Here is a 174,329-nt window from a genome sequence, read left to right on the forward strand (position 1 = left end):
CGGAGGCGGGGATGGGCGGGCCGAAACCGGCCAGCGCCTCTGCCGCGCGCTCGCCCCAGAACGGGTATTCCAGCGCCAAGGGCAGGAACACGGCGCCGGGCGCGATCTCCGGCAAGTAGGACAGGCCGGGGGCGATGGGGACCGGGCGTTCGCGCGCGTCGCTGAAGCGGCCGGGCGCGTTCATCCACAGCATGTGCGACGGATCGGCCAGCACGCTGCGCGCCGTGCGGAGAAAAGCGGCGGCGCCGCGCGCGCTGTTCTGCTCGATCCCGAACACGCCGATGCGCCGCATGAAGCCATAGCGCGCCAGCGCCGCCGCATCCATCGGCACGTAGCCCAGCCGCCCGGGAAACAGACGCTGCGCCAGCAGGAGAAAGGACACGCCATCCCACCAGGAGGGGTGATTGGCGTAGATGACCAGCGGCACACCTTCCGGCGCTTCGGGCATGCCCCAGCGCGCCACGCGCAGGGCGCGCATCCGGCGCGTGAAGAAGCGCAGGAAGGCGCGGTGGAAGAAGCGGACGTAGCGTTCGTCCCGCAGGGCAACCGGATCGCCGCCCCGCTTCGCGCTCACCCCGCCAGCTCCGCCTCGCGCCGCCCGGCATCGCGCGCCTCCTCGCTCATGCCCCGCCCGCCGAGATCGGTGTCGAGGCTGTCGGCAGCGATCCAGCCGGACATCATCACCATGGGCATGCCGGGACCCGGATGCGCCGCCCCGCCCGCGAGGTAGAGCCCCTTCACCTGCTTCGAGCGATTGCCCGGCTTGAAGGCGCCGAGGAAGGAGCCGTGGCTCGCCAGCCCATAGATCGCCCCGTTCAGCACGCGGTAGCGCTCGTGGATGTCCACCGGCGTCAGGCGCCGCTCCACCACGATCCGATCCTCGATGTCGCCGAGGCCGGCGGTGCGCTTCAGCTTGTCCAGGATGACCTGCCGGTAGCCGGGGAAGATCTTGTCCCAGTCATGATGCGGCCGCAGATGGGGCGTGTGCACCAGCACGTAGAGCGCCTCACCGCCCGGTGGCGCCGTCTCCGGCTCGGTCACGGCGGTGGCGGCGAGGTAGGCGGTCGGGTCCGGCGCCGGCTCGCCCTTCTTGTAGATGCTGTCGAACTCCTCCTCCGCGTCGCGGGAGAAGACGAAGCAGTGATGCGCCAGGTGCTCGTAGCGGCGGTTCAGCCCGAGATACAGCACGACGCCGGAGCAGGCGGGCTCGAATCCCTTTTTGCCATAGGCCTCGCCCGCCGCGCCGCCGACGAGTTCCGTGTAGGTGCGGATCGCGTCCATGTTGGAGATCACGGCGTCGCAGGCGATGCGCTCGCCCGAGGCGGTGTGGACCGCGACAGCCTTGCCGTTCTCGACCTCGATGCGCGTGGCGTCGGTGGAGGGGCGGAGATCGGCGCCGAGTTCCCCAGCCAGCTTCGCCAGACCCTCGGCCACGGCGCGCGTGCCGCCGACCGGGTACCACACGCCCTCGCTCGCCTGCATGTCGCCGATGGAGGCGAGGACGGCGGGGGCGAGATAGGGGTTGGAGCCGACATACTGGCAGAAATGGTCGAGCATCTGCGCCAGGCGCTCATCCGGCACGTGGCCGCGGATGACCCGCGCCACGGTCTGCCCCATGCGCAGCGCCAGCACGTCCTTCAGCGTGTCGGCGCGCATGTTGGCGCGCATGTTCAGCGTGTCGCCGATGCCCTCGACCGACTTCCAGAAGAAGAACTTCTCCGACACGCCATGCAGGTGGCGGGAGATGCGCTGGAACTTCCGGTAGCCATCGCCCGCGCCGCTGCCGGGGGCGAAGCGGTCCATCTCGGCCGCCATCGCCTCCACGTTCTCGCGCAGATCGATCCAGGTGCCGTCGTCGAAGAAGCAGCGCCATTGCGGGTCGAGGCGGATCAGCGGCAATTCCCGCGCCTGGTCGCGCCCCGCCTCGGCATAGATGCGGCGCAGGACGCGCGGCACGGTGAGGATGGTCGGCCCCATGTCGAAGCGGAACGACCCCGAGCCATCCGGCGCGTCGAGGGAAAGCTGCGCCGCCTTGCCGCCCAGCCATGGATTCTTGTCCAGCAGCGTGACGCGATGGCCGCGCGCGGCGGCGGTGCAGGCTGCGGCGAGTCCGCCAAGGCCGGCGCCGATCACGACGACGTGGGAAGTGGTCATGCGGTGGTCCTCACTGCGCGGCGAGCGACGGCTCGGCCGTGACGGGAATTTGCAGATCCTGCTGCACGAGCTTCGCGGTGATGCGCGCGCCCTCGTAGATCACCGGCAGGCCGGAGCCCGGATGCGTCCCCCCGCCGACGAGGTAGAGGCGCTCCGTGTCGTTGAACCGGTTGCGCGGGCGGAAGGACAGCATCTGCAGCAGGTCGTGCGACAGGTTGAAGGTGGCGCCGTAGCCCACCGCGTAGTCGTCGCGCCAGGCCTGCGGCGTCACCATGCGCTCGTGCCGGATGCGGCTTTCGATGTCGTGCAGCCCCAGCGCCTTCAGCCGGTCCAGCGCCGCCTGCCGGAAGCACGGCGCCTCGCTTTCCCAGTCGAGGCCGGAGCGCAGATTGGGCACGGGCACCAGCACGTAGAGGGAGGAATGCCCCGGCGGCGCCATGGAGGCATCGGTGGCGACGGGGTTCTGCACATAGGTCGAGGGCTCGTCCGGCAGCACGCCGGCCTCGATCTGCGCGATGTTGCGCTGGTATTCGCGGCTGAGCAGGATCGTGTGGTGCGCAAGCTCCGGAAAGCGCCCCTCCACGCCCAGGTAGAGCATGAAGGTGGAGCAGGAATAGCGCGCGCGCTCGATCTTGCGGTCGTTCCAGTCGCGCCGCAGCGCATCGGGAATCAGGCGCGGCACGGCATGGGCGAAGTCGGCATTCAGCACCACCGCGTCGCCCTCGACATGGCGCCCCGCCGCCTCAACCCCCGTGGCGCAACGCCCGCTGAAGGACACGCGATCCACTGGCGAGTTCAGCCGGATCTCCACGCCGAGGCGCTCCGCCACGCGGGCCATCGCCTCGCTCACCGCACCGCAGCCGCCGCGCGGGTGGAACACGCCGAACTCGTATTCCAGGAAGCTCAGGATGGTGAACATGGAGGGGCAGCGGAAGGGCGACATGCCCAGGTATTTCGTCTGGAAGGAGAAGGCGAGGCGGATGCGCGGGTCGCGGAAGTAGCGGCGCAAATCGCCATCCACCATCTTGTGCGGACGCAGGTGACGCAGGGAGCGCAGCATGTCCGCCCCCATCATCGCCCGCGCCGCCAGGAAGGGACGCTCCAGCGCCGGGCGGAAGGCGGCCAGCTTCTCGCGGTTGTCGCGCATGAAGCGCCGCACCCCGGCCGCATCGCCCGGCGAGATGGCGCGGATCGCCGCCTCCATCCGGTCCATGTCGGGCGTCGCATCCAGCACCGCGTTGCCGCCATCCCCCTCGAAGACGAGGCGGTATTGCGGGTCGAGGCGGATCATTTCTACCTCCTCCTCCAGATCGGCGCCGCAGGAGGTGAAAATTTCCTGGAGAATGCGCGGATAGAGGAAGAAGGTCGGCCCCAGATCGAAGCGGTAGCCGCCGGGCGCCTCCAAGGTGCGGGTGCGGCCGCCGACGACGGCGTCCTTCTCCAGCACGGTGACGCGCGCCCCGCCGGCGGCCAGCTGCATGGCCGCGGCCAAGCCACCCGGCCCCGCTCCGACCACGACGACATGAGGTCGCTGCCGTCGCAGCGCGGGGGCGGGAAGGGGTGCGTTCATGCCTGTGCTTGCGGTCGTGGTCCCTGGTGTAAATGCGGGCAGGCGGGAAGGCTGCAAGGGCACGGAAGGTTTTTCCGTCACCCGAGCAGCGCCAGCACCGCCTCGGGCGAAGCCGCCTCCTCGCACCGCGCCAGCGCCCGGGGCAGGAGCCGCGCCATGGCGAAATCCGCGAGCGGCGCGTAGCGCCCATCCAGCGCCGCCGCGCGGGCGAGCCGCGCCGAGCCCAGCACCCATCCCGCCGCCTCCAGATAGGCGGCGGCGGAGGCGGAAGCCTCCTCCAGCGAGGCCGTGCAGAGCCGGCTCGTCGCCCGCTCCAGCTCCCCGGCGGCGGGGACGAGGCGCGCATCTGCCTCCCGCGCCTCCGCGATCAGCTCGCGCATCCCCGCCCCCTGGTCGCGCCCCAGCTTCCGGGTGACGAGGTCGAGGGCCTGGATGCCGTTGGTGCCCTCGTAGATCGGGGCGATGCGGCTGTCGCGCAGCACCTGCGCCGCCCCCGTCTCCTCGATGAAGCCCATGCCGCCATGCACCTGCACGCCCAGGCTCGCCGCCTCGACGCCGCGATCGGTGCACCAAGCCTTCACGATGGGTGTCAGCAGGGCAAGGCGCGCTTCGTCGCCCCGGTCGGCGCAGACCGCCGCCTCCAGCGCCAGGAAGCGGCCCATCAGCGTGGTGGCGCGCATCTCAGCCAGCATCCGCGCCACGTCGGGATGCCGCGCGATGGGCCGCCCGCCCTGCTCGCGCCCCGCCGCGTAGGCTTCCGCCAGTTCCAGCGCCCGCGCCCCGGCCGCCACGCCCTCGATCCCCACCTGGAGCCGGGCGTTGTTCATCATGGCGAACATGGCGGGGAGGCCGCGATGCGGTTCCCCGATCATCTCCGCCACCGCGCCCTCGAAATACATGGTGCAGGTGGGCGAGGCGTGGATGCCCAGCTTGTGCTCGATGCCGCCGCATCGCACCGGGTTGCGCGATCCGTCGGGCAGGAATTTCGGACAGGCGAAGAGCGAGATGCCGCGCGATCCCGGCGGCGCATCCGGCAGCCGCGCCAGCACGAGGTGGAGCGTGTTTTCCGCGAGGTCGTTCTCGCCATAGGTGATGAAGATCTTCTGGCCGTGCAGGGCGAAGCGCCCATCGCCGAGCGGCTCCGCCCGCGTGCGGATGGCGCCGAGGTCGGAGCCCGCCTGCGGCTCCGTCAGGTTCATCGTGCCATTCCAGGCGCCGCTGACGAGCGGCGGCAGGAGGCGCGCCGCCTGCTCCTCCGTCCCGAAGCGCTCCAGGCACTCCACCGCGCCCGCCGTCAGTGTCGGGCAGAGCGAGAAGGCCATGTCCGCGGTCGCCAGCAATTCCTTCAGCGCGGCCCAGAGGGCGAAGGGCAGGTCCTGCCCGCCATGCGCCGCCCCGGCGCAGAGCGACTGCCAACCCCCCTCGCGCCACGCCGCGTAGGCTTCGCGATAGGCGGGCGGGCATTGCACCGCCCCGTCGCGGAACACCGCGCCCTGCCGGTCCGCCTCCATGCGGTGTGGTGCCACCACCTCGCGGCAGAAGCGCGCGATCTCCTCCACTAGCGCCGACACCTCCTCCGGCGCCAGCTCGCCCGGCATGGGGCAGAGGCGCGTGAGGGCGAAGGCGATATCCTCCGTCTGGGTCGTGTGTCTGCTCATGCGGCGACGCTCTCCCTGCCGGCGGCCCAGCGCGACAGCGCCGTCGCCTCCTCACGCCCGGCCAGGGTAGCGGCGAGGCGCAGCCCCAGCACGGGGCCGAACTTAAATCCGTGGCCCGAGAAGCCGCTCATGACGAAGGCGCGGCGATTCATCTTTTCCAGGATGAACTCCTCGCGCGGCTCCACGTCATAGAAGCAGATCGCCTCGCCCTCCCGCGCCCAATCCTCGATGCCGCGCACCCGCCGCGCGGCGAGGGAAAGGATGCGCTCCACTTCGCGCCCATCCGGCGTGCGGTCGGGGTCATCCGGATCGCCGAGTAGGGAAAAGGAATGGTCGCCGACCTTGAGCGGCGTCCCCGCTACGGGCGGGACGAGGTAGAATCCACCTGCAGGCGACAGGTCGAGCAGCATCGGCATGCGCGACCAACGCTCATCGCCCGGGCGCAGACGCACGATCACCTGCGCCGAGGGCGTGACCCGGCCGCGCAGGGTGGGAAGCAGGCGCGAGGCCCAGGGGCCGGCCGCCACGACCAGCATGTCGGCGGAAAGCCGCGTCCCGTCCTCCAGCACCAGAGCCTCGTCCACCTCCCGCACGCGTGCGCGCCGGAAGGCGACGCCGTTCCCGCGCAGATGCTCCGCGAGGGCGGCGACGATGCGCCCGGCCAGCAACACGCCCCCCGTTTCCATGTGTAGGGCGTCGGTGATGCCGGCGCCGCGCAGCAGCGGGAAGCGAGCTTCCACGGCTGCCGCTGACAGGTCCTGCATCGCGTGCCCAGCCACACGCAGCGCGGCGCGGCTGTCGCGCAGCCAGTCGCCGCCGCCCTCGTCCAGCGCCAGCACGCCCGTCGGGACGTGCAGTACCTCGCCCAGGTCGCGCCACAGCGCGTCCCACGCCTCGTAGGCCTCGTCCACCATCCGCATGTAGCCGCGCTGGGCGCCATAGGCGTGGCGGATCAGGCGGTGGTCGTCCACGGAGGAGCCGCGCGGGTTGGGCACCGTGTCCTGTTCCACCACCGTCACGGCGAAGCCCTCACGCCGGAGGCCCCATGCGGCGCAAAGCCCCATGATGCCGGCGCCAAGGACGAGGGCGGTTCGTGTCATGCGTTCAGTCGAGCTTGATGCGCGCCTCGCGGATCACCCGCGCGTAGCGCTCCGCGTCGCGGCGCAGCAGCGCCGCCGCATCGGCCGAACTGCCCCCGCCAACGATGAAGCCGCTTTCGCGCAGCCTTGCCCGCGCGGTGGGATCGACGAGGGCGCGATTGGTGGTGGCGACCCAGCGCTCAGTGACGGATTCCGGCAGCCCGCCGGGGCCGATGATCATGTACCAGACATTGGCGTTGAAGCCGGGAAAGCCGCTCTCGTCCACGGTGGGCAGGTCGGGCAGCCATTCCACGCGCTGCGGCATGGTGACGGCGATGGCGCGCACCCGCCCGGCGCGGATATGCGGCAGGTAGGTAGGCAACGTGTCCATCGCGATGTCGATGCGCCCCGCCAGCACTTCCGTCACCGCCTGACCGGTGCCGCGGAACGGCACATGGACCATGGAAAGCCCGGCCTGGGAGGAAAGAAGCTCCGCCGCCAGATGCTGCTGCGTGGCGACGCCGGAGGAGGAGTAGTTGAGCTTGCCCGGATTGGCCCTCGCATGCGCCAGGAAGCCCTGGAAGTCGCGCACCGGGCTGCTGTTGGGCACCACCACCACCAGCGGCACCGTGCCGGCCAGGATCACGGGCGTCTGGTCGCGCAGGATGTCGTAGGGCGGCGGGTTCATCAGCGGCGGCACCACGGCGGAGGCGCTGACCGTGGTCATCGCCATGGTGTAGCCATCCGGCCGCGACCGCGTGACCTGTCCGATGCCCAGCGTGCCCGAGGCCCCGGCGCGGTTCTCGATCGCCAGCGCTTGGCCGAACTCCTCCTGCAGGGTGGGCTGGAGGGCGCGGGCGATGATGTCCGTCCCGCCACCCGGGGCGAAGGGGATGATGAAGTTGACCGGACGCGTCGGGTAGGTGCCTTGGGCCCGCGCCACCATGGGCGCTGCCAGGGCGGCAAGGAGGAGGGGGCGGCGGAGCATGGACGGACTTCCCTATGTTTTCAGGGAGCCTAACCGGCGGCGCGCCGCCGCGTCCATGTCACGCCTGCTTTCGCTCGATCAGGGAGCGGCGGATCTTCCGGCCACGCTGGATGCGGTCCACGATGAACTCCTCCTGCCCCCAGCGTATGGCGCGGCCGAAGGCGTGCGCATCCTCGGTGAAGCGGGCCAGCATCTCCAGCACCGCCTCGCGGTTGTTGAGGAAGACGTCGCGCCACATCGCCACGTCGCTGGCGGCGATGCGAGTGAAGTCGCGGAAGCCGGAGGCGGCGAATTTCAGCACGCTCTCCCGCGTTTCCTCGCTGAGGTCGTCGGCGGTGCCGCAGATGGTGAAGGCGATGAGGTGCGGCAGGTGGGAGACGATAGCCACCACCTTGTCGTGCGTCGCCGCATCCATCGTCTCCACGGTGGAGCCGCAGCGGCGCCAGAATTCCCGCACCGTTTCCACCGCCGCCGAGTCGCCATTCGGCAGGGGGGTGACGATGCAGTAGCGCCCCTCGAACAGCGTCGGGAAGCCGGCATCGGGGCCACTATGCTCCGTGCCCGCCATGGGGTGCGCGGGAACGAGGCGGACGCCCGGCGGGCAGAGCGGCAGGAGGTCGCGGATGACACTGCCCTTGGTGGAGCCGACATCGGAGAGGATGGCGCCGGGCGCGAGGTTCGGCGCGATGTGCCGCATCACCCCGGCATAGGCGCCCACCGGCACGCAGAGGATAACGCCGTCGGCGTCCTTCACCGCCTCGGCCGCGTCCTCCTCCACCCGGTCGGCAAAGCCCAGCTCGCGCACGCGCGCCAGCGTGGCGGCGGAACGCGCCGTCACCACCACCTCCCGCGCCAGCTCGCCGCTCTCGCGATTGCGGCGGGCGATGGAGGAGCCGATCAGCCCCGCGCCGACGAGACAGAGGCGCTGGAAGATGGGCGTGGTCACGCTCCGCCCCGCGCAAAGAAGCCAGCCGCCCGTCGGCCTTCATCCGGCCGCAACGCGGACGGCGCGCGGCTCGAAACCGCCCAGCCCGCGCCCCACGTCTGAGGCGCGCAAGCCAAGCATCCGAAGACCGCGCCCGGCGCCTGAGGGCACAAAACAAACTTCATGCGGACTTCGTCCGCATGAAGTTTGTGAGCGCATCGATCACCATCTGGCATTCCTCGGCGGTGCCGACGGTGATGCGCAGGCAGGAGGGCAGGGCGTAGCCGCCGACCATGCGCGCGATGATGCCGCGCGCGCGCAGCGCCGCATCGGCGGCCTTGGCCCCCTCCGCCGTGCCGAAATCGGCGAGCACGAAGTTGCAGGCGCTCGGCCAGGCCTTGATGCCTGCCGCTTCCAGCCCCGCCGAGAGCTTGGCGCGCCATTCCTCGTTATGCGCCACGCTCTTCTCGATCCAGCCCGGCTCGGCCAGGGCGGCGATGCCGGCTTCCATGGCGGCGGCGTTCACGTTGAACGGGCCGCGGATGCGCGCCATCACATCGGCCACATTGGGCGGCATGTAGGCCCAGCCCAGCCGCATCCCGCCCAGGCCGAAGATCTTGGAGAAGGTGCGCGTCATCACCGTGTTGCCCGAGGCGTCCACCAGCTTCTGGCCGGGGTCATAGTCGGGATCGGTGACGTATTCGGCATAGGCGGCGTCGAGGATCAGCAGGATGTCGTCGCGCAGCCCGGCGCGCAGCCGCTCCACCTCGCTCCGCGGCAGCAGCGCGCCGGTCGGGTTGTTGGGATTCACGAGACAGACGAGCTTGGTGCGCGGCCCCACCGCCGCCAGCATCGCGTCCACGTCGGCGACGAGGTTGCGCTCGGGCACCTTGATGACGTGGCAGCCGGCATAGCGGCCGGTCAGCTCGTACATCACGAAGCCGTGGGCGGGCATGATCAGCTCCGTCCCCTCGCCGCCATAGGCGAGGATCAGGTAGGCGATCAGCTCGTCCGAGCCGTTGCCGCAGACGATGCGCGCGGGGTCGAGGCCGAATCGCGCGCCGATCGCCTCGCGCAGCCGGGTCGCGCCGCCATCGGGATAGCGATGCGCCTCGCGCGCCATCGCCGTGATCGCCTCCACCGCCATGGGGGGCGGGCCGAAGGCGCCCTCGTTGGAGGAAAGCTTGATGATCCGGTTCACCCCCGGCAGCTTCGACTCGCCGCCGACATAGGGCTCGATGGACAGGATGGAGGGGCGGGGGAGCAGCGCGGTCATGCGGCACCTCGTTCGGGAAGGGCATAGCGGCCGAGCACGGCGGCGCCGGGCGGCGCCGTCTCGGCCTCCAGCAGGGCGCGGGTCATCCCCGCCTCGCGCCGGGCGATCAGGACGCGGGCACCGGGATGGCGCGCGGCGATGGCGGCGCGGCTTTCCTCCGGTGCTTCCAGCCGGAACAGCACGCGGTCATGGCCTGAGGCATCGGCCGGGTTCAGCGCTACCACCGCGGCCTCCAGCGGCGGCTCGCCGGGATGGAGGAAGGGCAGGCGCGCGATGACCTGAAGCTGCTGCGCGTCGAAGCGGGTCCACCACGCCTCCTCCTCCGCCTCGCCCTCGCGCGGCCAGGGCAGGAGGGCGGCGGCGGTCCCGCCCCCGGCCACGGCGCTGAGCGCGGCGGCCAGGCTGGGCTGCGGACGCAGGGGGGTGCCGGTGCCGAAATGCTCGGCGGCGAGGCGGGCCAGGGCGGGGTCGGGCGGCACCGCCACGGAGAAGCCACCCTGCTGCGCGACGGAGGCGGCGAAGATTTCCCGCCAGATGCGGACCAGGGCGGCGCGCGGCAGATTCCCCTCGTGCCGGCGGAGCAGGCGGCGCAGGATCGCCGCCTCCCGCCCCGGGCGCAGCACGGTGCCGTTGGGCTTGGCGGCGCTGGCGGCAAGCCGCGCCACGGTGGCGGCGCGACGCATCAGGAGGGCGTGCATCTCGTCATCCAGCGCGTCCAGCTCGGCGCGGATTCCAGCCAATGTCTCGGTGTCTGCCATTCTTTCCCCGGCATAGCGGTCCCCCCGCCGCCCGCCAAGTTGCCCCAGGGCGGCCACGGCCCTATCTGCTCTCCCCAAGATGAGCCCGCTCGCCCCCTTTCCGGTCGTGGAGCACCAGCGCGTCGTGCTGGAGGAAGGGCTGACGCTCGACTGCGGGGTGACGATCCGGCCGCTCGCCGTCGCCTTCCGCACCTATGGCACGCTGAACGAGGCGCGCTCCAACGCCATCCTGGTCTGCCACGCCCTGACGGGCGACCAATACCTGGCCGAGACGCAGCCCGTCACCGGCAAGCCCGGCTGGTGGTCCAACCTGGTCGGTCCCGGCCTTCCGGTGGACACGGACCGGTTCTTCGTCATCTGCGCCAATGTGCTGGGCGGCTGCATGGGCTCCACCGGCCCGCGCGAGGAGATGACGGACGCGGACGGGAACGGGCTCGGCCGGCCCTGGGGCACGGATTTCCCCACCGTCACCATCCGCGACATGGTCCGCGCCCAGAAGAAGCTGGTGGACCACCTGGGCATCACCCGGCTGCTGGCGGTGATCGGCGGCTCCATGGGGGGGATGCAGGTGCTGGAATGGGCCGCGACCTACCCGGACGCGGTGCTGGCCGCCGCGCCCATCGCCTGCGCCACCCATCACAGCGCCCAGAACATCGCCTTCCACGAGGTCGGGCGCGCCGCCATCCATTCCGACCCGGACTGGAAGGGCGGCCGTTACTGGGAGGATGGGCGCATCCCGGCCCAGGGCCTGTCCGTCGCGCGCATGGTCGCCCACATCACCTATCTGAGCGAGGCGGCGCTGATGCGGAAATTCGGCCGCCGCCTCCAGGGCGCCAAAGCGGTGACCTTCCTGGAGGACGTGTTCCAGGTCGAAAGCTACCTGCGCTACCAGGGCTCCACCTTCGTGCGGCGCTTCGACGCGAATTCCTACCTCACCATCACCCGCGCCATGGATTATTTCGACCTGTCGCAGGAGCACGGTTCGGTCCCGGCCGCCTTCGCCGGCACGCCGACGCGGTTCTTCGTCGCCAGCTTCAGCAGCGACTGGCTCTTCCCCACGAGCGAGAGCCGCGCCCTGGTGCGCGCCCTGAACGCTGCCGCCGCCCGCACCTCCTTTGTCGAGGTCCCCACCGACAAGGGCCACGACGCCTTCCTGCTGGACGAGCCGGATTTCCACCGTGCCCTCGGCGGGTTCCTGCGCGGCGCGGCGCGGGAGGCGGGGCTGTGAGCGGCGCGGTGCTGCTGCTGGCCCAGGCGCGCAACAATGCCTGGGCCAATCTGCGCCTTCACAAGGCCTGCGAGGCGCTGAGCCAGGAGGAGTTCGAGGCCCCGCGCACCGGCTTCTTCCCCTCCATCCGCGCGACGCTGAACCACATCCTCGTCATCGACCGCTTCTACGTGGATGCGATGGAGGGCGGGACGCTCGGCCCCGCCGCCTGGGCCGATCCCGAGCCGTGCCGGACGGTGGCGGAACTTCGCCCGGCCCAGGCGGAGATGGACCGCCGCCTCGTCGCCTTCTGCGAGGGGCTGGACGACGCGTCGTTGGGCCGCATCATCCGCGTCAACCGCATCACCCGCGTGCAGGAGGAGCGGGCGGACCGGCTGCTGCTGCACGTTTTCCAGCACCAGGTCCACCATCGCGGCCAGGCCCATGCCATGCTCTCCGGCACCTCCGTGAAGCCGCCGCAGCTGGATGAGTTCTTCAGCCGGGGCGAGGCGCGGCTGCGCGCGGCGGAATTCGCCAAGCTCGGCTGGACCGAGGACACGGTGTTCGGGGATTTCCGCTGATGCCCGACGGCCATATCCGCTACGTCGCCAAGAACATGCGCCTCGACCTCCGCCTCATTGCGGAGATGATCCCCGAGGGCGCGCGCGTGCTGGATATCGGCTGCGGCGACGGCTCGCTGATGGCGCATCTCGTCGAGGTGAAGCGCGCGGATGCGCGCGGCATCGAGATCGACATGCAGGCGGCGACGGATGCGGTGGCGCAGGGCCTGTCAGTCATCCATGGCGATGCCGACAACGACCTCGCCTTCTATCCGGACGGTGCCTTCGACTACGTGGTGCTGTCGCGCACGCTCCAGGCCGTCGAGCGCCCGCGCGAGGTCTTGCGGCAGATGCTGCGCATCGGCCGATACGCCATCCTGTCCTTTCCGAATTTCGGCCACTGGCAGGTGCGCTGGAAGCTGCTTTCCACCGGGCGCATGCCGGATACGGAGATGTGGTCGCGCCCCTGGTACGAGACGCCGAACATCCATCCCTGCACCATCCTCGACTTCGTCGCCCTGGCGGAGATGGATGGCTACGTGATCGAGCGCTGGCTGGCGGTGGACGAGAAAGGTCTGCGCGCGCCGTGGCGCCGTTCCGTGCGCCTCGCCAACCTTTTCGGCGAACAGGCGCTTTTCCTGCTGCGGCGGAAATAGCGGGCCGTTTTCCGCGGCGCACGACAAAGGCTTGATTTTGGCAAGCCGCTTGGAGTGCAATCGCCACGGCCTCGGAATGGCTGGGAGGAATCGGAAATGGCACGTTTGGCGCTCGTCACTGGCGGGCAGCGCGGCATCGGCGCTGCGATCAGCGAAGGGCTGAAAGCCGCGGGGCGTACCGTCGTCGCCAGCTATGCCGGCAATGACGAAGCAGCGCGCGCCTTCACCGAGCGCACGGGCATCCCCACGGTCAAGTTCGACGTGTCGGACTACGACGCCTGCGTCGCCGCCGTGCAGAAGGTGGAAGCGGAGCACGGTCCGGTGGAGATCCTGGTGAACAACGCTGGCATCACCCGCGACGCGGTGATGAAGAAACTGTCCCGCCAGATGTGGGACGACGTCATCGATACGAATCTCGGCTCCTGCTACAACATGTGCAAGGCGGTGTGGGACGGCATGACGGCGCGCAAGTTCGGGCGCATCGTCAATATCGGCTCCATCAACGGGCAGGCGGGGCAGTACGGGCAGGTGAACTATGCCGCCGCCAAGTCCGGCATCCATGGCTTCACCAAGGCGCTGGCCCAGGAGGGCGCGCGCAACCAGATCACGGTGAACGCCATCGCCCCCGGCTATGTGGACACGGAGATGGTGCGCGCCGTGCCGCAGGACGTGCTGGAGAAGATCATCGCCCGCATCCCGCGCGGCCGTCTCGGGACGGCGGAGGACATCGCGCGCGGCGTCGTCTTCCTGACGGCGGACGATGCCGACTTCATCACGGGCTCCACGCTGAGCATCAATGGCGGGCAGCACATGTACTGAGCGGTGCGCCGGGGCGTGGTCCACGCGAACGGATCGCGCTCCGGTTGCTTCACCGCTTCGGTGAGGGCGTCGCCGCGGTTCGGGCTCTAGTCCCGCTCCTCAGGCTCGTTCCGTCCGTCCTCGTGACCCGGCTCGTCCCGGGCCGCGTCTTCGGCGGAGCGGCGACGGGTTTCGTCGCGGCTCTGGAAATATTCGCTCAGGCGGATGTTGAGGCAGTTTTCGTCGGGCATGGCGACTTGAACGCCGAGGGCGCGCCGGGGTGGTACCCGCCCCCCGCGGCCCAGCCATGAAGCCCTGCGTCAGCTATCCATCTTGAGGGCGGCGATGAAGGCGCTCTGCGGGATCTCGACCTTCCCGAACTGGCGCATCTTCTTCTTGCCCTCCTTCTGCTTCTCCAGAAGCTTCCGCTTGCGGGTGATGTCGCCGCCATAGCACTTGGCCGTGACATCCTTGGAGAGTGCCGAGATCGTCTCGCGCGCGATGACGCGCCCGCCGATCGCCGCCTGGATGGGAATGCGGAAGAGCTGCCGGGGGATCAGGTCCTTCAGCTTCTCGCAGATTTGCCGACCGCGCTTCTCCGCCGCCGAGCGATGCGCCATGAAGGCCAGCGCGTCCACCGGCTCGTTGTTCACGAGGATGGAGATGCGGACCAGGTCGCTCTCGGCATAGCCGTCCATGCTGTAGTCGAAGGAGGCGTAGCCGCGGCTGACGCTCTTCAGCCGGTCGTAGAAGTCGAACACCACCTCGTTCAGCGGCAGGCGGTAGACGGCCATGGCGCGGTTGCCGACATAGGTCAGCTCCACCTGCTGGCCGCGGCGCTCGTTGCACAGGGTCAGGATGGGGCCCAAGTGCTCGTCGGGCACGAAGATCGTCGCCTTGATCCAGGGCTCCTGGATGGCGCGGAACTTGGTCGGGTCCGGCATGTCGGCGGGGTTGTGCAGCTCCTCGATCGTGCCGTCATTCATCTCGAGCTTGTAGACGACGGAGGGCGCCGTCGCGATCAGGTCGAGGTTGAACTCGCGCGACAGACGCTCCTGGATGATCTCCAGGTGCAGGAGGCCCAGGAAGCCGCAGCGGTAGCCGAGGCCCAGCGCCAGCGACGTCTCCTGCTCGAAGTGGAAGGAGCTGTCGTTGAGCCGCAGCTTGCCCAGCGCGTCGCGCAGCTTGTCGAAATCATCCGCATCCACCGGGTAGAGGCCGCACCACACCACGGGGATCGAGGGCTTGAAGCCCGGCAGTGCCTCGGGCGCGGGGTTGCGGTCATCGGTGATGGTGTCGCCGACGCTGGTATCGGCCACGGTCTTCATCGCGGCGGTGAGGTAGCCCATCTCGCCCGGGCCCAGGCTGTCCACCGGCACCATCTTGGGCGTGAACACGCCTACCTGGTCCACCGTGTAGGTGGCGCCGTTCGACATCATGCGGATCTTCTGGCCCTTGCGCAGGTGGCCGTCCTTCACCCGCACCAGGATCACCACGCCCAGGTAGCTGTCGTACCAGCTATCCACCAGCAGCGCCTTGGTCGGCCCCTTGCCGTCGCCCTTCGGTGCGGGCAGGCGCGTGACGATGGCCTCCAGGACGCCCTCGATGTTCAGCCCGGTCTTGGCGCTGATCTCCACTGCATCGGAGGTGTCGAGGCCGATCACGTCCTCGATCTGCTGCTTCACCCGCTCTGGCTCCGCCGCCGGCAGGTCGATCTTGTTCAGCACCGGCACGATCTCGTGCCCCGCATCGATCGCCTGATAGACATTCGCCAGCGTCTGCGCCTCGACCCCCTGGGACGCGTCCACCACCAGCAGCGACCCTTCGCAGGCGGCGAGCGAGCGCGACACCTCGTAGGCGAAGTCCACGTGGCCCGGCGTGTCCATCAGGTTCAGCGTGTAGGTCTGGCCGTCCTTCGCCTTGTAGCGGATGCGGACGGTCTGCGCCTTGATGGTGATGCCGCGCTCGCGCTCGATCTCCATGTTGTCGAGCAGCTGTTCCTTCATGTCGCGGTCGGCCACCGTCCCCGTGCTCTGGATCAGGCGGTCGGCGAGCGTGGACTTGCCGTGGTCGATATGCGCCACGATGGAAAAGTTGCGGATGAGGTCGAGCGGCGTTTCGGAGGTCATGGAAGCCCGGCAGGGGAAGGGATTGCCGGGGGACATAGGGCATGGGGCCGCGAAGTCAAAGCGCGCGCGGCAGGAGCGGCGCCAACCGCGCCATCGCCCAGGCCCCCAGCAGGGGTCCCACCCCCAGCAGCGCGAAGGAAGCCCCCCAGCCAAGCGCCGGCACCGCCCAGGCCATGAGTTGGATCGCCGGCACGGTGAGCAGGAAGCCCATCGCCGTCTGCACCGTCAGCATGGTTCCCACGAGGTCCGGCCGGGCGCAAAGCGTGGTGCAGGCGCTGAACTGCGCGGAATCCGCCACCACGGACACGCCCCAGATCGCCGCCAGCGGCCAGACCAGCCAGTCCGGCGCGAAGCCGATGGTGATGGCGCAGCCACCGGAGACCAGCATCGCCGCGGCGGCCATGCGCGCGCGGTTGAAGCGGTCGGCCAATAGTCCCAGCCCGACGCAGCCAAGGGCGCCACTGCCCACCACCAGCGCGGTGAGCAGCCCCGCCTCCTCCCCTGCGCCGCGCGAAGCGAGGAACAGCCCGACCCAGGCCCACATGGCGTAGAGTTCCCACATGTGTCCCAGGTAACCGAGATTGGCGAGGCGCAGCCGCCGGTCGCGCCACGCCTCCAGCGCCTGGCGCGGGTCGAAGGGCGGGCGGCGCACCACCAGCGGGCCTTCGCGGAAGGGCAGGATGCACAGCCCCCCGAGCAGCGACGCCGCCCCGGCGGCCAGATACACCACGTGCCAATCCGGCCTCCCCAGCAGCCCGGGCACGGCGTGCGGCGCGGCGGAACCCAGCGTCACCGCCCCCACAACGAGGCCGATCAGGAGGCCGATATCGCCTCGCGCCCAGCCGGAGGCGAGCTTCATCCCGACAGGATAGATCCCGGCCACGCAGGCCCCGGCCAGGAAGCGCAGCGCATAGGCCCCCGGCCCGGCGGGCTCGATGAGGGCCTGCGCCATGGTCGCGAGCCCGGCCAGGGAGGCGGAGCCCAGAAACAGGGCGCGCGCGGGGAAACGGTCCGCCGCCGCCAGCACGGCGGAAACCAGCGTCCCCGCCACGAAGCCGCCTTGCACCGCGGCGACCAGCCAGCCTGCCTCGCCCCGCGTCACCGCGCCGGCTTCCAGCAAGGCAGGCACCGCCGCCGTCCCCGCGAACCAGACGGCGAGGGACAGGGTGATGCCCAGCAGCAGCAGTGCCAGGCTACGTGCCTTGCCCGGCATCGGTCAGGCCAGGCAGCAGATCTGCGTCGCCCCCCGCAGCACCTCATCCGGGATGCGCTGCTCCGAATATCCCACGGGGAAGGAATGCGTCTGCCCGCCCCGCAGCAGGTACCCCTGCGGGCTGGTGGTGGAGGTGGCTCCGGGCGCGCGGAACGCGATGCGGAAGGGGCGCGCCACACTCGGGCTGCGATTCTGCACCTGCACCTCGTAGCTCCAGGTGTGGTCTGTGCCGGGCTTGGCGGTGATGCCGGCGATGCCCAGGCATCCGGCCGCCATGCAGTCGTGTTCCTGCATGGGGCTGCCCAGCGCCATGGCCGGAGCGCCGGGCAGGGAGGCGGCGGCTGCGGCGAGGATGGCGGTGGCCAGGGCGATGCGCGGGATCATGGCGGGTTCCTTTCCTTGGAAAGGAAGCTAGGCCCCGCCGCCGCGCCGCGCCAATCCGCTGGCGCGATCGCGGCCTTCGGTTCCGCCTATGCCCGAAGCTGCGCCCCGGTCGCCTTGCCCACCGCGCCCACCACCTTCTGTCCCGCTGCCTCGATCTCGGCATCGGTCAGGGTGCGCTCGCGCGGCTGCAGCACCACCTGGATGGCGAGGCTCACCTTGCCCTCCGGCAGCTTGTCGCCGGCATAGCGGTCGAACAGCACCACCTCGGCGATCAGGGTCTTGTCCGCGTTCTGCGCCGCACGCAGCAGCTTCTCCGCCGGCACGCCCTCATCCACCAGGAAGGCGAAGTCGCGCCGCACCGGCTGGAAGGTGGAAAGCTCCGGCGCGGCCTTGCGGCGGCGCTTCGGCTCGGGGACTGCATCCAGGAACACCTCGAAGGCCACGGCGCCTTCCGGCAGGTCCAGCGCGGCGCAGAGGCGCGGGTGCAGCTGACCGAACTGCGCCAGCACGGTCTTCGGCCCCTGGCGCACCACGCCGGAGCGGCCGGGGTGGTAGTGGCCCGGCGCGTCGGCGGTCACCTGCAGGGCGGCCATGGGCACGGAAAGCGCCTCCAGCACCGCCATCGCATCGCCCTTCGCGTCCAGCGCGTCCACCGAGCGGGCGGGCGCAGCCCAGCTGGCCGGGGTGCGGCCGGCCCGCAGCCCGCAGGCCATCGCCAGCTGCCCCGCCGGGCTGGTGTCGCGGTACCCGCCGCCCAGCTCGCCCAGCGCCACGTCGGGGAAGCCGCGCGCCGCATTCGCCGCCGCCGCCAGGGCCAGCGTGGCCAGCGGCGTGGGCCGCATCTGGTCGAGGTCGGAGGCGATGGGATTTTCCAGCCGCAGCGAATCCGGCACCTCGCCAAAGCGGGCGGCCACGTCCCGCGCCGTGAAGCCGTAGGTGACGCATTCCAGCAGGCCGCGCGCCGCCAGCACGCGCCGCGCCAGGGACGCACGCGCCTGCTTCGCGTCCAGCGAGGGCGCGGGCACCACGGAGGACACGGGCAGCGACACGGAGGGCACGGCGTCCAGCCCGCCCAGGCGCAGCACCTCCTCCACCAAATCGCACTCGGCCTCCACCGCTGCGCAACCCTCGGCGGCCTTGCGCGCGCGGGCAGGGTCCAGCTTGGGGTCCTGGTCGAGCACGATCGGCGCGGCGATGTCGTTGCGCCAGGAGGGCACCTGCACCGTGACCGAAGCCGCGTCGCGCGACTCCACGGCGAAGCCCAGGCGTTCGAGGCGCGACACGGCCTCGTCGGCCGGCAAGTCGAGCCCGCCCAGCCCAGCGACGCGCTCGAAGCGCAGCGTGGCGGTGCGGCGCCAGTCCGGCTCTGCGCCGGCCTCCGTGACCGTGCTTGCCTCGCCGCCGCAGAGATCCTGGATCATGCGCGTCGCGCCCTCCAGCGCCTCGCGCATCAGGGCAGGGTCGAGGCCGCGCTCGTTGCGGGAGCGGGCATCAGTGAAGATGCCATGCCGCCGGCCTGAGAGCGCGATCCGCACCGGGTCGAACAGGGCGCATTCGATGAAGACCTCGGTGGTGGTCTCGTCGCAGCCCGAATGCTCGCCGCCGATGATGCCGCCAAGCGATTCCGGCCCCGCCGCGTCGGCGATGATGCCGTCCTCCTCCGTCAGCGCGTAGGTCTTGCCGTTCAGCGCCACGAGCTCCTCGCCCGGCCGGGCGAAGCGCATGGTCAGCACATCGCCCTTCACCTTCTGGACGTCGAAGACGTGAAGCGGGCGCCCGAGGGCGATGGTGAACCAGTTGGTCACGTCCACCAGCGCCGAGATTGGGCGCAGCCCGGCCGCGGTCAGCCGGTCCTGCAGCCATTGCGGCGAGGGGCCGTTGCGCACGCCGCGCACGGTGCGGCCCAGCGCCCAGAGGCAGGCCTGCGGATCGGCGATCTCCCAGCGGAGCGGCGTCTCGAAGCGCGGCTCGACCTTCGCGGCGTGCCAGGGCTTCAGCGTACCGAGGCCGGCGGCGGCAAGGTCGCGCGCCACGCCGCGCACGGAGAGCGCGTCGCCGCGATTGGGCGTGACCTTCACCTCGATGATGGGATCGTCGAGACCGGCATAGTCCACGTAGCGCGTGCCGACCGGCGCATCCTCGGGAAGCTCGACGATGCCCGAATGGTCGTCGCCCAGCCCCATCTCGCGCGAGGAGAGCATCATCGCCTCGCTCTTCACGCCGCGGATCTCGCCGGGCTTCAGCGTGATGCCAGTGCCGGGGATGAAGGCGCCGGGCAGGGCGGCGACGCCGACCATGCCAGTGCGCGCATTGGGCGCGCCGCAGACCACGGAAAGCTCGCGCCCGTCGCCAAGATCCACGCGCAGGGCGCGCAGCCGGTCGGCATTGGGGTGCTGCACCGCCTCGACCACGCGGGCGATGCGGAACTCGCCCAGCGCCTCGGCCGGGTTCTCCACGCCCTCCACCTCGATGCCGATGGCGGAGAGGGTGGTGGTGATCTCGTCGAGAGTGGCGCTGGTGTCGAGGAACTCGCGCAGCCAGCTGAGTGGGAACTTCATGGGGTCACATGCCCTCGTGCAGCGTGGCGGGGGCCAGCGGGTTCGAGCCGTAGTGCTTCAGCCAGCGCACGTCGCCCTCGAAGAAGGGGCGCAGGTCGGCCATGCCGTGCTTCAGCATGGTGATGCGCTCGATGCCCATGCCGAAGGCGAAGCCCTGCCACTCGCGCGCGTCCAGGCCGCAATTCGCCAGGACGCGCGGATGCACCATGCCGCTGCCCAGGATCTCCAGCCAGTCGCCGCCGCCGCCGAGTTCGCCGGTCTTGCGGTTCCAGCCGATATCCACCTCCATCGAAGGCTCGGTGAAGGGGAAGTAGGAGGAGCGGAAGCGCACCGGCAGGTCGCCGATGCCGAAGAAGGCGCGCAGGAAATCCGTCAGGCAGCCCTTGAGGTGGCCCAGCGTGATGAAGCGGTCGATCACCAGCCCCTCGACCTGGTGGAACATGGGCGAATGCGTCGCGTCATGGTCGGAGCGATAGGTGCGGCCGGGCGCGATGACGCGGATCGGCGGCTCCTGGCTGATCATGGTGCGGATCTGCAGCGGGCTCGTCTGGGTGCGCAGCACGGTGCGCCGCCCCTCGATCGTGCCGGGCAGGTAGAACGTGTCCTGGTCCTGCCGCGCCGGATGGTGGTCGGGGATGTTGAGCGCGGCGAAATTGTACCAGTCGCCCTCGATGTCCGGCCCCTCGACCACGCGGAACCCCATGGCGCCGAAGATCGCCGTCAGCTCCTCGATCGTGCGGGAGATGGGATGGATGGCGCCGCTGGGCGCGGGGCGCGCTGGCAGCGTCACGTCCACCCGCTCGGCGGCGAGGCGCGCGTCGAGCGCTGCCTCCTCCAGCACCGCGCGGCGGGATTCGATCGCGGCTTCCAGACGCTGCTTCAGCGCGTTCAGCGCCGCGCCACGCTCCTTGCGCTGATCGGCCGGCACGGCGCCCAGGCCCTTCAGCAGCGTGGTCAGCGCGCCGGACTTGCCCAGCGCCGCGACCCGCACCGCGTCCAGCCCGCGCAGGTCGGCGGCGGAGGCGAGGTCGGATTCGGTGCGGGCCAGCAGGGCGTCGAGGTCGTCGGTCATCATTGGCTCACATCACGAAAAAGGGCCGCGAACGCTCGCGCGCCGCGGCCCCTTGGTCTGCGTTCGCCCCTACCGCGTCAAGCGGCGGCGGGCTTCGCGGCCTTGGCCTGCTCGACGATCGCGGCAAACGCGGCCGCATCCTCGTAGGCGATGGCGGCCAGCACCTTGCGGTCCATCTCCACGCCCGCGGCCTTCAGCCCGGCGATGAAGGTGGAGTAGGTCATGCCGTGCTCACGCACCGCAGCGTTGATGCGCTGGATCCACAGGCCGCGGAACTCGCGCTTCTTGTTGCGGCGGTCGCGATAGGCGTACTGGAGCGCCTTCTCGACGCGCTGCAGCGCGGCGCGGTAGGTGGTGGAGGACCGGCCCACATACCCCTTGGCGAGGTTCAGGACCTTCTTGTGGCGGGCATGGGCAGTGACGCCCCGCTTCACACGAGCCATGTCTTGATCTCCTCTCGCTTACCGGGGCAGGCCGTAGGGCAGCCACTGCTTCACCGTCTTGGCGTCCATGTCCGTGAGGACCTGGGAGCCGCGGTTCTGCCGCTTGGCCTTCTGCGAGCGAGCGGACAGGTTGTGCCGCTTCTTGCCGGGGCCGGCGAGGACCTTGCCCGTCGCCGTGATCTTGAAGCGCTTCTTCGCGCTCGAGGTCGTCTTCATCTTGGACATTCGGGCCCTCCTGTCGGTGGGTTGGGGCATCCCGGGCGACGGCACCACGCCGAAGGGGGACGCATCCCGGCCGGGCTGTCCAAAGGCCGGCGGCGCGGGGGAAGGCGGGCGTGTAGCGGCGCGCCCGCCTGGAGTCAAACCGCGTTGCTCACCGCGGCAGGGCGGCAAGATGCGGCACGTTCGCCGGCGGCATCGGAATCGCCGAGATGGCCAGCGGACGCGAGGCGACAGGCTGCGCCGGCGGGGGCGGGGTGGGCGGCGCCCCGTCCAGCGGCGGCAGGCCCGGGATCTCGCTCGTATAGTCAGGGACGACGCGGGCCTGCGCCCCTGCGATGACAAGGACCCGCGCCCCCACGGGCAGGGGGTCGCGGTCGCGCTGGGTCACGCTCACCAGCTCGGGCCGGTCGGTGCGGCGGATGATGTATTCGGTGCCGTCGCTCGCCGTCGCGGCGCGCTCGGACACCGCGCCCAGCATGCCGCCCACCAGGGCGCCGCTCACCGCGCCGAGGGTGCTGGCCATGGGATGCCCGCCGGAGGCCGCGCCCAGCGCCCCGCCCGAGGCGCCACCCACCGCCGCCCCGGCATGGCCATCGGTCGTGATGGCGATGCGGCGGGCGCCGATCACCACGCCCTGCTGCACCGGATTGGCCTGTTGCACGGCGCGGCTGGCGTATTCGTCAGGATTGTAGCGGGTGCCGCACCCGATCAGGGTCAGCGCCAGGAGGAAGATTGGGGCTGCTTTCATGCCGCGGCACTTATCGCCCCGGCTCTCGCCTCTCAACTTCGTGACCATACGGATGGCGTATTTTTGCCACAATCGCGCCTTAATTTGTTCCGGTTCAGCCAGGGGGCGGCGGAGCAGGAACAACGGGCGGCGGCGGCACCAGCAACGGCGACAAGTCGAGAGGCGAAGCGGCCATCGGAGCCAGGCTTGCGGGCGCCTCGGCCGGGGCGGGCGGAGGCGTGGCCGCGACCGGTGCAGCGGCAGCCGCGGAAGATGGAGCGACCGCCACGGCAGGGGCGGGCGTTTCCAGGTAATCCGGCACCACCCGCGCCTGCGCCCCCGTGATCACCAGCACGCGCGTCCCGACCGGAATGGGATCGCGGTCACGCTGGGTGACGCTCACCAGCTCGTCCTTGTCGGCGCGCTGGATCACGTATTCCACCCCATCCGTGTTGGCCGTGGCCCGCTCCGCCGCCGTGCCAACCAGACCGCCGACCAGGGCGCCGCCCACTGCGCCCAGCGCGCTGGTCAGGGTGTTGCCGCCGGAGGCGCCGCCGACCACGCCGCCTGCCGCCGCGCCGGCCGCGGCCCCCGCCGCTCCCTCGGCCGAGATGGCGACGCGGCGCACGCCGACCACCGTGCCGCGCTGCACCGGATTGGCCTGCTGCACGGCGCGCACGGCGTATTCATCGGCGCTGTAGCGGCTGCCGCAGCCGGCCAGCAGCAGGGCAAGGGGGAGAAGAAGGGAGAAGGGGCGCGTCATGGCGGCGGGACATTGGCCGCGCCGGCCGCGCGCCTCAAGTCCGGCATGCCCCCCATGCTCGCGGCGCGCGGGGCGAGGGTCTATATCCCCGCCATGCGCCTTCCCTTCCGCAAGATGCACGGCCTGGGCAACGACTTCGTCGTGGTGGACGCGCGTGAGCGTCCGACGGGGCTCACCGAGTCGGCGATCCGCGCCATCGGGGACCGGCATCGCGGCGTCGGCTTCGACCAGCTGGTGACGCTGGAGCGGGATGCGGCGGGCGCCGACCTGTTCATCCGCTTCCACAACAACGATGGCAGCGAGGCCGGGGCCTGCGGCAACGGAACGCGCTGCGCCGCCGCGCTGGTGCTGGACGAGACGGGGCGCGACCGGCTTTCCATCCGCACCACTGGCGGCACTCTGGCCGCCGAGCGCCTGCCGGGCGGGTTGTTCCGCGTGGACATGGGCGCGCCGCGCCTCGACTGGCGCGACGTGCCGCTGGCGCGGGAATGCGACACGCTGCACGTGCCCATGGCGGCGGATGGGGTGACCGACGGCGCCGCCTGCTCCATGGGCAATCCGCACGTCACCTTCTTCGTGGACGATCTGGACGCGCTGGACATCCCGCGCATCGGCCCGGCGCTGGAGCACGATTCCTGGCTGCCCGACCGCGGCAATATCGGCTTCGCGCAGATGCGCGGGCGCGACCGCATGCGCCTCGTGGTGTGGGAGCGCGGGGCGGGGCTGACGCTGGCCTGCGGCTCCGGCGCCTGCGCGGCGGCGGTGAACGCGCTTCGCCGCGGCCTCGCCGATCGCGCGGTGACGATCGAGATGCCGGGCGGCGAGCTGCGCCTCGAATGGCGCGAGGCGGACGGCCATGTGCTGATGGCCGGCCCGGTCGCCACTGCCTTCACCGGCGAGATCGCGCTTGGCTGAGGCGCTGAGCTTCGGCTGCCGCCTGAACGCGGCGGAAAGCGAGGCGATGCGCCGCCTCGCCGAGCGCAGCGGCTGGGCGGGGGCGCTGGTGGTCAATACCTGCGCCGTCACCGCCGAGGCCGAGGCCCAGGCGCGCCAAGCCATCCGCCGTGCGGCGCGGGAGGCGCCCGGCCGCCCCATCCTGGTCACGGGCTGCGCGGCGCAGATCGCCCCCGATGCCTGGGCTTCCCTGCCCGGCGTGGCGCGGGTGATCGGCAACGGGCGCAAGCTGGACCCGGCAGCCTGGGACGCGCCGCCCGCGCCGATCACCGTGGCGGACAAGGTGGTGCCGGCCGCCTCCGCCGGAACGCGGGCCTTCCTGGCGGTGCAGCAGGGCTGCGACCACCACTGCACCTTCTGCGTCATCCCGCAGGGGCGTGGCCCCTCGCGCGGCCTTCCCATTGCGGAGGCGGCGGGCGAGGCGGCGGCGCTGGCGGAACGGCACCGCGAGATCGTGCTGACGGGGGTGGACCTCGCCAGCCACCCGGACCTGCCGGGGCTGATCCGGGCGGTGCTGCGCGCGGCGCCGGGCCTCGCGCGGCTGCGGCTTTCCTCGCTGGACCCGGCCGCACTGGATGACCGGTTCTGGGCGGTCTGGGCGGAGGAGGAGCGGCTGGCCCCCGCCCTGCACCTGTCGGTCCAGCATGCGGACGATCTGATCCTGAAGCGCATGCGGCGCCGCCACCGCCACCTGGACCTTCTGGCACTGGCCCGGCGCGCCCGCGACCTTCGCCCCGGCGCCGCGTTGGGTGGGGACCTGATCGCAGGCTTCCCCACCGAAACGGAGGCGCAGCACGCATGGCTCGAAGCGTTCATCGCGGAGGCGGGCCTCGCCTTCCTTCACGTCTTTCCCTATTCGCCACGCCTGGGCACGCCGGCCGCGCGCATGCCGCCCTTGCCCGTCCCGCTCCGGCGCGATCGCGCGGCGCGGCTGCGCGCGGCGGGGCTGCGCGAGCGGGCACGGTTCCTGGCAGGGCGTATTGGCGCGGAGGAGGAGGTGCTGATGGAAGGCAAGGGCTTGGGCATGACCGCGCATGGCGCCGCGCTGCGGCTTTCCGGCAACCCCGCGCCGCCCGGCACGCTGCTGCGCGCCCGGGTGACCGGCACGGATGGCGCCACCCTGTCCGGGGAGCACATCTGATGGCCCTGCGCGACCTATGGCGCCGCATGACCGGCCAGGGCGAGGCCCCGCCCGCCGAGGCGCCGGAATCCCGCGCCGATGCGCCCCTGGCCGATGCCCCGCTTGCGGACGCTCAGGTGCCGCAGCCTCCCTCCGACCCGTCGCCGGAGCCGCTGACGCCCGAGCCGCCGAGCGAGCCCGCCCCGCCGCCGGTGATCGAGCCGCCGGCGCCGGAAAATCCGCCCGCCCCGCCGCCCGAGATGCCGCCGCCCTCGGTGCCGGAGCCGATGCGCGACCCCGTCCCGCCCGAGATCAGCCCCCCGGTGATCGAGCCGCCGGGCGGGCCGCTGCGGATGGGCGGGTTCTTCGCCAAGCTCAAGCAGGGGCTGTCGCGCTCCACCGCCAAGCTCACGGATTCCATCACCGGTGTCTTCACCAAGCGCAAGCTGGACGACGCCGCGCTGGAGGAGCTGGAGGAGACGCTGATCGCCGCCGATCTCGGTGTGAAGGCGTCGGGCCGCGTGGTGGAGGGCTTCCGCCGCACCCGTTTCGGCCGCGAGGCGACGGACGAGGAGATCAAGGGCGCGCTGGCGGATGAGATCGCCGCCATCCTCGGCCCCGTGGCGAAGCCGCTGGTGATCGACCGCAGCCTCAGGCCGCATGTCGTGCTGGTGGTGGGCGTGAACGGCACCGGCAAGACCACCACCATCGCCAAGCTGGCCGAGCAGTATCGCGCCGAAGGGATGAAGGTCGTGATGTGCGCCGGCGACACCTTCCGCGCCGCGGCGGTGGAGCAGCTCCAGGTCTGGGGCGGACGCACGGGGGCGGAAGTGGTGGCGCCGGCCAAGGATGGCGCCGATGCCGCCGGCCTCGCCTTTGACGCGCTGACCCGCGCGCGGGAGGTGGGCGCCGACGTGCTGCTCGTGGACACGGCCGGGCGGCTGCACAATAAAACCGCGCTGATGGAGGAGCTTCGCAAGATCGTCCGCGTGATAAAGCGCCAGGACGCGGCGGTGCCCCATTCCGTCCTGCTGGTGCTGGACGCGACCACCGGCCAGAACGCCGTCTCCCAGCTGCGCGTCTTCACCGAGATGGTGGATGTCACCGGCCTCGTCGTCACCAAGCTCGACGGTTCCGCCAAGGGCGGCGTCGTGGTGGCGCTGGCCGAGGAGTTCGGCACGCCCATCCACGCCGTCGGCGTCGGCGAGACGGCGGCCGATCTGCGCCCCTTCGAGGCGCGCCACTTCGCCCGCGCCCTGGTCGGGCTGGAATAATCCTTCCCTGATTCGCTAGGCTGGGCCCGACGCCTTCGGGGGAAGGCGATGGGGAATCCTTATCATGGTGGACCGGCGGGGGTTGCTGGGCCTTTCCACGCTGCTGGCGCTTGCCGGCTGCGGCACGTCGCGCGCGCCGCGCATTCCGGGCGTGCCCGAGCCGGGGCCGGGCCTCGACCTGTCCTGCGTCCCCTATGCCCGCAGCCGCTCCGGCATCCAGCTTCGCGGCGATGCCTGGCAATGGTGGGACGCCGCCGCCGGGCGCTACGCGCGCGGCAGCCGGCCGGAGCCGGGCTCTGTGCTGGTCCTGGCCCGCACCTCGCGCCTGCCGCAGGGCCACCTCGCCGTGGTGCGCCGCGTCACCTCCTCGCGCGAGATCCGGGTGGACCACGCCAACTGGGCCAGCGGTAGCGGCCGAGGCCGCGTCGCCGAGGACCAGCCGGTGCTGGATGTCTCGCCGGGCAATGACTGGACGCTCCTGCGCGTCTGGTATCCGCGCGTGGGGGATTACGGCGCCACCTCCTTCGCGGCGCATGGCTTCATCGCGCCGCGCCTCGCCTTCGCCGCAGCGTGAAGCTATAGGCCGCGAAACCCCGCTTTCCTGGGAAAGACGCCATGACCATCGGCCGCCGCGCCGCCCTCGCCTTGCCTGCCTTGGCCCTGCCGGGTGTGGCCTCTGCGCAGCCCGCCTGGCCCGACCGCCCGGTGCGGGTGGTCGTCGGCTTCCCGGGCGGCTCCACCCCGGACATCGCCGCCCGCGCCGTCGCCACCCACCTGCAGACCGTGCTGGGCCAGCCTGTTGTGGTGGACAACCGCGCCGGGGGTGGCGGCACGATCGGCGCCGATGCCGTGGCCAAGGCGCATGACGGCCACACGCTGGGCGTGACCATCGGCGGCCCCGGTTCCATCGCGCGCATCCTCAACCCGCAGCTTTCCTACGACCCGGTCGCCGATCTGCGCCCCGTCTCGCTGCTGGCGCGCATGCCCTTCGTCCTGTCGGTGAACCCCGGCGTGCCGGTGCGCAACGTGGCGGAACTCATCGCCCATGCCCGCGCCAATCCCGGCAAGCTGAACTACGGCTCGGTCGGCGCCGGCTCCACCGGCCATCTCATCATGGCCGAGTTCGCGGCCCGGCATGGCCTGGAAATGGTCCATGTTCCCTTCCGCTCCGTGCCGCAGAGCGTGATGGAGGTGGTGGCCGGGCGCATCGAGATGACGGCTGCCGCCGCCGGCGCGGTGGTCGGCCAGGCGCGGGGCGGGCAGGTGCGGGCCATCGGCGTTTCCGGCGCGGGGCGCATGGCCCAGCTTCCCGACGTGCCCTCCCTGGCCGAGCAGGGGGAGCCCGCGGGCGACATCTATGCCTGGATCGGCCTCTTCGCCCCGGCCAATACCCCGGAGGAGCGCGTCGCCCGCCTCGCCACGGAGGCGGGACGCGCCATGACCAACGCCGAGACGCGCCGCGTCCTCGAAGCGGCGGGGTTTGAGCCGCTGGGCAGCGACGCCGCGACGCTGGCGGCGCTGATCCGCGACGAGGTCGCCTTTTGGGGCCCGGTGGTGCGCCGCCTGAACATCCGGCCCGAGAGTTGAGGGAAACGGCAAGCGACCCCATCTTGGACCCCATGGCCGAGATGTCCCGCCGCGCCGCGCTGAAAGGCGCGGCCGCCCTGCCCCTGGTTCCGCTGGCCGCCCCGGCCCTGGCCTCCACCCCCGCCACCGCGGGCGCGCGGCCCGAATCCGATCCGACCGACGCCCCGCGCATCCAGGAGCGCCCGCTCTTCGGCGCCGTCCACTGGACGCTGCCGAACGGGCTGCGTGTGGTGCTGGCGGAGAACCGCCGCGCCCCCGTCGCCGCGCATTACCTCTACGTCTCCGCCGGCGCGGGCGAGGACCCGCATGGCCGCTCCGGCCTCGCGCATTTCCTTGAGCACATGATGTTCAAGGGATCGCCCAACATCCCCTCCGGCGCGCTGTCGCGCACTGTCTCGGCCGAGGGCGGGCAGGACAACGCCTTCACCTCGCGCGACGTCACCGGCTACTTCCAGATCGTGGAGGCGAGCCGCCTGCCGCTGATGATGCGGATGGAAGCCGACCGCCTTGGCTCCGTGCTCATCCCCGAAGCGGAAGTGGAGCCGGAGCGCGGCGTGATCTTCGAGGAGCGACGCTCCCGCATCTCCGCCAATCCGCGCGCCCGCTTCATGGAGCGCTTCGACGCCACCATGTGGGGCCCGCAGCATTGGCGCGGCCGCCCGCTGATCGGGTGGGAGGAGGAGATCCGCGCCATCACCCGGCAGGACATGGTGGACTTCCACGCCGCGCGATACGCGCCGTCCAACTGTGTGCTGGTGGTGGCGGGCGACGTGCGCGAGGCCGATCTGCGCCGCTGGGCCGAGGAGTTCTACGGCGCCATCCCGAAGCGCGAGGCGCCGGGGCGCCACCGTGCCGCGCCCCCCGCGCGCTCGCCCGAGGCGCGCCTCGTCGCGCACGACCCGGCAGTGCGTGAGGCCAGCTTCCTGCGCGCCTTCGCTGCCCCCTCCGTCACTTTCGGCGAGACGCAGATGTCCGACCCGCTGGAAGTGGCCGCGCATGCGCTCGGCAGCGGCCCCGGCTCGCGCCTCCATGCCGCGCTGGTGGAAACCGGCCTCGCGGTCGGGGCGGGCGCCTCCTATGACGGCGACGTGGTGGGGGCGGGCACGCTGATGGTGTTTGCCACGCCGCGCCCCGGCGTCTCGCCCGAGCAGATCGAGGTGGTGGTGAACCGCACCCTCGGCACGCTGGTGCAGGAGGGGATCTCCGAGGAGGAAACGCGGCGCGCCATCCGCCAGCAGACCGCGGGCGCCCTGCTGGCCCTGGATGGGCTGGGGGCGGCACCGCGCATGCTGGGCGGCTCCCTTGCCATCGGCCTGCCGATCGAGGCGGTGGAGTTCTGGCCGCAGCGCATCGCCGCCGTGACGCCCGAGGGGGCGACGCAGGCCATCCGGCGCGTCCTGGCCGACAACCCGGTCTCCACCGCCGCCTGGCTTATGCCTTCGGCATGATTTTTGTGTCCTCAGACGCCGGGCGCGCGCTCCGCGCGCTTGGCTTTCGCGCCTCAGCCATGTCGTGCGGAGCGGAAAGGTTCCGAGCCGCGCGCCGGCCGCCTTGCGGCCGGATCGTCCTGCACGGGCGTCAATTTCCGGAGTTCCCCGCGTGAGCGACACCCTCTTCGGCGTCTCCCTGCCGCCGCGCCGCGGCTTTTCCGTGCCCATCCAGGTGCTGGAGGAGGGCGGCGTCACCGCCTGGCTGGTGGAGGAGCGCTCCCTGCCCGTCGTCTCCGTCGCCTGGGCCTGGGCCGGCGGCGCCGCGCGCGACCCTGAGGGGCGCGAGGGGCTGCACGGCATGGCCGCCGCCCTGCTGACCGAGGGCGCGGGCGATCTGAGCAACATCGCCTTCGCCGATGCGGCGCGCGATGCGGGGATCGGGCTGGGCTTCTCCGGCGGGCGGGATTCCTTCGAGGGGTCGTTCCGCACCCTGTCCCCCGCCCTGCCCGAGGCGCTGCGCCTCGCGCGCCTCGCCATGACGGCGCCGCGCCTGGACGAATCCGCCTTGGCCCGGGTGCGCGCCCGCGCCGTGCTCAGTGCGCGGCAGGCGCTGGAGACCCCGGCCGGCCTCGCGCGGCGCGAGTTCTGGCAATCTGCCTATCCTGGCCACCCCGCTGGCCGCCAGCCCACGCCCGAATCGCTTTCCGCGGTGACGCGGGAGGAGGTGCGCGCGGCGCTGGACGCGCAGATGCGGCGCCGCGGCATTCTGCTGACGGCAGCGGGCGATATCGGCCCGGATGGGCTGCGCGACCTCATCCGCGCCCTCTTCGCGCCGCTGCCGCAGGGCGCGCCCGAACCTGTCCCGCCTCTGCCCGCCCCGGAGCGCTTCGGCATCAAGCGGGTGGAGAAGGCGGCGCCGCAATCCACCTTGTTCTTCGGCCAGGACGCGCTGCTGCCCACCGATCCGGACTGGGAAGCCTTCCAGGTCGCGCTGCGCATCCTGGCGGGGGGCGGCTTCACCTCGCGTCTCACCCGCACGATCCGCGAGGAGCGCGGCCTGACCTACGGCATCGGCGCCGGGCTGGACCTGCTCTTTGGCCGCGCCGTCGTGGTCGGACAGGTGCAGACGGACAATGCCACGGTCGGCGAGGTCTGGCGTCTATTGCGCGAGGGCTGGGCGGCGATGGCGGCCGAAGGCCCGACGGAGGAGGAGGTGCGCGACGCCGTCGCCTTCCTGTCCGGCTCGCTGCCGCTTCAGTTCACCGATACGCGACGCACCGCCTCGCTCCTGCTCGGGCTGCGGCAGGCGGGGCGCGACCCGGCCTGGCTCGAGGGCCGTCCCGCCCGCCTCGCCGCGCTGACGCGCGACGACGTGGCGCGCGCCGCGAAGCGCCTCGATCCCGGCGCGCTGTCCCTCGCGGTGGCGGGCGAGCCCCAAGGGTTGTAACACTTTCCCTCTCATCGGAATCGGAACGGGAATGGACGACGTGCTGGAAGACGCCTGGGCTCGTGTGGAGGAATTTGGCCGTCGCCCTGGTGCCTCCGCCATCCGGCCGCTTTTCGCCGCCGATCCGAAGCGCTTCGATCGCTACAGCCACCGTGGGGCCGGCCTCCTGCTCGACATGAGCAAGACCGCCATCTCCGACGAGGTGCGCGAGGCGCTCTTCGCCCTCGCCCGCGCGGCGCGGGTGGAGCAGGGGCGCGACGCCATGGCGAATGGCGAGACGGTGAACAACACCGAGCGCCGCGCAGCCCTCCATATGGCGCTGCGCGGCGACCTGCCGGGCGCGGGCGCGGCGGCGCACGAGGACGCGCTGCGCACCCTGGCCTATATGCGCGCCTTCACCGAGAGCGTGCATCGCGGCGAGGTGCGCGGCGCCACCAACCAGCGCTTCGACACGGTGCTGAGCATCGGCATCGGCGGCTCCGACCTCGGCCCCGTCATGGTGACGCGCGCCCTGTGGCGCGCGGGCGACCCGATGCGTCCGGTGCATCTGGGAAATGTGGACGGGCATGGCTGGGAAACCGTCCTGCCCATGCTGGACCCGCGCCGCACCCTGGTGCTGGTCGGCTCCAAGACCTTCACCACCGCCGAGACCATGGCGAATGCGCGCCTCGTCCGCTCCTGGATGGAGGCGAGCGTGGGGCGCAACGGGGCGTCGGCGCATTTCGCCGCGCTCTCCACCAACCTCGCCGCCTGTGAGGCCTTCGGCATTGCCGCCGACCGCGTCTTCCCCTTCCGCGACTGGGTCGGGGGGCGCTTCTCGCTCTGGTCGGCCATGGGGCTCTCCCTCGCCCTCTGCCTCGGCTGGGAGCGCTATGAGGCGCTGCTGGACGGCGCGCGCGAGATGGACCAACACTTCCTCCAGGCGCCGCTGGAGCAGAACCTGCCCATCCTGCTGGCGCTGGTGGAGGCGTGGCACGTGGGTGGGCTCGGCATCCATCGGCGCGCCGTGCTGCCCTATGACGAGCGGCTGCGCCGCCTGCCCGCGCATCTCCAGCAGCTCGAGATGGAAAGCCTCGGCAAGTCGGTGCGCCGCGACGGATCGCCGACCCCCTGGGCCACCGGCCCCGTCGTGTTTGGCGAGCCGGGCACTTCGGCGCAGCATTCCTTCATGCAGCTGGTGCACCAGGGGCCGAACCCGGTGCCGGTGGATTTCATCCTCGTCGCCCAATCCGACCACCGGCACGACGAGAACCACCGCATCCTGCTCGCCAACGGCCTCGCCCAGGCGGCGGCGCTGATGGTGGGCCGGGATGCCGAGGCGGTGAGGGCCGAGATGCGCGAGGCCGGCACGGATGAGGACACCATCGCGCGCCTCGTCCCGCACCGCGTCTCGCCGGGCGACCGGCCCTCCATTACGCTCGTGCTGCCGCGCCTCGACCCGCAGGCCCTCGGCTCGCTCATCGCCCTCTACGAGCACAAGGTCTTTGTGCTGGGCTGCCTGTGGGACGTGAACCCCTTCGACCAATGGGGGGTGGAGCTGGGCAAGGTCCTCGCCACGCCCATCCTCCGCGAACTGACGGATGGGAGGAGGGTCCCGCATGACAGCTCGACGAGCGGGCTGCTGGCGGAAATCCAGAGATTACAGAGATGACAGGCGCAATATTTTTGCGCCTGGAAAATCGCCTTCTGCCATAAAAAAAGCTTTCAGGCATTTATGAGAAACGTATAGCTTCCCTCAGAGGGAATGCGCTGGCGTTCATCCTGAGGGAAAAGCAGGGTACATGTCTCACTTCCAGTTGTTGCAGAGGGCTGTGAACGTGACGGGCATGGTGAGGGCACGCGCCCCCTTGCGCCTCGGCCTCGCGGGCGGTGGGACGGATGTGTCCCCCTATGCCGACATCCATGGCGGGGCCGTGATGAACGTCACGATCGACCGCTACATCTACGTCAGCCTATCGCCCCTGCAGGGGCAGATGCTGGAGCTGGAAAGCCAGGATCTAGAGATCGCGGTCGAGATGCCGGTCGCCGCGCGCCTGCCCTTCGACGGAAGGCTCGACCTGCACAAGGCCGTCTACAACCGCGTGGTGCAGGATTTCCTGGGTGGCCGGCGGGCGCCGGCCCTGCGGATCAGCACCTTCTCCGAGGCGCCGGCCGGCTCGGGCCTCGGCTCCTCCTCCACCCTCGTGGTGGCGCTGCTGCAGGCCATGACGGAGTTCTTCAACCTGCCGCTGAGCGAATACGACTTGGCGCAGCTCGCCTTCTCCATCGAACGGGAGGATGTGGGCCTTGCCGGTGGGCGGCAGGACCAGTACGCGGCGGCCTTCGGCGGCTTCAACTTCATGGAGTTCCACGCCGACAACGCGGTGGTGGTGAACCCCCTGCGCATCAAGTCGGCCGTCATCGCCGAACTGGAGGCGCAGACCATCCTCTGCTTCACCGGGGTGAGTCGCGAGAGCGCCACCATCATCGCCGAGCAGTCGCGCAACGTGTCCCAGGGCGCGGGCCGGTCCGTGGAAGCTATGCATGAGCTGAAGGCCAGCGCGATCGCGATGAAGAAGGCGCTGCTGAAGGAGGATCTGCCGACCGTCGCGCAGATGCTGAATTCGGGCTGGGCGTCCAAGCGCGAGATGGCGTCCGGCATCAGCAACGACAGCATCGAGAGGGCGATGGAAGTGGCCACTGCCGCGGGGGCGATCGCAGGCAAGGTGTCGGGCGCGGGGGGCGGCGGGTTCATCATGTTCCTGGCCCCGCTGGAGAAGCGGGCCTCCGTGCTGCGCGCCCTCCAGAACAATGGCTTCCAGACGGAAACCGTACGCTTCACGAGCGAGGGCGCTACTTCGTGGTGGGCCTAGACTCGGTTCGGAACGCCATCGGGGACACGCGACGCCTCCTGGAAGCGATGGAGGCGGACGAAGCCCTGTGCGCCGCCACCGCGCGCGCGGCTTCGCTGGTCGTGACCTCGCTGCGCGCCGGGGGCAAGCTGCTGATCTGCGGCAATGGCGGCTCGGCGGCCGATGCCCAGCACTGGGCCGGGGAGCTGGTGTCGCGCTTCCACTACGACCGGCCCGGCCTCGCCGCCATCGCCCTCACCACCGACAGCTCCATCCTCACCGCGATCGGCAACGACTACGGCTATGAGCGCCTCTTCGCCCGTCAGGTGGAGGCGCTCGGCCGTGCGGGGGATGTGCTCTTCGCCATCACCACCTCCGGCCGCTCGCCCAACGTGCTGCGCGCGGTGGAGGCGGCGCGCGCGGCGGGGTTGGTGACGGTGGGCTTCACCGGCAACGGGGCTGGCGCGGCCGAGATCGCCTCACGCTGCGACCTGTGCCTCCAGGTGCCGTCCCCCCTCACGCCGCGCATCCAGGAAGGCCACGAGGTTCTGGGCCACGCGATCTGCGCCCTGGTCGAGGCCGAGATCTTCCCGCGCGAAGCGCAGTCATGATCCCAGCAGAAGCGGTGGTGCTTGCCGGCGGCCTCGGCACGCGGCTGCGCCCGGTGGTGAGCGACGTTCCCAAGCCACTCGCGCCCGTGGCGGGGCGCCCCTTCCTGTTCTGGCTGCTGGAAGCGTTGGCGCGGCAGGGCATCGCCCGCGTCGTGCTGGCCAATGGCTACATGGGCGACCGGATCGAGCAGGATGTGGGCCCACGCTTCGCGGGCATGAATATCCTCCATGTGCGGGAGGAAGTGCCGCTGGGCACGGGCGGGGCGCTCTGGGCCGCGCTGGGCCAGTGCCGGGAGGACAGGGTCTTCGCCCTAAATGGCGACACCTGGCTCGGCGTCTCGCTGGCCGCCATGGCCGAGGAGGCGCCATCGGCCGACCTCGTGCTGGCCGTGCGCCGGGTCGAGGATCGCAGCCGGTTCGGCAGCATGCGCCTCGACGGCAACCGCGTGCTCGGCCTTGCGGAGAAGGGCGCCTCCGGCGAAGGCCTGGTGAACGGGGGCGTCTATCTCCTCCGCCGCGACCTGCCGGAGCGTCGCCCGATGCCGGAGGTCTTCAACCTGGAAACCGGCGTCCTGGCCGAGCCCGGACCACTGGATGTGCGGGCCCACGTCACGCAGGCGCCTTTCCTTGACATCGGCACGCCGGAGGATCATCGGGCGGCCCAGACCCTCATTCCCGCCTGGGCTGCCGGCCCGGTCCCGCGCGAGACCGCATGATCATCATCGTCGAGCCGAGCTGGAAGGGGCATTTCCACGCGCCGGGCAACACCTCGACCATCAAGGTCATCACCCGCGCCTTCCCTAACGAGGAGGTGCGCTTCTTCGCGGAGGAAAACCACCTCGCCGAGGTGCGGCAGGACGCGGCACTGCAGGCGCTGCCCAATCTCCGCTTCGACACAATCACCCTGCCGAAGGATCATTTCGGCAGCCCCGGCACGGTCAGCCTGTCGCGGCTGCGCGACGAATTCCGGATGATGCGGCACGCCCTCGGCGCCGCGCCGCCCGGGGAGAACGTGCTGCTCTTCCTCATCTCCACCACCGCGACCACGCCTTTCGCCGCAGCCGCGGCGTCGCTAATGCGGCGCGGGCGGGTCGGGCTTCAGGTCGGCTATCACGGCAATCTCAGCGACGCGGTGGGCAAGCGTCCGCGCAATCCCGTGATGCGCGCCCTCGACACGCGCGCGGCGCTGCTCACGCGCTTTCCCGTCTCGACGCGGCACCTGCTGCTGGAGGAGCCGATCCGGGAGGAACTCCTGCGGCACTTCCCGGCCCTGGCGAACCGCCTCGACGTGCTGCCCCTGCCGGTGAATGAGCGGGAAGCGTCGGAGCAGACGCCGCTCGACCTCTCCTCCGGCCCGGTGCGGGTCGGCCTCCTCGGCATCGGCAGCCAGGCAAAGGGCGGCGACACCTTCCTGACGCTGGCGGCCAAGCTGAAGGCGCGCTGGGGCGAGGCCGTGGAGTTCGACCACATCGGCAGCAAGGCCAAGAGCCAGCCCGACGCGCCGGAAGGCGTGCTGCTGCAGCCGCCTTCCAGCCACCTGCCCCGTTCCGAGTTCGTCGAGCGCCTCCGCCGGCTCCACTACATCTGCCTGCCGATGCGCCGCGGCTATTACGACCTGTCGGCCTCGGGCACGATGATCGACGCGCTGACCTTCGGGAAGCCGGTGCTCGCCACGCGCATCCCCCTCACCGAGCATTTCTTCCGCGCCTATGGCGACATCGGCGAGCTGCGCGACACGGGCGAGGAGCTGGAACAGGCGCTGGATGGGATCCTCCAGCGCCGCGATGCCGCGCGCTACGCCGCGCAGGTCGAGAATCTTCGGGAGGCGGCGCAGTCCCGGCGGCTGGATCGGCTCGTGCCGATCTATTACCGGCTGGCGCAGGACGGATTTCCGGGCCTCCTCCGCGCCTGACAGCGCGAGGCGTGGCATAAGGGCGCGTCATGCCCATCCGCCTCCTCCCGCCCGCCACCGCCGACCGCATCGCCGCAGGCGAGGTGGTGGAGCGCCCGGCCGCCGTGGTGAAGGAGCTGGTGGAGAATGCGCTGGATGCGGGCGCCCGCCGCATCCGCGTCGCGCTGGAGGAAGGGGGGATCGGTCGCGTCCTGGTGGAGGATGACGGCGCCGGCATGGGGCCGGAGGATCTCGCCCTCTGCGTCGAGCGACACGCCACCTCCAAGCTGCCGGAGGAGGCGATGCTGTTCAGCATCGGCACGCTGGGCTTCCGGGGGGAGGCGCTGCCTTCCATCGGCGCCGTGTCACGCCTGCTCATCACCTCCCGCCCGCCGGAGGGCGAGGCGCACAGCATCGCGGCGGAGGCCGGGCGCAAGGAGGCACCGCGACCCGCCGCCGGCCCTCCCGGCACGCGCGTCGAGGTCACCGACCTATTCTTCGCCACCCCCGCGCGGCGGAAATTCCTCCGCACCCCCGCGCGCGAGGGCGAGGCAGCCGCCGAGGCGCTGCGCCGCCTTGCCCTGGCCTGGCCGGAGGTGGGGTTCGAGCTGTCGCTGGATGGCCGCCCGGTCCTGCGACTGGAGCCGGCGAGCTGGGAGCGGCGGGTCGCGGATCTACTGGGGCCGGATTTCGCCGCCGCCGCGCTGCCTGTTTCGGGGAGCGGTGTCGCCGCCATCACCGGCCTCGCGGGCGGGCCAGGATTCTCCCGCCCCACGGCGGCGGAGCAGCACCTTGTCGTCAACCGCCGCCCGGTGCGCGACCCGATGCTGCGCGCGGCGCTGCGCGTCGCCTACCGGGACGTGATGGCGCCCGGCCGCCACCCGGCCTGCGCCCTGTTCCTGGAGATCCCGGCGCGCGAGGTGGACGTGAACGTCCACCCGATGAAGACGGAGCTGCGTTTCCGCGACGCGGCCGCGGTGCGCGGCGCGCTGATCTCGGCGCTGCGGCGCGCGCTGGGGGTGGGGGCGGCGCAGGCCCCCGCGGCGCCGCTGCGCTTTGCCCCGCCCCCCGTGGCCCAGCTGCGCGGCGTGGCCGAGGCCGCGCTGCCCCTCGGCTTCGCACCCGCCCCGCCGCGCGAGGAAGTGCCGGAGGCGCCGAAGGAGCAGCCAGCCGCTCCGCCGGACCAGCCCCTCGGTCGGCCACTGGCGCAGGTGATGGATTGCTACATCCTGGCCGAGGCGCCGGATGGTGCGCTGGTGCTGGTGGATCAGCACGCCGCCCACGAACGCCTGACCCATGAGCGCCTGCGCGAGCAGATGACGCAGGGTGGCGTCCGCGCCCAGCCCCTGCTGCTGCCCGCCGTGGTGGAGACGCGCCACGCCGCCCGTCTGCTGGACGCCGCCCCCGCCCTGGAGCGGCTGGGGCTGGAGATCGAGGGATTCGGCCGCGACGCGGTGCTGGTCCGCGCCCTGCCGGCCCTGCTCGGCGGGCCGGACCCCGCGCCGCTGCTGCGCGACCTAGCGGAGGAACTGGCGGAATCCGGCGAAGCTACGGCGCTGGAAGCCCGGTTGGACGCCGCCCTGGCAAGGCTGGCCTGCCATGGCTCCATCCGCGCCGGGCGGCGGCTGAACCCGGCGGAGATGGACGCGCTGCTGCGCGCCATGGAGAGGACGCCGCGCGCCGCCACCTGCTCGCACGGGCGGCCGACCTTCCTGCGGCTGGCTCAGGGGGATTTCGCGAGGCTCTTCGGGCGAAGCTGAATAACGCATTCGGAGGGCGCGGTGGCTTCCACCACCAGCGCGCCGCCCTTCACCTGCCAGTGGGGCGCGGCGCCCCGCAGCGTGTCCAGTCGGGCGGGGACGAAGCCCTCCGGCAAGGGCACGAGCGCCGCCTCCCCGGCGGCGAGGCGCAGCAGGGCGCGCGGCGGCAGGCCGGCGAGGCGGGCGGGCCCCGCCTCCCGCCATTGGGGAAGCGGCGCTTCCCCGGCCCAGAGGCGCAGCGCCGGGCGCCGCTCTCCCCATGCGCGGGTCAGCGGCGCCGTGGCCTCGATCTGCAGCGCCACCCCCGCACCCGAAAGGGCGACGAACCGCCACCCGGCCGGGCCTTCCGACTCCAGGGACACGACCTCCGGCCCGTTAGAAAGCAGCGCCACCCGCAGCGCACCGGGCCGCGCCGCGTGAAGCGCCACGCCAGCCACCATCGGCCTGCCGGGCAGCGGAAGGGTGAAGCGCCCCGGTGCGGCGGTGACGCCCAGCGCATCGGCCTGGATCAGCGCGGCCACAGCGCCTCGCGCAGCAGGAGGGATTCCAGGCGGTCCAGCATCGCTTCCTCCCCGTAAGCCGCCTCGCGCGCCCGCGCTGCCTTGCAGGCCGCCTCCTCGGGTGCATCCAGCACCGCGCGGATAGCGGTGGCGATGCTCTCGGGGTCGCGCCGCGCCACCCAGGCCCATTCCTCCGGGGCGTCCCAGGCTTCCAGCGCCTCGGCGCTGGCGATGACGGGGCAACCTGCCGCCATCGCCTCCAGCACCGCCAGAGGTTGGCCTTCATGTTCGGAGGGGAGGAGGAGGGCCGAGGCCCGGGCGAGCAGCGCCGGCACGTCCTCGATCGGACCGAGTTCGATGGCCGGCGCCAGCGTGCCGGCAAGCGGCCCCGCGCCCGCGAGGGCGAGGCGGGCCGGGGCGATGCGCCGCGCCACCTCCGGCGCCAGATGCGCCCCCTTGCGCCCGTCCAACCGCCCGACCTGCACCAGAAGCGGCGGCGCTTCCGGCTGGCGGGGCAGGGGCGCGAAAGCGGGCAGGGGGTTGTGGAGCACCGCCACCTCAACGTCCGGCAGCCCCGCCAGCGCTTCCAGCCGCCGGGCAGCATGGGCCGAGACCGCGGCCCAGCCCAGGCGCAGCCCCCGCATCGCCGCCGCTTCTTCTCCACTCAGGATCCAGTCGCGGCGGACGAGGTGGTGCATGGCCAGCGTCGGCACCCCAGCCTCGGACAGCGCCTCCATGGCGCCCAGCCCCTCGCCGGGCAGAGGGCAGCAGACCAGCGCCGCGTCGGGTCGCCAGCGCCGCAGCAGCGCGGCGAGGAGGGCGCGTTGCCGCGGTCGCACCTCGGCCGCAGGCCGCCCCGGATCATGCGCCAGCGGCAGGGCCAGCCCCGGCGAGGCGCAGCCCAGCGCGGGCGAAGCCGCCACGAGCACGCGCATCCCCCGCCGCCGTAATCCTTCCACCGCCGTCATGCTCTGCCGCTCCGCCCCGCCGCGCTCCGGCGCGGGCAGGACCAGCAGCAGCGTCTCGACCGTCAGCGGGGGGTGAGGATGTGCCATCGCGCCTTGCCGTGCGCGCGTTCGGCCAGGGTCTCGAAGCCTTCTTCCGGCGGGGCGTCGCCCGGGCCGAGTTCCGCGCAGATCAGCGCATCCGGGGCGATCCACCCCGCCGCGCCTAGCGCCTCGAGGGCGCGCGGCACCAGCCCCTCGCCATAGGGCGGGTCGAGGAAGACCAGGCTGCAGGCCGCGGGGGCACGGGGCGGGCGCAGCGCGTCGGCCGGCAGGACACGCCCCTCCGCCCCCTTGCAGGCGCGCAGATTGGCGCGGCAGGCGGCCAGCGCCTCCGGCTGGTTCTCCAGGAAATGCGCCCGCGCCGCGCCGCGCGACAGCGCCTCGATCCCCAGGGCACCGGTGCCGGCGAAGGCGTCCAGCACCTCCGCCCCCTCCACCCGGTCGCGCCCGGCCCAGGGGGCGTGCCAGAGCATGTCGAACAGCGCCTGGCGCGCGCGCTCGTTGGTGGGGCGTGTCTTAGTTCCCTCCGGTGCCAGGAGCTTCCGCCCCTTCCAGCGGCCCGAGATAATTCTCATGTCATCGCCTCGCGGTGCGAGGCGCTTCGCCCGCCCTCAAGCGCCGGGCGCGGTCTCCGGCCGCTTGGCTTGCGCGCGGCCACCTTTGCACCGGCTGCGCAGTGTGTCGGGGCGCGGCTCGGCCTTTGGCCCGCTCGGCGGACCTTGCCTGCCGCTGGACAATGCGGCGTCACCCGCGCCGCCTGACCGGCGCGGCAAGGCCCAGTTGCTCGCGCAGCACCTTGGGGTTCACCTCCTCCACCGCGCCCTCGGGCAGGGTGCCCAGCTGGAAGGGACCGTAGGCGACACGGATCAGCCGCGAGACCTGCAGGCCCAGGAAGCTCATCACCCGGCGCACCTCACGGTTCTTGCCCTCGTGCAGCGCCACGGTCAGCCAGGAATTGTCGCCCTTGCGGCTGTCCAGCCCGGCCTCGATAGGGGCGTAGCGCACGCCCTCCACCGTCACGCCCCTGGCCAGCGCCGCCAGCGCCCGCTCATCGACCGGGCCGAAGACGCGCACGCGGTAGCGCCGCACCCAGCCCTGGCTCGGCAGTTCCAGGCGGCGTGACAGGGCGCCATCATTGGTCAGCAGCAGCAGCCCCTCGGAGTTGAGGTCCAGCCGCCCGACCGAGATCAGCCGCGGCAGGCCCGGCGGCAGCCGCTCGAAGACGGTGGGGCGTCCCTCCGGGTCGCGATGCGTGGTCATGAGGCCGGCGGGCTTGTGGTAGCGGAACAGCCGCGTGCGCTCCGGCTCGTGCACCGCGCGGTCATCCACCTGCACCAGATCCTCCGCCCCCACGAAGGTGGCGGGCTGGGTGACCAGCTTGCCGTTCAGCTTCACCCGCCCCTCGGCGATCAGCCGCTCCGCATCGCGGCGTGAGGCGACGCCGGCGCGGGCCAGCCACTTCGCGATGCGCTCGCCGCGTTCGGTCTCCGGTGCGTCCTCAGCCACGGCAGGCTTCCACGAAGGCGCGCAGGATGAGGGGGTCGGCCGGGTCCACCGCGTATTCCGGGTGCCACTGCACGCCGAGGGCGAAGCGGTGGCGCGGCGCCTCGATCCCCTCGATCAGCCCGTCCGGGGCGCGGGCATTCACCACCACACCCTCCGGCACATCGCGCACCGCCTGGTGATGCGCGGAGTTCACCGCCATGCGCGCCCGGCCGGTGACGCGCGCCAAGAGCGTGCCGGGCGCAACCTCGATGTCATGCCCAGGCTCGGTGCGGGGGTTGGGCTGCTCGTGCGGGATCTCGCTCGGCGATTCGTCGGGGATGTGCTGGATCAGCGTGCCGCCCAGCGCCACGGCCAGCAATTGCTGTCCGCCGCAGATGCCCAGCACCGGCATGTCCCGCTGGAGGGCCGCGCGCGTCGCGGCGATCTCGAAATCGGTACGGCCGGGCTTCAGCGTGGCCTTGGGATGCAGGGGTTCCTTGCCCCACAGCGCGGGGTCCACGTCGAAGGCGCCGCCCGTCACCAGGAGGCCGTCCAGCGTCCCGAGATAGTCCGCGGCCAGTTCCGGCGCGTGGGGCAGGGCAACGGGCAGGCCGCCCGCCTCGATGACGGAGGTGAAATAGTTCTGCCGCAGCGCATACCAGGGCAGCTTCGACCAGCCGCCCGCGGGTTCGCTATCCAGCGTCAGGCCGATGATGGGGCGTTTCATGCGCCGTGGTTACGCGGCGGCTTCCCCCGCGTCCAGCATCACGGCACAAGCCAAGCGCGATGTCCCGTGGACCCAGTTCCGACAAGCGGCCGGAGGGGCCGAGCAGCCTGCCCGGCGACCGAGGGCGCGGAGGCATAGCCTCTGTGCGGCCACGATGATGGACCTTGCGCTGGAGGAGGCACGCGACGCCGCCCGGCGCGGCGAGGTGCCGGTGGGCGCGGTGGTGAGCGACGCACGGGGCCGCGTCCTCGCCCGCGCCGGCAACCGCGTGGAGGAATGGCGTGACCCCGCGGCCCATGCCGAGATGCTGGCGCTGCGCGAGGCGGCGCGCGCCCTGGGCGACAAGCACCTTCTCGGCTGCACCCTCACCGTGACGCTGGAACCCTGCCCGATGTGCGCCGCTGCCAGCTCTCTGTTCCGGGTGCGCCGCGTGGTGTTCGGCGCCTATGACCCGAAATCCGGCGGGGTAGAACACGGGGCGCGCGTCTTCGCCCACCCGCAATGCCATCACGTGCCGGAAGTCGTGGGCGGCGTGCGCGAGGCGGAGAACGCGGCGCTGCTGCGGGAGTTCTTCGCGGGGTTGCGTTAGGCCCTCAGCGCAGCGCGGCCAGCAGGTTTCGCGCCGCCAGCAGCGACACTACCACGCCCACCAGCAGCAGCGTACGCGGCGACAAGTGCTGCACCACCAGCGCCGCGAGCACGCCGCCCAGCACCAGCCCGGCGATGACCGGCCAGAGCGACAGTCCCACGGTGAAGATGAAGGTGGCGGTCACCGCCGTGGTGACGAAGAACTCGGCGAGGTTGGCGGAGCCGACGGCTTTGCGTGGCGCATCGCCCTTGCCCAGCAGCGTCGAGGTGACGGTGGAACCCCAGCCGCCGCCGCCCATCGCATCCACGATCCCGCCGAAGAGGCCCAGCACCTCACCTGCCAATCCGGCATCGCCACGGGAGCGACAGATCCCCATCATGGCGGGTCTCCGCGAGGACATCCCGCTCTGGCAGATTGGCGGCCGATCAGTCGCAGAAGATGGCGACCTCCGGTGCATCACCCTCGCGCCACGCGCCGCGATACATGCCCGCCGTGTTGAAGGGCAGGGCGAAGCTGCCCGCCGCATCCACCGCAATAAGCCCGCCCGAGCCGCCCGCCTCCGGCACTGCCTGCTCGACGACGAAGCGCGTCGCCTGCTCCAGCGTCTCGCCGGCGAGGCGCATCCGGGCCGCCACCTCATGCGCGGCGGCGCAGCGCAGGAAGGCCTCGCCCGTGCCGGTGCAGGACACGGCGACGCGAGGGTCGGCCCAGGTCCCGGCGCCGATCACCGGGCTGTCGCCCACCCGCCCCGGACGCTTATTGGTCATGCCGCCGGTGGAGGTCGCAGCGGCCAGCGCACCGGTCGCGTCGCGTGCCACCGCGCCGACCGTGCCGGTGCGTCCGTCATGGTCCAGCACCAGCTCCCCGCTCTGCTGCGCCTTTTCCAGCTGCGCCAGGCGGTGCGGCGTGACGAAGTAGCCCGGATCGGCCATGACGAGGCCGCATTCGGCGGCGAGATCGTCCGCCGCCTCGCCCTGCAGCAGCACGTGCTTCGTGTGGCGCATCACCGCCTGGGCGGCGCGCACCGGGTTGCGGATGCGGCGCGCCCCGGTGATGGCACCTGCGCGCCCATCGTCCAGCATCAGCGCTGCGTCCAGCTCGGCATGGCCGGCGGCGGTGAGGGTGGCCCCGTGCCCGGCATTGAAAAGGGGAGAATCCTCCATGCTGGCAACGGCGGCGAGGACCGCCTCCTCTGCCGCACCACCCTCGCGCAGCACGGCGGCACCCGCTTCCAGCGAGGCGTGCAGCGCGTCGCGATACGCCTGCTCCTTCTCCGCATTCATCTCCGCGCGAGCAATCGTGCCCGCGCCGCCATGGATGGCGATGGTCCAGCCCATGAATTCTCCTCGGCGATCCTGTGTGCCCGCGACCTATTCCGCGGCCATTCCCGTAGGGCGCGGCGCGGTCCGGCGCCAGCCGCGCCCCGAGCCGTGGCTGCTGCCGCGCCGGCTCTGCTGGAACAGCAGCAGCGCCGCCGCACCGGCCACTCCGGCCGTCGCCACGGCCAGCGGGTTCATCTGCATCTCCAGCAGCAGCGAGGTGCGGCGCGGCGCCGGGCCGGACAGGGAGGAGGTTTCGGCCAGATCCTCCTTCGGCTGGTAGAGGTTGTCGCGCCGCGTCGCGCGGCCGGGATCGTCGGATTCCTGCGTGGGCCGCGCGAGGGCCACCATCGCCATGTCGGTGAGTGCAGGGAAAAGCTTGCCCATCCAGGCGACCGCCGCGCCACCGCCGCCCACGGTCAGGTCGCGCACCGGATGGGTGCAGGCATGCAGGATGGCCCGCGCCACCACGCGCGGATGATAGGACGGAGGCGGGTTGCGCGTGCCTGGCGCGCCGGTGAGGTTGCGCGCGTGCTCCATGTAGGGCGTGTCGATCGGGCCGGGCTTGATCAGCGTGATCGAGGCGCGGGAGCCATCCATGCGCGCCTCCATCCGCAGCGTGTCCGTGATCGCCTTCACTGCGAATTTCGCCGCCGAATAGGGGCCCTGCAGCGCGATCGCCCGCTCGCTGAGCACGGAGCCGATATTGACCAGCGCGCCGCCCCGGTCCTTCAGGTGCCGCAGCGCGACGAGCGAGCCGTGCAGCGTGCCCCAATAGACCACGTCGAAGAGGCGCTTCTGGTCCTCGATCGGCGTCTCGTCCACGCGGCCGTAGATGAAGGCGCCGGCGTCGTTCACCCAGGAATCGATGCGGCCGAAATGCTGCAGCGCCAGCGCCGCCGCGCGCTCATGCGTCGCCGGATCCGCGACGTCGCCGGCCAGGGCCTGCGCCTCGGTGCCCTTGGCGCGCAACTCCTCCGCCAGGGTTTCCAGCGCATCGCGGTTGCGGGCAACGAGGATCAGCTTTGCACCCTGCTCGGCGGCCATGCGGGCGGTGGCGAGGCCAATGCCGGAGGAGGCGCCCGTCAGGACGATCACCTGACGGGAAAGCTGCTTGAGATGGGGCATGGTCGCGGTCCCTCGAGAGGTTCCGCGACTCAACACGCCCCGGCGTCGGGAGTTGTTAGAGCCCCACCCCGACGCGCCGCGTGTTGGACTGGCGCAGGTTTCGCAGCCGCGCCAGGGCCCAGAGCGGGAAGATCCGCCGGTAGCCGTGGTAGCGAAGGTAGAAGACGCGCGGGAAGCCGGTGCCCGTGTAGTCCTCCTCCGGCCAGCCGCCATCGGGGCCCTGCCGCGACATCAGCCATTCGGCGCCGCGCGCCACCGCCGGGTGGTCCGCCTCGCCCGCCGCCATCAGCCCCAGGATCGCCCAGGCGGTCTGGCTGGCGGAGGAGGGGGCGGGAAGCGGCGCATCCGGCCGCGTGCCGCCGCGCGCGGGATAGGACATCCCGTCCTCGCCCCAACCGCCATCCGCGTTCTGCCGGGCAACGAGCCAGGACACGGCGCGGCGGATCGCCGGGTGGGCGTGCGGCAGTCCGGCCGCGTTCAGCGCCGTCAGCGCCGACCAAGTGCCATAGACGTAGTTCACGCCCCAGCGCCCGTACCAGGAGCCGTCGGCCTCCTGCTCGCGCAGCAGGTACTCGATGGCGTTGCGGCTCGCCGCCTCGTCGCCGCGGCCCAGCTGCGCCAGCATGGCGAGGCAGCGCCCGGACACGTCGGCGGTGGGCGGGTCGAGCAGTGCGCCATGGTCGGCGAAGGGGATGTGGTTCAGGTAGTGGAAGGTGTTGTCGGCGTCGAAGGCCCCCCAGCCGCCGCCGCGCGACTGCATCCCCACCGTCCAGTCCACCGCACGGTTCACCGCGCCATTCATGGCGGCCGAGCCCTCGCCCGTCTCGCGGCGATAGCGGTCCATGGCCAGCACCACCACGGCGGTGTCGTCCACGTCCGGATAGTGCGCGTTCTCGTACTGGAAGGCCCAGCCGCCCGGCTTCAGCTCCGGACGCTGCCAGGACCAGTCGCCCACCGTGTCGCGGATCTCCTTGGAGAGCAGCCAGTCGAGGCCCTGGCGGACCTCCTGCTCATGCCCGCCCGCCTCCAGCAGCGCGTGGGAGGACAGGGCGGTGTCCCAGACCGGCGAAAGGCAGGGCTGGACATAGGTCTCGCCATCCTCGCGCTCCTTCACCAGCTTCTCGACCGACCGCCAAGCGGTGACGACGCGCGGGTCGTCCTTCGGCACGCCGAGGCAGTGATACATCATCACCGCATTGGCCATGGCCGGGTAGATCGCGCCCAGCCCGTCCTCGCCGTTCAGGCGTTCGGTGACGAAGCGCTCGCAGGCCGCCTCGGCGCGGGCGCGGTGGGTGCGCGGGAAGATGGAGCGGGCGCGGTGCAGCGCCGCGTCCAGACCCTTGAACAGGGAGGACCATGGCTCCTGCTGATGGGCGCCGCCGGGCCATTCCTTCACCTGTTCGGGCGGCGTGCGGAACAGCTCGGCGATCGTGGCGCCGGTCGGGTTCGCCGCCACCGGGCGATGCGCCATCACCACGGTCAGCGGCACCACCACCGTCCGCGCCCAGTAGGAGATCTTGCTGATGTGGAAGGGGAACCAGCGCGGCAGCAGCATGATCTCGGGCGGCATCATCGGCACCGCGCGCCAGGGCACCGCGCCGAAGATGGCCAGCGTCGCACGGGTGAAGACGTTGGACTTCTCCGCCCCGCCGGCGGCCAGGATCGCCTCGCGCGCGCGGACCATGTGCGGCTCGTCGGCACGGTCGCCGATCAGCTTCAGCGCGAGATAGGCCTTCACCGAGCAGGAGACGTCTAGCGGCCCGCCATGGAAGAGCGGCCATCCGCCATGATCGGCCTGGATGCGGCGCAGGTAGCGGCCGATCGCCGCCTCCCGCTCCGGCTGGATGTTGCCGAAGAAGTGATGGAGCATCAGGTATTCGGCCGGGATGGTGGCATCCGCCTCCAGCTCGAACACCCAATGCCCGTCCGGCCTCTGATGCGCCAGCAGGTGGTCGGCAGCGGAACGGATTGCGCGGTCCAGCGCGTCGCCGGCCGCCACCCCCCCGGTGGCGGAACCGGCCGTCTGGGACATCATCTTCACGTCGTTGACCTCATCCCCACGGATCGGTGGCTTCCCCAAGCCGCCTGGATACAGTTGCAGGCCCGGGCAAGGAAGCGCGTATCTCGCTGATTTGCCATGTGTTCATGTGCGGGACAGGGTTTCGCCCTTCCACAGCCCGCCCCGCCCGGCCCATTCGGCGCGGGCGGAATCCAGGGTGAAGAGGAGATAAGTCCCTGCCACCAACGGCAGGGCGAAGCCACGCAGCGGCGACAGGCCGAAGCGGCGCAGCATCGGCGCGAAGGACAGGGCCATCATCCCCCAGGCCAGCAGCCCGATCCACCGCGCCGCCCCTTCCGCAAAGATCGCCAGCAGCGGCGGCACGAGGAAGACCAGCACCATCGCCGCCACCATGCCGAGCAGAATGGCGGGATTGTAGCCCAGCTGCGCATAGGCGGTGCGCGCCACCATGGCGCGGATGGTGCCGATGTCATCATAGGCGCGCAGCGACCGCACCCGCTCCGTCAGCCCGAGCGAGAGCCGCCCGCCGCCCCGCTTCATCAGCCCGGCCAAGGCGCAATCGTCGATGATGCGGCCCCGGATGGGCGCCAGCCCGCCTCGCGCCTCAAAGGCATCGCGGCGCAGAAGCACGCAGCCCCCGGCCGCGGCGGCGGTGCGGGCGCGCGGGTTGTTGCTCCATCGGAACGGATACAGCATGGCGAAGAAGAAGACGAAGGCCGGGATCAGCCACCGCTCCGCCGCGCTCTCGCAGCGCAGACGCGCCATCAGGGAGACGAGGTCCAGCCGCCCCTGCTCCATGCGCTGCACGAGGCGGCGCAGGCTGTCCGGGTCGTGCACGATGTCGGCATCGGTGAAGAGGATACGCGAATGGTCCTCGCCCGCGACGGCTCCCAACCCCTGGCGCAGCGCGTTCAGCTTGCCGGACCAGCCGGGCGGCCGCTCGCCGCCCGTCACCACGCGCAGGCGCTCATCCCCGGCCGCCTGCGCCAGCGCGCCCGTGCCGTCGGAGGACCGGTCATCCACCACCACGATGCGGAGCCGCCCGGGATAATCCTGCGCGCAAAGACTCGCGACCGTCGCGGCGATGGTCTCCGCCTCGTTGCGCGCCGGAATAATGGCGCAGACAGCGGGCCATTCCGCCGGGTCGGGCAGGGAGGCGGCATCGCGGTCGTCGTCGCGCGCCAGCCAGAAGAAGCCGCGCCCGAAGAGCAGCACGACCCAGGCCAGCAGCGCCGCCAGCGCCAGCACCGTCATCGGGCGAGCATCCCGGCCTCGCGGAACCAGGCGATGGCGTCGCGCACCCCTTCCTGCCAGGGCCGCGCGGTGAAGCCGAACACGCGCTGCGCCTTGGACGGATCGAAGAACATCCGGGTCCGCGCCATGCGCAGCCCGTCCAGGGTGAGCATCGGCTCCGCCCCCGTCACCCGCGCCGCCGCCTCCGCCACCCAGGCCAGCGGGAAGAGCGGGGCGCGCGGCAGCCGGAAGGGCGGGCGACGGCCGCATTCCGCCGCGATGAAGCGCAACATCTCCGCAAGGGTCACGTCCTGCCCGCCCAGGATGTGCCGCTCGCCCACCGCGCCGCGGTCCAGCGCCGCCACCACCCCCGCCGCGCAGTCACGCACATGGACGAGGTTCAGCCCGGTCTCGACATAGGCGGGCATCTTGCCGCGCGCCGCTTCCAAGATCACGCGGCCCGTAGGGGTAGGGCGGCGGTCATAGGGGCCGATGGGCGTGGAAGGGTTCACGATCACCGCCGGCAGCCCCTCCTCGCGCACCAGGGCCTCGACCACGCGCTCCGCCTCGGTCTTGCTGCGCTTATACGGGCCGATCGCCTCGTCGGGCTTCGCCGCATCCGCCTCGGTGGCCGGAAGCCCGTCCGCGCGGGGCTTCAGCGTCGCGACGGAGGAGACATGGACGATGCGCCGCACCCCCGCCTCCAGCGCCGCGCGCATCAGCGCCTCCGTGCCTTCCACGTTCACTGCCCGCATCCGCTCGGGATCGGGCACGAAGATGCGGTAATCGGCGGCGGCGTGGATCACCGCATCCACCCCCGCCACCGCGCTGCGCAGCGAGTCCCGGTCGGTCAGCGACCCCGTCGCCCAGTCGAGTTCCAGCCCTGACAGCGTGTCGCGCGGCGTGCCCTGGCGCACGAAGGCGCGGACGCGATGCCCGGCGGCGAGGAGTTCCCGCGCCAGGGACGCGCCGAGGAAGCCGGTCGCGCCGGTGAGCAGGATGATGGAAGGCGGCATGGCAGGGTTCTGGCAAGGGAGGTTTCCCTCGTCCAGCCACGGGCGGCCCCCTATATACCGCCCCCATGACGACGCGACGCACCCTCCTTTCCGCCGCCGCCCTCATGCCGCTGCCCGCCCTGGCGCAGGGGGCAGACCCCGTCGCAGTGGTCGAGCGCTTCCACGCAGCGCTGCTGGCGGTGATGCGCGACGCGCAGCGCCTGGGCGCGCGCGGCCGCTACGACCGGCTTTCCAGCCCAATGCAGCAGAGCTTCGACCTCGCCGCCATGACGCGCATCGCGGTCGGCCCGTCCTGGAACGGCTTCGGCGCGGCGGAGCAGCAGGCGCTGACCGAGGCCTTCTCCCGCTGGTCCGTCGCGACCTATGCCGCGCGCTTCGACGGGTATGCGGGTGAAAGCTTCACCACCACCGGCATCCAGGCCTTGCCCAATGGCGACGTGCTGGTCCGCACCAGCCTGAACAGGACAGGCGGGCAGGATCCGGTGGTGCTGTCCTACCTGGTGCGGCGCGGCCGCATCGTGGATGTCTACCTGACCGGCACGATCAGCGAGCTGGCCTCGCGCCGCTCGGAATTCTCGGGAATCCTGCGGGATGGCGGGCCGACGCGCCTCACCAACGAGCTGAACGCCCGCTCGGCGCGGCTATTGGGGGCGTGACCCCCGCCGCGCGCTGCCGGCCCCGCCCGGCGCCGCGCGGAACACGCTGAACCCTTCCCCGGGCTGCGCGGCCGCAGGAGGCGCGGCGGAAGGCGCCTCGCCCGGGTCGTCCAGCAGCACCGGCATCAGCGGCCCCGCGCCGGGCAGCGCGGCATCCGGATCGTCCAGCGTCTGCACCGCGCCCGTCCCGGCCGAGGTGCGGCCCAGCTCCGCGTCGCGCCGCTGCCGCACCACGGAGCGCAGGCGCGCGTAGAAATCCAGGCTGTCGGCGCGCAGCGCGTCCAGGTTCTCGATATTCTCGGCGCGAAGGTCGAGCCCGCCCAGCACGCCGCGCCCCACCCCGACCAGGGTGTTCACCGTGCTGCCCATGATGAAGCCGCCGGCAACGCCGACCGGGTTGGCCAGAGAGTCCACGCCCTGGCCCACCGCGTCGCGCAGGTGGCTCGGCCCGAGCACAGGCAGCATGAGATACGGCCCATCCGGCACGCCATAGACGTGAAGGGTCTGGCCGAAATCCGCCGGGCGCTCCGTCGCGCCGCCCAGCGTCGCCACGTCGAAGATCCCCAGCAGCCCCGCGGTGCTGTTGATGTAGAAGCGCATCAGCGTCTGCCCGGCATCGAGGAAGCGGGCCTGCAGCAGGTTGTTGGTGAGGATGACCGGCTGGTTCAGGTTGTTCAGCACGTTGCGGATGCCGGTCCGCACCGGGGCGGGCAGCGCGGCGCGGTAGGCTTCCGCTGCCGGGCGGATCACCGCCTCGTCCAGCCCTTCGTTGAACTGGAGGACCTGCCGGTTGGCCGGCTCGAACGGGTCCGCCGGATCGCCGCCGGGCGCGGGGTTGGTGGCGCAGGCGGCGAGCAGCAACAGGAGGGGGAGGAGGCGCATGTCGGCCCCACCCTACCAAAGCGCGGTGACGCGCGCGATGGTGGGGCGTGACCGTCCTCGCTGTCCTCTTTTCCCTCCTGGCCCTTGTCGGTGCCGGCCAGGCGGTCGCCGCGCGCCGTGCCCTGCGACGTCTGGCCGGGTCGCCCTTGCCCACTTCGCCCGCCCTGCCGGCCTCGGTGCTCAAGCCGCTGCACGGCGCGGAGCCGGGGCTGGAGGAAGGGCTGCGCGCCAGCTTCGGGCAGCGCCATGAAGCGCCCTTCGAGGTGCTGATGGCGGTGGCCGACCCGGCCGACCCGGCGCGCCCGGTGGCGGAGGCTGCGATCGCCGCCGGCCCGGCGCCGGGCCGCCTGCTGGCGGGCGGGGCGGTGCTGGGATCAAACCGGAAGGTGTCGCAGCTTGTCCACCTCGAGGCGGCGGCATCGCACCCCATCCTGGTGGCGGCGGATGCGGATATGCTCTGCCCACCCGAGTGGCTGACCGCCGTTTCCGCGCCCCTGGCCGACCCATCCGTGGGCCTCGTCACCTGCCTCTACCGGGGCGAGGCGCGGCGGGACACGGCCTGGGCGCGCCTCGCCGCGCTGGGCATCGACTGGCATTTCCTGCCCAATGCCGCCCTCGGCGAGGCGCTGGGCAAGGCCCAGGGCTGCTACGGCGCCACGGTGGCGCTGCGGCAGGAGACGCTGGAGCGGCTGGGCGGGTTCCGCGACTTCCTCGACCTGCTGGCCGATGACCACGCCCTGGGCGCGGCGGTGCGCCGCCTGGGGCTGCGCGTCGTCGTCTCCCCCGTGCTGCCCGGCCATGCCATGACGGAAACCTCACTGGCGGAACTGTGGCGGCACGAGCTGCGATGGGCCCGCACCGTGCGGCTGCTGAACCCGGCGGGCTATGCCGGGCTGCTCTTCACCCACCCCTTGCCCTGGGCGCTTCTCGCCCTTGCGCTGGCACCGGGCGCCCTGATGGCGGGCGTGCTGGGGGCGGCGCTGGGGGCGCGGCTCTTCCTTGCCACGGGGGTTGACCGGGCGCTGGGGCGGCGGCTCTGCATCCGGCGTCTTACGACCTTACCGATTCGCGACTTGCTTTCGGCCGCCATCTGGGCCACGGCATGGGGAACGGGGCGGGTGGACTGGCAAGGCCGGCGCTACGCCCTCTCGGCCAAGGGTCGCATGACCGAGGCCGGGTCCCCACGCCACCGAGGTTCCTGATCGCATGATGCGCACCCTGTTCCTGCAGGCCCCCTCCTTCGACGGCTTCGACGGCGGCGCCGGCGCGCGCTACCAGGCGCGGCGCGAGATCAAGAGCTTCTGGTTCCCCACCTGGCTCGCCCAGCCCGCCGCCCTCGTTCCCGGCTCCAAGCTGGTGGACGCCCCGCCCCACGAGCAGAGCCTCGCCGATGTTGCCGCCATGGCGCGCGACTACGACCAGGTGGTGATGCACACCTCCACCCCCTCCTTTGCCTCCGACGTGCGGGTGGCGGAGGCGCTGAAGGGCGCGAACCCGTCGCTCAAGGTCGGCATGATCGGCGCCAAGGTGGCGGTGCAGGCGGAGGAATCCCTGCGCGACGCGCCGGTGGTGGACTGGGTCGCCCGCAACGAGTTCGACTTCACCGTGAAGGACGTGGCCGAGGGGATCGATTTCTCCGCCATCAAGGGCCTGTCCTTCCGCAACCGCGACGGCGTCATCGTCCACAACGAGGACCGGCCGGTGCTGGAGGACATGGACGCGCTGCCCTTCGTGTCCGAGGTGTACAAGCGCGACCTCGACTACACAAAGTACTTCATCGGCTACCTGAAGCACCCTTACGTCAGCTTCTACACCGGGCGCGGTTGCAAGAGCCGCTGCACCTTCTGCCTCTGGCCGCAGACCGTGGGCGGGCATCGCTACCGCACCCGCTCCGTCGGCCACGTGCTGGAGGAGATCCGCTACATCCAGGCGAACTTCCCGGGCGTGAAGGAGATCTTCTTCGACGACGACACCTTCACCGACAACCTGCCCCGCGCGGAGGAGATCGCGCGCGGCCTGGGCAAGCTGGGCGTCACCTGGTCCTGCAACGCCAAGGCCAACGTGCCGCGCGAGTCGCTGAAGGTAATGCGTGACAACGGGCTGCGCCTGCTGCTCGTCGGCTATGAGAGCGGCAATCAGCAGATCCTGCACAACATCAAGAAGGGCATGCGGGTCGAGGTCGCGCGCAAATTCACCAAGGACTGCCACGAGCTCGGCATCGCCATCCACGGCACCTTCATCCTCGGCCTGCCGGGCGAGACCAAGGAGACGATCGAGGAGACGATCCGCTTCGCGATCGAAACCAACCCGCACACCATCCAGGTGAGCCTTGCCGCGCCCTATCCCGGCACCTTCCTGTACGACCAGGCGGCGCGCGAGGGCTGGCTGGACATCGCGAACACCGACTACGTGGACGCGCACGGCGTGCAGATCGCGCCGCTGCACTACCCGCACCTGACGCACACCGAGATCTTCGACAGCGTGGAGAGCTTCTACAAGCGCTTCTATTTCCGCGTGCCGAAGATCGCGAGCATCTGCGGCGAGATGGTGCGCGACCGGCAGATGCTGGTGCGCCGCCTGCGCGAGGGCGTGGAGTTCTTCCGCTTCCTGAAGGAGCGCAACGCCGGCAAGGCGGCGGCCTGATGGGCGAGAGCTTCGACCAGGTGCTCGGGCGCGTGCCCGAGCCCTACCAGACCGCCCTGGTCGAGGTGTGCGACACGGCCGATCTCTGCCGCCGCTGGTTCCAGGACAAGGGAATGCAGGCGAGTGCCGCCGACATCGTCGCCCTGACGGCGCTCGTCATGGTCGAAGCCGCGCGCGTGCGGGCCGAGAAGCGCGACTCCGCCAGCTAGAGGCCCGGTCCCGCCGGACGTGACTCCCCGCCTGATCTTCACCGCTGACGACCTTGGCCTCGCCGCCGAGGTGAACGAGGGCATCGAGCGCGCCCATCGCGAGGGCGTGCTGACGGCCGCCTCGCTCATGGTGGGCGAGGCGGGGTTCGAGGAAGGCGTGCGCGTCGCCCGTGCCAATCCCGGCCTCGCGATCGGGCTGCACCTGACGCTGACGGATGGGCACCCGGTGCTGCCCGCCGCGCGCATCCCCTCGCTGACGCAGAAGAACGGCCGCTTCCGCGACGACATGGCGGCACTCGGCCTCCTCCTCGCCCTGTCGCGCGAGGCGCGGGCGGAACTGGCGGCCGAGGTGGCTGCGCAGCTGGCCCGCTTCAGCGAGACGGGGCTGCGCTGCGACCATGTCAACGCCCACAAGCACTACCACCTGCACCCGCATATCGCGGCGGCGCTGATGCAGGCGGCCGCCGGGGCCGGGGTGCGCGCCATCCGCCTGCCCAACGAGGATCCTTCCCTGCCGCGCGCCGCTGACCCGTCGAGCCCCAGGCTGCCCTCGGCGCTGCTGAACAGCTGGGTCGCCGTGCTGCGCAAGCGCGCGCGCAACTGGAACCTCGCCGCGCCGGACCGCGTGCTGGGCTTCGCCTGGTCCGGCGCCTTCACCGCCGAAAGGCTGCGCGCCGTCCTGCCCCTGCTGCCGGGGGGCGTGACGGAGCTCTATTTCCATCCCGCCACGCGCGGCGGCTTCGCCGGCTCCGCCCCCGGCTACCGCTACACGGAGGAACTGGCGGCGCTGACCGATGCGCGGGTGCGCGAAGCGGTGTCGGGCCTGCAGCGCGGCGGCTACGCGGCGATGCTGGGGTGAATCGCCTCGGGCTGATCCTGGCGCTGGGCGGCTTCGCCCTCGCCGTGGCGGTGATCGCCGCGCAGGACCTTTCGGCGGTGGGTGCGTTGCTCGCCGCCGCGGGGCCTGGGCTCGTGCTGGTCGCCTTGGCCCATCTGCCTTCCATGGTGCTGAACGCCTGGGCCTGGGCGGTGCTGATGCCGGGCCGCACCCGTCCCTCCCTGCTGGCGATGACCTTCAATGTCTGGGTGCGGGAAAGCGTGAACGGCCTCCTGCCCGTCGGCCGCATTGGCGGGGAACTGGCCTCGTTCCGCCTGCTGCGGGGCCAGGGCGTGCCGCCTGCCCCGGCGGCGGGCGGCCTGCTGATGGACGTGGCGCTGTCCATCCTGTCGCAGCTGGCCTTCGCCCTGCTGGGCCTCGCCCTGCTGGCCGCCGGGGGCGGGGCGGTGGGCTGGGGCGGGCTGCTGCTGGGCTTCGCGGGTGGGGCGGCGCTGGGCGGGTTGTTCATCGCCGCGCAGCGCCTCGCGCTGTTCGGCCGGATGGCGGCCGGGCTGAACCGCATCGCCGCCGGGCGGCTGGAAGCCTTCGCGGCCCACTCCGCGCGCATGGACCGCTATGTGCGCCGCGCCTGGCGCCGGCCGCGCGCCATCGCCCTGTGCTTCCTGTGGCAGTTCGTCGCCTGGGTGGCCGGGGCACTGGAGATCTGGACCGCCTTCCAGGTGCTCGGCGCCGATCTCGGCTTTGCGGAGGCGCTGGTGATCGAGGCGCTGATCCAGGCCCTCTCCTCCGCCGCCTTCCTGGTTCCCGGCGCGCTGGGACTGCAGGAGGCGGGGTTCATCGGCCTCGGCGCGCTGGTCGGGCTGGACCCTGCCACCTCGGCGGCGCTGGCGGTTTCCCGCCGCTTGCGCGACCTCCTGCTCTATCTGCCGGGTCTCGCGGCCTGGGCCTTGTGGGAACGTCGGGGCGGCAACCCCGCCTGAACCCAGCCGTTCCTCCGGGACCATGGCCGCCCCGTGCGGCCAGACACCGTTGAGAGGAGCGCCGCATGAGCAATCCGAACATCAAGCCCATGGTCGCGGCGCTTTGCGCCGTGCTGCTGGCCGGCCCGGCGCTGGCCCAGGGCAACCCGCAGACCAGCCAGCCCAACCAGAATCCGGCCGCCAGCCCGGTGCAGGGCGCGCAGACGGGCATGTCCCGCTCGCCCGACACCACCTCGCCCAGCACGCGCGACCCCGTGCGCTCCAGCGGGCAGGTGACGGATGGCCGCTCGCCCGGGCCCGTGCCCGGCCCAACCGGCCCAGCCGGCGACCGGCGCGAGGGCGCCGGGTCCACCATCGGCTCGCCGATGGGCGTGCCGCCCGACTCCAACACCGGCACCGGCATCGGCCGGCCGTCGGCCACGTCCGGCACACAGTCCAGCGCGATCACCAACCAGCCGCCGGGCGGCCCGGGCACGAACATCACCAATGAGTCCCCGGGCGGCCCCGGGACCAACGTGACCAACGCCCCCGTCGGCAGCCGCATGGATTCGAGCCAGGGCGGGCGCGCCGCCGCGGCGAACGACGCCGACCGGCGCGACGGCTCGGCCAATGTCGCTCCCACGGCGGGCCAGCGCGCCGGCGATGTGCCGGGCGCCAATTCCTTCACCGAGAGCCAGGCCCGGTCCCGCATGGAGGGCGCCGGCTTCAGCCAGGTGAGCGACCTGCGCCGGGATGACAACGGCGTCTGGCGCGGCACCGCGACGCGCGACGGGCGTCGGGTCCAGGTGTCGGTGGACTACCAGGGCAACGTGACGCACCGCTGAGAAAAAAAGGAGTTCAACCATGCAGACCATCGTCAAGCTCTTCGACGACTACTCCCAGGCTGAAGCCGCGGTGCGCGACCTGGAGGCGGCCGGCTTCGCCGCCGGCGACATCAGCATCCTGCACCGCCGCGCCGATGGCGAGATCAGCAACGCGAGCAGTGCCACGGACACGAACGAAGCCAGCGGCGCCGGCGTGGGCGCCACCATCGGCACGGTGGTGGGCGGCGGCGCCGGGTTGCTGGCCGGTCTGGGCCTGCTCGCCATTCCGGGCCTCGGCCCGGTGGTGGCCGCCGGTTGGCTGATCGCCGCCGCCACCACGGCGGGCGTGGGCGCCGCCGCGGGCGGGCTGCTTGGCGCGCTGACCTCCGCCGGCGTGGAGGAGTCCGACGCGCATGTCTATGCCGAGGGCGTGAAGCGCGGCGGCACGCTGGTGACGGTGCGCGCCGCCGACGCCACCCAGGCCGCCAATGCCGAGACCATCATGGCTCGGCACCAGCCCGTCTCCCTGCGCGAGCGCGGCGAAACCTACCGCTCCGCCGGCTGGACCCAGTACGAGCTGGAGAACGAGGCGTCCGACCTGCCGCGCGGCGGTGGCTATATGGACGACAACATGCGGACGGGCATCACCCGCCCACATGGCGAGACCCGCGCCGACGAGACGGCGGCCACCCGCCCGACCTTGGACGGACGGGTCTGAGTCCCCGGGCCGCGCCCCCGCCGGGGCGCGGTCCTTCACCCCTTGCGGCGGCGGAACACCTCGATCCCGGCGCCGCGCGCCTCGGGGAAGATCTGCGTCTTGGTGATCCGCACCCGCGCCGCAGCCACGCGCGCGTCGCGGAAGCACTCGGCCAGCAGTTCCTCCGCCAGCGTCTCCAGCACCTCCACATGCGGGCGGCCCCGCCAGGAACGCACGAGGTCGCGCACCCCGTCGTAATCCACGATGGCGCCGCCTGCCGCCCCTTCGGGCACGAACATCTCCGCATCCACGCTGAGGCGGTTCGGGCGTTCCGGGTGGCGCTCCCACGGGTGCAGCCCGATCGCCACCTCCGTTTCCATGCCCAGCACGCGGGAGCAGACATACCCCGCGGGGAACAGGCTCATCGGGTCCATCGGGCTTCTCCCCTCGCTGGGCGCGGGCTATAGGCCGGGCCACCCCCCGGACCAAGAGGCCCCCGCTTGCTGAAGGTGCTCGTCACTGGCGGCGCCCGGCGCATCGGCGCCGTGCTGTGCCGCACCCTCGCTGCCGCCGGCTTTGGCGTGGTGATCCACCACCGCACCGGCGGCACAGAAGCGGAAGCGCTGGCACGGGAGATCGCGGCCGGGGGCGGCCACGCCTGGACGATCGAGGCCGACCTCGCTGAGGCGGACCAAGCAGAAGCCCTGCCAGCCCGTGCCGCCGCGCTGTGCGGCGGGCTGGACGCGCTGGTGAACAATGCCAGCCTGTTCCTCTACGACACCCCTTCCGAATTCAGCGTGGAGACCTTCCACCGCCACGCGGCGGTGAACCTGCTCGCCCCCGCCCTGCTGCTGAAGGGCTTTGCCGCACAGCTTCCCGAGGGGCGGGACGGCGCGGTGGTGAACCTGCTGGACAACCGGCTCTTCGCCCCCAATCCCGACTACTTCACCTATGCGCTCGGCAAGTACGGGCTCCTTGGGATGACGGAGATGGCGGCGCTGCATTTCGCCCCCCGCATCCGGGTGAACGGCGTCGCCCCCGCCCTCACCCTGATCTCCGGCAAGCAGTCGGAGGAGAATTTCCAGCGCGCCCACCGCAACAACCCACTGGGGCAGGGGGTGGAGCCGGAGGACGTGGCCGAGGCGGTGCTCTACCTGTTGCGCGCCCCCCGCGTGACCGGGGAGGTGGTGGTGGTGGATGGGGGCCAGCGCCTGCGCCGCCGGGGCCGCGACGTCGCCTTCGCCACGTCGGAGACGCAGCGGTGAGCACCCATCCTCTCCGCCTGCGCCAGGTCTTCGTGCGCGGCCTCGAACTCCAGGCGCGCCTGGGCGTCCATGCGCACGAGAAGGCGGCGCCGCAGCGCATCCTGGTTCATATCGAACTGGCGGTGGAGGATGAGAGCGCGGCGGTCGGCATCGGCCCGGACGACCTCGCCCGCGTGGTGGATTACGACCGCGTCGTGCAGGCGACGCGCGAGGCGGTGGCGCAGGGCCATGTCATGCTGGTCGAGACCCTGGCCGAGACGGTGGCCGCCGCTGCCCTGGTGGATCCCCGCGTGCGCCTCGCGCGCGTGTCTATTGAAAAGCCCGATGCCTTTCCCGACATCGCGAGCGTGGGCGTGACCATCGAACGCACGAGGCTCTGACGCCTCTCCGGCGCAACCCCGCGGGAGACCGCCAAGTCAAGGCAATTCGCGAGCCTGCCAGGGTTTCATCCACCGCCACTTGGCATCCCATGGCAAGAGGGTTGCATATAAGTTTTGTCACGTATCTTGCCGCATTCCTGGGCCGGGTTTTCCTCGAAAAATCAGCAAAAACAACGACATGCTATATTGCACAAAAGTGAAGCAAACGTGGCGAAACCAAGGGACTCCCTGGCCTCTCCCCGTACGGGCGCTTGTTCGCTCACAGGTTTATCCACAGCTTTCGTGGACAAGTCGCGTTGCTGCATCGCATGAATGATCACGAGCTGACCGAAACCCCGCCGCCACCGCTCCTTCAGGGCGTGCGGGCGATCGAGGCGGCGCTGCCGACACTGCCCCTGGCGCCCGGCGTGTACCGGATGCTCGATGGCAAGGGGGACGTGCTTTATGTCGGCAAGGCGCGCGCCCTGCGGAAGCGCGTCTATTCCTACACGCAGACTGCCCGCCTGCCCGAGCGGCTGAAGCGTATGGTGCATGAGACGCGCCGCCTTGAGGTCGTGACCACGGCCAGCGAGGCGGAGGCGCTGCTGCTCGAGGCCAACCTCATCAAGCGCCTGCGCCCGCGCTACAACATCGTCCTCCGCGACGACAAATCATTCCCCTGGCTGGTCATCAGCGATGACCATCCTTGGCCGCAGATCGCCAAGCATCGCGGGGAGCGGCGCAAGGGCGCCTCCTATTACGGTCCCTTCGCCTCGGTCTGGGCGGTGAACCAGACGCTGACCGCCCTGCAGCGCGTCTTCCTCTTGCGCTCCTGCAACGACACGGTGTTCGAAAGCCGGGACCGTCCCTGCCTGCTGCACCAGATCAAGCGCTGCTCCGCCCCCTGCGTGGAGCGCATCAGCCGCGACGACTACCGTTCCCTGGTGGCGGAGGCGAAGCAGTTCCTGGCCGGCCACGTCCCCTCCATCCAGAAGCGCCTCGCCGCCGAGATGGAGCAGGCGGCGGAGGCGCTGGAGTTCGAGCGCGCGGCTGCCCTGCGCGACCGCATCCGCGGCCTGACGCACGTCCAGGGCAGCAGCCGCATCAACGTGGAAGGGCTGGGCGATGCCGACGTGGTGGCGCTGCACATGGCCGCCGGCCAGACCTGCGTGCAGGTCTTCTTCTTCCGCGGCGGCCGCAACAACGGCAACCGTCCCTATTTCCTCACTCATTCCCGCGCCGACATCACGCCGGAGGAGGTGATGGGCTCCTTCCTGGCGCAGCTCTACGCCGATCTTCCGCCGCCCCCCCTCATCCTCACGGCGGTGGAAGCGCCGGAAGCCGAGCTGCTGGCCGAAGCGCTGTCGGAAAGGGCTGGCCGCAAGGTGGAGTTCCACACGCCGAAGCGTGGCGACAAGCTGCGCCTCGTCGAGCATGCCGCCACCAATGCGCGCGAGGCGCTGGAGCGGCGCCTCGCCGAATCCACCGCACAGGCGCAGCTCCTGGACGGGGTACAGCGTCTCTTCGACCTGCCGGAACGGCCGGAGCGGATCGAGGTCTACGACAATAGCCACATCCAGGGCACGGCGGCCTATGGCGCCATGATCGTCGCCGGGCCGGCGGGGTTCATGAAGAACGCCTACCGCAAATTCTCCATCAAGGAGGCCAAGCCGGGCGACGACTTCGCCATGATGCGGGAGGTGCTGGACCGCCGCTTCTCCCGCGCCCTGAAGGAGGACCCGACCCGGGGCGAGCCGGGCTGGCCTGACCTCGTGCTCATCGACGGCGGGCAGGGCCAGCTGAACGTGGCGCTGGAGGTGATGCGCGACCTGGGGCTGGAGGACATCCCGTTGGTCGCCATCGCGAAGGGGGTGGACCGCGATGCCGGGCGCGAGTGGTTCCACATGGCTGGGCGGGAGGCCTTCCAGCTGCCACCACGCGACCCCGTCCTCTACTACCTCCAGCGCCTGCGGGACGAGGCGCACCGCTTCGTCATCGGCGCCCATCGCGCCGGCCGCGCCAAGGCGATGACCCGCAGCGAGCTGGACGACATCCCCGGCGTGGGCGCGGCGGTGAAGCGCCGCCTGCTCAACCATTTCGGCTCGGCCCGGGGGGTGCGGAATGCGGGCGAGGACGATCTGGCCAATTGCCCCGGCATCGGACGCAGCTTGGCCCGGCGCATCCACGGACATTTCCACCCGGGTGCCACCGTGCCGCAGGGGGAAGGGAGCTGACCCACCCTGCGGCGATGGCCGATGCCTCCGTTCTGCTCTAAACAATCGCCTGTGCCGACCGACCTGCCCAATCTGCTGACGCTTTCACGCATCGTGGCCATTCCCCTGCTGGTGGCCATGGCAGCGCTGCGCCAGCCCTGGGCCGACATGGCGGCCTGCGCGGTGTTCTCGGCCGCTGCCATCACGGATTACTTCGACGGCAAGATCGCCCGCGACCGCCAGATCACCTCGGATTTCGGGCGGATGCTGGACCCGATCGCCGACAAGCTTCTGGTGGGGGCGGCGCTGATGTGCCTCGCCGGGTTCGAGCGTCTGCCCAACTGGTCGCTCCTGCCCGCCATCGTGATCCTGCTGCGGGAGATCCTGGTCTCCGGCCTGCGCGAATACCTCGCCGGGCTGCGGATCGGCCTTCCGGTCACCAAGCTCGCCAAGTGGAAGACCGGCTTCCAGATGGGGGCGCTGGGCGTGCTGCTGGCGGGCGATTCCGGCGCGGCGGTCATCGGTCTCGGCTTCCTGCCGATCGGGCTGCTCGGCGAGGTGATGCTTTGGACCGCGGCGATCCTGACGATGCTCACGGGCTGGGATTACCTGCTGGCCGGGCTGCGCCACGCCTCGCCCGTGCCGATGCCCAATGCGGCAAGAGAACGCGGTCGGCCTTGAGCTTCATCTTGTTGCGGCGCATTGTCCGACCCACCTTCCTGCCGATGCCCTGGAGTTCTTGATGGGTCTCCGACCGCTCCCCTTGCTGTTCCTCGTGCTGCTCCTGCCGGGCTGCGCCGGGTTCGAGCGGGGCTTCTCTCGTCTCACCGACGGGCTGACCGATTTCAGCGGGCGCTATGGACCGCAATGGGGCGGGATGCGCGCCGCCTCGCCGGGTGACAGCCTGACGGTGCAGCGCGTCCGCAGTGGCGGCGTGGCGCCCGAACCAATGGCGGCGCTGCGTCCCGAGCCGGGCGACATGTGGCCGGCCGAGGACGCGCCGCGCGCCACCCTGGCCAATCCGGATCAGGCGCTGCGCGGCGTCGGCAACCAGCGCATGGGGATGGACGACCCGGAGAACGAGATCCGTCGCGGTGCCCGGCGCGGTTCCTCCTCGCCGCCGCCCGACCCGCTCAACTTCCCGCCGCAGCGCGCGCCGGAGAACGTGGTGCAGCCCAACGTCCCCATCCCCGAGCCGCCGCCGCGCCCCTTCCGCGCCGACGGTCAGGTGCTGCCCACCATGCGCGGCCCGACCACCACGACCACCGGCACCGGCAACGTCTCCACCACGCTGTCGCCGCAAGGGCCGGGCGTCGCTATCCGCGACGGTGCCGTGACCACCATCATCGAACCGGGCCGGGTGGAGCAGGTTCCCACCCCGCGGTGACGGCATGAAGATCCTCTACTTCGCCTGGGTGCGCGAAAGGACCGGTGTGGCGGAGGAGGAGATCGCCCTACCGGACGGCGTGCGCGACATCGCGGCGCTGGTGGATCACCTGGCCGCGCGCTCGCCCGGCCATGCGGCGGCCTTCGAGAACCGCCGCACCATCCGCGCCGCGGTGAACCAGGACTTCGCCACCCCGGACACCACGGTCGCGCCGGGGGATGAGGTCGCCTTCTTCCCCCCGGTCACGGGCGGCTGAGATGGCGCCGCGCATCCTCGTCCAGGAAGCGCCCTTCGACGCGGCGGCGGAAGCCGCGCGCCTCACCGAGGGGCGCACGGATGTTGGGGCGCTGGCCTCCTTCACCGGGCTCTGCCGTGCCGATGACGGCCTCCGTGCCATGGTGCTGGAACACTATCCCGGCATGACCGAGCGCGCCCTGCTCCGCATCGCGGAGGAGGCGATGGCGCGCTGGCCACTGACGGCCTGCACCGTGATCCACCGCCACGGCCGCATCACCCCGGGCGAGCCCATCGTCCTCGTCCTCACCGCCAGCGCCCACCGTGCCGCCGCGCTGGAATCCTGCGCCTTCCTGATGGACTGGCTGAAGACCAAGGCCCCGTTCTGGAAGCGCGAGGAACTGGCCGAAGGCGGTTCGCGCTGGGTGGAGGCGCGGGCGACGGACGAGGCCGCCGCTTCGCGCTGGTGACGCAGGCCGCCGCCATACTGGGCGGGGCGGTGCTTCTTGTCTGGCCCGCTTTCCTCAACGGCTACCCGCTGCTCTTCTCCGACAGCGCCGCCTTCCTGGCGCAGACGGTCGAACCGCTGATGATCTGGGACAAGCCCTGGATCTACGGCCCCTTTGCCTTGCTGGGGCATTGGCACGTGTCGCTCTGGGGCACCGTGTTGCTGCAAGGCCTGATCGTCTCGCACTTGGTCTGGCTGCTGGCCCGCGCCGCCGGGCAGGCCGCGCCGCTGCGTCACCTCGCGCTTTGCACCGCCCTGGCCTTCTTCACCACCGCGCCCTGGTCGGCGGCGATGATCATGCCGGACATCCTGGTGCCGGTGGCGCTGCTTTGCGCCGTTCTGCTCGGCTGGCACTGGGAGGGGCTGAGGCAGGGCGAGCGCGCGTGGCTTACGCTGCTAGGCAGCGTCGCGGCGGCGGCGCATCTGTCCAACATCCCGATGCTGCTCGTCATCCTGGCGCTGGCGGTGCTGCTGCGTGAATGGCGCGCCCTGCTGCGCGCCGCGATGCCGCTGGCCGGCGCCGTGCTGCTGCTGCTCGCGACCAATCTCGTCGGGCATGGGCGGCTCTCGCTCTCGCCGCACGGTTCCACCTTCCTGCTCGCACGCCTCGTCGCCGATGGCCCCGCCGCGCGCACCGTGGAGGCGCTGTGTCCCGCGCGCGGCTGGTATCTCTGCGCCTTCGCCGGCACGTTGCCGACCAACTCGGATCTGTTCCTGTGGAGCGGCGACAGCCCGGTGAATCGCGGCCCCGACGGGGAGCCGCGCTTCCTCGGCGGCGCCTTGCTGTCCGATGAGGCACGGGAGATCGTGCACGAGACGATCCGGCGCGAGCCGCTGACCCTGGCATGGCAGGCGCTGGGCAACGGGCTGCGCCAGCTCGGCCTGATGCGGATCGGCGACACGCTGGCACGCTCGGACGTGGGGGAGGGGGTGATGCCTCGCCTCGTCCAGGGTTTCCCGCCCGCCGAGCTTCGCGCCTACGAGGCGGCAGCGCAGCAGCGCGACCTGCTGCTGGACAAAGCCCTCATCATCGCTTGGCTGCACCCCAGCCTGGTCGCGCTGGCCGCGCCCTTCGTTACACTCTGGGCACTGCGCGCCTGGCGCACCGAGCGGCGGCGCGAGGCGGGGCTCATCCTCGCCGTGCTGGCGGGGGTGGTCGGCAATGCCTTCGCCACCGGTGCGCTGTCCATGCCGCATCACCGCTACGGCGCACGCGTGGCTTGGCTCGTGCCGCTCCTGGCCGTGCTGTGGGCGCCGCGCCTCAGAGGCGCGGCGCGATCCCGCTGACGCCCGTCGCCGCCTCGAGCTGCGCAAGGGCAGTCAGATAGGCTTGGCGTGCGTTGTTGGCTGCGACGCGCGTGGCGTTCAGCGTCCGCAGCGCGTCCAGAACGTCCACCAGCGTCCGCCCCCCCGCCAAATAAGCTTGCTCGGATGAGCGATAGGCCTGCTCGGCCCGGTTCAGCGCGCCGCCCTCGGTGAAGATGCGCAGGAGGTTGCGGGATTGCTCGTAGCTGGCCCAGGCCGTGGCGAAATCCGCCCGCGCCTGGAGCAGAGCGGCGCGCGCCACCGCCTCCGCCTGGCCCTGCTGGCCGCGCGCCACGCCAATATTCCCCTGCGTGATCCGGTTGGTGAAAATTGGGATCGAGAGATTGAAGGAGAATTCGTTGTTGGCGTAGATCTGCCGCGAGGATTCGGGCTGGTCCTGCGACAGCCGCGTGCGGTTCCAGCCGGCGCTGGCCGTCACGTCGCGGTAGCGGCTCGCCTGGGCGAGGTCGGTATTCGCCACCGCCGCCCGAAATTGCTGTGAAGCCACCACCACGTCGGGCCGGCTCTGCACCGCATCCCGCAATTCGCCCTGTGATACGCCGGGCTCGGGACGCGCCTCGAAATTGCCGCGCAGGTCGAAGGCGACGGGCGGCATCACCAGGCGCGGCCGCGAGGGGGTCTCGCGCCGCTGCGGCCGCGCAGATTGCGGGGTCGGGCTGAAGGACGCGGCATCGGCGGCGAGGGTCACGGCCACCTGCGCCACGGCGGCGGCATAGGCCTGTGCGGCGGTGGTGAGATCGGCCTCGAAGGGCAGGCGGCTGGCCTGGAAGCGCAGCAGGTCGCCCTCGGGAATCGCGCCGTCCCGCACCTGCCGGCTGAGCAGCGCTTCCGTTCGGTCCAGGCTCTCCCGGTTGTTGAACGCGACTTCCAGATTGGCGCGCGCCGCCAGGGCCGCGATGAAGGACTGGCGCAGGGTGAAGAGCTGAAGGCGCAGCGCGTCCAGCACCTGCGCCTCCGCCACCACGATGTTCTCGTCGGCGAGGCGCGTGCGCAGTTCGCGCTTGCCGCCGCGCTCGATCAGCATCGTCAGCCCGGCATTGATGTTGGTCGAGGGCGACAGGAAGCGCGCGTCCCGGATGCTGCGGCGGCTCGACTCCGTGTACTGGGCGAAGGTGTTGCCCACGCTCACCTCCGGCGGTGGCCGCGAGGAGGAAACGAGGCGCTGTGCCCGCGCCGCATCCACGCCGCGCTGCGCGGCGATGACGGCGAGGTTGCGCTCGACGAGAAGCCGCTCTGCCTCGGCGAGGCGCAGCACCGGCGTTCCGGCCGGCAAGGGCAGGGATTGCGAGCCGCTGGGGGGTTGGCGCCCCTCCTGCGCGAAGGCGGGTCCGGCGAGGGCGAGCAGCGCCACGCCGGCAAGGAGCAAACGCTTCATGCGTGAAGTCCTGCGCGGGCGCGCCGCTCGGCCAGCACCGCCTCACTGCGCGCGAGGTCGCGCGGGCGGCCGAACCGGTCGATCAGTGCCGGGAAGGTGACGAGGATGAAGATGGGGACGAGGCCGATGCCGCCCACCACCACCAGCGCCAGCGGCTTGGTGACGTCGGCGCCGATGCCGGTGGCGAGCGCCATGGGCAGCAGGCCGAAGAAGGAGGCGAAGCAGGTCATGAAGACCGGGCGCAGCCGGTCCTGGCCCGACTGGTCCAGCGCCTGCCGCCAGGGCATGCCCTCGTGCCGCAAATGGTTGAAATGGGACAGGAGGATGATGCCCTCCATCACCGTGATGCCGAATAGCGCCAGGAAGCCGATCGCCGCCGGGACGGAGAAGTTCAGCCCCGCCGCCGCCAGCGCCAGGATGCCGCCGACCAGCGACAGGGGCACCATGGCCATGACCAGCAGCATCTCGCGGATGTTGCTGAACTGCACGTAGAGCAGGACCATGATGATCGCGAGCGCCACGGGCACGATCAGCAGGAGCCGCCCCACCGCATCCTGCAGGTTGCGGAACTCGCCCACCCAGTCGAGGCGGTAGCCCGGTGCCATCTGCAGTTCGCGCGCCACCAGCGCCTGCGCCTCGCGCACCGCGCTGGCCGGGTCGCGTCCGCGCACGGAGAAACGGATGGGCACGTAGCGCGTCCCGTCCTCGCGATACACATAGGCGGTGCCGGAGACGAGGCGCACATCGGCCACGTCCCCCAGCACGGCGCCGCGCGGCCCGCCGACGGGGATGCGGCTGATGCTCTCCAGATCGTTGCGGTAGGGCGCGGCGAGGCGCACGACGATCGGGAAGTTGCGGTCGCCGCCCGGCTCGTAGAGCCGGCCGGACTCACGCCCGCCGATCGCCGCCTGCACCACGTCGTTGATCGCCTCGACGGCGAGGCCGAAGCGCGCGGCGCGGGCGCGGTCGATGGTCACGGCGACGGTGGGCTGGCCCAGTGTCGGGAACACCGCCACGTCATCTAGCCCGCGCACGCGGTTCAGCAGGCGCTGGATGCGGTCCGCGTAGTTGGTGAGCACGTCGAGCTCCGGCCCGAAGACCTTGATCGCGTTCTCGCCCTTCACCCCCGACGCCGCCTCCTGCACGTTGTCCGAGATCATCTGCGCGTAGGAGAACTGCACGCCGAGGAAGCGCTGCTCCAGCCGATGGTTGATCGCAGCAACGAGGCCGAGGCGGTTGTGCGCCGTGGTCCACTGGCCGGGCGGCTTCAGCGGGATGAAGAACTCCGCGTTGAAGAAGCCGGCCGGGTCGGTGCCGTCATCCGGCCGCCCCTGCTGCGAGGTGACGGTCAGCGCCTCGGGGAATTCCAGCAGCGTGGCGCGGATGCCCTGCACCGTCTGGTGCCCTTCCTCCAGGCTGATGGAGCCGGGCATGGTCGCGCGGACATAGAGGTTGCCTTCCTCCAGCGTCGGCAGGAACTCGGCGCCCATGTGGGAGAGAAGGAAGATGGAGGCGGCGACCAGCACGCCGGCGAGCAGCAGCGAAATCTCGCGTGCCCGCATCGCGGCGGCGTAGAGCCGGGCATAGGCACGGCGCATGTGCCGTACCAGCCAGGTGTCGCGCTCCTGGCTGTCCTCGCGCAGCAGCACGGCCGACAGCGCGGGCACCACGGTGAAGGCCGCGACCAGCGACCCGCCGATGGCATAGGCGTAGGTCTTGGCCATGGGGCCGAAGATGCGCCCCTCGATGCCGCCCATGGTGAAGAGCGGGATGAAGGCGACGATGACGATCAGAAGCGCGAAGGCGATGGGCTTGCCCACCTCGCCCCCCGCGCGAAGGATAATCTGCGAGATGCCCGTGATGCCCGGCACCGTCGCCCCCATATGGTGCGGCTGCCGTCGGGCCAGGGACAGGTGGCGGTAGATGTTCTCCACCATGATGATGGTCGCATCCACCAGCAGGCCGAAATCCAGCGAGCCGAGGGACAGCAGGTTCGCGCTCTCGCCTCTCGCCAGCATGAGCAGGACGGCGAAGAAGAAGGCGAAGGGGATGGTGGCCGCGACGACAAAGGCGCCGCGCAGATCGCCCAGGAACAGCCACTGGATGATCAGGATCAGCACGACGCCGAGGATGATGTTCTTCACCACCATCTTGGTGGTGACCTTCACCAGCTCCTCACGGTCGTAGATCACCTCGAGCCGCACGCCGGGCGGCAGCACGCCGCCCGCGTTGATGCGCGCCACCTCGCGCTGCACGCCATGGATGGTGGGCAGGGTCTGCTCGCCGCGCCGCATCAGCACGGTGCCCAGCAGCACGTCCTCGTCCGACTCGTGTCCCGCGATGCCGAGGCGCGGCAGGTTGCCCACCTCCACCCTCGCCACGTCCGACAGCAGGACGGGGGTGCCGTCGTCGCTGGCGCCGAGGACGATGTTACGCATGTCCTCCATGGAGCGGATGAGGCCGACACCCTGCACCACGGCCGATTGCGGGCCGATCTGGATCATGCCCGCGCCCACCGTGACGTTGCCGGCGCGCACCGCCTGGATCACCGCGGGCAGGGACAGGTTGAAGGCGTTGAGCCGCGGCAGGTCCACCACGACGTTGTAGGATTTGGAGCGCCCGCCGAAGGAGGACACGTCCACCACCCCGGGCACGCGCCGGAAGCGCCGCTCCAGCACCCATTCTTGCAGGGTCTTGAGGTCGTCCACCGAGAAACCCGGCGGGCCGACCACGCGGTAGCGCATGATCTCGCCAATGGGCGACAGGGGCGAGATGGTGGGCTGCGCCCCATCCGGCAGGTCGCGCAGCACGGCGAGGCGGTTCAGCACCTGCTGCAGCGCCTGCTCGTAGGTGTAGGCGAAGGTGAACTGCACCCGCACGTCGGACAGGCCGAAGAGCGAGGTGGAGCGCACGGAGTTCAGGTGGGGCAGCCCGGCCATGGCGAGCTCGACCGGAATGGTGACGTAGCGCTCGATCTCCTCCGCGCTCTGGCCCGCATTCTGCGTGATGATCACGACCTGGGGCGGAACGGGGTCCGGATAGGCCTCGATGTTCAGCTTGGCGAAGCCATAGGCGCCGGCGGCGATGAACACCGCGAAGACAAGGAGCACGAGCGCCCGCTGCTGCAGGGCGAAGGCGACGATCTGCCGCATGATGGTAAAGGACCTTTGGTCAGTCGATGCGCGCGGCGCGGTCGATGAAGAGGGCGCCGCCAGTCACGATCCGCTCGCCCGCGGCAAGCCCATCCGTCACCTGGAGGAGGTCGCCCTGCCGGATGCCGAGCTGGACGTGGCGCTGGCTGAAGCGGCCGCCCTCCTGCGCCGTCCAGACGAAGGCGTCGGAGCCGCGGAAGATCACCGCGCCGACCGGTACGGCGGGGGCTTCCACCGCCTCGCCCACCGCGATGCGGAAGGTGGCGAACATCTCGGCTTTCAGGACGCGCTCGGGGTCCTGCACCTCGGCCATCACGGTGAGGCGGCGCGTGGCGGCGTCCAAGCCGGGATTCATGCGGACGATGCGCGCCTCGAAGCGGCGGCCGGGCAGGGCGCTCACCGCCACTTCCACTGGCTGCCCCTCGCGGATCATGGGCACGTCCATCTCGCGCACCGCGGCGACGAGCCACATGCTGGACAGGTCGCTGAGGGTGAAGACCGGGTCGCCCTGGCCGGCGGATAGCCACTGCCCCGCCGCGGCACGGCGCTGGGTGACGGTGCCGCCCAGCGGCGCCCGCACCGTGACAACGCCGCTCACCTGCCGCGTGCGTTCGATCTCCGAGATCTCGGCACGGGAACGGCCCAGCACGCGCAGCTTGTCGCGCGCCGCCTCCAGCTGCGCCTCGGCGGAGCGGAGGTCGGCCCCGGCGCCCGCGAGGGCGAGGTTGGATTGCTCCACCTCGCGCTGGGAGGTGGCGCGGGCGGAGAGCAGGGATTGCTGGCGCGCCTGCTCCCGCCGCGCCTGCTCGAGCGCCACGCGGGACTTCTGGGCGTTCTCCAGCGCCGACAGCAGGTCATTGGCCGCGGCGGTCACGTCGGGGGTCTCGATCTCGTAGAGGGGGGCGCCTTCCTCCACCACCTCGCCCGGCCGCGCGAAGACACGCGTCACCCGCCCGGTATAGGGGGAGAGCATGGGGGTGGAGCGGTCCTCGTTGACCGTGATGCGGCCCTCGGCGACGCGCTCCGGCCGAAAGGCGTGGGCGGCGACCGTCTCGATGCGCAGAGAGCGGGATTCGGCATCGCTCAGCCGGAACTCGCCCGCCGGCAGGCGCGGCGCAGCTTCCGCCGGAACGGCGACTGCGGCCTCCCGCCGGCCTTCGATCGCGAACCAGCCGCCCCCGGCTGCCACCAGGGCCGCAAGGCCCCACAGCCAAAGCCCGCGCCGGCGCGGCGCCTGCGCCGCCTCGGCCGGGAGTTCCGCAGGCACCGGCGTAGCAGCGCGCGTCTCGGCCTTGGGGGCTTCGGAGTGGATCACGTTCATTTGAGTCCCGGACTTCCCGCGCAAACCATGATTCGGACGGCCTTTCGGTCGTCGCCAGGGAGTTCGGACACCGATCAGCCTCACGACAATGCCCAGTCTAGCGTTGCCGGGACGCCGCATGAAAGGTGAAAAATGCGAAACTTAGTGATTTTCCGATTTTGGTTCAGCGACGGTTCAGGAAGATTGTGACCGCGGGAGGCTTGCTACCGCAGCGGGAGCGCGTACATCAGCCCGCCATTGGTCCATAGATTGTTGGGGCCGCGCGGCAGTCCAATGGGCGTGTTCTCGCCGAAATGGCGATTATAAAGTTCTCCATAATTGCCGATGGCCCGAATCACGTTGACCGCCCAGAGAGGGTCAATCTTCAGGGACTGTCCGAGTTCTGGCGTCACGCCCAGGAGGCGGCGCGTGTTGGGGTTGGTGCTGGTGCGGCGCATCTCCGCCACGTTGTCACGGTTCACCCCCTGCTCCTCCGCCTCGATGACGGCGTAGGTGTACCAGCGCACCAGCTCGAACCAGTCCTCGTCGCCGCGGCGGACATAGGCGCCGTAGGGCTCCTTGGAAAAGCGCTCGGGCATGACCTGCCACTGCGCAGGGTCGGGCATGGTGGAGCGCACGGCCGCCAGCTGCGAGGCATCGGAGCCGAAGGCGTCGCAGCGCCCGGATTGCAGCGCGGCCGCCGCCTGGTCCGTCCGCTCGAACACCACCGGCTGGAAGGGCACGTTGACCGAGCGGAAGTAATCCGCCGTCACCTGCTCGTTGGTGGTGCCCTGGAGGACGCAGATCGTCGCGCCGCCCATGTCGCGCACGCGCCGCACGTTCATGTCACCCCGGACCAGGAAGCCGTGCCCGTCATAGAAATAGGTGGCGACGTGGCGCAGCCCCAGGGTGGTGTCGCGCAGCATGGTCTGGGTGGAGGTGCGGAACAGCACGTCCACCTCTCCCGAGCCCAGCGCGGTGAAGCGCGTGGAGGATGAGAGCGGGACGAAGCGCACCTTGTTGGCGTCGTTGAAGATCGCCACGGCCAGACCCCGGCACAGATCCACGTCCATGCCCTGCCAGGCACCGCGACTATCCGGCAGGGCGAAGCCCGCCACCCCGGTATGGATGCCGCAGACCAGCTGCCCACGCGCCCGCACCGCGTCCAGCGTCGGTCCGGCCTGCGCCGCTGAAGCAACGCCCATGACGCAAGCCGCCGCCAGAACGGCGCGCTTCATCGATCCCCACATGCCTTGCCTGCCCCGACCTTGTCCATTGTCGGGGCGATGCTGTTGCGCCGCCCCGCCCTGCGTCAACAAAAAGCGTGACACAGGGGACCGGATCGCCGCCTTCAGCGGAAGGGCGGCGCGTAGAGCAGCCCGCCGCGCGTCCACAGGTCGTTCTGGGCACGCGGCATGGCGATGGGCGTGTTCTCGCCGAAATGGCGATTGTAGAGCTCGCCGTAATTGCCGATGGCGCGCACCGCGTTGAACGCCCAGGCGGGGTCGAGGCGCAGCGCCTGGCCCAGCTCCGGCGTCACGCCGAGGAGGCGGCGGACATTGGCATCCTGGGTGGTGCGACGGGTTTCCTCGGCATTGGCGGTGGTGATGCCGCGCTCCTCCGCCTCGATCAGCGCGGACACGAACCAGCGAACGATGTCGAACCAGTTGTCGTCGCCGCGCCGCACCACGGGGGCGTAGGGCTCCTTGGAGAAGCGCTCGTCCAGGATCACCCAGTCCGCCGGGCGGGGCAGGGCGGCGCGCGCCGAGGCGAGGCCGGAGGCATCCATGGCGTAGCTGTCGCAGCGCCCGGAGCCGAGCCCCTGCACCACCTGCTCCTGCTCCGCGAAGAGCAGGATGTTCACCCGCTCGTTCAGGGAGCGGAAATACTCGCTGGTGATCTGCTCGTTGGTCGTGCCCTGCAGCGTGCAGATCGTGGCGCCGGCCAGGTCGCGCACCCGCCGCGCATTGCTGTCGCGCCGCACCAGGAAGCCATGGCCGTCATAGAAGTAGTAGGTGGTGAAGCGCAGCCCCAGCTGGGTGTCGCGCAGCAGCGTGTGGGTGGAGGTGAGCATCAGCACGTCCACCTCGCCCGCACCCAGTGCGGTGAAGCGCGTGGCGAAGGTCAGCGGCACGAAGCGCACCCGGTCCGGATTGCCCAGCACCGCGGCGGCGAGGCCCCGGCAAAGGTCAGCCACCATGCCCTGGTAGCGCCCCTGCGCGTCCAGCGTCGTGAAACCGGGCGCGGAGGTGTTGACCCCGCAGGCCAGCGACCCGCGCGCGCGAATCGCGTCCAGCGTGGCCTGGGCCTGCGCCGCCGGCGCGACGAACAGGCCGGCGGCCAGCGCGGCCGCGGCCAGGATGCTGCGAATCATAAGACTTTCCCCTCTCTCTCCCTCGTTGGGGAAGTGAAGGGCCGCGGCGGGAGGGGGGTCAAGCCTTCTCCGCCTTCACGATTCGTCCATGTCCGGGCGGGGCAGGGCCCTTCAGAACAGCAACCCCTTGCGCAGCATCCCGTGCACGCCCTTCTCCCCGTTCACCGTCTGGGTGACGTGGAAGTCCACCGCCAGGGAGCAGAGCAGGTAGGCATCGGCGGGCGACATGTTGGCGCGGGCGGCGATGAAGGCGATCATCTCCCGCAGCGCCCGCTTCATCGCCTCGTCCAGGTCCTCGTGCATGCCCATGGAGATGAAGTGGGTCGGGGTCTCGGCGCGCGGATAGGCGAGCTTCGCCCCCTTTTCCAGGGTCAGGCGGAAATGCCCGGTCAGGCACATCTCCAGCGCGTTGATGCACACCTCGCCGTCGCCCTGCACGCCATGCCCGTCCCCGGCGCTGAACATCGCCCCCGGCACGTGGACGGGCAGGTAGAGCGTCGCGCCCTCGCCGATCTCCTTGTTGTCGAGGTTGCCGCCATGGGCGCGCGGCTCCTTGGTGGAGATGGCGCCCCATTCGGCAGGCGGCGCCACGCCCATCACGCCGAAGAAGGGCGCGAGCGGCAGGGTGATGCCGCCGCCCACCGGCACGGTGCCGGTGCGCGCCTCGCGGTCCACCGGGATGTGGAGGAGGTGGCGGTAGGGGAAGTCCTCGGGGATGGTCCCGCCCAGCGGCCGGAAGCCGCAGAAACCCCAATCGGCGCCCAACTCGATCTTCTCGATGTCCACGCGCAGCGCGTCGCCCGGCTCCGCACCCTTCACCGCCACCGGGCCGGTGAGGATGTGCGGGCCGGGGCGCGGCGGGTTGCTGGCATGGATGGCGGCGAGGGCGGGCGGCACGCGCATTGGCGAATCAGCAGGAGGCATCACCTCCGGCCCGCCGGACACGCATTCCAGGATGACGAGGTCGCCGCTCTCCACCTCCAGCAGCGGCTTGTGCGCGGCGTCGAAGGTGCCCCAGCGGATGGTCTCGGGCGAGGCGGGAATACGATAGGTCTGGGGCAAGGGACGCTCTCCTGCTGTTCCGGACGAGCAATGGCGCGATGCGAAGCCGCGTCAAGCGCCCTCGCCCGCCTACACCCGCACCGGGACGCCTTCTATCCCCGGAAAGTCCCGGTCGGCGCCGCGGCTTCGCCGCGGCAACGGAGCAGGCCAGCCAGAACGAAGCGTCTGAACGGGGCCCCCCAAAATCTGCGAAGCAGGTTTTGTGGGGACTAGAGCCATCCTTTCCGCTTGAAGTACCAGACCGGCAGCACGGCCGTCGCCACCATGAGCAGCAGCGCCCAGGGATAGCCCAGCACCCATTCCAGCTCCGGCATGTGCTGGAAGTTCATCCCGTAGATGCTGGCGATCAGCGTGGGCGGCATCAGGGCCACGCTCACCACGGTGAAGGTCTTGATGATCGCCGTCTGCTCGACATTGGTCATGCCGAGCAGCGCGTCGAGCAGGAAGGTGGCGCGGTTGCTCAGGAAGTTCGCATGCTCCGTCAGCGAGCGGAGGTCGCGGACCAGGGTCTTGATCGTGCCCTGATTCTCCTTGCGGATGGCGACCGACTTCTCCGCCGTCAGGAAGGTGAGGATGCGCGACAGGCCGAGCAGCGTTTCCGAGGCGCGCGACGTCACCTCCCCCACCTGGCCCAGCGTGATCAGCGCGTCCTTCAGGTCGCGGTCGCGCTTGCCGGCGGCAGGGATGCCGCGCGCGTTGCGGAAGGTCGCCTGGCTGGCCCGGTCCATGTCGGCGCCGATGCGCTCCAGGATGTCGGCCAGCCGGTCCACGATCTGCTCGATCAGGTGCAGCATCGCCGCGTCCGGGCTGGACAGCAGGATGGGCCCCTTCTGGCACCGCGCGGCGAAGACCGGGAAGGCGCGCGGCGTGGCGTAGCGCACGGTGACGAGGTTCTGTCCCGTCAGCACGAAGGAGATGGGGGTGGAGCCGAAATCATTCGTGTCGGCGCCGAACAGGAAGGAGGCCGTGGTCACCAGCGCGTCGCCTTCGCGGTAGAGGCGCGAGGAGCTTTCGATCTCCTGCATCTCCTCCCGCGTCGGGATCTCCAGGTTCAGCGCATCCTGCACCGCGCGCTCCTCCTCCAGCGTGGGCTGGAGCAGGTCGATCCACACCGCCCGGCGCAGCGCCTGCACGTCCTGCACGCCGTCGCGCAGCGAGAGCACGCCGTTCTCGACGGTGTAGGTCGTCAGCATGGGGGGCCTCTCCGGTCGCGGCCTTTCGGGCTGCGCCGCGTCAGCGCGGCACGGCCCAGCCTCTGGTTTGCAGGAGCATCGTCTCGCGCCCGGATGAGGCCATCCGGACGCGTTCCGCTTTAACCCTTTGCGGCCGCGAAAGGAACCTCGTCGAAATCGCGCGCGACCGGGTGGCGGCTGGAACGCTCCGTCCCGTCCTCCGCCCGTACGATCTGGCAGGTGAGCAGCCCGGCACCGCGCGCCGCGTCCAGCTCCTCCGCCACGTCGGACAGGAACAGGATGCGCCCCGGCTCCGTGCCCCATGCCTCTGCGATGCGGGCATAGGAGGCGTTCTCGCGCTTCGCGCCCATGCGCGTGTCGAAGAAGCGCTCGAACAGCCCCTCCAGGTTGCCCGCCTCGGAATGACGGAACAGGAGGCGCTGTGCTTCCTCGCTGCCGGAGGAATACACGGCAAGCCGCGCGCCGCCCGCGTGCCAGGCGCGCAGCGCCGGCGCCACGTCGGGCCAGAGATGGCCGCGCAGCGCGCCATCCGCGTAGCCCTGGCGCCAGATCAGCCCCTGCAGCGCCTTCAGCGGCGTTTCCTTGGCGTCGCGCGCCATCCAGCCGCGCAGCGTTTCGAGCTTGTCATCGAGCCGCTCCCCGCCAGGCACGTCGCGAAGGATCGCCGCGACTTCCGGCTCAGCGCCATGGTCGCGCAGGAACGCTGCCATCGCCTCCGCCGCATAGGGGAAGAGGGTGCGGTGGACGAAGGCGATGGCGGTGGTCGTGCCCTCGATGTCCGTCAGCACATGCGCGGCCGGCATCAGCCGACCTGGACCGGGAACCGCTCCGCCATGTCGCTGCCCGTATAGTGCGGGGTCCAGCCACTCGTCTCGGTGAAGACGCGCAGCACGGTGAAGGCCGGCTTGTCGCCGCTGTCGAACCAGTGGGTCACGTTGGCGGGGACGGAGATCAGGTCGCCCTTCGTGCAATGCGCGTCATAGACCTTGCCGCCCACATGCAGCACGAAATTGCCCGCGCCCTCGTGGAAGAAGCGGACCTCGTCCTCAGTGTGGGTGTGCTCCTTCAGGAACTTGTCGCGCAGCGCGTCCTTCATCGGGTGGTCCGGCGTCAGCTGGATCACGTCCGCAGTGCCGGCCTTGGTTTCGGCCAGGAAGGCGTCGAGGCGCGGCTTGTAGGCTTCCAGCACCTGATCCGCGGAAGCGCCGGCGGGCAGGTCGGCCACCGGCCAGCGCTCGAAACGCACGCCGATCCCGGACAGGGTGCGCGCGATCTCGTTCGCATCCTCGGTGCGGAGGGTCTCCTCCTGGGTCGAGGCGTCCCACACGGTCAGTCGGCTCATGGGCGTAGTCTCCGAAGTTCCAGCTCGCAGGCGAGCATGAATTCCAGCGCCTCCAGCCGCAGCAACGCGCCCGGCATGTCGGCACCCCATACATAAACTCCGTGGCCCCGGATCAAATAGCCCGGAATCGTGGCTGCCCCCGCGTCCCAGGCATGCTCGACCCGGGCCTGGAGGCACGCGATGTCCTGGTCGTTGTCCAGCACCGGCAGGCGAATGGCGGCTTCATGGGTGGGAAGGCCGGGGAAGGCCTTCAGTAGCTCATACCCGGCCAGGGTGATGCCGTCGCCGACGAGGCGCGACAGGGTGGTGGCCGCGACGGAATGTCCGTGCAGCACCGCCCGCGCCTCGGGGAAGCGGCGGAACACGCTGCAATGCAGCCCCGTCTCGGCCGAGGGGCGCAGCGCGGCATCCTCCGGACGGCCGTCCAGGTCCACCGCCATCACCCCGTCCTCCGGGATGAAGCCCTTGTGGAAACCGGAGCGCGTGATGGCCACGCGCCCATCGGACAGGCGGAAGGAGATGTTGCCGGCGGTGGCCGGAACCCAGCCGCGCGCGTCCATGCGGCGGCCGGCGGCGCGGATGGCCTCGACCGCCGCGCCGGGAAGCGGCGTCACGCCCGGATCAGGCCGCGGGGCGGCCGGTGTTGCCCGTCGTGGTGGCGGTGGTCGTGGCGCCCGGGGCCGGGTTGGCCGTGGTGGCGGCCGGGCCGGTGATGGTGCCCGTCGCGGGCGGGGCGTTCTCCGCAGTCATCGAGGCGTCGGCCGCGTCGTCTTCCTTGATGTTCTGCTTGAACGACTTGATGCCCTTGGCGAGGTCCCCCATCAGCCCGCTGATCTTGCCGCTGCCGAACAGCAGCAGGACGACCAGCAGGACGACCAACCAATGCCAGATGCTAAAGGAACCCATGTGTGAGCCTCGATCCCGAAAAAGCGTTCTGGCCGGACCCTAATCCGGCGGCGCGCGGCGCGCAAACGGTGGCCAAGCGCCAGGGCTGATGTGGGAGGCAGGACCCCGTCCCGCAACCGTATTCCCCCGGAGGCCGCCAATTTGCATTTCTGCTTGATTGCCGAATGTCCATTCGGCTAGGACGCTCCCCGATCCGGGCCCCTCTGGCGCCGGGCGGCTCCTGATGGCCGCCCCCGCGATGTCGGATCTCTCAGCCACTGCGCGGCCGAGAGATTCCGAAGCCGCGCGCGTACAGGGGATACAGAATGGAATTCCTGCTTTTGGAATGGGTGGGCAAGCCGGTCTGGATGTGGGCCGGGTTCCTTTCCGTGGTCGCGGCGCTGCTGGCCTTCGACCTCGGCGTGCTGAACCGCGACAACCGAGAGATGGGCATCGGCGAGAGTCTCTGGCTCTCCGCCTTCTATATCGGCTTCGCCATGATCTTCGGCGGCGCCATCTGGTGGGCCTATGAGAGCGGAATCCTCGCCACCGAAGACGGGACCCATGCCGGGATCACCTTCTTCACCGGCTTCTTCATCGAGAAGGCGCTCTCTGTCGACAACGTCTTCGTCATCAGCCTGATCTTCGGCTACTTCGCCATTCCCCGCCGCTTCCAGTACCGCGCCCTGGTCTGGGGCATCGTCGCGGTGATCGTGCTGCGCGGCATCATGATCGGCGCCGGCGCCGCCCTGGTGCAGGAACATGGCTGGGTGCTGTTCTTCTTCGGCGCCTTCCTGATCATCACTGGCATCAAGATGCTGGTGGTGCCCGAGTCCGATCCGGACGTGTCCAAGAACCCGGTGGTGCGCTTCATGAAGCGGCACATGCGGGTTTCCGGCGAACTGCACGACCAGAAGTTCTTTGTCCGCATCCCGGACGGGAAGACGGGCAAGCTGGTGCTGGCCGCCACGCCGCTCTTCCTGGCGCTGGTGGTGATCAACATCGCCGACCTGGTCTTTGCGGTGGATTCGGTGCCGGCGATCTTCGCCATCACCACCGACACCTTCATCGTCTACACGGCCAACATCATGGCGATCCTGGGCCTGCGCGCCCTCTACTTCGCGCTCGCCGCCATGGTGCACCGCTTCGAATACCTGAAATACGCCCTTGCCCTGGTGCTGGTCTTCATCGGCGGCAAGATCTTCTGGAACGGGATCGTCGGGAAGCTGGACCCGGCCATCTCGCTCGGCGTCACCCTGGCGCTGATCGCGGGCGGCGTCGTCTTCTCGCTCTGGAAGACGCGCGGCCAGACGCAGGAGGCCCCGGCCTCCGGCACCTGAGCCGGATGGGGGAGGGGGCGGTCCCGCGCGGGACCGCCCCTTTTTCATGTCACAACCCGGTCAGCCTCTGCGCCACCACCTCGCGCCGCGACCGGATGATCTGCCACAGCACGTTGCCGTCGCCCTTCTCCCAGGCGATGGCCTGGCCTTCCGCCTCGATCGGCACGGTGTGCACGGGCTGCAGCACGGACCCCATTGTGGGCAGGCGCAGCGCATACGCCTCCTTGTGGTCATGGCCGGTGCACCACAGGAAGCCACCCGGCCCCCAGGAGGCTCCGGAGACACTCATCGGCTCCGCGCGCCGCAGGATGTCGGGCGGGAAGGTCCAGCCGCCGGTCTGGCGCAGCGTGGCGTCGTGCCGCGTCAGATGCGTCCACCAGGTGTTGCCGTAGGGACGCTGGCTCTGGCCGAAGACGCGCGAGTAATTGGCCCAGACCGCCCACCACGCGCCGTCATGCCATTCCCATGTGGTGATGCTGCCCGGCATGATGCCGAAGGAATGGCTGCCCACATGCCGCAGCGATCCCGCGTCAAAGATCTCGACGGAGGACAGCATGGGCTCGCTTGGGTAGTTGGAATGGGCGGCGTAGATGCGCCCCTCATGCAGCGACAGGCTGTTCATGTGGATGATCGGCCCCTCGCGCGGCGATTCGAACCGCGCGAATTCCGCGCCCGAAGCGCGGTCGAAGCCGATGATCAGCCGGTCATCCACCACCCAGGTGCGGGTGGCGTCGGCGCAGACCCCCTGCCGCGCGGCGGGGGTGTTGAAGCGGTGGATGCTTTCGAAGCGCGGTCCCGCGTTCTGGGCGCGGGCGGCCCCGGCCAGGACGAGGGCCGGGGTGGCGAGCAGGGCTCGGCGTGTGGGCATGGCGTTTCCTTCCTCCGTCGGAAGGATGCCCGCCCTGCGCGAAGCTTAGAAGAGGTTCCAGTTGAACAGGCCGCGGCGGCGCTGCGGCTGGATCACCGGCGTTTCGCCCTCCACCGCCTCGCGGCCCAGCGCCGCGTTCTCGCGCAGGCGCTGCGCCTCGCGCGCCGGGTCCACCGGGATGCCCGGCGGGTCCTGCTCGCGCCAGAACATCAGCCGGTCCACCAGGTTCCGGTCCGTCCGCTCCAGCCGCAGGCTTTCCTCGTCCACGCGGGTGCGGATGTCGCCGGTCACGGCCGGCCCGCCCGCGGAACCCAGCAGCGCCATCTCGCCGCTTCCGGGGGTGGCGCGGCTGGCGGCACCGCTCACCCCGGCGCCAGGCACCAGGGCCGACTGCGCCTGCACGGCCGAGGAGACTTCCTGCGGCCGGGAGGCGCCGGGGCGCGGCCGCGGCAGGTCGCCCAGCGAGGGCGGCATGGAGAGCGGCGCGCGGGTGGTCACCTGGAACTCGTCCGGCGCGTCACGCGTCAGGCCGAGGGTGCGGGCGGTGTCCCCGCCGCAAGCCGAGAGCAGCAGGAGCGGAAGGACCAGGGAGAGGCCGTGCTTCATGGCGCTTCTTTGCGCTTCCCCTCGGGCCGAATCAAGGCGTCGGCCACCAGCACGGCCACGCCGCACACGATGCCGGCATCGGCAATGTTGAAGACATACCAGTGCCATTCCCAGGCATAGGCATCCACGAAATCCACCACGGCACCGAAGCGGAATCGGTCAATGACATTGCCGACCGCGCCGCCGATCACCGCACCCAGCGCCAGGGCGGCCCACAGATTCTCCGCCCGCCATAACCAGCGCAGCAGCAGCGCCGCCACCGCCATGGCCAGCAGGGCGAGGATGAGGTGATTCCACGCCCCGTCGCCGGAGAACATCCCGAAGGTGACGCCCCGGTTCCAGACCATGGTAAGGTCCAGCCCAAAAGGTCCCGCCTCCAGCAAGGGCAGGCTGCGCCGCTCGGGCAGGCGCAGCACCTCCAGCACCCACCATTTCGAAAGCTGGTCCAGGACGAGGAGGACCAGGGCGAAGAGCAGCCCGGCGGCGCGCAGGCTCATGGCTGCACCACCGCCTCGCAGCGGCGGCAGAGGCCGTGCGCCGCGGACACCTCGGGCAGGACGCGCCAGCAGCGCTCGCACTTGCTGCCGGGGGCGGCGGCGAAGCGCGCGGCAGGCGCCTCGCCCGCTTCCAGCGTGAAGCCGGAGGTGATGCTGACCTCGGCCCAGCCCTCCTCGTCCAGCAGGGCGCGATCCGCCTCGGGCAGCGCCAGCGTCGGCGCGGCCTGGAGCGAGGAGCCGACCTGGCCGGAGGCGCGCGCCGCCTCGATCACCCCCGTCACTTCGCGCCGCAATTCGCGGATGCGGGCCCATTTCGCCGCCAGAGCCTCGTCCCGCCACTCCGCCGGGATCTCGGGGAAGAGCTGAAGGTGGATGCTCTCCGCCTCCTCGCCGAAGCGGGCGCGCCAGGCTTCCTCCGCGGTGAAGACCAGCACCGGCGCCAGCCAGGCACAGAGGCAGCGATGCAGATGGTCCAGCACGGTCCGCACCGCGCGGCGGCGCAGGCTGTCGGCCCCGTCGCAGTAGAGCGCGTCCTTGCGGATGTCGAACCAGAAGGCCGACAGGTCGGTGGCGCAGTAGCCATGGATCTCCGGCACCACACCGGACCAGTCATGGCTCGCCACCGCGCCGCGCACCCGCGCATCCAGCTCGGAGAGGCGGTGCAGCACCCAGCGCTCCAGCTCCGGCATCTCGCCGACTGGCACGCGCTCCGCCTCAGTGAAGCCGGCGAGGCCGCCCAGGATCCAGCGCAGCGAGTTGCGCAGGCGGCGATACAGCTCCGCCTGCTGCTCCAGGATGGTCTTGCCGATGCGCAGATCCTCGGCCGTGTCCGAGTTCATCACCCAGAGCCGCAGGATGTCCGCGCCATACTTGGAGATCACCTCCTGCGGCGCGGTGACGTTGCCCAGAGACTTGGACATCTTGCGCCCGCCCTCGTCCAGCACGAAGCCGTGGGTCAGGACGGACTTGAACGGCGCGACGCCGCGCGTCCCCACCGCCTCCAGCAGGGAGGACTGGAACCAGCCGCGATGCTGGTCCGAGCCTTCGAGGTAGAGATCGGCCGGCCAGGGCATGCCGCGCCCTTCCAGGACGAAGGCGTGGGTCGAGCCGGACTCGAACCACACATCCACGATGTCCATCACCTGCTCGTAGTCATCCGGGTTGCGCTCGTTGCCCAGGAAGCGGGCGGCGGCATCCGGCTGGTACCAGGCATCGGCGCCCTCGCTGCGGAAGGCGTCCACGATGCGGCGCATCACCGTCTCGTCGCGCAGCACCTCGCCGGTGCGCTTCTCCACGAAGACGGCGATGGGTACGCCCCAGGCGCGCTGGCGGCTGATGCACCAGTCGGGGCGGTTCGACACCATGGCGCCGATGCGGTTGCGCCCCACCTCGGGGATGAAGCGCGTCGCCGCGATCGCGTCCATCGCCTTGGTGCGGATCGCGTTCGCGTCGTCCATGGCGATGAACCATTGCGGCGTGGCGCGGAAGATCACCGGCTTCTTGGAGCGCCAGCTATGCGGGTAGGAGTGGGAGAGCTTCCCCTTCGCCACCAGCGTCCCGGCGGCCTCGCACAGCTCCCACACCCGGTCATGCGCCTTGAAGACGTGAAGGCCGGCGACGCCGGTCATCTTCTCGGCATAGGTGCCGTCGTCGTTCAGGCTCTCGATCGCCGGGATGCCGTGCGCGCGGCACAGATTGAAGTCGTCCTCGCCATGGTCGGGCGCCATGTGGACGATGCCCGTGCCAGCCTCGTCCGTGACGAAATCCCCCGCCAGCACCGGGCGGGGCGTCTCGTAGAGGTCGCTCTCGGGGAACTGGCCGGCGAAGGGGTGGCGGCATTGCAGCCCGACCAGCTCCTCGCCCTTCAGCAACCGAACCACGTCATGCGCGCCGAGGCCGGTGGCAGCCGTGAAGTCGGGCAGCAGCTTCATGGAGACGACGAGGCGTTCGCCCGCCTGGAACAGCCCCTCATCGCCATTCACGTGGACGAGCGCATAATCCAGCTCAGGGTTCACCGCCAAAGCGCGGTTGGCCGGGATGGTCCAGGGCGTCGTCGTCCAGGCGACGAGGTTCGCACCCGCCAGCGCGCCCTCGGCCACGCGGAACCGCGCCCACAGCATGGGCGAGACATGGTCCGCATACTCGATCTCCGCCTCGGCCAAGGCGGTCTTCTCCACCGGGCTCCACATCACGGGCCTGAGGCCGCGATACAGCGAGCCGTTGAGCAGGAAGCGCCCGATCTCCCCCGCGATCACCGCCTCGGAGGGGAAGTCCATGGTGGCGTAGCGCTGCGCGAAATCCCCCGCAACGCCCAGGCGCTTGAACTCCTCCGTCTGGAAGTCCAGCCATTTCTGGGCATAGGCGCGGCACTCGGCGCGGAACTCCAGCACCGGCACCTCGTCCTTGTTCTTCTTCTTCGCGCGGTACTCCTCCTCGACCTTCCACTCGATCGGCAGGCCGTGGCAGTCCCAGCCGGGGATGTAGTCGGCGTCGAAGCCGGCCATCTGCGCCGCGCGGTTGATCACGTCCTTCAAGATCTTGTTCAGCGCGTGGCCGATATGCAGCGGCCCGTTCGCATAAGGAGGGCCGTCATGCAGTACGAAGGGCGGGCGACCTTTCGCGGCCGCCCGCAGCTTCGCCCATTGCGCATCCGCCTCCCAGCGGGCGAGCCATTGCGGCTCGCGCTTCGGCAGGTCGCCGCGCATGGGGAAGGAGGTCTGCGGCAGGAAGACCGTGCCGCGGTAGTCGCGGGCGGGCTGGGTGTCGGGAGCGTCATTCATGGGTGGATCCGGTCCGCGCGGCACGGCGCGGCGTAAACGGTGGGCGGCGTCAGCGTGTCCCGGCCCTCAGGCGAGGACCGGGCCGGGAATTCGCTGATCCGGGCGCGCGTGCATGGCCTGGATATGCTGGCAGCCCACCCCCCCGGTCAAGCGCGGCCGACGGCAGTGATCGGTTAAGCCGATTGGCGCATCTCTCCCAGTTCTGCATCCTATGATTGCAATCCGGGAGCCATTCTATGAAGCCTGTATTCTTTCTTCTCCCCCTTCTGGCCCTGACCGGGCCAGCCGCAGCACAATCGGGCGAGGGGGCGCTGGTCTGCGTCTACAACGAGGGCGCTTACGTCGCGCGCGCCACCTTCGACGGGCAGACCAGCGGCGGAACCTGGGAGCGGGTTGGGAGCAGCGGCAGCATCACGCTCGACAGCCAGAACTGCCGGCGCTTTTCCACAAGGTATGTACGGACCCGCACGACGGTCGAGGGCCATACCGGTTTCAACTGGCGGCAGACCTGCCGCCACGAGTTTGCCGGCACGCAGAGCGTCCGCATCACCGCCAAAGGAACCACGCTCAACCAGTCCTGCACCGTCTTCTGACGGCAAACCCGCCAGCGCGGTTCAGGTGCCCAGCCAGGCCCGCGCCTCGGCCGCATCCGCCGCGATTTGGGCGCGCAGCGCGTCGAAATCCGGGAAGCGCCGCTCCTCGCGCAGGAAGTGCAGCAGTTCCACGCTCGCCTCCTGCCCATAGAGGTCGCCCTCAAAGTCGAAGAGATGCGCCTCCAGCCGCGACACGGGATCGCCTCCGGCGGTGGGGCGACGACCGATATTCGCCACCCCCGGCACCACGCACCCATCGGCAAGGCGCGCTCGCACCGCATAGACGCCGCGCGCCGGCTCCAGGTGCCGGCCCAGGAAGATATTGGCGGTGGGGAAGCCGATGGTGCGCCCGCGCTTGTCGCCATGCGCCACCTCCCCCACCACGGCGAAGGGCCGGCCGAGCAGATCCGCCGCCCGTTCCGGATACCCGTCCTGCAGGAGGCGCCGGATGCGCGTGGAGGAGATGGGCCCCTCCGCGTCCGAGACATGCGGCACCACGGAAAGCCCGATGCCGCGCCGTTCCGCCGCCTCGGCCAGGAAGGCGACATCGCCGCCGCGCCGGTGGCCGAAGGCGAAATCGGCGCCGCAGGCCAGGTGACGCGCGCCCAGGGCGCGATGCAGCACCTGCTCCACGAAATCCTCCGCGCCCATGGCGGCCAGCGCCTCGCCGAAGGGTAGGGCGTGGACGTGACGCGCGCCGCATGCCGCCAGCGCCGTCGCCTTGGCCGGCAGCAGCGTCAGGCGGAAGGGCGGGTCATCGGGGCGGAAATGTTCGCGCGGATGCGGCTCGAAGGTGAGTGCGGCCAGGGAGAGGTCGGGCCGCGCCTGGTGCGCGGCGGCCAGCACGGCGGCATGGCCGCGATGCACCCCGTCCAGATTTCCGAGCGCCACGGTGCCGCCCCGCGCGGCCTCGGGCAGGGCGTGCCAGTCCTGGTGGATCATGCCTCGGTGCGGACCATCCAGCGCGTCAATTCGGGCGGGCGCCATTCGGCCAGCGCCTCCAGCGCCTTCTCCGGGGAACGGGCGCGCATGGCGAGCCCGACATACTCGGCGCGCAGGAAGCCGCCCTGCGCCATGCCGTCGATCAGCGCGAAATACGGATCCCAGTAGCCATCCTCGTCCAGGAAGACGAGGCCCTTGCCGTGGATGCCCAGCTGCGCCCAGGACTGGATCTCCACCGCCTCCTCCAGCGTGCCGATGCCGCCCGGGAGCACGACGAACCCATCGGACAGGTCGCTCATCTCCTGCTTGCGGACATGCATGGAGGGGACGACGCGCAGCTCAGTGCAGCCGCCATGACCCAGCTCGCGCTCCATCAGCGCGTCGGGAATGACGCCGATCACCTCGGCACCACCTTCCAGCGCCGCATCGGCCACGACGCCCATCAGCCCGACCTTGCCACCGCCATAGACGAGGCCCAGCCCGCGCGCCGCGATCGCGCTTCCCAGGGCTCGGGCCAATTCCGCATGGCGGGGGTCACGTCCCGGCGCCGCGCCGCAGAAGACGCAGACGCGCCTCATCCCTTCGATTGAACCATCACTGTGGCCTCACCCTCCAACACGGTCTTGCCCGCAACGGTGCAAACGGTCGCGAGAGTGGCCCGTTTCCGCGCGGGGTCCAGCGCCGTCACCTCGGCGGTCGCGGTCACCGTGTCGCCGATCCGCACGGGCGCGCGGAACTTCAGCGTCTGCCCGAGATAGATCGTGCCCGGCCCAGGCAGCCGCGTCCCGAGCACGGTGGAGATGAGCGAGGCGGAGAGCATCCCGTGCGCGATGCGCTCGCCGAAGGCCGTGGCTTTGGCGGCTTCCGCGTCGATATGCACCGGGTTGGTGTCGCCGGACACTGCAGCAAAGAGCAGGATGTCCGCCTCGGTGATGGTCTTGCTGAACCGCGCCTTCTGCCCGACGGACAAATCCTCGAACCGCATCCCGTCCATGCTGCGCTCCTCGCTCTCCGGAAGGGGATGGTTATCCCATGCGGCGGCGCAAGGGGAAACAGGCGCGGAACCGGGGCGCTTGCACGGCGCGACGCGGCGCGGAAGATGCCCGCCATGCGACGCCTGCTCCTCCTGCTGCTCCTCGCCGCCTCGCCCGCCGCCGGGCAGGATCTCGCCGGGCATGGCGGGCCGGTACGAGCGCTGGCGATGCACGGGGCGCTGCTTGCCTCCGGCGGCTTCGACCAGGCCGTCATCCTCTGGGATCCCGCCGCCGGCCGTGCCCGCCGCGTCCTGCGCTGGCACCGGGGCGCGGTGAACGCCGTCCTTACCTTGCCCGATGGGCGCCTCGCCACCGCTGGCGAGGATGCGCGCATCGCCCTTTGGGGAGCGGGAGGCAACGAGCCGGAACGCGTGCTGGAGGGCCATTCCGAGCCGGTCGCCGCACTGGCCGCCGAAGGAACCCGCCTCGCCTCCGCCGCCTGGGACGGCACGGTGCGGCTGTGGGATCTCGGCACCGGGGAGGCGCGGGTGTTGGAGGGCCATGCGGGCAACGTGAACGCCGTGGCCTTTGCCGGCGGCGCCCTGCACAGCACCGGACAGGACGGCACGCTGCGCCGCTGGGAAGCGAACGGCTCCGCCCGCACCCTGGCCGAGTTCGGCCTGCCTCGCACGGCCCTGCTTGCCCTGCCGGATGGAAGCTTGGCCGTCGCGGGGGTGGACGGCACGGTGACGTTGGTCTCCGCCGAGGGGACGCAGCGCGATCTGCGCACCGGGCCACGCCCGGTCATCGCCCTGGCCGCCGCGCCGGATGGGCGCACCCTCGCAGTGGGCACGATCGGCGGCGCGGTGGAACTGTTGGACCTCCCTTTGGGCCGGGTGCGCGGGACGCTGGAAGGACCGGGCCTGCCGGTCTGGTCCCTGGCCTTCGCGCCGGATGGTGCGACGCTGTGGAGCGGCGGACAGGACCGTCGCGTGCGGCGCTGGGACGCCGCGACCTCCCGCCCCCTCGGCCCGCTGACGCAGGAGGCGGAGGAGGCCGCCCCTGCCGGACTGGACAGGCTGGGCGCCGAGGTGTGGCGCGCCTGCCAGGCCTGCCACATGCTGCGCCCCGATGCCGCACCCATGGCCGGGCCGCACCTGCATGGCCTCTTTGGACGCCGCATGGGCAGCGTGCTTGGCTACGCCTATTCCGAGCGCTTGGCGCGCGGCGACATCGTCTGGACTGCGGAGACGGTGGCGGATCTCTTCACCCGCGGCCCGGACGTGGTGACGCCCGGCACGCGCATGCCGGTGCAGCGCGTGTCCGACCCGGAGGAGATGCAGGCGCTGATCCGCTTCCTCCAGGCGGCGACGCGCTAGCGTCCCGCGCGTTGCCTGGGAACAGGGCGCGTGGCGCCCGTCAGGCAAGGAGCATCATATGGCCACCATTTCGGGCATCGTCGAAACCGTCAGCAAGCCGATCTTCCTCGCGGCGGAAGTCGCCAGCCATGTCGCCCGGCGGGCGCTGCGGCGTGGCGGTGGGACGGAAGGCGAGGCGGCGGCACCGCAGACGCCCCGCCGGTCGCGCGGGTGGCGCAAGCACATGCGCAAGATGAAGGCACAACAACGCCGGACCTGAACTCAACAGTCAGCGTAGGCGACACCACGGCCCTGCCGCGGTGTCGTGCCGCTGCCGCACGGAAATGGCAGCGGAAGCGGGAATCCCCGGAACCTGTGAAGCAGGTTCCGTGGGACGTCAGGCCGCGTCCTCGCGCCGGTCCTTTACGCGCACATAGGCGAGCGCCGCGTGCTCGGGGCAGTAGGGCTTCGGGCTCATTGCCTCGGCGGTGCAGAAGCGAAAGCCTTCGGTGCCCGGCTCGCCGATGGGCCAGCAGCAGGTCTTCACCCCGCCGCGCGGAAAGGGACGCAGCACCGGAGCCGACAGGGACGGGGCGGGGGCGGCTGGCGCCTCACGCCGCGGGGCGGGCGCCGCTTCGGCCACAGGCAAAGAAGGAGCGGTTTGCATGGCGACGCGCAGCGGCGGCAGGGTCGGCTTGCGACCGGCGGAAGGCGGGCGTGGCGCCTGGAGATCGCGGCGGATCGGGCTGGGGCGGGCCGCCAGCTGGAGGCGGTGTGCCTTGCCCACCACGGCATTCTTGGACACGCCCATGCGGCGGCCGATCTCGGCGGTGGAATGTCCCTCGGCCCAAAGGGCACGCAGGCGGTCAATGGCCTCGCGAGTCCAATCCATGGGAGTTTCCCCTCCTCCTGACACCAGATGGTGTAGGGGAAACGCCGAATCAGCCACAAGGGCTGGATTCGCGGTGCAAATCATTTTCCTGTGGAAAAGGCTGCGGAAATTGGTGCCGAAACAGGCATCCAGCCTTCCGAACCGGCGCGCGTGCGCACACGCTCGCGCATGCCAATTTGGCATGCTGTTCCGGTGCATGTTCCGAACCAGGAAGCGACGCTTCCCGGTGTCGAAATCATCACCAGTTCAGTCGCCGCAACGCGCCCAGCGGATGCGCGCCTTCCTCCTCCGCCACCCGCGCCAGCAGGGCAGGATCGGGGCTCGGGCCATAGGCATCTTCCGTCAGCCCCGTCAGCGCCCAGAGCGCGTCCAGACCGGCCGCCTGCGCGCCGCGCAGATCGGTGTGCGGTGTGTCCCCCACGCAGAGGATGCGACTGCGATCGGCGATGCCCAGCATCTCCAGCACCGGTCCATAGACGGCCGGGTCCGGCTTGCCGACCTCGCAGATGGATCCGCCCCATTCGGCATACACGTCGGCAAGCGCCCCGGCGCAGAGGATGCGCTCGCCGGCCACCATCACCGCGCGGTCCGGGTTGACGCAGACCATGGGCAGGCCGGCCTGGAAGCAGGCGAGCAGGTCGTCGCGATAAGGCTCCACGGAGCGGGGACCACGCTCCGGGTCCGGGCCGGTGTTGAGCAGCAGGTCGGCATCCTCGGGCGAGGACACGATCTCGGCCGCGTCGTCCTCCACCACCGACAGGTCGCGCTCGGGACCGATATGGAAGGCGCGGCGGCCGCGCAGCCCCGCGAAGAAGGGATGCGTGCCGTCCTTCAGCCAGCGCCACGTCACCTCGCCGGAGGAGATGATGCCGTCATACAGGTCGCGCTCCAGTCCCATCGCGTCCAGCATGTTCGCGATGAACCAGGAACGGCGCGGCGCATTGGTGAGGAAGACGACGCGCTTGCCGCGCCGCCGCAGCTCCCGCAGGCATTCGGGCACGCCGGCATAGGGCTTGCGGCCGTCATGCACGACGCCCCACAAATCGAGCACGAAGCCGTCATACCGGTCCGCGACCGGTTCCAGGCTTTCCCAGATCTTCATCGGATTACGCCTCCACGCCGACCACATCCCGCAGCCGCGTCACCCCGTCTCGCCGCAGCAGCGCGAGCAGGTCCCGCTTCAGACGCCCTGGCAGGGCCGGCCCCGCATAGGCGAAGCTGGAATAGAGCTGCACCAGCGTCGCGCCGGCCTTGATCTTCGCATAGGCCTGCTCGGCCGAGGCCACGCCGCCCGCGCCCACCAGCACGAGCCGCCCGCCGGCCAGGCGATAGGCTTGGCGCAGCATCGCCGTGCTTCGCTCGAAGAGCGGCTGTCCGCTCAACCCGCCCCTCTCGCCACGATGGCGCGAGCGCAGCGTCTCCGGCCGCGCAATGGTGGTGTTGCTGATGATCAGCCCCGCCACGCCCTCCTCCACCATCGCCTCGACCAGCGCCGGCAGCGCCTCATCCGCCAAGTCGGGGGCCAGCTTCACCAGTACGGGCTTGCTGAGCGTGCGGGGGTTCACGGCGCGTAGGATGGCGCGCAGCCGCTCCTCGCCCTGGAGGTCGCGCAGGCCAGGCGTATTGGGGGAGGAGATGTTGATCGTCACGTAGTCGGCGAGCGGCGCGGCGGCGCGGCACAGGGCAGGGTAGTCGCGCTCCGGATCGGCGCCTTCCTTGTTCACGCCCACATTGGCGCCGACGATGCCGGGCAGCGGGCGCGGGAGGTCGCGCAGCCGCGCCAGAAAGGAATCGAGCCCCGCATTGTTGAAGCCCATGCGGTTGATGACCGCCGAGTCCTCCTCCAGCCGGAACAGGCGCGGACGCGGATTGCCCGACTGCGGGCGCGGCGTCACCGTCCCGGCCTCCACGAAGCCGAAGCCGAGGCGCAGCAGCGGCAGCACCGCCGCCGCATCCTTGTCGAAGCCGGCGGCGAGGCCGATCGGGCTCGCGAAGCGCAGCCCGATCGCCTCCACTGCCAGTTCCGGTGTGTCGGGGGTCGCGTCCTTCCCGGCCAGCCCCGCGCGCAGCGCCGCGATGGCCCAGCCATGCGCCGTCTCCGCATCGAAGCGGCGCATCAGCGGCAGGAGGGCGGAGGCCAGGGTGGGCGTCATGCCGCGTCTCCTATCCCGGTTCCCCCGAGTGGGAAACCGGGGCGGGCGCGATTGACAAGCGGCGCCGCGCCGCCCGAAATCCACCGCCATGAAGGGGCCGGTGCTGCTGATGCTCGGCATCGGCCTGTTTGGCGTGCTGGACGCGAACAGTAAATTCCTGTCGCAGGATTTCAGCGCCGCCCAGGCGCTGTTCCTCCGCCACGCGACGCTGCTCCTGCTGCTCTTCCTCATCCGCGCCGCTTGGCCAGGCGCCGGGGGCGATTTCCGGACCAGGCATCCAGGCCTCCATGCGCTGCGCGCCGTGGCGATGCTGTGCTCCGGCCTGCTGTTCTTTCTCGCCTTCCGTCACCTGCCGCTGGCCGATGGGTACCTCGTCTTCTTCACCGCGCCCTTCATGACGCTGGTGCTGGCGCGGCTGGCGCTGCACGAGACGGTGCCGCGCGCCGCCTGGATCTGGTCGGGCGTGGGCTTTGCGGGCGTGCTGCTGGCACTGGCGCCGTCGCTTTCCGGCGGTGGCAGCGTCTTAGGCTTTCTCTGCGCCGCGCTCGGCACGGTGACCTATGCGGTGAACATCACGGTGAATCGCAGCCTTAAGGCGGAAAGCGGCATCGCACGGCTGATCCTGTTCCCTTCCACTCTTGGGCTGCTGGCCACCGCGCCCTTCGCCGGGATCCATTGGGAAACGCCGGATGCGCCGCAGGCCCTGGCGCTGATGGCGAATGGCATCCTGGCCGGCACAGCCACGGTGCTGCTGGCCCTGGCCTTCCGCCACGCCACCCCGGCGCGCCTCGCCCCCTTCGAGTTCATCGCCCTGCCATGGAGCGTCACGCTGGATTGGCTGGTCTTCGGCAATGCACCCGCCGGGCCGACCATCGCGGGCGGGGTGGTGGTGGCGCTCGCCTGCCTGATGAGCGAGCGCGCGGTGCTTCAGGGAATGTCGTCCGGGAAGCGGTGAACCCCATCCGGGCCGAGCGGCGCGGCGGCGGCGCGCGTCACCGCCGAAACCGGCAGCGCCGCATAGAGATGCGGAAACAGCCCGGGGCGGGAGGAGCCGCTCGCCGCCTCCCAGCGCAGCGCCCCGCCGAGCGCTTCCGTGTCCGCTTCCAGCATCCAAAGGTCGGAGACGCCACGCCGGTGCTTCGCCGCCGTCGCGCGAAGCTGCGCCGCGGTGGAGAAATGCAGGAACCCGTCCCGCGCATCGTCGGCGCTGCCCCGATATTCGCCCAGGGCCTGCGCCACCTCCCAATCCGCCGCGCGGACCAGCGTGTAGATGAAGCGTTCCATCGGCCGTCGCTATCACGGCAGGCGATAGAAGATCAGGCCCCCCAGCTCGGTGCAGGGGATGCGCCCCACCGCCCAGGGTGGCAGGCGCAGCGCCTCGTGCCACAGCAGCGCCCCGCGCGACGCATCGGGCCGCGCGCCGGAGAGAGCCCGCCGCGCGACGCGCCGGCACATCGTCAGCGCCGCATCCCCCGCAGGCGGCGCGGCGAAGAGGGCGTGGCGCTTGTGATGCGGATGCCGCGTGGGGAACTGGAAGGGCGCGCGCAGCACGGCGATGAGGGCACGTGGGAGGCTCGCGGGGGCCTCGCCATTGGCGAAGCGCGTCCGCGCCTCCGCATCCTCCAGCACCAGCCGGGCGCGGTTCATGGCCAGGCCGGCCAGAGCCTCGATGCCGCGCACCGGCCAGGACCCGGCCTCGGCATAGAGCACCCGGGCGAGGAGTTCCGCGGCGGCCCCCGCGGCGGGAAGGGACGGGGCGGCGCTCATCGGCGTCCCTCCGGCTCGCGCCGCATCTCCTCCAGCTTCTCCTCGATGCGGAGAAGCTGCTCGGTCATGCGGCGATCCACGTCGCGGATCAGCGAGAGCGGCACGTAGGTGCGCGCCACCTCCAGCTTGAAGGCCGCCAGCTCCTCCCGCGTGCGGGCAAGGCCGTCGGTCTGGCGCGTGTCCTTGGTTTCCAGCCGCGCATCCAGGTCCTTCCGCAGACCATGGATCATGTAGAACAGCGCGGCGACGATCGGCGCCTCCACGGCGTTGATCCACCACATCATGGTGGGCGTCATGGCTTCCATGCGGCCTCCTTGCAGCCTTGGGTGGTTGTCGCCACAAGAGCGGCGACGCGGGGGTGAGAAGCGATGTGGAACGAGCCCTATCTCGAGACGTGCTGCCGCTCGGCCCTGCACCGGCTGACGCTGGTGGGACGGCACGGGCGGCCGCCTGGCCTCGCGGACCAGCCCTGCCTGCGCCGCCTGGAGGCCATGGGCCTCGCGGAGGAGCGGGGGGATGGGCGTTTCGCGATCACGGATGCGGGGCGCGAGCGCCACGCGGCGCTCGTGCTGAAGGCGGAATAGTTCAGGCAACTCCGCGCCAGCGCGGCGCGATGCGGGGCGGCAGGCCGGGCAGGCGCGCCGGCTCGTGCAGCAGGGCGCCAGCGGCGGCGTCCAGCGCATCGTCGCGCGCCCCCTTCGCCTCCGGCCGCCATTCCGCCATCTCCCTCGCGAAGGGAGAGCGGAGGACATTGTCGTTGGCATAGAGGCGACGTGCCGCCAGCAGCGGGTCGAAGGCGGAGAGGATGCGTTGCGCCTTGGCGGCGCGGCTCGGCTCCTCCCGCACCTGGCAGGCCACCCCAGCCCGCGCCAGTTCCCGCCGCAGCATCGCGGGCAGGAAGCGACCGATGCCGTTGGTCTCGACGCGGATAACGGGCAGGTGCAGCGCCCGCGCCGCCTCCGCCACCGCCCGGCATTGCTGCGTCGCCGGATCCTCTGGCGCATCCTCGCGCTGGGTGAGCCACAGGACGCGGTGCAGGTAGTGGTTGCCCTCGCCATCCGCATAGGTGGCGGCGAGACGGAGCCGTCGCCCTTGCCTTCGACGCGGCCGAAGGCAGGGTCCCAGAACCCGCCCCCCGCCACCATGCACCGCCCAAGCAGCCAGAGCTGCGCGCTTCCATTCGCCTCGCGGTATTCCGGCTCCTCGCCGTAGCTGATCAGCAGCGCGGGATCGAGCCGCGCCGCCGCTGCCGCGACGGGGCGCAGCAGCATCTGCCGCGTGAAGTGCAGCGGCCCGACCCGTGCCCGCAGCGCCTCGATGCCGGCCTCCGTGAAGCGCTCCGGCCAGGCGGATTCGCCGTTCCGCCCGAGCACCGGTACCTCCAGCCGGCCATAGCCGCGCAGGAAAGGCTCGCCGGGGCGGTAGAGGCTCTCCTCCGTGTGCGGCGTGCCGATAGCATGGAGCCGGACATGCGTTCAGCCCCGAGCCGCGATGAGCGGGAAGCCGGACAGCGCCTGCACGGTGGCCTGCTGGCTGTCGGCGCGGCGCGCGGCCCGCAGCTCCGCCTCTGCCTGGCTGAAGAGCATCTGCGCGCGAGGTGTTCTCCGTCAGCGGGATGCAGAACTCGGCGGCGAGGCGCGCGACCAGCGCGGCGGCGAAATGCGGCGGGAACACCGCCTCATCGGGCCAGAAGACGTAGGTGAGCGTCACGGCAGGGGAGCCACAGTGCAGCCGGTTCTCCAGCAGCCGGTAGGCCAGGCCGCGGCCACGCGCACCGCCGCCCGCCGACAGGGCGCGCAGGAAGCCGGGCGGCAGCGCGAAGGCATGGGCAAAGTCGGCCACCGGCAGGGCGGCGAGACGCGGCAGCGTCTCCTGCCCCGTGGCGAAGCTCCAGGGATGCGAGGCGAGCAGCGCGTCGCGCGTGCCGGGATAGAGGGTGGAGGCGATCTCCGCCTCGGCGGTACCCTCGTCGAGCGAGGCGACGGCCTGGGCGCCGAGGCGCAACAGCGCGCGCGAGCAGAGTTCGAGGGCGGAGAGCGCCATCGGTGGAGGCTCCATGTTGGAAGGGTGCGGGAAGGGAAACGCCCCCCGGCGTACGGCCGGGGGGCGTGAGGGTCACTCCTTGCAGCGCATGCGGACGACGCCCGCATTGTCCACGAGCACCGCGCCCTGGCTCATCATCGAGTTGACGAAATGCGCCGCGCGATCGCCGTGCCAGGTGATGTCGGTGATCACCTCGCTCGCCGCCGCATGGCCCACGGCGGTGCGGTGGAAGAAGTAGCAGGAGCGGATCGTGCCCGCCGTGGTCAGGCCGGAATGCGCGATCCAGGTGGCGCCGAGCCAGCGCTTGGCTTGGCTGCCTTTCCAGGGCAGCTCGCTCTCGCCAACATACTGGGCGGAGGCGAACTCGGGCAGGGTCAGCAGCTCGCTCCACTGCTTCCAGCCGACCACGGCGAAGCGATTGCCGTCGTCGGGCACGTCCGCCTGGCCCAGCATCTCGAAGGCCAGCAGCACCTTGGCGCGGGTGAGGCCGTCATTGTCGGTCTGGCCGGATTGCGTGCCCACCGCCTCGATGGTTGCGGTGTCGAGGGCGGCGATGATCAGCTCATCCGTCTTGCGGCCCAGCGCATAGGCGCCGGCGCTGGCCAGCACGTCCAGCTCGTTGGCGTTGGTCTTGAGGTCGTCGAAGCGGTCGATCCAGTCGCCCGCGTAGTGGTCCTGGAGGAAGCACTCGACGGCCGAGTACTCGATGTTCATCACCGGCACGACCCCGTTGCGCGCCTTGGCGCCGGCGATGCCGCGGCCCACGCGCTTGAAGATCGTGCTGGCACCCTTCACGCCGGTCTTGGAGCGCACGGCAGGGCGCAGCTTGCTGCCTTGGCGCTGGTAGGCCTCATGCACCTCGGCCTGGTACTGCTTCACGAAAGCCTGATCGATCGTGCCGGACAAAGCTGTTCTCCTGCTGGGGTTCGGAAGGCGCGCGCAGCGGTTGGTCGCGATGCCGCGGGCCGCGCGTGCGCCGGGACCCGCCGCGCCCGCGAAGGGGTTGCGCGGCGGGGAAAGGGCCGGGGGTGGCTCAGCCGCCGACGAGGCGGCGGAAGCCCTCGGAAACGCGGCGGACGAATTCCGGCTCGCGCGAGCGCCAGTAGCGCGGGTCGCGCATCATGCGGCGCAGCTCCGCCTCGTCCGGCTGGGATTCGGCGGCGCTGTCGCGTCCGAGCGCCGGCTCCGAACCGCGCATCATGCGTTCCATCGCCATGACGCCTTCGGCCGTGGTGGACAGCGCCTCCATGACGCCGGGCGGCAGCTTCGCGGCGCCCCAGGCGCGGATCTGCCCCGCCACGCGGCAGAACCGCTCCTCGCCGCCGAAATGGTTCCGCAGCACTTCCAGCTGGCGGTCCGCCTCGAATTGCTGCGCCGCCTCGGCGATCAGGGGCAGCAGCCGCTCCGCCGCCAGGTCGTAGACCAGCTGCACCTGCGAGGAGGTGAAGCCTGCCTCGTGCAGCATCCGGTTCACCTCGCGATCCGGCGAGACCAGCTCGTGCTTCGGCGTGATCTCGTAGGCGTCGGGACTCTCCGGGATGCCAAGCATGGCGCGCCAGCGCAGCCTTTCCTCCTCCGGCGCCTCGGGACCAGGCGGTGCGAGGCGGGAGGGGAGGCGCCGCTCCAGCTCGCGATAGGATTTGAGCAGCGCCTCCACGCGCAGCTGGCCCGCCTCGCTGTCCCAGAACTTCTCCGGGACGTCGTCTGGGCGGGTCTTGCCGGCGGGGGCGGTGGCGGCGTCGAGCAGGCTGTCGGACATGGCGTCACTCCTGGAGAAGGGTGGGGACGAGGATCTCGGCGGGCGCGCCGAGGGTGCGGGCGAGCCAGCGCGCGGCCGCGGGCGCATCCACCTGCGAGGCGGCCGTGACGCCCATGCGCGACACCGCGTCGACGAAGAGCAGCGTGTTCGCTGCGTCGGCGCGGCCCTGCACACGGGCGAGCGGGCTTTCGTAGCGGAGCTGCACGCGCCCCTCGCGCAGCAACTCCGGCGGCACCTCGCCGCGCCGGGCGAGGATGGCGAGGGACCGCGCGATCAGCGGCGTGAGCAGTTCGGATTGCAGCCCTCCATAGGTGGCGCCGAGCAGCCGCGCCGCCTGGGCAGAGCGTTCCAACACCTCCGTCGCCGTCATCTGCGCCTGCTGCGGCAGGCCGAGCCGGTCCGCCAGCAGCGCCTGCCGGATGCGGGCGCGGAGATCGCCCAGCACGAGCTGCGACACGTCGAAGGAGCCAGGCGCGGCGAGCGGCGTCAGCCCCGAGGAGCCCGGCGCCTTGGGGATGATGGCCCCGGGGACGAGCTGCACCGTGGCCGGGTTCAGCACCCCGTCATCCTCCGCCTGCCAGATGCCGGTGACGGCGATGGAGGCGTTCTTCAGCACGAGCTCCACCACGCGGTTCGCGGTGCGGATGTCGGGCAGCGCCTTGGTGACCGGGCCGCGGCCATAGGTCTCGCCGGGCGCCTTCAGCCAGCGGAAGGCGATGAAGGGCGCCTCGGGGAAGCCGCCCTGCGCCAGGAAGCACGGAGCATTGGCGCAGGCGCTGTCGAGGATGGCGGCGTAGCGATACCCGAAGCGGTCGGGCCACACCGCCTCCACCACGCGGTGTCGCGCCGGCTCGTCTTCATCCTCCTCGCGTAGCAAGGGAGCGGGAAGCTCGGCGAAAGGGAAACGACGCGCGATCTCGGCGCAGGTCAGCCGCGTCTCGCGGAACACGGCGTCGAGCCGGCCGGACGGGCCTTCCTCCAGCACCGCGCTCAGCACCGGCACGGCGGTGAAGCGCAGCGCCGAGGCGTCGCCGGGCGGCGCCTCCTCCACCAGCAGGATGCCGGTGCCGGTGATGACGAGGTCCAGGAAGGCCTGGTGCATCTCCTGCGCGAGGTTGGAGCGGTCGAGATGCGCCTGCAGCGTTTCGGCCACGCGCTCCAGCGCGGCGGGCTCCGCCTCGTTCTCGCCGGCGGCCGGGGCGAGGCCGAACCAGCGCGACCAGGGCGGGGTCAGCTCGGCGAGGAGCGAGGCCGCGAGCTGTTCCGCCGCGTCGGCGGCGGTGGCGTCGAAGAGCGCGGCGGCATCCTCGGCACGCGGCAGGACATGGGCGTAGGCGTCGCGCCAACCGGCTTCGAGCGGGCGGCGACGGGCGGCGGCGCGGGATTGGCGGGCCAGCAGGGCTTCGGGCGTCATGCTCATTCGCCCAGCAGCGACTTGCGCGTGACGGAGAGGGGCAGCAGCACCCCGCGCGAGGAGGTGGCGACCGTGCCGGCCATTCCGCCTGCGGCGCGGCTCCGCGCCGCCTTGCGCGCCTCTTCCGCCACCGCGTCAGGCGCTGGGGCGGCGGCGACGGAGACAGCGGAAAGCGGCAGGGATGCCTCGACCACGACGGGCTTCGGGGCGCGAAACAGGCCTCCCATTCGGGCGTGTCTCCTCTCGATTGGGGATGGGGTCCTCGCTCTCTTCCGAACAAAAAGAGAACGCCCGGGACGTGCGAAACGGCCCGGGCGCTCAAAGTTGAAGATTGGGAGAGCAGGAATGGGCCAGCGGACGCAATTTGCCCGTTGACGAGGGAAGTCTTAACGCGGCGTTGCCGCCAGAGTCAAGTTTTCTTTCCTAGACACTCCGAGATTCTGCAACCCGCGATATAGGCCAAGGGGGGTCCATGCACGCGGTGCCGCCGGGCCCAGAATCGCGCGGCAGACCGAGACGCAGGAGAAGGGTGCGAGGAGAAGGCGGCTGCCGCGTCCCGGGGCCGTGGGCGCGAAGGGGCCGAGGACACGCATTCCGGCACGGCGGAAGAAGCGCGGCAGATCGAAATCCGGCGTGACCTCAGGCCGCGCGCAGGCCAGGCGGCCGGTGAGGGGGTCGAGCACCGTCCAGCCCGAGGAATCATGCAGCGCGGCGAAGCAGTGGCGGAAGCCGGGGCGCAGCAGCCTCAGCCAGCGATGATCGGCGCGCCCGGAGAAGACGATCCAGACGCACTGGGAGTCCGGCGCCGCGCCGCGCGCCGTGAGGCCGCTCATCGCGCCTTCGGGAAGGGGATGATCTCGGCGCTGGCTACCGGCGACTCGGCTGTGGCGGCAGGGGCGATCATCACGATGCCCTTGACGCGCAGCGGCCATTCCAGGCGGTTCATGGCCTCGCGCCAAAGCCGGGCATCGCCGCGCTCCGAGGCGTGGCGCGGGTTGGGAGCGGTGCCGCGCTCGCCCCAGATCCGCATGATGCGAGCATGGGCGACCTCGATGCGGCGCTGGCGGTACAGGCGGTCGAGGCACTTCACCACGTCGTCCGGCTCGCAGGGGCGCGGCACCAACCCCTTGCCGGCGGAGACGCGCGCGCCGTCGCGCCGCGCGACCAGCGCGGACATGGTCCAAAACCACGCCTCCTCCGCCGAGGCGAAGGGGACGGTGCGGGCCAGGGTCGCGAGGACCGGGGAATGGCCGCTGCGGGGGGCGAGGGGCATGGGAGAAAGGACCTTTCCAGCTTGGTTCCGGCCGAATCCGACCTTGAGAACATATTAAGAACATAACCTGCGGTTGTGGGGAGGAGCAAGCGGAAAGAAGCAACATTTTCCTATTGCCTGCTGACGATGGGCCTATAAAGGTGCCGCCCGTGAAACATGACGACATCTGGCGCGCGATCGACTCGCTGGCGGCCGAGAATGGTCTCAGCGCGTCGGGGTTGGCGCGGCGCGCCGGGCTGGACCCGACCGCTTTCAACCCGTCGAAGCGTATCGGGCCGGACGGGCGCGCGCGCTGGCCCTCGACCGAAAGCATCTCAAAGATCCTGTCCGCCACCCAGGTCGGGATCGAGGGCTTCGCCGCGCTCGTCTCGGGCCAGCCGGCCCTGCCCTCAACTCAGCGCGGCCCGCGCCCTGGGGTGGGGCGGCGCGTGCCGCTGATCGGCTTCGCCCAGGCGGGCGGCGAGGGATTTTTCGACGATGGCGGCTTCCCGGTCGGCGGCGCCTGGGACGAGATCTCCTTGCCCGAGATCCCCGACCCGCACGCCTATGCGCTGGAGATCTCCGGCGACTCGATGGAGCCGGTGTTCCGCGATGGCGACATGGTGATCGTCTCGCCCTCCTCGCCCATCCGGCGCGGCGACCGCGTCGTGGCCCGCACCCGCCTCGGTGAGGTGATGGCGAAGGAGCTGAAGCGGCAGAGTGCCAAGCGGATCGAGTTGCGCTCCCTCAACCCGGCGCATCCCGACTACTCCTTTGAGATCGAGGACGTGCAGTGGATCCATCGGATCCTCTGGGCCAGCCAGTAGCGGCGGCGCGGGCGCCCGCCTTCCATGATCCTGCGCGGCATCCTGCTCCAGCTGGGGGCGCTGCTGATTTTTGTGGCGATGGACACGTCGCTGAAGTGGCTGACGGCCGGGTTCAACCCGGCGCAGATCATCTGGGGGCGGTTCCTCTTCGCCTTCCTGTCCGTGTCGCTGTTCTTCGCCGCCACGCGCGGCCGCCTGCCCTGGCGTTCCCGCGCGCCGAGGCTGCAGGCGCTTCGCTCGCTGATCCTTCTCGGCTGCTCGCTGCTCTTCACCACGGCGTTGGCGCGCATCCCGCTGGCCGATGCGACGGCGGTGGGCTTTGCCTCTCCGCTGCTCACCGTCGCGCTGGCGGCGCTGGTGCTGCGCGAACGCGTCGGGGCGCGGCGCTGGCTCGGGGTGGCAATCGGATTCGCCGGGGTGCTGGTGGCGCTGCGCCCGCCCTTCCTGACGGGGACCGTGCCGGATTGGGGCTATCTCCTGCCGCTCGGCACCGCCTTCGGCTTTGCGTGGTACCAGATCCTCACGCGGCGACTCGCGGGGCTGGACAATGCCCGGGTGACGATCCTCCACACCAGCCTCGCCGCCACGCTGGGCGCCTCGCTGCTGCAGCCCTTCGTGTTCGTTCCGCCCTCGGCCGCGGAATGGGCGCTGCTGGTGGCGATCGGGGCGATGGGCGCGCTGGGGCACGGGCTTCTGGTGCTGGCCCATGCGCGGGCGCCCGCCTCTATCCTCGCGCCGCTCTCCTACTCGCAGCTGATCTGGGCCACTTTGGCCGGCGTGCTGGTCTTTGGCGACCGGCCCGATGGCTGGACCTTGCTGGGGGCGGTGGTCATCGCCGCGGGCGGGCTGCTCGCCGCCGCACCGTCGCGCCCCGGGGGCGCCGGAGACAAAGCAGCGGGCGGGTGAAGCTTGCACCCCCGGTCGGCAGTTGGTAACGGGTGCCGCCCCGTTCGGAAGGGACCATCAACATTTCCACCTTTGGCCTCTCTGAGAACGAACGCGCCCACCCACGTGCTGCGCTGGACGCGGATTCGGTGCGCGATGCCTATCGCCGCTGGGCGGGGGTCTATGATCTGGTCTTCGGCGGCGTGTCCGGCTTCGGCCGCCGCGCCGCGGTGGATGCGGTGAACCGGCTGGGCCAGACGGCCGGCCGCCGCGTGCTGGAGGTGGGGGTCGGCACCGGCCTCGCCCTGCCGCATTACCGTCGCGACCTGGAAGTGGTGGGCATCGACCTGTCGCGCGAGATGCTCCTGAAGGCGCGCGAGCGCGTGGAGGCGGAGCGCCTCTCGGCGGTGAATGGCCTGCTGGAGATGGACGCGGAGAACATGGCCTTCGGCACCGCCTCCTTCGACATCGCGGTCGCCATGTTCACCGCCTCGGTGGTGCCGGATGCGCGCAAGCTCTTCGCCGAGATGTCGCGCGTGGTGCGGCCGGGCGGGCACCTGCTCTTCGTCAACCATTTCGCCGCCGATGACGGGCTGCGCTGGTGGGTCGAGCGGACGACCGCGCCGCTTGCGCGCGTGCTGGGCTGGCACCCGGATTTCCGGCTGGAGGATCTACTGGACAAGGGCACGACGCGGATCGAGCGGATGCAAAACTGCCCGCCCCTGTCGCTTTTCACCCTCGTCGAGGTGCGAAACGCAGGCTGAGGAAGACGGCCAGCCCCGCAAGGCTGCCGATCACCCCCGCCGCGTTCACCGAGTAAGCTAAGCCGAGCGCCGCCGGTAGCGGCCCGGCCAGCAGGACGCCGAGCGCCCCCAGCACGGCACCCAGCGCGGCCGCCCCCCAGACCTGCACCCGGTAGGTGTCGGTGAGGAAGCGCATCGCCACGGCCGGACAGGCGAGCAGCGCCACCACCAGCACCGTGCCCACCGCCTCGAAGGCAGCCACGGCGGCCGCGGCGATCAGCAGATTCAGCCCCGTCTCCCACCAGGAGACGCGCAGGCCGAGGGCCCTGGCGTAGTCCGCGTCGAAGCAGACGAGGCGCAGCGGATGCCAAAAGGCCGCGACGGCCAGCACCGACACCGCCGCCACGCCGGCAAGCAGCCCCAGCTGCCGCGGCAGCCCCGCCAGCGCCGCGGGGTCGAGCAGGGAGGTCCAGCCCGTCGCCTCCAGCCAGACCAGCGTCTCGATCTGGCCGAATAGCACGCAGTCGAGGTCGACATCGGCCATGCGGGCGCCCGTCACCTCCAGCCCGACGAGGCCGAAGGCGAAGAAGCCGGTGAAGACCAGCCCGGTCGCCGCCCCCGCCTCCAGCCGTGCGAGGCGGCGCACCAGCCCGATCGCGAAGGTGGCGAGCAGCGCCGCCGCGAGCGCGCCGAGCAGCATGGGCAGGGAGGCGCGCAGCCCGGTGAGGGCGAAGCCCGCGACGATGCCGGGCAGGACCGCGTGGGACAGCGCATCGCCCAGAAGGCTTTCCCGCCGCAGCACTAGAAAGGATCCGAGCAGCCCGCATGTCCCGCCCGCCAGCGTGGCGGCGAGAAGGGCAGGGGCGTCGAGCTGGAGGAAGCTGCTCATGACGGGCGACGCAGGAAAAGGGCGAAGGTGAAGAAGACCAGCCCGGCCAGCACCACCGCCGCCCCGGTGGGCAGTTCCGGCAGGCGCTGCGAGGCCAGGGCCCCCGCCACCCCGGCCAGCGCACCCAGCCCGCCCGCCAGCGCCACCATCCCCGGCAGGCGGCGCGTCAGGAGGCGCGCGGCGGCGGCAGGAACGATCAGCAGCGCCACCACCAGGATCAGCCCGACCGCCGGCAGCCCCGCGATGGTCACCAACAGGATCAGCGCCAGCAGCAGCGCGTCGAGCCGCCGCACCGGCAGGCCGAGCGCGGCGGCATGCGCCTCGTCGAAACACAGGGCGCGCAGCGGCTGGAACAGTGCCAGCACCGCGCCCACCGCGCCGAGTGCCAGCGTTCCCGCGACCAGCGCATCCCCTGTGGTCAGCGTTGCCGCCTGGCCGAGGATGAAATGCGGCAGCCCGGCCTGGGCCGCGCCGGGAATCGCCTGGGCCACGGACAGCCCCACCGTGCCGAGCGCATAGAAGGCGGACAGCACCACGGCGATGCCGGCATCGGCGCGGATACGGCCGGAGGCGGTGAGCATCCGCAGCGCCCAGAGCCCCAGCAGCCCCGAAAGGGCGCCGCCCAGGAGCAGCGGCCCGAGCGCCCGGGCCTCGCCGCCCAGCGCGGCCGCCAGCAAGGCGGCGGCGACCACGCCGGGTAGGGCGGCATGGCCGATGGCGTCGGCCAGCAGGGCGCGGCCGCGCAGCAAGGCAAAGGAACCGACCACCCCGGCGGCAAGGCCCAGCGCGGCGCAGCCCAGCAGGACGACGAAGGTGTTGTGCCCGATCACGCCACCATCATCCGTGGCAGGCCGCCAAAGGCGCGGGCCACGCTGTCCTCGGTGAAGGCCTCGCGCACCGGGCCGGCGGCGATGACGCGCCCGGCCAGCAGGAGCACGTCGGTGAAGTGCTCCGACACCAGGGAAAGGTCGTGATGGACCATCAGCACGGTCTTGCCGTCATCCACCAGGCGATGGAGCACTGCGATGATGGCGCGCTCCGTCACCGCATCCACCGCGGCCAGGGGCTCGTCCATCAGAAAGAGGTCGGCCTGCTGCGCCAGGGCGCGGGCCAGGAAGACGCGCTGCTGCTGCCCGCCGGACAGCCTGCCGATCTGCCGCGCGGCGAAATCCGCCATTCCCACCGCGTCCAGTGCCGCCAGGGCAGCGTCGCGGTCGGCGCGCGGCAGCCTGCCCCACCAACGGCGCAGCCGCGGCAGGCGGGCCATCCCCACCACGTCCAGCGCCGTCGCCGGGAAGTCCCAATCCACCGAGGCGCGCTGCGGCAGGAAGGCGACGCGATTCCGGACCTCCGCCAGAGTGCGGCCGAAGAACCGCACCTCGCCCGTTGCGGGGACCAAGCCGAGCGCGGCCCGCAGCAGCGTGGACTTGCCGGCGCCGTTGGGGCCGAGGATGGCGGTGAGGCCGGGCACCGCGTCCCAGGTCACGTCCGAAAGCGCCGGGCGGTCCCCATAGCGGACCGAGACGCCGTGCAGGGAAAGCGGCGGCGTCACAGCTGGCCCCGCAGCCCACGCTCGGGGGCGTCGCCGCCCAGGGCGCGGGCGATGGTGGTGATGTTGTGGTCCAGCATCCCTTCATAAGTGCCGCGATAGGTTCCAGGCCGGCCGAGCGAGTCGGAAAAAAGCGCCCCGCCCAGGGCGACGCGGTGGCCGCGCGCGCCGGCGCCCTCGATCAGGGCGCGCACTGCGCGGTCGGGCACGGAGGTCTCGGGGAAGACGGCGGGCACGCGACGCTCCACCAGCAGCGCCACCAGGGATTCGATGCGGGCGAGCGAGGCCTCCGCCTCGGTGGACAGGCCCTGGATGGAGGCCAGCTCCATGCCGAAGCGCTGGCCGAAATAGCCGAAGGCGTCATGCGCGGTGACCAGGAGTCGGCGTTCGGCCGGCAGCGGTTCGAAGGCACGGCGCGCATAGGCGGCGAACTCCTCGAGCCGCCCGCGCAGCGCAGCGAGGCCGGGCGCGGTGTCGAAGCCCGGCCGCAGCCGCGCAAGTGCGGCGGCGACCGGCGCGGCGCATTCGGCCCAGAGCAGCGGGTCCATCCAGAGATGCGGGTCGGGCGCGTCGGGGTACTCGGGATGGGCGCGGCGGCGCGCGGGGGGAATGATTTCGGCCACCGCGATGACGGGGCGGGTGGCCGCCGCGCGCTCCAGCACATCGCCCATCCGGCCTTCCAGGCGCAGCCCGTTGCACAGGATAAGGTCAGCCCGCAGCAGCCGGGCGAGGTCGGCGCGGGTGGGACGATAGAGATGAGGGTCAACGCCTTCGCCCATCAGCGTCTCGACCGCGAACTCCTCGCCGCCGATGCCGCGCGCCAGCTCGGCCACCATGGCGGTGGTGGCCACGACGAGGGGGCGCGGCGGCCAGCCCTGGGCGCGTGCGAGGGCAGGCAGGCCGAGGATAAGCGCCGGGATGGCGCGCCGGGCGACGCCTGAACAGGTGTTCACGTCTTCATTCGTCCAATGTTTTCAGATACTTGTGGGGAAAAAGGTTGCCTTGCTGCGCCATTGCGTCAAGGGGAATGCGCTGCGAAGCTGTGCGCATGACGCTGCGAATCAACGATGACGAGGTGGTCGAACTGGCGGAGATGTTCCGCCTGATGAGCGACCCGACGCGGCTCAAGATCATCCTGGCCTGCCTGGACTCACCTGCCTCCGTGGGAGCCATGGCGGACCGGCTTTCCATCTCTGCCAGCCTCGTCTCGCACCATCTGCGCCTGCTGCGCGCGGCGCGGCTGCTGCAGGCCGACCGGCGCGGGCGCATGGTGTTCTACGTGGTGGGCGACCCGCATATCCGCTCGATGCTGACTGACATGGCGGACCACGTTGCAGAGGACGTTGCCGAAGCGGAGATCGAGCCCGGCTCCTGACGCGGCTTCACCCTGGCCGGCTTGTTCGCGGGTGCATCACGGACTATGGTCGCGCCGCTGCGCCGGGCCCGTAAAATCGGTCACGCGCGCGCGGGCGACGGCCACTGGGGCCGCCGCGCGGTCTTCCAGGGGTGGATGGCGTGATCGGTCGGATCGGACGTGTTCTGGGGCTGGCGGCACTGGCCGCGATGCTTGCAATGGGTGGGGCCATGGCCTCGGAAACCAGCCTGGGCGCGCCCGTGCCCTGGGCCATGGGGCTGCAGCCCTCGGGCGGGCCGGTCAAGGACGCGATCCACTCCTTCAACACGCTCGTCCTCTGGATCATCATCGCCATCACCATCTTCGTGGCGCTGCTGCTGGTCTATTGCATCTGGCGCTTCAACGCGGCCCGCAACCCGGTGCCGTCGCGCGTGAGCCACAACACGCCGCTGGAGATCGCCTGGACGGTCATCCCGGTTCTGCTGCTGCTGGTGATCGCCATCCCCTCCTTCCGCCTGATCTATTATCAGGACCGGGCGCGCGACGCGGACATCACCATCAACGTGACGGGGCGTCAGTGGTACTGGAACTACGCCTTCCCGGACCACGGCAACTTCAACTTCGACAGCCGACCCATCCCCGAGGAGGAGCTGCAGCCTGGACAGCTTCGCAACCTGCAGGTTGACGAGCCCCTGGTGATCCCGGCCGGCGCCACGGTGCGCGTCATCACCCAGGGCGCGGACGTGATCCATTCCTTCTTTGTGCCTTCGCTCGGCGTGCAGAAGTACACCATCCCCGGCCGCATCATGGAGACCTGGATGCGGGCGGACCAGCCGGGCGTGTATTACGGCCAGTGCAACCAGATCTGCGGCGTGAATCACTGGTTCATGCCCATCATGGTGCGCGCCGTCACGCCGGCCGAGTTCGAGCAGTGGGTCGGCCAGGCGCGCCAGCGCTTCGCCCACACCATGCCGCAGCAGCCGGCGGGGGTTGCATCCGCCTCCGGCGACACCATTCACATCGCCGCGGCGCGCCAGTAACGCGACGGGCCCGAGTTCGAGAGAGGCAGACCCCATGGCGCATGCGGCAGACGCCCACGGCCACGACCATCACGACCACAAGCCCGGCTTCGTGGCGCGCTGGCTGTTCAGCACTAACCACAAGGATATCGGCACCCTCTACATCATCTTCTCGCTCATCGCGGCGATCGTGGGCATCGGCCTGTCGCTGCTGATGCGCATCGAGCTGATGACGCCGGGGATGCAGATCTTCGCCGACGGCCAGATGTGGAACGCCTATGTCTCGGCCCACGGGCTGATCATGGTGTTCTTCGTGATCATGCCCGCGCTGATCGGTGGCTTCGGCAACTGGTTCGTGCCGATCATGATCGGCGCGCCGGACATGGCCTTCCCGCGCCTGAACAACATCTCCTTCTGGCTGCTGGTGCCGGCCTTCGCCCTGCTCGGCGGCTCGCTCTTCGTGGGCGGCGGCCCCGGCGCGGGCTGGACGATCTACCCGCCGCTGTCGGATGCCGAGTACCAGTCCGGCCCGGCGATGGACATGGCGCTCTTCGCCCTGCACCTCGCGGGCGCGTCCTCCATCCTCGGCGCGGCCAACTTCATCACGACCATCTTCAACATGCGCGCCCCAGGCATGACGCTGCACAAGATGCCGCTCTTCGTGTGGTCCATGCTGGTGACGGCCTTCCTGCTGCTGCTGGCCGTGCCCGTGCTGGGCGGCGCCATCACGATGCTGATCACTGACCGCAACTTCGGCACGGCCTTCTTCGACCCGGCCGGCGGCGGCGACCCGGTGCTGTTCCAGCACCTGTTCTGGTTCTTCGGCCACCCCGAAGTCTACATCATGATCCTGCCGGCTTTCGGCATCGTCAGCCATGTGGTCTCCACCTTCAGCCGCAAGCCGGTCTTCGGCTACCTCGGCATGGCCTACGCCATGGTCGCGATCGGCGTGGTGGGCTTCGTGGTCTGGGCGCACCACATGTTCACCTCCGGCATCAGCGTGGACACGCGCGCCTACTTCATGGCCGCGACCATGGTGATCGCCGTGCCGACGGGGGTGAAGATCTTCTCCTGGATCGCCACGATGTGGGGCGGCTCCATGCGCTTCGACACGCCGATGCTCTTCGCCATCGGCTTCATCTTCCTGTTCACGGTGGGCGGCGTGACGGGCGTGGTGCTGGCCAATGCCGGCATCACCCAGATCCTCCACAACACCTACTACGTCGTGGCGCACTTCCACTACGTGCTGAGCCTGGGCGCCGTCTTCGGCATCTATGCCGGCATCTACTACTGGATCGGCAAGATGAGCGGCCGCCAGTATCCCGAGAAGCTCGGCCAGATCCATTTCTGGATGACCTTCGTGGGCGTGAACCTGACCTTCTTCCCCATGCACTTCCTGGGGAACCAGGGCATGCCGCGCCGCTATCCGGACTATCCGGACGCGCTGGCGGGCTGGAACCTCGTGGCCTCGATCGGGTCCTACATCTCGGTCGCGTCCTTCGTGTTCTTCTTCTTCGTCCTGTGGGCGACCTTCCGCCGCGGCACGGTGGCGGTGTCCAACCCCTGGGGCGATGGCGCGACCACCCTCGAGTGGCAGGTTTCTTCCCCGCCGCCCTTCCACACCTTTGATGAGCTGCCACGCATCCGCTGAGGGCAGCACCGGGACACGCGATGAGCGACATCACGGTTCATGGTTCGGGGGGGGCGCAAGCCCCCTTCGACGCTTCCACACTCCACGGCGCCTCCGAGGTGGGTGACTGGATCGCGCTGCTGAAGCCGCGCGTCCTCTCGCTAGTGGTGTACTCCGGGCTGATCGGCCTGCTGATCGCGCCCGGAAGCCTGCACCCGGTCCTGGCTGTCTCGGCCATCCTGTGCATCACCCTCGCGGCCGGCGCCGCCGGGGCGATCAACATGTGGTATGACCGCGACATCGACGCGGTGATGAAGCGCACCCGCGCCCGCCCCATCCCTGCCGGTCGCATCGAGGCGGGCGCCGCGCTGGGTTATGGCGTGGTGCTGGCCGTGGGCTCCGTGGGGCTGATGGGACTGGCGACCAACTGGCTCGCCGCCGCCGTGCTGGCCGGGTCCATCCTGTTCTACGTCGTCATCTACACCATGTGGCTGAAGCGCCGGACGCCGCAGAACATCGTCATCGGCGGCGCGGCCGGCGCCTTCCCGCCGCTGATCGGCTGGGTCGCGGTGACGGGCTCGGTGGATGTGCTGCCGCTGGTGCTCTTCGCGATCGTCTTCATGTGGACGCCGCCGCATTTCTGGGCGCTCTCGCTCTGGGCGCATGAGGACTACAAGCGCGCGGGCGTTCCCATGCTGCCCGTCGTGTCCGGCGCGCGGGAAACCCGACGCCAAGTCGTGCTCTATACGGTGCTGCTGGTGCCGCTGACCCTGGTGCCCTGGATCATCGGCTTCTCCGGCCCCGCCTATGGCGTCGTCGCCGTGTTGCTCGGCGCGAATTTCCTGCGCCACGCCTGGGCGGTCTGGACCGACGAGCAGGACGCGGCGGGCGTCTCCCTCACCGGCGACCGTCCGGCCAAGGCCTGCTTCCGCTTCAGCATCACCTACCTCTTCGCGCTGCTCGGCGCGCTGGCACTGGACCGGCTACTCCTCGCATGACGCCGGAGGAGCAGCGGGAGTTCGACCGCCGTCGCCGGGCGCGGAACTGGGCCATCCTCGCCGCGTTGGCAGGGCTGGTGGTGCTATTTTACCTGATCGCCGTCGCGCGGCTGCTGCGCGACTGAGGAGATGCGGCATGCCGCAGCGTCTTGATCGCCAGGCCCTCGCCAAGCGGAACCGCCGCATGCTCGGCGGCGCCTTCGGCGTCGTCTTCGGTATGGTCGGGCTCGCCTATGCCTCGGTGCCGCTCTACGACCTGTTCTGCAAGGTCACGGGCTATGGCGGCACCCCGATGCTTGGCCAGGCAGCGCCCGGCGCCGCCAGCGAGGCCGAGGTGACCGTGCGCTTCAACGCCGCCACCCAGCCCGGCCTGCCCTGGCGCTTCGCCGCGCAGCAGCCCGCCATCCGGGTCCGACTGGGAGAGGAGGCACTCGCTTTCTACACCGCGCGCAACACCGCCGAAGCCCCGGCCACGGGCATCAGCACCTACAACGTGACGCCCGAGGTGGTGGGCCGCTACTTCCACAAGGTCGCCTGCTTCTGCTTCGAGGAGCAGACCCTGACCCCCGGCCAGTCGGTGGACATGCCCATCGCCTTCTGGGTGGACCCCCGCATCGCGGAGGATCCGGTGACGCGCGACATCCGCACCATCACCGTGTCCTACACCTTCTTCCGCTCGCTGAACGACGCGGAGCGGAGCGGCGCCCTGGCCAACGCGGGCGCGCATGTGGGGCGCGCGACGCGGTAGCTTGCCCTACTCCGCCAAGTAGCGGGCAGAGAGATGCGCGGTGAAGTCCGACGTGTCCAGCGGCTTGCCCGTCGCGGCGCGCAGGAGGTCCTGGAAGCCGAGCAGCGAGGCGCGTCCATGGACCTCGCGCCGCAGCCAGCTCAGCAGCGGCGAAAGGTCGCCCCGCTCCATCGCGGCGTCGAGTTCCGGCTCGGCCTGCCGCGCCGCCTTCATGAGCTGCGCCGCCGCCATCGCACCCAGCGTGTAGGAGGGGAAATAGCCGAAGGCGCCGTCATGCCAGTGGATGTCCTGCAGGCAGCCGCGTGCGTCGTCCGGCGGTGTGATGCCCAGGAGACCGCGCAGCCCTTCGGACCATGCGCCGGGAAGGTCGGCCGCCTCCAGCCGCCCCTCGATCATCGCGCGCTCGAGGCGGAAGCGCAGGATGACGTGGGCGGGGTAGGTCATCTCGTCCGCATCCACGCGGATGAAGCCGCGCTCGACCCGCCGCCAGTTCCGCGCAAGGTTGCCCGCCTCCAGCGAGGGGTCGTCGCCGAAGGCTGCGCGCATCTCGCCGGACAGGAAGCGCAGGAAGGGATCGGAGCGGCAGGCTTGCATTTCCACGATCAGCGACTGCGACTCATGCGCCGCCATGCCCGCCGCCTCGCCTACGGGCTGGCGCGCGAAGCTGGCGGGCAGGCCGCGCTCATACAGGGCATGGCCCGTCTCATGCAGGACGCCGAGGATCGCCTTGGCCGGATCCACCTCGCTGTAGAAGGTGGTGATGCGGACATCGGTGGGGGTGCCGCCGCAGAACGGGTGCAGGCTTTCGTCGAGGCGGGAATGGGCTTCCTCCAGCCCCAGACGGAGGGACAAGCTGCGGCAAAGCTCGCGCTGCGCCGCTGTCGGGAAGGGGCCCCGCAGCGGCAGGGGATCGCCATGCCGCGCCTGGATGGCTTCCGCGCGCGGAAGAGCCTCGACCAGCCAAGCCGCATAGGCCTCGAAGACCGGCTCGACCTCCGCTGCGGTCACGCCGCGCTGGAAGGAATCCATCAGCGCGTCATAGGGCGACAAGCCGGTGCGGACCGCCAGTGCCTGCGCCGTCTCGCGCTGGAGGCGCAGCACCTCTTCCAGGAAGGGGCGGACGGCGGAGAAGTCGCTGCGCGCCTTGGCCTCGCGCCACACCTTCTCGCAGGCGGAATTGGCGCGGGCCGTCGCCTCCACCAGCTCGACCGGCAGGGCGGTGGCGCGAAGATGGGTCCGGCGCATCAGCGCAAGGTTGGCCTCGTGCCACTCGCCCTCTGCCGTGGCCTCGGCAAGGTCGTCCTCCACGCGCCGGTCGGTCAGCATCTCGTGCGACAGCCCGGCCAGGGTGGCGAGCTGCTCGCCCCGCGCCGCGCCGCCGCCGAGCGGCATCACCGCACTGGCATCCCAATGGAGCATGGAAGCGGCCTCGCCCAGCGCGGCGATGCGGGAGAAACGGGAGAGAAGGCGGTCATAGGCAGTCATGCGGGTTCCCGGAGGCGGCGATGGGCCCAGAGGCCGAAGATGACGACCCAGCCGATGGCGAGGCCGAACCAGGTGATGGCGTAGCCCAGATGCGGATTGCTCGGGCTGGGGAAGCCGGTGGCGGGGTCGGGCAGGGTGGCCCGGGCCGGGGCCGGCGCCGCGCCGAAGCCTGATGGCGCTGTCGCCGGGCCCGGCTCCACCACCACGAGCGCATAAGCCGGCGCATCGGGGGCGCCGAGCGCCCCGGCGATGGCAACGGGGCCGAAATGGAGAAAGCGTCGCTCACCCGGGTCGTCGCGCGGCGTGAACAAGCCGCGCCGCTCGCCGAAGCGGGCATAGCCGCTGACCGTCACGACACCCTCGGGCCGCTCAACCCGCCCGCCCTCGAAGGGCGCCCAGCCACGATTGACCAGCAGCGGCGGTGCGCCCTGGCGGTCGAGAATGGCGAGGAGTGAGCCGCCCAACAGGGAGCCACGCACCTCCAGCCCCAGGAAGGCCTCGGCGCCGGGGCGGAAGCGCCCGGTGGCCCTGATGTGGGCGAAGGGCTCGGGCCGGGCGGGCGCCTCGATGGGCGGGCGAGACTGGCGCTCCGCCAGCTCCTCCAACAGTGCCGTTTTCCAGCCCAGGCGCTGCATCTGCCACGTGCCGAGACCCAGCAGCAGGGCCAGCACCGGAATGGCGAAGAAGGAAGGGAGGATCAGCGCCCGCCACGGGCGGCCCCCGCGCGCGGGACCGTGTTGGCTCATCGGCCTGACCTTATCGAAAACGGGCCGCTTGGCGGCCGGCGCGCGGCCTGGAAGCTTTCCAAGCCGCGCGACATGTCTGAGGCGCGAAAGCCAAGGCGGCGGAGCCGCCGCCCGGCGCCTGCGGGCAAGATCAGTGGTGAGCGATCTCGCCCACGCCCCACCAGTAGATGGCGACGAAGAGGAAGAGCCACACCACGTCCACGAAGTGCCAGTACCAAGCCGCCGCCTCGAAGCCGAAATGGCGCTCCGCCGAGAAGCCGCCGCGGATGGCGCGAATCAGGCAGACCGTCAGGAAGATGGTGCCGACGATCACGTGGAAGCCGTGGAAGCCGGTGGCAAGGAAGAAGGTCGAGGGATAGACGCCGCCGCCGCTGAAGGCGAAGGGCGCAGACGCGTATTCCCAGGCCTGGAGCAGGGTGAAGGTGACGCCCAGCACGACGGTGAGCGCCAGACCCGTAACCAGCCCCTTGCGGTCATTGTGCAGCAGCGCGTGGTGCGCCCAGGTGACCGTGCAGCCCGAGAGCAGCAGGATCATCGTGTTGAGGAAGGGCAGGTGGAACGGGTCGAAGGTGTGGATGCCCTGGGGCGGCCAGATCGCCGTCGCCGCACCCGAGACGTGCTCCGGATACAGGGCGAAGTGGAAATAGGCCCAGAAGAACGCCACGAAGAACATCACCTCGGAGGCGATGAATAGGATCATGCCGTAGCGCAGGCCGATGCGGACCACCGGGGTGTGCAGCCCGGGGGTGCGGCTTTCCCGCAGCACGTCGCGCCACCAGGCGGCCATGCAGCTCAGCACCGCCAGCGCGCCGAGGATGACGAGCCACAGCCCGCCGCCATGCGCCCAGACGATCAGGCCGGAAACCAGCGCGCCGCCCGCGAAGGCGGAGAGCAGCGGCCAGGGCGAGGGGTCCACCAGATGGTAGGGGTGCTTGTAGGGAGTGGGTCCCTCAGAGGCGGTGTTGGCCATCACGCGTCCTGGTCGTTGTGAATCAGGCGCGACGAAAGGCGCCCGGAGATGGGCGCACAATCGCCGCGAACGGGCGGAAGATCAAGGTGCTCAGACCGGCAGGCGGATGCGGGCCCGCAGGCCGCGCATCGGGCTTTCCTCCAGCAGGATCTCGCCGCCATGCGCCCGGACGATGTCGCGCGCGATGGCGAGGCCAAGCCCGGTTCCGGTGGCGGAGCCCGAGGCGAAGGGGCGGAAGGCCTCGTTGCGCTGGGCGGCAGGGATGCCGGGGCCGTCATCGTCCACCGTGATCTCGGCCCAGGCGCGCCCGGCCTCCCGCGCCTCGGACACGGCGACGGCGATCCGTTCGGCGTGACGGCGCGCATTGTCGAGGAGATTGCCCAGGGCACGCTTCAGCGCGTCGCCCCGCAGGCGCAGCGACAGGTGCTCCGGCGCCTGGACCTCCACCTGGGCGCCGGCGCGACGGGCCTTCTCCGCCACCTCGGCCACCAATGTGGACAGGTTGGTGTCGCGCGCCTGCTCCGTTCCCTCGCCGCGGGCGAAGGCGAGGTAGGTTTCCACCAGCCTCTCCATCTCCTCCACGTCCTCGGATAGAGCCGCGAGGTCCTCCTCAGTCTGCGGATCGGGGGGCAGCATGGCCAGGGTCAGCCGCATGCGGGTCAGGGGCGTGCGGAGGTCGTGCGAGATGCCGGCCAGCATCTCCGTTCGCTGGGACACGAAGCGCAGGATGCGTTCCTGCATGTGGTTGAAGGCCAGCGCCGCTTGCCGCACCTCGCGCGCGCCCTCCGGCTTGATCGGTCCGCTTTCCCGCCCCAGGCCGAAATCCTCGGCGGCGGTGGCGAGACGGCGGATGGCGCGCACCTGGTTCTTCAGGAACAGCACCGCCACCGCCCCGGCGAGCAGGGCGGAGCCGACGAGCCAGATCACGAAGACGTAGAGGGTGGTGGAAAGGAGGCGCTTGCGCGGCGCTTCCACCGACAGCAGCCCCGTGGGCAGGCCGACGCGGATGACGATGCTCTGCGGGTCGCTGTGCCAATCGGCGTCGAAGGGATGGGGCATCTGCTCGCGCAGCGCCTGGTCCAGGTCGCGCTCCAGGGGCAGGAAGGACATCCAGGGGGCGCGCTGGGCCGGGCCAGCGAATTCGCGCCCCGGCTCCCAGGACAGGGCAAGGCCGAGGCGGAAATTCCCCTCGCGCAGGATCAGCGGGTGCGACTCATCCGGCATCTGGGTCAGCAGCTCCGCCACATAGGACACGTCGCCCGCCAGGGCGCCGGCGAGGCGGCGGGAGATGACGTCGAGATGCCCGCCGTAGAAGAGCTGCAACGCCACGCCTTGCAGGATCACCATGGGCAGCAGCAGGATCAGCAGGGTGCGCGCAAAGAGGCCGCGCGGCAGCAGGGCGCCGAGCGGGCGCAGCACGCGCTTGTCCGGGCGGAGCGGCGTCACGGTCCCGGGCGCAGCACGTAGCCGCGGTGGCGGATGGTGTGGAGGAAGCGCGGCTCGCGCGGGTCGGCCTCGATCTTGCGGCGCAGCCGCGTCACCTGCACGTCCACCGAGCGTTCGCCCGCATCCGGCGTGCCGATAGCGGCGGCAATCTCCTCGCGCGACAGCACCTCCCCGGCACGGGCGGCGAGGGCGGCGAGCAGGGCAGCCTCGCCGCCGGTCAGGCGCGACGTCCCCTCCGGCCCGCGCAGCTCGGAGCGGTCTGGGTCGAACCAGCGCTCGCCGAGCTGGATCGGGCCGGACGGGGCGGGGGGCGGCGGGGCGTGGGGGGCCGAGCGGCGCAGGATGGTGCGGATGCGCAGCGCCAGCTCGCGCGGATCAAAGGGTTTCGCGAGGTAGTCGTCGGCGCCGTGCTCGAACCCCGCGACGCGGTCATCCGGGTCGCCGCGGGCGGTGAGCATGAGGATGGGTGTCTCCATCCCCTGGCGGCGCAGCGCCTCCGCCAATTCCAGGCCGGACTCGCCGGGCATCATCACGTCGAGGACCAGGAGGTCGAAGGCCATGGCAGCCAGCGCCGCGCGCGCTTCCGCCGCGTCGGCCGCGACGGCGACGTTGTGCCCCTGCTCGGCCAGGAAGCGCTGGAGCAAGGAGCGCAGCCGTGCGTCGTCATCGACTACGAGGAGGTCGGCACCGGAATCGGGCATGGCTCAGGCGCTCCGGAGGAAGGCGGGGCGGGCGCGGCCCGATTGCCGCTCCAGCCCCTCGAACTGGGCCCGGGCCTCGGGGCCCATCAGGCCGCGCATCACCTGACGGAAGCCTTCCACCGCCTGCGGCCCGGCCTCGCGATAGGCGCGCAGCACCCATTCGCGCTGTGCCTCGAATAATTGCCGTTCCAGCGCCTCGCCGGTGGCAGTGAGGTGGAGCAGGCGCTGGCGCTTATCCGTCAGCCCAGGGGACTGCCGCACATAGCCCTGCTCGATCAGGGGCTGGAGCACGCGGCCCAGCGACTGCTTGGTGATGGCGAGGATGGCGAGCAAATCGCCCACCTTGATGCCAGGGGCGCGGCCGACGAAGTGGATCACGCGGTGATGCGCCCGGCCCATGCCCAGCCCGTCCAGGATCCGGTCCGCCCCGGCGGTGAAGTCGCGATAGCCGAAATACAGCAGGTCCTGGGCGAGGCGCAGCTCCTCCTCGCGTAGGAAAAGGAGGTTCCGGCCGGCGGGCGGCGGGCTGGCGGGGCGTTCCGGCATGGCTGGCATGCGTCCTTTTTCGGTCAGCAAGATTGACACATTTTTTGCGGACCTTCTAGAAGCGAAGCATAGAACGAACGATTGATGCGCGAAAGGCCCGGTTGGCGTTCTATTCGGGTCGGCACAGGGCCGGTCCGGGCAAGGAGGATGGATGGTGGCCCTGGTTCCCTATGACGACCGTGATGGGTTCATTTGGTGGAATGGCGAGATGCGCCCGTGGCGCGACGCCAATCTGCATGTCCTGAGCCATGGTCTGCACTATGCCTCGGCCGTGTTCGAGGGCGAGCGCTGCTACGATGGCCGCATCTTCAAGCTGCGCGAGCACACGGACCGGCTGCTCAACTCGGCCCGCATCCTGGGCTTCGAACTGCCCTATTCGGCCGACGAGATCGACGCCGCCTGCGACGCGACGCTCAAGGCCAACAACCTGACCAATGCCTATGTGCGCCCCATCGCCTGGCGCGGCTCGGGCGAGATGGGGGTGGCGGCGCAGCAGGCGGGGGTGAACGTCGCCATCGCCGTGTGGGAATGGGGCGCGTATTTCGGCGTCGAGCAGCGCATGAAGGGGATCAACCTGGCCTGGGCGAAGTGGCGCCGGCCGGACCCCGCCACCGCCCCCACCGCCAGCAAGGCGGCCGGCCTCTACATGATCGGCACGCTGAGCAAGCACGCCGCGATGGATGAAGGCGCGGACGACGCGATGATGCTGGACTACAAGGGCGACGTGGCCGAGGCGACGGGCGCCAACGCCTTCTTCGTCTTCGACGGCGAGCTGCACACTCCGACCCCCACCTGCTTCCTGGACGGCATCACCCGCCGCACGGTGATGGGGCTGGCGAAGAAGCGCCAGATGAAGGTGGTGGAGCGGGTGATCAAGCCCGAGGAACTGCCCCGTGCCACCGAGGCCTTCGTGGCCGGCACGGCGGCGGAGGTGACGCCGATCCGCCGCATCGGCGAGCAGGACTTCACCCCCGGCCAGATCACCGAAACGCTGATGCGCGACTACGAGGCCGCCACCCGCGCCAAGTAAGCGCAAAGGAGGCGCGCCCCGCCGAATCAGGGATGCGCTCCCAACCCGAAAGCCCCGATCGGCCTCGCGGCTTTGCCGCGGCAACGGGGAAGAACTTGAAGAACTGGTGCCCCTTCAACGGGGCCCCGCCGAGGTTTTCCGCTGCAGCAAAGCGAAGGCGGAAAACTTCGGCGGGGATCACACCATGAGCATTCCGCCATTGACGTGCAGCGTGGTGCCGGTGACCCAGGCCGCCTCGTCGCTCGCCAGATAGGCGACGGCCGCGGCGACATCCTTCGGCTCGCCCATCTTGCCGAGGGGGATGCGGCCCAGCAGCCCCGCCTTCTGCTGCTCGTTCAGCTTGTCGGTCATCGGCGTGGCGATGAAGCCCGGCGCGACCACGTTCACCGTCACGCCACGCGGGGCGACTTCCTGCGCCAGCGCCTTGCTCATGCCGATCAGTCCGGCCTTGGCGGCAGCATAGTTCGCCTGCCCTGCATTGCCGGTGACACCGACGATGGAGGCGATGGAGACGATGCGCCCGGAGCGGCGCTTCATCATGCCGCGCAGCGCGGCGCGGGCGAGGCGGAAGGGGGCGTTCAGATCCACCTCCAGCACGGCGTTCCAGTCCTCGTCGCCCATCCGGAGCGCCAGCATGTCGCGGGTGAAGCCCGCATTGTTTACCAGGATGTCCAGCTTGCCGTGCGCGGTCTCCACCGCCTCCACCAGCGCAGCGGGGGCGGCGGGGTCGTTGAGGTCGGCCACCTGGATGGAGGCGCGCTCGCCCAGGCCGTCCGCGACAGCCTTGAGTTCAGCCTCGCGCCGGCCCGTCAGCACCACCGTGGCGCCGCGCCCGTGCAGCGCCTCGGCGATGCTGACGCCAATGCCAGAGGAGGCGCCGGTGACGAGGGCGATCTTGCCGGAAAGGTCGAACATCATGCGTCTCCTGAGTGCTGCTTGGCCTCGCTGGATCGAGCATCAGCGGCGAAGCGTTTGGCGTACCAGTGGATGGCATGGCCGGGCGGGTGGTCCCGCAGCGAGCCCATGCGCGCGAAGCCCAGCCGCTCATAGAAGCCCGGCGCCTGGAAGGAAAACGTGTCGAGATGGATGCCGAGCAGGCCGCGACGCCGCGCTTCCGCCTCCGCGGCCTCGATGATGCGCGTACCGATGCCCTGGCGACGCATCGCCTCGGGGATGTGCAGGAGTTCGATATAGAGCCAGCCGTGGCGCGAATAGCCGATCGCGCCGCCCAGCGTGCGCCCTGCCTCGTCCTTCACCAGCGCGGCGAAGGGCATCGTCTCGGCCTTCACGCCGGTCGCCGCATCGTTGAAGGCGACGATGCCGTCGAGCACCGCCTGGCGCTCCTCCGGCGTCGGGCTGTCGGAAAGCTGGATCACAGCGACTTCAGGAAAGCCTCGACCTCGGCCGGCGTGCCCACCGTCATGGCGGCCGCCTCCGGGGCGTTGCGCTTCATCAGCCCGGTCAGCACCTTGCCGGCACCGATCTCGACGAAGCGGGTGCAGCCGGCGGCGGCCATGGCGGCGACGCATTCGCGCCAGCGCACCGTGCCCGTCACCTGCTTCACGAGCAGGTCGCGGATGGTGGCCACATCGCTGACCGGCGCGGCGGTGACATTGGCGACCACCGGCACGGCGGGCACCTGCATCGTGGCCTTGGCCAGCGCCTCCTCCATCGCGCGCGCCGCGGGTTCCATCAGGGAACAGTGGAAGGGCGCGGAAACGGGCAGCAGCATGGCGCGCTTGATGCCGGCTTCCTTGGCCTTCTCGATGGCGCGCTCGACTGCCGCGCGGCCACCGGAGACGACGACCTGCCCGCCGCCATTGTCATTGGCGACCTCGACAACCTCGCGGCCTTCGGGTCCTTCGGCGGCGTCGGCGCAGACGGCGCGGGCCTGTTCGGCTTCCGCGCCCAGCAGGGCTGCCATCGCACCCTCGCCGGCCGGGACGGCCTTCTGCATGGAATCACCGCGCAGCCGCAGCAGGCGCGCGGCGGTGGCGAGGTCGAAGGTGCCGGCGGCGGTCAGCGCGCTGTACTCGCCAAGGGAGTGACCGGCGACGAGCGAAACCTGCCGCGACAGGTCGAAGCCGCCTTCCTTCGCCAGCACCCGCGCCACAGCAACGGAAACCGCCATCAGCGCCGGCTGCGCATTGGCGGTGAGCGTCAGCTCCTCGGCCGGGCCTTCGAACATCAGCCGCGACAGCTTCTGCTTCAGCGCGTCGTCCACCTCCTCGAAGGTTTCGCGCGCGACCGGGAAGGCCTCGGCGAGGTCGCGGCCCATGCCGGGCGCCTGGGAGCCTTGGCCGGGGAAGACGAAAGCGAGCGACATGGCGGTTCCGTGAATGTCTTGTGGCGTCCGCGGCGGCTTTCGCCCCTCGGACCCCCCGTGTCAACTTCGTGGGGAGCCTGTAACCCGGATGGCATGAGGATCACCGCCGAAGACCTGCTCCGCCGCGGTGCGGAGCGCCACCGCGCCGGCGACATCGCGGGGGCGGAAGGGTTCTACCGCCGCGCCATGCGCCTCGCCCCCGGACATCCGGATGCGGAGAACCTGCTGGGCGTGGCGGCGCGGCAGCGCGGGGACCTGCGGGTGGCGCTGGACCACGCGGCGCGGGCTGTGGCGGCGATGCCGGACTCCCCCCTGTTCCTCAGCAACCAGGGCGCGGCGTTGGCCGAAGCGGGGCAGCTTGGCCCTGCCATCGCGGTGATGCAGCGCGTGCTGGAGATGCGCCCGGATGACGCGGTGACGCTGCGGAACCTCGGCCAGGCGCTGACGGCGGCGGGGGAGGCCCAGGCAGCGTTGGCTCCGCTTCGCGAGGCGGTGCGGCTGGCTCCCTTGCCGGAAGTTTGGCTGGCTCTCGCCCATGCGCTGAAGGAGGCGGGCGAGCGGGACGAGGCGCGGGAGGCGGCACGGCGCGTCTCCGGCCCGCTTTCCGCCCAGGCCGGGTTCCTGCTGGCCGCGTTGGGCGAGGGCGAAGCACCGCCCCGCGCCCCCGCCGCCTATGTGCGGGAGCTGTTCGACGCCTTCGCTCCGCGCTTCGACGCGGAGCTGGAAGGGGCGCTGGGCTACCGGACGCCCGCCCTGCTGGCGGCGATGCTGGAGGGGCGCAAACCCGGCCGTGTGCTGGATCTGGGATGCGGCACGGGCCTGTCTGGCCTGGCGCTGAAGCCTTTCGCCACGCGGCTGGAAGGGCTGGACCTGTCGCCCCGCATGCTGGCCGAGGCGCGGGGGCGTGGGATCTACGACGCGCTGCACGAGGCCGACCTGCTCGAGTTCCTGCCGAAGCGACCGGCCGCGTGGGATGTGGTGGCGGCGGCGGACGTGCTGAATTACCTGGGCGACCTCGCCCCCGCCTTCTGCGCCATCCGCAAGGCGTTGCGGCCGGGTGGCACGGCGGTGTTCAGCTTGGAGCGCGGCGAGGCCCCGGTGGCGCTGCACGAGGGGATGCGCTTCCGCCACAACCCGGATCACGCGGCGCGGCTCGCGGAGAAGGCAGGTCTGCGCGTGGAGGAGCGGCGCGATGCCGCGCTGCGCCAGGAGAAGGGCGTGGAGGTAGCAGGGGTGCTGTTCAGGATGAGGCGATAGGCGACCTGCCGGCCCTGGCCTGCGAATTTCCCTTGTCAACGAATTTGACAAAATGAAAGCCGCGTGCGGTGAAGTCAGAATACGACTTTGATCTAAATAAGAAAATGTAGCGGCATAAAAAATGCTAGTTCCTTGGGGCCGGGGGCAACCTTTTGAGATTCCTGAAGAGGATCCCTATGGACTCCAGATCTTTGTTTCGCGGTTGCCGACGTCCCCACGCGGCGTTCGGCGTCCTATCCACATTGCTGTGCAGCGCAGCGCTCTTGGCGCCGCAGTCCGTTCGCGCAGCCCCTACCGTCAGTTCACCCTTCGAGCAGCTCTATAACCTCGGCACGAATACGATCGGCTTCAATCCGGGGCAGTACATCCGGCTTGGCGCGACCGTCACTTCGGTCACGGGTCCGAACGGTACCAGCAATAATCTGGATGTGATCCGCACCGAACTCCTGCCGGCCAACGGCGGCTTCGCCCAAGCGAGCACCACGAATCTCGTGACGGGCAATCCAGTTCTGCGAACCATGAACTATGCCGGTTCGCCGGCGATTGGCGCGCTCTACACGGCCTTTGCCGCGGACAACCCGGCCCTACGAGGCCCATGGACGCTGAGCTTTAGTGACGGATCAGGCACTACCAGCCGGACGACCCAAGCCATCCCGCAGGGTGCGACCCAGACGCCCTTCGTGCAAAGCGTCGCCGTAACTGGGGCCGGAAACAACCCGACCTTTTCCTGGGCTCCGCCCCCCGGGACCACCGTAAACGGATATCGCATCAACATTTACGACCAGGGCCAGATTAGCCCAACCAGCCCAAACGGGTTGGTCCTCTCGCAGAACTTTGCACCCAACGTGACGTCCTTGAGTCTATCGAGCTTCGCAAACCAACTGCCAGCTGGTTACAACATCGACGGCTCCAGCAAGAAGACGATCGAGATCAACCTGCTGCAGACGCGTGACGGCGGCAGTTCGAACCTGAGCAACCCCAATGTCCTTGCCCTGTCGCGCGTCTTTGCCGACTTCACGACGACGAACACAGGCAACGTGCAGGTCTACCTGCCCACGGCTTACGTGAATGGCGCAAAGGTCTTTGATTTTGCGGTCCAGCCGGGCGTGACCTACCATATCGACCCGATCCCGGCGACGGGCTACGTCTACGAGATCGGCGCGGGCGATCCCAACTTCGCCTCAGTCACCCTGCCCGACGAGCAGAGCGATCCTTACCAGCTGTCCTTCATGTGGGGCGGGCTGAGCTTCCTGGAGACGGTGCTGGGCGGAGTGGAGTATTTCTTCCCCGCCGGCGGCGTGTCGCAGTTCACCGTGACGGGCATCGACTCCAGTCTCTTCACCGCCTTCATTACGGGGCTCAGCTTCACCGGTGCTGGGCAGTTTACGGGCACGCAAACACCCATTCTCCCGGACGGGCCAACGCCCGTACCCGAGCCAGGAATGCTGTGGCTGCTCGTCCTGGCCTCCCTGGGACTTTGGGGCGTTTCGCGTCGCACCGCCGGCGCGTGAGAGGAGAGGGGCGGCGCAGGAGGTGGCGTCGCCCCGCGAGTTCTTCAGATCCGCCGCAACGGCACGCGCCAAGCCAGCACCGTGGCGATGCCGCCCATCACCGCCGCTCCGGCGAAGAGCGAGCGGAACCCCTCCGCCAGCGCTGCTGCGAGGACGGCGCGCTCCGCCTCCGGCATCGCGCCGAGGGCGGCGCGCCCGCCCTGGATGGCGGCGCGCACCCGCTCGGCGAGACCAGCCTCGCCCAGCGCCAGCGTGCCGAAGAGCAGTGCGCCCAGCAGCGCGGTGCCGGCGGCGGCGCCTAGATTGCGCATGAACTGCACGCTGGCCGTGGCGGTGCCGAGCCGCCCCGGGCCCGCCGCCACCTGCACCGTGGTCTGCACGGCAGGGAAGGAGGTGCCGAAGCCGACGGAAACGAGGCCGAGCAGCCAGGGCAGCACCGAAAGCGGCACGCGCCCGGCGCCAAAGGACAGGAAGCAGAGGATCAGCGTGGAGACGGTCAGCCCCACCGAAGGCAGCAGCATGTTGCGCCCGGTGCGCGCCATGAACAGGCCGGAGCCCAGCGCCCCGAGCCCGCCCCCCATGCTCATCGGCAGCAGCATCAGCCCGACCGTGGCGATGGGCACGTTCCGCACCACGGAAAGATAGAGCGGCAGGAAGGAAATCATCGCCACGAGGGTCGCGGCGATGAAGGAGGAGAGAGTGTTGGTGCGCCACACCGTCGCCTCGCCCAGCACGGAAAGCGGCAGGAGCGGGTCCCGCGCCCGGCGCTCGGCGCGCAGCAGCAGCAGCAGGGCGAGGATGGCGAAGGCCACGCCGAGCGCGGCCAGCACCCAGTCCAGCCGCTGCACCCGGTCCAGCATCGCGACCAGCGCCACCACGAACAGCGTGAACAGCGCCACGCCCGGCGCGTCGAAGGAGAAGCCGCCCCCGCCGGGCCGACGCGGCAGGCGCGTGGTGGCGAGCAGGCCGAGCAGCGCCAGCGGCAGGCCGAGCAGGAACACCGCCTGCCAGCCGTAATGTTCCGTCAGCCAGCCGCCCACCGTGGGGCCGAGGGCGGAGGCGGACATGAAGCAGGCCACGAGATAGGCCTGGTACTGCCCGCGCTCGCGCGGGGGCAGGCTTTCCCCCACCACCGCCATGGCGAGGGTGAGCAGCGCCCCGCCGCCGATGCCGTGAACGAGGCGCGCCAGCAGCAGAAGCTCGAAATTGGGGGCGAAGGCGGCGGCCAGCGCGCCGGAACCTTGCAGCAGGAAGCCCAGCACCGTCATGCGCCTGCGGCCGAAGGCATCGCCCAGCCGGCCGAAGACCGGCGCGGCGACCGTGGCGGCGATCAGGTAGGCGACCACGACCCAGGAGATGCGCTCCACCTCGCCGAAGCGGGCGGCCATGGCGGGCAGGGCGGTGGCGGTGATGGTCTGGTCGATGGCGGCGGTGAAAATCGCCAGCGCCACCGCCGGGAAGGCGCGCAGGAAGGCGCGGTGGCTTTCCGCCTTCACCGCCATGGCGCGGTTCCTTCCGCGCCCGTCTTCACGCGACGGCGCTTCGGCCCATGTCCAGGAATTTCTCGCGCCGCCTTGCCTTCAGCGTCGGCCCGTCCAGCGCCAGAAGGGGCTCCAGCGCGTTCGCCACCGCGTCGCCCACCGCGGCGATCGTCGCGGCGCCATCGCGATGTGCGCCGCCCACCGGCTCCTCAATGATCTCGTCGATCAGGGCGAGGCGCTTGAGGTCCTCGGCGGTCAGGCGCAGCGCCTCGGCCGCCTGAGGGGCGAGGGCGGCATCGCGCCACAGGATGGAGGCGCAGCCCTCGGGCGAGATCACGGAATAGATGGCGTGCTGCAGCATCAGCACCCGGTCGGCGGCGGCCAGCGCGATGGCGCCGCCCGAACCGCCCTCGCCGATCACCGTCGCGACGAAGGGCACGGGGGCATCGAGTCCCGCCTCGATGGAGCGGGCGATGGCCTCGGCCTGTCCGCGCGCCTCGGCCTCGATGCCCGGGAATGCGCCGGAGGTGTCCACGAAGCTCAGGATGGGCAGGCCGAAGCGGCCCGCCAGCTCCATGATGCGGCGGGCCTTGCGGTAGCCCTCGGGCTTGGCCATGCCGAAATTGTGCTTCACGCGGGTGTCGGTGTCGCGGCCCTTCTCCGTGCCCAGCACGGCCACGGCGCGGCCGCGGAACCGGCCCAGCCCGCCGATCACGGCGGCGTCGTCGGCGAAGGCGCGGTCGCCGGCCAGCGGCGTCCATTCCTCGATCAGCCCGGCCACGTAGTCGAGGCATTTCGGCCGCTCGGGATGGCGGGCCACCTGGGCCTTCTGCCAGGGCGTCAGCTTGGCGTAAGTGGCGGCGAGCAGCTTCTCCGCCTTGTCGCGCAGCTTCGCCACCTCCTCCGCCACGTCGATGCCGCCGGCATCGGTGGTGCGGCGAAGCTCCTCCACCTTGCCTTCCAGCTCGGCGATCGGTTTCTCGAAATCCAGGAAGTGGCGCATGGCGCGGCGTGATAGCGCAGCCCCGCCCATCTGGCGACAGGGGCGGGCGCGGCCTATCCTCTCCGGCCTTTCCATGACGCAGGATTCATCCATGCCCGCCCTCGCCTCTCGCCTCGCCGATGTCCAGGTTTCCGCCTCCGTCCTGATGGGGATGAAGGCGCGCGAACTGGCGGCGAAGGGGATTAAGGTGATCTCGCTCACCTCCGGCGAGCCGGATTTCGCCACCCCCGCCCATGCCATCGAGGCGGCGCACCAGGCGGCGCTGAATGGCGATACGAAGTACCCGCCCCAGGGCGGCACGCCGGCGCTGAAGGCCGCGATCCGCCGCAAGTTCAAGCGCGACAACGGCCTGGACTACGCGGATGACGAGATCCTGGTCACCAACGGCGGCAAGCAGAGCATCTACAACGCCTTCATGGCGACGCTCGATCCGGGCGACGAGGTGGTGATCCCCGCGCCCTACTGGGTGTCCTATGCCGACATGGCGAAGGTGGCGGGAGGCGTGCCGGTCACCGTGTCCTGCCCACAGAACAACGGCTTCAAGCTGCGCCCGGAGGATCTGGAGGCTGCGATCACCCCCAAGACCAAGTGGGTGATGCTGAACTTTCCCAACAATCCGACCGGCGCCGCGTGCTCCCGCGCCGAGATGAAGGCGCTGGCCGAGGTGCTGCTGCGCCACCGCCATGTCTGGGTGATGACGGACGACATGTACGAGCACCTCGTCTATGACGGCTTCGAGTTCTGCACGATCGCCGAGGTGGAGCCGCGGCTGAAGGACCGCACGCTGACGATCAACGGCGCCTCCAAGACCTATGCGATGACCGGCTGGCGCATCGGCTTCTGCGGAGGGCCGAAGGAGTTGATCAAGGGCATGTTCAACATGCAGGGCCAGGCCACCTCCGGCGTGTCCACGGTCGGGCAGGCGGCGGCGGCGGCGGCGCTGGACGGGCCGCAGGATCTGGTGGCCGAGCGCGCGGCCGAGTACCGCGAGCGCCGCGACTTCGTGGTGGATGCGCTGAACCAGGCCCCCGGCATTGCCTGCCACAAGCCCGAGGGCGCCTTCTACGTCTTCCCGAACATCGCCGCCTGCCTCGGCAAGACCACCAAGGGCGGCAAGCGCATCGAGAACGACACCGACTTCGCCCTCGCCCTGCTGGAGGAGGCGCATGTCGGCGTGGTGCAGGGCGCGGCCTATGGCATGTCGCCCTATGTCCGCATCTCCTACGCCACGGGCATGGAGGAGCTGCGCGAGGCCATGGTGCGCATCCAGGAATTCTGCCGGGGTCTTTCGTGAGCGAGGCGGCGCTGCTGCCCGCGCTGCGCGACGGCACGGACGCGGACGCGCCGCACTACATCCGCCTCGTGGGCGAGGCCTGGGCCGAGTACCCGTCCATCGTCTTCGACGTGGACGGGGAACTGCCCGAGCTGCGCGCCCTGGCCAGCCACTTCGCCGCGCGCGGCGGCAAGGTCTGGCTGAGCGAGGACCGGCATGGGATGATCGCCGCGCGCCCGCTGCGCGACGATGGCGCCTGGGAGATCTGCCGCCTCTATGTGGACAAGGCGGCGCGCGGCACCGGCCTTGCGCATCGCCTGCTGGCCGCCGCCGAGGCGCATGCGCGCGCCGAAGGGGCGGAGCGCATGGTGCTGTGGACCGATACGCGCTTCGCCGCCGCGCATTCCTTCTACGAGAAGCGCGGCTATGTGCGGCAGGGCGCGATCCGCATCCTCGACGACCTCTCGAAATCGCTCGAGTTCCGCTACGGCAAGCCGGCGAAGGGCCTCGTGGTCGAGGCACTGGACGCGGCGGCGGCAGCGAGCGCGGAGCGGCGGCTAGCGGAGATCCTGGTGGATTGCGTGGCCCAGGGGGCGAGCGTCTCCTTTCTCGCGCCGCTTTCCCTCGAGAAGTCGCGCCAGTTCTGGAAGCGCGTCTCCACCGAGGTGGCGCAGGGGCAGCGCGTGCTGCTCGTGGCCTGGCTGGACGGGGCGCTGGCGGGGACGGTGCAGATCGACCTCGCCATGCCGGAGAACCAGCCGCACCGCGCCGATGTGGGGAAGCTGCTGGTGGACCCGGCGCATCGGCGGCGCGGCATCGGCACGGCGTTGATGCGGCGCGCCGAACAGGCGGCGGAGCGGCTGGGCCGGCGCCTGCTCGTTCTCGACACGCGCGAGGGCGATTTGGCGGAGCCGCTGTATCGCGAGCTGGGCTGGCAGGAGGCGGGGCGTATTCCGGGCTTTTCCCTGGACGAGCAGGGACGCGACTATGCCACCATCTTCTTCTGGAAGCGCATCGGATGATCACGCCGCGATACGTCCAGACCATGGCCGCCTACAACAGCGAGATGAACCGCCGCACCTTCGCCGCGGCCGACACGCTGGATGAGGCGCAGCGCCGCGCGGAGGACGGGGCCTTCTTCGGATCCATCCACGGCACGCTGTCCCACCTGCTCTGGGCCGACGCGATCTGGATGCATCGCTTCGCGGGGTGGGAGGCCCCGGAGGGCGGCATTCCGGGCAGCGCGAGCCTGCACCCCAACTGGGACGCGATGCGCGCGGCGCGCTTCGCCCTCGATGCGCGCATCGAGGGATGGGCGGCGGACATCGCACAGCCCTGGCTGGACGCCGATTTCACTTGGACCAACAGCAGGGGCAAGGTGCGGACCTCCTACGCGGCCCTGCTGGTCATGCACGTCTTCAACCACCAGACGCATCATCGCGGGCAGGTCCATGCGTTGCTGACGCGGCACGGCGCCCAGACCGCCGACACCGACCTTCCCTGGGTGGTGTCCGGTTGAAGCAAGGGCAACTGTTCGGAGGCTGAAGTATTCCCCGGCATTCAAATGCGGCCGGAGGAAGGCACGATGTTCTATCAGGATGGCAAGCTTCAGTACCGGGTTCGCGTCGAGCGCCCGAACCCGATCTTCGCCCGCGCGCTGCAGCAGGCGATCGGCGGGGTCGAGGGCGAGATCCGCGTGATGATGCAGTACCTGTTCCAGGGCTGGGGTGCGCGCGGCCCCAAGAAGTACCGGGACATGCTGATCAACACCGGCACGGAGGAGATCGGGCATATCGAGATGCTCGCCACGGCCGTGGCGCTGAATCTGGAGGGCGCGCCGCTCTCCATGCAGGAGGACGTGGCGAATGACGGCGTCGCCGGCGCCGTGCTGGGCGGGATGAACCTGCGCCACATCCTGTCCACTGGCCTCGCCGCCACGCCCGAGAACTGCAACGGCGTGCCGTTCAACGCCAGCCACGTCTATGCCAGCGGCAACCTCATGGCGGACATGTATGCCAATGTCACCGCCGAAGCGACGGGGCGCGTCCTGGCCACACGGCTCTATGGTATGACGGATGATCCGGGAATGAAGGACATGCTGTCCTTCCTGATCGCGCGCGACACCATGCACCAGCAGCAATGGCTCGCGGTGATCGACGAGCTGGGTGGGTCGGCTGGCCTGCCCATCCCCAATTCCTTCCCGCAATCGAGCGAGACGACCCAGTTCTCCTACGCCTATCTCGGGCACCACAAGGACGGGGTCATCCCCGAGGGGCGCTGGAGCCAGGGTCCATCCATCGACGGCAAGGGCCAGTTCGAGCCTATGATCTCCGAGCCGCTGGGCGGCGAGCCGGAGTTGGCGCGGCCGCGCCCGGACTCCGGGGCGCAGTCCGAGCAGATGTGACGGGGCGCCGCGCCCGCGTCGCCTCAGCCGGCGATGCGGGCGTAGCGCGCCAGCAGCAGCGGCCAGCCGAGTTGGCTGGACATTTCCTCGCGATAGGCGGGGCCGGCCTCGCCATGGTTGCGGAACCCGGCATGGGTGAGCTCCACCCGCGTCCGCGCCCCTTCCGGCCGGAAGGCCACCGAGACGAAGGAGGCGCGGGCCGGGTCGGGCTGCGGGGTGCGGTCGGGGCCGATCTGCCAGGTGAAGGCCAGGAAGCGCGGCGGCTCCCACACGGTCACGCGGCCCCAGTCGCAGCGGAACTCGTGGGGGCCGATCTCGAAGCAGGCGCCGCCTTCGGCCGGCTCCATGCCGATCCGCACCAGCCCGTCCCCGGACCAGGAATACTCTGGTGGCCACCACCGGCCGAACCCATCGGTGAAAAGGCGGAAGGCCGCGGCGGGCGGCAGGCCGACGGTCACTTCGTGGCGCGTCTCGTCCTCCAGGCCCTGCGGTGCGGATCCACCCCTGGTCATGCCAGCCTCATTGCCGTTTAAAGCGCCCCATCCATTACGAAGGTCATCATAGCATGCGCCCTTCCGGCCGCACCCCCGAGGTCCTCCGCCCCGTTTCCATCGAAACCGGCATCGCGAAGCACGCCGAGGGCTCCTGCCTGATCCGCGTCGGCAATACCGAAGTTCTCTGCGCCGCCAGCGTCGAAGGGCGGGTGCCGCCCTTCATGCGGAACCAGGGCCTGGGCTGGGTGACGGCGGAATACGGCATGCTGCCCCGCGCCACCCACACGCGCGGCGACCGCGAGGCGGCGCGCGGCAAGCAGAGCGGCCGCACCCAGGAGATCCAGCGCCTGATCGGCCGTTCGCTGCGCGCCGTGACCGACCGCAAGGCGATGGGCGAGATGACCATCACCCTGGATTGCGACGTCATCAACGCCGATGCCGGCACGCGCTGCGCCGCGATCACCGGTGCCTGGGTGGCGCTGCACCTGGCCTTCCAGCATTGTGTGCGCACCAACATCATGTCGGCCATCCCGTTGCGCGACCACGTCGCCGCCGTGTCCTGTGGCGTCGCGAACGGCGAGGCGATCCTCGACCTCGACTATGCCGAGGACAGCACGGCCGAGGCCGACGCCAACTTCGTGCTCACCGGGTCTGGCAACCTGGTGGAGGTGCAGGCCACGGCCGAGGGTGCGCCCTTCAGCGAGGCGCAGTTCCTGGCCATGCTGGACCTGGCGCGGGACGGTGTCGCCGCGCTGGTGGCGAAGCAGCGCGAGGCCGTAGGGGGATGAGGTGCCTCGCCCCCGGCAGGCTGGTGCTGGCGACGCATAATGTGGGCAAGCGGCGGGAATTTGCCGCCCTGCTCGCCCCGCACGGGCTGGAGGTCGTTTCCGCGGGGGAACTCGGCCTGCCTGAGCCAGCGGAAACCGGCAACAGCTTCCGGGAGAATGCGGCGATCAAGGCGCTGGCGGCCGCGCGCGCCACCGGCTTGCCTGCCCTGGCGGATGATAGCGGGCTTGCGGTCGAAGGCCTGGGCGGCGCGCCCGGCGTCTGGACCGCCGACTGGGCGCAGCGCCCGGATGGCACGCGCGACTACGCCTCCGCCATGGCCCGCATCGCCGCGGAGGATCGCTCGCAGGAACGGCGCTGCGCCTTTGTCGCCGTGTTGGTCCTGGCTTGGCCGGACGGGCACACGGAAAGCTTCGAGGGGCGCTGCGAAGGACGCTGGATCGACCCGCCGCGCGGCGGGAACGGCTTCGGCTATGACCCGCTCTTCGTGCCGGAGGGCGAGACGCGCTCCTTCGGCGAGATGACGCAGGAGGAGAAGTCACGCTTCTCCCACCGCGCCCGCGCCTTCGCCGCGCTGGAAGCGGCCTGCCTCGCAGGCTGAATGGATCCGCTGCTGCGCCTGACGGTCGAGATGGCGCGGTGGCTGCGGTGCCCGCCTTCGCGGCCGCACCTCATCGCCATGGCGGCTGCCGCGATCCTCATCGTGGTGGTGGTGGCGGCCGAGCGGATCTGGGGCTGGCCCGAGGCGCTGACGGTGGACCGCGTGGGGCGCATCCAGCGGGCGCCGTGATCCCCGGCCCGCGCGGTGGGGAAGTCTTGCGCGGGCCGGGGCGGGGAACGCGGCATGAGGCAAGCCGCGCGCCAGGGGACGGTCAGCGCAGGTGGAAACGGATCGGCACGGTGAGGGTGAGCGGGTCGCCCGGAAGCTCGGGCGGCGGCGCGGGGAGCGGCGAGGCACGCAGCGGCACCGCCGTCGCCTCGCTGTCGAGCTCGGGTGAGCCGGAGGAGCGGGCGAGGCGGGTCCCCTGCACCCGGCCCGAGCGGTCCATGGTGAAGGTCACCAGGGCGACGCCCTGTTCCCGCCGGTAGCGCGACGTCTCCGGATAGCGCAGCGCGCGCTGCAGCCGGCCCATCAGCTCGCCCTGCCAGCTGGGCACTGCGTTCGGGCGGCCGGCGGGCGCTGCCACCGGGCCGGGCGGCGCGGCGGGCGCTGGCACCGGTGCCGGAGCGGGCGCGGCGACAGGCGCCGGGACCGGCGCAGGGGCTGGGCGCGGACGCGGTGCGGGGCGCGGCGGCGGGTTGGGACGAGGCGGCGGCGGAGGGCGCACCGGCTCGGCCGGGACCGGCGCGGGGGGCGGCGGCTCGGGCAGAAGCGGCTCCGGCTCCGGGATGGGCTCGGGCGGGGGCGGTTCCGGCGGAGACGGCTCAGGCTCCGGCGGCGGGGGTTCTGGCTCCGGCGGTGGTGGCTCTGGCGGAGGCGGCTCCGGCGTCGGCAGGGCCGGGGTGGGCTCCGGTGCAGCGGCAGCCTGGTTGAGGGCTTCCTCCTCGGCGGGCAGCGGCTCCAGGTCCAGCAGGATGGGTTCGGCCGCCGGCTGTTCCGGCGCGGTGGGGGAGAGGGTCGCGAGGCCGGCCAGCGCCGCGCCATGCAGCGCCAGCACCAGGACGAAGCTGCCCGCCCAGCGCCCGTTCACCGCTGCTCCAGACCCACGAGGGCCACGCGGGTCCATCCGGCGCCGCGCAGCAGATTCAGCACCTCCATCACCTCGGAATAGGGGACGGTGCCGTCGGCGCGGACGAAGACGCGGCCCTCGCGGTCGCCCTCGAAGGCGGATTCCAGGGCGGTGGCCAGCGCCTCGCGCTCCACCGGCGCCTCACCGAGATGCAGGGCGCGGTCGGCGCGCAGCGTCAGGAAGACCGGCTTGTCCGGGCGCGGCTGCGGCACGGCGGCGGCGGAAGGCAGGTTCACCGGCACGTCCACCGTGGCCAGCGGCGCCGCCACCATGAAGATGATGAGCAGCACGAGCATCACGTCGATGAAGGGCGTGACGTTGATCTCGTGCGCCTCGGCGAGGTCGTCATCCTCGCCGCCCAGCTGCATGGCCATGAGGCTACTCCGCCACCACGCGCAGCGGGCGGGCCGGACGCCCACCCTGATCCAGCGTGCGCGACAGCAGGCGCATCACCTCCGTCTCGGCATCGGCCATCAGCGCCTTGCGGCCGGCGATGGCGCGGGCGAAGGCGTTGTAGAGCACCACGGCCGGGATGGCGGCGACGAGGCCGATGGCCGTGGCGAGCAGCGCCTCGGCGATGCCCGGCGCGACGACGGCGAGGTTGGTGGTCTGCGACTGCGCGATGCCGATGAAGCTGTTCATGATGCCCCACACCGTGCCGAACAGCCCCACGAAGGGGGCGGTGGAGCCGATGGTGGCGAGCATGCCGGTGCCGCGCGACAGGCTGCGGGCATTGTTGGCGATGATGCGCTGGAGGCGCCACGCCGTGCGTTCCTTGACGCCCTCGGGGCCGCCGGGGGCCGTCATCACCTCGTCGCGCGCGGCGGCAAGCAGAGGGGCGCAGGGCCCGGAAAGCGTGGCATCCAGCCCCTTGGAGGCGCGCAATGCCACAAGGTCCATCCGCGCGCGGCGCGTGAAGCCCGACAGCTCCAGCCACTTGGCGAGCGCCACGGTCCAGCACAGCACGGAGGCGAGGACGAGGCCGCCCATCACCGCCTTCACCACGAGGTCGGCCTGGACGACCATGTCCCAGGGGGAAAGGTGCATTTCCATCAGCAATCCGCCCAGCGTCGCAGGAGGTTGTGGTAGGTGGCGGTCAGCTGCACCGGACCCGGATGGCCGGGCGGCAGGTCGCCGCGGATGCGCTGGATCGCCATGTCGAGGTCGAAGAGCAGCGTGCGCTGCCCGTCGTCGCGGATCATGCTCTGGATCCAGAAGAAGGAGGCGACGCGCGCGCCGCGCGTTACCGGCTCCACCTTGTGCAGGCTGGTGGAGGGATAGATCACCGCGTGTCCGGCGGGCAGCTTCACCCGGTGCTCGCCGTAGGTGTCCTCCACCACGAGTTCCCCGCCGTCATATTCCTCCGGCGCGGCAAGGAAGAGGGTGCAGGACACGTCGGTGCGGATGCGCGACGCCGTGCCGGTGATGCCGCGGATCGCGTTGTCCACATGGGCCCCGAATTCCATTCCCACGCCGTAGCGGTTGAAGAGCGGCGGGAAGACCCGCGCCGGCAACACGGCCGAGATGAAGAGCGGGTTGCGCTCCAGCGCCTGCAGGATCATGTCGCCCAGCGCCCGCGCCTCGGCGGAGTTCTCGGGCAATTGCTCGTTGTTCTTGACCTGTGCGGATTGGTGGCCGGCCGTGGCGCGGCCATCCACCCAATTGGCGCGGTCCATGACGGACCGCGCCTGTGCCACCTGCTCGGGGCTGAGCAGATCGGGGATCTGCAGAAGCATCAGAACCGCGCGCCGAGGGTGAAGACGAAGGTCCTCCCCGTGCCGGGGATGGTGTGGGCGGTGTAGACCGTGTCGTAGGTGGTCGCGTTGGCGAGGTTCAACGCGTTCACCTGCATGCGGATCCCACGCAGCGGCCCTTCCGTCGGTGCCCAGGCGAGGGCGGCGTCGTAGCGGATATAGGAAGGCACGCGCACCGTGTTGGTGTTGTTGCCGTAGCGGTAATCCACGAAGGAAAGGCCGCCGCCGATCTGGAACCCGTACGGCAGGTCATAGGTGGTCCAGAGGCTCGCCGTGTTGGGCGCGGCATTGGTGAACTCCTTGCCGACCTCCGCCGGGACGCGGGAACGGGTGATCTCCGAGCGCAGATGGGTGAAGCCGGCCAGCACGTTCCAGTTGGGCGTGATACGGCCCGCGGCCTGGATCTCGAACCCGTCCACCCGCGCCGTGCCGTCCAGCGTCGTCAGGTTGCCGGCGGGGTCGGAGGTGCGGGCGTTGGTCTTCTCGATGCGGAAGATCGAGCCGGACAGGCGCAGCCCGCTCGTCACCTCCCACGAGCCGCCTAGCTCGTAGGTGACGTTCTCCTCCGGCGGCAGGGCGGCGTTGTTGGCGGCCAGCGTCAGGCTCTCTGCCGACGGGTTGAAGGACGTGCCGTAGGAGAAGTAGGTGCGGACTGAAGGGATGGGCTTGAAGATCGCCGCCGCCCGCCAGGAGAAGGCCTCGTCCAGGCGGGAGAACTGGCGCTGCGCCGGATTGGTGGCGGAGCGGTTGTTGTAGGTCGCGTCGAACCGGTCCCAGCGCCCGCCCAGCATCAGCTCGAACATCTCGCCGAACTTCATCTGGTTCACCGCATAGGCGGCGAAGGTGTTGGCGACCGTCTTCACGTCGGAGCCGATGCCGTAGGTGATCGGCGCGGTCGCGTAGAAATTGGGATCGAGCAGCGACGCGTTGGGGCGGCCATTGGTGGCGGCGGCAAAGGCGTAGCGCGTCGCCTCGGAGGATTCGCGCGCGATCTCCACCCCGGCGAGGAGGTTGTGCTGCACGAAGCCGGTGCGGAAGCGGGCCACCACCTCGGTCTGGTTCAGCAGCAGGGAGTCGTAACCGCGCCGCACCTGCGGCTCACGCCGCACCAGGACCTGGTCCAGCGGCGTGGTGAAGGCGTTGAAGGCCGCGCCGGTCGTGGTGGTGGCGTTGATGCGCGGCGCGGTGGCGTTCAGGTAGCGCGACCAGGCGCCGTAGCGCGTGAGGTTGCGCACCGTCACCGCGTCATTGATCTGGTGCGACAGGCGCAGCGTGACGACATCCGTCTGCGTCCTCTCGCGATCCTGGTTGTTCAGCCCGTAGAAGGTGGAGCGGCGCACGGGTGCCGGGCGCCCATTGATGAAGGGGATGCCCAGGTCGGGGACATTCTCCTCTTCCTGGTGCAGCCAGGAGATCGTGGCCTGGGTCGGCCCGCCGAGACCCCAGGTGACGGAGGGCGCGACGCCCCAGCGCGACTGGTAGACGTGGTCACGGCCGGCGGCGTTGATGTGCGACCCCATCATCTGCACGCGCGCGGCGACGTTGCCCGCGTGCAGGTTCACGTCCGACGTCGCGCGGAACCCGCCCGGCGTATAGGCGGAGAGGTTCAGCTCCCCGAAATTGCCGGCGCGCGGCAGGCGAGAGGTCTGGTTGATGATGCCGCCCGTCGAGCCGCGCCCGAAGGCGACGGAGGAGGGGCCCTTCAGCACCTCGATCGAGTCCATGAAGAACGGGTCGCGCGAATACTGGCCGAGGTCGCGCACGCCATCGATGAAGAAGTCGCCGCGCGCGGAGAAGCCGCGCAGCGTAAGCGCGTCGCCGGAGAACCCGCCCTCGCCGGCGGAGAGCGAGATGCCAGTGACGTTGCGCAGCGCCTCGCGGACGGAGGAGGCGGCGCGTTCATCCATGATCTCGCGCGGGACGACGGTGATGCTCTGCGGCGTCTCGGCGACAGTGGTGGGCAGGCGGACGACGGGCTGCGCGTCGCGGCGATAGGGCGAGGGGGCCTGGGTGGAGACGTCCAGTTCCGGCAGGGCCAGCGAGGTCGAATCCCCCTGCGCCAGCGCAGCCGGCCCGGCCGCCAGCCCCAGCATGGCGAGGCCCAGCGTCGGCTGCAGGGCAGGAAGTTCGGGGCGAAGGCTCATCGAGCAGGTCCTCGTCAGGCGCGAAAGGTTGCGCAGTTGATAACGCGAGTGAGAATCATTCGCAAGAAGGGGGCGTCCTGCTCCGGCGTCTGCTCGCTCCCGGCGTCCAGCCGCGCCTCGACCTGTACGGCCAGGGCGCGCAACTCAGCCTCCGGTGCCTCGCGCAGCCCGGCGGCGAGGGAGCGGAGGAAGCCCGGCGTGCCGGAGGCGGCGGCGCGGGTGAACCAATGCGCTGCCTCTGCCCGCCGGCCTTCGTCGCGCAGCGCCTGGGCGTGGTTGCACATGCCGCGGAAGTCGCCGCCCTCGGCGGCGCGGCGGTAATGCGCGCGCGCCGCGACGGGATCGCGCGGCGTCGCCCACCCTTCCTCCAGGAAGCGGCCGACGAGGTTGATCGCCTTGGCATGCCCCTGGGCGGCGGCCGCGCGGTACCAGCGCAGCGCCTCCGCCATGTCGCGCTCGCACCCCGCGCCGCGGGTGAGGAGGTTGGCGAGGTTGTACTGGCCCCAATCCAGCCCGGCCTCGGCGGCGCGGCGGTAAAGGGGGAAGGCGACAGCCGGGTCGGCATCCGTGCCCCAGCCATTCTCGTGGCACCGGCCCAGCATGTTCAAGGCCGCCGGGTCCCCGGTGGTCGCGGCGACCAGGAACCAGCGGAAGGCGGCCTGCGGATCGCGCGCGACGCCATGCCCGTCCAGCAGGGCTTGGCCGAAAAGAAGCTGCGCCTCGACATGGCCTCGTCGTGCGAGGGTGGCGAGGTGTTGGGCTTGTTCCGATTCGGAAGCGGACATGCCGCGCTTAGAGTGCAAATGCGAATAATTCGCAAGATGGCCCCGGGGTGCCGATCCGCGCGCTTCCTGCTATCGCCCCCGCCATGCGCGCCCTCCAGCTTTTCGCCGATCGCGACCTCCGCCTCCGCGACGATGCCCCGCCCCCGCCTGCCCCCGGGCCCGGCGAGGTGCGGCTGGCCATGCGGGCGGTGGCGCTGAACCACATCGACGTGTGGGGCTGGCGCGGCATGGCCTTCGCGAAACGCACCCTGCCCATCTCCGTCGGCGCCGAGGGTGTTGGGGTGGTGGAATCGGTGGGCGAGGGCGTCGCGGCACTGCGCCCGGGCCAGCGCGTCGTCCCCTATGGCGGCATGGTCTGCGGCACCTGCCACGCCTGCCGCGAGGGGCGGGAAAACCTCTGCGAGAACGTGTCCGGCGTGCGCGGCTTCCATGTGGACGGCTTCGCCCAGGGCCTGGTTACCCTGCCGGCGCGGCTTTGCGTGCCCGTGCCCGACGGCGTGACCGACGAGGACGCTGCCTGCGCCGGCATCACCCTCGGCACGGTGCAGCACATGCTGTTCGACAATGCGCGGCTGGAACCCGGCGAGGTGGTGCTGGTCCATGCGGCTGGCAGCGGCATCGGCACCGCCGCCGTGCGCATGGCCAAGGCCATTGGCTGCACGGTGATCGGCACGGTGGGAGACGAGTGGAAGGCGCGGAAGGCGCGCGAACTCGGCTGCGACCACGTGGTGAACTACAATGTAGACCGCTTCGAGAGCGTGGCGCGGCGCGTCACCGGCAAGCGCGGCGTGGACGTGGTGTTCGAGCACGTGGGCGCCTCCACCTGGCAGGGCTCGCTGCTGTCGCTCCGCATGGGTGGGCGGCTGGTCACCTGCGGCTCCACCTCCGGCGTCTCGGCCGAGACCAACCTGATGATGCTGTTCCAGCGCCAGCTTCGTCTCATTGGTTCCTTTGGCTGCAACCTCCGCAACGTGGGCGAGGGGCTGGCGAAGATGGCGGAGGGCATCCGCCCGGTGCTGGACACGGTGCTGCCGCTGGAGCGCTTCGGGGAAGGACTGGCGCGGCTCGAGTCGCGCAACGTCTTCGGCAAGATCATCGTCACGCTGTGAGGGATTTCGCGGAACGCCTGCTGGCCTGGCTAATCCGGCTGGCCTTCGCCGCGCTGCGCGCGCTGGGGCCGGATCATGCCTCGGCGCTGGGCGGCTTCGTGACGCCGCGCATCGGCCCCCTCACCCGCAACCACCGCCACGCGATGGAGAATCTCCGCCTCGCCTTCCCGGAGCGCAGCGAGGCGGAGCGGGCGGCGATCGCACGCGAGGCCTGGGAAAACCTGGGCCGCACCACCTGCGAATACGTTCACCTCGCCGCGCTGTTCGACGTGGAGGGCGGACGCGTGGAGGCGGATGAGGCGACCTTCGCCCGCTTCGCCGCGCTGAAGGCGAGCGGCAGGCCGGCCTTGGTCTTCGCAGCGCATCTCGCGAACTGGGAATTGCCGGCGGTCGCGGCGCACCGCATGGGCCAGCCCGCCGCCATCCTCTACCGCACGCCCAACAACCGTCATGTCGCCGCCGACATCATTGCCCTGCGAGCGCCCATCATGGGGCAGCTGATCCCCGCCGGCCTCGCTGCGCCGATCCGCATGGCCGAGGCGCTGGACCAGGGGCTGACGCTGGGCATGCTGGTGGACCAGCGCTTCGGACGCGGGCCGCGCGTGCCCTTCTTCGGTGTCCCCGCCGCTTCCAACCCCTTCCTGGCGCGGCTGGCACGGCGCTTCGAGGCGCCGGTGCATGGGCTTCGCGCCATCCGCCTGCCCGGCAACCGCTTTCGCCTGGAACTGACCGAGGCGCTGGACCTGCCGCGCGACGCGGGAGGCAAGGTGGATGTGGAGGCGACGACGGCGCTGGTGAACCGCATCATCGAGGGCTGGATTCGCGAGCATCCAGGGCAGTGGCTCTGGATGCACCGGCGCTGGCGATGAAAACGGCGCTTGCACCATGCCCCAAGCCCCCCAATCTGGGTGCGGACCGGGGCCGGATGGTTCCGCAGACAAGGAACACGACGACGCCATGACCGAGTCCAGCTCCGAACGCCCGAGCCGCGAGGAAGCGGAACGCGCGGTGCGGACCCTGCTGCTCTGGGCCGGGGACGACCCGGACCGCGAGGGGCTGCGCGAAACCCCTGCCCGCGTCGTCCGCTCCTACGAGGAATTCTTCGCCGGCTATGACGTGGATCCGGTGGAACTGCTCGCCCGCTCCTTCGAGGAGACGGAGGGCTACGACGAGATGGTCGTGCTGCGCGACATCCGGCTGGAAAGCTATTGCGAGCACCACATGGTGCCCATCATCGGCCGCGCCCACGTTGCCTACCTGCCGCGCGGCCGCGTGGTCGGCATCTCCAAGCTGGCGCGGGTGATCGAGATCTATGCGAAGCGCCTGCAGATCCAGGAGAAGCTGACGGCGCAGATCGCCAATACGATCGAGGATGTGCTGAAGCCGCTGGGCGTCGCCGTGGTGCTGGAGGCGTCGCACCAGTGCATGACGACGCGCGGGGTGCACATGCCGGGCGTGTCCATGGTCACCAGCCGGATGCTGGGCGCCTTCCGCGACAATGACAGCACGCGGCGCGAGTTCCTCGCGATGATCCAGGCGCCCCGCGCCCCGTTCGAGGGCTGACGCGACGAAAGGTCAGGCGGCGGGCAGGAGGGCGCGGCGCGCGGCCGGGCCGCAAGTCTCGCGGATAATTTCAGCGACCTCCTCCGGCTGGTCCCAGTGGATGTAGTGGCCGGCTTGCGCCACCCAGCGCAGCCGCGCGCCGGGAAAGGCGGCCTGGGCGCGCTCTGCCTGGCGCGGCAGCATCACTCGGTCCTCCCGGCCCCAGAGGATGGTGAGCGGCGCAGGCAGGGCCTGGCCGGGGGCGAGACCTTTCTGCATCGGCCCCACCAGCGTCTCGCGCAGCAGCGGGTCGGTGCCCGGCGAGGTCGCCTCGCTCCGGGCCTCGTCCAGCGCGACATCGGCGGGCACGGCCCAGGGCCGGGCACAGAATTGCGCGAAGAGCAGGGCACGCGTCGCCGGCAGGGCAGCGATGGCCGGCAGGAGCGGGCGCACCAGCCGCAGATTGGCCAGCCCGGCGGACAGGTTGCCGGCGATCCAGCCGCGCTCCCACCCCATCCAGAACCCGCCGGGCGCCAGCGCCACGACCGGTCCCGTGGCGCCCCGGCGCAGCATGTCCAGCGCGATCTGCCCGCCCATGGAGATTCCGGCCACGGGCGCACCGCGCAGCCCTTCCTGCTCCATGAAGCGCAGCACGGCATCCACCAGCGCGGGGAGCGACATCCCGGCTTCCGGCGGCGGGGTCCGGCCGAAGCCCGGCAGATCGGGGATCACGAGTTCGAAATCCTTGGCCAGCCGGGCCTGCACTGGCGCCCATGTCCGGTGGTTGCTTCCCAGCCCGTGCAGCAGGAGAAGCCGCGGGCCCTGGCCTGCGCGGATGTGGTGCATGGCGTTCCTCGGCAATGGCCGCGGAACGCCCCCCTTCCAGGCCGGGTTGCCCAGTGCCGCCCTGCGCCCCCAAATGGCGGGATCACCCCCGGAGCAGATCATGGACCGACGCGCCTTCCTTCTCGATGGGCTCCGCCTCTCGCCGCCCCGCATCATCGAGATCGGCGCCTCCATCTCTCCCATCGCGCCCAAGCGGGAAGGCTGGCCGACAATCGTGGTGGATCACGCCCCGGCCCCGGAACTGCGCGAGAAGTATGCGCGCGAGAACGCGGCGGCGATCGAGGAGGTGGACGTGGTGTGGCAGGGCGGCCCGCTGCACGAGCGTTTCCCGCAAGACAGCCACGGCACCTTCGATGCCATCATCGCCTCGCACGTCATCGAGCATCTGCTGGACCCGGTGGGGCTGCTGCTCTCGGCGGACCGGCTGCTGAAGCCGGATGGGCGGCTGATCCTGGCCGTGCCGGACAAGCGCCTGTGCTTCGACGCCATGCGTCCCGTCTCCACCACCGGGCAGATGCTGGCCGCGCATCTCGCGCCCCGACGCAAGCACGGCATCGGCGCGGTGTTCGACAGCACCGCCTATTCGTCGCGCCGCACGGATGGCGAGGCGAAGCCCTGGCTGAAGGGCGAGGCCGTGCCCTTCGAGCTGATCTCCGCCCCCTTCGAGGTCCATGCGCTCTGCGCCGGCTACAGCGAGGCGGAGGGCGCGTATCACGACGTCCACGCCTGGACCTTCACCCCTGCGAGCTTCGCCCTGGCGGTGCTGGAATTGCGCGCGATGGGGCTGAGCCCCTGGCGCATCAAGGACACGCACGAGCCCGGCGGGGTGGAATTTCTCGCTGTGCTGGAGCGCGCCATCACCCCCATCCCGCCGCGCGAGGAGATCCAGCGGAAGCGGAAGGCGCTGATGCTGCGGATGCTGGCGGAGATCCGCGACCAGGCGAACTGGCTGCTCGGCCCCGCCTAGGCTGCACAGCAAGGCCGGCAGCCGAGAACAGGCAGCTTCTTTCGCGTCGCCCTGGCGGGGCGTGGCTGAAGGGCCACGCGTCCTTCCCGTTTCGTGGCCGCGCCGACACGTTCGGCGCAATCGGGCGTTCCCTCGATTGGCAGGAGCACTCCCGCCACCCCCTCACAGCGCCCCTAGCGAAGGAGGTTGCGATGCGCTTCTTGCGGCGGTTCTGGTCCTGGCTGACGAATGATGGCTACCGGCCCGAGCGCCGGTACATGCGAAGCGGGCGGGCCCGACCGGCCGAATGAGGCGCTTCCTTCCCCACGTCACGCTGCTTGCCCTGCTGATGCCGATGGCGCCCGCCCTGGCACAGGAGGACGGGCTGCGCCCCACCGCGGACACGCCCTTCTCCGTCCGCTCGGCCTATCCGCAGGAGCGGGGCCGCATGGCGCTGCAGGGCTTCTACGGCTATGCCCGCGTGCCCAGCACGCGCGCGCATGAGGTGCTGCCCAGCCTGCGCCTGGGCGTCGCCGAGGGGTTCGAGTTCCGGCTCGACGCCAGCCACAGCTTCCGCGACGACCGCGACCAGACGACGATCACGCCCGGCTTCCGCTGGCGGGCGCTGGAGCAGCAAGGCTGGCGCCCGGCGGTGGCGATCCTGGGCCAGGTTTCGGCCCCGCTCACCAGCCGCCCCGGCACGGAGACCGAGCTTTCGGTCATCACCAGCCATGTCACAGGGCGCGGGCCGGGGAATTGGGGTCTGCACCTCAATGCCGGCTGGGTGGCGCGGCCCGATCCGGCGGGCAATGAGCGGCGGCACGGGCACAGGCTGGGCGCGGCGGTGAGCCACGTGCTGAACCGCGACACGCTGCTGGTCGCGACCATGCTGCACGAGACGGGGGAGCGCGGGCAACGCGACCTCCATCTGGTGGAGGCCGGGTTCTCCCGCCGACTCAGCGAAGGGCTCGACCTCGCTTTCCTGGCCGGAACCGGGCTGAACCGGGACTCGCCGCGGCTGCGGCTGCGGATCGGGCTGAAATACAGCTTCTCCCTCGGCTGGTAGCGCGGCGCGGAGGCGGCCCGGCGGCCGCTCAGCTTCCGATCAGCTGCTGGGCGGCGAGGAAGCCCAGGAAGCGCCAATCCGTGCCGGAAGGCCGGAACAGCCCCATGGCGCCCTCAGGGAATTCCGCCTGCGACAGGGAGCGGCCAAGGATCATCCCCATCGGAACGATATGCCCCACCAGCACGCGGTTGCCGCCCGGGACCGTCTGGCTGAGCAGGCGCGAAACCTCTGCTGCGTCGGCGCGCGCATCGCCCGGCGTGTAGTCGTCGGCGATCAGGGCCGGGATGACACGCGCCGCGCCGAAGGCGAGCTCCGCCGTGTCGCGGGCGCGGAACACCTCGCTAGACAGCACCTCCGTCACCGGGATGCGGTGGCGGCGGAAGGCCGCGCCCAGCGCGGCGGCCTGGGCGCGGCCTTCCGCACTCAGGTTGCGCTGCCCGGAGCGGTCCCCGCGCCGCCCGGTGTCGGATTGGCTGCGGTCGGTGATGGCGTGACGCAGGTAGAGATTCAGCCCGCCCCCACGCAGCAGCGCGACTCCTTCCTCCGTCGGGAGGAAGCCGGACTGGGCGCGGGCGGGTTGTGAAAGGAAGGCAGGCAGGGCGAGGAGGGCGCGGCGTCGCATCCTTCTTCCCTGCCGTCACGTGCCGGCGGTGGCAAGGCGGCTTCCGGGCTTGCCGCGACGCCGCACCAGCGCGATAGGAGCCGCAACCATGCTTCAACGAGGAAATGCCGTGATCCCGCTTCGCCGCCGCGCCGCGCTGTCCTTGCCTTTCGCCGCACTGGCCGCGCCCGCCTATGCGCAGACCTTTCCCTCCCGCCCCATCCGCATGCTGGTGCCCTGGGCGCCGGGCGGCACCACCGACGTGCAGATGCGCGCCCTGTGCGAGCAGGCCTCGCGCCGTCTCGGCCAGCCCATCGTGGTGGAGAACCGCTCGGGCGCCGGCGGCGTGCTGGGCGCGCAGGCGCTGCTGACCGCGCAGCCCGACGGCTACACCCTGTCGCAGATGCCGATCAGCGTGTTCCGCCAGCCGCTGATGAACTCGCGCGCGCTCTTCGACCCGCTGAACGACTTCACCTATGTCGTCCACGTCACGGGCTACCTGTTCGGCACGGTCGTGCATCCCGAATCGCCCTGGCAGACCATGACGCAGCTGGTGGAGCACGCGCGGGCCAACCCAGGCCAGCTGAACTACGGCACGCCGGGCGTCGGCACCTCGCTGCACCTGACCATGGAGCAGATCGCGCGCAACCAGCGCATCGAGTGGACGCACGTGCCCTTCCGCGGCTTCGCCGAGAACATCCAGAGCCTGCTGGGCAAGCAGACGCAGGTGCTGGCCGACAGCTCGGGCTGGAGCCCGATGGCCGAGGAAGGCCGGGTGCGCGTGCTGGCGACCTGGGGCAACACCCGCGCCAAGCGCTTCCCCAACATCCCCACGCTGAAGGAGCAGGGGATCAACATCGCCTCCATCAGCCCCTATGGCCTCGCGGGCCCGAAGGGCATGGACCCGAACGTGGTGCGCCGGTTGCACGACGCCTTCCGCGAGGCGATCTTCGACCCCACCCATGTCGCCGTGCTGGATCGTTACGACATGATCCCGGACCACAAGGATCCGGCCGACTACGTCGCCTTCGTCCGCCAGACCATGGCGGAGGAGAAGGAGCTGATCGACGCGCTGGGCATCCGGCTGAGCTGAAGCCCCGGCAACCGGCAGGGCGTTGAAGAGGGGCCATGCGACGCCCCCTCCTCGCCCTGCTCCTCCTCGCCGGCTGCGCGGGACCGTCCTTCCAGGACACCCTCGCCGGGATGATCGGCCTGCCGGAGGCGGAGATGGTGGCACGGCTGGGCGTGCCGCAGCGCACGGCGGAGGTGCAGGGACGCCGCTTCGCCACCTACGAGACGACGCGCGACGAACTCGTCCCTGCCGGCCCCTATCTGTGGCGCTTCCCCGTGGATGCGGTGCGCCGCACGCACTGCGAGGTCACCTTCGAGGTTACGGGCGGCACGGTGCGCGCCGCCAGCCATCGCGGCGACGGGTGTTGGGGCGGGTTCGGACCGATGGGCCGCGTGGGTGCTACACTTCCATGAAGCGCAGCGCCTGGCCGGCATCGCCGCGCCAGGCGCCATCGAACAGCGCCAGCATCCGCTCCGCCTGCGTCTGCCCGCTCGCCACGATCTCGTGCAGCGGGGCGAGATAGGCTTCCTCGCCCAGGCCGCGCGACTTCAGCCCCGACTCGCTGATCGCCAGCGCGTCGCGCGCCACGTCCTGGAGCGACCGCCCGGCGATCTCGGCGTGCAGCGCCTTCGCCGGGACGGCCGCGCGAAGCTCGCGGATCTGCTCCACGCTCCAGGGGCGCACCAGCGAGGCCGCCGCCTTCTGCGCCGCGTCGTCGTAGAGCAGCCCGACCCAGAAGGCGGGCTTGGCCAGCAGCATGGGGGCGGAGCCGGAATCGCTGCCGCGCATCTCCAGGAACTTCTTCAGCCGCACATCGGTGAAGACGGTGGTGACGTGGTCGCAGGCATCGCCCATGGTCGCGCGCAGCCCGGGGATCTTGCCCGCCATCAGGTCGCGGAAGGAGGCGCCGGCCACGTCCCACAGCTTGCCCTCGCGCGCCACGAAATACATCGGCACGTCGAGGACGTATTCGGCGAAGCGCTCGAAGCCGAACCCCTCCTCGAAGACGCAATCGGGAATACCGGTGCGGTCCGGGTCGGTGTCGGTCCAGACGCGCCCACGCAGCGACAGGAAGCCCGAAGGCTTGCCCTCCAGGAAGGGCGAGGCGGCGAAGAGCGCGGTGGCAAGCGGCTGCAGCGCCAGCGAGACCCGCAGCTTCTCCGCCATGTCGGCCTCGGAGCCGAAATCCAGGTTCACCTGCACCGTCGCGGTGCGCAGCATCATGTCGAGGCCGAAGGAGCCCTTGGTCGGCATGTAGCGCCGCATGATCGCGTAGCGGCTCTTGGGCATCCAGGGCATCGCCTCGCGCATGGCGACGGGGTGGAAGCCCATCCCGGCGAAGCCGAGGCCGAGGGGCTGCGCCACGGCATGCACGTCGCGCAGATGCGCCGCGAGTTCCAGGCGGGTCTCATGCAGCGTCTCGAGCGGCGCGCCGGAGAGCTCGAACTGCCCTCCCGGCTCCAGGCTCACCGATTCGGTGCCGCGCGACAGGCCGATGACGTTGTTGTTGTCGGTGATGGGCTCCCAGCCGAGCTTGCCGATCCCCTCCAGCATCGCGCCGATGCCGCGCGTCGCGTAGTCGGGGGGCGAGAGGTCGTCGCGGCGGAAGCCGATCTTCTCGTGCTCCGTGCCGATGCGCCAGGCCTCGCGCGGCTTGGCGCCGGAGGCGAACCACTCGGCCAACTGCCGCGCGGAGGTGAACGGCGTCGGGTCGGCCTGGCCGGGATTGCTCATTCGCTCGCTTTCGTCTCAGGAAGGCGGCCGCCGGCATCCCGCGCAAAGGCGAGGGCGCCCAGGCCGGCCACCGCCGCCGTCTCCGCGCGCAGGATGCGGGGGCCGAGCGAGGCCAGCGTAACAAAGGGTCGCCGGGCGAGGTCGTCAAGTTCGCCCCGTTCGAACCCCCCTTCCGGCCCCACCAGCAGCGCCTCGGCGGGCAGCAGCGTCCCGAGGGGCGGGGCCTCGCGCCGCTCGGCGGCGACGAGCAGCCGCCCGCCCTCCCAGGAATCGAGCACGGCGTGCAGCGGTCGGGCCTCGTCCACGGCGGGAACGGAAAGGCGCTCGCACTGCTCCGCCGCGGCGCGGGCGATGGCGGAGAGGCGCTCGGTGTTGCTGTGGGTGGCGACGCAGCGGCGTGTCAGAACCGGGGTGATGCGCGTCGCGCCCAGCTCCGTCGCCTTTTCCACTGCCCAGTCCATCGCCTCGCGCTTCAGCGCGGCCAGCACGAGGCGCAGCTTCGCCTCCGCCGCCTCCGGCGCGCGAAGCTGGGCTCCGAGGGCGATGGCGCCGCGATCCTTGCGCAGCGCCGTGAGCGTCGCCGCGAACTCGCCATCGCCGGGGTTGAAGACCCGAAGCTCCGCCCCGGCGGCGCGGCGCAGCACCGTGCCGAGGTGATGCGCCTGGGCCGGGGTGAGGGCGATCTCCGCCCCCTCGCGAAGGGCCGATTCCACGTGGAGGCGCGGGATGGACATGCGCCCATCTGCCGTGCTGCATGGCCCGGTGCAAGGCTACACCGACATCCGTCGCGAGGGCTGGGTGGCGCGGCTGCCGGAATCCTGGCGCCCCTATGCCCTGTTGATGCGGGCCGACCGGCCGATCGGCGCCTGGCTGCTCTTCCTGCCCGGGCTCTGGGCCATCGCGCTGCATGCGCGGGACGGGTGGCAGGGGCTGTGGCTCACTTCGCTGTTCTTCGTGGGCGCCTTCGTGATGCGCGGCGCGGGCTGCGTGGTGAATGACCTCTGGGACCGCGACATCGACAGGCAGGTCGAGCGCACGCGCGGCCGGCCCCTGGCGGCGGGGCTGGTCTCGCCGATGCAGGCGCTCTGGTTCCTGGCGGGGCTCTGCGTCGTTGGCCTTTTCATCCTGCTCACGCTGCCGCGCTTCGCCTGGATTGTCGGCGTCGTGTCGCTGGTGCCGGTGGTGCTCTACCCGCTGGCGAAGCGGGTGACGGATTATCCGCAATTCGTGCTGGGCCTCACCTTCGGCTGGGGCGCGCTTCTCGGGACCGCGGCCTCGGTGGAGACCATCACCCCGGCAGGGTGGCTGCTCTACGCCGCGAGCATCGCCTGGATCCTCGGCTACGACACGATCTACGCCCATCAGGACCGCGAGGATGATGCGCTGGTCGGCATCCGCTCCACGGCGCTGCGCTTCGGAGAGCGGACGCGGCCCTTCCTCCTGGCCTGCTACGGCGCGACGCTCGCGCTGCTGCTGCTGGCCGGATGGGTGGCGGGGCTGTCCCCGATCTTCGTCCTGGCGCTGCTGCCCGCCGCTGCCTTGCTGTGGCGGCAGACGCGGGCGCTGGACATCCACGACCCGGCGCTCTGCCTCGTCCTGTTCAAGCAGAACCGCGAGGTCGGGCTGCTGGTCGCCCTGGCCCTGCTGATCGGCCGGTGGTGAACGCGGGGGGCTTCATCGCGGCGCATACCACCATCGCCCGCGCGCCCCTGGTGCCCGAGATCGCCCTGCACCTCGCCACGGAAATCACGCCGATCTGGCGCGCGACGGAGGATTTCCTGCGCGAGAACGGCATCGAGCCGCCTTTCTGGGCCTTCGCTTGGCCGGGCGGGCAGGCCCTGGCGCGCTCCGTGCTCGATGGGCCGGACCTCCAGGGGATGCGCGTGCTGGACTTCGCCGCCGGCTGCGGCATCGCCGGAATCGCGGCGGCCCTGCGCGGCGCCGAGGTGGAATGCGCGGAGATCGACGCGCTGGCGCTGGAAGCCTGCCGGCTGAACGCGACGCTGAACGGCGTGGCACTCGGCACGCCGGAGGGTGACGTGGTGGGCAGCCCGCGGCGCTGGGACATCATCCTGGCCGGCGATGTCTGCTACGAGGCGCCGATGTCTGCGCATATCCTGCCCTGGCTGCGCGCCATGGCCGGGGCAGGTGCGGAGGTGCGTCTCGCCGACCCCGGCCGCGCCTACCTGCCGCGCGAGAGGCTCGAAGCGCTCTCTACCCACCGCGTCCCGACCTCCCTGGAACTGGAGGACCGGACGGAGCGTGTGGTGACGATTGCCCGATTGCTGCCCTGAAACCGCCACCCTGGGAGGGTCGCATCCTTCCCATGTGGCCCGCCTTTCTCGCAGCCCTGCTGCTTTCCATCCCCGAAGCCCCGGCGCAGACCCGGCGTGAATACGACGCGCAGGGGCGCTTTGGGGGCCGCGCCGAGGATCGCGGGCAGAACAGCCGCGCTTATGACGCGCAGGGCCGTTTCACCGGCCGCTCCGAGTTCCGTGACGGCGAGCGGCGGGACTATGACCGGGAAGGCCGGTTCCAGGGCAGGGCCGAGACGCGTGGCGACGCGACGCGGCTTTACGACGCGCAAGGTCGCTTCGAGGGGCGCAGCGAAACGCGCGGCGGTGAGACCCGTCACTACGATGCGCAGGGGAGGTTCCAGGGCCGCTCGGAAACCCGCAATGGCGAGACGCAGCACTACGATGCCCAGGGGCGATTCACCGGCCGCACCGAGCGGCGCTGACGCCTGCCTTGCAACCCGGGGCGGGGCTGCGCACCTTTTCCGCCCATGTGGGATCGTCTCAACAGGCTGTGGCGTGAGGTCGAGGACGTGCTTCTCGCCCGCCGGGTCGAGGACCGGGCGCGACAGGCAGCCGAGGCGGCGGCGCCCGTCATCTGGATGCTGGGCAAGACACAGGCCGGCAAGACCGCCATCGTCGCCGCCCTGACCGGCGACAGCCGCGCCGAGATCGGCCAGGGCTTCGCTCCCTGCACCCGGGAATCCCGCCTCTACGACGTGCCGCCCGAGGCGCCGGTGGTGCGCTTCCTCGACACGCGCGGCCTGGGCGAGGCGCGCTACGACCCCGCCGAGGACATCGCCTTCTGCGAGTCGCAGGCCCATCTGCTGCTCGCGGTGATGCAGGCCTCCGACCCCGACCAGGGCGCGGTGCTGCGCGTGGTGCGCGAGGCGCGGCGCCGCCATCCCGAATGGCCGCTGGTGGTGGCGCAGACCGGCCTCCATCGCCTCTACCCGCCCGGCGCCACCCATGCCGAAACATGGGACGAGGCGGAAGCGCCCGAGGCGCTACGCCGGGCGCTGGAGACCCAGCGGCGCCTGTTCGACGGTCTGGGCGCGCGCTGCGTCCCGCTCGACTTCACCGAGGAGGAAATGGGCCTTTCCCCGCGCCTGTATCGCGTGGAGGCGCTGCGCGAGGCCTTAGAAACCGCCTCCGCCGAGGTGGCGGTGGCGCTGCGTCGGATCGACACGGATGAGGGCCAGGACCGGCTGGTCCGGCAGGCCCGGCGCACCGTCTATGCCTATGCGGCGCTGGCGGGCGGGGCAGGGGCGGTGCCGGTGCCGCTCGCCGGGCTGGGCGGCCTCGCCACGCTGCAGGCTCTGATGCTGCGCGCCCTGGCCGAGCGCTTCGGCGTAGCCTGGACCCGACGCGACTGGGCGGAGTTCATCGGCTCGCTCGGCACCGGGTCGTTGCTGGGGGTGGGGCTGCGCTACGGTCTGGCCGAGATCTTCAAGCTGATCCCGGGCGTCGGTACGGTGCTGGCCGGGGCCGCCAATGCCGCCGCCGCCGCCGCCCTCACCACCGCACTGGGCGAGGCCGCCATCGCCTATCTGTCCCGCCGCCGCCTGGGCCAGGCCGCCTCGGCCCGCGAGTTGCGGGAGGTCTTCGCGGCGACGCTGCGCGACGCCTGGGCACGATGAGGGTCGGGCTGCGCCGCTACCTGCGCCGCTATTGGCGCGAGGCCCTGCTCGGCTTCTGCCTCGCCGCGCCCTGGCTGTCGCTGATGGTGCTGGGCGGGCTCTGGCTGTGGGAGGCGGGGCGTGTGGTCTGGTGGGCGATCGGCGCCGCACTTTTCGCCCTGGCGGCTTGGCCGCTGCGCGTCGCCGTGCGCCGCCGCGCCATCGCCCGCGTCACGGAGGCCGCGGCCACGCGGCGGGGCTTCGACCCCACGGAGGACACGGTGGAGGACATCGCGGCGCGGGAGCTGGTGAACCGCCGCGCCGCCGCAGCCGGACCCCTCGACCTGACCGACCGGGAGGCGGTGGAGCGGACGCTGCGGGAGACGGTGGAGGCGGTGGCTGCCCATTACCACCCCACCGCCAAGCGCCCCACCTTGCAGACCACCCCGCCCGAGCTGCTGCTTCTCATGGAGCGGCTGAGCAATCGGCTGCGTGGGCTGATCCGCGACTTTCCCCTGCTGCACCGCACCAAGCTGGAGCGGCTGGTCTCCGGCGCCGAGTTCTGGGACCGGCATGGTGGCACGCTGACCCGGCTCTACGAGGCCGCGGACGCGCTGTGGCGCGTGTCCCGCTTCGCCCGCAACCCTGCCTCTGCCGTGTTCCGGGAGGCGGCGCGCGTCGCCGACGTATCCACCTTCGGTCTCCTCACCGACACGGCGGGGCGGGAGGCGCATCGCTTCCTAATCCGCGAGGCGGGGGATGCCGCCATCGCCCTGTACTCCGGCCGGCTCCGCATGACGGAGGCGGAGATCAATGCCTTGACCGAGCCGGTGCCGGAGGCGGCGCCGCTGCGCCTTTCCATCACCGGGCGGCCCGGGGCGGGCGTCACCACCATGGCCGAGGCGCTGGAGGCGCTGGCCCGGGAGGCAGGCTTCGCCTTGCTGGAACGTGGTGCCTGGCGCGGGGCGGATGCCGTGCTGCTCGTCTCCCCTGCCATGCGGCCGGACCGGGCGGAGGATCTGGCCCTGCTGGAGGCGCTGCGGAAGGAAGCCGGGCTGGCACCGCCGCCCATCCTCGTCGCCATGACCGGGGCCGATCTCCTCCCGCCGCCCACCCAATGGCCGCCCGAGGACCATCCCGCCAAGCGCGCCACCGTGGACAAGGCGCGGGCGGCGGTGGCGGAGGCGCTGGACGTGGCCGATGTCCATCCCGTCGCCTTCCCACCCGGCGGGACACCCTGGGGGCTGGAGGCGCTGGCGGCGGCGCTCAAGGCCGCGAAGCCTGCCGCCCGCCGGGCGCGGGAGGCGCGGCTGCGGGCGGAGGATGCCCGCTTCTCGCCCCTTGCCGAGGCGGGGCGGGCCTTTCGGACGGGCCGTAACGTGCTGAGCGCCCTCACCAAGAAGAAATAGACGGTTCACGCTTGGTTGCCGTCCTGCAAGCCCTGTGTTAGAGCGCCCGCGCCTTTCGGGGGTCGTCCCTGAAGGCCTTCCAGGAACAGGACCGGGACCGCCAGGTGGCCGAGACCATTTCCCAAGACACGCCCGCCGTCGGCAGCGTCGCGGAGCGTTACGCGCTGGCCCTCCTGGCCCACGCGGATGAACTGCGCGCCCAGGATCCGGGCGCGCTCGACCGCATTGCGGCCGACATCCAAGGCTTCGCCCGCATCGCCAGCGGGGATGCGGGCTTCCGCGCCTTCCTCGCCGATCCGCGCCTGTCCGCTAAGCAGCAGCAGGGTGCCGCCTTCGCCCTGGCCGACAAGGCCGGGGTGGGCAAGGAGGTCCGCAACCTGCTCGGCGTGCTGATCAACAATCGCCGCCTCGCGGAGCTTCCGGCCGTGGCCGCCGCCTTCGGTGCCAAGCTGGCCGAGCGGCGCGGGCAGCAGGTCGCGCATGTCACCAGCGCCTTCCCGCTCAACGACACGCAGCGTGCCCAGATCGTGGCGCGCCTGACCGAGAGCGGCTTTTCCGGCGTCCAGCTCTCCGAGACGGTGGACCGCTCCATCATGGGCGGGCTGATCGTGCGGATCGGCTCGCGCCTCTACGACAACTCGATCAAGTCCAAGCTGCAGCGCCTGCAGTATGCCATGAAGGGGGCCGCCTGAGATGGAAATCCGTCCGGCTGAGATTTCGGAGATCCTGAAGCAGCAGATCGCGAGCTTCGACGCGGAGGCCAATGTGGCCGAGGTCGGCACTGTGCTGACCGTGGGCGACGGCATCGCGCGCGTGTACGGGCTGCAGAACGTGATGGCCGGCGAGCTGGTGGAGTTCCCCTCCGCCGGCATCAAGGGCATGGCGCTGAACCTCGAGACCGACAATGTCGGCATCGTGATCTTCGGCGACGACAAGAACGTCCGCGAGGGCGACACCGTGTCGCGCACCGGCGCCATCGTGGACGTGCCGGTGGGCAAGGGCCTGCTGGGCCGCGTGGTGGACGGTCTGGGCAACCCGATCGACGGCAAGGGCCCGCTGGTGGACGTGACGCGCCGCCGCGCCGAGCTGAAGGCGCCGGGCATCATCCCCCGCAAGTCCGTGCATGAGCCGATGCAGACGGGCATCAAGGCGATCGACGCCCTGATCCCCATCGGCCGCGGCCAGCGCGAGCTGATCATCGGCGACCGCCAGACCGGCAAGACGGCGGTGATCGTGGATACGATCATCAACCAGAAGGGCGTCAACGCCTCCGGCGACGAGTCGAAGAAGCTCTACTGCATCTATGTCGCGGTCGGGCAGAAGCGCTCCACCGTCGCGCAGCTGGTGAAGCAGCTGGAGGAGAGCGGCGCGCTCGAGTACTCGATCATCGTCGCCGCCACGGCCTCCGACCCGGCGCCGATGCAGTTCCTGGCCCCCTACACGGGCTGCGCCATGGGTGAGTACTTCCGCGACAACGGCATGCACGCGGTCATCTTCTATGACGATCTGTCCAAGCAGGCCGTCTCCTACCGCCAGATGTCGCTGCTGCTGCGCCGTCCGCCGGGCCGCGAGGCCTATCCGGGCGACGTGTTCTATCTGCACTCCCGCCTGCTCGAGCGCGCGGCGAAGATGAACGACGATTTCGGCGCGGGCTCGCTGACGGCGCTGCCGGTGATCGAGACGCAGGCGGGCGACGTGTCGGCCTACATCCCGACCAACGTCATCTCCATCACGGACGGCCAGATCTTCCTGGAGACGGAGCTGTTCTTCAAGGGCATCCGCCCCGCCGTGAACGTCGGCCTCTCCGTGTCTCGCGTGGGCTCGGCGGCGCAGATCAAGGCGATGAAGCAGGTGGCCGGCCGCATCAAGCTGGAACTCGCGCAGTATCGCGAGATGGCGGCCTTCGCGCAGTTCTCCTCGGACCTCGACGCCTCGACCCAGGCGCTGCTGGCCCGCGGCGCCCGCCTGACGGAGCTGCTGAAGCAGCCCCAGTTCAAGCCGGTTCCGGTGGAGGAGCAGGTGGTGGCGATCTTCGCCGGCACGCGCGGCTACCTCGACAAGCTGCCCGTCAACAAGGTGGGCGAGTTCGAGAGCCGTCTGCTCGGCGAGCTGAAGTCGGCGGCGCCGGACATTCTGAACAGCATCCGCACGGACCGCGAGATCAAGAAGGAGACTGAGACCAAGCTCGTCGCCTTCCTGGACAGCTTCGCCAAGTCCTTCGCCTGACGCTCTGAACGGGGTCGCCCGATGCCCAGCCTGAAGAGCCTGCGTTCGCGGATCAACAGCGTGAAGTCCACGCGGAAGATCACGCAGGCCATGAAGATGGTGGCCGCCGCCAAGCTCCGCCGCGCGCAGAGCCAAGCGGAGGCCGCCCGCCCCTACGCGGAGCGGATGGAGCGCATGCTGGCGTCGCTCGGCGCCTCGGTGGCGAGCAGCCCCGACGCGCCGCGCATGCTGGTGGGCACCGGGGCGGACAATGTCCACCTCCTGGTCGTGGTCACCGCGGATCGCGGCCTGGCCGGGCCGTTCAACACCAATGTGGGCCGCTTCGCGCGTGCCCGCATCCGGGCGCTGGAGGGCGAGGGCAAGACGGTCAAGATCCTGACCGTCGGCCGAAAGGGTGCCGCCTACCTGAAGCGCGAATTCGCTTCCCGCTTCATCGGCGAGATCACCCTCGCCGGCAAGAAGCGGCTGGAATTCGCCGATGCGCAGGATGTCGCGCACCGCATCACCGCGATGCTGGAAGCCGGCGAGTTCGACGTCTGCTCCCTGCTCTACAACCGCTTCCGCAACGTCATCACCCAGGTGCCGACGGAGCAGCGGCTGATCCCCGCCCCGCTTCCCGAGGGCGAGGCGACGGCCGATGCGGGCGGCGCTCTCTACGAGTACGAGCCGACCGAGGAGGAGATCCTCGCGCAGCTCCTGCCGCAGAACCTGGCGATCCAGATTTACCGCGCGCTGCTCGAAAGCGCGGCGGGTGAGCAGGGCAGCCGCATGACGGCGATGGACAACGCCACGCGCAATGCGGGCGAGATGATCAACAAGCTCACGCTGAACTACAACAGGACCCGACAGGCCAACATCACCAAGGAGCTGATCGAGATCATCTCCGGTGCCGAGGCGGTCTGAGAAAGGAACCATGGCCATGAAGAACAATGTCGGTCAGGTGACGCAGGTGCTCGGCGCCGTGGTGGACGTGCAGTTCCCCGCCGAGCTCCCCGCCATCCTCAACGCCCTCACCGTGGACGTGAACGGGCAGAAGCTGGTGCTCGAGGTGGCGCAGCACCTCGGCGAGCGCACCGTGCGCACCATCGCCATGGACACGACGGATGGCCTGGTCCGTGGCGCCGAGGTGACGGACACGGGCGCGGGCATCTCCGTCCCCGTCGGGCCGCAGACGCTGGGCCGCATTCTGAACGTGATCGGCGAGCCGATCGACGAGCGCGGCCCGGTGGGCGCCACGCAGTTCTTCCCGATCCACCGTGACGCCCCGGCCTTCGAGGAGCAGGCCACCTCGGCCGAGATCCTGGTGACGGGCATCAAGGTCATCGACCTGCTGGCCCCCTACCTGAAGGGCGGCAAGATCGGCCTGTTCGGCGGCGCCGGCGTCGGCAAGACCGTGACCATTCAGGAGCTGATCAACAACATCGCCAAGGCGCATGGCGGCGTGTCCGTCTTCGCCGGCGTGGGCGAGCGCACCCGCGAGGGCAATGACCTCTACCACGAGATGGTGGATGCCGGCGTCATCAAGCTGGGCGAGGGCACGACCGAGGGCTCCAAGGTGGCCCTGGTGTATGGCCAGATGAACGAGCCGCCGGGCGCCCGCGCCCGCGTCGCGCTGTCCGGCCTGTCCATCGCGGAATACTTCCGCGACGAGCAGGGCCAGGACGTGCTGTTCTTCATCGACAACATCTTCCGCTTCACCCAGGCGGGCGCCGAGGTGTCGGCGCTGCTCGGCCGCATCCCCTCCGCGGTGGGCTACCAGCCGACCCTGTCCACGGACATGGGCGCGTTGCAGGAGCGCATCACCTCCACCAAGAAGGGTTCGATCACCTCGGTGCAGGCCATCTACGTGCCCGCCGACGACCTGACGGACCCAGCCCCGGCCACCTCCTTCGCGCACCTTGACGCGACGACGGTGCTCAACCGCTCCATCGCGGAGCTGGGCATCTTCCCGGCGGTGGACCCGCTCGACTCCACCTCCCGCGCCCTCGACCCGCGCGTGGTGGGCAACGAGCACTACCAGACGGCCCGCGAGGTGCAGCGCATCCTGCAGACCTACAAGTCGCTGCAGGACATCATCGCCATTCTGGGCATGGATGAGCTGTCGGAAGAGGACAAGCTGGTCGTGGCGCGCGCGCGCAAGATCCAGCGCTTCCTGTCACAGCCCTTCCACGTGGCCGAGGTCTTCACCGGCACGCCCGGCGTGTTCGTGAAGCTGGAGGACACGATCCGCTCCTTCGCCGCCATCTGCAACGGCGAGTACGACCATCTTCCCGAGGCGGCCTTCTACATGGTCGGCACGATCGAAGAGGCCGTGAAGAAGGGCGAGACCCTGAAGCAGGCGGCCTAAGCCGCCAGCATCTTCTGCCCTCAGACGCCGGGCGGCGGCTCCGCCGCCTTGGCTTCCGCGCCGTGAATGGCGCGCCGGCTGAAAGGCCGGTTGGGGCGTGGCGCCGGCCTTGCCGGCGCATTCTCGTTGGGCGGTGCCCGCCTTTTCGGGCAGCCGCTTCTTTTGGGTAGCAGGGGGCGCACGTGGCCAACTTCCAGCTCGAACTCGTCTCGCCGGAAAAGCTCCTCCTCTCGCGCGAGGTGGAGATGGCGATCATCCCCGCCGCCGAGGGCGAGATGGGCGTCCTTGCCGGCCATGCGCCGATGATCGTGGCGCTGCGTGGCGGCATCATCCGCGTGCGCGAGAACGGCCAGGAGACGGAGCGCCTCTTCGTCGCCGGCGGCTTTGCCGAGATCACGCCCACCCGCGTGACCGTGCTGGCCGACGAGGCGACGCCGGTTGCCGAACTCTCCCGCACCGAGGCGGAGCGCCGCATCGGCGAGGCCGAGGCCGCCTATGCCGCGGCCGCCTCCGACACACCGGAGCACCGCGACGCCGCCATGGCTCGCCTCCTTTCCATGCGTGCCATGCGCGACGCGGCTCAAGCGGCTTGAAGCGCGCCCGCCGCCCGCGCATCTCCGTGCCATGAAGCACTGGACGATCGAGCAGGTGGCGTGGGATCGCTTCGATCCCGCAAAGGTTGACCCCGCGGTCATCCCGCTGGTGAAGGCCGCCGCCATGGTGGAGCGCAACGGCGACGACTACGCGCTCTACCTCAAATCCATCTTCAAGGACGACCCGGACTTCCAACTTGCTGCCGACAACTGGGCGGTGGAGGAGATCCAGCATGGCGACGCGCTGGGCAAGTGGTCCACCCTGGCCGACCCGTCCTTCGACTACATGGCCGCCTTCGCGAAGTACCGCGCTGGCTTCACCATCGACACCAAGGCCGACGCCTCCATCCGTGGCTCCCTGACCGGGGAGCTGATCGCGCGCTGCATGGTGGAGACGGGCACCTCCTCCTACTACACCGCCCTCGGCGAAGCCTCGGACGAGCCGGTGCTGAAGGAAATCTGCCGGCTCATCGCCGCCGACGAGTACCGGCACTTCAAGCTCTTCTACGACCACATGAAGCGCTACCTGCGGCGCGAGAACCTGTCCTTCCCCCGCCGATTGCGCGTCGCCCTGGGCCGCGTCGGCGAAACGGAGGACGACGAGCTCGCCTTCGCCTTCCACTGTGCCAATGACGGGCCGGACGTCCCCTACGACCACGCCCGCTGCTCCGCCGGCTACATGGGCCGCGCCATGACCTATTACCGGTTCCGCCACATCGAGCGCGGCATGGGCATGATCTTCAAGGCGGTGGGGCTGGAGCCGCGCGGCAAGCTTTCTGCCTTCGCGGCCCGCGCTTCCTGGAAGCTGCTGGAATGGAAGCGCGACCGCTTCCTGCGGGCCCTGGCGGCGCAGCAGCTGCTCCCCCGCGCCGCCTGACAGGGGTGGCGCCGCGCCGCGTGGCGTGGCATGGCCCGCCCCGTCGTGCCCAGCTTCCTGCCCCACCTGATCCTGGCCCTTCCGCTCGCCCTGGTTTCGGCCATCACGGTGCGGGCGATGATCGCGCGGCCCATCCTAGACCACCCGGACCACCGCAAGGCGCATCGCAACCCCACACCCAAGGGGGGCGGGCTGGGGCCGGTGCTGGCCTTCATCCTCGGCATGCTGGCGGTGCATCATGTCACGCCACTCATGCCGCTGGCGGATACGCGCTACACCGGCGTGATCCTGGCCGCGATCGCCATGGCGGCGGTGGCGCTGGCGGACGACATCCGCGACTTCCGCTTCCTGGTGAAGCTGGGCGCCCAGGCAGGCGCCGCGCTGGTCGCCATGGGCTCGGGCCTCGTGCTCCAGCGCCTGTCACTGCCCTTTTTCGGCGAAGTGGAGCTGGGGGCGCTCGGCCTTGCCATCACCCTGTTCTGGATCGTCGGCTGCACCAATGCCGTGAACTTCATGGACGGGATGGACGGGCTGGTGGCCGGGGTGGTGCTGGTCTCCTCCTTGGCCCTGGCGCTGATCGGCGCGCTGGAAGGCGGCTGGTTCGTCTTCGCCGCCGGTTTGTTCCTGGCGGCCGGATTCGCAGGATTCCTCCCCTTCAACCTCCACCCGGCGCGGATCTTCATGGGCGATGTCGGCTCGCAATTCGCCGGCTTCATCCTCGCCGTGCTGGCCGTCGCGGCGGCGGGGTTCGAGAGCAGCCAGGTTTCCTTCCTGGTGGTGCCGCTGCTGCTCTTCGGACTGCTCTGGGATGCCGGATTCACCCTGCTGCGCCGCGCCCTGTTGGGCGAGCGGGTGAGCGACCCACACCGCACGCACCTGTATCAGATGGCGCAGCGGACCGGGATGCGTGTACCCCTCATCGCCGGCCTGCATTGGGGCTTCGCCGCTTTGGGGGCCGCGCTCTCCCTGATTTTCCTCCAACTGCCGGCTGCCGAGAAACCCTTGGTGGTGCTGCCCGCCCTGCTGGCGCAGCTGGCCTGGACCGGCTTTGTCGCCCTTCGCGTCCGCCGCGCCGGGCTGTCCTGGCGCGTCTGACAAGGCTTTCTTCACCTTCGCGCGCCATCCTCGTGCCATGCGCGTGGAGGAGGCCCGTCTGGCGGAACTGGCGCGCCTCGTGGAGGCGCTGGAGCGGCTCGCGCCCCGGGAAGGGGATCAACGCACGCGGGCACTGATTGCCGTCTCGCGTCAGCTTCTCGCCGAACCCACGCGGCGCCGCGCCGACCTTGGCCCCAAGCTTCTGGCCCTGGGTGCCCTGCTGGCCGATGCGGTGGCGCTTGCACTGGCCATGGTCTCGCTACTCGCGCCGGATGCGCGGCTGCTGGTTCCGTCCGTCTTGTGGCTGCTGTGGCGGCTGCGCCGCCTCGCCTGGCTCGGGGAGGAAGCGGCGCTGTTCCTGTGGGACATGGCCGCCCAGGGCTGGGACTGGCTGGCCGAGGCCTTCAGCCACCGCGCCGCCCAGCGGCTGGAGGCGCGCCTCGCCGCCACGGTCCTTCTTCGGCGCTGGCGCCGCCATGAAGCAGCAAGTCTCGACAAGCCGCAGGTGGAGGATTTCCTGGCCGGGTTCGGCGCGCGCACCCTAGGCGGCTGGCAAGCCCACGCCGCGGCACAGGAAGGCGGGGCGGCGCGCCGCCTGCGCCATCGCCGTGCCTCCGCGCTGCGCCGCGCCTTCCGCGAGATGGCGCTCGACGGCGCCTTCCGGCCCGAGGCCGTGCCCCCGCCTCCACCCCCCGTTCCGTCGCCGGCCGCGCCCGGGCCCGATCCGGCCGAGCAGGCACGGCGCGAGGCGAAGCGGGCCGGAATCGCCGCCCTGCTGCGCCGCAAGCGCGCCGAGGTGGACCAGGCGCATGGCTGGAAGCTCAAGACCCCCGCCGAGCACGAGCAGCGCGACCGTCACCTCGCCACGCTGCGTGGTGAGATCGCGGCGCTGGAGGCGGAGGCGAAGGCCCTCAGTTGAGGCGCTTCGCCCGTTCCGCCTCGCGCAGATAGTCCTCGGTGGTGCGGCTCGGAGGTCGCTCCGCCGCCGCGTAGGGGTCCAGGGCGTTCTCCGTCGCCTCCACCACGCGGCAATCCTCGCAAAGCTCCAGTGCGCGCAGCCGTGCCGGGTCCTGGAACATCCAGTGCCCGCTCGCGACCAGCTTGCTCTTCACCCGCTCGATGGAGGACTTCATGCCAAACGGCTTGGCGCAGCGCAGGCAGTGGAAGGGCTCCTCCTCCTTCACCACCGCGATGCGTGACGCCTCGGGCCGCAGATCCAGGCGCGGCTCCAGCGTGATAACCTTCTCCGGGCAGGTCGCGGCGCAAAGGCCGCATTGCACGCAGGCATCCTCCAGGAAGCGAAGCTGCGGGTGCTCCGGATTGGCGGTCAGCGCGCCGGTTGGGCAGACCATGGTGCAGGCCAGGCAGAGCGTACAGCCTGAGACCTCCACCCGCGCCAAGCCGAAAGGCGCCTTCTCCTCCATGGGGATGACCGGATGGCGCGCGCCGGTCGCCGCATCCAGGGCGCGGAAGGCCTGGCGCATCACCTCGCGCGGGGCGCCCAGCGGCAGGAAGGGGTCGGCCTCCCAGGTCGCGCGCAGGAGGCGCGTGTCGCGCAGCACCTCGCCGAGGGTGAAGGGGTCGTCGGTCTCGATCGCCGTGGCGCGGGCACCGCCCAGGCCCAGCCCCTCCAGCGCAGTCTGGAGGTAGCCGAGGTTGCGGAACACGCCCTCCGTCCCGTGCGGACGGCGCGACGGCAGCAGCAGCCGCACCCCCGCCGCGCCCCAGGCAAAGGCCCCGGCCAGCAGGGACAGGTCCAGCTGCGACACCTCGTTCACCTTGAGAGGGAGGACGCGCGCTGGCAGCCCGTCGCCATGGCGGGACAGGGCGTCCAGCAGCGCCTCGCCATGGCCCTCGTCGTGGAACAGCACCACCGCGTCGCGCCCGCCCGCCTCGCGGAAGCCGAGCAGCATCGCGCGCATGCGCCGCGCCAGCGCATCGGCGGAGGGCAGGGCATAGGTGATGGCGCCGGTCGGGCAAACCGCCGCGCAGGCGCCGCAGCCGGCGCAGATCTCGGCCGAGACCTCGACGTGGTCCTTGCCGCTGGGGGTGATGGCGCCGGTGGGGCAGAGATCGAGGCAGCGCGTGCAGCCGGTGCGGCGGTTGCGCGAATGGGCGCAGAGCCCCGCGTCGAAGGACACGAAGCGGGGCTTATCAAAGGTGCCAACCAGCTCGCCCGCCGCGGCGATGGCGCGGGTCAGCGCGGTGGCGTCGCCCGGCGCGGCGCGCAGATAGCCCTGGCGTAGCTCATGCGTCGGGAACAGGGGGGTGCCACCGGAAAGGTCCAGGATGAGGTCGCAGCGCGATGTGGCGCCGTTCTTTTCCGGTCCCCAGGCATAGGCGCTGCGGGAGGAGGGAGAGGGGGCGGCGTAGCCATCCACCGTGACGGAGAAGGCGCCGAGCCAGCCCGTCGCCGCCCGGGCGCGGCCCTTGGCCACCGGGAACTCGGCGCGTCGGAGCGGCTGCACCTCCGCCTCGCCCGTCAGCAGTACGGTGACGTCCAGCCGGTCCATCAGGGCGCGCGCCGCCTCCAGCGCCGCGGCGTCGCGACCCAGGATCAAGGCCACGCCCTTGCTTTCCAGCGCGACCAGGGGGGTGTCGCCCATGGGCACCGCCGCCCCGGCCAGCAGCCCGGCCATCTTCGGCCCCGCGTCGCGGCCTTCGGCGGACCAGCCCGCATGCTCGCGCACGTTCACGAAGTCGAGGGGATGGCGGAACCCTGTCTCCTCCGCCTCCTGCGCGAAGAGCGGCGCTTCCTGGGTGCAGGCGACGGTGACGGGGCGGCTCTCGCCCATCGCGGCCAGGAAGCGGTCCAGCTGCGCCCGGCAGAGCTGCTCGGCCGTCCGCACCTCGCCACCGCAGCCGCGCGCAATGGCGCGGCCATCGAGGTCCATCGTGTCCTCGCATGAACAGACGAAGTTGAGGCGCGTGGGAGCGGTCATCGAGGCGGTCTTTCTTCCCGGCGGGCTTGCGGGCGCTTATATCCCCCCGCGTCACTCGGGATAGATGGGGATTTCCGTTGCAGGTCGAAGGGCTTCCGCCGCTGCCCAGCGTGTTTTCGCCTTTCCGGCTACGCGAGGGCGCCGATGCGGTCGCGCGCGCCGTCGAGCTTGCTCCGGCCCATGGCGCGGGGACGCTGTGCTGGGTCGGCTCGCCCCAGCGGGCGGAGGCGGCGGTGGTGCTGGAGCCGGACCGCCCGCTCGGCCCCGCGCGCATCGCCTTCCTGGCCGGGTGCAACGCCCTGGCCGATGCGGTCTGCGCCATCGCCCCGCCCGAGCTGCCGGTGCGCTGGCGCTGGCCGGGCACGCTGACCGTGAATGATGGCGTGGTGGGCGGGATGCGCATGGCGCTGCCGCCCGATGCGGCGGAGGGCGAGATCCCTGCTTGGCTCGTGCTCGGCTTCGAGCTGCGGCTGCGCTGGTCCGCCAGCGTCATCCCCGGCGAGCGCCCGGACGAGACCTCCTTCTTCGAGGAGGGCTTCGACGAGCTGGACCCGGCGGTCGTCACTGAGCATTTCGCCCGTCACCTGATGGCCAATCTGGATGAGTGGGAGGCGCGCGGCCTTCGTCGCGTCTCCGACAAGTATCTGGCGCGGCTGGAGGACGGGCAGGGGGCGAAGCGCGGCATCGACCCGGCGACGGGCGCGCTGGTGATCGAGCGCGACGGCGAGCGCGAGACGAGGGCGCTGCCATGAGCGGCAAGCTGCTCCGCACGCTGCGTCTCGACGAGTCGGATGCGCTGGTGTTCCCCGTGGCCGCCGCGCCGGGGGAATGGGCCGTGCCCGGCGGCTTTGCCTTCTGGGACGATGCGCCGGCCTCGCTCTCCGGCAAGCGGCAGCAGGCGTTCCGCTCCGGCTTCCTCGGCCTTTCTTCCTTCGGCTGGTCCACGCTGGTGGAGGTGGCGGAATGCGGGGCGGCGGAGCGCGCAGCGGCCTTGCGCGCCCTGGCCGCCCATATCCGCGAGGCCTATGGCGCGCCGGACGACGCGGCGGCGACCGGCGCGGCGGAGGAGGAGCTGGGCTTCGCGGAATCGCTGTGCCGCGACCAGCCGGCGGGAACCGTGCTGGCCCTGCACCGCTCGCACGACAAAGGCGGGGAGCAGCGCGAGGCCTTCCGCACCCTGCACCGACGCGAGGTGCCGCACCGCGACTTCGGTGCCCTGCCCGTCTTCGCCATCGCCGAGGTGGAGGAGGAGGCGGAGGAACGCCCCGACCTCGCCGCCCTGCTGAAGGACCGGAAATGAGCCTGCTCGCGCCCGGCGATTTCTGGGTCGCCTCCGGCCATCATCTCTGCGACGTCTCGGAGGAGGGGCGGCTGCTCGCCACTCCCGATCTTTGGCGCGCCTTTCTGGCCCGGCCCGAACTCCTTCCCCCACCCGAGGCCTGCGATGCCGAGCGCGCCCTGCATGCGCGGCTGATGGAGGAGCCGGGCGCCGAAGTGGACCCCATGGGCCTCGCCGATTTGGACGCGGTGGAGAACTGGCAGGTCTTCCTGTCCTTCCGCGACCGCGTCGCCGCCGCGCCGACGCTGGAGGCGGCGTGGCTGCGCCTGTTCCGCGAGGGCGTGTCGGGGGTGCCGCCGCTTTTCCTGGGCATGCTGACCCACCTCGTTGCCCGCGCGGCGATGGAAGGGGAGGGGGATGCCTTCACTCTGCGCGCCGGGGAGTGCCTGTTCCGCACCCAGCGCGCCGCTATCACCCAGGGCGCGACCCTCCTGGCTGATGAGGAGGTGGTGGACACGCGCCATGCCCAGGGCGACCTCGGCGCGCTGGGCCGCCTGCTCACCGAGGCCGGCGTTCCGCCGCGCGAGGTGGAACTGGAGGTGCTGAGCGAGGCGCTCGCCCCCGGCTACCGTGCCCGGTCCGACGCGCATGACCTAGCGCTGGACATTGCCGAAGGACGGCCCGGGCAGCACGGCATGGCCCGGGCGCTGGAGCGCTTCATCCACCACATGCTCGGCGAGCGCGTCAAGATCCGCCCCGTGCCCGTCATCGAGGACCGCAACTGGACCTGGCATGTCGGGCTGGATGCGGAGGCGACGCGCATCAGCAACGCGCTGTGGGAGGGCAAGAAGGTGCCCCAGGCCGAGCTTGCGCGCATCCTTTGGCTCGGCGTGCTGGAATTCGAGGACGGGACGCGGGTGCTGCCGCGCGCGCAGGGGAAGCCGGTCTATCTCGCCCTGGCGATGGACGCGGCGCAGCGTGTGCGGATGAAGGCGCAGAACCTCGCCACCAACCTGCCGCTGGTCGCGGCGGCGGATGCGGCATGAGCCTGCCGCCCACCCTTTCCGTGCCCGTCGCCGTGCTGGCGGAAAGCCGGCCGGGCGTGACGATGTGGCAGGCGCGCGTCTGGCGCCCCCTGGCGGTGTTGGAGGAGGCCCCGCCCGTCCCCGCCTGGACCCGCCTGCGCGAGGAGGCGGGGCGTGAGGTGTTCTTCGCCGGCACCGCCGAGGTGACGCTGCACCGCACCGATACGCCGAACTACAAGGACAATCTGGAGGCGGCGCAGCCTTTGGTCTGGGTGCTGCTGCGCCCCGAGCCGGATGGCGAAGGCGTGATGCTGCAGGCTGTCACCGTGGACCCGGGCGAGGCGGAGATCTTCACGGAGGGGCCGCGCGACATCCTGGAATCGCTGCCCATGCCGCCGGGACTCCAATCCTTGCTGGCGGAATTCGTGCGTGAGCACCATGTCGAGCGCGTGTTCCAGAAGCGCAAGCGCGACCGGCAGGACCCGGACTCCATGGGCCGGAGGCGACCGAGATGAGCGGCTTCATCGGGCGCTGGTCGCAGCGTAAGCGCGCCGCGCTGCGCGGCGAGGAGACGCTGCCCGAGGCCGAGGCGCCACCTGCGCCGCCGGTGCAGGCGGAGCCGCCCGCCTTCATTCCACCCGCGGCGGAGACCGCCCCCGAGGCGCCGGCCACCACGCCCGAACCGGAGGTGGAGAACGAGGAGGAGTTTGACCTCGCCAGCCTGCCGCCGCTGGACACGCTGCATGCGGGCTCGGACTTCACGGGGTTTCTCCGCAAGGGCGTGCCGCTGGCACTGCGCCACGCGGCGCTGCGCAAGGCCTGGGTGGCGGACCCGCTGATCCGCGACTACCGCTCGCCGCTGGATTACGGCTGGGACTTCAACACCCCGGGCGGCCTGCCCGCCGGCTTCTCCGACACGCTGGGCGAGACGGCGGAGAAGGTGAAGGAGTTGCTGCGCCGCGCCATCGGCGAGCCGGAGCCCGAGGCGGAGAAGCCCGAGGGCATCGCTGCGGAGGAGCAAGCCACAGCCGAAGCCGAGCTGCCAGCCCCGGTCGAGGAGGCCGCACCCGAACCGGAACCGGCCCCGCTGATCGCCGAGGCGCCGCCTGTAATCCTGCCGGAGGCGGGGGAAGAAGACGCGACGCCCCGTCGGCGGCATGGGGGAGCGCTTCCGGCCTAGCCCGAATGGTGATTTTGAGAATTACTCGCAATCTCAAGTAAACGGAAAAAGGACGAAACAAGTCCTCTATAAACGCCTGTTGCGGCGCAATAATTCGGCTGTTGAAGGCGCCCCTTGCGTCATGGTTTGCTTGACCTTGTGCAGAATTTCTGCACAACTGATCGGATGGGTCGGGAATTGCCTGTGGACGGTCTAGAGGCCGCCATCACGGCCGCCGGAGGGATGGAATCCTTCCAGGCGAAGCTTGGAATCGCGCGTCGCACCGTCTTCCTGTGGAAGCAATCCGGCATCCCGGCCGAGCGCGTGCCCGAGGTGGAGGCCGCGACCGGCATCCCCCGCCAGCGCCTGCGTCCCGACCTTTGGCCCGAAGCCGCTTCCCCCGTCGCCGCGCCCGACCCGCTGCGCGAAGGCCGGGCAAATCTCTACGCGCTGCTGGGCCACCTCCTCGCCGTCGCGCCGGATTCCGCCATGCTGCGGCGGCTTTCCGCCCTGCCGGGGGACGACACGCCGGTGGGTGCTGCCCTCGGCGCCCTGGCGGAAGCGGCGCGCGCCGCCGACCCGATCTCGGCCGGGCGCGAATACCACGACCTGTTCGTCGGGCTGGGGCGTGGCGAGCTGCTGCCCTTCGCTTCCTACTACCTGACCGGCTTCCTGCATGAACGGCCTCTGGCCGAGCTGCGCGGCGACCTCGCCCGGCTCGGCATCCGGCGCGCCGTCGCGGTGCCGGAGCCGGAGGACCACATCGCCTTCGAGTGCGAGGCGATGGCCGGATTGCTGCGCGGCGCGCCCGAGGAGGCGGATGCCTTCTTCGCCCGCCACCTTCGCCCCTGGGCGATGCGCTTCTTCGCCGACCTGGAGCTGGCCGAGGCCGCGGTGTTCTACCGCGCCGTCGGCCGCCTGGGCCGTGCCCTGATGGATGTGGAACTGGCCGCGGCGGAGCTGGCGGCCTGAATGAGTGGAAAGGGTGAGGCCATGCCGAACGACCAACAAGACGCGAGCCGGCGTCGCGGCTTCCTGAAGACGCTGGGCCTCGGCACGGCTGCCGCCGCGGCGTCGACCACCCCGGCCCTGGCCGCGAACCCGCGCGCCGACGCCGTTCCCGCGCGTGACGCCCGCAAGGAAAGCCAGGAGAACCGCCGCGCCGCGCGCTTCCAGGCCAATTCGCCGCATGTGCAGGCCTTCATCCGCACCAACCGCTACGAGTACTGAGGAAACGCCCCCATGCTCATCAAGCGCACCGATGGCCGCGCCTCCCGCCAGCGCCTCGCCTCGGCCTATCAGGGCCTGTCCTCGGGCGGGCTGGACCGCCGCGCCTTCCTGAAGAATGCCGGGCTTGCCGGCGCGGGTGTGGCGGCGCTGGCCGGCATCGCGCCGCGCATGGCCGATGCCCAGGCGATCCGCGTCGGCGCCGCCGCCGGGGTGATCGACCACGGCGCGCCGGTGCAGCGCATCAAGAACGTCTGCACCCATTGCTCCGTCGGCTGCACCGTGACGGCCGAGGTGCAGAATGGCGTCTGGGTCGGGCAGGAGCCGACCTGGGAGTCGCCGATCAACCGCGGCACGCATTGCGCCAAGGGCGCCTCGGTGCGTGAGCTGGTGCATGGCGACCGCCGCCTGAAATACCCGATGAAGCTGGTGAACGGCCAGTGGCAGCGCCTTTCCTGGGACGTCGCGATGCGCGAGGTCGCGGAGAAGATGATCGAGATCCGGCGCCGCTCCGGCCCGGACTCCGTGTTCCTGCTCGGCTCCGCCAAGTTCTCCAACGAGGGGGCCTACCTGTATCGCAAGTTCGCGGCCTTCTGGGGCACGAACTCCGTGGACCACCAGGCGCGCATTTGCCACTCGACTACCGTGGCGGGCGTCGCGAACACCTGGGGCTACGGCGCGCAGACCAACTCCTACAACGACATCCGCAATTCCAAGACCATGATCGTCATGGGCGGGAATCCCGCGGAGGCGCATCCGATTGCCATGCAGCACGTGCTGGCCGGCAAGGAGATCAACCGCGCCAACTTCATCGTCATCGACCCGCGCTACAGCCGCACAGCCGCTCACTCGACCGAGTACATCCGCATTCGCCCAGGCACGGACATCCCCGTCGTCTGGGGCATGCTGTGGCATATCCTGGAGAATGGCTGGGAGGACAAGGAGTTCATCCGCCAGCGCGTTTACGGCATGGAGGAGGTGCGCGCCGAGGTCGCGAAGTGGCACCCGGCCGAGGTGGAGCGCGTCACCGGCGTCCCCGGTGAGCAGCTGAAGCGCGTGGCGCAGATGTTCGCCACCCAGAAGCCCGCGACGCTGATCTGGTGCATGGGTGCGACGCAGAAGACGGTCGGCACGGCCAATGTGCGCGCCTACTGCATCCTGCTGCTGGCCACTGGCAATGTCGGCGCGCCCGGCACGGGCGCCAACATCTTCCGTGGCCACTGCAACGTGCAGGGCGCCTCCGATTTCGGCCTCGATGTCGCGACGCTGCCGGCCTATTACGGCATCGACGAGGCGGCGTGGCGCCACTGGTCCCGCGTGTGGGACGTGTCCTTCGAGAGCATGCGTGCGCGCTTCGACACGCCCGCGATGATGAACACGCCGGGCATCCCGACCACGCGCTACTTCGACGGCATCCTGCTGCCGCGCGACCAGGTGCAGCAGCGCGACAACATCAAGGGCATGGTCGTGTTCGGCCATGGCGGCAACACCGTCACCCGCATGCCCGAGGCGGTGAAGGGCCTCGACGCGCTGGACCTGCTGGTCATCGCCGACCCGCATCCGACGACCCTCGCGGTGATGGGCAACCGGCGGGAGAACACCTACCTCCTGCCCATCTGCACGCAGTTCGAGACCAATGGCTCGCGCACCTGCTCCAACCGCTCGGTGCAGTGGGGCAGCAAGATCGTGGATCCGATCTTCGAGAGCCGCTCGGACTACCGGGTGATGTTCGACCTCTCCAAGGAGCTGGACGGCGCGGCGGAGCGCGCGGGCATGACCATCCGCTTCGCCCAGGACATCTTCAAGCCGTACGAGATCGTGAATGGCGAGCCGACGGCCGAGAGCATCCTGAAGGAGATCAACCGCGGCGCCTGGGGCACGGGCTACACGGGCATCAGCCCGGAGCGGCTGAAGGCCCACATGGCCAACCAGGACAAGTTCGACCTGGTGACGCTGCGCGCGAAGGACGATGCGCCGGAGAGCATCCGCGGCGACTATTACGGCCTGCCCTGGCCCTGCTGGGGCACGCCGGAGATGCGCCACCCCGGCTCGCACATCCTCTACAACACCAACTTGCACGTGAAGGAGGGAGGCGGCGCCTTCCGCGCCCGCTTCGGCGTGGAGCGCAACGGACAGACCCTGCTGGCCGAGGGCTCCTACTCCCGCGGCTCGGAGATCCAGGACGGGTATCCGGAGTTCACGGTCGCCGTGCTCAAGCGCCTCGGCTGGTATGACGAGCTGACGGCGGAGGAGAAGGCGGTGATCGCCCGCGTGGGCGAGGGCAACGAGGACCGCGTGTCCTGGATGACCGACCTGTCGGGTGGCATCATCCGCGTGGCGATGGAGCACGGCTGCTCGCCCTGCGGCAACGGCAAGGCGCGCGCCAATGCCTGGAACCTGCCCGACCCGGTGCCGGTGCACCGCGAGCCGATCTACACGCCGCGCACCGACCTGCTGGCGCAGTACCCGACCCTGCCGGACCGCCGGGCCTTCCGCCTGCCGCATCTGGGCCAGTCGGTGCAGGCGCGCTCCAACACGGTGGCGCGCGACTTCCCGATCGTGCTCACCTCCGGCCGCCTCGTCGAGTACGAGGGCGGCGGCGAGGAGACGCGCTCCAACAAGTGGCTGGCCGAGATCCAGCAGGACATGTTCGTCGAGATCCATCCGGAGGACGCCGCCGCGCGCTCCATCCGCGACGGGCAGTTCGTCTGGGTAATGGGCCCTGAGAACAATGCGCGCGCCCGGGTGAAGGCCCTGGTGACGGAGCGCGTGGGCAAGGGCGTGGCCTTCATGCCCTTCCACTTCGGTGGCTGGTTCCAGGGTGAGGATCTGCGCTCCAAGTACCCGCAGGGTGCCGACCCAATCGTGCTCGGCGAGAGCGCGAACACCGTCACGACCTATGGCTATGACCCGGTGACCTACATGCAGGAAACCAAGGTCACGCTCTGTCAGATCCGCGCGGCTTAAGGAGAGACCATCATGGCCCGCATGAAGTTCCTGTGCGACGCGGACCGCTGCATCGAGTGCAACGCCTGCGTCACCGCCTGCAAGAACGAGCACGAGGTGCCCTGGGGCATCAACCGCCGGCGCGTCGTCACCATCAATGACGGCAAGCCGGGCGAGCGCTCCATCTCCATGGCGTGCATGCACTGCACCGACGCGCCCTGCGCGGCGGTGTGCCCGACCAACTGCTTCTATTTCACGGCCGACCACCTCGTCCTTCACGACAAGGACACCTGCATCGGCTGCGGCTACTGCTTCTACGCCTGCCCCTTCGGCGCGCCACAATATCCGCGCGTCGGGAACTTTGGCGGCCGCGGCAAGATGGACAAGTGCACCTACTGCGCCGGCGGCCCGCAGCAGGACAACAGCCCGGTGGAGTACATCCAGTACGGCTCCAACCGCATCGCCGAGGGCAAGCTGCCGCTTTGCGCGGAGATGTGCTCCACCAAGGCCCTGCTGGCCGGCGATGGCGAGATCATCGCCCAGATCTATCGCGAGCGCGTGCAGCGCCGCGGCTATGGCTCGGGCGCCTGGGGATGGCGCACCGCCTATCGCGAGACGGTGAACGTTTGATGCGCGGAATTTCCTCCCTCCTCCTTGCGGCGCTGCTTCTCGCGGCGCCGGTGGCGGCGCAGACCGTCGCGCCATCGCCGGCCATGCCGACCGAGCGCCCGCATCCCGGCGCCTCGGACGTGCAGAGCGCCGCGCCGGGTGTCGGCGAGAGCCGCGGCGACGGTCAGCCCGCGCGCCAGAATCCGGAGACCGCCGACCCGCAGCGCCCGACGGGCACTGCGCCGGGCCCCGTGCCGCAGCAAGCGGCACCGACCCCGACGGCGCCCATCCCCGCGCCCCCGCCCATGACCGCGCGTGGTCCCTCGGCCGATGAGCTGGAACTGCAGCGCACCCTGCAGGGCGGCCGCATCGAGGGCCGCGTCACCATCCCGAACCAGGCGGCCGGCGTGCTGGTGCAGCCCGAAGGGCGGTCCTGGCGCCAGTTCCACAACGTCACCCTCAACTGGGTGGGCGGCATCGCGGTCGGCGGGATGCTGCTGATCCTCGTTGCCTTCTTTCTTGTGCGCGGGCGCATGGTGATGACCGAGGGACGTTCGGGCCGCACCATCCAGCGCTTCAACGCGCTGGAGCGGGCGAACCACTGGATGGTCGCCTCCTCCTTCATCGTGCTCGGCCTGTCGGGGCTGAACATCACCTTCGGCCGCTACCTGCTGCTGCCGCTCATCGGGCCGGAGGCGTTCTACATCCTCGCCCAGTACGGCAAGATCGCGCACAATTTCCTGGCCTTCCCCTTCACCCTGGGCCTCATCGTGATGCTGCTGCTCTGGGTGCGGGACAACATCCCCGACCGGACCGACATCGAGTGGGTTAAGTCCTTCGGTGGGTTGTTCGGCGGCGCCCATCCCCGGGCGGGGCGGTTCAACGCCGGCCAGAAGGTGGTGTTCTGGATCACGGTGCTGGGCGGCGGCCTCGTCGCGGCCTCGGGCTACTTCCTGATCTTCCCCTTCTGGGGTCCGCTCGACGTCAACGACATGCAGCTGGCGCACATCGTCCACAGCGTGCTGTCGGTGCTGATGGTCGCGGCGATGCTCGCGCATATCTACATCGGCTCCATCGGCATGGAGGGCGCCTATGACGCCATGGGCTCCGGCCAAGTGGACCTGAACTGGGCGCGCGAGCATCACAGCCTCTGGGTCGAGGATGAGATGGCCAAGGCCCGGCAGGTCGTGGCCCCCGCCGGGGCCCGCCCCGCGGGAGACTGAATGCGGCTGATCGGGCTTGCCGGCTGGAGCGGAGCCGGCAAGACCACCCTCCTGAAGCGTGTGATCCCCTGCCTGACCGGGCAGGGGATTTCCGTTTCAACGCTCAAGCACGCCCATCACGACTTCGACCTGGACCAGCCGGGCAAGGATTCGCACACCCATCGCGAGGCGGGGGCGCATCAGGTCCTCGTCGCCTCGGCCCGGCGCTGGGCGCTGATGACCGAGCTGCGCGGCGCGCCCGAGCCGCCCTTGGCGGAGTTGCTGCGACGACTGGACAAGGTGGACCTCGTGATCGTCGAGGGGTTCAAGCGCGACACCCACCCGAAGATCGAGGTGCACCGTGCGGCCAACGGCAAGCCCTGGCTGCACCCGGACGACCCGCGCATCCTGGCCGTGGCCAGCGACGTGGTGCCGCCGCCCGGCGCGCCGCCGCATCTGCACCTCGACGAGGTCGAGGCCATCGCGGACGCCATGCTTCGCCATGCGGAGCGTTTCTGAGCCATGGCCCAGCTTTCGGATGACTGCTTCGCCTTTGGCGGCCCCCTTCTCGGCATCGAGGAGGCACAGACGCTCATCCTCCAGCGCGTCGCCCCGCTGGGCGGGGAGGAGGCGGTGCCGCTGGCGGAAGCCGCTGGACGCGTGCTGGCCCGGCCGCTCCTGGCGCGCACGCCGCTGCCGCCCTTCTTCAACTCCGCCGTGGATGGCTATGCCTTCCGCCATGCCGACCTGAACCCCGACGGCGAGACCCGCCTGCGCCTTGCCGGGCGCGTGGCGGCAGGGGAGGCGGCGTCTCCCCTCGCCCCCGGCACGGCCGCGCGCATCTTCACCGGCGCGCCCATGCCGGAGGGCGCGGACACGGTGATGATGCAGGAGGATGCGCGCACGGAGGGCGAAGCGCTGCTGCTGCCACCCGGGCTCAAGCCCGGCAGCAACGCACGCCCGGCCGGGGAGGACATCGCGCAGGGCGCCGAGGCGCTGCCCGAGGGGAGCCGGCTGCGGGCGATGGAGATCGGCCTCGCCGCCGCGCTTGGTCACGCCACGTTGCCGGTGCGGCCGAAGCTGCGCGTCGGCATCTTCTCCACGGGCGACGAGCTGGCGGAGCCGGGCGCCGCGCTCGGTCCAGCACAGACCTTCGACAGCAACCGCTTCACCCTGATGGCCCTCGCCGCGCGCCTGCCCTGCGCCGTGTCCGATCTCGGCATCCTGCCCGATGACCGCGACGCCACGGCGCGGGCGCTGCGCGACGCGGCGTCGCGGCATGACCTGCTCCTGTCCTCCGGCGGCGTTTCCACCGGAGAGGAGGACCATGTGCGCGCGGCGGTGGAAGCGGCTGGGCGGCTGGTCTTCTGGCGCCTGGCGCTGAAGCCGGGGCGCCCTGCGGCGATGGGCGTGGTGGATGGTACGCCCATGGTGGGGCTGCCGGGCAACCCGGTCGCGGCGGTGGTGACTTTCCTGCATCTCGCGCGGCCGCTAATCCTCCGGCTCGCCGGCGCACGGCCGGAAATCCTCCCCCGCTTCGCGGCCTCCTCGCGCTTCAGCTACCGCAAGAAGTCCGGTCGGCGGGAATATGTGCGGGTGGCGCTCCGTTCCGGCGAAGCCGGCCTTCAGGCGGAAAAATTCCCGCGCGAGGGGGCGGGGCTGCTGTCCTCGCTCACCCTCTCCGACGCCTTTGCCGAGTTGCAGGAGGGTGTGACGGAAGTCTCTCCCGGCGACGCATTGGCTGTGCTTCCCTTTTCCTCCCTGTTCTAGAAAAGAGAGGAAGCGCCGTGACCGTCTCCGTCACGCGGGAGGGGGCGGTCCTGACGCTGCGCCTCGACCGCCCCGAGAAGAAGAACGCTCTCACCCAGGCCATGTACCGCGCCCTGTCGGAAGGGCTGCGCACGGCGGAGGCCGATCCGGAGGTGCGGGTCGTCCTGCTGGCCGGCGGCATGGATTTCACCGCCGGCAACGACATCGCCGACTTCGCCGCCCGCAAGGAGGAAGGGCCGAGCGAGGCCTTTCACTTCCTGGAGACGCTGGTCGGCTTCGCGAAGCCAGTCGTAGCGGCGGTGCGTGGCCATGCGGTCGGCATCGGCACGACGCTTCTGCTGCATTGCGACGTGGTGGTGGCCTCCGAGGCCGCGCGGCTGATGATGCCCTTCACCAAGCTCGGGCTGGTACCGGAGGCCGGGTCCTCCATGCTGCTGGCACGGCGCGTCGGTGCGGCGCGGGCGCGCTGGTGGCTGCTTTCCGGCACCCCGATCAGCGGTCATGAGGCGGCGGAGGCCGGCCTCGTCACCCGCGCCGTGCCGGACGATGCGGTGGAGGAGGAGGCGCGTGCCGTCGCACAGCTCCTGGCCGCCCTGCCGCCTGGCTCTATGGCGGAAACCAAGCGCCTCGTCCTCGCGGCGGAGAAGGAAGCGCTGGAGACGGCGATGCGGGCCGAGCGGGAAAGCTTCGGCCGCATGCTACGCGGCGAGGAGGCGCAGGCGATCTTCCGGGAGTTCCTCAACCGTTCGGGGTGATCACCACCCGCCCGGCGGAGCGGCGCGAGGCGACCTCCTCCATCGCCTCGCGGAACTGCTCCAGCGGGTAGCGCGCATGGATCTCGGGGCGCAGCTTGCCCTCCGCCCACCAGCCGCAGAGCCGGTCCCACAGGGCGCGGGCGCGCGGGGCGTGAAGCTGGCGGTTGTCGCCCGGCGACCAGCCGACATAGGTGCCCCAGTTCAGCCCGGCGACGCCGATATTCTTCAGCAGCAGGATATTGGCCGTGACGGTCGGGATGCCGCCAGCGGCGTAGCCCACCGTCACCAGCGTGCCGCCATCGCCCAGGCAGCGCAGCGAGTCCTCGAACGTGTCGCCGCCCAGCACGTCGAGCACGCAATGCACGCCCTCCGTCGCCTCGCGAACCGCGTCGCGGAAGGGCAGGGCGCTGTCCAGCACCAAATCGGCCCCACGCTCATGCAGCATGGCGTGCTTGGCCGCGGCCGCGCGCGCGACGACGCGGCAGCCCAGGGCCTTCGCCACCTCCACCCCCGCAAGGCCGACGCCGCCCGCCGCGCCATGCACCAGCACCCAGTCGCCGGGCTGCACCTTGCCGCGCCAGATCAGCGCCGAGGCGGCGGTGGGGTAGGAGATAGGCATGGCCACCCCGGCCATCGGGTCGGGCACGCCCTTGGGGATGGGGATGCAGTGGATAGCGTCCACCACCGCCTCCTGCGCCATTGCGCCCCAATCCAGCACGGCAAAGACGCGCGTCCCCGCGGGGAGGGGGCCTTCCAGCACCGTGCCCACCGCCTCCGTGCCCGGGGTGAAGGGCAAGGGCGGCTTGCGCTGGTACTTGCCCGCGACGACCAGCTGCGAGGCGAAGGACACGCCCGCCGCCTCTACCTTCAGCCGCACCGCGCCCTCGCGCAGCGGAGGCGGCGGGATGTCGCGCAGCTCCAGCTCGTTCCAGGAGCGCCAGGAGGGACAGACCAGGGCCTTCATTCGGCGCGGATCCCCGCGTCGCGCACCAACTGGCCCCAGCGATCGGACTCGCTGCGGACGAAGCGGGCATACTCCGCCGGCTCGGACAGGATTGGGATGGCGCCCATGGCGGCGAGGCGGCCTGAAGCCTCGGGCTGCGTCATGCCCTGGGCCAGCACGTCGCGCATCCGCTTCGCCACCGCCTCGGGCAGGCGTGGCGGACCCCAGAGCCCGTACCAGGTGGCGATCTCATAGCCGGGCACGCCGGCTTCGGCGACGGTGGGCAGGTCCGGCGTTTCCGGCAGGCGCGAGGCGGTGGTGACCGCGATGGCGCGCAGCCGCCCCTCTCGCACATGCCCGGCGCTGCTGGCGAGGCTGTCGAACATCACATCCACCGTGCCGCCCAGCAGGTCGCTGAGGGCAGGGCCGGAGCCGCGATACGGCACGTGGGTGAGGTCCACCCGCGCCAGCAGCTTGAACAGTTCGCCGGCCAGATGCGGCGCACCGCCGATGGAGGAGGAGGCATAGGTGATCTGCCCCGGCCGTGCGCGTGCCGCCTCGATCAGCCCCGCGATGTCGCGAATGGGCGAAGCAGCGGGCACCACCGCCACGAGCGGCACCTTCACCAGCTCCGTCACCGGGGAGAAATCGGCCAAGGCGTCATAGGGGAGGTTCGGCTGGAGGTGCGGCACGATGACGTGAGCGGAGGCGTTCACCATGAACACCGTTCCGTCCGGCGCAGCGCGCGCCACCTCCCCCGCGCCGATGGAGCCGCTGCCGCCGGCGCGGTTGTCCACCACGGTCGGGACCGGCATGGCAGCGGCAGCGACGCGGCCGACCAGGTCGGTCGGGCCACCGGGCGGATAGGGCACGACGAAGCGAATGGGTCGCGACGGCCATTCCGCCGGCTGCGCCAAAACTGGCGTCGCCAGCGGCAGCAGCAGCGCCGCCCGTCTCGTGCTTCGCATGGTCGTCCCTTCCCATCCGGTGGTTTTGCGGCACGATACCGGCGCAGGAGGACACGCGCCAATGCCAGGACCCTATGAGGGGATTTTCGTCCTTGATGCCGCGCAGGGCATCGCCGGGCCGCATTGCGGCCAGCTTCTCGCCCAGGCGGGCGCGCGGGTGATCAAGCTGGAGCCGCCCAAGGGCGACTGGTCGCGCGGACTGACCACGCGGGCCAATACGCACAGCGTCATGCATTCCTGCTTCAACCGGGGGAAGGAGGCGGTCGTGCTCGACCTCACGGACCCGCGCGACCAGGAAAGGGCGCGCAAGCTGGCGGCCAAGGCGGATGTGCTGATCGAGGCCTTCCGCCCCGGCGTGGCACAGCGGATCGGGCTAGGGCCAGAAGCGGCGAAGCCCGACGCTGTCTGCATCTCCGTCTCCGGCTTCGGCCAGGACGGGCCGCATCGCGAGCGCCCCTGCACGGATGGCGTCGCCCAGGCCTATAGCGGCCTCGTCGCCTGCAACGTGGGCGCGGACGGCATCCCACACCGGCTGAACACCCTGCCCGTGGACGTGTTCACCGGCCTTTCCGCCTTCGCCGCCTGCCAGACGGCCCTGGCAGAGCAGGCGCGCGACCGGCGCGAGGGCAATCCGCCCCGCCGCCGCCACCTGGACGTGTCGCTGATGCAGTCGGCGGCGGCCTTGCTGGTGCTGCCCATCGCGGAATCCGGAATGCTGGGCCGCATGCCGGCCGAGCTGAACGTGCCCGCCGGCACCTACCAGGGCAGCGATGGCGCCTGGTTCATGATCGCCATGGTGCGCGAGGAGGAATGGGTGACCTTCTGCCGCGAGGCTGGTCTACCCGAACTGCCGGACGACCCGCGCTTCGTGTCCTTCGCCGAGCGTGCCCGCAACAAGCCCGCGCTGATGGAGATCCTGCGTCCGATCCTGCAGGGGCGGACGTCGGCGGAATGGGTGGCGCGTTTCCAGGCGGCGCGCCTTCTGTGCGACCGCGTCAACACGCCGCTGGACTTCCTGGCGGACCCGCATGCGCAGGCCATGCGGGTGGCTCCGGTGATGGAGCAGCCTGGATTGGGCACCATGCCCATGGCTTCCATCCCTGGCATTGGGCCGTGGACGACGCCGGCCCCCGCCTTAGGCGAGCACACGGAGGCGATCTTGCGCGAGATCGAGGCGTAAGGCGCACACTTACGATTCTCTCGTGATGGCAGGTCGTGGCCTGGGCCGTGGAAGCCTGCCCGGGAACTCGCACGACTGTTATGAGAAGCGCGGTCGCCAGCTCAACCCAAGAAAATGCCCAGCTATCATTGCGTCGGGGAAACTTACAAAATTGCATAGTTTATAAAAAGAGACTGCAGAACGAATTGATATTGCCAACAAAACCACTTTGGCATGGTTGTTGCCTTTCTCCGTCCGCAGCTCATCCGGGAGAGCGGTTGCCATTTCCCGCCTGCGACAAGGGCTGCGCGATCAGGAGGAAGAATAAATGCGTGAATATTCGACTTGGCGCCGCTGGCTTCGCTCTGGCGTGGCCCTGTCCGCACTGGCGGGGCTTGGTTTCCTCGCTCTGCCGCAGGTTGCGGAAGCGGCGCCTATCCCCGCTGGCTACGTGTGCGCTGGTGC

At 70.9% G+C, this 174,329-nt stretch carries 185 protein-coding genes (1 of these 185 running past the window's edge); 93 read left to right on the plus strand and 92 right to left on the minus strand.

Translation table 11 applies throughout. The annotated features are described in order from the left end of the window. The 9 genes from JTJ31_RS12755 to JTJ31_RS12795 all read right to left on the minus strand — a co-directional run. Positions 1-574, minus strand: partial view of a lysophospholipid acyltransferase family protein gene (locus tag JTJ31_RS12755; protein ID WP_207539044.1) — the 5' portion only. The gene continues 236 nt to the left of window position 1, outside the view; only the first 574 of its 810 coding nucleotides appear in the window; it begins with the start codon at positions 572-574; its stop codon lies beyond the left edge, outside the window. Next, positions 571-2,154, minus strand: coding sequence for a phytoene desaturase family protein (locus tag JTJ31_RS12760; protein WP_207539045.1), 1,584 nt, complete (start codon positions 2,152-2,154; stop codon positions 571-573). The genes JTJ31_RS12755 and JTJ31_RS12760 overlap by 4 nt, the downstream gene beginning before the upstream one ends. A 10-nt stretch (positions 2,155-2,164) precedes the next feature. Continuing rightward, a complete protein-coding gene (gene crtI / locus JTJ31_RS12765) occupies positions 2,165-3,724 on the minus strand; it encodes a phytoene desaturase family protein (protein ID WP_207539046.1) in 1,560 nt (519 codons plus the stop codon). A gap of 77 nt (positions 3,725-3,801) precedes the next feature. Next, positions 3,802-5,382 (minus strand): acyl-CoA dehydrogenase family protein, encoded by a 1,581-nt coding sequence (locus tag JTJ31_RS12770; RefSeq protein WP_207539047.1) that lies wholly within the window; start codon positions 5,380-5,382, stop codon positions 3,802-3,804. Further along, positions 5,379-6,482, minus strand: a complete 1,104-nt coding sequence (locus tag JTJ31_RS12775; protein WP_207539048.1) for an NAD(P)/FAD-dependent oxidoreductase — start codon at positions 6,480-6,482, stop codon at positions 5,379-5,381. The genes JTJ31_RS12770 and JTJ31_RS12775 overlap by 4 nt, the downstream gene beginning before the upstream one ends. Before the next feature lie 4 nt (positions 6,483-6,486). Continuing rightward, positions 6,487-7,449, minus strand: coding sequence for a Bug family tripartite tricarboxylate transporter substrate binding protein (locus JTJ31_RS12780; protein ID WP_207539049.1), 963 nt, complete (start codon positions 7,447-7,449; stop codon positions 6,487-6,489). Between the two features lie 58 nt (positions 7,450-7,507). Beyond that, the gene (locus JTJ31_RS12785) at positions 7,508-8,395 is read right to left on the minus strand and encodes a prephenate/arogenate dehydrogenase family protein (protein WP_207539050.1); all 888 of its coding nucleotides are present in this window, start codon (positions 8,393-8,395) and stop codon (positions 7,508-7,510) included. 160 nt (positions 8,396-8,555) lie between these two features. Beyond that, positions 8,556-9,650 (minus strand): histidinol-phosphate transaminase, encoded by a 1,095-nt coding sequence (gene hisC, locus JTJ31_RS12790; RefSeq protein ID WP_207539051.1) that lies wholly within the window; start codon positions 9,648-9,650, stop codon positions 8,556-8,558. Further along, complete coding sequence (locus JTJ31_RS12795) at positions 9,647-10,408, minus strand: chorismate mutase (RefSeq protein ID WP_207539052.1); 762 nt, start codon at positions 10,406-10,408, stop codon at positions 9,647-9,649. Before JTJ31_RS12795 ends, hisC begins: the two co-directional genes overlap by 4 nt. A gap of 79 nt (positions 10,409-10,487) precedes the next feature. Here JTJ31_RS12795 and metX point away from each other — a divergent pair, with 79 nt between their 5' ends. From metX to phbB, 4 genes are all read left to right on the plus strand, one after another. Further along, positions 10,488-11,636, plus strand: coding sequence for a homoserine O-acetyltransferase MetX (metX, locus tag JTJ31_RS12800; RefSeq protein WP_207539053.1), 1,149 nt, complete (start codon positions 10,488-10,490; stop codon positions 11,634-11,636). Next, on the plus strand, positions 11,633-12,196 hold the full coding sequence (locus JTJ31_RS12805; protein WP_207539054.1) for a DinB family protein: 564 nt from the start codon (positions 11,633-11,635) through the stop codon (positions 12,194-12,196). The genes metX and JTJ31_RS12805 overlap by 4 nt, the downstream gene beginning before the upstream one ends. Positions 12,197-12,231: 35 nt before the next feature. After that, on the plus strand, positions 12,232-12,831 hold the full coding sequence (metW, locus tag JTJ31_RS12810; protein ID WP_207539227.1) for a methionine biosynthesis protein MetW: 600 nt from the start codon (positions 12,232-12,234) through the stop codon (positions 12,829-12,831). Positions 12,832-12,927: 96 nt separating this feature from the next. Further along, positions 12,928-13,650 (plus strand): acetoacetyl-CoA reductase, encoded by a 723-nt coding sequence (gene phbB / locus JTJ31_RS12815; RefSeq protein WP_207539055.1) that lies wholly within the window; start codon positions 12,928-12,930, stop codon positions 13,648-13,650. 86 nt (positions 13,651-13,736) lie between these two features. On the opposite strand, the gene JTJ31_RS12820 is transcribed toward phbB, so the two are convergent. The 10 genes from JTJ31_RS12820 to JTJ31_RS12865 form a co-directional block, all read right to left on the minus strand. Continuing rightward, positions 13,737-13,880: a hypothetical protein gene (locus tag JTJ31_RS12820; protein ID WP_207539056.1), complete on the minus strand. Its 144-nt coding sequence runs from the start codon at positions 13,878-13,880 to the stop codon at positions 13,737-13,739. Between the two features lie 69 nt (positions 13,881-13,949). Then, the gene (lepA, locus tag JTJ31_RS12825) at positions 13,950-15,758 is read right to left on the minus strand and encodes a translation elongation factor 4 (protein WP_207539057.1); all 1,809 of its coding nucleotides are present in this window, start codon (positions 15,756-15,758) and stop codon (positions 13,950-13,952) included. Between the two features lie 55 nt (positions 15,759-15,813). Further along, a complete protein-coding gene (locus JTJ31_RS12830) occupies positions 15,814-16,971 on the minus strand; it encodes an MFS transporter (protein ID WP_207539058.1) in 1,158 nt (385 codons plus the stop codon). 3 nt (positions 16,972-16,974) lie between these two features. After that, the gene (locus JTJ31_RS12835) at positions 16,975-17,355 is read right to left on the minus strand and encodes a rhodanese-like domain-containing protein (protein ID WP_207539059.1); all 381 of its coding nucleotides are present in this window, start codon (positions 17,353-17,355) and stop codon (positions 16,975-16,977) included. A gap of 86 nt (positions 17,356-17,441) precedes the next feature. Then, positions 17,442-19,913, minus strand: coding sequence for a phenylalanine--tRNA ligase subunit beta (gene pheT, locus JTJ31_RS12840; RefSeq protein ID WP_207539060.1), 2,472 nt, complete (start codon positions 19,911-19,913; stop codon positions 17,442-17,444). Between the two features lie 4 nt (positions 19,914-19,917). Next, the gene (gene pheS / locus JTJ31_RS12845; RefSeq protein ID WP_207539061.1) at positions 19,918-20,985 is read right to left on the minus strand and encodes a phenylalanine--tRNA ligase subunit alpha; all 1,068 of its coding nucleotides are present in this window, start codon (positions 20,983-20,985) and stop codon (positions 19,918-19,920) included. A 77-nt stretch (positions 20,986-21,062) separates the two neighbouring features. Next, positions 21,063-21,428, minus strand: coding sequence for a 50S ribosomal protein L20 (gene rplT / locus JTJ31_RS12850; RefSeq protein ID WP_207539062.1), 366 nt, complete (start codon positions 21,426-21,428; stop codon positions 21,063-21,065). Positions 21,429-21,446: 18 nt separating this feature from the next. Continuing rightward, positions 21,447-21,653 carry a 50S ribosomal protein L35 gene (gene rpmI, locus JTJ31_RS12855; protein ID WP_207539063.1) on the minus strand — a complete coding sequence of 69 codons (207 nt, stop codon included), beginning with the start codon at positions 21,651-21,653 and terminating at the stop codon, positions 21,447-21,449. A gap of 148 nt (positions 21,654-21,801) precedes the next feature. Next, positions 21,802-22,398 (minus strand): outer membrane lipoprotein, encoded by a 597-nt coding sequence (locus tag JTJ31_RS12860; protein WP_207539064.1) that lies wholly within the window; start codon positions 22,396-22,398, stop codon positions 21,802-21,804. A 94-nt stretch (positions 22,399-22,492) separates the two neighbouring features. Further along, a complete protein-coding gene (locus JTJ31_RS12865; protein WP_207539065.1) occupies positions 22,493-23,140 on the minus strand; it encodes a hypothetical protein in 648 nt (215 codons plus the stop codon). Between the two features lie 93 nt (positions 23,141-23,233). Between JTJ31_RS12865 and dapF the strand changes: the two genes are divergently transcribed. From dapF to mutL, 13 genes are all read left to right on the plus strand, one after another. After that, positions 23,234-24,055 carry a diaminopimelate epimerase gene (gene dapF / locus JTJ31_RS12870; RefSeq protein WP_207539228.1) on the plus strand — a complete coding sequence of 274 codons (822 nt, stop codon included), beginning with the start codon at positions 23,234-23,236 and terminating at the stop codon, positions 24,053-24,055. Next, entirely contained in the window at positions 24,048-25,235 is a 1,188-nt protein-coding gene (locus tag JTJ31_RS12875) for a radical SAM protein (RefSeq protein ID WP_236020142.1), read from the plus strand. Before dapF ends, JTJ31_RS12875 begins: the two co-directional genes overlap by 8 nt. Positions 25,236-25,567: 332 nt before the next feature. After that, complete coding sequence (gene ftsY, locus JTJ31_RS12880) at positions 25,568-26,488, plus strand: signal recognition particle-docking protein FtsY (protein WP_328805738.1); 921 nt, start codon at positions 25,568-25,570, stop codon at positions 26,486-26,488. A gap of 64 nt (positions 26,489-26,552) precedes the next feature. Next, the gene (locus JTJ31_RS12885; protein WP_207539066.1) at positions 26,553-27,062 is read left to right on the plus strand and encodes a CHAP domain-containing protein; all 510 of its coding nucleotides are present in this window, start codon (positions 26,553-26,555) and stop codon (positions 27,060-27,062) included. A gap of 41 nt (positions 27,063-27,103) precedes the next feature. After that, positions 27,104-28,075, plus strand: coding sequence for a Bug family tripartite tricarboxylate transporter substrate binding protein (locus JTJ31_RS12890; RefSeq protein ID WP_207539067.1), 972 nt, complete (start codon positions 27,104-27,106; stop codon positions 28,073-28,075). 32 nt (positions 28,076-28,107) lie between these two features. Further along, a complete protein-coding gene (locus JTJ31_RS12895) occupies positions 28,108-29,523 on the plus strand; it encodes a M16 family metallopeptidase (RefSeq protein ID WP_207539068.1) in 1,416 nt (471 codons plus the stop codon). Between the two features lie 151 nt (positions 29,524-29,674). Continuing rightward, entirely contained in the window at positions 29,675-30,952 is a 1,278-nt protein-coding gene (locus JTJ31_RS12900) for a M16 family metallopeptidase (RefSeq protein ID WP_207539069.1), read from the plus strand. A gap of 31 nt (positions 30,953-30,983) precedes the next feature. Continuing rightward, complete coding sequence (gene pgi, locus JTJ31_RS12905; RefSeq protein WP_207539070.1) at positions 30,984-32,603, plus strand: glucose-6-phosphate isomerase; 1,620 nt, start codon at positions 30,984-30,986, stop codon at positions 32,601-32,603. A gap of 130 nt (positions 32,604-32,733) precedes the next feature. Beyond that, positions 32,734-33,804: a GHMP family kinase ATP-binding protein gene (locus JTJ31_RS12910; protein WP_207539071.1), complete on the plus strand. Its 1,071-nt coding sequence runs from the start codon at positions 32,734-32,736 to the stop codon at positions 33,802-33,804. After that, complete coding sequence (locus JTJ31_RS12915; protein WP_328805731.1) at positions 33,792-34,394, plus strand: D-sedoheptulose 7-phosphate isomerase; 603 nt, start codon at positions 33,792-33,794, stop codon at positions 34,392-34,394. Before JTJ31_RS12910 ends, JTJ31_RS12915 begins: the two co-directional genes overlap by 13 nt. Beyond that, positions 34,391-35,110 carry a nucleotidyltransferase family protein gene (locus tag JTJ31_RS12920; RefSeq protein ID WP_207539072.1) on the plus strand — a complete coding sequence of 240 codons (720 nt, stop codon included), beginning with the start codon at positions 34,391-34,393 and terminating at the stop codon, positions 35,108-35,110. Before JTJ31_RS12915 ends, JTJ31_RS12920 begins: the two co-directional genes overlap by 4 nt. Then, a complete protein-coding gene (locus tag JTJ31_RS12925) occupies positions 35,107-36,306 on the plus strand; it encodes a glycosyltransferase family protein (protein ID WP_207539073.1) in 1,200 nt (399 codons plus the stop codon). The genes JTJ31_RS12920 and JTJ31_RS12925 overlap by 4 nt, the downstream gene beginning before the upstream one ends. 29 nt (positions 36,307-36,335) lie before the next feature. Next, complete coding sequence (gene mutL / locus JTJ31_RS12930) at positions 36,336-38,045, plus strand: DNA mismatch repair endonuclease MutL (RefSeq protein WP_207539074.1); 1,710 nt, start codon at positions 36,336-36,338, stop codon at positions 38,043-38,045. On the opposite strand, the gene JTJ31_RS12935 is transcribed toward mutL, so the two are convergent. The 5 genes from JTJ31_RS12935 to JTJ31_RS12955 form a co-directional block, all read right to left on the minus strand. Continuing rightward, positions 38,009-38,566 (minus strand): hypothetical protein, encoded by a 558-nt coding sequence (locus JTJ31_RS12935; RefSeq protein WP_207539075.1) that lies wholly within the window; start codon positions 38,564-38,566, stop codon positions 38,009-38,011. The genes mutL and JTJ31_RS12935 overlap by 37 nt on opposite strands. Beyond that, on the minus strand, positions 38,554-39,600 hold the full coding sequence (locus tag JTJ31_RS12940) for a glycosyltransferase family 4 protein (RefSeq protein WP_207539076.1): 1,047 nt from the start codon (positions 39,598-39,600) through the stop codon (positions 38,554-38,556). Before JTJ31_RS12940 ends, JTJ31_RS12935 begins: the two co-directional genes overlap by 13 nt. After that, on the minus strand, positions 39,576-40,127 hold the full coding sequence (rsmD, locus tag JTJ31_RS12945; protein ID WP_207539077.1) for a 16S rRNA (guanine(966)-N(2))-methyltransferase RsmD: 552 nt from the start codon (positions 40,125-40,127) through the stop codon (positions 39,576-39,578). The genes JTJ31_RS12940 and rsmD overlap by 25 nt, the downstream gene beginning before the upstream one ends. A 169-nt stretch (positions 40,128-40,296) precedes the next feature. After that, positions 40,297-41,058: a pseudouridine synthase gene (locus tag JTJ31_RS12950; RefSeq protein ID WP_207539078.1), complete on the minus strand. Its 762-nt coding sequence runs from the start codon at positions 41,056-41,058 to the stop codon at positions 40,297-40,299. Beyond that, positions 41,051-41,764, minus strand: coding sequence for a gamma-glutamyl-gamma-aminobutyrate hydrolase family protein (locus JTJ31_RS12955; RefSeq protein ID WP_207539079.1), 714 nt, complete (start codon positions 41,762-41,764; stop codon positions 41,051-41,053). The genes JTJ31_RS12950 and JTJ31_RS12955 overlap by 8 nt, the downstream gene beginning before the upstream one ends. Before the next feature lie 157 nt (positions 41,765-41,921). Here JTJ31_RS12955 and JTJ31_RS12960 point away from each other — a divergent pair, with 157 nt between their 5' ends. Further along, a complete protein-coding gene (locus JTJ31_RS12960) occupies positions 41,922-42,353 on the plus strand; it encodes a nucleoside deaminase (protein WP_207539234.1) in 432 nt (143 codons plus the stop codon). A gap of 4 nt (positions 42,354-42,357) precedes the next feature. Here JTJ31_RS12960 and JTJ31_RS12965 read toward each other — a convergent pair whose 3' ends face one another. From JTJ31_RS12965 to hpnA, 6 genes are all read right to left on the minus strand, one after another. Next, entirely contained in the window at positions 42,358-42,732 is a 375-nt protein-coding gene (locus tag JTJ31_RS12965; RefSeq protein WP_207539080.1) for a TSUP family transporter, read from the minus strand. Between the two features lie 46 nt (positions 42,733-42,778). Further along, complete coding sequence (locus tag JTJ31_RS12970) at positions 42,779-43,690, minus strand: isoaspartyl peptidase/L-asparaginase family protein (protein WP_207539081.1); 912 nt, start codon at positions 43,688-43,690, stop codon at positions 42,779-42,781. A 33-nt stretch (positions 43,691-43,723) separates the two neighbouring features. Then, a complete protein-coding gene (locus JTJ31_RS12975) occupies positions 43,724-44,800 on the minus strand; it encodes an SDR family oxidoreductase (RefSeq protein WP_207539082.1) in 1,077 nt (358 codons plus the stop codon). A 55-nt stretch (positions 44,801-44,855) separates the two neighbouring features. Then, complete coding sequence (gene shc, locus JTJ31_RS12980) at positions 44,856-46,832, minus strand: squalene--hopene cyclase (RefSeq protein ID WP_207539235.1); 1,977 nt, start codon at positions 46,830-46,832, stop codon at positions 44,856-44,858. A gap of 111 nt (positions 46,833-46,943) precedes the next feature. Then, positions 46,944-48,074: a glycosyltransferase gene (locus JTJ31_RS12985; RefSeq protein ID WP_207539083.1), complete on the minus strand. Its 1,131-nt coding sequence runs from the start codon at positions 48,072-48,074 to the stop codon at positions 46,944-46,946. Further along, positions 48,071-49,069 (minus strand): hopanoid-associated sugar epimerase, encoded by a 999-nt coding sequence (gene hpnA, locus JTJ31_RS12990; protein WP_207539084.1) that lies wholly within the window; start codon positions 49,067-49,069, stop codon positions 48,071-48,073. The genes JTJ31_RS12985 and hpnA overlap by 4 nt, the downstream gene beginning before the upstream one ends. Before the next feature lie 65 nt (positions 49,070-49,134). Here hpnA and JTJ31_RS12995 point away from each other — a divergent pair, with 65 nt between their 5' ends. Then, positions 49,135-49,725 carry an ABC transporter substrate-binding protein gene (locus JTJ31_RS12995; protein WP_207539085.1) on the plus strand — a complete coding sequence of 197 codons (591 nt, stop codon included), beginning with the start codon at positions 49,135-49,137 and terminating at the stop codon, positions 49,723-49,725. Here JTJ31_RS12995 and JTJ31_RS13000 read toward each other — a convergent pair. Continuing rightward, positions 49,711-50,607 carry an MlaA family lipoprotein gene (locus tag JTJ31_RS13000; protein ID WP_207539086.1) on the minus strand — a complete coding sequence of 299 codons (897 nt, stop codon included), beginning with the start codon at positions 50,605-50,607 and terminating at the stop codon, positions 49,711-49,713. The genes JTJ31_RS12995 and JTJ31_RS13000 overlap by 15 nt on opposite strands. A gap of 47 nt (positions 50,608-50,654) precedes the next feature. Here JTJ31_RS13000 and hpnI point away from each other — a divergent pair, with 47 nt between their 5' ends. The 7 genes from hpnI to JTJ31_RS13035 all read left to right on the plus strand — a co-directional run bounded on the left by hpnI (position 50,655) and on the right by JTJ31_RS13035 (position 56,798). After that, positions 50,655-51,809: a bacteriohopanetetrol glucosamine biosynthesis glycosyltransferase HpnI gene (hpnI, locus tag JTJ31_RS13005; protein ID WP_207539087.1), complete on the plus strand. Its 1,155-nt coding sequence runs from the start codon at positions 50,655-50,657 to the stop codon at positions 51,807-51,809. A 4-nt stretch (positions 51,810-51,813) separates the two neighbouring features. Then, positions 51,814-53,250 (plus strand): hopanoid biosynthesis associated radical SAM protein HpnJ, encoded by a 1,437-nt coding sequence (gene hpnJ / locus JTJ31_RS13010; protein WP_207539088.1) that lies wholly within the window; start codon positions 51,814-51,816, stop codon positions 53,248-53,250. Then, positions 53,250-53,459 carry a hypothetical protein gene (locus tag JTJ31_RS13015; protein WP_207539089.1) on the plus strand — a complete coding sequence of 70 codons (210 nt, stop codon included), beginning with the start codon at positions 53,250-53,252 and terminating at the stop codon, positions 53,457-53,459. Before hpnJ ends, JTJ31_RS13015 begins: the two co-directional genes overlap by 1 nt. 19 nt (positions 53,460-53,478) lie before the next feature. Further along, positions 53,479-54,318, plus strand: coding sequence for a hopanoid biosynthesis-associated protein HpnK (gene hpnK / locus JTJ31_RS13020; protein ID WP_207539090.1), 840 nt, complete (start codon positions 53,479-53,481; stop codon positions 54,316-54,318). Continuing rightward, positions 54,315-55,277, plus strand: a complete 963-nt coding sequence (locus JTJ31_RS13025; protein ID WP_207539091.1) for a lysylphosphatidylglycerol synthase domain-containing protein — start codon at positions 54,315-54,317, stop codon at positions 55,275-55,277. Before hpnK ends, JTJ31_RS13025 begins: the two co-directional genes overlap by 4 nt. Positions 55,278-55,342: 65 nt before the next feature. After that, complete coding sequence (locus JTJ31_RS13030) at positions 55,343-56,101, plus strand: PepSY domain-containing protein (RefSeq protein WP_207539092.1); 759 nt, start codon at positions 55,343-55,345, stop codon at positions 56,099-56,101. 19 nt (positions 56,102-56,120) lie between these two features. Continuing rightward, positions 56,121-56,798, plus strand: a complete 678-nt coding sequence (locus JTJ31_RS13035; protein WP_207539093.1) for a general stress protein — start codon at positions 56,121-56,123, stop codon at positions 56,796-56,798. 35 nt (positions 56,799-56,833) lie between these two features. On the opposite strand, the gene JTJ31_RS13040 is transcribed toward JTJ31_RS13035, so the two are convergent. Then, the gene (locus JTJ31_RS13040) at positions 56,834-57,211 is read right to left on the minus strand and encodes a dihydroneopterin aldolase (protein ID WP_207539094.1); all 378 of its coding nucleotides are present in this window, start codon (positions 57,209-57,211) and stop codon (positions 56,834-56,836) included. A gap of 75 nt (positions 57,212-57,286) precedes the next feature. Here JTJ31_RS13040 and JTJ31_RS13045 point away from each other — a divergent pair, with 75 nt between their 5' ends. The 8 genes from JTJ31_RS13045 (at position 57,287) to JTJ31_RS13080 (ending at position 64,030) form a co-directional block, all read left to right on the plus strand. Then, entirely contained in the window at positions 57,287-58,042 is a 756-nt protein-coding gene (locus JTJ31_RS13045; RefSeq protein ID WP_328805739.1) for an SDR family oxidoreductase, read from the plus strand. After that, positions 58,039-58,422 (plus strand): dihydroneopterin aldolase, encoded by a 384-nt coding sequence (folB, locus tag JTJ31_RS13050; RefSeq protein WP_207539096.1) that lies wholly within the window; start codon positions 58,039-58,041, stop codon positions 58,420-58,422. The genes JTJ31_RS13045 and folB overlap by 4 nt, the downstream gene beginning before the upstream one ends. A gap of 308 nt (positions 58,423-58,730) precedes the next feature. Further along, complete coding sequence (gene uvrC / locus JTJ31_RS13055) at positions 58,731-60,635, plus strand: excinuclease ABC subunit UvrC (RefSeq protein ID WP_207539097.1); 1,905 nt, start codon at positions 58,731-58,733, stop codon at positions 60,633-60,635. Between the two features lie 51 nt (positions 60,636-60,686). Beyond that, positions 60,687-61,295, plus strand: coding sequence for a CDP-diacylglycerol--glycerol-3-phosphate 3-phosphatidyltransferase (pgsA, locus tag JTJ31_RS13060; RefSeq protein WP_207539098.1), 609 nt, complete (start codon positions 60,687-60,689; stop codon positions 61,293-61,295). A 61-nt stretch (positions 61,296-61,356) separates the two neighbouring features. Next, positions 61,357-62,001, plus strand: a complete 645-nt coding sequence (locus tag JTJ31_RS13065) for a hypothetical protein (RefSeq protein WP_207539099.1) — start codon at positions 61,357-61,359, stop codon at positions 61,999-62,001. Positions 62,002-62,005: 4 nt separating this feature from the next. After that, positions 62,006-62,257: a molybdopterin converting factor subunit 1 gene (moaD, locus tag JTJ31_RS13070; protein WP_207539100.1), complete on the plus strand. Its 252-nt coding sequence runs from the start codon at positions 62,006-62,008 to the stop codon at positions 62,255-62,257. 1 nt (position 62,258) lies between these two features. Beyond that, the gene (locus tag JTJ31_RS13075; RefSeq protein WP_207539101.1) at positions 62,259-62,705 is read left to right on the plus strand and encodes a molybdenum cofactor biosynthesis protein MoaE; all 447 of its coding nucleotides are present in this window, start codon (positions 62,259-62,261) and stop codon (positions 62,703-62,705) included. Next, complete coding sequence (locus JTJ31_RS13080) at positions 62,702-64,030, plus strand: hypothetical protein (RefSeq protein ID WP_328805732.1); 1,329 nt, start codon at positions 62,702-62,704, stop codon at positions 64,028-64,030. Before JTJ31_RS13075 ends, JTJ31_RS13080 begins: the two co-directional genes overlap by 4 nt. Here JTJ31_RS13080 and JTJ31_RS13085 read toward each other — a convergent pair. The 11 genes from JTJ31_RS13085 to JTJ31_RS13135 form a co-directional block, all read right to left on the minus strand. After that, complete coding sequence (locus JTJ31_RS13085) at positions 64,005-65,444, minus strand: TolC family protein (RefSeq protein ID WP_207539102.1); 1,440 nt, start codon at positions 65,442-65,444, stop codon at positions 64,005-64,007. The two genes, JTJ31_RS13080 and JTJ31_RS13085, sit on opposite strands and share 26 nt — an antisense overlap. Then, positions 65,441-68,596, minus strand: a complete 3,156-nt coding sequence (locus JTJ31_RS13090; protein WP_207539103.1) for an efflux RND transporter permease subunit — start codon at positions 68,594-68,596, stop codon at positions 65,441-65,443. Before JTJ31_RS13090 ends, JTJ31_RS13085 begins: the two co-directional genes overlap by 4 nt. A gap of 19 nt (positions 68,597-68,615) precedes the next feature. Next, a complete protein-coding gene (locus JTJ31_RS13095) occupies positions 68,616-69,917 on the minus strand; it encodes an efflux RND transporter periplasmic adaptor subunit (RefSeq protein WP_207539104.1) in 1,302 nt (433 codons plus the stop codon). Positions 69,918-70,120: 203 nt separating this feature from the next. Further along, positions 70,121-71,134, minus strand: coding sequence for an amino acid ABC transporter substrate-binding protein (locus JTJ31_RS13100; RefSeq protein WP_207539105.1), 1,014 nt, complete (start codon positions 71,132-71,134; stop codon positions 70,121-70,123). Positions 71,135-71,247: 113 nt separating this feature from the next. Continuing rightward, the gene (locus JTJ31_RS13105) at positions 71,248-72,270 is read right to left on the minus strand and encodes an amino acid ABC transporter substrate-binding protein (RefSeq protein WP_207539106.1); all 1,023 of its coding nucleotides are present in this window, start codon (positions 72,268-72,270) and stop codon (positions 71,248-71,250) included. Between the two features lie 111 nt (positions 72,271-72,381). Then, on the minus strand, positions 72,382-73,332 hold the full coding sequence (locus JTJ31_RS13110) for an acetamidase/formamidase family protein (protein WP_207539107.1): 951 nt from the start codon (positions 73,330-73,332) through the stop codon (positions 72,382-72,384). 209 nt (positions 73,333-73,541) lie between these two features. Next, positions 73,542-74,525, minus strand: a complete 984-nt coding sequence (locus tag JTJ31_RS13115; RefSeq protein WP_207539108.1) for a magnesium transporter CorA family protein — start codon at positions 74,523-74,525, stop codon at positions 73,542-73,544. Positions 74,526-74,644: 119 nt separating this feature from the next. Next, entirely contained in the window at positions 74,645-75,328 is a 684-nt protein-coding gene (mtnC, locus tag JTJ31_RS13120) for an acireductone synthase (protein WP_207539109.1), read from the minus strand. Further along, positions 75,328-75,867 (minus strand): 1,2-dihydroxy-3-keto-5-methylthiopentene dioxygenase, encoded by a 540-nt coding sequence (locus tag JTJ31_RS13125; RefSeq protein WP_207539110.1) that lies wholly within the window; start codon positions 75,865-75,867, stop codon positions 75,328-75,330. The genes mtnC and JTJ31_RS13125 overlap by 1 nt, the downstream gene beginning before the upstream one ends. After that, positions 75,864-76,481, minus strand: a complete 618-nt coding sequence (locus tag JTJ31_RS13130) for a methylthioribulose 1-phosphate dehydratase (protein ID WP_328805733.1) — start codon at positions 76,479-76,481, stop codon at positions 75,864-75,866. The genes JTJ31_RS13125 and JTJ31_RS13130 overlap by 4 nt, the downstream gene beginning before the upstream one ends. 7 nt (positions 76,482-76,488) lie before the next feature. Beyond that, entirely contained in the window at positions 76,489-76,773 is a 285-nt protein-coding gene (locus JTJ31_RS13135; protein WP_207539111.1) for a twin-arginine translocase TatA/TatE family subunit, read from the minus strand. 305 nt (positions 76,774-77,078) lie between these two features. Here JTJ31_RS13135 and JTJ31_RS13140 point away from each other — a divergent pair, with 305 nt between their 5' ends. Further along, complete coding sequence (locus JTJ31_RS13140) at positions 77,079-78,092, plus strand: TerC family protein (protein ID WP_207539112.1); 1,014 nt, start codon at positions 77,079-77,081, stop codon at positions 78,090-78,092. Positions 78,093-78,141: 49 nt separating this feature from the next. Here JTJ31_RS13140 and JTJ31_RS13145 read toward each other — a convergent pair whose 3' ends face one another. From JTJ31_RS13145 to ileS, 4 genes are read right to left on the minus strand one after another with little or no spacing between them, the layout of a single operon-like run. Continuing rightward, positions 78,142-78,960, minus strand: coding sequence for a hypothetical protein (locus JTJ31_RS13145; RefSeq protein WP_207539113.1), 819 nt, complete (start codon positions 78,958-78,960; stop codon positions 78,142-78,144). Between the two features lie 45 nt (positions 78,961-79,005). After that, positions 79,006-79,566, minus strand: a complete 561-nt coding sequence (locus JTJ31_RS13150) for a DUF3035 domain-containing protein (RefSeq protein ID WP_207539114.1) — start codon at positions 79,564-79,566, stop codon at positions 79,006-79,008. Further along, positions 79,563-80,063, minus strand: coding sequence for a signal peptidase II (gene lspA / locus JTJ31_RS13155; protein ID WP_207539115.1), 501 nt, complete (start codon positions 80,061-80,063; stop codon positions 79,563-79,565). The genes JTJ31_RS13150 and lspA overlap by 4 nt, the downstream gene beginning before the upstream one ends. Next, positions 80,060-82,843, minus strand: coding sequence for an isoleucine--tRNA ligase (gene ileS, locus JTJ31_RS13160; protein WP_207539116.1), 2,784 nt, complete (start codon positions 82,841-82,843; stop codon positions 80,060-80,062). The genes lspA and ileS overlap by 4 nt, the downstream gene beginning before the upstream one ends. 236 nt (positions 82,844-83,079) lie before the next feature. On the opposite strand from ileS, the gene JTJ31_RS13165 reads away from it, so the two are divergent. Then, a complete protein-coding gene (locus tag JTJ31_RS13165) occupies positions 83,080-83,436 on the plus strand; it encodes a hypothetical protein (protein ID WP_207539117.1) in 357 nt (118 codons plus the stop codon). Positions 83,437-83,457: 21 nt separating this feature from the next. Here the strand turns inward: JTJ31_RS13165 and JTJ31_RS13170 are convergent, their stop codons facing one another. The 3 genes from JTJ31_RS13170 to JTJ31_RS13180 are packed head-to-tail and all read right to left on the minus strand — an operon-like array spanning position 83,458 to position 85,372. After that, complete coding sequence (locus JTJ31_RS13170) at positions 83,458-84,423, minus strand: bifunctional riboflavin kinase/FAD synthetase (RefSeq protein ID WP_408015413.1); 966 nt, start codon at positions 84,421-84,423, stop codon at positions 83,458-83,460. After that, entirely contained in the window at positions 84,375-84,956 is a 582-nt protein-coding gene (locus JTJ31_RS13175; protein WP_207539118.1) for an LOG family protein, read from the minus strand. Before JTJ31_RS13175 ends, JTJ31_RS13170 begins: the two co-directional genes overlap by 49 nt. Beyond that, entirely contained in the window at positions 84,953-85,372 is a 420-nt protein-coding gene (locus JTJ31_RS13180) for a MaoC family dehydratase (RefSeq protein WP_207539119.1), read from the minus strand. Before JTJ31_RS13180 ends, JTJ31_RS13175 begins: the two co-directional genes overlap by 4 nt. 114 nt (positions 85,373-85,486) lie before the next feature. Between JTJ31_RS13180 and JTJ31_RS13185 the strand changes: the two genes are divergently transcribed. Then, positions 85,487-86,731: a c-type cytochrome gene (locus JTJ31_RS13185; RefSeq protein WP_207539120.1), complete on the plus strand. Its 1,245-nt coding sequence runs from the start codon at positions 85,487-85,489 to the stop codon at positions 86,729-86,731. Between the two features lie 58 nt (positions 86,732-86,789). Next, on the plus strand, positions 86,790-86,990 hold the full coding sequence (locus JTJ31_RS13190) for a hypothetical protein (protein WP_207539121.1): 201 nt from the start codon (positions 86,790-86,792) through the stop codon (positions 86,988-86,990). Positions 86,991-87,107: 117 nt separating this feature from the next. On the opposite strand, the gene JTJ31_RS13195 is transcribed toward JTJ31_RS13190, so the two are convergent. The 3 genes from JTJ31_RS13195 to JTJ31_RS13205 all read right to left on the minus strand — a co-directional run bounded on the left by JTJ31_RS13195 (position 87,108) and on the right by JTJ31_RS13205 (position 89,755). Beyond that, entirely contained in the window at positions 87,108-87,602 is a 495-nt protein-coding gene (locus tag JTJ31_RS13195) for a GcrA family cell cycle regulator (RefSeq protein ID WP_207539122.1), read from the minus strand. Between the two features lie 238 nt (positions 87,603-87,840). Further along, entirely contained in the window at positions 87,841-88,704 is an 864-nt protein-coding gene (locus JTJ31_RS13200) for a TIGR01459 family HAD-type hydrolase (RefSeq protein ID WP_207539123.1), read from the minus strand. A 4-nt stretch (positions 88,705-88,708) separates the two neighbouring features. Further along, entirely contained in the window at positions 88,709-89,755 is a 1,047-nt protein-coding gene (locus JTJ31_RS13205; protein ID WP_207539124.1) for a quinone-dependent dihydroorotate dehydrogenase, read from the minus strand. Between the two features lie 88 nt (positions 89,756-89,843). On the opposite strand from JTJ31_RS13205, the gene JTJ31_RS13210 reads away from it, so the two are divergent. Next, on the plus strand, positions 89,844-90,710 hold the full coding sequence (locus JTJ31_RS13210) for a DMT family transporter (RefSeq protein WP_236020144.1): 867 nt from the start codon (positions 89,844-89,846) through the stop codon (positions 90,708-90,710). Here the strand turns inward: JTJ31_RS13210 and JTJ31_RS13215 are convergent. Genes JTJ31_RS13215 through JTJ31_RS13225 form a run of 3 tightly spaced genes read right to left on the minus strand, consistent with a single transcriptional unit; the run spans position 90,683 to position 91,827 of the window. Beyond that, positions 90,683-91,039, minus strand: a complete 357-nt coding sequence (locus tag JTJ31_RS13215) for a DUF952 domain-containing protein (protein WP_207539125.1) — start codon at positions 91,037-91,039, stop codon at positions 90,683-90,685. The two genes, JTJ31_RS13210 and JTJ31_RS13215, sit on opposite strands and share 28 nt — an antisense overlap. Before the next feature lie 12 nt (positions 91,040-91,051). Then, positions 91,052-91,522: a cell wall hydrolase gene (locus JTJ31_RS13220; protein ID WP_207539126.1), complete on the minus strand. Its 471-nt coding sequence runs from the start codon at positions 91,520-91,522 to the stop codon at positions 91,052-91,054. Next, positions 91,519-91,827: a hypothetical protein gene (locus JTJ31_RS13225; RefSeq protein ID WP_207539127.1), complete on the minus strand. Its 309-nt coding sequence runs from the start codon at positions 91,825-91,827 to the stop codon at positions 91,519-91,521. Before JTJ31_RS13225 ends, JTJ31_RS13220 begins: the two co-directional genes overlap by 4 nt. A gap of 63 nt (positions 91,828-91,890) precedes the next feature. Here JTJ31_RS13225 and JTJ31_RS13230 point away from each other — a divergent pair, with 63 nt between their 5' ends. Then, positions 91,891-92,106, plus strand: a complete 216-nt coding sequence (locus JTJ31_RS13230; RefSeq protein ID WP_207539128.1) for a hypothetical protein — start codon at positions 91,891-91,893, stop codon at positions 92,104-92,106. Between the two features lies 1 nt (position 92,107). Here JTJ31_RS13230 and JTJ31_RS25500 read toward each other — a convergent pair whose 3' ends face one another. The 7 genes from JTJ31_RS25500 to JTJ31_RS13270 all read right to left on the minus strand — a co-directional run bounded on the left by JTJ31_RS25500 (position 92,108) and on the right by JTJ31_RS13270 (position 98,011). Beyond that, positions 92,108-93,565, minus strand: a complete 1,458-nt coding sequence (locus tag JTJ31_RS25500) for a hypothetical protein (protein WP_457852410.1) — start codon at positions 93,563-93,565, stop codon at positions 92,108-92,110. Between the two features lie 72 nt (positions 93,566-93,637). Next, a complete protein-coding gene (locus tag JTJ31_RS13245; protein WP_207539130.1) occupies positions 93,638-94,471 on the minus strand; it encodes a phage capsid protein in 834 nt (277 codons plus the stop codon). A 127-nt stretch (positions 94,472-94,598) separates the two neighbouring features. After that, positions 94,599-95,324: a capsid assembly protein gene (locus tag JTJ31_RS13250; protein ID WP_207539131.1), complete on the minus strand. Its 726-nt coding sequence runs from the start codon at positions 95,322-95,324 to the stop codon at positions 94,599-94,601. A gap of 4 nt (positions 95,325-95,328) precedes the next feature. Then, positions 95,329-96,738, minus strand: a complete 1,410-nt coding sequence (locus JTJ31_RS13255; protein ID WP_408015415.1) for a portal protein — start codon at positions 96,736-96,738, stop codon at positions 95,329-95,331. A 2-nt stretch (positions 96,739-96,740) separates the two neighbouring features. Then, positions 96,741-96,965, minus strand: coding sequence for a hypothetical protein (locus JTJ31_RS13260; protein ID WP_207539133.1), 225 nt, complete (start codon positions 96,963-96,965; stop codon positions 96,741-96,743). A gap of 159 nt (positions 96,966-97,124) precedes the next feature. Continuing rightward, complete coding sequence (locus tag JTJ31_RS13265) at positions 97,125-97,571, minus strand: hypothetical protein (protein ID WP_207539134.1); 447 nt, start codon at positions 97,569-97,571, stop codon at positions 97,125-97,127. Further along, positions 97,568-98,011, minus strand: coding sequence for a hypothetical protein (locus JTJ31_RS13270; RefSeq protein WP_236020145.1), 444 nt, complete (start codon positions 98,009-98,011; stop codon positions 97,568-97,570). The genes JTJ31_RS13265 and JTJ31_RS13270 overlap by 4 nt, the downstream gene beginning before the upstream one ends. A 149-nt stretch (positions 98,012-98,160) precedes the next feature. On the opposite strand from JTJ31_RS13270, the gene JTJ31_RS13275 reads away from it, so the two are divergent. From JTJ31_RS13275 to JTJ31_RS13285, 3 genes are read left to right on the plus strand one after another with little or no spacing between them, the layout of a single operon-like run. Then, positions 98,161-98,817, plus strand: coding sequence for a S24 family peptidase (locus tag JTJ31_RS13275; RefSeq protein ID WP_207539135.1), 657 nt, complete (start codon positions 98,161-98,163; stop codon positions 98,815-98,817). A gap of 24 nt (positions 98,818-98,841) precedes the next feature. Beyond that, positions 98,842-99,723: a DMT family transporter gene (locus JTJ31_RS13280; protein ID WP_207539136.1), complete on the plus strand. Its 882-nt coding sequence runs from the start codon at positions 98,842-98,844 to the stop codon at positions 99,721-99,723. 56 nt (positions 99,724-99,779) lie between these two features. Continuing rightward, positions 99,780-100,466, plus strand: a complete 687-nt coding sequence (locus JTJ31_RS13285) for a class I SAM-dependent methyltransferase (protein ID WP_328805740.1) — start codon at positions 99,780-99,782, stop codon at positions 100,464-100,466. Here the strand turns inward: JTJ31_RS13285 and JTJ31_RS13290 are convergent. Genes JTJ31_RS13290 through JTJ31_RS13305 form a run of 4 tightly spaced genes read right to left on the minus strand, consistent with a single transcriptional unit; the run spans position 100,435 to position 103,836 of the window. Further along, positions 100,435-101,334, minus strand: coding sequence for a metal ABC transporter permease (locus JTJ31_RS13290; protein WP_207539137.1), 900 nt, complete (start codon positions 101,332-101,334; stop codon positions 100,435-100,437). The genes JTJ31_RS13285 and JTJ31_RS13290 overlap by 32 nt on opposite strands. Further along, positions 101,331-102,164, minus strand: coding sequence for a metal ABC transporter permease (locus JTJ31_RS13295; protein ID WP_207539138.1), 834 nt, complete (start codon positions 102,162-102,164; stop codon positions 101,331-101,333). The genes JTJ31_RS13290 and JTJ31_RS13295 overlap by 4 nt, the downstream gene beginning before the upstream one ends. Beyond that, positions 102,161-102,886 carry a metal ABC transporter ATP-binding protein gene (locus JTJ31_RS13300; protein WP_207539139.1) on the minus strand — a complete coding sequence of 242 codons (726 nt, stop codon included), beginning with the start codon at positions 102,884-102,886 and terminating at the stop codon, positions 102,161-102,163. The genes JTJ31_RS13295 and JTJ31_RS13300 overlap by 4 nt, the downstream gene beginning before the upstream one ends. Then, positions 102,883-103,836, minus strand: a complete 954-nt coding sequence (locus JTJ31_RS13305; protein ID WP_207539140.1) for a metal ABC transporter solute-binding protein, Zn/Mn family — start codon at positions 103,834-103,836, stop codon at positions 102,883-102,885. The genes JTJ31_RS13300 and JTJ31_RS13305 overlap by 4 nt, the downstream gene beginning before the upstream one ends. Before the next feature lie 95 nt (positions 103,837-103,931). Between JTJ31_RS13305 and JTJ31_RS13310 the strand changes: the two genes are divergently transcribed. From JTJ31_RS13310 to JTJ31_RS13330, 6 genes are all read left to right on the plus strand, one after another. Further along, positions 103,932-104,258 carry an ArsR/SmtB family transcription factor gene (locus tag JTJ31_RS13310; RefSeq protein ID WP_207539141.1) on the plus strand — a complete coding sequence of 109 codons (327 nt, stop codon included), beginning with the start codon at positions 103,932-103,934 and terminating at the stop codon, positions 104,256-104,258. A 140-nt stretch (positions 104,259-104,398) separates the two neighbouring features. Then, on the plus strand, positions 104,399-105,277 hold the full coding sequence (gene coxB, locus JTJ31_RS13315) for a cytochrome c oxidase subunit II (RefSeq protein WP_328805734.1): 879 nt from the start codon (positions 104,399-104,401) through the stop codon (positions 105,275-105,277). A gap of 34 nt (positions 105,278-105,311) precedes the next feature. Beyond that, complete coding sequence (ctaD, locus tag JTJ31_RS13320) at positions 105,312-106,907, plus strand: cytochrome c oxidase subunit I (RefSeq protein WP_207539142.1); 1,596 nt, start codon at positions 105,312-105,314, stop codon at positions 106,905-106,907. A 20-nt stretch (positions 106,908-106,927) separates the two neighbouring features. Continuing rightward, positions 106,928-107,884 carry a heme o synthase gene (locus JTJ31_RS13325; protein ID WP_207539143.1) on the plus strand — a complete coding sequence of 319 codons (957 nt, stop codon included), beginning with the start codon at positions 106,928-106,930 and terminating at the stop codon, positions 107,882-107,884. After that, positions 107,881-108,009 carry a hypothetical protein gene (locus JTJ31_RS25000; RefSeq protein ID WP_268957057.1) on the plus strand — a complete coding sequence of 43 codons (129 nt, stop codon included), beginning with the start codon at positions 107,881-107,883 and terminating at the stop codon, positions 108,007-108,009. Before JTJ31_RS13325 ends, JTJ31_RS25000 begins: the two co-directional genes overlap by 4 nt. Positions 108,010-108,020: 11 nt before the next feature. Then, on the plus strand, positions 108,021-108,632 hold the full coding sequence (locus JTJ31_RS13330; protein WP_207539144.1) for a cytochrome c oxidase assembly protein: 612 nt from the start codon (positions 108,021-108,023) through the stop codon (positions 108,630-108,632). A 6-nt stretch (positions 108,633-108,638) separates the two neighbouring features. Here JTJ31_RS13330 and JTJ31_RS13335 read toward each other — a convergent pair whose 3' ends face one another. The 6 genes from JTJ31_RS13335 to JTJ31_RS13360 form a co-directional block, all read right to left on the minus strand. After that, entirely contained in the window at positions 108,639-110,117 is a 1,479-nt protein-coding gene (locus tag JTJ31_RS13335) for a carboxypeptidase M32 (RefSeq protein WP_207539145.1), read from the minus strand. Next, entirely contained in the window at positions 110,114-110,863 is a 750-nt protein-coding gene (locus JTJ31_RS13340) for an SURF1 family protein (protein WP_207539146.1), read from the minus strand. Before JTJ31_RS13340 ends, JTJ31_RS13335 begins: the two co-directional genes overlap by 4 nt. Before the next feature lie 130 nt (positions 110,864-110,993). Then, on the minus strand, positions 110,994-111,833 hold the full coding sequence (locus tag JTJ31_RS13345; protein ID WP_207539147.1) for a cytochrome c oxidase subunit 3: 840 nt from the start codon (positions 111,831-111,833) through the stop codon (positions 110,994-110,996). Between the two features lie 90 nt (positions 111,834-111,923). Then, positions 111,924-113,279: an ATP-binding protein gene (locus JTJ31_RS13350; protein ID WP_328805735.1), complete on the minus strand. Its 1,356-nt coding sequence runs from the start codon at positions 113,277-113,279 to the stop codon at positions 111,924-111,926. Next, positions 113,276-113,980 (minus strand): response regulator, encoded by a 705-nt coding sequence (locus tag JTJ31_RS13355; RefSeq protein ID WP_207539148.1) that lies wholly within the window; start codon positions 113,978-113,980, stop codon positions 113,276-113,278. Before JTJ31_RS13355 ends, JTJ31_RS13350 begins: the two co-directional genes overlap by 4 nt. 3 nt (positions 113,981-113,983) lie before the next feature. Further along, the gene (locus JTJ31_RS13360) at positions 113,984-114,526 is read right to left on the minus strand and encodes a MarR family winged helix-turn-helix transcriptional regulator (protein WP_207539149.1); all 543 of its coding nucleotides are present in this window, start codon (positions 114,524-114,526) and stop codon (positions 113,984-113,986) included. Positions 114,527-114,677: 151 nt separating this feature from the next. Here JTJ31_RS13360 and JTJ31_RS13365 point away from each other — a divergent pair, with 151 nt between their 5' ends. Then, the gene (locus JTJ31_RS13365; RefSeq protein ID WP_236020147.1) at positions 114,678-115,556 is read left to right on the plus strand and encodes a branched-chain amino acid aminotransferase; all 879 of its coding nucleotides are present in this window, start codon (positions 114,678-114,680) and stop codon (positions 115,554-115,556) included. Between the two features lie 177 nt (positions 115,557-115,733). On the opposite strand, the gene fabG is transcribed toward JTJ31_RS13365, so the two are convergent. From fabG to fabD, 3 genes are read right to left on the minus strand one after another with little or no spacing between them, the layout of a single operon-like run. Next, positions 115,734-116,471: a 3-oxoacyl-[acyl-carrier-protein] reductase gene (gene fabG, locus JTJ31_RS13370; protein ID WP_207539150.1), complete on the minus strand. Its 738-nt coding sequence runs from the start codon at positions 116,469-116,471 to the stop codon at positions 115,734-115,736. Beyond that, the gene (locus JTJ31_RS13375; RefSeq protein ID WP_207539151.1) at positions 116,471-116,932 is read right to left on the minus strand and encodes a GNAT family N-acetyltransferase; all 462 of its coding nucleotides are present in this window, start codon (positions 116,930-116,932) and stop codon (positions 116,471-116,473) included. Before JTJ31_RS13375 ends, fabG begins: the two co-directional genes overlap by 1 nt. Next, entirely contained in the window at positions 116,929-117,882 is a 954-nt protein-coding gene (fabD, locus tag JTJ31_RS13380) for an ACP S-malonyltransferase (protein ID WP_207539152.1), read from the minus strand. Before fabD ends, JTJ31_RS13375 begins: the two co-directional genes overlap by 4 nt. A gap of 93 nt (positions 117,883-117,975) precedes the next feature. On the opposite strand from fabD, the gene JTJ31_RS13385 reads away from it, so the two are divergent. Next, positions 117,976-119,139, plus strand: a complete 1,164-nt coding sequence (locus JTJ31_RS13385) for a methyltransferase domain-containing protein (RefSeq protein ID WP_207539153.1) — start codon at positions 117,976-117,978, stop codon at positions 119,137-119,139. Positions 119,140-119,402: 263 nt separating this feature from the next. Continuing rightward, positions 119,403-120,650: a hypothetical protein gene (locus tag JTJ31_RS13390; RefSeq protein WP_207539154.1), complete on the plus strand. Its 1,248-nt coding sequence runs from the start codon at positions 119,403-119,405 to the stop codon at positions 120,648-120,650. Positions 120,651-120,694: 44 nt separating this feature from the next. Here JTJ31_RS13390 and JTJ31_RS13395 read toward each other — a convergent pair whose 3' ends face one another. Beyond that, positions 120,695-122,152, minus strand: a complete 1,458-nt coding sequence (locus JTJ31_RS13395) for an MFS transporter (RefSeq protein ID WP_207539155.1) — start codon at positions 122,150-122,152, stop codon at positions 120,695-120,697. Positions 122,153-122,177: 25 nt separating this feature from the next. Then, on the minus strand, positions 122,178-123,134 hold the full coding sequence (locus JTJ31_RS13400) for an acetyl-CoA carboxylase carboxyltransferase subunit alpha (protein WP_207539251.1): 957 nt from the start codon (positions 123,132-123,134) through the stop codon (positions 122,178-122,180). A gap of 91 nt (positions 123,135-123,225) precedes the next feature. Between JTJ31_RS13400 and JTJ31_RS13405 the strand changes: the two genes are divergently transcribed. The 4 genes from JTJ31_RS13405 (at position 123,226) to JTJ31_RS13420 (ending at position 126,811) form a co-directional block, all read left to right on the plus strand. Continuing rightward, a complete protein-coding gene (locus tag JTJ31_RS13405; protein ID WP_207539156.1) occupies positions 123,226-124,428 on the plus strand; it encodes a pyridoxal phosphate-dependent aminotransferase in 1,203 nt (400 codons plus the stop codon). Next, a complete protein-coding gene (locus tag JTJ31_RS13410) occupies positions 124,425-125,429 on the plus strand; it encodes a GNAT family N-acetyltransferase (protein WP_207539157.1) in 1,005 nt (334 codons plus the stop codon). The genes JTJ31_RS13405 and JTJ31_RS13410 overlap by 4 nt, the downstream gene beginning before the upstream one ends. Then, entirely contained in the window at positions 125,426-125,926 is a 501-nt protein-coding gene (locus JTJ31_RS13415) for a DinB family protein (protein ID WP_207539158.1), read from the plus strand. The genes JTJ31_RS13410 and JTJ31_RS13415 overlap by 4 nt, the downstream gene beginning before the upstream one ends. A gap of 66 nt (positions 125,927-125,992) precedes the next feature. Next, positions 125,993-126,811 carry a manganese catalase family protein gene (locus tag JTJ31_RS13420; protein ID WP_207539159.1) on the plus strand — a complete coding sequence of 273 codons (819 nt, stop codon included), beginning with the start codon at positions 125,993-125,995 and terminating at the stop codon, positions 126,809-126,811. Positions 126,812-126,834: 23 nt separating this feature from the next. On the opposite strand, the gene JTJ31_RS13425 is transcribed toward JTJ31_RS13420, so the two are convergent. Continuing rightward, complete coding sequence (locus tag JTJ31_RS13425) at positions 126,835-127,323, minus strand: SRPBCC family protein (protein ID WP_207539160.1); 489 nt, start codon at positions 127,321-127,323, stop codon at positions 126,835-126,837. A 53-nt stretch (positions 127,324-127,376) separates the two neighbouring features. Here JTJ31_RS13425 and rph point away from each other — a divergent pair, with 53 nt between their 5' ends. The 3 genes from rph to JTJ31_RS13440 are packed head-to-tail and all read left to right on the plus strand — an operon-like array spanning position 127,377 to position 128,881. Beyond that, complete coding sequence (gene rph, locus JTJ31_RS13430) at positions 127,377-128,093, plus strand: ribonuclease PH (RefSeq protein ID WP_207539161.1); 717 nt, start codon at positions 127,377-127,379, stop codon at positions 128,091-128,093. Next, positions 128,090-128,692 carry an RdgB/HAM1 family non-canonical purine NTP pyrophosphatase gene (gene rdgB, locus JTJ31_RS13435; RefSeq protein ID WP_207539162.1) on the plus strand — a complete coding sequence of 201 codons (603 nt, stop codon included), beginning with the start codon at positions 128,090-128,092 and terminating at the stop codon, positions 128,690-128,692. Before rph ends, rdgB begins: the two co-directional genes overlap by 4 nt. Further along, positions 128,693-128,881: a hypothetical protein gene (locus tag JTJ31_RS13440; protein WP_207539163.1), complete on the plus strand. Its 189-nt coding sequence runs from the start codon at positions 128,693-128,695 to the stop codon at positions 128,879-128,881. A gap of 82 nt (positions 128,882-128,963) precedes the next feature. On the opposite strand, the gene JTJ31_RS25005 is transcribed toward JTJ31_RS13440, so the two are convergent. The 6 genes from JTJ31_RS25005 to JTJ31_RS13470 are packed head-to-tail and all read right to left on the minus strand — an operon-like array spanning position 128,964 to position 134,504. Next, positions 128,964-129,782: an energy transducer TonB gene (locus JTJ31_RS25005; protein ID WP_207539164.1), complete on the minus strand. Its 819-nt coding sequence runs from the start codon at positions 129,780-129,782 to the stop codon at positions 128,964-128,966. Beyond that, positions 129,779-130,195 (minus strand): TonB system transport protein ExbD, encoded by a 417-nt coding sequence (exbD, locus tag JTJ31_RS13450; protein ID WP_207539165.1) that lies wholly within the window; start codon positions 130,193-130,195, stop codon positions 129,779-129,781. The genes JTJ31_RS25005 and exbD overlap by 4 nt, the downstream gene beginning before the upstream one ends. A gap of 4 nt (positions 130,196-130,199) precedes the next feature. Further along, positions 130,200-130,874, minus strand: a complete 675-nt coding sequence (gene exbB, locus JTJ31_RS13455) for a tonB-system energizer ExbB (RefSeq protein WP_207539166.1) — start codon at positions 130,872-130,874, stop codon at positions 130,200-130,202. Next, positions 130,874-131,557: a Fe2+-dependent dioxygenase gene (locus tag JTJ31_RS13460; RefSeq protein WP_207539167.1), complete on the minus strand. Its 684-nt coding sequence runs from the start codon at positions 131,555-131,557 to the stop codon at positions 130,874-130,876. The genes exbB and JTJ31_RS13460 overlap by 1 nt, the downstream gene beginning before the upstream one ends. Beyond that, positions 131,557-133,719, minus strand: a complete 2,163-nt coding sequence (locus JTJ31_RS13465) for a TonB-dependent receptor (RefSeq protein ID WP_207539168.1) — start codon at positions 133,717-133,719, stop codon at positions 131,557-131,559. The genes JTJ31_RS13460 and JTJ31_RS13465 overlap by 1 nt, the downstream gene beginning before the upstream one ends. Positions 133,720-133,733: 14 nt before the next feature. Continuing rightward, complete coding sequence (locus tag JTJ31_RS13470; RefSeq protein ID WP_207539169.1) at positions 133,734-134,504, minus strand: tetratricopeptide repeat protein; 771 nt, start codon at positions 134,502-134,504, stop codon at positions 133,734-133,736. 47 nt (positions 134,505-134,551) lie between these two features. Here JTJ31_RS13470 and JTJ31_RS13475 point away from each other — a divergent pair, with 47 nt between their 5' ends. The 3 genes from JTJ31_RS13475 (at position 134,552) to folE (ending at position 137,176) form a co-directional block, all read left to right on the plus strand. Then, a complete protein-coding gene (locus JTJ31_RS13475; RefSeq protein WP_328805736.1) occupies positions 134,552-135,613 on the plus strand; it encodes a zinc-binding dehydrogenase in 1,062 nt (353 codons plus the stop codon). Beyond that, complete coding sequence (locus tag JTJ31_RS13480; RefSeq protein WP_207539170.1) at positions 135,610-136,482, plus strand: lipid A biosynthesis lauroyl acyltransferase; 873 nt, start codon at positions 135,610-135,612, stop codon at positions 136,480-136,482. Before JTJ31_RS13475 ends, JTJ31_RS13480 begins: the two co-directional genes overlap by 4 nt. 88 nt (positions 136,483-136,570) lie before the next feature. Next, a complete protein-coding gene (folE, locus tag JTJ31_RS13485) occupies positions 136,571-137,176 on the plus strand; it encodes a GTP cyclohydrolase I FolE (RefSeq protein WP_207539171.1) in 606 nt (201 codons plus the stop codon). Between the two features lie 12 nt (positions 137,177-137,188). Here folE and JTJ31_RS13490 read toward each other — a convergent pair whose 3' ends face one another. Continuing rightward, complete coding sequence (locus JTJ31_RS13490; protein ID WP_207539172.1) at positions 137,189-138,001, minus strand: alpha/beta fold hydrolase; 813 nt, start codon at positions 137,999-138,001, stop codon at positions 137,189-137,191. 100 nt (positions 138,002-138,101) lie between these two features. Here JTJ31_RS13490 and JTJ31_RS13495 point away from each other — a divergent pair, with 100 nt between their 5' ends. Together JTJ31_RS13495 and JTJ31_RS13500 are read left to right on the plus strand one after the other, a co-directional pair. Next, positions 138,102-138,968 (plus strand): class I SAM-dependent methyltransferase, encoded by an 867-nt coding sequence (locus JTJ31_RS13495; RefSeq protein ID WP_207539173.1) that lies wholly within the window; start codon positions 138,102-138,104, stop codon positions 138,966-138,968. A gap of 286 nt (positions 138,969-139,254) precedes the next feature. Next, positions 139,255-140,013, plus strand: a complete 759-nt coding sequence (locus JTJ31_RS13500; RefSeq protein WP_207539174.1) for a hypothetical protein — start codon at positions 139,255-139,257, stop codon at positions 140,011-140,013. 28 nt (positions 140,014-140,041) lie between these two features. On the opposite strand, the gene JTJ31_RS13505 is transcribed toward JTJ31_RS13500, so the two are convergent. Next, a complete protein-coding gene (locus tag JTJ31_RS13505; protein ID WP_207539175.1) occupies positions 140,042-140,635 on the minus strand; it encodes a histidine phosphatase family protein in 594 nt (197 codons plus the stop codon). A 109-nt stretch (positions 140,636-140,744) separates the two neighbouring features. Between JTJ31_RS13505 and JTJ31_RS13510 the strand changes: the two genes are divergently transcribed. Further along, positions 140,745-141,707, plus strand: coding sequence for a tripartite tricarboxylate transporter substrate binding protein (locus tag JTJ31_RS13510; RefSeq protein ID WP_328805737.1), 963 nt, complete (start codon positions 140,745-140,747; stop codon positions 141,705-141,707). Between the two features lie 35 nt (positions 141,708-141,742). Then, positions 141,743-142,099, plus strand: coding sequence for a hypothetical protein (locus JTJ31_RS13515; RefSeq protein WP_207539177.1), 357 nt, complete (start codon positions 141,743-141,745; stop codon positions 142,097-142,099). On the opposite strand, the gene JTJ31_RS13520 is transcribed toward JTJ31_RS13515, so the two are convergent. After that, complete coding sequence (locus JTJ31_RS13520) at positions 142,086-143,420, minus strand: glutamate--cysteine ligase (RefSeq protein ID WP_207539178.1); 1,335 nt, start codon at positions 143,418-143,420, stop codon at positions 142,086-142,088. The genes JTJ31_RS13515 and JTJ31_RS13520 overlap by 14 nt on opposite strands. Next, positions 143,417-144,154 (minus strand): 16S rRNA (uracil(1498)-N(3))-methyltransferase, encoded by a 738-nt coding sequence (locus tag JTJ31_RS13525; protein ID WP_207539179.1) that lies wholly within the window; start codon positions 144,152-144,154, stop codon positions 143,417-143,419. Before JTJ31_RS13525 ends, JTJ31_RS13520 begins: the two co-directional genes overlap by 4 nt. Here JTJ31_RS13525 and ubiA point away from each other — a divergent pair. The 13 genes from ubiA (at position 144,147) to JTJ31_RS13590 (ending at position 156,799) form a co-directional block, all read left to right on the plus strand. Next, the gene (ubiA, locus tag JTJ31_RS13530) at positions 144,147-145,082 is read left to right on the plus strand and encodes a 4-hydroxybenzoate octaprenyltransferase (RefSeq protein WP_207539180.1); all 936 of its coding nucleotides are present in this window, start codon (positions 144,147-144,149) and stop codon (positions 145,080-145,082) included. The two genes, JTJ31_RS13525 and ubiA, sit on opposite strands and share 8 nt — an antisense overlap. Beyond that, positions 145,076-145,714, plus strand: coding sequence for a class I SAM-dependent methyltransferase (locus JTJ31_RS13535; RefSeq protein WP_207539181.1), 639 nt, complete (start codon positions 145,076-145,078; stop codon positions 145,712-145,714). The genes ubiA and JTJ31_RS13535 overlap by 7 nt, the downstream gene beginning before the upstream one ends. Before the next feature lie 32 nt (positions 145,715-145,746). Then, on the plus strand, positions 145,747-146,160 hold the full coding sequence (locus JTJ31_RS13540; RefSeq protein ID WP_207539182.1) for a type IV secretion protein Rhs: 414 nt from the start codon (positions 145,747-145,749) through the stop codon (positions 146,158-146,160). 87 nt (positions 146,161-146,247) lie between these two features. Next, positions 146,248-147,354 carry a GTPase family protein gene (locus JTJ31_RS13545; RefSeq protein ID WP_207539183.1) on the plus strand — a complete coding sequence of 369 codons (1,107 nt, stop codon included), beginning with the start codon at positions 146,248-146,250 and terminating at the stop codon, positions 147,352-147,354. Then, entirely contained in the window at positions 147,351-148,742 is a 1,392-nt protein-coding gene (locus JTJ31_RS13550; RefSeq protein ID WP_207539184.1) for a hypothetical protein, read from the plus strand. Before JTJ31_RS13545 ends, JTJ31_RS13550 begins: the two co-directional genes overlap by 4 nt. Before the next feature lie 104 nt (positions 148,743-148,846). Continuing rightward, complete coding sequence (atpH, locus tag JTJ31_RS13555) at positions 148,847-149,434, plus strand: ATP synthase F1 subunit delta (RefSeq protein ID WP_207539185.1); 588 nt, start codon at positions 148,847-148,849, stop codon at positions 149,432-149,434. 1 nt (position 149,435) lies between these two features. Continuing rightward, the gene (atpA, locus tag JTJ31_RS13560; protein ID WP_207539186.1) at positions 149,436-150,968 is read left to right on the plus strand and encodes a F0F1 ATP synthase subunit alpha; all 1,533 of its coding nucleotides are present in this window, start codon (positions 149,436-149,438) and stop codon (positions 150,966-150,968) included. Positions 150,969-150,989: 21 nt separating this feature from the next. Next, a complete protein-coding gene (locus tag JTJ31_RS13565) occupies positions 150,990-151,871 on the plus strand; it encodes a F0F1 ATP synthase subunit gamma (protein WP_207539187.1) in 882 nt (293 codons plus the stop codon). A 16-nt stretch (positions 151,872-151,887) separates the two neighbouring features. Then, on the plus strand, positions 151,888-153,315 hold the full coding sequence (gene atpD, locus JTJ31_RS13570; RefSeq protein WP_207539188.1) for a F0F1 ATP synthase subunit beta: 1,428 nt from the start codon (positions 151,888-151,890) through the stop codon (positions 153,313-153,315). Between the two features lie 182 nt (positions 153,316-153,497). Then, positions 153,498-153,908, plus strand: coding sequence for a F0F1 ATP synthase subunit epsilon (locus JTJ31_RS13575; RefSeq protein ID WP_207539189.1), 411 nt, complete (start codon positions 153,498-153,500; stop codon positions 153,906-153,908). A 31-nt stretch (positions 153,909-153,939) separates the two neighbouring features. Next, the gene (locus JTJ31_RS13580; protein WP_207539190.1) at positions 153,940-154,785 is read left to right on the plus strand and encodes an acyl-ACP desaturase; all 846 of its coding nucleotides are present in this window, start codon (positions 153,940-153,942) and stop codon (positions 154,783-154,785) included. A 30-nt stretch (positions 154,786-154,815) separates the two neighbouring features. Beyond that, complete coding sequence (locus JTJ31_RS13585; protein ID WP_207539191.1) at positions 154,816-155,880, plus strand: glycosyltransferase family 4 protein; 1,065 nt, start codon at positions 154,816-154,818, stop codon at positions 155,878-155,880. Positions 155,881-155,917: 37 nt separating this feature from the next. Further along, on the plus strand, positions 155,918-156,799 hold the full coding sequence (locus JTJ31_RS13590) for a hypothetical protein (RefSeq protein ID WP_207539192.1): 882 nt from the start codon (positions 155,918-155,920) through the stop codon (positions 156,797-156,799). Here JTJ31_RS13590 and JTJ31_RS13595 read toward each other — a convergent pair. Then, positions 156,792-158,822, minus strand: coding sequence for a 4Fe-4S binding protein (locus tag JTJ31_RS13595; RefSeq protein ID WP_207539193.1), 2,031 nt, complete (start codon positions 158,820-158,822; stop codon positions 156,792-156,794). The two genes, JTJ31_RS13590 and JTJ31_RS13595, sit on opposite strands and share 8 nt — an antisense overlap. Positions 158,823-158,899: 77 nt before the next feature. On the opposite strand from JTJ31_RS13595, the gene JTJ31_RS13600 reads away from it, so the two are divergent. From JTJ31_RS13600 to JTJ31_RS13660, 13 genes are all read left to right on the plus strand, one after another. Next, complete coding sequence (locus JTJ31_RS13600) at positions 158,900-159,574, plus strand: biotin/lipoate--protein ligase family protein (protein WP_207539194.1); 675 nt, start codon at positions 158,900-158,902, stop codon at positions 159,572-159,574. Continuing rightward, positions 159,571-160,122: a DUF6505 family protein gene (locus JTJ31_RS13605; protein ID WP_207539195.1), complete on the plus strand. Its 552-nt coding sequence runs from the start codon at positions 159,571-159,573 to the stop codon at positions 160,120-160,122. The genes JTJ31_RS13600 and JTJ31_RS13605 overlap by 4 nt, the downstream gene beginning before the upstream one ends. Further along, entirely contained in the window at positions 160,119-161,147 is a 1,029-nt protein-coding gene (locus JTJ31_RS13610) for a DUF6352 family protein (protein WP_207539196.1), read from the plus strand. The genes JTJ31_RS13605 and JTJ31_RS13610 overlap by 4 nt, the downstream gene beginning before the upstream one ends. Further along, the gene (locus JTJ31_RS13615) at positions 161,144-161,641 is read left to right on the plus strand and encodes a DUF3305 domain-containing protein (protein ID WP_207539197.1); all 498 of its coding nucleotides are present in this window, start codon (positions 161,144-161,146) and stop codon (positions 161,639-161,641) included. The genes JTJ31_RS13610 and JTJ31_RS13615 overlap by 4 nt, the downstream gene beginning before the upstream one ends. Continuing rightward, positions 161,638-162,306 (plus strand): DUF3306 domain-containing protein, encoded by a 669-nt coding sequence (locus tag JTJ31_RS13620; RefSeq protein WP_207539198.1) that lies wholly within the window; start codon positions 161,638-161,640, stop codon positions 162,304-162,306. Before JTJ31_RS13615 ends, JTJ31_RS13620 begins: the two co-directional genes overlap by 4 nt. A 183-nt stretch (positions 162,307-162,489) precedes the next feature. Continuing rightward, a complete protein-coding gene (locus JTJ31_RS25205; protein ID WP_207539199.1) occupies positions 162,490-163,257 on the plus strand; it encodes a molecular chaperone TorD family protein in 768 nt (255 codons plus the stop codon). 21 nt (positions 163,258-163,278) lie between these two features. Beyond that, positions 163,279-163,515, plus strand: coding sequence for a twin-arginine translocation signal domain-containing protein (locus JTJ31_RS13630; protein WP_207539200.1), 237 nt, complete (start codon positions 163,279-163,281; stop codon positions 163,513-163,515). Between the two features lie 12 nt (positions 163,516-163,527). Continuing rightward, positions 163,528-166,479, plus strand: coding sequence for a formate dehydrogenase subunit alpha (locus JTJ31_RS13635; protein WP_207539201.1), 2,952 nt, complete (start codon positions 163,528-163,530; stop codon positions 166,477-166,479). A 12-nt stretch (positions 166,480-166,491) separates the two neighbouring features. Then, positions 166,492-167,088 (plus strand): formate dehydrogenase FDH3 subunit beta, encoded by a 597-nt coding sequence (gene fdh3B, locus JTJ31_RS13640; protein ID WP_207539202.1) that lies wholly within the window; start codon positions 166,492-166,494, stop codon positions 167,086-167,088. Then, complete coding sequence (locus tag JTJ31_RS13645; RefSeq protein WP_207539203.1) at positions 167,088-168,290, plus strand: formate dehydrogenase subunit gamma; 1,203 nt, start codon at positions 167,088-167,090, stop codon at positions 168,288-168,290. Before fdh3B ends, JTJ31_RS13645 begins: the two co-directional genes overlap by 1 nt. Next, complete coding sequence (mobB, locus tag JTJ31_RS13650) at positions 168,291-168,788, plus strand: molybdopterin-guanine dinucleotide biosynthesis protein B (RefSeq protein WP_207539204.1); 498 nt, start codon at positions 168,291-168,293, stop codon at positions 168,786-168,788. A 3-nt stretch (positions 168,789-168,791) separates the two neighbouring features. After that, complete coding sequence (locus JTJ31_RS13655; RefSeq protein WP_207539205.1) at positions 168,792-170,039, plus strand: molybdopterin molybdotransferase MoeA; 1,248 nt, start codon at positions 168,792-168,794, stop codon at positions 170,037-170,039. Between the two features lie 17 nt (positions 170,040-170,056). Further along, positions 170,057-170,794 carry an enoyl-CoA hydratase-related protein gene (locus JTJ31_RS13660; RefSeq protein WP_207539206.1) on the plus strand — a complete coding sequence of 246 codons (738 nt, stop codon included), beginning with the start codon at positions 170,057-170,059 and terminating at the stop codon, positions 170,792-170,794. Here the strand turns inward: JTJ31_RS13660 and JTJ31_RS13665 are convergent. Together JTJ31_RS13665 and JTJ31_RS13670 are read right to left on the minus strand one after the other, a co-directional pair. Further along, positions 170,778-171,758 (minus strand): NADPH:quinone oxidoreductase family protein, encoded by a 981-nt coding sequence (locus JTJ31_RS13665; RefSeq protein WP_207539207.1) that lies wholly within the window; start codon positions 171,756-171,758, stop codon positions 170,778-170,780. The genes JTJ31_RS13660 and JTJ31_RS13665 overlap by 17 nt on opposite strands. Further along, positions 171,755-172,705 carry a Bug family tripartite tricarboxylate transporter substrate binding protein gene (locus tag JTJ31_RS13670; RefSeq protein WP_207539208.1) on the minus strand — a complete coding sequence of 317 codons (951 nt, stop codon included), beginning with the start codon at positions 172,703-172,705 and terminating at the stop codon, positions 171,755-171,757. Before JTJ31_RS13670 ends, JTJ31_RS13665 begins: the two co-directional genes overlap by 4 nt. Before the next feature lie 61 nt (positions 172,706-172,766). On the opposite strand from JTJ31_RS13670, the gene JTJ31_RS13675 reads away from it, so the two are divergent. Further along, entirely contained in the window at positions 172,767-173,885 is a 1,119-nt protein-coding gene (locus JTJ31_RS13675; protein WP_207539209.1) for a CaiB/BaiF CoA transferase family protein, read from the plus strand. Positions 173,886-174,329 lie beyond the last annotated feature (444 nt).

Source organism: Sabulicella rubraurantiaca, assembly GCF_017355885.1.
In the GTDB taxonomy this organism is placed as follows: Bacteria; Pseudomonadota; Alphaproteobacteria; order Acetobacterales; family Acetobacteraceae; genus Roseococcus; species Roseococcus rubraurantiacus.

What these genes read in the sequence shown, in the direction of transcription:
- JTJ31_RS12760 (WP_207539045.1), bottom strand. Translation starts at nt 2,154, where the DNA reads ATGACCACTTCCCACGTCGTCGTGATCGGCGCCGGCCTTGGCGGACTC.
- crtI (WP_207539046.1), bottom strand. Translation starts at nt 3,724, where the DNA reads ATGAACGCACCCCTTCCCGCCCCCGCGCTGCGACGGCAGCGACCTCAT.
- JTJ31_RS12770 (WP_207539047.1), bottom strand. Translation starts at nt 5,382, where the DNA reads ATGAGCAGACACACGACCCAGACGGAGGATATCGCCTTCGCCCTCACG.
- JTJ31_RS12775 (WP_207539048.1), bottom strand. Translation starts at nt 6,482, where the DNA reads ATGACACGAACCGCCCTCGTCCTTGGCGCCGGCATCATGGGGCTTTGC.
- JTJ31_RS12780 (WP_207539049.1), bottom strand. Translation starts at nt 7,449, where the DNA reads ATGCTCCGCCGCCCCCTCCTCCTTGCCGCCCTGGCAGCGCCCATGGTG.
- hisC (WP_207539051.1), bottom strand. Translation starts at nt 9,650, where the DNA reads ATGACCGCGCTGCTCCCCCGCCCCTCCATCCTGTCCATCGAGCCCTAT.
- JTJ31_RS12795 (WP_207539052.1), bottom strand. Translation starts at nt 10,408, where the DNA reads ATGGCAGACACCGAGACATTGGCTGGAATCCGCGCCGAGCTGGACGCG.
- metX (WP_207539053.1), top strand. Translation starts at nt 10,488, where the DNA reads ATGAGCCCGCTCGCCCCCTTTCCGGTCGTGGAGCACCAGCGCGTCGTG.
- metW (WP_207539227.1), top strand. Translation starts at nt 12,232, where the DNA reads ATGCGCCTCGACCTCCGCCTCATTGCGGAGATGATCCCCGAGGGCGCG.
- phbB (WP_207539055.1), top strand. Translation starts at nt 12,928, where the DNA reads ATGGCACGTTTGGCGCTCGTCACTGGCGGGCAGCGCGGCATCGGCGCT.
- JTJ31_RS12820 (WP_207539056.1), bottom strand. Translation starts at nt 13,880, where the DNA reads ATGCCCGACGAAAACTGCCTCAACATCCGCCTGAGCGAATATTTCCAG.
- lepA (WP_207539057.1), bottom strand. Translation starts at nt 15,758, where the DNA reads ATGACCTCCGAAACGCCGCTCGACCTCATCCGCAACTTTTCCATCGTG.
- JTJ31_RS12830 (WP_207539058.1), bottom strand. Translation starts at nt 16,971, where the DNA reads ATGCCGGGCAAGGCACGTAGCCTGGCACTGCTGCTGCTGGGCATCACC.
- JTJ31_RS12835 (WP_207539059.1), bottom strand. Translation starts at nt 17,355, where the DNA reads ATGATCCCGCGCATCGCCCTGGCCACCGCCATCCTCGCCGCAGCCGCC.
- pheT (WP_207539060.1), bottom strand. Translation starts at nt 19,913, where the DNA reads ATGAAGTTCCCACTCAGCTGGCTGCGCGAGTTCCTCGACACCAGCGCC.
- pheS (WP_207539061.1), bottom strand. Translation starts at nt 20,985, where the DNA reads ATGACCGACGACCTCGACGCCCTGCTGGCCCGCACCGAATCCGACCTC.
- rplT (WP_207539062.1), bottom strand. Translation starts at nt 21,428, where the DNA reads ATGGCTCGTGTGAAGCGGGGCGTCACTGCCCATGCCCGCCACAAGAAG.
- rpmI (WP_207539063.1), bottom strand. Translation starts at nt 21,653, where the DNA reads ATGTCCAAGATGAAGACGACCTCGAGCGCGAAGAAGCGCTTCAAGATC.
- JTJ31_RS12860 (WP_207539064.1), bottom strand. Translation starts at nt 22,398, where the DNA reads ATGAAAGCAGCCCCAATCTTCCTCCTGGCGCTGACCCTGATCGGGTGC.
- JTJ31_RS12865 (WP_207539065.1), bottom strand. Translation starts at nt 23,140, where the DNA reads ATGACGCGCCCCTTCTCCCTTCTTCTCCCCCTTGCCCTGCTGCTGGCC.
- dapF (WP_207539228.1), top strand. Translation starts at nt 23,234, where the DNA reads ATGCGCCTTCCCTTCCGCAAGATGCACGGCCTGGGCAACGACTTCGTC.
- ftsY (WP_328805738.1), top strand. Translation starts at nt 25,568, where the DNA reads ATGGGCGGGTTCTTCGCCAAGCTCAAGCAGGGGCTGTCGCGCTCCACC.
- JTJ31_RS12885 (WP_207539066.1), top strand. Translation starts at nt 26,553, where the DNA reads ATGGTGGACCGGCGGGGGTTGCTGGGCCTTTCCACGCTGCTGGCGCTT.
- JTJ31_RS12890 (WP_207539067.1), top strand. Translation starts at nt 27,104, where the DNA reads ATGACCATCGGCCGCCGCGCCGCCCTCGCCTTGCCTGCCTTGGCCCTG.
- JTJ31_RS12895 (WP_207539068.1), top strand. Translation starts at nt 28,108, where the DNA reads ATGGCCGAGATGTCCCGCCGCGCCGCGCTGAAAGGCGCGGCCGCCCTG.
- pgi (WP_207539070.1), top strand. Translation starts at nt 30,984, where the DNA reads ATGGACGACGTGCTGGAAGACGCCTGGGCTCGTGTGGAGGAATTTGGC.
- JTJ31_RS12910 (WP_207539071.1), top strand. Translation starts at nt 32,734, where the DNA reads ATGTCTCACTTCCAGTTGTTGCAGAGGGCTGTGAACGTGACGGGCATG.
- JTJ31_RS12920 (WP_207539072.1), top strand. Translation starts at nt 34,391, where the DNA reads ATGATCCCAGCAGAAGCGGTGGTGCTTGCCGGCGGCCTCGGCACGCGG.
- JTJ31_RS12925 (WP_207539073.1), top strand. Translation starts at nt 35,107, where the DNA reads ATGATCATCATCGTCGAGCCGAGCTGGAAGGGGCATTTCCACGCGCCG.
- mutL (WP_207539074.1), top strand. Translation starts at nt 36,336, where the DNA reads ATGCCCATCCGCCTCCTCCCGCCCGCCACCGCCGACCGCATCGCCGCA.
- JTJ31_RS12940 (WP_207539076.1), bottom strand. Translation starts at nt 39,600, where the DNA reads ATGGCACATCCTCACCCCCCGCTGACGGTCGAGACGCTGCTGCTGGTC.
- rsmD (WP_207539077.1), bottom strand. Translation starts at nt 40,127, where the DNA reads ATGAGAATTATCTCGGGCCGCTGGAAGGGGCGGAAGCTCCTGGCACCG.
- JTJ31_RS12955 (WP_207539079.1), bottom strand. Translation starts at nt 41,764, where the DNA reads ATGAAACGCCCCATCATCGGCCTGACGCTGGATAGCGAACCCGCGGGC.
- JTJ31_RS12960 (WP_207539234.1), top strand. Translation starts at nt 41,922, where the DNA reads ATGGACCTTGCGCTGGAGGAGGCACGCGACGCCGCCCGGCGCGGCGAG.
- JTJ31_RS12965 (WP_207539080.1), bottom strand. Translation starts at nt 42,732, where the DNA reads ATGATGGGGATCTGTCGCTCCCGTGGCGATGCCGGATTGGCAGGTGAG.
- JTJ31_RS12970 (WP_207539081.1), bottom strand. Translation starts at nt 43,690, where the DNA reads ATGGGCTGGACCATCGCCATCCATGGCGGCGCGGGCACGATTGCTCGC.
- JTJ31_RS12975 (WP_207539082.1), bottom strand. Translation starts at nt 44,800, where the DNA reads ATGCCCCATCTCAAGCAGCTTTCCCGTCAGGTGATCGTCCTGACGGGC.
- shc (WP_207539235.1), bottom strand. Translation starts at nt 46,832, where the DNA reads ATGTCCCAGACGGCCGGTTCCGCCACCGGGGGGGTGGCGGCCGGCGAC.
- JTJ31_RS12985 (WP_207539083.1), bottom strand. Translation starts at nt 48,074, where the DNA reads ATGACGGTGCTGGCGCTGGCGGCGCTGCTGGCCTGGGTCGTGCTGCTC.
- hpnA (WP_207539084.1), bottom strand. Translation starts at nt 49,069, where the DNA reads ATGCCGCCTTCCATCATCCTGCTCACCGGCGCGACCGGCTTCCTCGGC.
- JTJ31_RS12995 (WP_207539085.1), top strand. Translation starts at nt 49,135, where the DNA reads ATGACGACGCGACGCACCCTCCTTTCCGCCGCCGCCCTCATGCCGCTG.
- JTJ31_RS13000 (WP_207539086.1), bottom strand. Translation starts at nt 50,607, where the DNA reads ATGCGCCTCCTCCCCCTCCTGTTGCTGCTCGCCGCCTGCGCCACCAAC.
- hpnJ (WP_207539088.1), top strand. Translation starts at nt 51,814, where the DNA reads ATGATGCGCACCCTGTTCCTGCAGGCCCCCTCCTTCGACGGCTTCGAC.
- JTJ31_RS13015 (WP_207539089.1), top strand. Translation starts at nt 53,250, where the DNA reads ATGGGCGAGAGCTTCGACCAGGTGCTCGGGCGCGTGCCCGAGCCCTAC.
- JTJ31_RS13030 (WP_207539092.1), top strand. Translation starts at nt 55,343, where the DNA reads ATGAGCAATCCGAACATCAAGCCCATGGTCGCGGCGCTTTGCGCCGTG.
- JTJ31_RS13035 (WP_207539093.1), top strand. Translation starts at nt 56,121, where the DNA reads ATGCAGACCATCGTCAAGCTCTTCGACGACTACTCCCAGGCTGAAGCC.
- JTJ31_RS13040 (WP_207539094.1), bottom strand. Translation starts at nt 57,211, where the DNA reads ATGGACCCGATGAGCCTGTTCCCCGCGGGGTATGTCTGCTCCCGCGTG.
- uvrC (WP_207539097.1), top strand. Translation starts at nt 58,731, where the DNA reads ATGAATGATCACGAGCTGACCGAAACCCCGCCGCCACCGCTCCTTCAG.
- JTJ31_RS13065 (WP_207539099.1), top strand. Translation starts at nt 61,357, where the DNA reads ATGGGTCTCCGACCGCTCCCCTTGCTGTTCCTCGTGCTGCTCCTGCCG.
- moaD (WP_207539100.1), top strand. Translation starts at nt 62,006, where the DNA reads ATGAAGATCCTCTACTTCGCCTGGGTGCGCGAAAGGACCGGTGTGGCG.
- JTJ31_RS13075 (WP_207539101.1), top strand. Translation starts at nt 62,259, where the DNA reads ATGGCGCCGCGCATCCTCGTCCAGGAAGCGCCCTTCGACGCGGCGGCG.
- JTJ31_RS13085 (WP_207539102.1), bottom strand. Translation starts at nt 65,444, where the DNA reads ATGAAGCGTTTGCTCCTTGCCGGCGTGGCGCTGCTCGCCCTCGCCGGA.
- JTJ31_RS13090 (WP_207539103.1), bottom strand. Translation starts at nt 68,596, where the DNA reads ATGCGGCAGATCGTCGCCTTCGCCCTGCAGCAGCGGGCGCTCGTGCTC.
- JTJ31_RS13095 (WP_207539104.1), bottom strand. Translation starts at nt 69,917, where the DNA reads ATGAACGTGATCCACTCCGAAGCCCCCAAGGCCGAGACGCGCGCTGCT.
- JTJ31_RS13100 (WP_207539105.1), bottom strand. Translation starts at nt 71,134, where the DNA reads ATGAAGCGCGCCGTTCTGGCGGCGGCTTGCGTCATGGGCGTTGCTTCA.
- JTJ31_RS13105 (WP_207539106.1), bottom strand. Translation starts at nt 72,270, where the DNA reads ATGATTCGCAGCATCCTGGCCGCGGCCGCGCTGGCCGCCGGCCTGTTC.
- JTJ31_RS13115 (WP_207539108.1), bottom strand. Translation starts at nt 74,525, where the DNA reads ATGCTGACGACCTACACCGTCGAGAACGGCGTGCTCTCGCTGCGCGAC.
- mtnC (WP_207539109.1), bottom strand. Translation starts at nt 75,328, where the DNA reads ATGCCGGCCGCGCATGTGCTGACGGACATCGAGGGCACGACCACCGCC.
- JTJ31_RS13125 (WP_207539110.1), bottom strand. Translation starts at nt 75,867, where the DNA reads ATGAGCCGACTGACCGTGTGGGACGCCTCGACCCAGGAGGAGACCCTC.
- JTJ31_RS13135 (WP_207539111.1), bottom strand. Translation starts at nt 76,773, where the DNA reads ATGGGTTCCTTTAGCATCTGGCATTGGTTGGTCGTCCTGCTGGTCGTC.
- JTJ31_RS13140 (WP_207539112.1), top strand. Translation starts at nt 77,079, where the DNA reads ATGGAATTCCTGCTTTTGGAATGGGTGGGCAAGCCGGTCTGGATGTGG.
- JTJ31_RS13145 (WP_207539113.1), bottom strand. Translation starts at nt 78,960, where the DNA reads ATGCCCACACGCCGAGCCCTGCTCGCCACCCCGGCCCTCGTCCTGGCC.
- JTJ31_RS13150 (WP_207539114.1), bottom strand. Translation starts at nt 79,566, where the DNA reads ATGAAGCACGGCCTCTCCCTGGTCCTTCCGCTCCTGCTGCTCTCGGCT.
- lspA (WP_207539115.1), bottom strand. Translation starts at nt 80,063, where the DNA reads ATGAGCCTGCGCGCCGCCGGGCTGCTCTTCGCCCTGGTCCTCCTCGTC.
- ileS (WP_207539116.1), bottom strand. Translation starts at nt 82,843, where the DNA reads ATGAATGACGCTCCCGACACCCAGCCCGCCCGCGACTACCGCGGCACG.
- JTJ31_RS13165 (WP_207539117.1), top strand. Translation starts at nt 83,080, where the DNA reads ATGAAGCCTGTATTCTTTCTTCTCCCCCTTCTGGCCCTGACCGGGCCA.
- JTJ31_RS13170 (WP_408015413.1), bottom strand. Translation starts at nt 84,423, where the DNA reads ATGGCGCCCGCCCGAATTGACGCGCTGGATGGTCCGCACCGAGGCATG.
- JTJ31_RS13175 (WP_207539118.1), bottom strand. Translation starts at nt 84,956, where the DNA reads ATGAGGCGCGTCTGCGTCTTCTGCGGCGCGGCGCCGGGACGTGACCCC.
- JTJ31_RS13180 (WP_207539119.1), bottom strand. Translation starts at nt 85,372, where the DNA reads ATGGACGGGATGCGGTTCGAGGATTTGTCCGTCGGGCAGAAGGCGCGG.
- JTJ31_RS13185 (WP_207539120.1), top strand. Translation starts at nt 85,487, where the DNA reads ATGCGACGCCTGCTCCTCCTGCTGCTCCTCGCCGCCTCGCCCGCCGCC.
- JTJ31_RS13190 (WP_207539121.1), top strand. Translation starts at nt 86,790, where the DNA reads ATGGCCACCATTTCGGGCATCGTCGAAACCGTCAGCAAGCCGATCTTC.
- JTJ31_RS13195 (WP_207539122.1), bottom strand. Translation starts at nt 87,602, where the DNA reads ATGGATTGGACTCGCGAGGCCATTGACCGCCTGCGTGCCCTTTGGGCC.
- JTJ31_RS13200 (WP_207539123.1), bottom strand. Translation starts at nt 88,704, where the DNA reads ATGAAGATCTGGGAAAGCCTGGAACCGGTCGCGGACCGGTATGACGGC.
- JTJ31_RS13205 (WP_207539124.1), bottom strand. Translation starts at nt 89,755, where the DNA reads ATGACGCCCACCCTGGCCTCCGCCCTCCTGCCGCTGATGCGCCGCTTC.
- JTJ31_RS13210 (WP_236020144.1), top strand. Translation starts at nt 89,844, where the DNA reads ATGAAGGGGCCGGTGCTGCTGATGCTCGGCATCGGCCTGTTTGGCGTG.
- JTJ31_RS13215 (WP_207539125.1), bottom strand. Translation starts at nt 91,039, where the DNA reads ATGGAACGCTTCATCTACACGCTGGTCCGCGCGGCGGATTGGGAGGTG.
- JTJ31_RS13220 (WP_207539126.1), bottom strand. Translation starts at nt 91,522, where the DNA reads ATGAGCGCCGCCCCGTCCCTTCCCGCCGCGGGGGCCGCCGCGGAACTC.
- JTJ31_RS13225 (WP_207539127.1), bottom strand. Translation starts at nt 91,827, where the DNA reads ATGGAAGCCATGACGCCCACCATGATGTGGTGGATCAACGCCGTGGAG.
- JTJ31_RS13230 (WP_207539128.1), top strand. Translation starts at nt 91,891, where the DNA reads ATGTGGAACGAGCCCTATCTCGAGACGTGCTGCCGCTCGGCCCTGCAC.
- JTJ31_RS25500 (WP_457852410.1), bottom strand. Translation starts at nt 93,565, where the DNA reads ATGGCGCTCTCCGCCCTCGAACTCTGCTCGCGCGCGCTGTTGCGCCTC.
- JTJ31_RS13250 (WP_207539131.1), bottom strand. Translation starts at nt 95,324, where the DNA reads ATGTCCGACAGCCTGCTCGACGCCGCCACCGCCCCCGCCGGCAAGACC.
- JTJ31_RS13255 (WP_408015415.1), bottom strand. Translation starts at nt 96,738, where the DNA reads ATGACGCCCGAAGCCCTGCTGGCCCGCCAATCCCGCGCCGCCGCCCGT.
- JTJ31_RS13260 (WP_207539133.1), bottom strand. Translation starts at nt 96,965, where the DNA reads ATGGGAGGCCTGTTTCGCGCCCCGAAGCCCGTCGTGGTCGAGGCATCC.
- JTJ31_RS13265 (WP_207539134.1), bottom strand. Translation starts at nt 97,571, where the DNA reads ATGAGCGGCCTCACGGCGCGCGGCGCGGCGCCGGACTCCCAGTGCGTC.
- JTJ31_RS13270 (WP_236020145.1), bottom strand. Translation starts at nt 98,011, where the DNA reads ATGCCCCTCGCCCCCCGCAGCGGCCATTCCCCGGTCCTCGCGACCCTG.
- JTJ31_RS13280 (WP_207539136.1), top strand. Translation starts at nt 98,842, where the DNA reads ATGATCCTGCGCGGCATCCTGCTCCAGCTGGGGGCGCTGCTGATTTTT.
- JTJ31_RS13290 (WP_207539137.1), bottom strand. Translation starts at nt 101,334, where the DNA reads ATGAGCAGCTTCCTCCAGCTCGACGCCCCTGCCCTTCTCGCCGCCACG.
- JTJ31_RS13310 (WP_207539141.1), top strand. Translation starts at nt 103,932, where the DNA reads ATGACGCTGCGAATCAACGATGACGAGGTGGTCGAACTGGCGGAGATG.
- ctaD (WP_207539142.1), top strand. Translation starts at nt 105,312, where the DNA reads ATGGCGCATGCGGCAGACGCCCACGGCCACGACCATCACGACCACAAG.
- JTJ31_RS13325 (WP_207539143.1), top strand. Translation starts at nt 106,928, where the DNA reads ATGAGCGACATCACGGTTCATGGTTCGGGGGGGGCGCAAGCCCCCTTC.
- JTJ31_RS25000 (WP_268957057.1), top strand. Translation starts at nt 107,881, where the DNA reads ATGACGCCGGAGGAGCAGCGGGAGTTCGACCGCCGTCGCCGGGCGCGG.
- JTJ31_RS13330 (WP_207539144.1), top strand. Translation starts at nt 108,021, where the DNA reads ATGCCGCAGCGTCTTGATCGCCAGGCCCTCGCCAAGCGGAACCGCCGC.
- JTJ31_RS13335 (WP_207539145.1), bottom strand. Translation starts at nt 110,117, where the DNA reads ATGACTGCCTATGACCGCCTTCTCTCCCGTTTCTCCCGCATCGCCGCG.
- JTJ31_RS13340 (WP_207539146.1), bottom strand. Translation starts at nt 110,863, where the DNA reads ATGAGCCAACACGGTCCCGCGCGCGGGGGCCGCCCGTGGCGGGCGCTG.
- JTJ31_RS13345 (WP_207539147.1), bottom strand. Translation starts at nt 111,833, where the DNA reads ATGGCCAACACCGCCTCTGAGGGACCCACTCCCTACAAGCACCCCTAC.
- JTJ31_RS13355 (WP_207539148.1), bottom strand. Translation starts at nt 113,980, where the DNA reads ATGCCCGATTCCGGTGCCGACCTCCTCGTAGTCGATGACGACGCACGG.
- JTJ31_RS13360 (WP_207539149.1), bottom strand. Translation starts at nt 114,526, where the DNA reads ATGCCGGAACGCCCCGCCAGCCCGCCGCCCGCCGGCCGGAACCTCCTT.
- JTJ31_RS13365 (WP_236020147.1), top strand. Translation starts at nt 114,678, where the DNA reads ATGGTGGCCCTGGTTCCCTATGACGACCGTGATGGGTTCATTTGGTGG.
- fabG (WP_207539150.1), bottom strand. Translation starts at nt 116,471, where the DNA reads ATGTTCGACCTTTCCGGCAAGATCGCCCTCGTCACCGGCGCCTCCTCT.
- fabD (WP_207539152.1), bottom strand. Translation starts at nt 117,882, where the DNA reads ATGTCGCTCGCTTTCGTCTTCCCCGGCCAAGGCTCCCAGGCGCCCGGC.
- JTJ31_RS13385 (WP_207539153.1), top strand. Translation starts at nt 117,976, where the DNA reads ATGAGGATCACCGCCGAAGACCTGCTCCGCCGCGGTGCGGAGCGCCAC.
- JTJ31_RS13395 (WP_207539155.1), bottom strand. Translation starts at nt 122,152, where the DNA reads ATGGCGGTGAAGGCGGAAAGCCACCGCGCCTTCCTGCGCGCCTTCCCG.
- JTJ31_RS13400 (WP_207539251.1), bottom strand. Translation starts at nt 123,134, where the DNA reads ATGCGCCACTTCCTGGATTTCGAGAAACCGATCGCCGAGCTGGAAGGC.
- JTJ31_RS13405 (WP_207539156.1), top strand. Translation starts at nt 123,226, where the DNA reads ATGCCCGCCCTCGCCTCTCGCCTCGCCGATGTCCAGGTTTCCGCCTCC.
- JTJ31_RS13415 (WP_207539158.1), top strand. Translation starts at nt 125,426, where the DNA reads ATGATCACGCCGCGATACGTCCAGACCATGGCCGCCTACAACAGCGAG.
- JTJ31_RS13420 (WP_207539159.1), top strand. Translation starts at nt 125,993, where the DNA reads ATGTTCTATCAGGATGGCAAGCTTCAGTACCGGGTTCGCGTCGAGCGC.
- JTJ31_RS13425 (WP_207539160.1), bottom strand. Translation starts at nt 127,323, where the DNA reads ATGACCAGGGGTGGATCCGCACCGCAGGGCCTGGAGGACGAGACGCGC.
- rph (WP_207539161.1), top strand. Translation starts at nt 127,377, where the DNA reads ATGCGCCCTTCCGGCCGCACCCCCGAGGTCCTCCGCCCCGTTTCCATC.
- rdgB (WP_207539162.1), top strand. Translation starts at nt 128,090, where the DNA reads ATGAGGTGCCTCGCCCCCGGCAGGCTGGTGCTGGCGACGCATAATGTG.
- JTJ31_RS13440 (WP_207539163.1), top strand. Translation starts at nt 128,693, where the DNA reads ATGGATCCGCTGCTGCGCCTGACGGTCGAGATGGCGCGGTGGCTGCGG.
- exbD (WP_207539165.1), bottom strand. Translation starts at nt 130,195, where the DNA reads ATGGCCATGCAGCTGGGCGGCGAGGATGACGACCTCGCCGAGGCGCAC.
- exbB (WP_207539166.1), bottom strand. Translation starts at nt 130,874, where the DNA reads ATGGAAATGCACCTTTCCCCCTGGGACATGGTCGTCCAGGCCGACCTC.
- JTJ31_RS13460 (WP_207539167.1), bottom strand. Translation starts at nt 131,557, where the DNA reads ATGCTTCTGCAGATCCCCGATCTGCTCAGCCCCGAGCAGGTGGCACAG.
- JTJ31_RS13465 (WP_207539168.1), bottom strand. Translation starts at nt 133,719, where the DNA reads ATGAGCCTTCGCCCCGAACTTCCTGCCCTGCAGCCGACGCTGGGCCTC.
- JTJ31_RS13470 (WP_207539169.1), bottom strand. Translation starts at nt 134,504, where the DNA reads ATGTCCGCTTCCGAATCGGAACAAGCCCAACACCTCGCCACCCTCGCA.
- folE (WP_207539171.1), top strand. Translation starts at nt 136,571, where the DNA reads ATGACCGAGTCCAGCTCCGAACGCCCGAGCCGCGAGGAAGCGGAACGC.
- JTJ31_RS13490 (WP_207539172.1), bottom strand. Translation starts at nt 138,001, where the DNA reads ATGCACCACATCCGCGCAGGCCAGGGCCCGCGGCTTCTCCTGCTGCAC.
- JTJ31_RS13495 (WP_207539173.1), top strand. Translation starts at nt 138,102, where the DNA reads ATGGACCGACGCGCCTTCCTTCTCGATGGGCTCCGCCTCTCGCCGCCC.
- JTJ31_RS13500 (WP_207539174.1), top strand. Translation starts at nt 139,255, where the DNA reads ATGAGGCGCTTCCTTCCCCACGTCACGCTGCTTGCCCTGCTGATGCCG.
- JTJ31_RS13505 (WP_207539175.1), bottom strand. Translation starts at nt 140,635, where the DNA reads ATGCGACGCCGCGCCCTCCTCGCCCTGCCTGCCTTCCTTTCACAACCC.
- JTJ31_RS13515 (WP_207539177.1), top strand. Translation starts at nt 141,743, where the DNA reads ATGCGACGCCCCCTCCTCGCCCTGCTCCTCCTCGCCGGCTGCGCGGGA.
- JTJ31_RS13520 (WP_207539178.1), bottom strand. Translation starts at nt 143,420, where the DNA reads ATGAGCAATCCCGGCCAGGCCGACCCGACGCCGTTCACCTCCGCGCGG.
- ubiA (WP_207539180.1), top strand. Translation starts at nt 144,147, where the DNA reads ATGGACATGCGCCCATCTGCCGTGCTGCATGGCCCGGTGCAAGGCTAC.
- JTJ31_RS13525 (WP_207539179.1), bottom strand. Translation starts at nt 144,154, where the DNA reads ATGTCCATCCCGCGCCTCCACGTGGAATCGGCCCTTCGCGAGGGGGCG.
- JTJ31_RS13540 (WP_207539182.1), top strand. Translation starts at nt 145,747, where the DNA reads ATGTGGCCCGCCTTTCTCGCAGCCCTGCTGCTTTCCATCCCCGAAGCC.
- JTJ31_RS13550 (WP_207539184.1), top strand. Translation starts at nt 147,351, where the DNA reads ATGAGGGTCGGGCTGCGCCGCTACCTGCGCCGCTATTGGCGCGAGGCC.
- atpA (WP_207539186.1), top strand. Translation starts at nt 149,436, where the DNA reads ATGGAAATCCGTCCGGCTGAGATTTCGGAGATCCTGAAGCAGCAGATC.
- JTJ31_RS13565 (WP_207539187.1), top strand. Translation starts at nt 150,990, where the DNA reads ATGCCCAGCCTGAAGAGCCTGCGTTCGCGGATCAACAGCGTGAAGTCC.
- atpD (WP_207539188.1), top strand. Translation starts at nt 151,888, where the DNA reads ATGAAGAACAATGTCGGTCAGGTGACGCAGGTGCTCGGCGCCGTGGTG.
- JTJ31_RS13580 (WP_207539190.1), top strand. Translation starts at nt 153,940, where the DNA reads ATGAAGCACTGGACGATCGAGCAGGTGGCGTGGGATCGCTTCGATCCC.
- JTJ31_RS13585 (WP_207539191.1), top strand. Translation starts at nt 154,816, where the DNA reads ATGGCCCGCCCCGTCGTGCCCAGCTTCCTGCCCCACCTGATCCTGGCC.
- JTJ31_RS13590 (WP_207539192.1), top strand. Translation starts at nt 155,918, where the DNA reads ATGCGCGTGGAGGAGGCCCGTCTGGCGGAACTGGCGCGCCTCGTGGAG.
- JTJ31_RS13595 (WP_207539193.1), bottom strand. Translation starts at nt 158,822, where the DNA reads ATGACCGCTCCCACGCGCCTCAACTTCGTCTGTTCATGCGAGGACACG.
- JTJ31_RS13605 (WP_207539195.1), top strand. Translation starts at nt 159,571, where the DNA reads ATGAGCGGCAAGCTGCTCCGCACGCTGCGTCTCGACGAGTCGGATGCG.
- JTJ31_RS13610 (WP_207539196.1), top strand. Translation starts at nt 160,119, where the DNA reads ATGAGCCTGCTCGCGCCCGGCGATTTCTGGGTCGCCTCCGGCCATCAT.
- JTJ31_RS13615 (WP_207539197.1), top strand. Translation starts at nt 161,144, where the DNA reads ATGAGCCTGCCGCCCACCCTTTCCGTGCCCGTCGCCGTGCTGGCGGAA.
- JTJ31_RS13620 (WP_207539198.1), top strand. Translation starts at nt 161,638, where the DNA reads ATGAGCGGCTTCATCGGGCGCTGGTCGCAGCGTAAGCGCGCCGCGCTG.
- JTJ31_RS13630 (WP_207539200.1), top strand. Translation starts at nt 163,279, where the DNA reads ATGCCGAACGACCAACAAGACGCGAGCCGGCGTCGCGGCTTCCTGAAG.
- JTJ31_RS13635 (WP_207539201.1), top strand. Translation starts at nt 163,528, where the DNA reads ATGCTCATCAAGCGCACCGATGGCCGCGCCTCCCGCCAGCGCCTCGCC.
- fdh3B (WP_207539202.1), top strand. Translation starts at nt 166,492, where the DNA reads ATGGCCCGCATGAAGTTCCTGTGCGACGCGGACCGCTGCATCGAGTGC.
- JTJ31_RS13645 (WP_207539203.1), top strand. Translation starts at nt 167,088, where the DNA reads ATGCGCGGAATTTCCTCCCTCCTCCTTGCGGCGCTGCTTCTCGCGGCG.
- mobB (WP_207539204.1), top strand. Translation starts at nt 168,291, where the DNA reads ATGCGGCTGATCGGGCTTGCCGGCTGGAGCGGAGCCGGCAAGACCACC.
- JTJ31_RS13655 (WP_207539205.1), top strand. Translation starts at nt 168,792, where the DNA reads ATGGCCCAGCTTTCGGATGACTGCTTCGCCTTTGGCGGCCCCCTTCTC.
- JTJ31_RS13665 (WP_207539207.1), bottom strand. Translation starts at nt 171,758, where the DNA reads ATGAAGGCCCTGGTCTGTCCCTCCTGGCGCTCCTGGAACGAGCTGGAG.
- JTJ31_RS13670 (WP_207539208.1), bottom strand. Translation starts at nt 172,705, where the DNA reads ATGCGAAGCACGAGACGGGCGGCGCTGCTGCTGCCGCTGGCGACGCCA.
- JTJ31_RS13675 (WP_207539209.1), top strand. Translation starts at nt 172,767, where the DNA reads ATGCCAGGACCCTATGAGGGGATTTTCGTCCTTGATGCCGCGCAGGGC.